This window comes from Paenibacillus sp. SAF-068, assembly GCF_051967555.1.
GTDB lineage: Bacteria > Bacillota > Bacilli > Paenibacillales > Paenibacillaceae > Paenibacillus.
In genome coordinates, this window is record NZ_JBQCJX010000002.1 from 380,547 (window position 1) to 611,232 (window position 230,686).

The following is a 230,686-nucleotide window of genomic DNA, read 5'->3' on the forward strand; positions in this document are numbered from 1 at the left end:
CACAGCAGGTACAACCGGAGTAACCGGAGCAACAGGTACAGCAGGTGTAACCGGGGTAACCGGAGCAACAGGCACAGCAGGTACAACCGGAGTAACGGGAGCGACAGGCACAGCAGGTACAACCGGAGTAACGGGAGCGACAGGCACAGCAGGTACAACCGGAGTAACGGGAGCAACGGGCACAGCGGGTACAACGGGAGTAACCGGAGCGACAGGTACAGCAGGTGTAACCGGGGCAACGGGAGCGACAGGTACAGCAGGTGTAACCGGGGTAACCGGAGCAACGGGTACGGCAGGTGTAACCGGGGTAACGGGAGCAACGGGCACAGCAGGTACAACCGGAGTAACCGGAGCAACGGGCACAGCGGGTACAACGGGAGTAACCGGAGCGACAGGCACAGCAGGTGTAACCGGGGTAACCGGAGCAACAGGTACAGCAGGTGTAACCGGGGCAACGGGAGCGACAGGTTCTGGAGCAATTATTCCTTATGCATCAGGACTTCCGGTTGCGTTGACTACGGTATTGGGTGGACTTTTGAATACTTCCAGCCTAGTTGGTTTTGGCAACAGTGCTACAGGAGTAAGTGTTACCGGAGGAATTATTGATCTCACTGGTGCTGCGGGTACCTTGCTTAACTTTGCTTTCTCAGCATCACGTTCAGGAACGATTACTTCACTGGCTGCTTATTTCAGCACGACTGCCGGACTTAGCTTGGTTGGATCTACAGTAACGATAACTGCACAATTATTCCGTTCCACTACACCTAATAACTCCTTCACAGCTGTACCGGGTGCATTGGTAACTTTGGCTCCTGCACTCACCGGAGTTTTGGCACTGGGCACAATATCCAGCGGGTTAACTACGGGACTGAGTATTCCGGTATCGGCAGGTGACCGCCTGCTGATGGTCTTCTCGGCATCCGTAACAGCCGGAATCGATGTGGCTACAACTGTGGCCGGTTATGCAAGCGGTGGGCTTACCATCACTTAATGGAGCATCAGCCTATGTAATAAGTGTACAGACAGGGACCCTTGCCATGATGGTGAGAGGTCCCTGTTTATTTGTGAGCACAATTCGTAGAGCCTTTAAAAGGCGAGGAGCCTTGAACAACCTTGAGTCTACTTCCGCGATAAACTTGATTATTCTGGACAGCAGGGAAGTTAACCCATAAGCACGCGCAAAAAAAACGAAGATCGAGGGCTTTTCTTTTCCAGTCATTTCAGCTTTGTTGCAGCTTTTCATGTTCACAGTTACTGGGGAGTGGCATTTCCACGGCAGCCATTCATCTACCTGTTAATCTCATTCGCGGATTTTGCACCTTGACTTTCAAGCCATGGAATCAGTTCAACCCATGAATGTCGTTTGGCCGTGTCCAGTGGAGTCATTCCATCCCAGGGGGCTATCCAGTTCAGTTCGGCGCCTCGGTCAAGAAGGTATTCTGCTGATTCTCTTTGACCTCCATGACAAGCACACCAAAAGGCAACGGTTACTGCATCGGGAGGAGAAGGGGAGGTGCTCGTTCCCCAAGGATAACATTCCGGGAGTTGAGTTCCTTTAAAGTGTTCTTGTATGGCGCGAATATTTCCAAGAGCGGCTGCATGCCAAAGGGCAAAGACCGCGCCACGCTCAACCAAGCGTCGGGCTGTATCCCATTGTGCGAAAGCAATAGCATCGTCCAGCGGCGTACCACCGGCGATCACCGCGCCCGGCGATTCAATGTCTGCGCCAGCATCAAGAAGGGCATCGAGCACTTGAACGTCATTGGAGCTTGCAGCCCAGTGCAAAGGTGTCTCGATATGTGGACCGACAAAAGGAGCGTTCACTTCCGCACCGAACTTGGTCAATACTCGCACAGTATCCGCTCCATGAGGGAAGTGCCCCGGCCAATCTGTCACCACGTGCAGCAGCGTTCGAGAGATACTAGAGTCTGAATCTATATTGTCAGGCTTTCTTTCCAATATTCTTATCTCTGCCAATCCCGGATTCTCTGCCAGCAGTTGCTGTAACGATAAAATATCTCCAGTGTGAATGGCTTGAATAACGCTCACGGCAAGTCTTTCATCTTCGTACATAAATTCCATGTTTAAATCTCCTTCCAGTCTTATATCCATATTCATGTGTATGGCTCTTATCACATAAGCATCTGAATTGCGCATCTGGCATGATACTTCGCGAGATTTCTAGCAAATTGCTGATCGGGGAATTGTCTATGAAGCAGTTTCAACCCTCCGGATACCAAAGATAAATGATGGCAAAATCGATAAAATGTCATCCGCGCCGGGTCGAGATCTTTATTTTTTAAATAGTGATAAAAGTCTCCAAAGCGAAACTCCAGAAAGCTATGCTCATGTTCGAGATCGAAGAATTCTGCGCCCTCAATATCAATAAGACATGGTTGCATTGCATGATCGATCCATATATGATCCGGACCCAGCTCTCCATGGATGAAACTATAGAGCTCTCTGGGTTGAATTGCGGCTTCCAATTCGTATAGTTTCTCAAGCAGCCTTTCTTCATTTTTTCTAATATCGGTAATATGCTTGGATGCATAGGATAGGGCTTTCTCTGCATCCAACCGCTTAACTTTGTAGCAAGGCTCGGCCTTTTTTCTGTTATCGTTAGCGTTTCCATAAACATTTCTTTGGATATTATGCATAGTAGAGAACATATCCCTGATCCGTTGAAACAATATATCCCGATCGTTGTGATTTTTATGCTGGAAATAGGCTTCGGCCTTCTGTCCATCCACATATTCAACAAGAGCAAAATCATAAGCGTGCCGATTCCTATCGTTATTGAGGTGATACAAGGTTGGTGTTCGAATTCCATGTTTTGCGAGAAAGCGTGTATTGAAAGAGAAAAGTTCGCTGCCATATGAACTGTGAAAAGTGGATTCATTCACGATCTCTTCCTGAAAATAGTTGCTGGAAATATCCCAAACGTACAACATACAAGTAAAACCATTCTTGAAGTCCATTTTGTAAATGACTTTTTGTGCGCCTCCATGAACTCTTGCACTCTGCGTTATGAGATAACCGGCACCAAATACATTGTACACATAATCCTGCAATTCTTCACGCGTAAGATGGTTGTTGAACATCATTGATTTATGCTCCGTTTCATCTGTATTTTGCCGGCCAGCAATATAAATATATAGAACATTTTTCCAAAAAATAGACTGTTTCTTTTCGATCTGTTAAAGTGTTGCTTAAGGTCTGTATATTCATATGTATATTAAAGCAAGGGGGCGGGTACTCACTTTAGTGAGTGATCCGGCCCCTTTTTTGCATGCAAGTTGACTCTTTATTGACATCAACTTAGACACTTCGATTTTTTTGTATTCCCTACTAATCGAAACTTAAACCTCTAAAACAGTACAATGGATGAAAAGCACTTCATTCGGAAAGGAGACATCATTCTTTGAACTATTATTTTCTGGAATCTCAATATCCACGCAGAGGGTTTATTAGTGGTGGAACGACTTTTACTCCCCAATTAGATATGAATTATGTGGCGGTAGAGAATCCTTTGCCAGAGGGGACAACCGCAGAGGTTGAGTTATTGTCTTCGGTGCGCAATCTGAATGTAGATTATTTTGAGACGATCACAGGTACAAGACATGTATCAGATCGTTTTAAAAAGCTGTTGGAGGAAACGAATACAAACGCACAGTTTATTCCGACAGCGGTATGTTACCACGACGGTCGTACGGTGGAAGAAACCTATTGGACTGTACATCACCTTAATCGTCTGGATGTTTTCGATTATGAACGTTCTGAATATGGGCGCAAGGCAGTCATTGCTGCATCTGTACAACAACCTCCACGTAAGATCGTCAAAGTTGCATCTCGGATCTGCCTTCATGATGAGCGAATTGGTGAGAATGAATTTTTTATGCTGGATTATATCAATATCTTCAAACCCATCGTTTCAAAAGATTTTTACGAAGTATGCCAAAAACATAAGTTAAATCTGAACGTGACAGAAGTCGGAAATGTAAGCATCTAGAATGCAACATGAAAATAATAAAAACTAAAGAGCCCGCGCATAACGTGGGCTCTTTGGTTTTTATTTTTCCCCGATTACGAATCAGGTTTTCCTCTAACGTATAATCCAATGGATGTAGTCTTGTATCAATTCTTTGCTTCGTGTTCGATTTATCTTATCCGGCTCCAGATACAAATTGAGCGCCATCCCATTCATAAAGGCATACAGTTTTTCCTGTTCCTTCTCTTCATCGGTAGTGCGCAAAAGACCTTCATTTTTCAAGTAAGTAATGCAGTTTCTTATTGCATTTTGCAGGTCCTCATAATTGGCATCGAACCCTTTTTGCGTTTTTCCATAGCTTACAAATGCAAACCAAACCTCCATTTCCAATAATGTCTGTTCATCAGTCGGCACTAGCTCAAGCAAGTATTCAACAATTCTATCTTGAGGCGCCAGTTCTCTTGCATTCAGATTGCTCAGCCGAGTAAGTACCTTTTCTTTAACTAACTCCATTGCAAATGCTAATAGGCTCTCTTGTTTGGAAAAATAATGTCTTAAAGCGCCTTGTGATAATCCGGCCTCCTTCGCAATTGTTCTTGACGTTGCATGATGAATACCTTTCTCACTAATGATTTTCCAAGTAGCTTCAGCGATAATATTCTTCATTTTCTCATGATCCACGATTTTTGGCATACATACAGAATACCATATTATTTAACTCAACTGAAATAAATAGACGCTCAAGCTGAAATGTGCTAGAGTTTATTTAACTCAACTGAATTAAAAAAAGAATGGGGCAAACGAGACATGCCGCTCAAAGGAGTGCAGGTAGAATGAATCAGCAATTCAAAATAATGCTTCCAGCATGGGGAAAGGCAATCGGATTATTATGCATGATCATGATATTTGCTGCTGTATTGTGGTTAGTGTGGACCGGAAACTTGAATATAAGGTACACGGCTGATCGTGAGGAAGTGATTCCAATATGGCATAGTATGTTGCCGGCATTCCTTGGCATTGTTCTAATCCGGAGGATTCCTTATAAAAGTCAATATCCCTCGTCTTTTCAACAGATGAAGAAACAGCACTTGGTCGTTCAATCGATCGTATTACTGCTGTCAGGTGTTTTATTTACGGTTTCTCTGATAACGATAGACCCGCAAGGATTACATTTCCAGCTATATTATTTGACGTTCAAGTTGACGACATTATTGTTCATCCCATTGATTTTATTACTGATTTATCGAAAAATGACTGGCGGACAGCAAGATATTATCTCTGCAAAGCCTCGCACCCACAGACACGTCATCGCACCACTAATCGTTATTGTGGTGTGGGGTTATCTAAAGTTCTATTCTCCAATTGCACAACCAGAAGCAGCAATCACTGCAACCGATACGACAGAATTACTTCTCCTGGTGTTGATTGGTTTTATGATCAATAGCCTATTGGAGGAAGTTTTTTATCGGGTATGGTTGCAGACTCGATTGGAGGCGTTGCTTGGAAGATGGCCCGCCATATTACTAGTTTCAATACTATGGTCCATCTGGCATGTCGCCATTCAAGGAAGTGGTCAGTGGGATATGGATGTGGCAACAGTGATTGCAAATCATGGGGTTACGGGTCTGTTTCTTGGTTATTTATGGGCCCGCTATCGTAAAATATGGGTGATAATCCTGATTCATGGACTCATGAATGCTTCTCCTCATTTTCTTTTGCAGATCCTGTATCATTAGAGGTAAGAACTACGATTGTTAGTGATCAGCAACACCTGAAGCCTCCTCCAGCGGAGGTTTTTGGTTTTAACGGCTTGGTCCCGCCGTATGTTGAATAATCAGTGATTCGGCGTCAATGCTGGAACATCTTTGCGGTCGATATTAAAGATGCTGCTTGGAAATTGCAAATTCGAATGTATTCCATGATATGACTCCGTCATCGTTGTTTACCTCTTCTTCATGGATCGAGGAGTACCCCTCAATAAGTTTAGCAGGTCTAAATCCAATTTTACCACGTTTAATAGATGACAAAATAAGGGCAACCACCGCATTCCCCTCATAACTGATCTAGTCGCTCCAACTTACTTCATTTTGTTTGTTCAAATCTCTAACGAATGTTCATCAAATTTAGGAAATGTATTTAAGTTTAATACGCTTTTTAAATGTTAGGTATCTTTACGTTTTTTTTATATTTTATAAGTTTATTCTTTAATGCTAGCCTTTTATGTTATGTTTTTTAACAAAAATGATATTGTTGTATATGTAATTTTATGTTAGTGTTTATTTGTGTAAGGTAATATTACATAGTAAAGAGGGGGAGCATTATGTTTATTAACCGGACGATTAGGGAATTTGGGGTTTCAGTAGGGATTATAAGTATGTTTACATTTGCTCTACCTTCAGTGGGCTTTAGTATGCCACTGCAACCAACAACCCTTGAGAGGGTTGAAGGTGATTATTATGTAACGTCTGCGGTTGAGAACATTCGCTGGGGATCACTGCCTAATCGAGACAGCTCTCCGATTCTTACTGTACCATCAGGAAGTGCTGTAACATTTGACACGGTATCGCATGAGGGACTGATGGAGGATCAAGGGAGAAATCCAGTGGAGTACTTCGGCAAATTCGGTATCTCATCCGATGGGGTGTTGAATGATGCGAAGGCAATTACAGCTTCTGGGATTAAGCATGATTTTGTAAAAGATGGACCTCATATTATCACTGGGCCAGTAGCGGTTGAGGGAGCGGAGCCGGGTGACGTTCTTAAAGTAGAAGTCCTTTCGTTGCAAACTCGAGTTCCCTATGGTGTCATTTCTAACCGCCATGGGAAAGGTGCCCTTCCTAACGAATTTCCAGAAAATAAAGGCCCACAAGAGGGAGCTAGCGCAACAAAACCGGAATTATATAATAATGTATCTATATTTACACCCATAGAAGAAATCAACGGCAACTGGTATGGGGTATTACCAACAAAAACTGGCAAAAATGTACGTTTCCCCATTAACCCGTTTCTAGGTGTTATGGGGGTTGCACCGAATACCAGTGAAGTTGTGAGTTCGATCCCACCTATTGAAACGGGAGGAAATATGGATATTAATGAGTTGGGTGTTGGTGCAACTATTTATTATCCGATCCAAGTTAAAGGGGGGCTATTCTATACTGGAGATCCACACTTTGCTCAAGGGGATGGAGAAGTGGCGTTAACTGCATTGGAAGCTTCCTTAAGGGGGACAGTTCGGTTAACGGTGTTAAAGAAAGGTGATCCATCACTCCCACATAGTGGAGATTTTACACAACCCTTTGCTGAAACGGAGGATTATTGGATTCCAATTGGCTTGGACCCTGATTTGGATGAAGCAATGAAAGAATCAGTACGAGAATCGATTCAATTCTTATCCGATAAGCTTGATATGGATAGAAGTGTAGCTTATGCGTACCTATCGGCGGCAACGGATTACGAAGTATCTCAGGTCGTGGACCGAACAAAAGGCGTTCATGGGCTCATTCGAAAGACCGATTTCCTTGAATATGTTGACGTTGCAATGAATGTAAGTGGTACGACAATCAAACCGGTTGTTCATAACGATGAGTTCTACGTACCGATTCGAACCATTTCGGAGCTATTGGGCGGCACAGTAGAATGGGATCATAAGACGCGTTCCACGCAAATCAAATTAGGCACGAAAAATATAAGTGCTCAAATTGGTTCAGATGTGTATTCAATTAGCGATAAATTGGTGTTCAATAGTAAAGTACCTAAGCTTTTAAATGGCGAGACCGTAGTTCCGGTTTCTGTTATTAATGAAATACTCGGTGCTTATGTGAACTGGACGACGATCGACAAGACGTTAACAGCAAATGTATCTTTAAGTAAAAAGCAACAATAGAATTGGTTATTCAACCGTGGTGGACGGACGTCCATCACGGTTTTTTCTGTTATCATGAATTCAAAAAAAAGCTACCCCTTGATGTCTACTTCTGTGCGCTTGTAAATACTTACAGGGTGGTGTTGTTAACTCGATGTTGACTCCGAACATAGAAAAATACATCGCCGGGGCAGATAAGCTGCCTGGCGATGTATTCAACATCGATATACTGATACGTCTTTGTCAGCTTCCGCATTACCGGTAGCCACCGGATTCTCCTCATAACTAATCCAATCGCTCCAGCTCCCGGAGTACAGCTTCACATTTGAATACTCGGCTTCTTCCAGCGAGATTGCCTGTGGAGGTGTTTTAAGTACCGTTATGGCAATGATAAACTGATAAATTACATTAATAAGTTTTATTATGCCGCAGTAATTTCATATCACAAAAGAACTAACTGGTTGTGATTGTTGTGAGAGCGATTTTTGAGGCGGAATAGTCAGGATTAATTAAGGAGAAATTAGTCTTTTTTGATGTTGAAGTAGGATAGAGGCGGGAACTAGAGATTTAATGAGTTGCACTGATGTTCCTCAGAAGTGATTAAGGTTTTTAAAAGTTTAGTATTTATACTTGGAAAGACAAAAAGAGAAATCTTTTAGTATAATGTATTTTAGATAGTGTGTAGTAAATTTTGTGAATGTGATTTGAGAATGATCCTACCTAAGTATTGAAGTGAAATGTTCAAAATCTCATCCTGAATTAAACCATATAAAGACAAATTAATTATGTGGTATATTGTTGAATAATATTAGAATAAGATAAGGATTTGATTTTATGGGGGTTAATGTGTGCATAGAGATGTTCCCGAGTTCCTATGGGGACTCATTCTTAATCAATTATGGAGACAAATATCAGAATCATATTATTGTAGATTTTGGATTTTCAAGTACATATTATAAGTTTTTGAAAAAGAGACTTCAGCTTATTAATGAGAACAATGAAAGGCTAGCACTTGCTGTCTTTACTCATATTGATTCTGATCATATCAACGGCGCAATTCCGTTTCTAAAAGAAAATGAATCATCAGCATCCCCTAAAATTATTGGAGTTGATGAGATATGGCATAATAGTCTATTAAATAGTTCCGATGATGAGTTGTTTCCTGCTGATGAGTCAGATTTAAAAGATAAGTTAAGATCTATACTTGCTCTGGGGTATCCTCAAGATGAAGAAGAGATGATTCTGTCTAAACCCATTGGTGTAGTACAAGGTTCAGCAGTTTGTGACTTGCTATTGAAAGGAGGCTATAACTGGAACAAAAGTTTTGGTAATAAAGCAGTTGTTGTTTCCAAGCATTCAAAAGATTTACCAATAGTGCAAATTGATGAGGATGTAACTATAACAATTTTAACCCCAACAACTGACAAACTTACCATGTTGAAAAAAATATGGAAATCTAAGTTATTTGAGCTAGGAATTGAAAAAAAAGGAAATAATATGATCTTTTCTGAGGCATTTGAGTATTGGATTGCGCAAAAGGCTGCCTCCGACATGGATAGCGATAGAGTAAGACCAATCAGTCAAAATGATGGCATAAAGCATTTAATTGAAAATTCTTTCATAGAAGATACTGCTATTGCTAATGGTAGTTCTATATCATTTGTATTGTCCTTCAAGGAAAAATCAATTCTATTTCTTGGAGATGCACATCCTTCTGATGTTGAACAGAGTTTGAAAAAATACTCCGAAAGTAAAAAAATATACTTTTCGGCTATTAAGGTTTCCCATCATGGAGGCAGTGGCAGTATGAGTCCTGCTTTACTTGAATTAGTGGATGCAAAGTATTATATTTTTTCAACGAATGGTTTTAAATATAATCACCCTTCTAAAGAAACTATTGCACGAATAATTGCTAGACCTATATCGAACGATGTGAGAGTCCTAGTGTTCAATTATAAGACAGACAGCTCAAAGTTTTACGAGAATATGGATTACCAAAATGAGTATAAATATGAAATTGAGTATGGAAACTCTTTAAATACTTTAATAAATATATAGAAATAGGGTGTGTAGAAATGGTAGATTTTTCACCAACTTTTATTGGACAACTTGAATGTGGTGAAAAACGAGGAACGGCGTTTATGATTTCCGATTCACTTGCCCTTACCGCATATCATACTCTTGAATATTATGATTCAGAGGAAATTAAGATCTCTTTTCCCTACAATGAGAATTTACATGTTACTGCTAAATTAATTAATAAGATAAATGATGTAGCACTTCTTTCCATTGATGGCTTATTACAAATTGAAAACTCTTTCCTATTAGCCGGTGAAAAAATTCTTCCTGATAAAGAGTGGAGTACTTTTGGTTATCCTGCGAGTCGAGAACCGACAGGTGGAAGATTTACAGGTAAAGTAACCTTAGATAATCTAGTTGGTGATAAAACATATAATATTGACTTGAATGTTAATGAAGGGAAAAATGGATTGGTTTTTGATGGGCTCTCAGGAGCTCCTTTAATAATAGATAACCATATAGTTGGCGTCATTACTGTCGAAAAAAATGGGAAAGCTTTAGGTGCAACTTCACTTAGTAGTATTAATGCTTTATTAGAATCTAATGATATTGCAGTCTCAAAGAGACTAATTCGTGACGAAGAAAAGTTTTATTTAAATGAAATGATGAGTCTTAAGAATATTAAATGTGGTGATGATGAAAATTTACCATATCAACCCACAGTTGCATTTTGGGAAAATATTGAGTCATACGGTGACGAAAGAAAGTTAAGTCGACCAAAGCTGCAAATGATTGAAGATTTGATTCAATCATTTTTTCCGCTTTCTTCGAAAACATTTCACGGAAGATTATTGTTTACTTTCGCTGAGTTCGGTAAAGGGAAATCTTCCTTTTACAAGTATGCAGCTTCCAATTTGGCTCAAAAGTATATGTACAGCGAAAGTGATTTTTTTCCTATTTATGTGAATTTGAAAAATGTCGCGGAGAAATGGGAGAGATATGCGGAGCATAAGTTTGGGTGTATAGGTGGTTATTTAGAATTTCGATATGGTATTAGTTTGAATGAGGATTACTATAAACAAAAAACTTATATTTTTCTAATTGATTCATTAGACGAATGTGGTGAAATAACAGAGGAAAATATACAAAAGGTTCTATTTTCTATTGAGAGATTAAATTTATTGAAGCCAGAAGTTTCGAATAATAATCGAATTCTTATTTCTTCAAGACCTATTTACTTAAACTGCATTAGGAAAGCATTAAAGGAAAATGCATTCATTCCTAAGGACTCTACACAAAAATTCTATTTATCTATATATGGTTTCTTACCACAGCAATTTGATATGTATTTTAGAACTTTATTTATGAGGCAAGAAAGCGAATCAATAAAAAAAAATAATAAAATGAACCAGAGATTGATTTCGCTAACTTTGTCTGGAGATAGTCCATTTCGTTTCATGGCTCAAAACTCTGGTTTAAAGCAAGATGAATTACTACGACCGATAATAACATACATGCTTTATAAATTAATTATTTCGAATGTAAGTTTTTCGTTTAACAACCGGGTGAGTATTTATTTATCATTTCTTAATCTCCTTACTAAAGAGGCAAAGTATATGGGTGACGAAGAGATCAAGGATAAATACTCCTTAGAAGAAGAGTTAAAGCACAGAAACCTACTTCATGCCTCGGCTGCATTGTGGATGTATAACCAAAGGGACAATAAACAAGGTCACCTCAAACAAATTGATTTAGTAAGAACAATCTATGGCAAAAATATTGTCAATGAAAAAGACGATGTACTTCACTATCGTTTCTTGTCGCATTCTTACTTTGGAAATAAAGAAGATACGTTCTATTTTCAACATCAATCGTTTGCAGAAATGTTACTTGCAGAGTATTACTTGAAAATATTAATAACTAATAGTTTGGTTAAAAAACCAGAAATTTCAAATGCGCGACTGAAATTAATGCTTGGATATCCCACTAATCAAACTATGGCTTTTTTTCAGGGATTACTAGAATTATTGAACTTAGCATCAAAGGATACATCTGCTGATTTGAAAATACCGAAAAAAGTGAAAAAGGCAAGAGAGATGCTATTTCCAATTATAGCGTCAATTGGTCTATATGATACGAACTCTACATTTTTTAATCACGAAATAAAAAGTTCTTGGTTGAGTAAAGCTGAAATACATTCAACCAATTATATTATACCTGAGGTTTTACTAAGCGAGTGGCCGATAAACCAACACGTATTAAAGAAGATTGTAAACTTGTGTATAGAAATACTTTCGAATGAAACTAAGTATTTGCTTACAAAAGCACGATTTGAGAGTAGTCTATTTGATAATGAGGTTCTTGTTATTGATGAGGATGGAGACTTTACTCATCATAATACAGATCGATGGATCGCACTTTTTACTTTACAGGAGATAGCGAAAAGGCCTTATGGTTTAAGATTCTCAGATAATACTATTAATACTATTGTGGAAATGATTCGCACACATCAACATATGTTTGGAGTATCCCACCCAACTTGGTCTAAAAATTTGATTTCAGGACTAAGACTAAATGAGTACTCAACACTATCAGGATTTGACTTATCAGATTCTGAATTAACATTTATTAAATGGATATATAGTAGATTAGATGGTGTAAACTTTTCAAATTCAAGAATAGTAATCTCCTCTATGTCTAGTTCGAATTTGAATGGAGCTAATTTCCAAGGGGCTGAATTAAGTTCAGTAACGTTTAGAGATGTAGAATGCATTCGGAGTAACTTCGATTCTGTTCTAATGAAGGGGAACATTTTCGCAAATTCAGAGTTATCCATGTCGAATTTTGATAATGCAACATGTAAAGAAACTGATTTTAGCGATTCTGACATTAGCGGTGCAAAATTTACTTATGCTCATCTCTATGATAATAATTTTTATAGAGCACATTTGAGAAATGCAGACCTGAGATATTCTACTTGGATTGATTGTGATCTCAATGGTGTTGATTTTCAAGATGCGAATTTATATAACATGCAAATTGATGAACATAGCTACAATCGATATCAAGAACAACTATCGTATGGAAAGCATTTTGATAAAATTAAAATATTGTTTAGCTGGGAAGTGGATGAAATTCTTGAAGAAATTTTTTATTACTAAATTCAAAGTATAGTCTTAGTTTTTAAAAAATGTAAGTTATTAATGATCGATAAAGAGTTGAATATTTTATAGTGCAAAGAATTTTCCTATAAGCCCAAACTCTTAAAAAAGTGAAATTCAACAACGTAAATTAGTAATGTGAAAAGGCCCGTGTCCTAGCGGGCCTTATTTTTTATATTGTTTTTTTATTTTGCCCCTGTCGCCACCGCATTCTCCTCATAACTGATCCAGTCGCTCCAGCTCCCGGAATACAGCTTCACATTCGAATATCCCGCTTCCTCCAGTGCAATCACGTTCGGGCAGGCCGAGACGCCAGAACCGCAGTAGACGATAATGGCATCATCTTTCCCCAGCTTCACGAAACGCTCTTCTAACACCTCAGTACCTGTCCAACGTCCATCCCAATCCAACACATCTTTCCAAAAGTAGTTCAACGCACCTGGAATATGTCCAGCCTTAGCATCAATTGGTTCTTCCAGACCCGCATAACGGCGGGCATCGCGGGAGTCGATCAACGCAGCGCTGCCAGTTACCGAGGCTTGTTGCACATCTTGCACACTTGCCAGCATGGCTGGCTGCACATTCACCTCAAAGGAAGACGGGATCTGCACGGGCACATCCTGAGTCACCGGGAATTTGGCATTTTGCCAAGCGGAGAAACCTTCGTCCATGATATACACCTGTTCATGACCGATATAGCGAAGCAACCACCACAATCGCGAGGCATTCATACCGCCTTGATCATCGTAGGCAATAATGCGTGCATTGGAGCCGATCCCAGCTTTGGATAGGCGACTTGCGAGAACAGACGGATCAGGAAGCGGGTGACGTCCTCCGTGCGCAGACACCGGAGAAGACAGGTCTTTTTCCAAATCGAGATAGACAGCCCCTGGAATATGTCCGGCTTCATAAGCTTGTCTTCCAGCCTCCGGCTGACCGAGCAAGAATCGGCAATCGGCAATGATCACATCCGGTTCATACATTCTGGCGAGCAGCCAGCGCATGGATACAATATTTTTCATCAAATTACACCGCCTTAGGAAAGTGGGAGAGTCGTTTATAACTATGCATTACGAAAAAATACGTTATACCGTGGTAGGTTCAACAGGCCCTTTGCCAGCGATCGGAGCATCAGCAGGAATGGGTTGAGGTTTGGTTTTGCCATATCGAATGAAGATCCATACCCCGAATATAATGACGACCCCGGCAGACATCTGTATAGCACTGAGCGATTCGCCGAGCAGCATCCAGGCCAGTAATGAAGAGAATACGGGTTCCCCAAGTACGCCCATGGATACCGTCGTGGCATTCATATATTGAAGCAGCCAGTTGAAGAGATAATGTCCGAAGATCGTTGGCACAATGGCGAGCAGCAGGAAGATTCCCCACTCTGACGCAGCGTAACCCCCGAATGGGTGGCCCATAATCAGATTATATACCGCCAGCGTACAAGCAGCGACAAAGAATACCCAGAAGTTATACGAAAATGCACTAAGTCCCGCTCGCAAAAATTGACCCAACAGCATGTGTACAGCGACTGCAATTGTGCCAAGTAAAGACAGGATATCCCCTTGCAGGGCAGTACCTGCCAACTGGAAATCTCCTGCGCCAATGACGATTGATCCAAGCAGGGCGATGCCCATGCCGATGATCATCATGCGGTTAATTTTGGCTTTGAACAGCCACACCGAACCTGCAAGAATCAGTATAGGCTCCAGCGCAAGAATAACGGTGGAACTGGCAACACTGGTGAGCCGAAGCGAACCCATCCAGAGCAGGAAATGAAGGGCCAACATCACACCGGATGCAAGCAACAAGCCCCACTGCCGCAAGCTCAGACGCATCATCTCGTGTCTATATTTCCAGACAAAAGGGAGCATCAGCAGGTTGGTCAGAAATAGACGGTACATGGCAATAACCGCAACATCTGCGGTAGACCAGCGTACAAAGATCGAAGAAAAAGAAATAGCGATAATGCCGACAAAGAATAACAGATAGATGGATCTGCCGGCACGGTTCAAACTTGTCATCGGTGTAGCTCCTTCTTGAAGTCTGATGGCGTAAATCACTTCATTATACAGGAGAAGGTAACCGCAGGAAAGATATATAGAACAAAGAGATAAGTAGATTGTAACCGGGCTTGTAACTATTCTGTCATTCTCCCGAATCATTTTTCTATTAATCTTCTATATAGAGACATGAAACGAGATAATATACCAATAATCGGGAAAAAATGAAAGTAAGGAAGTGGCATGACAGTGAGAGTCCAACAAGAGAGAGCGGGAGAACGTGGCAGTATTCCGCACAACACAAGCCGCAAGAAAACACATAAACGAAGAAAAATCCGGTATGGAAGGATCAGCATAGCTCTAATGCTCCTGGTGCTTTTCGTTACCGGTATAACCTATATATTCCTTGGCATGACGCATTGGATCAAAAGCGTTGTGGCACCGCCTCCGATGACTGTAATTGAACAGCCCGCCAAGCTCGGCATGATACAAGTTACTCCGGATGCGAAGGAGGAGCCGGCACGGTTCCAGGGTCAGGTTCGCAAATTGGCATACATAACGTTTGATGATGGCCCGACGGAGTACACGGAACAACTGCTGGATATTTTGAAGCAACACGAGGCGAAGGCTACCTTTTTCATGATTGGACGACAGTTGAATCAGCATCCGGATGCAGTGAAACGGCTGTTGAAGGAAGGCAGTTATCCTGGACTCCATAGCATGACGCATAACTACAAAAAGCTGTATAAGAGCGGCAGTTCTGCGAACTTTGTGAAAGAGTTCAAGAAAGAGCAGAAGATGGTACAAGATTTGATTGGTTTTACACCTCATCTGATTCGCGCACCTTATGGCAGCAGTCCGCAGATCGGTGAGACGTTCAGAGGTGACATTGCTGCGGCCGGGTTCAAAATGTGGGACTGGACGACAGATTCACTTGATTGGAATCTTCCCGGTCAGCCTGACAAGATTGTAGCCCGCGTGAGCAAAAGTGTACATCGGGATAAGGAAGTGATCCTGATGCATGAGCGGGAGCAGACGGTGCAGGCTCTGCCACGTATTCTGAAGCTGCTCGAAGATCGGGGTTACGAGTTCGAAGTATACGATCCGAATGCACACTGGGTAGCCAATTTTAGCGGAGATAGCCGCTTGTAATAGATCAACAAGATGATGCAAGAGAGGAAGGGCTTGGGTGCTAACGAGTAAAAAAGTAGCGCTCGCAGCAGTGAGTGTATTGCTAATTCTGCTGGCGAGTGGTTGTGGAGATCCGCAGGAGCCTGCGGCAAATCAGGTGAACCAATTGGTGCTCGGCGGTCAGGAGATCGATCAGAGTTTGAAGACGCTGGCCAGTCATGAGCAGGAAGATATGAAGTTATACAAGTCTATTTTAGACAAAGGCAAGAACAAAAATAGTGATCTCGAAGCACTGCTGGATCAGGCAGCAGGTCATATTCATGAGCGAAGAACGTTGCTGAAACAGGCGGAAGAGGCCATGCAACAGACCAACGAGAAGACGGTGGCCCTGCGCAGCTCCCTTAAGGAACTATCCTTTGAAAAAGAAGAAACATTGGCGCAAGCTGAGAAGGTTCTGGATCAATATGAAGCAAGGGCACGTGCATTGGGGAATTTTGTTGCCTCGTATCAGCTGAGTCTGAGTGCCGATGAGCAGTTATATGATCTGATGAGAGAAAGTGCAGAACCTAATCTGGTTAAGATCAAACGAGCCATTCGGGTACGCAATAGCGAATATGCGAAGCTTGCTGAATTCCGCAAGCAATTTAACCTCCAGACCAAAGCTTTTAACGGAGCCAATGCCAAACTGGTACAGATGGATCAGGCCGGTTAGGTAGAGACTGCATTAATCGTTCGGACATTTTGCATGATTGAGCCGCCTGTCTCCCGTGTAAGTACTAGTATACAGCCAAGCCAATGGATGAGAAGCAACATGGACAAGCATCATTGCGTATAAGCTAACGGAGGTGTTCATATGCGAAAAGGAAATACAATGAAAGTCAGTGCATCGCTCCTGGTTTTACTTATGGGATTCTCGCTTGTGGCCTGTGGGAACAGTAGTCCTGCTACACAGCCAACTGTGAATAATACGGAAGAACAATCACCAGCACCCGAGCAAAAGCCGGATGAAAGTGCTGTAATAGAAGCGGAAGGCATTCTCACCGGATGGGCTGACCCGCACACCGTCGAGATTCGTGTAAATGAAAAACCGATGTCTTTCCAGGTGGGCGAAAATCTGCAGAAGTCACTGGACGATATGGATGATGAAGATTCCGTTCGGTTCAAATATGTAGAGAGAACCATTGATGCAACAACAAAGCAGCTGGTACTTACAGAGATTGCAAAGATTGAATCGAGTGATGACAATAACGGTTCCAATACCGCCGGTACGGTAACGTCCAACCGTCCGAAGACTGCGGAGCTGGAAGTGACGGTAGAAGGCATGAGCGAGAAGCGCCCTGTGACACTGGCACAAGCGAAAGGTTATTCACTTTATGTGTTTGAACCGATGGCTTTTGACGCGGAAGACCATGAATTAACGATGAAGATTGATCCGGATTATGAGGTGGAGATTGAGAAGCTGCCTGCGGATTTTAATCTGGATATGTTGAAGATGGATGCCAAGGAAGAGTTGTCCGAGACCGGAGAAGTGAAGCAATTGACAGCTGAACAACTCAGTAACGGGCCGATGAAGGATGCAAGATTGTACATGATGTCCCAGAATGATAAGAAAACAGAGTATTTTATTGTGAAAGAACTGGACGGCAATGGTTTCGTTTTCCGTATTCATGCACCGACTGGAGAACCTTCTGAAGGTTTCCTGCCCATGGCCTATGCATCCCTTAATTCCATTATGAATGAGTAGAAAAAAATCCCTAAACAGCGTGTTTCCTTGAGAGAGGAGATACGCTGTTTTTATTGAGGGTACATGCGTTATCAAGCGTACCGTGCCTATGCACAGACAAAGAGCCGGAAGGAATGATGTCATGTCCATACATAGGTTCCTCCCGGCTTCTTCACCGTGTTTTTATTTAGTTTGTGGGATCGAACCAATAACATTAATAGGACAGACAGGCATAATCAGGTTAATATAGTTGATTCCTTGCGCCCTCTGAGTTCCTGATAGCTGGCGATTATATTCTGATGAACGGAATGTTCGTCGGGAATTCCCATATGTTCACGGATGAAGGCAGAGACGCCATCTTCGCGAATCAGGTGTTGTAGCTTCATGGCTTCCTCGTCGCGTTCGTCATCGAACAGCATTGCGGCCGCCATAGCAGAAGTTAAATGAGGAATTTCAATTCCGAATTCACTGGCCTGAATCGCTGGACGAACAAGCCGATCATGAGGCGAGAGCTTGCGAAGGGGGGAACGCCCGACCCGGGTGACCTGATCTGTCAGGTTGGGATTGGCGAAGCGCTCCAGTATGGTGTCGATATATTTGTTGTGCTTCTGTGCGTTGAATCCATGCTTGTGAATGAGCATCTTACCCGTCTCTTCCATAACATGGCGTACCTTGGCCCGAAGGGTGGAGTTGCTCATGACCTGGCGGATCGTTTTGAATCCTTCGAGATAGCCGAAGTATGCGGCGACACAGTGGCCTGTATTTACCGTAAACATTTTACGTTCAATATAAGGTTCAAGGGAATCCACATAGTGGACACCATCAATTCTCTTAAAACCATCCAGAAGTGCTGGCCGATGAACGACCCATTCATAAAAAGGTTCAACCGTGACCTGCAGCGGGTCCTTGTGGTTTTGGGCCGGAACAATCCGGTCCACAGCTGCATTGGGGAAAGAAACATAACGTTCCGCTTTATTACGGGTTAGTTCATCCAGGAATGGATAGATGCGTTTCTTCAGCCGGGTACTGCCACCTATAGCATTCTCGCAAGCGATAATATGCAGTGGCGCCTGGTTATTGTTTTTCATGCGAAGTTGAATTCCTTTGGCGATCGGCTCAGCGATATCTCCAAGTGCAGATACACCCACGGCGGTTGTGATCAGGTCGGCTGAAGCGATCTCTTCAGCAACCAGATTCTGCTCATTTACGTTGATCGCCGTCACGTTGTTGACAATCGTTGTATCCTGTTCGCTATTGGCAAGTGTAATCGGATATTCCTGTCTTTGTTGAAGCATGGAGATTTTCTTCGGGTTACGTGCGACAAAGCAGACTTCGTAGTCGGAAGCGGACAACATATGACCGATAAAACCGCGGCCTATATTGCCCGCACCAAAATGTACAGCTTTCATGTGTGAACTCCCCCTTTAAGGATTAAATCGCGAAATTCGTGCAGACCTTAGACGGTAGTGACGAGTGGCTTCGAAATCAAATCGTTAAATGCAAGGTCGGTCAAGCAAGACAGCCGTTGGTGAGGCATATCGAATTCCAGTGTTCCAGTGATGGTATTCGAGATGACTACGCAGTGCATACCAGCCGCAGCAGCTGCACGCGCGCCGTTAGGTGAATCCTCAATCGCTACGGCTTCGTCTGCAGTTACTCCAAGGGCTTCAAGCGCTTGATTGTAGAGCTCCGGGTCAGGCTTCACATTCGCAACATCATCTGCAGTACGAATGACTTCAAAATATTCTTTCAGTTTCAGTTGTTCCAAATGCTGTTCAACCCACTCCCGTTTGGAGCTGGATGCTACAGCGAGTTTCAATCCGGATTCACGTGCTTGTTCAAGATATTCCTGAATACCAGGACGCACCTTCTCTTTGTTCATCAATGCAGCGTGCTGCAACTGAACGGACTCCCTGAACGCTTCCCGATCAATTGGAAGATTCAAATCTGTAATGAGGTACTCATATGGATTAAATGTTTTCAGACTGGTACCGATGCATTGTGAATACATCTCCAGGGTTAAATCTACGCCGTGTTCCTTGTAAGCATCACGAAAAGCAATATACCATGCTGTCTCTGTATCAATAATCGTTCCGTCGAAATCAAACACCAGTGCCTTAATCATAAATTTGTTCCTCCTGTTTCAGAATTAGTTTGGGAATAAAACAAAATGAAAATTTTCTGCAAATTCATTCTCCGTATTCATTAACCTGCGGGATATTAGTTGACGCAGTAGATCGAAAATGAATATTAATTTGGGAAAAAATATGCGTTAAATGCTAATAAAACCGTAACATAGGACAAACCGAAGGGTCAAGCGCGTCATGATTATTTACATTGAAAATTTTCACATGTATGACTTGCTTTCAGAAAATGCTGAACGTTGCAAACCGTTAAGCCTTTTGCATGTAAGCGGTGTACTGAATAAACTGTTTTTACAGACCAAAAAAATAAAACTTTTTTTATGAAAATGTGATGATCTGGCCGTTCAACAGCTTTCGACACTCTTATAATAGAAGAAATGGAGCTTCATTGATTGGATTTTATTAGCTTTACGCCACATCAGGCCCTGTGGGAGAATGGAAGAAAGATCTGAAAGTATATGGATTAAGGGAGGAAGACAAACATGCTGCAAAAGGACCGTTTCAATGGCTGCTTCATCGGGCTTGCCGTGGGTGACGCGCTCGGAACTACCGTGGAATTCAGCAGTCCGGGTACATTTGAACCTGTGACGGATATGGTGGGAGGCGGCGTATTCGGGCTAGAACCAGGGCAGTGGACAGATGATACCTCCATGGCTTTATGTCTGGCAGAAAGTTTGGTACGCAAGCCTGACTTTGATCCTGCGGATCAGATGCGCAGATACACGAATTGGTACAAGGTCGGGTATATGAGCAGTACAGGTGATTGCTTCGATATCGGCGGGGCTACGCGAAGTGCCTTGGAGAGGTTTGAGATCACTGGTGAAGCCTACAGCGGATCAACTGACCCGATGACGGCGGGCAATGGCTCTATTATGAGGCTTGCGCCTATCGCGATGGCTTATGCCAATCAACCGAACGAGGCGATCCGCTATGCCGGGCTGAGCTCTCGGACAACACATGCTGCAACGGAAAGTGTGGAGGCATGTGAAGTACTGGCTGCGATAATCGTTGCTGGTCTGCGCGGAGCGGACAAAAACGTCATGCTTATGCCGGAGACCTGCCGACAGTGGAGGAAAGAGGCTTCTTTTTCACCCGCCATTGAAGAGGTTGTTAGGGGTTCCTATCAGAGCAAAGAACCGCCCGAAATTAAGGGCAGTGGATATGTGGTTCGTTCACTCGAAGCAGCATTATGGGCATTCCATAAGTCGTCAAGCTTTGAAGAAGGCGCATTGTTAGCTGTTAATCTGGGTGATGATGCGGATACTACTGGTGCGGTGTATGGGCAGATTGCAGGTGCTTATTATGGACTAAGTGGTATTCCTGCACACTGGCGGGACAAGCTGGCTATGCGTGAGACGTTCGAACAACTAACAGAAGCCTTGTGGTTGAAGGCGACAGAAAATCGTTGATTAAGAGACAGGAGAAGAGAACATCTATGAGCACGACTGGACACAAAACAGAATTAGAGGATTTGCAGTCCGGTAAACGAGGGGCATTTCCATTGTCCCTGTTATGCCTGACGATTGGAGCTTTTGCGATTGGTATGACTGAATTTATCATTATGGGCCTGCTGCCCAATGTGGCAACAGACTTGAATGTAAGCATTCCACAGGCAGGACAGCTCATTACGGGATATGCGCTTGGTGTAGCGGTAGGGGCGCCGATCTTAACCGTATTTACGCACAAGATTCCACAGAAGAAACTGTTGGTATTGCTCATGTGCATTTTCATTATCGGGAACGCATTGTCTGTCATTGCTCCGACATACGGGTTGTTAATCTCAGCACGGATATTAACGGCATTTGCCCATGGTACATTCCTCGGTGTAGGTTCAATCATGGCAACGCGGCTCGTTGCACCCGAGAGAAGGGCAGGAGCGGTATCGGTTGTTCTCGCGGGGCTAACAATTGCCAATATCATTGGCGTCCCGTTTGGTACATTTATCGGGCAGCAACTTGGATGGCGGTCATCTTTTGGGGCAATTACAATCTTGGGTATCATTTCGTTGATTGGCATCATTCGTTTTATTCCCGTTCTCCCGCAAGGCGCACCAGCGAACCTCGCACAGCAATTTCGGAATTTGGTTCGTCCCCAAGTATTATTGATTCTGCTTGTTGGCGCGATGGGCTGTGGCAGTCTGTTTGCCGTGTTCACATATATCACGCCGATGCTTGTGGACATTAGCGGTTTTGCCGAGCAAAATGTGACCTGGATTCTGGTGCTGTTCGGGTTCGGTGTTACGTTGGGCAACATGGTTGGCGGTCGTCTCGCGGATTGGAAGCTAATGCCTTCGTTGATCGTCAACTTTGGAATCCTGGCTGTCCTTCTGGCTGCACTAACGCTTACCCTGGAGAATCCATATCTTGCGGTGATCACGATATTCTTCTGGGGTGTTGCGGCCTTTGGCATTATGCCAGGATTGCAGATTCGCATCATGAATATGACCCGTGAAGCGCCGCTGCTGGCGACAACATCAAGTCACTCCGCGTTTAACCTGGGGAATGCAGGTGGTGCCTATCTGGGTGGGTATGCAATTACCCACACGGGTCTTATATCCGTACCTGTATATGCAGCAGTTATTGCCGGATTGGGCTTGCTGGGACTGCTCTACAGTCTGTTCATGGAACGTAAACATCATGGACCAGAGGTAGTCGAGGTTACAGAGGCCGTGTCGGCAAGCTGATCATGAAATGCTTTCACCTCAATTCTTCCATTGAATATGGAGAGTTGAGGTGTTTTTTTTATGTCATGATGAGATCCGGAGAGTTCGGTAATCGAAAGGTCGGTCTGGGGGTGTGCAGAAGTATAATTTTTTAACTAAAAGGTATAGTTATTTAAGTTTTTTGGTGATGTACAAGACTTGCGAGGTGATATAATGAAGAGGTAACTGGGATTGTTTGTAAATTATGGATAGTTGATGTTGGCATCTGTATTAGGAAAGGTGATGAACAGCAAGACGTATTGGAACTTGGAAAGGAGGAACTTTATTTTAAAATGTAAGGGCTTTCAATTAATGTTTGTTTGTATCTGAAAGACCTGTGATAAGTTGGTACACGGTTTAAAATCATATTCCAAAGGAGATTGATTTTGATGAAAAAACGTCTGTCCAAGATTCTGAGTCTCTCCATCACAGCAGCACTCCTTGTACCCACGATGACGTCTGCAGCCGATATGCAGGAAACGGTAGCTCCGACTCCTATTCAGGCGGTAATAGATCAGGGAGCGTCCGGGACCATGGATAACTCGGGGCAAAATGCGCTGGCTAACACTCCGGTTGTGCCTGCACCGCCGGGTTATGATGCCTATCGAAACAATATTCCGCACGGCAATACCAATCTGATCTCCTATTATTCCACAACGGTAGGCAATACACGGAAAGCGACGGTGTATACACCGCCAGGATATTCACAGAATAAAAAGTATAACGTCCTGTATCTCTTGCACGGCATCGGCGGTGATGAGCATGAGTGGGTAAACGCCATGAAACCGAAGAACATTCTGGACAACCTGTATTCGGAAGGCAAGCTGTCAGATATGATCGTTGTCATGCCGAATGGCCGCGCCATGAAGGACGACCGTCCAATTGGTGACATTTTTGCTCCGGACAAGGTGGCTGCGTTTGAACGGTTTGAGCAGGACCTGCTCAAGGACCTGATTCCTCATATCGAGGCTAATTATCCGGTGTACAAAGACCGCAATAGTCGTGCGTTGGCCGGTCTGTCGATGGGTGGTGGGCAGTCACTTAACTTCGGATTGAAAAATCTGAATACCTTCGCCTGGGTAGGGGCCTTCTCGGCTGCACCGAATACACAATCTGTATCGCAGCTGGTGTCCAACCCGGGGCAAGTGGCTAGCCAACTGAAATTGTTGTGGATCTCCTGTGGATCGAGTGATGGCCTGTTATGGGTCAGCCAGAACTTCAAAAACGGCTTGAGCAGCTTGAACATTCCGCATACCTGGTATCTGGATGTAGGTGGACACGAGCCATCTGTCTGGAACAGCGGCTTGTATCAGTTCTCTCAACGCATTTTCAAGTAATTAACCGGTATTCCTAGGGATTCTCAGATATCTGGAATTCATATTGGATGAGCTGCAACCTCAGTTCTGTTTCATACAGAGCTGGGGTTGTTTGTTTTTATGATGAATCAAGTCATCTGAATGAAGCATATGAGGTATTATTAATTTTGGAGATGGGGTTAATGAGAGTGTAAAGATTGGTTTAATTTATTATTACATACGTATAGGTATTGTGATGAAGGAGTGGGATATGATGTTTTATTACAAAGGTGCGTTCCGTGAAACGGACAATGTGATCTATTTTAAAAGTGATGTTTCATTAGTCCAGAACGATGTTGTCCTATTTGGTGAAAAGAAGTATTTTATCGAAAGTGTGGAGAAAGAATTTCTCCTGCTTCAGCGGGTGGGCTCCATCGTTTCTGTGAGTCTGTGAAATCTTCGCAAGATCATCCCCTTTTTCGAGTGTACGTGCACTTCTGGGCCTCTGCCTACATACAATAGATCGACCCTGTTCCCATAAGTGCTCAGGCCAGATCGTTGTAAAACTGCAGGAGGTGTCATCTGTGCCCGGATTATTTACCGCAATTGCTCTGTTCATTAAAGAGTTAACGTTACTCGTCTCGTATGTCAAAAATAATGCGTTCCCCCAGCCACTGGCTGAGGATGATGAAGCCAAACATTTGCGCCTTATGGCTGAAGGCAATGCTCACTCCCGCAATCTGCTCATTGAACACAATCTGCGCCTCGTCGCGCATATCGTCAAGAAGTTTGACAATACGGGTGAAGATCAGGAAGACCTGATTTCCATCGGAACCATTGGTTTGATCAAAGCGATTGAAAGTTTTCAACAAGGCAAAGGAACGAAGCTGGCCACATTTGCCGCGAGATGTATTGAAAACGAGATACTTATGCATCTCCGTTCCCTGAAGAAAACACGCAAAGACGTATCCCTGCATGACCCCATTGGTACAGATAAAGAAGGCAATGAAATTACATTGATCGATATCCTTGGCACAGAAGCTGATGATGTCGTAGATCGGGTACAGCTCAAGATTGAAAAAAGCAAAATTTATCGCAATCTAGACATCCTGGATGACCGGGAGAAGGAAGTTGTCATCGGTCGCTTTGGCTTGGAGGCAGGCGGGGAGGAACGAACTCAACGCGAAATTGCAAAGGAACTGGGTATCTCACGCTCCTATGTATCACGGATTGAGAAGCGGGCGTTAATGAAGCTGTATCATGAGTTTTATAAGCAAAAATAGTTGTTGATTAGACCTGAGGGCGCCTTTATCGGGGCCCTTTTTACTGTGAAGCTTAAAATTGGATCTAATAGTATTTATTATTTGGGTTTATAACCTAAATAAAGGAATTTATATCTACGTTAAAGAATATCTTGTACACAGACCGATTTATTATATAAGGAGTACATCATAATGAAACAGCTTTTTCAGAAGATCCCACTTTGGTTTTGGTTCATCTGGATTATAGGGATGATTATGATCGTGTTTAACTCGATTCATTCGTATTCGAGTGTTATTAACTTGCTTGCGTTATGGATGATTAATGTTGCTAATGCGATTCGAATTTGGAAAAACGAACGACCATTAGCGATTACCTCTTTAGTCGTTGCCGTTCTATGTTTGGTTTATATTTTAATATATTTTCTTAGGTATGTATGGTAAACATGTACATAATCAGAGGTCATCTTCTACAAAGGTGGCCTCTTTGCTGTGCAAAAAAATATATAAAGAGGGATATGTATTCTGGGCAGATTATTATATGATGAGTAATAATATTTTACACCGTAGAGCGCATTTGCAGAAAGAGAGTGGTGGTTGATCATGCAGCAAGAAACGTTAACAAGGGGATTAAAGAATCGACATGTGCAATTGATGGCGATCGGAGGTGCGATCGGTACAGGTCTGTTTCTCGGAGCAGGCAAAACGATACAGCTGACAGGGCCATCCATCTTGCTGGCCTACATCATTACGGGTGTAGTGCTGTTCCTGATCATGCGTGCATTGGGGGAGTTGCTGTTAAGCAACTTGCAGTATCATTCCTTTGTCGATTTTGTACGAGATTACCTGGGAAATATGGCCGCATTTATTACAGGCTGGACCTATTGGTTCTGCTGGATATCCATTGCCATGGCTGATATTACGGCCGTTGGATTATATACGCAATTTTGGTTTCCGAACGTACCGCAGTGGATGCCAGGGTTAATTGCGCTGGTTATTTTGCTAATCATGAACTTGGCGACAGTAAAGTTGTTTGGTGAGATGGAATTCTGGTTTGCCCTGATTAAAGTGGTGGCTATTCTGGCACTTATAGTGGTTGGTTTATATATGATCTTCAAAGGTTTTACAACGGATCAGGGTCCTGCGAGCTTCACCAATCTGTGGAGTCATGGGGGATGGTTCCCGAATGGACTGCATGGCTTCATCATATCGTTCCAGATGGTGGTATTCGCCTTTGTAGGCATGGAACTGGTGGGGCTCACAGCGGGGGAAACGGAGAACCCCGAGAAGGTGATTCCGAGAGCAATTAATCAGATTCCGATTCGGGTACTGCTTTTCTACGTTGGCGCATTGCTGATTATTATGAGTATCTACCCGTGGAACGCCATTGTGCCTACTGAAAGTCCGTTTGTTCAGGTATTTGCCGCTGTGGGAATTGCGGCTGCCGCAGGCATTGTTAATTTCGTGGTGCTGACTTCCGCTGCGTCGGCTTGTAACAGTGCCATTTTCAGTACAAGCCGTATGGTGTTCTCCATGGCAAAGGATCGCAACGCACCCGAGTCATTTGCAAGACTGAATAACAGGAAGGTTCCTTCCAACGCGCTGTTTTTCTCCACAATTGTTATCTTGATTGCGATTGTTTTGAACTATATCATGCCGGAGGGCGTATTTACGCTGATTACAAGTGTGTCGACGGTATGCTTCATTTTTGTCTGGGGCATCATGGTGATCTGTCATCTCCGATATCGTCGTACTCAGCCGGAACTAGCGAGTCGGAGCCGCTTCAAACTGCCATTTTATCCGTTCTCGAACTACTTGATTTTGGCTTTTCTTGCGTTTGTGCTGGTCGTATTGGCATTGGCTGAAGACACGCGAGTGGCATTATTTGTCACGCCGGTGTGGTTTATCCTGGTTGCAGGAATTTACCTCCTCAAAAAGAGAAATTTGAGCAGTAACAGACCGTAGAACTTTGTTAACAAGTAGACCCGCCCAATCAGATTGGGCGGGTCTACTTGTTTATATTCCTGCAGCCTTTTTGCTCTCACGAATGCCTGCGTAGATCGCATCACAGATATCGGTAGTATACTTTCCCGACATTCCTTCAAGTGCCGTATTGGTGAATGCGGCAACACTAAGTTCTTCTTTTGGATCAACAAACCAGGAGTGACCATAGGTTCCGCCCATCCGCCAGGTACCCGGGGATTCCGGTGTACCAGCTGTAACAGGATCTTTAAGTAGGGTAAAACCAAGGCCGAACCCTCTTCCTGGCCAATACGGCATGTCGAGTTCACCGATTTGATTCGTGGCCATCTCGGTGGCAACAGCTTCCGTAAGAATAGGCTGCCCCCCTTGCCGCAATGTCTCAAGTAAAGTGAGAAAATCTCCGGTACTCCCAACCATTCCCGCTCCGCCTGATGGATAAGCCGAAGGTTGATTTGCACGGTTGGGGGCGAGCTGGAAACCGGCAGTACCTTCAATAAAAGGGACCTGCTCTAACTCATTATGGAGAAGACGTGGTTCTTCGGAACCATTAGCATATGCAGCGGTCAGCCGATTTGAATCCACTGCCACAAAATCGGTGTCCGTCATGCGAAGTGGATGAGTAACCAGCAATTGAACAGCTTCTCTTAGTGACAATCCGGTGACCTTTTCAATAACGGCTCCCAGTACATCTGTCGCGATGGAGTATCTCCACATGTTTCCTGGCTCATATAACAGAGGAACAGAAGCAAGCCTGTGGAGATTCTCCTCCAGACTGATTCCAGATAGATCCATTCCGTCCGAGACCCCTGCACGTTCATAAGTGCCTTGGTCTTCTTGGAAGAACCGATAGGTCAACCCAGCGGTGTGCGTCATCAAGTGCTCAATGGTTATTTCAGCATCCTGACCCTGGGCAAGCTTGGGCCGGAATGCAGGTAGCCAGCGAGTCACCGGATCATGCAGATTCAGCTTTCCTTGTGAGATCAATGCCAGAGCTGCCGTTGACACAATGGGTTTGGTTACGGAAGCTAGTCGAAACAGAGCGTTCTCATCCATGGTACGCTTTTGCTCACTGTCTGCGAAACCGGCAGCTCGCTTGTATATCACTTCTCCTCTTGATGCAACTTGTACAACGGTTCCCACAATTCTATTTTCGCTTATAGCGCGGTCTATTGCCTCATCCACATAAGCATGCAATGTGGTTATGTGTTCTTTTTCCATTCTGATCTTCCTTTCCTTCGGGGATGTGATTGATTCATTATTGTGACTGTGTTTATTATATAAATGATTATTCTTGTATTACATGGATTACTATAGGTATTATAGTGAATTATCGAATATACTTAAGGTTATTCCAGCGTATATCTTATGTATTTAAAGGGGTGTATTACATGGACGAAATAGATCAGCATATTCTGTTTCATCTGGAGAATCAGGCGAGATTATCCATGACCGAGTTAGGCAAATTGGTCGGATTATCTCAACCGGCTGTGACTGAACGAGTCAAACGAATGGAAGAAAAGGGGATTATCGAGGAATATCGTACGGTGATCTCCCCATCCAAATTAGGCAAGCAGAGCACGGCATATGTTCTTTTTCGTACAAGAGATTGTTATCCCTTCCTGGATTTCTGCCGTGCATCACCTGAAGTCGTGGAATGTTACCGGATAAGCGGGGAGTATAATTATTTGCTGAAAATCCTTACAGACACGATTCAGGGACTTGAAAAATTCGAGAACAAGTGTGACCCGTACGGTACGTACATGACCTTGATTACGATGTCTTCTCCGATTGCACATAAAAATCTGGTGGAAGGGCCGAATCTCCTGGTACAGGCAGAATAAGGTTGAAGTCTACAAAACTTTAAAATGAAATGCAGAAGAGGAGTCCACATCAAGTGAACTCCTCTTTCGTTCTGCGGGTGTCTCATGCAAAATGCCTTCCTGTTATTTTACTTTGGAAATCCATATTTAGAAGTCCGCATAGTTATGAGCAATGCAGGAATGAGCAAGATAAAAAGCGACCCGGCAAGGTAATCTGCCCCAAGTACTTCAAGAAGGACGCCCCCGATAATGCCTCCTCCGCCAATGGCCAGATTCCATGCTGTAACCAGCATCGATTGGGCGACATCCGCACTTTTGCCTCCGGCTTGAGCAATGGCAGTTTGCAGCAGTGTGGCAGCCCCGCCAAACGTAAGTCCCCAGATCATAATGCCAAGGATAATTATTACAGGTTGATGAATAGCGATTCCCATCACCACAGACGTCAGGCCGAATGCTGCCAGGCTGATGATTACTAATCTCCTCAAAAACCGGTCAATGAGCATTCCGGTCAACCAAATTCCCACAATGGAAGTGACACCGAAAATGAGCAAAATCAAGTCTACTCTGTTAGCAAATACCGTCTGGGCAAGGTACGGAGAAATATAGGTGTAAAGGATATTATGGGCAAGCATCCAGGCCAAAACAACCAACAGGATGGGCCTAACGCCCGGAATTACAAATACTTTATGCAGGGGAAGACGTTCTCCGGCTGGCTCTCCTGCAAAATCCGGCATTTTCCAGAGAACCCATACGATTAAAGCTGCGGTCAAAAGCGATACAATCCCGAAGATGAGGCGCCAGCCAATATAAGAACTGAGAAAACTACCGATGGGGACACCCAGGGCTAACGCCACCGGAGTGCCGACCATAGCCACCGCCATGGCCTTGCCTTTTAACGAATCCGGGACCATCCGACGAGCATAACCTGCTGTCATTCCCCATAACACACCCGCAGAGACTCCAGCCATGAAACGAGCAGCAAGCGTCAGGATATAATCTGAGGAAATGGCGGTAACAGTGTTAAAGACAAGAAACCCGCTAATGCATGCCAGCAGCAGAGGTCTGCGTCTCCATCCACGTGTAGCCGCAGTCAAGGGAATTGCAGCAATAAGTGATCCAATGGCATAAAGAGTCACCAACTGTCCAGTGAGGGCTTCAGTGACCCCCAAGTCTTTTGCAATTTGCGGCAGTAGTCCCGCAGGCAGGCTTTCAGTGAGGATGCAAATGAATCCAGCCATGGCTAAAGCAAGTAGTCCAGCCCACGGAAGACGTTCTGAAGATATGGAAGGCAGCTCCCTTTGCTTGGGGAGGGGTGTGTGAATGGCCATGAATAAAAACCTCTTTTCTTATCGTTTAATTCTATCCAGAACTATGCATATAAGCTTATCTGAAAAAAACAAACTTTTGCATACAGAATTAAAGGTGAGAAAGAGGCATTAACATGATATTTATTTTATTTTGTAGGTTTTTCCGTTAATTCAAAAGGATGCTGTCTGTTCAACCATTCCAGAATGAGTTCGACAGATTCCATGTACCGTTGGCCTACCAGCAAACCCGTATGGGTCGTATCCCACAGTCCGGCATATGCAGCGCCCAGCTGCTTGGCAGTTAATTGGCCTCGCTGATCTTCGTCTTCGCAGGAAACAGCCTTGATTACCAAGCTGGGGCAATGGATCAGGTCGCCATTAATGGATATTCCATTGGCTCCACACAGAATTGAAAAGGTAGCAAATGCCTTCGCAGATTCCGTTTGCAGATATTTACGCTGAAAAGCAATGTCTTCTGCCGTCTCATCGATGCTTGCAAGTTCCTGCCGGGCAGGTGCAGGCATGATGATGTCCGATACGGTCGTTCGATCTGTTTCAGGATAAGGTACGGCGTCATGGACTTCCTTACTCAGACTGGCGTCGATCACAACCAGGCCTGCGAGAGTAACGGTTTGTGCAATCTTCTGACTGAGAATCCCACCCATGCTGAAGCCGATAAGAACGGGAGGTTCGTTGATCCCGGCTAACACTTCACGAATATCCTCCAAATAATCGTCAAACGTAATCTTGGTCATGTCCATGACCCGACTCTTGTAGTGGCTTCTCAGGTTCATGACATAACAGGTCCAACCGTGCTGGACAAAATGGGGGATATATTTGCTCCACATCCAGCTGCCTGTGTATGCACCGTGAAGGAACAGCAGTGGGGGCTTCTTGGTCGTTGATTCTTGGTCATGAATCGGGGATGCTTCGAAAATCTCCAAGTGCAAATCATGTTCTCCGATTTTCTTGACCTCATGTTCCGGTAATAATTGTGTGTAATCTGTCATACCTAAAACCTCCGTTACTTATATTGATTTGATATCAAACTATTTCTCCAAAAAAAATTAGAAGTTGCCATAAATTTTGATTAAAATTCGAAGCAACTCTTTTTTCTCCGCTTCCGTCACGTCCGCATAGAAGGCGTCCAGCATGCGCTGCGAGATCTCTTCAAAGACCGGCTTTAATTCTTCGCCTTTTGCAGTCAAAGCCACATGAACAACGCGTGAATCGGTTGCATCTCGCTCCTTGACGACGTATCCTGTGCGCACCAGTTTGTCCACAAGTGCAGTCACCGTGGATTTATCCTTGCCAATTTTTTTGGCGATTTCAGCCATGGTCATCCTGTGATTGGTGCACAGGGCATAGATAATATCCCCATGGGACGTGGCGAGATCCTGAATTCCCTGCTCAGCCATCTCGGCCAGGATGAAGCGGTTGACCTTTTCTTTAATTTTGGATATGAGTGAAATAGCGTCTCTTGTTTTCATATGTGTAATATAGTTTGTTGTCAAACTAATGTCAAGCTTTGATTCATGATTTATTACATGCGCAGCATAGCAAAAGAGCAGTGAGATTTTCTTCTCCTGCTCCTGTGCTACAGTGGCTACTTGATTGGATGGGCACTCATTTCCTGTCCCATTTTCTCAATACCATCCAGAATTTGATATCCATAACCCCAGAACTGGCTGAAATCTGTGACATAGATCTGTTTGTTCTTGATTGCGTTCATACTTTGCAGGGCAGGGTTGGCATACAGATTTTGAATCAGCTTGTCAATATCCGGTGAACCGGCGTAGGCAGACAAGAGCAGGTAGTCCGGGTTCGCTGTGATCAACTGTTCAACACTGACCTCACCTTGCACGCCATCAAATGTATTTTTCAGCTTCAACAGGCCAAGGGCATCAAGCTGATACGTATCGTTCTGCATGCTGCTTACCGTAATGGTGTCTTCTGTAGCAGGTACGATGTAGGCAAAAGAATGCTCAGGCTGATCGGCTACACTGGCCTTAATGGCTGCAACACGATTCTTCAGACTCTCTGTGAATGTTGCGGCATTTTCCTGAACGTCGAAGATCTTTCCAAGTTGTGCAATATCGCTATAGAGGCTGTCGAGTGTGCCTTTGTGATTCGTCGTTTGCAGGAAGGTGCGGATATTCATGTCATTCAAACTATCGACGGTACCCACACCCCAGTCTGCATCTGCGAACAGGTCACCCCGTCCGAGTACCAGATCCGGACTTGCACCTACAACCAGTTCTTTACCTACATAATCCTTGGACAATACCGGAATTGTGGCAAAATCATCAGCCACATCGGGAGTAACGGAACCGTATAGAGCAGCAACACCGACCATTTTATCGGTCAGACCCAATTTGATGAGCATCTCGGCCGCAGATTGGGTATTCGCAACCACACGTTCCGGTGCTTTATCGAATACTTGCACTTTCGGTTTCCACTCGCCGCCCTCACCCGGGATTGTGAAATTCTCAATGGTGAGCGGGTACGTCGTTTTATTTATATTCTCAGCAGGAACTAAAGTTTCTGTCGTGTTAGCTGTTGAAGTTGTTTCTTCGGCAGGGGAGGAAGTGGAAGCATTCGAACAGGCTGCAAGCAGCAGTAACAGGAGACTTAGAGCAGCGAAGCCAATGGTTCTGGATGTGAATTTCATGAAAGGATGAACCCCTTTTCTATGTGTTTTAAATTGACAAAGATAATCATTCTCAATTATAATCCGAGAAAATGCTTTGTAAATAGCCAAGATTAATTTGTTCTACATTTTACGCGAATTGATGGGGGAAGAGATGGCACAGACGGTTCAGGTTAAGACACAGCGCATGGGAAAAAGAGAGTCTCTGATTCATAGTAAATCCGGGTTTGTTTTACTTATTGCAGCTTTAATCATGATTACGATTATCTCTGTAGGGATTGCGGTTTCCATTGGACAGGTTCGTATTCCGCTGGCGGAGTCATATCGTATTCTTTTATTCAAATTAACAGGTTTTCAGTGGGGGGCAACACCCATTGAGACAGGCTCCTTTACCGATATCATCTGGCAGATTCGTTTCCCTCGTGTGCTGATGGCGATGTTTGTTGGTGCAGGCTTGGCCTTGTGCGGTGCTGTTATGCAGGCTGCTGTGCAGAATCCGCTGGCTGATCCGTACATACTGGGTATATCCTCAGGCGCTTCACTTGGAGCAACCTTTGCGATTCTCATTGGATTCGGTGCGATTGGATGGCTTGGTCAGACGGGGGTGGCTTTCTGGGCCTTCGCCGGAGCGATGGGTGCGTCCTTACTGGTCCTGACTTTGGCAGGGATTCGGGGAAAAATGACGTCGGTCAAGCTGGTTCTTGCCGGAATGGTAATTAACGCGCTATGCAGCGCTTTTTCGAACTTTATTATTTATTTTGCCAACAATGCTGAAGGCATCAAAACGGTGACATTCTGGACCATGGGCAGTCTGGCGACTTCCGGTTGGAGCAAGCTTCCACTCGTTGGGATCGTCGTACTGGTGGCGATTCTATTCTTCCTTTTACAGTCCAGAGTTCTCAATACGATGTTATTGGGGGATGAAGCAGCCGTTACACTGGGGATTAATCTGAGTGTGTACCGCAGGGTGTACATGCTGTTAACCGCTTTGGTGACAGGTGTCATGGTGGCGAGCTGTGGCATGATTGGCTTTGTGGGACTAATCATTCCGCATATTGTAAGAGGTCTGGTGGGTTCCGACCATCGTAAAGTGATGCCTGTATCCGTGCTGTTTGGAGCCATTTTCCTCATCTGGACGGACGTTATTGCACGATCCCTCATATCCAGCGTTGAGTTGCCGATCGGGATCATTACGGCCATGATTGGTGCGCCGATGTTTATGTATATGCTGGTCAAAAAAGGCTACGGTTTTGGAGGGAATTAACATGAAGCTGAACGTAGAAAATGTATCCATCTCTGTGCTGAATACGGACATCATCAAGGACATATCATTACAGGTGAATGGCAAACAGTTCGTCGGACTGATCGGGCCGAATGGTTGTGGCAAGTCAACGCTGCTCAAGAGCATCTACAAAGTGATCAAACCGCAGCAAGGCAAGGTTTTCCTGGACAATACCGATATTCTCAGATCCAGTCCCAAGGTTGTTTCCAGACATATGGGCGTTGTCGGCCAGTTTAATGAATTGAGTTTTGATTTTACGGTGCGCGAGATGGTCATGATGGGCCGTACGCCACACAAAAAACTGCTGGAGACGGATAATGAACGTGACCACGAAATTGTGGAACAGGCTCTGGAAAAAGTACATCTGACTGGACATGCAGACCGCAATTACGTGTCTCTGTCTGGTGGAGAGAAACAGCGTGTGGTACTAGCGCGTGTTCTGGCTCAGCAACCTCAATTCCTGATCCTGGACGAGCCGACGAACCATCTGGACATCAAATACCAACTGCAGATTCTAAATATTGTCCGTGGACTCGGCATTGGCATATTGGCAGCACTGCATGATCTCGAACTCGCCGCAGAATATTGCGATTATCTCTATGTGGTGAAAAAAGGTCAGATTGTGGTCCATGGCAAACCCGCTGATATCCTGACCCGTGAAATGATTGGCGAGGTGTTCGATGTAGACTGTGAAATCTATGAAAACCCTGTTACGGGTGGCTTGGGTATTGCTTATCTGAGTACACGGTGACGATTGTGGTTCAATGTTATGGGAGTTGCTGCGGGATGACGTAGATAACTCACTATGGCAAAAGTTGCAGAAGAAATAGACCGTACCCTGTTAGAGCACTGTTGTTAAGTGCTCACAGGAGCGGTCTTTTGTTTTTTATGTGCGGAAATTCTATTGAAGCTTGGGATCGACAGGCTGAGCGTGAGCGCCTTCACTGACTTCTTCAAAAATATCTGTGGCGTTATCCCTAGCCGTGGAAGACTTGCTACTGTGTTGTTGTTGTTGTTGGGTGTATTCTTCCGTTGATGAGCTACTACCGGTAATCGCATAGCTTCGCAGCATCTCTTCCAGATCTCCAATTGTCACGGGACGAGCATGCCGTTTCAGAACGTAACCAAGTTGGCCATTGGGTTCCACCGTTGCCGTCTCCAGATCGTCTACACTGGTAATTCCGTTCTGCCGCATATGCATCTCCAGCTGATCCATCGTATAACGCATTCGTTTCAGGTTCGGAATAATGACCTTTCCATCCTCTACCACAATTTTGGAACTGCCACTCATTAACCGTTCGAAAAAATTGAATTTCAACTGCAGTTGTTCCACCACCAGCAATGTCGCAATAAATACCGATGCCGATCCAATCGCTTTGCCAAGCTCATGATTCGCAATGGGTTGCACAATCGTTGTTCCGATGGAGATCATGATGACCGTTGTGGCGACACTCATCTGCGAGATTGACTTGCGCCCTGCAATTCGCAGCAGAATCATGCCGATAAGTACAAGTAAAACAGATTTCCATATCCAGTCCATACGTATATTCCTTTCTATTCCAGTATGCTCTTTGCTTCTTAGGCTGTTCTGGAGTTGGAGGAATTATGCAGTTGGCTGAATCCATAACTATCATTCATCCCATCGGATCGTATACAATAGGGTATTGATGAAGTAAACAAAGGAGCGGGTCACAGTGGCAAAACAGAAATACTATGTTGTCTGGGAAGGTAAGAAACCGGGCGTGTACGGTACATGGGCAGAATGCAAAGCGCAGACGGATCAATATACCGGAGCTAAATATAAATCGTATGAATCGAAAACGGCCGCAGAAGAAGCATATCGTGCCGGATGGAAAGGGAACTGGGGTTCAAGTGCCGGCGGAGCGTCGAAGAAGAAATCAACGGGTAGTGGAAGAAGCGCAGGCATGGAAACGTCGGAAGAAGTGGATTACGACAGTATCTCTGTTGATGTGGGTACACGCGGTAACCCTGGACCTGTAGAATACAAAGGGGTAGACACCCGCACCGGTGAGATTATTTTCTCTGTTGGACCGATCTCCAAAGGCACGAACAATCTGGGTGAATTCCTGGCCATTGTACATGCTCTTGCACATCTGAAAAAAGAAGGCAGTACCAAAACGGTGTATACCGACTCGGTCAATGCCATGAAATGGCTGAAGCAGAAAAAAGTAGCCACGACGTTACCAAGAGACAACTCCACAGAAGAGATCTGGCTGATGATTGACCGTGCGGAGCAGTGGCTACTGACGAATACGTATAGTAATAAAGTACTCAAATGGCAGACCAAACAGTGGGGCGAAATCAAGGCCGATTACGGCCGAAAATAAGTATTTCTCTTTAAGATGAGCCCTTTATTTCTGGTCTATTAGAATCGTTATTTACAATTTCCAGTTTCCGCTCTATAATCATCTGAATATGATTAGTTAAACATATGGAGGAGCCTGTCATCTGCAGGCCCTCTTTATCTTTTTGGACCTTCGATTTACAGGTCAAGTTTACGAGAATCAGTTATTTTGAGTATATATTGCAGGAGGCAGACATGAGTTCCATTTATAGAAGTGAAGAAGGCAAGAGCAGCATACTTGAAGAGTATGAGATTTATTTGAATGAGTTGGGTGAGGAGTTTACCCGGGAGTATGTAGAGACGCGTTTTGGTAAGACGCATGTTCTACTGACAGGACCTTTGGATGGCAAGCCGTTATTTATTCTCCAGGGCGGTAATTGTGTGAATCCGATGACCTTGTCATGGTTCTCTTCTTTATTTAAAGAATACCGGATTATTGCTCCTGATACGATTGGTCATCCTGGTTACAGTGAGGAAGCGAGTATCTCGACACGGTTTGATAGTTTGGCATTATGGGTGTCGGATCTGCTTGACCACTATGATATCGAGAAGAGTGCGTTTATCGGCCCATCGTTTGGAGGAGGTATCATCCTCAGATTGGCTACCTATATTCCCGAACGCATTTCATGTGCCGTATTGGTTGCTCCTGCGGGTCTCGCGGTTAATTCCAAAATCAAAACAGCTCAGGATATCACGCTGCCGCTCGTCAAGTATCGTATGACGTCTTCACCATCTTCTTTGCAAAAAATTACAGACACCATGTCGTGCAACTGCATGAAAGAAATGGATAAAAATATTATCGGCAAGCTTTTCAAATATGTCAGTATCGATCAGGATCTGCCCAAACTCACAGAGAGGGAAGAACTGAAGAATTATACATCTCCAACCTTGTTATTGGTAGGGGAGAAGGATGTGTTTTTCCCTGCGGATAAGTGTATTGAACGTGCGCAAAAGATTATTGCGAATGTGCAAGCCATCAAATATGATACCGGCCATTTTCCTTCACAGGACGTATTGGTTCAGATGAACGAGGAAATCGGGCGTTTCTTACAGAAGAATTACTAAAAAGATGATAAAGATGGACTCAGAAATGTTTTTATCCAGTTTAATTAAGTAATTCGTCCTATCTGTCGATAGAGTATATGAGCGTGATTTTCTTCAATAGAAAAATGAGAATATGAATAAGGAACAAATTATAGAAGTTTTGATATCAAAAAAATTAACTATTTCGCGTTAAGGTGTTTCAAAATGTGTCATTTGGTTTATATAGATGGTTGGCGATGAAATGCTTACTGGTTGAACCAAATGATACATTTACGCGGAAAGTCTTCCGATCGACAAGGTTGAAAAGAGGTCTGTTATGAGAAAAGACAATTGCAAAATGGCATTGCAACGCAATGTGATTATAAATGATACATATCAGGTAAGACAGGTATTAGCCAGTAGCGAGTTGGCTATTGTATATGTAGGGCGAGATCGTAACACAGGTGCCAAGGTAGCCATTAAGGAATTCTTCCCACAGAGGCTGGCTGAACGAAAGGCAGACAAACGTGGGGTGTTCTGTTCTTCGCGAGGATACGGCGGGCAATATCAGGAGTTATTGACTGCATTTCTGCTCGAAGGTGAGCTGTTATCGAAACTGGACCATCCTCATATTGTTTCGTATTTGGACCATTTTGAAGCGAATGATACAGGGTATCTGGTTATGGAATACTGTACGGGGATTACATTGACCGAATATCTGAATGAACGCAATCATGCGCTTGATGCAGCCTTCATAACGGAGACGTTGCTTCCGTTGGTGGATACGTTGGATTACATACATAAGCAAGGCATTCTTCATCGGGATGTGAAACCTTCCAACATTATGGTCATGGAGGATGGTACACCCAAACTTCTGGACTTTGGCTCAGCTACCCGTTGGCCTATGCAATCCGGAGAGAAACAGGTGATATTTACATCGGCTGGGTATTCTCCGCTGGAATTCTATTCGGAGAAATCCAGTCAGGGACCGATGTCGGACATCTATAGCCTGGCGGCTCTGCTCCATTATTGGACGTGCGGACAACCCCCTATGGACGTGAAAAAGCGATTGTTCCAGGATGAATTGCCATCTGTTCGCTCACATAATGAGTATGTGAATCCTTGGCTCGCTCGTGTTATTCATTGGGGGCTGACGGTTCGTTCCGAGAAACGCTGTGCTTCCTTGGCCTGGGTCAGAAGCTCGCTGCGAGTTCAAGCCTGGGTATGGAAAGTGCGTAAGCCAGGTACAGTGGAATGGTCTTTAGCCGAGAATGAACATACGCAGGTCTATGAAGTAGAGTCGAAAAAGCAACATGAGACGGCTTGAGTAATCACATCGATCTATAAATGGGTATGCTTAATGAGCATATTCCTACATCCAATTCAACCAAATCGACTTGTAAATGAGGAGATTTGGTTTTTTATGATGAATTTGAAAGAACACTCTACCTCCGATACAATATTCTCATAGAGTCTGAGAGAATGGATTAAATACGGTGCAGAAATGGAGAACATCAATATGACTGAATTTATTAACGCTGACGATATTAATGACGTAATTCTGGCCGCGGCAGCAAACGAGCTGGAACAGATGGTGGACAAAATGTGTGAGCTGATAGGCACACCTCTGGAACAGACGAGTGAACTGGAGCGTCAGGTAATGGCTGCTTTTGGTTTCGGTGCGGTATATGGAATCACTCATCGGGATCAGCTAGCGGAGCCACAGGCCCATGCCTTGAGCATTCGAATGCTGATCAAACCGTTTAATTACAGCGAGCAGCAGGCGGTTGATTTTGCCGATGATCTGATTCGGGTGGCTTCCGATCGTGAGGTTCATCCGGTGATGAATACCATTATCCAACGTGGTATTGATGGACACCGCCAGTTCAATCAGGAAGACGATGAAGGATTGGAACGCAATATTCAGGAGATTTTAACTGCGGTTCAATCGCAGCAATAGACGAGTTTTATTAGATGTGGGAGATGATCACAATGGACCTGATGAAATTAAGCAAGGAACTCTCATACGCTCTGCGACATGCACCATGGGAGTATGAGCTGGAGCTGGACGAAGAGGGTTGGGTGGAAATTTCACAATTGCTGGTGGCATTACATGAAAGTCCGCAGTGGAAGGAAGTCACGCAAGCCGATCTGGAGCAGATGATCCAAGCTTCGGAGAAAAAGAGACATGAAATCCGTTCTGGCCGTATCCGGGCATTGTATGGACATTCGACGCCGCATAAGATATCCAAGATAGCGGCTGAGCCACCGGAAACCCTTTACCATGGGACCCCGGCACGTGCCGTTAATTCTATTATGGAACATGGCTTACAGCCGCGGCAACGGCAATATGTACATCTGTCCGCAGACATCGATACAGCCAATCAGGTAGGACGAAGACGTGATGATCAGCCTGTCATTTTGAGAATCAATGCTGCACAAGCGTTCAGAGATGGAATCCTCTTTTATCATGGCAACGAAAATATCTGGCTGGCCGATCAACTTCCTTCACGTTATATCGAGCAATAATCACGATTTCTATCTCCAAGCCTTAGCTGTACCAAAAAAAAGGGACACATCCAACATTCGTTGGTGTGTCCCTTTCTCATATTCAAAACTTACTTGCCTACAATCGCTTTAATACCTTCGCTTAGTGGCTGAGCCGGACGGCCAAGCAATGTCTCCAGTGTATTACTTTCTACAGCCAGCGCGCCTTCACGGATGGCACTTTGCATATCAACGAGCATCGATACGACAAAGTCCGGTAGACCTGCACCTTTCATGATGTCAGCGTAAGTGGCATCGTCCACGTTCTGCACGTTGATATCCTGTCCAAGCACTTCACCAACAATGGCTGCCAGTTCTGCTTGCGTAAGCAGTTTGCCGGACAACTCATACACGGTATTCTCATGTCCTTCACCTGCAAGCACAGCTGCAGCAGCATGGGCATAGTCACTTCGGGTAGCCCAGCCGACTTGGCTGTCGTTGGTAGCATGAACCCAAGGTGCGCCTTGCGTAGCGGCTTGCACACTGCCTGCTTCATTTTCCAGGTACCAGTTGTTGCGCAAGAAGGAATACGGAATGCCGGATTCACGAATTGCTTTTTCTGTAGCGCGGTGAACTTCCGCCAGGGAAAGAGTGTTTTGGTCTGCATTCACAACGCTTGTATAAGCGATGAATCCAACGCCTGCTTTCTTGGCAGCGTCCACGGCAGTCTGATGTTGGCGAATACGCGTTTCATTGTCACCATCGGTAGAGATGAGCAACAGACGGTCTACACCGGCAAAAGCTTTCTCCAACGTCTCTGGTTGATCGAAATCACCTTGACGTACGTCAACGCCTTGAGCGCGGAGTGCTTCCGCTTTCTCCGGATTACGTACACTTACGGCCAAATCCTTGGCAGAATCGTTTTTTAACAATGCCTCTACAACCAATGAACCCAATTGACCTGTTGCGCCAGTAATCAAAATTTTCATCTTCTATTTCCTCCTAAGGTATGTGTTTTGCTTGCATATGGATGTAATCAAAAATGTTATAACAGATGTGATTACAACGAAAGGGTTAAAAAAAGCTCGCAATGAGCTTTTTTTATTCAGAGACATGAATCTGATCCATCATCTGCTGTATGGTTACACGATTCAAGCGCTGTTCCATAGCCGTCTGAGCCTCAATGAGTTCAGCACGCAAGGTGTGTTCAATCATGTTGCCGACCGGACATTTCGGATTCGGATGTTTGTGAAAGTTAAACAATTCGCCATCCTCCACCACTTCAAGCGCTCGATATACATCGAGAAGGGTAATGTCCGCCGGATCTTTCAACAAGGAAGCACCGCCCACACCGGGTCTGACGTCGATCAGACCAGCCTGTTTCAGCTTGGACATGATTCGGCGAATAATCACGGGATTGGTGTTCACACTCTGCGCGATCACATCTCCGGTGCATTCATTGGGCATAACAGCGATCAGGGACAGGGTATGAACCGCAATGGAAAAGCGACTGCTGATTTGTCTCATGGAATGATCACCACCGTTGTAACTATAATAGTTACAAACAAAACGAATGTCAACTAGATCTTTTACCCCTTCACGGCCCCTGAAGTCAGTCCACCCACAATATACTTTTGCCCAATAAGGAACACAATCAACACGGGCAGGGAAGTAAGCACAATATCGGCACTAACCAGATTCCACTGGGCACTGAATTGTCCGAAGAAGTTATACACAGCCAGCGTCATCGGCCACATCTCTACCGTGTTGAGCATATAGAGGGGAGCAGTGAATTCATTCCAGACACTCAGGAAATTCAGGACAAATACCGTCACCAGTACCGAGGTTAACAAAGGCACAATGATTTGCAGGAATAACTTAATTCCGTTACATCCGTCCATGATTGCTGCTTCATCCAGCTCCTTCGGGATGTTAGACACAAACGCATACGTAATGAACAGCGAGATCGGAATGCCCATGGCCGTGTAGAGCAGAATCATGCCGACATGTGAATTGATCATGCCCATCGACTTCATGACTTCCATCAGCGGAATGTAGTTGAGCGGCAGTGTGATACCGAGAATCAGGAAGAAGTACAGAAACTTGCTGAGCCTCGAATGGTTACGAGATAAAGTGAAGGCAGAGAAGGCCACAACAAACACCAATAGCAGAGAAGAAGCCCCGGAATGCAGCAGACTGTTGAAAAAGGAACCGCCCAAATGTCCCTGTTCATAGACAATTTTGTAATTTTCGAAGATAAACTTCTCGGGCAGCGTCAGCTTCAGCACTTTGGCCTCGGCGTCCGACTTGAATGAATTCAGTACAATGACGACAAAAGGAATCAGGACCACCAGGCTGAGCAGCCAGGCGAGTGCATTTAACCCGATCGAAGCCAATCTTTTTCTCAATCGCATGTCAGTATTCCACCTTTCGGTTCATCAAACGAATGATGAAAAAGGAGATGATCGCCATGATGACAAACAGAATGGTAGATAGCGCGCTTCCGAGTCCCCAGTAGCCTTTGGCAAAAGAGGAATAGACCGCCGTGTTAATGACATCTGTCGCGTTACCGGGGCCGCCATTGGTAAGCACGTATACGGCATCGAATACTCTCAGTCCATACGTAATATTAAGCACCGTGGCGATGGTAATCGTAGGCATCAGCATCGGAATCGTGATCCGGAACAGCTTCTGCCCGAACCCGGCGCCGTCAATGGATGCTGCCTCGTAGTAATCGCGAGGGATGGCGAGCAGTCCGGCGATGAACAGCACCATGATGTACCCCATGCCTTTCCACGTGTCCACTGCCATGATGGATGGCATGGCCCAGGTTAGGGAGCCCAGCCAGTTTTGGGCGAGAACATCCAGCCCTAATGAACGCAGGGTTACGTTAACGAACCCGTTGTTGGGGTCAAGCAGACTTTTGAACACAAGCCCAACAATCAGGAACGACAGCACCTGCGGGGAGAAAATGATCATCCGGTGCAGATTGGCGGCCTTTACACCGCTAACTAGGAGTAGAGCCAGAAATAAGCCAAGAACGGTCTTGGCGATGGATGTCACGAGGGTGAACAGGACTGTGTTTTTGATAAAAAGAAGATAAGTCGGATCACCCGCCAATATGGTACGGAAATGCTCCAGACCGATAAAGTTCTTCTCCGAACTATAACTGTTCCAGTCGGTGAAGGAATAATAGATGCCCAGGAGAGCGGGGGCAACGATGAACAGCAGGTATAATATAATCGCTCCAGATGAGAAATACCAGGGATAAATTTTGTTCGCATTCATAACCGGTAACACCTTTCCTTCCTGCTCTAATACATGAGCGGGCAAGTGCCCGCTGCATGTAAAATGGATCAGCATTTATGTTTTATCTGCTCCATGCGCTGTTACTGCCACTTCTCGTCTTTCAGCACTTTGGCTTGTTCAGCCCGGCGTTTATCAATATTTTGCAAAATCTGATCCGGTGTCATGGCTCCGGCAAACATGCCTGACAAGTCCTTGCCGATATCCATCCATTGTGGATCAATATATTTTACAGCGGCTTGCATGACTGTACCTTTTTCATGGGTTTTCTCATAATCAATGTAATCCTGTGTCAGCTTTGGTTCGATTTCCGGCCAGCAAATGGTCAGGTTACCTTCACCTTCATCGAACACACGTTGCAGATGATCATGCTCGGTGATCCAGCGGAAGAATTTCAGCACTTCTTCGGGATGTTTACTGTTTTTGTTACCGAACATCGCAGCTGATCCACCCGGATTCACGCCAATCGTCTGATTGTCACCCCACGGCATAACGAAGAATCCCATATTGTCTTTCATGTCCGGATACGCTTCGGAGACTTCCTTTTCCGTCCCAGGAACCCGCAGCAACATCGCTGCTTTCTCCTGACCAAATGCTTCAATTCCTGCTTCTACCGTATTGGACAGGAAGTCTTTCCCGAAATAGCCAAGATCCGCAAATTCCTTCAATTGTTCAATGACCGTCTTAAGCTGCGTCATATCTGCGATTTTCATCTCATTGTTGTTTAATTTCTCGTAGGTTCCCGCTGTTGTTTGCTCATAGTTGGGTCCCGTCTCGAACAAAGGCAGAACCTGATACCACCCGCTGGCAGGTGCCTGATAGAACGGAATGATATCTTTATCCTTAATTTTTTGGCTGATCGCCTTGAATTCTGCATAGGATGTAGGAGGCTCTATGCCGAGTTCTTGGAAGATGCGTTTGTTATAGTACACATACCAGATTTTCGTTGGCGCAAAAGAAACCCCGTATACCTTGTCATTGTGACTGACGGTTGGCAAAATCTCTTCGGACATCCGGCCTGTGAACTCCTCATTGGTCAGATCAATTGCATTTTCCTCCGGTCTTACGTTAGCTGGCATGCTCAGTGGGTCCACATCGACATTGAAAATGTCAGGTGCCTCGCCAGAGGCCAGCTTCACCTTGATCAGGTCACGCCACTGTGCGTCAGGTACGACCTGAAAGTCAATTTTGACACCCGTTTCCTGCTCATATTCCTTGGCCATCGTCTGCATGATGCCTGTACGCGGAATACCGGATTGGCTTGTTCCAAACGTGAGTGTCACCTTACCCGAACCTTCCGTACTTTTCCCCGAGTTGCACCCGGCAAGCAGCAGAGTGGAGAGCAGGAGCACACTTGCAAGCGAAAATAGAAATCGTTTTCTCATCATTGAACCTCCCGGAATATAAAGAAAATTGTCACTTGCCGAAACGCTTAATGTAAGCGTATTCTTATGTGGATAACTTTACTGTGAACAGCGAATACGCTCAATAGACAAAAACGTTCTGTTGGGTGGACATTTTCGAATGGTGGGGCAGATATCATCATAGGACGAGGTGTATGGGGATTGCGGTATCGATTTGGAACGCTTCAGCAAAGTCTGTTTGCCTATTACTCTGCGGTATTTATTGTCTTTTCGCTCATTGTGGCAGGAATCCTGTATGTTTTTCTTGCGAGTGACATCCGTCACCGAAGTGAAGAACAGCAGAGACAACTGGGGGTATCGATCGTCAGTAATCTGGATCAGGAAGTGGTGAAAATGAACAACTTTTCCATGAATATTGTGTACTCCAATCTGGTCAAAGAACACTTCAGTCACTATTTGACACCAGCGGAAGGCAGTGAGCAGACACTGACGAGTGATCCGACATTGTATAAGGATACAACCACACTGATTGATGTCATTCTGGCAATCATCAGCAGTTCCAATACAGCCAAGCAGGCCAATATCTATGATGTGAACGGCAAGATGCTGGGAGCAGGTGCATTCAACGGTCAACTGTCGGTAGACCTGACTCAGCGACCGTGGTACAAGGAAACCTGGGAGCGGAGTGGCTGGCGGGTGATTCAATTGTTAGAGGGGGGAGCTTTGCCCATGCCAACAGGTGAGGGGAATTCAGATCAACCCTTCATATCTCTTACCCGGGTATATAAAGATGGCAATTATGTCAGTCAGGGCGTCGTTGAGATTTTGCAGGATGCCGGAATCCTGTTTCAGCATTTGAATGATTTGCAGGCGAGTAACGAGGATCTTCGCATCTATGTGATGGATGAGCAAAATATAAGCATGTATCCACTCTCTTCGGTTGATGATGCTTCTCAAGCAGGCCACTTCAATGATGTGGACTTGATTCAAAAACTCTCATTTCCACCTGAAACGATGCAGGAGATCACCGATCCTTGGAGTCATTCCAAACAAATGATGACGTACATCACGTCACAGGAGACGGGATGGACCGTTGTTGTCATGCAGTCCAAGCAGTCCCTGTTCGCGAGTCTCAACCGGATGGCCGTGATGTTTATCAGTGCCACGTTAGCTACGTTGATGCTGATTCTGGTTCTCTCGTATCTGATCTCCAAAAGGGTCACTTTGCCGCTACATCGCTTGCAGCGCATTATCCAGAAAACGGGTGAGAATGATCTCGTATCAGGACAAGATTCGGCGCATTTGTTCAAGTTGGAGCATCCGGGTTCCATCCGGGAGATGGATGAGCTGAATCATACGTTTATCCGGTTGAATCAGCAGCTGGTGCAATCTTTTCAGGACAGACTTGCGATGAAATCGCAGGAGACCGAGGCGAGATTACTCGCGTTGCAGTCCCAGATGAACCCGCATTTTCTCTACAACAACATCACAAATATCAGCATCATGGCAGAGGAGGGCATGAATGAGCAGATTGTCGCGTTCTGCGGTCATATCGCGTCCATGCTTCGTTATATCTCCAATTCAGGCAAAAACGGGGTTCCACTGTCTCAGGAACTGGATTACTGTGAGCGATACCTGGAGTGTATGAAGATTCGGTTCGAGGATGATCTGCACTACGAGTTCCACATTCCGGAAGAGATGCAGCATATTCAGGTTCCGTTGTTGATGATACAACCACTACTCGAAAATGCCATGAAATATGGACTCGGTGATACCCCTCCATGGAAACTGAATATTACTGGAAATATGGATGCGGTAGAGCAGATCTGGCAGATCCATGTGGAAGACAACGGGCCTGGCATGGAACCCGAAGCACTTGCCAAAATCCTGCATTACATCGATCAATCACAGGAGTGGGAGCGTATGCCTGACCTCGAAATTAACGGAATGGGACTCAAGAATATATGGCTTCGATTGAAATTATGGTATGGCACGGCAGCCCACATGCAGATTACGAACAAGCCTTCCGGCGGTGTCCGGATTACCATAGGTGGTTCCATTGGAAAGGAGCATGACTGAACCGATGACAATCAAATATAGAACGATTATTGTGGAAGATGAGGCCCTAATTCGCCGGAATGTCTCCCGCAAGTTCAGAGAGCTCGGTACCCGGTTCGAGGTGATTGGTGAAGCGCGGAACGGTCAGGAAGCGTTACAGCTCATCGAACATGCCGTGCCTGATCTGGTTGTAACGGATATACAGATGCCGGTAATGAATGGACTGGAACTCGCCAAACATCTGTATTTTGCCTATCCGCACGTGAAAATTGTCATTCTAAGTGGTTATCATGAATTTGAATATGCACGGCAGGCAATCAGTTACAAGGTGGAGGATTATTTGCTCAAACCATTATCGGAAGAGCAGCTTCGCACGCTGCTGGATGCGATGGAATTGAAGCTAGGGAGCGCTGTGGATTCGCTTGCCCATGTGAGTGCCGTGCTGGATGAGCAGGTGAAGCCAGAGGATATCGCAGAAGCCGTTAAGCTGTATTTGAAGCAGAATTACATGCATGAGATTACACTCCAGGACATGGCTGGACAGATGCATTTTAGTGTGGACTATCTAGGAAAGTGTTTTAAGAAAGTAACGGGGGAGACTCCGCTGAAATATATGACAGGTCTGCGAATGAATGAAGCGAAGCGCATGCTCGTTACTCACGAGAATATGGATATCAAGACCATTGGTGGAGCGGTCGGGTATAGTGATTCCCACTATTTCAGCCGGATTTTCAAAAACAAAACAGGCATGTACCCCAGTGAGTACCGACTGCAATTGCAGGAACGAAAAAAAGCCCTGTCCATGGATGATGAGAACCATGTTGACTTGAGCTGATCACTGGGCCAGAGCTTCTTCGGTTATTTTGCGGATATCAAACGGGGAGCGAATACCTTCTTCAATCATGTCGGGGAGAATCTGTTCCAGAAAATACTGCACACAGTGGAGGTTGATATTTTTGATTTTGACCAAGGCATAACGGTACATGACGATAAATTCTTTCTCCGTATTGCCACGTTGGAGTTCGGCAAAGGCTTCATATACCTGATCCATCTTGTCTGCGACTTCGAGAATCAGTCCTTCGACCGATTGGTCTTTGCCCTCACGCAGCTGTCTGCGGAAAATAGGCTGGAATTCTTCAGGAATATTTTCATTAATAAAATGTTCAACCATGCCTTCTTCCACCTTTTGCAGCATCGATCGCAGCTCCAGTGAATAATGTTTGACTGGTGTTTTGATATCACCGATGAAGATTTCGCCATAATCATGACTGCTCGTAATCTCGTATAACTTCTTCCAATCAATGGTGACGCCATGCTGCTCCTCAATATCTGCGAGTGTTTTGGCGTACTGTACCACTTTCCAGGAATGAGCAGATACGCTGTGTTCCTCGAATTTGAATTTGCCAGGTGTACGAATGATACGTTCAAGATCATTCAGAGACCTGAAGTACGTATGAATTCCCATATAAGCGATCATCCTTTGCTTGATTGAGTATAAAGTCTGTGTATCCATCGACAATACACCAGTGATGTCAACTGTGGATTAACACGGATCGCGACCAAGGTAAAATGAGAAGACACAGGAGAAAGTACGCAGCTTATGGAGAAATCATAAAAGCCACGATGTGTGACTGATCGTGAGTTCAGCATCCATCGTGACTTTCGTGTGTAGAAGTTGGATTACCTAGCGCTACATAAGTGCAGTTGAGCCAGGAATTATGATTTTTTACGTACCGGTGAAGTATACCAGTATGCCATGCCGACAAAGAGGGCGCCGCCGATGATATTACCAAGCGTTACCGGAATCATGTTGTGGAACCAGCCTGCCAGTGTAATGGTATCCGGGTGGTTTGGCAACAGCCAGGATAGGGACAGCAAAGTCATATTGGCCACACTGTGCTCATACCCACTTGCAATAAAGGCGTAAAGACACCACCAGATGAGCGCAATTTTGGCGATATCCTCTTTTGTGCGAGCAGCCATCCAGATCGCCAAACAGACGAGCCAGTTACAGAGAATGCCGCGGAAGAATAACTCCGATACGGGAGCGGCCATCTTTTTGGCAGAAGCGACGAATAACAGATGTTCAGGCGCAGCCGTTTTGAACAGGCCGCTGCCTACAATAAGCAGACAGAGCAGGATCGCACCTAGCAAGTTGCCGATGAAGACGAGTCCCCAATTTTTCAGTGTATCTTTAACTGTGGTCCGGCCTGCAAGCGTGCTCATGGTGAAAAACATGTTGTTACCTGTGAACAGTTCTGATCCGGCAAAAATGACTAACGTGAGCGCGAGTCCGAAGGACATGCCCATCAACATGGTTTGCAGTGGTGACTGTGCCGCAAGAAGCGGGGCACCGATACTGAAGATCAGCACGATGCCAAGTCCTACATAGGCACCCGCCATTAAGGCAGCAACCATGTAGCGTGAAAGATTTGAATTCATCTGATCCCGTTTTTTAACCGCAGCTTCAATAATTCCCTCAACACTTGGTGTATACATCACGGTTTCCCCCATTATTTTGCATCAATCTTTGAATATTTCAATGGAGCTATACAGCAATCCAGACCTGGCCGTTCTCTACCTTGACTGGATACATCTGTACCTGACCATTGTCCGGTGCTTGCACAAGACCGGTCGTCAGGTCAATTTTCCAATCATACAGTGGATCGTACAGATAATGACCGGACACGATGCCTTCTGCAAGCGGCCCACCCTTGGGGTGGGGGTTGTGATTATCCGCAGCGAAGATGGTACCATCCGATGCAAGAAAGACTGCAAGCTGGTGATTCTGAATCTCAACTACTCTTCCGATTCGTGGCAGGAATTCTTCAACTCCTCCGGCAGGAAAGTAGGTGCCTGATTGTTTTGTCGTCATCTTAAACCACTCCTTTTATCTATTTAACGTTCCGCCAGTGTTGATCATGCGGGCTTGCTTATGGACGAGCCGACACTTCGATGCCGTGAAACATTTTGCTTTGGCCTTCCTCATTGCGAATCGCTTTTTGCCAAGGTTCTTCGACATGTTCAAGTGCGAATTCAATCCGCTCCATCAATGCTTTACGTTCTTCGAGATTATCGACAACAACCGAGCGAATATGCTCCAGGCCCATGCGTTCTACCCATTCGGAAGTCCGTTCCAGATAGTTACCTGTCTCGCGGTAATATTGCATGATGGCTCCGCACAGTTCGATCAGTTCTTCGTCCGTTTTCACTTTGCACAGGGAATCAGCCAGTCTTGCTTTAATACCGCCATTACCACCGATAAAGATTTCCCAGCCGCCGTCGTTACCAACGATACCGATATCTTTGGTACAGGCCTCTGCACAGTTCCGTGGACAGCCGTTTACAGCGTATTTGAACTTGGCTGGCAGATCCAGACGTTCGAATTTACGTTCAATGCGAGCACCCATTGCCATGGAATCCTGTGTACCGAACCGGCAGAACTGGGAGCCGACACATGTTTTAACCGTACGCAGCGATTTGGCGTATGCGTAACCTGATGGCATATCCAGTTCCGCCCATACTTTAGTCAGATCTTCTTTTTTGACACCAATCAAGTCGAGACGCTGACCGCCGGTAACCTTGACAGCTTTCACATCGTATTTGACCGAAACGTCAGCGATGCGTTTGAGGTCTGCTGGTGTAGTCACCCCGCCATACATCCGAGGTACAACCGTATATGTTCCATCCTTTTGAATATTCGCGTTCATGCGTTCATTAACAAAACGGGATTCTTTCTCATCTTCATGCGTGTCCGGTGCAATCATGCCAAGATAATAGTTGATTGCCGGGCGACATTTGGAACAACCCTCAGGTTGGCTCCAACCCAATACATTCATGACCTCTTTGGTCGTTTGCAGTCCTTTTTGTCGGATCTCGGCTACGATTTCATCTCGCCCCATAGAAGTACATCCGCATATTCCCTGTTTGGCTCCACTGCTGAAACCGTCTCCCAGCACATATTGCAGAATCTGTTCCACAACCGGTTTACATCCACCGCAAGAGCGGGTTGCACCGGTACAGGCTTTGATTTCATCTACAGTAGTCAGGCCCTGGTTGGTAATGACATCAACGATAGTCCCTTTAGTGACCCCGTTACATCCGCAGACGATTTCGTCTTCCGGCATCGTCTCAACAGAGGTTGTTTTCTTATGACCGCCGCAACCTGTACCCATCAGTGAACCATACAGTTCTTCAGTCATTTCGGTCTGTTGTTTAATTAATTTTTGCAATTCGGCAGAATCCGTAATGTCACCGAAGAGAACCGCGCCGACCATTTTATTATCGCGAAGCAGAATTTTTTTGTAGGTCCGTTTCCAGTCATCTTTATGTGAGATAACGGTGTGCTCCGGACTGTCAATGAATTCACCGGTTGAGAAGACATCAACACCCGAAATTTTCAATTTCGTGGATACAACAGAACCTTCATAAGGAGCCGTCTCAACACCGCAGATATGTTTGGCCAGAATCATGCCTTGCTCGAACAATGGGGCAACGAGGCCGTAACATACGCCGCGATGCTCTGTACATTCACCGACCGAATATACATTCTCAAGTGAAGTTTGCATGTAGTCATCCACAACAATACCCCGATTTACTTCCATACCGCTTTCACGGGCTACAGCAGTATTAGGTTTGATTCCTACAGCCATGACCACAAAGTCAACATTCAGAACGGAATCATCGGCAAAACGAATACCTTCAACTCGTTCTCCGCCCAGCAGTTCGGAAGTCTGTGCACCCATTTTGAAACGGATACCCTGACGCTCCAATTCTGCCTTTAACATGGCTGAAGCTTGCGGATCAAGCTGACGTTCCATCAGATCTTCCATCAGATGTACCACGGTAACTTCCATGCCAAGTTGTACCAGACCTTTGGCAGCTTCAAGACCCAGCAGTCCGCCCCCGATAACGGCCGCTCTTTTGTACTGTTTGGCAGCGTCAAGCATGACGTTACAATCGGCGATATCACGGAAACCGACTACGCCTTGCTTGTCATGTCCCGGTACCGGAAGAATGAAGGAGTTGGAGCCGGTTGCTATAATGATTTTGTCATAAGGGAAGCGAGTTCCATCCTCCGTTACAACTTCCTGCGTCTCGGCATCGATTCGTGTAACTGTTGTGCCTGTGTGCAGTGTAATACCATAATCCTGATACCAGTGGAGATCATTCAGTACGATGTCATCCAGTGTTTTGCTGCCTTCCAGTACATAGGACAACATAATGCGGTTGTAGTTAGGATAGGGCTCTGTGCCAAAAACCGTAATATCAAATCGCGAAGTTAATTTTAAAATTTGTTCAACCGTACTGATTCCTGCCATACCGTTACCAATAATAACGAGTTTCTCTTTTTTTCCGTTCATGTGTGTATGCCTCCTTGGATAGACGCTGTACATTACCTGCAATTTTAGTGGTTTATATTTGAAATTATACAAGGTGTTAACGATAATTTATGTGATTTAATTCACTAATAAAGATAGAAGAGTCATAAATTTAATAGTGTGAGCCCCATCACAGAAAATAATATTTATTTTATATAAATAAGAAATACGAACTATTGTTCTTGTTTTGGTTTCGTTGTACTATCAAAAGTGGGCTATGTATGTTCCCTATTTCTTCGAAAGGACGTTTTTGCATCATGATGGGAAGATCCCACCTTATGATCGGGACAGGCGTATCGCTATCTGTACTTCAGTTGGCTGGTATGCCGGTGACTGCACCGGCAGTTACGGTTGCCCTGATTGGTTCGTTATTGCCTGACATCGATGAGCCGAATTCGCTGCTGGTATCGAGAGCTTTGCCTAACAGTCTCATCAGGCTGTTACAGACCGTTCTTTTGCCAACAGCTGTATTTGTGTACTTTTATGTTCATGCCAAACCATGGAACCTGTTGCTCGCGATTCTCATTGCGCTTGTGTCATTCCTGCCTTCGCGTTCTCTTCGCAAAGTGTTGATGTTCGCCATTGGACTCGGCCTGGTGTTCTACGGTCACGCATTTGCCCCGTGGAATCTGATTGCAGGCAGCCTGCTTATGCTGTGTACCACGCTTACTCATAGGGGATTAACGCATACCCTATATGGAACGGCGATATGGGCTGGTTTACTCTACAGTACGACCCATCAGCAGGGACCGGAAATTTGGGTGGCGGGAGGTACGGCGTATGCCATGCACCTGTTGGCCGATTCGCTAACCAATCGGGGGATTCGTCCGTTACCACCGCTAAAGTGGCGCATACGGGTGAATCTGATGAGTACAGGAACCAAGCGTGGGGCCGTTGTGGAGAATGTCTGCATTGTGCTTACCCTTATTTTGGCCTGGATTGCATTCTCTCCGTTATTTCTGTAGACATCCCAAAACGCCAGTCCAATAGACTATGGACTGGCGTTTACAGGTATGCCAATTCAGGATTGAGAAGGCGAATCGGTAAGGCTGTCGATATCCGAAGAACCGAATACAAATAAAACAATAAGAATGACAATGATCAATAGCTCAGCGAACCCACTTCCGTCAAAGTCAGACATCACTTCAACCTCATTTCTTGGCGTTAAGAATTGATTCTCTGTTGGAAAGCCCGTATAACATCATTCAAAGTCATGTCCCCACCAATCTCATCCAGGAATTGCACCAGTTTGTCTTGATTAGACGGTGTAATATTCTGTAACGTTTTATATTGCCCGACCAGTTCAACGACCAGTGTAGCTTCTCGAAACAACGTGACCGCATCCACTCTTAACTTCCCACTTACCAGTAATGCTGCAACAATAAGTTCCAGATTTTTTCCTTTAAGGTTGCCATTGAGAAGGGTGTTTGCGGCATTTGATTTTTTGGAACCTTTATTCGATTTTCTATTCCTTCTCACTGCCATAACAGGTCCCCCGCTGCTTGGTGTTTGAATCATCTACCGTTATTGTATCTTATGTGTAATTTCCTATAATGTTCGGCCTATTAATCTATAAGAGGATATAAAAAAGAGACCCCCTGATATCGTGAGGGGGTCTCTTGTCCAATTAAAAATAATATCAATTTAATTGTTATGCATTATTAATGATGGTATTCATCGTTGTCCGATCCAGACCCTTCACAAGCTTTACAATCAGTTCTTTGGCCGCATCGTAGTCATCCGTATGAATGATGGAAGAAGAGGTGTGGATATAACGGGCACAGATCCCAATCACGGTTGAAGGTACACCGATACCACTTAAGTGAACTTGACCTGCATCAGTACCCCCTGGTGAGATGAAATACTGCATTTTGATCTGATTGGATGAAGCCGTATCTTGAACATATTCCACCATTCCGCGATGAGTGAACATACCCGGGTCAAAAATACGAAGCAATGCCCCTTCTCCGATATGTCCAAATGACTGTTTGTCACCTGTCATATCATTCGCCGCACTACAGTCAAGCGCGAAGAAGATATCCGGCTGGATCAGATTGGCTGCTGTACGTGCACCGCGAAGCCCCAGTTCTTCCTGAACTGTTGCACCAGCATAAAGTGTGTTAGGCAGTTTTTCCTTATGCAGCGCTTCAACCAGTTCAAGCGCAAGTCCTACGCCATAACGATTATCCCAAGCTTTAGCCATAATTTTCTTCGGATTGGCCATGGGTGTGAATTCACAGATCGGCACGATTTGCATGCCCGGATGAATGCCCCAGGATTCTGCTTCTGCCCGATTGTCCGCTCCAATATCGAGATACATGGTGTTCAGATCAACAGGTTTGTTCCGTTGGGACTCGTCCAGCAAGTGTGTAGGTGTAGAACCTACAACTCCGGTAATCCGACGATCCGGTGTGATAATTTCCAGTCGTTGAGAAAGTACAGCCTGACTCCACCATCCACCCAGTGGACGGAATTTGATCATACCTGTTTCGGTGATGCCCGTGGTCATGAAACCCACTTCGTCAAAGTGTCCGGCTACCATAACTTTAGGACCGGATTCCTCCCCGCGTAATACACCAAATAGACTCCCCAGGCGATCCTGGACGAACTCATCGGTATAAGCGGACAGTTGCTCTTTCATCCAGCCGCGAAGCTCACGTTCAAAACCGGATGCGGAGGGAAACTCCGTCAACGTACGAAACATTTCCATCGTTTTTTCATTCATGTGTCAACAACTCCTCTGTCGGTATGTATTTCAGGTCACAGTAGAACGGCTACCCGCCTGTTGTCCCTTAAGATGTAGTTCAAAAAGTCCACTTTTTGAATACTCACTTTAAAATGCTGAGGACTTGTTATTTAACCACTGGTCACATTACAGTATGAACCTTGCGCAAGTGATTGTCCATGTTTATGTCACGTATTTAAGGCATGTTTTGGGCCTTTGACATACGCATGTTTCGTGACTATATCCGCTGCAGCCGCAGTCCTGATGCCACTTCAATGAATATGAATATATAGAGGGGATGTCATCATTTTGTGAAGTTTTATATACTCTTTATTTCCTTGTCTTCACACAGGAAGGAGCTAAATATCAAATGAAGCCTCCAGAAGAGGGCACGGAAAAGGTACTGTTTATCGTTCTTTTTATCTTGCTCGTGATTGTTCTTCTTTATTTATAGAACGTAGCAAAATTGCTTCAGATCCGGCGTATCCCATTCCCGTTTCCGTTTCATGATCTGATTGGAAACATATGCTGTTTGTCGCCGGATACATAACCTTCCCATGATTAACAAACAATGAATATAGGATTACACACATTGGCATAGAGCCGTAGCTTTGAACCATTTTCACATAGAGGAGGTCTTGTATCTTGCCAGCTCAATCTGCATCCGGAAGCGAAAAAAAATCGTCGTCTCTGTCCATGGATGAAAAGGAGTACAAAAAAGTTGCAAAAAAACATGAGCCGCCTCGTCCAATTCTGAAAAATTGCCTCAAGGCATTTCTGGTTGGGGGCACCGTCTGTTTAATTGGACAGGCCATTCAAGAGGCTTTTATGGCCGGTTTTGACATGACATCCAAGGAGGCTTCCAGTCCTACGGTGGCGGTCATGATTCTTATATCGGTTATTCTAACCTGTCTCGGCGTTTACGATAAAATGGCTCAATGGGCAGGAGCGGGAACGGCTGTGCCGGTTACCGGATTCGCCAACTCCATGTGTTCTGCTGCATTGGAACATCGTGCGGAAGGCCTGGTGCTCGGTGTAGGGGCGAACATGTTTAAACTTGCTGGTTCCGTTATCGTGTTCGGTGTTGTGGCAGCATTTGTCGTAGGGATCGTTTACGCCTTTTTGGGATTTGGAGGTGGGCACCTATGAAGCGATTGGGTCGCCAAACGTGGCAGTTTGAGAATCGTCCGCGAATTATCGGTAAAGCAGCAGTTGTAGGACCCGATGAAGGCAAGGGCCCCTTGTCTTCAGATTTTGATTACGTCTATGACAACCTCGAGATCGGTGAGAAGACGTGGGAAAAGGGAGAACGCAAGCTGCTCGAACAGGCCTCCCAACTAGCTTTGGTTAATGCCAATATCACCAAGGAAGAACTTCACTTTTTTGTTGGTGGAGATCTGATGAACCAGATTATCAGCAGTTCCTTTTCAGCACGGAAATTGGGTGTGCCTTACTTGGGTGTCTTTGGAGCCTGTTCTACTTCCATGGAAACATTAGCGTTAGCTTCCATGATTGTTGATTCCGGAGCTGGCGATTATGTCCTTGCAGGAACGGTCAGCCACAATTGCACGGTTGAGAAACAGTTTCGTTATCCGACCGAATACGGCTCCCAGAAGCCGCCTTATGCGCAATATACCGTAACAGGTGCAGGGTGTGGCGTGGTCTCTCGTACTGGTGATGGTCCTGTAGTTACCGCAGCCACCATTGGACGAATCATGGATTTGGGTATCAAAGATCCCTTTAATATGGGTTCAGCGATGGCTCCGGCAGCAGCCGACACCATCATCTCTCATTTCCGGGATACGGGATTGGAACCAGGATATTATGATCTCATTGTAACTGGGGATCTGGCATCCGTCGGTCTGCCGATTACCAAAGAGCTTTTGCAAAAAGAAAGCATTCCGATGGAACAGACCGTTTTCAATGACTGCGGACTGATGATCTATGATCGGGAGAAACAGCCTTATGTTGTTGCCGGGGGAAGTGGGTGCGGGTGCTCTGCCACAGTAACCTATGGTCACATTTTGAATCGAATGCAGAAGGGCGATCTTAAGCGTGTACTCATTGTTGCTACCGGGGCGCTGTTGTCTCCGATTTCGTACCAGCAGGGTGAAAGTATTCCCTGTATTGCTCATGCAGTAGCCATAGAAAAGGAGGGATAAATGGAATGCAGTTCTTGTGGGCATTTATCGTTGGCGGTTTGATCTGTGTCGTAGGACAGCTTCTAATGGATGGTGTCAAACTGACACCGGCTCATACCATGAGCACATTAGTTGTGGCAGGAGCGGTTGCTGATGCACTCGGCCTGTATGATCCGTTGGTCAAGTTTGCAGGAGCGGGTGCTTCTGTACCCATCACAAGCTTCGGTAACTCTCTGGTACATGGGGCATTGACTGAACTTGAGAAAGAGGGATGGATTGGAGTTATTACCGGGATCTTTGATCTGACAGCGGCGGGAATATCATCAGCGATCATCTTTTCTTTTCTTGCGGCACTGGTAGTACGGCCAAAAGGTTAACATGATATGGAAGATTTAATTTGAAAATCGTGGATTCAGCAAAGGCTCCGGATAACATTTATCCGGGCCTTTTTTGTCGTATTCATGCGAGAACTGCGGTGAATCTGACGGGCTGGAAACAAATTGTGAGTTCCTTCGAGTGTACTCACGCCCGCGGATCATGTACAATAAAAGGAAATCTGTATGCTTTTTTAGGAGGTTAGACCACATGCCTGTGCGCAAAGAGTCGATCCAAATCATATCCGCAGTTCGTACGAATCTGGAATCCTGCATTATGGGGAAATCCTTTGAAATTCAACTTTTACTTACAGCTTTGCTTGCAGGCGGGCACGTTCTGATTGAAGACGTACCAGGAACTGGAAAAACACAGTTGATTAAGGCACTTTCGAAATCCATGCGCGGTGAATACCGACGCATTCAATGTAATCCTGATATTTTACCTAGTGATATTACGGGCGTATCTGTGTTCCATCCAAAAGATGAGCGTTTTTATTTCCGGCCAGGTCCTGTTATGACCAACATTTTGCTAGCTGATGAGATTAACCGTGCCACAACGAAAACCCAATCGGCTCTGCTCGAAGTTATGGAGGAGCGCAGCGTAACCGTTGATGGGGATACGTATGATCTGCCACATCCGTTCATGCTCTGTGCAACTCAGAATCCGATTGATTTTGAAGGTACGTATACATTGCCGGAAGCGCAGCTCGACCGGTTTATGTTGAAAATCAGTCTCGGTTATCCCGATAAGGAAATTGAGAAAATCCTGTTGAAACAGCATCAGCTGGGTCAGCCTGTAGATCGCCTTGAATCCGTGACTCATATGGACCAGATCTCGGCAATTCAGCAGGAGATTAAAGAAGTGTTTATCGGTGATCCGGTTATGGATTATTTGCTTGATGTTGTACGTCAAACCCGCTCCCACCCATCTGTACTGCTGGGTGCCAGCCCACGGGCAGCGATATCGTTCATGATGGCCGTAAAGGCCTTTGCTTTCTTGCAGGAACGTGATTATGTGCTGCCGGATGATGTGAAAACGATGGCCCCTTATGTGATCTCTCATCGTATTGTGCTTCGTCCCGAATCGAGACTGGACAGCATGAGTTCCGAGGCCGTTTTGAATGCCGTACTTCAGCAAGTACGTGTGCCCGTCTCCATGGGGCAATAGTTCATGAAGCCGCTTTTGAGAACTGTCAATAGAGGACTGCGCCACCCACGCGTATGGAGCATCGCAATGGTGTGGATGTGCTGTCTGGCTTATGTTTTGTTTCAGGGCGGGAAGACATCCCTTATGCTGCTGTCGATGGTGACCCTGCTCTGTGTGTATCTTGCCATTGCTGGATTTAGCGGAGTAAGACGTGCTCAAGGCGTGCGCAAGTTATCTTCTGGCCCGGACCACGAAGAATTGCTGCATGCGGGTGATCAGGTTCAAGTACAGCTGAGTCTGACTATTCCGGGATTCCTTCCGCTTCCCTATGTGGTTGTACGTGAAATGCTGCATCGGCATAACGGGGAATCCTGGTCGTTCAAGGAAAGCTTGATTCCCAATATGCGAGGTAATGGCGAGTTGTCTTTCCAGACACCGCCACTTGAGCGGGGAAAGTATGTTTTTTCAGAAACGGAATGTGCCAGCGAGGACATATTTGGACTGATTGAACATCGAGGGAAGTTTAAGGCCAAAGGTGAGTTTCGCGTACTGCCAAGAACGGTATTTATTCCATATTGGCAGCTCTACGACCGCAAATCACGGTTATCCGGTCCTCAGACGGCTTTAACCCGTTCACGGAGAGAGACCACTCAGATTAATGGTGTGCGTGACTACGTATACGGAGATCGACTTTCCCGCATTCACTGGAATGCAACGGCAAAGACAGGGAACTGGAAGTCCAAGGAGTTTGAACATGAGTCTGTGCCCAAAACCATTCTGGTTCTGGATGCGCTGGCATCAAGTTATGAACATGGGGATGCCTTTGAAATCGCCGTGTCCACGGCTGCCTCTTTGCTGGAGTATGGTGCCAGGGAACGAATGGGGATGGGATTGTTGACATTGTCAGACGAGACATCCTTCATGGCCCCCAGTGAAAGTCAACTGGAACGACAGAAGATGATGCATCATCTGGTCGATGTTCAATACAACGGTCAGGATACTCATCTGTTGCCTGGTGTGGAAAGAATCGCACGTCAGTTGCCTCAGGGAGCTTACTTTGTTGTGATTTCTCCCCAGAAGGATGAAAAAATATTGGAACTGTTGCGCTGGGCTGATACGCGGGGCATGACTCCATGTCATATACTGATCGATACCAGTGAATCCCGCCGGAGTGCGGAGTGGAATGCCATGTTGCGTGGAAGAGGCACAAGGTCATTCACGGTTTCTCACTTGCAGGAGCTTCCAACGGTGATGGGGGGAGGTTCTGTATGAGCACAAAAGGAATTGAAAGTGTTACAGGCAAACGATCCTGGTATCATGCAGCGTCTTTGCTCTGGATTTTCCTTATTGGAATGCAATGGATTTCATTTACGCAGGAATCGTGGTATACGGAGACGACTTCTCTGGTGTTATGGACATTAGCAGCAGTCAGTGTGCTGGAGGTCATTCTGCCATTCAAAACGATGTATCGCGCAATGATCAAGGCGGTCGTTGTAGGTTACATTTTGCATAAAACCCTGATTGATTATACAGTGTACATCCCTTATGGCTCTTTAACAGATCGAGCGGAGCAATTCATATTGCATATGACGCCGTACATCTGGTTCTCCCTGTGTGCATGGGTGATGCTTGAAGCCGCGCTTCGACTTGTGACCACAACACGTCGCATTCTTGTTTTTCTGGGTGTCAACATCATTTCGATGGGGATTCTCGATTCTTTCACCCAGATTCCACTCTGGATTGAAATCGCCTGGGTCATGTTTGCGGGGATGGGATGGCTCGTATGCCAGCATTTCCGTAATTATCAGTTACAGTATCCGCAAGGTTGGAAACGAATCATCCGTTATCCTTTTAAAGTTCTGGCCAATATTGCCATTATTTTTTCTTTGATTATTGTAGCCAGCGTCAATATGCCGGAGATTCCACCCACCTTGACGGACCCTTATACCGCTTGGCGTAACTACACCGGAACTTCCACAAGTCAGGCTGGTAACGGAAACCTTGATATTCCGGCAGCTACTGAATCGGGATACAGCAGGGAAGACAATCAGCTTGGTGGAGGATTCAACTTCGACTATACCCCTGTCATGTCTGTCACGACCAATGAACGCAGTTACTGGCGCGGTGAGACACGTGCAGAGTATACAGGCACGGGCTGGGATGACCGTGGACGGGGTGCGACAGAGAATGTTGAAGCCGGACAGCCTCTGGAGAACGATGAATCCGGAAACGTGAATACCAAGCAAGTGATCCAGAACGTAACGATGCTGAATGACAATGTCTATCCGATTCTCTTTGGTGCCTATTCGATCTCGGAAGTGAGCTCGATTAACGGGGAGGACAGAACGGAACGTATGCTGTGGAATGCCGAACAGGCTGAACTGCATGTGGTGACAGACCGTCAGCAGCCGCAGTATCCCAAGACGTACACGATCGTATCGGAAGCCCCTGTAATTGTAGAAGATGAGCTTCGTACAAAGTCTTTTGAAGATCTGTACAACAGTAATCCTGCAGATGATATGTACTTGCAGTTACCATCCCGTTTCCCTGACCGGGTCTCGAATCTGGCAGCCGAGATAACGGCATCTGCGAATACGCCGTATGAAAAAGTGGCATTACTGCAAAACTATTTACAAACTAATTTTGAATACACGAACAATCCGGATTTATCTCGAAAAGTAAGCAGTGACTTTGTGGAAGGCTTCCTGTTTGATATTATGGAAGGCTACTGTGACTACTTCTCTACTGCGCTGGTGATGATGGCGCGTTCGGAAGGCATTCCTGCTAGGTGGGTTAAAGGGTATGCGCCTGGACAACTGTCCCTGAATTCGGACATGCAGGCTCCGCGTCAACCTGGCGCGGAGATTGAGACGACCTACACCGTTACCAATGCAGATGCACATTCCTGGGCTGAGGTCTACTTCGGTGAATATGGCTGGATTCCTGTAGAAGCAACACCGGGCTTTGATATGCCGCTGCTTACGGAACAGCCTGATGTACAACCTGTAGATGAGCCTGAAGAACAGCCAGAAGAGGAGCCGGTACAAGAGGAAGAGCAGACCCCTGCACCTGAGCAGACTTCGTCTGCCATCCCGACTTTTGTCATCTGGGCTGCAGGAGCCATCATTGTATTGTGGGTAGCATACATGTTCTGGCGTAATCGTTTCTCCATGCGATTCTTCCTGCTTCGTCTGCGGACAGGTGGACCGCTCACCCCTGAACAGAAGGTAGTGGCGGAGACCGAGCGTTGGATTCATTATGTGAAACGCAAAGGATTGACCCGGAGCGGAGATGAGACACTTCGTGAATCTGTAGCTCGCTGGAGCCAGGCAAAACCTGCTGCAGAAGCTACATTGCATGAGCTTCTCACGAAGTTTGAACAGACTCGCTACAGTCCTGCGTCTGTAAAAGCCGACGACTGGAAGGCCGTATATCAGACTGCCTTGAAGCTGCGGAAGGAACTGAAAGCGGAACGGGCATAGTTGTTGCCCGTCCCGTTTTTCCTTTTTTCCTATGCCATCAGGCGCTGTATGCATTTTCAGGAAAGACGGATTTGTGATATAGTGTGTCGTATGAAACTGAGGTGACTTCTTTGTTTAAAATGTTAATGCCCAAGCTGCGTGTAGACACGGTTTTTGACATTAATTTGGAAGAGCTGTACGCTCAAGGCTACCGTGGAATTATAACTGATCTGGATAACACACTCGTTGGAGCCAAAGCCCCTGACGCTACGCCCGAACTGATTGAATGGTTTGCGCGTGTGAAAGAGGCGGGTTTCAAGCTGATGATTGTGTCCAATAACAATTTGAATCGTGTATCCCTGTTTGCGACCCCGCTGGATATCCAGTTTGTGCATAGTGCACGCAAACCATCGAATGTACCGTTTCGTAGAGCAATGAAAATGATGGAGTTATCTCCTGAAAACACGATTGTAGTAGGCGATCAGATGCTTACGGACGTCTATGGAGGGAACAGAATGGGGTTATATACCGTTCTGGTACTGCCAATCTCCATTGGGGACGAAGGCTTTATGACTCGCTTCAATCGGCGCGTGGAACGGATTGCTCTAACGAGTTTACGCAGGAAAGGCTTATGGCTTGAGGAGGAAAAGAAGAAATGACAGAAACGCATAACGGCAATCTTGCCGTAAGGTGCAGCGGATGCGGCGTGCATCTGCAAACAGAAAATTCGGAATTACCAGGGTTTATCCCCGAGAAGGCATTGGATCGTGAACCGGTTATATGCCAGCGCTGTTTCCGTATCAAAAACTACAATGAGTCATCATCCGTTACGGTGGATCAGGACGAATTCCTGGCTCTGCTTAGCAAAATCGGGGATAAGGATGCACTTGTCATCCATATCGTTGATTTGTTTGACTTTGATGGCAGTATCATCTCCGGTCTGCAACGTTTTGTAGGCAACAATCCGGTATTGCTTGCTGTGAACAAAACGGACTTGCTTCCCAAAGTAACCAACTGGAACAAGGTTCGCAACTGGGTGCAAAAGCAAGCCAAAGAACAAGGTTTGCGCACCGTGGATGTGGTCTTGTGCAGTGCGAAGCAGAATCAGGGCTTCGACCGATTGCTTGAGCTTGTGGGAACGTATCGCGAAGATCGTGACGTGTATGTGGTTGGCGGTACCAATGTAGGCAAATCCACATTGATTAACCGTCTGATCCGTGATTACAGCGATCTGGAGCAGGAACTGACTACATCCCGTTATCCTGGCACAACGCTGGATATGGTGAACATTCCGCTGGATGATGGGAAATATATTATTGATACGCCCGGAATCGTATATCCATGGCGTTTCAGCGAGATTGTTTCACGTAAGGATCTCGCCGCCATCATGCCGGAAAAGCCGCTTAAACCGGCTGTGTATCAGTTGAATTCCGGTCAGACGCTGTTCTTCGGCGGCATGGCTCGATTCGACTTTGTGGAAGGTGATCGCCAGTCGTTCACTTGTTTCATCAGCACGGCGCTTGATATTCACCGGACGAAGCTGGAGCGTGCAGATGATCTGTACCGCGATCACCTGGGAGAATTGTTATCTCCGCCAACACGTGAGAATGCAGCAGAGATGGCTGAATGGACCAGACATGAATTCCGCATCAAACGCGGCAGTCAATCGGATGTATTCATCTCCGGTTTGGGCTGGATTAAGGTCAATGGTGATATTGGAGCACTGGTTGCTGTTCATGCTCCAAAAGGCATTCGTGTACAGATCCGTCCATCGTTGATCTAATCAATTCTCAGAACCTGTACATCAGATGGATCGGAGGCGGACCTATGTCTGAGCAGAAAAAGTTCAACTCTTCACTTCCCGTGTTGCTTGGTGTCATGGGTGATCCTATTGCCCACTCCAAGTCTCCGGCAATGCACAATGCGGCTCTGCTTGCTGCAGGAGTGAATGGAATGTATATGCCACTGCATGTTCATCCGGATCAACTGGAAGCGGCAGTTCGGGGAATTGTGGCACTTGGCTATCGTGGTGTCAATGTCACCATCCCGCACAAAGAGCAGGTCATGCAGTATCTGGATGTGCTCGATGAAAGTGCTCGCCTGATTGGTGCGGTGAATACCATCGTCAATGAAGGTGGAACACTGACAGGGTACAATACGGATGGGATTGGCTATGTCCGATCCCTGAAGGAAGAGGCAGTGCCTGAGCTTGCGGGTAAACACATTGCTGTACTGGGAGCAGGTGGAGCAGCGAGAGGTGTCATATACGCACTTGCACTGGAGAAGCCTGAGCGGATCCACATTCTGAACCGGACAGCGGACAGGGCCATTGCACTTGCTTCGGATTTACGGGGCCATGGTCTGGGAGAAATCTCGGGCAGCGGCATGGAGGATGTTGCAACGGTATTGGCTACGGCGGATATCGTTATTAATACAACGTCTGCCGGAATGCATCCACATGTTGATGACGTACCGGTTGACCCTTCATTGATTCGTGAAGGAGCAGCGGTAAGTGATCTGATCTACAATCCGCTGGAGACTCGTCTGCTTCGGGAGTCACGGATGCGCGGATGTACGGTGCACGGTGGTCTGGGGATGTTTGTGTACCAGGGCGCAGTGGCCTTTGAACATTGGCTCAGCATTCCGGCTCCTGTAGAGACGATGAGACGAGCGGTTTTAAACAGTTTTGAAGTGTGAAAATATAATTGAATGGTCAGGTCCGGACAGTTTTTGTGCTGTCGATTAGGGCCTGCTCAACATAAGGAGTATGGAGTATTCATGTTAAACGGTAAACAAAAGCGCTTTTTGCGGTCACAGGCACATCACCTGACCCCTGTATTTCAGATTGGTAAAGGTGGAACGAATGAGCACCTGTTCCGTCACATCGAAGATGCGATTGAGAAGCGCGAATTGATGAAAGTGCAAGTGCTCAACAACAATGATGATGACAGAAAAGAGATGGCAGAAGAAGTTGCCCGTGAAACGGGAAGTGAGCTTGTACAACTCATCGGTAACACAATCATCCTGTACAAAGAATCGCGCGATAACAAACAAATCGAACTACCTAGATAAGGGAGCGTGACGCGGGTGAAGATCGGCATCATGGGTGGTACGTTTGATCCGATCCACATGGGACACCTCCTGGCAGCTGAAGCGGCAAGGGATTCGCATGCACTGGATGAGATCTGGTTCATGCCTTCCCATGTTCCACCTCACAAACGGGGAGCCGGAGCTTCGGGACAGCAACGTCTCGATATGACGGAAGCGGCTGTGAAGGGTGTGCAGCAATATGAGGTGCTGGGTATCGAGATGGAACTGGGCGGAGTATCTTATACAATCGATACGATGAAGGAACTGTGGCGTCGCCATCCGGAACATGAATTTTATTTCATTATTGGAGCGGACATGGTGAACTATCTTCCCAAATGGGAGCAGATTGAAGAACTTGCTGAACGTCTAACCTTTATCGGGGTTGGTCGGCCAGGCTTCCAGTTACATCTGGATGATCTTCCAGACGAGTTACAGGATCGGGTCCTGCTGGCCGAGATGCCCTTGGTGGATATTTCATCGACAGCCGTTCGCAGACGACTTGCCAAAGGACATTCGGTACGCTTCATGATTCCTGATGAGGTGCACCAATACATTGTAAGGAGCGGTTTATATGGCACTAAGCCGTGATGAACTGATTCAGGCCGTATCCGGACAAATGCCGGAAAAACGCTGGAAGCATACACTGGGCGTGATGGAATCGGCAGTGAGGTTGGCTGAAAAATACGGTGCTGACCCTGTAAAAGCGGATTTGGCCGCGATATTGCATGATGTGGCAAAATACTGGCCGGTAGCAGAGATGAAGACGGTCATCCGCGATAACGGATTAAACCAGGAACTGCTGCAGCATGACAAACAGCTCTGGCATTCGGAAGTCGGTGCTTTTGTAGCCGAGCGCGATTACGGTGTACAGGATTCCGAAATTATTCATGCCATCCGGTGGCATACTTCAGGTCGGGTAGGCATGAGCCTGCTGGACAAAGTGGTATGTCTTGCCGATTATATTGAACCGGGACGAGATTTCCCGGGAGTGGATTACATTCGCGAACAGGCTGAACACAGTCTGGAGGAAGGGTTGATTGCCGGATTCGATTCGACGATCAGCTTGCTGATCTCGCAGCGCCGTGTTATTTATCCTTTGACCGTGTTGTCACGCAATGACTTGATTACTCAACTATAGAGGTTGTTCAAAAAGTCCACTTTTGATTACGAAGGATCTTTTTGAACACACAATTACAGATTATGGAGGTTGGTTCATGACAGTATCATCGAAAGAACTTATGAATATGGCGGTTGCTGCCGCTGACGACAAAAAGGCATCCAATATTGTAGCTTTGGATCTGATTAATGTTTCCTTGGTGGCGGACTATTTTGTTATCTGTCACGGGAATTCCGATACACAGGTACAGGCCATTGCCACTGAAATTCGCAAACAGGCTCATGCAGCCGGAGCGACGATCAAAGGTATCGAAGGTATGGATTCCGCGCGTTGGGTACTGATGGACATGGGTGATGTTGTTGTTCATATCTTCCACCGCGACGAGCGGGAATACTACAACATTGAACGTCTATGGTCTGATGCCAAAGTGGTGGAAACGGTATGAGTTTGATTGCTGGAACAGTCGTCTCTTTGCCGGTGTCACGTGAAGTGTCTCCGTTTGGTTTCTTTTTGACGACAGGATCGGAAGATGTACTGCTTCACTACACCGAGTTAACTCGGGATATTAAGATTGGCGAGACGCTTGAGGTATTTGTATTCTTTGATACAGAAGATCGTCTGGCCGTAACGATGAAGAAACCTTATCTCATGCTTGGCGAAATGGCACGACTGGTTGTGGCTGATGTTCACACACGACTGGGCTGTTTCCTGGAAATGGGACTTGGACGGCAATTGCTGCTACCTATTCGTGAACTGCCTGAACTGGAAGAACTGCGTCCTCAAGTGGGGGATGAAGTCTTTGTAATTATGGAACATGACAAGCAGGGACGTCTGCGTGCCAAATTGGCGGGGGAACGTGAACTTGCGCCATTGTCTTTCCATGCGCCAACTTCATGGTTAAACGAGTGGGTTGAAGCGACGGTATACAAGCCATTGCAGATGGGTACTTTTGTACTTGTAGAGGGCGGTGTACTGGGCTTTGGCGCGATTGGCATGATTCATTCATCTGAACGTAGTCATATGCTGCGCCTTGGTGAAAAAGTGAAATGTCGGGTGACACTGGTACGTGAAGATGGACGTGTGAATCTGGCCATGACTCAACTTAAACAAGTTGGACGTAACGAAGATGCAGACAAGCTGCTCGCCTTTATGAAAGAACGTCCTATGGGCGGCATGCCTTATTCAGATGCAACTCCGCCGGATATCATCAAGCAGCGCTTTGGCATCAGTAAGTCTGCGTTCAAGCGTGCCCTGGGCAAATTGATGAAAGACGGACTGGTGGTTCAAAAGGAAAACTGGACGTATCTGTCCGAATCTGCTCCTGCAGATCAAAGTGAAAACAAATAATTCTTTTGATTGAATATTTCATAATATGAAACTCGGAGAAGGCAGGGATAGGCTGGGTAAACACCGGATGCCCCTGTCTTTACTTTTGTTAGATCAGGATTGGAAAATGAAATTGAAAGTGCGGTGCCTGACATGTCTTACCGGAAATTTGCCTATGTCTATGATGAATTAATGGAAGATATGCCTTATCCGGACTGGATAAGGTTTGCAAGAACAGCGTGGGAAAAGCATGGAATGCCCAAAAGTGTCGCTGAACTTGGCTGTGGAACGGGCTCCATTACGATCCCGCTCGTGAACTCCGGTTTCGAAGTTACAGGTATTGACCTGTCAGCAGATATGTTGTCGGTTGCACGCAGCAAGATGGAGGCAACGCCTCAGGGCCACCGATTGTATCGGGAAGGCAGCGTACGTTGGGTGCAGCAAGATATGCGTGACTGGCGAGTTCCGGAACCTGTGGATTCAGTGATATCTTTCTGTGATTGCGTGAATTATCTGCTTGAACAAGAAGATGTTGTTCGAACATTCCAGCGGACATATGAGATGTTGAAGCCGGATGGAACGTTTTTGTTTGATGTGCATCATCCCAATACCCTTATTCGTTATGATGAGGAGCAGCCTTTTGTCCTGGATGAGCGCTCTGTATCTTATATTTGGACTTGTGATCTGGACCAGGATCGTTGTGAGATTGAACATCATCTCAGTATTTTTTCGCGTGTGGAAGATGGTAGCAAGGATATATACCAGCGGTTTGAAGAAGTTCATGTCCAGCGTGCATATAATCCGGACTGGATGAAGCTGGAGTTATCCAAGGCAGGTTTTAGAGATGTGAAGGTATATGCGGATTTTGAATGGAAAGAGGCCGGAGACAGCGCACAACGCTTGTTCTACGTTGCTGTGAAATAAGAACAAATCTCGAGAACTGTCCTTATGTTTGGTACATAAGGGCAGTTTTTTGGTTTTATTCTCCATATCAAGTGAGTGACGTGTTTCCGTAATCGGGGAAAGAAATGTTAGAAGAAACTTATGAGCGTGACAAAAAGTATTGCCAGTTAAAGTAAAGGAGGCGATAATAGTCGGGTAGAAAGCGTTTTCTGAGAGATCAATAGTCGAGATGAGGTGTAGAAGTGGAAAGTACATATAAAACAAGGCTTACGTCAGAACAACTGAATGCCATAATCGAGCAGCATCTATCTGCAAGTATACAGGACTACAAGGAAATGGTGGATGGCTGGGCCAATCATGCATATCTCATTACATTGAGTGACGCACAGCGAGTGGTACTCAAAATTGCCCCTGCGGCTTCCACCAATCTGATGCGCTGCGAGCAGGATCTGATGATCGCCGAAGTTGAGGCAATGCGTCTCATCAGCAAGTTACAGGATGTCCCTGTACCCCATGTATTGGCTTATGATGACTCGTTAACCATGGCTTCAGCGCGTTATTTCATCATGGAGTACATGTCTGGAACACCCTACAATCAGATCAAGGATCAGTATTCTGCGGAAGAGCAGGAGGCCATTGAACAACAACTGGGGCGTTACAATCGTCGAATTAATGAAATCAAGGGCGAGAAGTTTGGATATTTCTCGGAGCAAAAACAGCGATATTCCACATGGAAAGAAGCATTTATGAACCTAATGGATGACGTTCTTGCCGATGGGGAAGAAGCCGGTATTACATTTTCGATGGATTACCCAGAATTGAGACGCTTGATTGAAGAAAAATCGGATGTGCTGGACGATGTAAAGGAACCTGCGCTTATCAGTTGGGATCTGTGGGATGGCAATGTTCTAGTGAACGATGGTCGTATCACAGCAATTATCGATTTTGAACGTTCACTGTGGGCAGACCCTCTGATGGAGCATTATTTCAGTCATTTTAACTATACACCAGGGTTTGTGAAAGGTTACGGGAGTTTGATTACCACCCCAAGTGAGCTAAAAAGAAGAAGTCTGTATGACTTGTACTTTGATCTGGTATTGCGTATTGAGTGCGCTTATCGCCAATATGATAATCTGGAACATGTGAATTGGACTATTCATAATCTGGAGGAGGGCATTGAGCGTTTTCGGTTATCCTGAACAGCAACCAGCGTTATGAAGGATACAAACTGTGATCTTCAAGAAGGCGATTATAACGTGTCATATTGACTTTGGCCTTGCTTTTTTATATAATGGTCCCGATATTGTATACATATTTCGATGATAAGGATCAGTAGTAATTCCTGTACATAACAGAGAGCCGGCGGTTGGTGCAAGCCGGTTGACAGTGATTTGCGAACTCGCCTTGGAGAAATGCGGTGATTACACCATTCTGGTCAACTTGCTTGTATAAAGCTTGGTTCAGGAATGGAAATCCGCATCGGTTAACCGCCGTTACAGGTCCAAAGGGAGTGGATGACGAAGCACGTTCGTCCGCTAACTAGGGTGGTACCACGGGAATTCAACCTCTCGTCCCTAGCGCTGCAAACGCTACGGGATGCTGAGGTTTTTTTGTTGCAATTAAAGCTAAAACGAACAACCAGAAGGAGGAACAATAGATGAGTGAGAATAACCAGCCGAAGCACGGCTATCAGCCACAAGTCATGGAAAAAAGTTGGCAACAATACTGGGATGCAAATAAAACGTTTAAAACGGGTGAGGATCCTGCCAAACCAAAATTTTATGCACTGGATATGTTCCCTTATCCATCCGGTTCAGGTCTGCATGTAGGTCACCCGGAAGGATATACAGCAACGGATATCGTTTCCCGTTACAAACGTATGCGTGGTTACAATGTTTTGCACCCAATGGGTTGGGACGCTTTCGGTCTGCCTGCTGAGCAGCATGCATTGGATACAGGTGAACATCCACGGCATATTACATTCCGCAATATTGACAATTTCCGTCGTCAGATCAAATCGCTCGGGTTCTCCTATGATTGGGATCGTGAGATCAGCACAACGGACCCTGAGTACTACAAATGGACACAATGGATCTTTATCCAGTTGTACAATAAGGGCCTCGCTTATGTGGATGAAGTCGCAGTGAACTGGTGCGAAGCACTTGGAACGGTACTGGCTAACGAAGAGGTTATTGATGGCAAGAGTGAACGTGGTGGGCATCCGGTTGTACGTAAACCGATGCGCCAATGGGTACTGAAAATTACCGAGTATGCAGAGCGTCTGTTGGAAGACCTGGAAGAGCTGGATTGGTCGGAAAGTATCAAGGATATGCAGCGTAACTGGATCGGTAAATCGACAGGAGCAGAAGTTGTTTTTGCCATTGAAGGTCGCGAGGAAGTTATCAAGGTGTTTACTACCCGTGCGGACACATTGTTCGGTGCAAGCTTTGCAGTACTTGCTCCGGAACATGAATTGGTAGAAGCGATTACAACGGATGACCAACGTGAAGCGATTCAGGCTTATCAGGAGCAGGCTTCTCGTAAGAGTGATCTGGAACGTACGGATTTGGCCAAAGACAAAACAGGTGTATTCACTGGCGCTTATGCAATCAATCCCGTTAATGGTGCAAAACTGCCGATCTGGATTGCTGATTACGTTCTTGCAGGTTACGGTACTGGTGCGGTTATGGCCGTTCCGGGGCATGATGCACGTGACTGGGAATTTGCGAAGCAGTTTGGTTTGGATATCATCGAGGTTATTCAAGGTGGAGACGTTACACAAGAGGCATATTCCGGTGATGGCGCGCATGTGAATTCCGATTTCTTGAACGGACTGAACAATGAAGAAGCGGTTGCCAAGATGATTGCCTGGTTGGAAGAGAACGGTAAAGGACAAGGGAAAGTAACCTACCGTCTGCGTGATTGGCTGTTCAGCCGTCAGCGCTACTGGGGTGAGCCAATTCCGATTCTGCATCTGGAAGACGGAACGATGAAGACCGTACCGGAAGATCAACTTCCACTGCTGCTTCCTGATATCGACCAGATCAAACCTTCGGGTACTGGAGAATCGCCACTGGCGAATGTTACGGAGTGGGTGAATACGGTAGATCCGGAAACGGGGATGAAGGCACGTCGTGAGACCAACACCATGCCACAATGGGCGGGTAGTTGCTGGTATTACCTGCGCTTTATCGATCCGAACAATGACAAGGAACTGATCTCGAAGGAGAAACAGCAACAATGGCTGCCGGTGGATCTGTACATTGGTGGAGCAGAGCACGCGGTGCTTCACTTGCTGTATGCTCGTTTCTGGCACAAAGTGCTGTATGATCTGGGTGTTGTGGATACCAAAGAGCCTTTCCACAAACTGGTGAACCAAGGTATGATCCTGGGTACCAACAATGAGAAAATGAGTAAATCCCGTGGTAATGTCATTAACCCGGATGAAATCGTGAATGAATTCGGTGCAGATACATTGCGTCTGTACGAGATGTTCATGGGACCATTGGAAGCAACAAAACCGTGGAATGCGAACGGGGTTGAAGGCATGTACCGCTTCCTGTCACGTGTATGGCGTCTCTTTATTAACGAAGACACAGGAGCCATCAATGACAAGATTACGGTGGACGGCGGAACGGATGAGTTCAAGCGGACTGCTCACAAAACGATCAAAAAAGTTACGGAAGATCTGGAACACCTGCGCTTCAACACATCCATTAGCCAGCTGATGATCTTCATCAACGATGCTTACAAAGCCGATACACTGCCTCGTGAAGCGATGGAGAACTTTGTACAACTGTTGTCACCACTGGCACCGCATATGGCTGAGGAACTTTGGAGTCGTCTGGGTCATGAAGGTGGAATCTCTTACGTGGCTTGGCCTGAATATGATGAGTCCATGACAGTGGATGCTGAAGTAGAAATCGTTGTTCAGGTGAACGGTAAAATCGTAACTCGTGCTACGATCGCCAAGGATCTGGATGCACAGGGCATGCAGGACTTTACGATGGAGCTGGCACCTGTTAAGCAGGCGCTGGAAGGCAAGACCATTCGCAAGGTCATTGCCGTTCCAGGCAAACTCGTTAATATTGTTGCCGGTTAATCTCACCGGCTCGGAATAGTTCATCCAGCTTTAACAAATCTTCATCATATTTGTCATGTGTCGTGTGGATCAGGCTGTCGAAAACACCGTCGAGACTCACCTTCAGTAGTGCAAGTGCCTGAGCGGTAATACCGCCAGGTACAGCGACACGAGCCTGAAGTTCTTGCGGGGTGTATCCTCCTTCGGTGAGCAGCTTGCCTGTTCCCAGGAGCATTTCGCCAGCCAGGGCGCAGGCATCTGCCCGTTTGATACCCGTCAGCTTCACTGCACTTTCGATCCATTGTTCCAAAAAGAACGATATGAATGCAGGTCCGCAGCTGGAGAAGTCGGATGTAATTCGTGTACAGGCTTCATCCACTTGGTACGGCCTGCCTATATGACTAAGCAGACCTTCCAACACAGCACGGTCTTCACTGGTCATTCGTTCGCCGTGTATACACAGGGACGCGCCGCTGCCAACCTGATGTGTGACGCTGGGAATAACCTTGGAGACTTTGCAAGGAAGTGAAGATTCCAGATGGCGCAACTGCACGGGACTGGTGATCGAGACAATTATATGATTGGGATTCACGACAGGCAGGATGTCGTCAATGACATGTTTGAATTCAAGCGGCTTCACGCACAGGAAGATGATATTACTTCGGATCACCGTTTCCCGATTGCTCTGGGATTCATGCAGACCAGGGTAACGCAGAGATAACTGCCGTACTTTGGACGGGGTTCGATTGCTGGCGGCGATCTGCCGCGGCTCGAGTGCACCCGATTGGATCAGGGCATAGATCAGCAGGCTGCCCATGCTGCCGGTTCCGATAAATCCAACCTTCATTGTTTCAGGCCTCCTTTCATGCTTTACGGTACTGGCGCAGTCCATTCCCTCTATTCTATGCGTGAGGACCTGTTTTACATGACATGAAAAATATACATCTTGTTTCATCAGGGAAGTTCAACGGTTCGGAAGCACCGCCCGTGTTCAAATGAATGATTTTGAATTCAGGGAGAGGTGTGGAAGAAATGAGATGGAACAAGGGAATGACCATTGCTGCTGCAGTGGTTGGAAGTGTACTCATATTATGGTCGGGCAAAAGTGAACAACCACCTAGTGGCTGGGAACCCTTGCAGCTCGGCACCGAGAAGCCGACGATAGAGCAGGAACTCCCTGCTGTGCAGTCGGCTGCTTCGGTTCAGGGCAATACAGGAACATCTACAGGAACGGATGCAAGTGGGATGCAGACTGGGAATGATGTAAAGGCAGATAAGTCTAAAGAGCTTGTGAGCGTTGGGGTTGAAGGTAATTCGGAAGTTCAAATCCCCAATCAGACAAACGATAATTTATCGGATACTGCTACTTCGACTGAACCGGTAATGCAAGGTGCGAATTCCAATTCTTCGGTTACCTCCGAGACGGCATTAAGCAGTAATCCATCTGTAGTTCGTGAAGAACCTGCCGACAATGGCAAGATTGATGTGAATACAGCACCTGTCTCCAAGCTTACGGAGCTTCCCGGAATCGGGGAGAAGAAAGCTCAGGCCATTGTGGACTATCGGAATGCACATGGTCCTTTTGCGAAAGTTAGTGATCTGACAAAGGTCAAGGGAATCGGCATGAAGATGCTGGAGAAGATGGCACCCTATGTGCAGATCCGGTAATATTAGAATAAAAAATGTGTTGAGCGGGAGGAAAGCAGCATGAGTACAGGAGAGGTACGCAAGGACTGGGATACGTATTTTATGGACATCGCGTATATGGTTTCCACCCGTTCCCGCTGTTCGCGTCGTCACGTCGGTGCCGTTCTTGTTCAGGGAAAAAAACTGCTGGGAACAGCCTATAATGGGGCACCCACCGGTGTTCCGGATTGTTCTGAAGCAGGCTGCATGATATCGGAGGAGTATGAGTTGGTCGTGACCGATGGGCGAGAAGAAATGGTGAAGAAGCAACGATGCATTCGCACAATCCATGCGGAGCAAAATTTGCTTTTATTCACAGATCGAATTGACCGCGAAGGCTCGTCTGTGTATGTGACCGACGAACCTTGCTGGACATGTGCCAACATGCTGGCGAATAGCGGGATTACAGAAATCGTCTTTCATCGTTCTTATCCTAAAGATACCGGCAAGGTAACGAATATGATGAATCAGAAGGGCATAACATTCCGCAGGTTGGAGAATTATCAGCCGCCGCGGGAAACGATGATGACTGTGAGCAATTAATGTGAATATGGTCGAATATGCGAGGGAGAACCTCCGGCAAGCCTGAATTGGCTTTCCGGGGGTTTTTCTGCATTCAAGAGTAACAGGAAGGAGGGAGCAAATGAAGGGCAGACCGTTGTTAAGTTTTACAATTTGCTGGTTATGCGGTAGCGGGATGGCTTGCGCGTTAACAGGCTGGACGTTAATCTGGGGGATGCTTGGGGCGCTGGCATGTCTGCCACTTCTGCTTCGTTTCATAGATGTGCGTGGATGGTCCATTTTATTGTTGCTCACCGCCTTTATTGGAGGTGCTATGCATTGGGAATGGAATGACGTACGCAATCATAGCAGACTGTCCGGGGCTAGCCATATCGCTACTAAAGAGTTAGACGGTATGGCAGCGGAGATTCAGGGTCAGCTTGTGTCAGATGTACGTATTGATGGAGATCGGGCAGACTTTAAGATACAGATGTCTTCCGTATTGCCCATATCGGCTTCGTCAGCAGATACAGATCTGGCAGCATCGTCTGCACCATCTGCATTCCGGATAGATGAACAATTGATGGTACAAGTCAGACTGTTGGAGGAGGAAGAACAACAGGTAGCAGCGGGGTGGCAGAGGGGCGATGCGATCACGCTCCATGGTTCTTTTGCTCTTCCTGGTGAAGCCAGGAACTTTGGCGGGTTTGATTATCGCAGTTATTTGCAAACCCTCCATATCCACTGGTTGTTCAAGGTGAAGGGAGCCGGCTCTGTTCTAGCTATGCCTCCGGAAAGGCTTGGACAATTCAACATACTACGGTGGACGGATTGGACAAGACATATGTTGGGTTCAGCGGTCGAGCAATTATTTCCTGAGCCTCATGCAGGATATATGAAGGGGCTAATTATCGGGATGGCTAACGATATCGATCCTGGCACCTATGGTCAGTTTTCACAACTGGGTCTAACTCATATCCTAGCAATCTCAGGAACCCATGTGGCTGTATATGTAGCTTCTCTTCTCCTTATTTTATCCTGGTTAAGGCTTACCAGAGAGACAGCACTCACGATTGTTCTGATCCTGGTGCCTGCATATGTACTATTATCCGGTGGTTCACCTTCAGTCATTCGGGCAGGCATTATGTCCATGATTGGTTTGTATATGGCGCGTCGCGGCCTCGCCAGAGACGGTCTTCAAATGATCAGTGCAGCAGCATTGCTTATGATGTGGTGGGACCCGTACTTTTTATTAAGCGTGAGCTTCCAGTTATCCTTTCTTGTGACTGCAGGTTTGATGATCTACATGCCATTGATTAACCGGCTGTTTAGCAGTTGGCCGAAATCTCTGGCTGCAACAGCATCTGTCACAGTGACCGCTCAGTTAATTTCGTTCCCAGTAACCATTCTGTATTTCAACCAGTTCTCATTGCTCTCATTTGTGGCTAACTTTCTACTGGTTTCTCTGATTAGCGCCATTGTATTACCTCTAGGGACGGTCGCGATGCTATTATCATTTATATGGGTTCCCTTAGCGAAACCTCTCGCATGGATTGCGATTCAATTGAATCAACTGACATTTGTAAGCGTGGAGTGGATGAACAGTCTGCCAGGTTTTGTGTTGATCTGGGCAACACCTTCCCTTCTGTGGATATCCGCATATTATGCCGTTTTGTATGCCTTGCTCTACCTGTTGCATCGTGGCAATGCTAAGCAGCGAGAAACAGCGTTTATTGAGGAGGATACGGCTCCTCTTGTGAGGCGACAGCCTTCTGTTGCCATGGAAAATGTGGGCATTCGCTCTTCGATGTCTGCCGTGGCACAGGATCAAGGTAAGAACGGTGTAGGTGAAAAAGAAACTTCTTTAACGACATTAGGAGCCAGTATTGCCTGGCCGGAGTATACAAGTGCATTTACCGCACGAGGTGCAGGATATTATGCACATGAACGAATGAGTAAAGCTCAGCAATGGTTGTGCGGGTTGCTCGCGCTCAGCTTTATTGCTGGATTGTGGTGGGCATACCAGACTCCGAAGCCTGCTGGAGCTGGCATCGTGCAGTTTTTGGATATTGGGCAAGGGGACAGTACATTGATTACAACCCCGGAAGGCAAACACATTTTGGTGGATGGTGGTGGAACGGTGAACTTTGGGAACACCGAACAATCATGGAAAACAAGGCGTGATCCGTATGAGGTAGGAGCCAAGGTGGTTGTTCCTCTATTGAAAAAGAGAGGCATCCATCAACTGGACGCGGTCATTGTCACACATGCCGATCAGGATCATGCCGGAGGGCTACAGGCTGTACTGGAACAGCTTCCGGTTAAACGTTTCATGTTTAATGGCACAACCAGTGGTAAGGCTAACTTTGATAAGTTACTGAGTACAGCCATGGAACGGAAAATCCCTCTTTACGCCATTCAGCAGGGAATGTCCTATATGGCTGACAAAGAGACAAGTTTACATTTTATGGCTCCAGATCTGGCACAGATGGATGTAAATGCATCAGGTAATCTGCCTGTGTCTGAACACCAGAATCATGATTCCGTTGTCTTTTTGCTGGACATGGCGGGGACTTCGATGTTGTTCACAGGGGATATGGATGCAGCAGCCGAGCAGGACCTCCTTTATATGATTCAGGATGGCTCACTAGCTGCCCGGTTTGAACAGAAAGGAGCAGATTTTGGAGTTACAGAGGGAGTTGTACAACGTGTACTTACACAACATCAGTTGCAGGTTAATTTAAATGATGTTTCAGCATCTATCTCCATTGACGTGTTAAAAGTCGCTCATCATGGTAGTAAAACGTCGTCAACTGAAGCCTGGCTCCAATACTGGAACGCCAAAACCGCCGTGATATCTGCAGGAGTTAACAATACATATGGGCATCCCAATCCAGGAGTGATGGAACGTCTGGAAGCTACCGGGTCAGAGATTTATCGAACGGATCAGATGGGGGAGATACAGATGAAAGTGAAGGATGGAAAGATCGATATCCGGTACAAGTTGGTTGGAGTTGAGTGACGTTGTATAAGACTGTATAGGTGAGCAGGTTGAAGAGCTTATAACAACGGATACGACGGCACGTAGTCTATTTATCGGTTTGAAGATAAGTGAAGATAACTCCGATTGAATACCAACTGGAAGGATAACAAGACAAGAGAACTTACAATAATGTGGATAGTTTGAGCAGAAAAAGTATTAAAGTTAAGTGTAAATATCGAGAAAATAATCCCACCAATGAAGCCTAATAGAACATATGCGGCAATAGCAACGAGCGATCTCACATACGTATTAACTCTTTTTCTGTATAAGAGCAATCCATCCACCAATATGGACAGTGGCGTAATTAAGAAGAGTAAAACAGCGAGGTTGATCAATAATCCAACTACAAATTTATACCCGAATGAATAATAGTAAGTATTCTCTATTCTTTCATGCAAAGGGACATAGTGATATATCCCCATTGCCAGTGAAATGAAAATTGCAGTGAATACAGCTGCAATTATTTTTCCGCGCGGCCTATTTATTCTATGGGTGTTTGTCATTTAAATAATGACCTCCATCTTAAACAACTATATTAACAAGAGATAGACTAAGGCAGTTACTATATTTTAACATACGATGTTGGAGGAAAATAAGTAAAATGATTTTATTCTGATCGAGATGACAAATTCCTTACTTCATTTGATTGCGAGTTACAGCACAGCATCCCAGTACAGCACAAAAAAGCCCGCTTTCCGTTACACTCCACGAAGGAGAATATCGGAAAACGGGCCATTTTTTCGAAATGGTAGATAAAAACGAACTATTCCACGCCATCCTTAAAATGTTTGTTCCAGTGCTTGTCGCCTTTGTGCAACAGATCTTCTACCGTTTTCTCAAGAGTCATCAACAGTTGTGCTCTGACATCAAGTACAGTTTCTCTATACAAGCGTTCTTCCGATCCAACGATTTTATCGCCGTATAACGCCTGTGCTGCTACGTACTTGCGATGTTCCTCGACCAGAGTATCAATGGACTCCAATGCATGTTCCACAAAGTGGGAAATGCTTTGATATTCTTTGGGCATTTGTTCTTTTAAAGCTTGAATTTTCGCTAGAGCTGGCATGCTCATCACCTCGTGTTTTATGAATGTAAATTTACAATACACTATTTTCATGAAAATTGCATTAAAAATAGCTTAAATTTGGACAAATTTCGACTTTTTTTATTTTAGGGAACCAAAAAGTGCTTCGCTATAATGTATGCCATTGCATTTGAATTGAGTCGTGTAAGTAATGGAATCCCTTTTGGATACGTTTGGTGACTCGTTATGCAATTTCTGTTATTCTAAGAGAAGATTTCAGCGGCCCTAATACATACGCCGTTATTTTGTTATGGCAAATTAAAAAAATACTTAACTTTGCAACAATTTTATTGATGATCACGTCTGTAAGGTTGCAGGGAGAGGGGGATCCTTTGTGGTAGAGCCGGAACTCATCAGAGCCGCTCAATCGGGCGATCGCGACGCTCTAATTACCCTATTGCGGGAGATTGAACAACATGTCTATCGGACCGCATATTACATTCTAAATAATGAACAGGACGCTTTGGATGCTGCTCAGGAAGCGTTGATCCGAATTTACACCAAAATCAACTCATACGAAGAAAAGGCCCAATTTAAAACATGGGTACAACGCATCGTCACGAACATCTGTATTGATAAATTCAGAAGAACCAAACCGTCCGTCTCCATTGACGAACATGACATGGTTTTTCAGGATAATCAGGATGTGGAGTACGAGGTCATGTCTACATATGTGGCCCAAGACATTCAGGATGCGATCAACAAGCTTCCCGAGCATCATCGTACCGTTATTGTTCTAAGATACTTGCAGGACTTATCCTACAATGAAATTGCGGATTGTCTCGATCTTCCGTTGAATACGGTGAAGTCTTATTTATTTAGAGCCAGACAGCAATTGCAGAATCTATTACAGGAATATCAGAAAGGTGGTGTGACAGGATGAAATGCGAAGAGGTGGTGGAATGGATGCACCGCTATCTGGATCATGATCTGGGCGAGGCCGAAACCGCGCAGATGCTACAACATGTGGCAAAGTGTCCGGAATGCGCCGAGAATTTTAGTTTACTTAGAGCTCTTTCCAGAGAATTGGAAGAATTACCGCAAGTAAGCCCAAAATTTAGTCTGGTTGATGCGATTATGCCACAGCTAGATGCCATTGACGAAGCGCGGAAGGAACAAAGTAGCACCGTACAGGAAATGAATCCTGTCCCCGCTACATTTGAGAATTTACAACGTTCAAGTGAGCGGAAAACGAAGCAAAAATGGCTTAACTCGATGGCAGGACGTATGTCCATGGGGGCAGCGGCTGCGGCAGTTGTATTGGGATTTGCCATCTGGGGATATCAGCCTGAACAGATTGAGAATGCCGATTCCATGCTGATGAGCTCTGGAGCTTCTCAAGAGAGCGGTAATGTGGATGAAAATCCACTAAGCAAGAGTATAGAAAATTATGATTCGTCAGCTTCTTCCACGCCAAGCAGCAATGATGTATTTGTGGATCAATCGAATATTTCACCAACTGAACCGGATAATCAGGGAATAGAAACAACTCCTGAAGAGAATGGTGGAGAGAAGGTGCAGGTTCCTGAGGTTCAGTCAGATCCGACTCCCCAACAACCGGCTACCGAAGCAACGCCTTCTTCGAACAAAGGAGCACAAGACAATTCGTCCAGTTCTCCTTCGACGGATAATCAGAAGAGTCAGCCTCAGAACCAAGATTCCGAGCAGAAGAATCCAGATTCAGGAAGTGTTCCTAGATCTCCTGCAGATGGGGAAGAGAATGGAGTAACTGAAACAGATAATGAAGATTCCTTCACTTCTCAGATGATTGTACCGAATGGAAATGAAGATGCTCCAGTGGAAGGCAATTCTGCTCCTGATTCCGGTGCAGGTGCAGACGCCTCTGGAGGAAACAAAGGATTTGCAGCAGGATCGGATCAGGAAATGACTACAACGGCAGCACCAAAAGAATGGAAATCACCTGACGGCTCTTACGTAGTTATGCTTCTTGGTGATCAGATCAGCATCTACTCCAAACCTGTGGGCGAACCGGATGTTCTAAATTTGGTTGAACAACGCAGTATAGAGGGGACGCTGAAGTCAGCAAGTTGGTCGAAGGATGGCACTCTATTTAATTACGAAACGGACAAGGACGGAACAACGGCGAAGAACTCGTTTAATGTACCTGCTGTTTCAGGTGGAGCTCCTGCGAAATAAATAAAAATTGGGGAGTGAGCTCCTCTGAACGAAAGAACATTTTCAGTATGACAAGCATATATTGGAACTAACAAAACGTCCTATCTCAGTTCAAACAACTGACGTCGTATGACCGCACACCGGCTTTTTCTAGAACTGCTGGTGCCTGCGTTTATATAGATGTAGGACAGGGGACCTTCATCCATAACTGGATGTAAGGTCCCTTTGTTGTCTTGTGTGTTTTCTGGTACGATAAAAGGGATAAGGGGGCACCGTGAATGGATGTGAAAAGTGCAACAAAGGCTATACGGAGTGGAGAAACGGCTCCGATCTATGTGCTGTATGGAACGGAAAAGTACCAGATACAGCAATTTACGGATATGTTAAAAGAGCAGGTTATTGAAGAAGAGCATCGTGATTTTGCGATTATTCCATATGATTTGTCTGAAACGGCTGTGGAGGTTGTTATTGAAGAAGCAGAGACCGTACCTTTTTTGGTTCCACGCAAATTGATTATTGTAAGGGACGCAAGCCTGTTCACTGCAGGTAAAGAATCCAAGATTGAACATCAGGTTGATCGTCTGCTTACATATATGGAAAATCCGGCAGATTACAGTACGATTGTTTTCCTGGCCCAAGGGGACAAGCTGGATGAGCGTAAGAAACTGGTGAAGGCTGTCAAGAAACAGGCAGTTGTTCTTGCTTTTGCTCCACTTAGTGGAGATGAACTGCTAAATTGGATTGTGAAACTGGCGAAGAAGCGGGATGTTTCCTTGGAGACGGGAGCAGCGGAAACACTGATCAGTTATGCAGGAACAGGTCTCCAGACCCTGTCTGCTGAAGTAGACAAGTTATGTTTGTTTGCAGGGAATGGGGGTACAATCCGGCGTGCTGATATCGAGTCGCTGGTTGCCCGCAGCACAGAGCAAAATGTATTTTCACTGGTGGAGGAACTTGCTAATTTACGACTGGAGAAGGCATTGGCTCTGTTCTATGAGTTGCTGAAGCAGCGGGAGGAACCGATTAAGATTGCAGCTCTAATTGCGCGGCAGTTTCGGATCATGATCCAGGTGAAGGAGTTGGGCCAACAAAGCTACTCCCAACAGCAGATTGCCAGTCAGCTTGGTCTGCATCCTTACGCGGTTAAGATCGCCGGAGAACAAGCGCGTAAATTCCAGCCGGAACGTCTGCGAATGATCCTGAGTCACCTCAGTGAACTGGATTACCAGATGAAAACAGGAGCGGTGGATAAAGTCCTTGGTCTGGAGCTTTTCTTATTGAGACTTGGTGCATGAATGAAGAACTAAATTTAATAGCTTACTAGCTTAGCGTAAATAACAAACAAAGCGACCTTTGCTCCATGATGATTAGATCATCGGAATAAAGGTCGCTTTGTCTGTGTCTTATACTTATCGAATCAGATACTAAAAAATCCTGAAAGCCTATGCTGTTCAGGATTTTTCCATTGGATCGTATAAGTAACGCTTCTTACGCTTGTGCGGAAAGAGCGTTCAGTTTTTTCGCCAAGCGAGACTTTTTGCGTGCTGCAGCATTTTTATGAACCAGACCTTTAGTTACAGCCTTGTCCAGCTTTTTGGAAGCAGCTTGAATCGCAGCTTTTGCAGTATCAACTTCGTTACTTACCAGAGCAGCATCAGCAGCTTTAACAGCTGTACGGAGTGCAGACTTCTGGGAAGCGTTGAGTGCGCGGCGCTTGTCGCTCGTTTTTACGCGTTTAACAGCGGATTTGATGTTTGGCATTACATTCACCTCCTGTAAGGCATTTGCATGAATACAAACGTTTCACAACTTAAAATATTCTATCACGCTAGCATGTAAAATGCAACAGATATTCCTACGATGTTCGACATGCTGCATAAAGTAACTCTTTTTCCCACACAATATGCTCAAATGCGGTAAGGGAGGCAGGGACAGAATGACACTGGATTTGCAAAACTATACAGTTCGTACCGATTTGGCGATCGACTCCAAGGAAATGGCGCAAGGTGGACAGAAACAGACGATTCCCGGATTAAGGGAAGATGTAGAAAAAAAAGAGGGCATTACAATTACACGTATTGATGTCCTGAATGAAGAAGCAGCCAAGGCCATTGGGCGAGTGAAAGGTCACTATGTCACATTGGAGGTGCCTTCACTGCGGAATGGTGATACAGAGTTACAGGAGCGAGTTGCCGCCGAATTCACACGTGAGATGGAAGATTTTATGGTGAAAGCCGGAATCAACAAAACCTCCAAAGTATTGATCGTTGGCCTGGGCAACTTGAATGTCACTCCTGATTCACTCGGCCCACTTGTTGTGGAAAATCTGATGGTGACCCGACAGTATTTCGAATTGGTGCCAGATCAGGTTGCACCAGGGTATCGGGAAGTCAGCGCGATCGCTCCCGGTGTGCTAGGTACAACGGGCATTGAATCCAGTGACATCGTACAAGGGATTGTAGACCGTACCAAGCCAGATGCCATTATTGCGATTGATGCACTGGCCTCACGTTCCTTGGAACGTGTAAATACAACGATTCAGGTAGCGGACATAGGTATCCACCCGGGATCCGGTATCGGGAACAAACGACGTGGCTTGACCCAAGAAATATTGGGCGTTCCCTGCATCGCCATCGGAGTACCGACTGTATGTTATGCGTCTACCATTGTGAACAATGTCATTGAGATGATGCGCTCTCACTTCCGCCAGGAAACGGATCAGACGAAACAGATCATGGGCATGCTGGACGACATCGGTGAGCAAGATCGTCTGAGCCTGGTCAAAGAGGTACTGGAGCCCCTGGGTCATGACCTCATTGTTACCCCAAAGGAAATCGATGAGTTTATTGAGGGAATTGCCAATGTTATTGCTACAGGACTTAACGCCGCACTTCATGATGCAGTGAATCCGGATAACGTAGCCGCCTATACACATTAAAACTTAAAACTGCTGAGAAGAAGGTCCGAATCTATCGGACTTTCTTTTTTTTGTTTTTGGAATCTTTCATTTTCCTGTTCTATCAAATTGGGCGGGCTCATAGAGTTGAAGTATAAGAGTTGTCCAGCAGGGAAGGAGACAGCAGAATGAACAAGATATTGGCCTGGAATATTGGAAAGTGGAAAAAAAGATGTCTGCACGTGCTGGCCATGGGCCGTACGTTGTTGTTGCTTATGATCATATCTGCCTTGTTTTTTGTTGTACTGGGCCTGGGGGGCATGGCAGAGAAACGCTTGAATAATTCCCCCGTTTCTTCCATGAAAGGATTTGCGAGCGCTGTATCAAGCCGCTTTTTCGTCGATATGCTCGGTATGGAGGTACCCCATCTCACCCAGAAGGAGCAGACCTCTGCCATATCGGGAGAGAACCTCACCTCTTTTGTTTTCCAATTACTTACGAATGTTAATCCGCAAGATCCCAAGAGCCTGATTGCAAGAGAAATGCCGGGCATGGGTTCCAACCAACCTGTACTACTCCGGCCTGGCTCTGGTAACGAAAAAGCCGAGGCTCCCGAAGATTATCAGCCCGGTCCTGGTCTTACAGATACGGCTTCTGGAGGGAAACCCGGTAGTGAGTTACATGTTCCACCAGGTCAGGACAATACGGATCCACCTGATTCGAGCGAACCTGGAGATGGAGAAGGTAAGGAAGATCCCCCAGCGAAGAATGGCGAGAAAGATAATTCAGGCTCACCCACAACAGGCAAAAAATCGATTCTTATCTATCATTCCCATCCACGGGAAGGCTACAACCCATTACTAGGTACGAAAAGTGATAATCCATCATCAGGCAAATCAACAGGCAATGTGTTTCAAGTGGGAACTTATCTCTCAGACAGTCTGGAGAAGCTCGGACTCGGCGTAGAACACGCCAAAGACGATTATCCAACCAAAGTAAAGGACTATAACTGGAACTATTCCTATAAATACTCCCGTCAAACGGTAAAAGCGGCACTCGCTCAAAATGACGATCTGACGTATCTCATCGACATTCATCGCGATTCACAGCGTCATGGCAAAACAACAACGACCATTAATGACTTGGGCTACGCCAAAGTGTATTTCATTATTGGACATGAAAACCCGAATTGGCGGCAGAATGAAGCCTTTGCAGCGAAAATTCATAAGAAATTGGAAGCCAAATATCCAGGTGTATCCCGAGGTGTCTGGGGCAAGGACGGCGGAGGGGCCAACAACGGAGAGTATAACCAGACCCTTTCACCCAACAGCATTTTGATTGAGATTGGCGGGATCGACAACACAGGAGCCGAGCTACAACGGACATCGAAGATTCTCGCTGACATGATTGCCCAAGTGTACTGGGAAGATCAGAAGGTGGACAAAGCTAGTGCGAAGACCTCTTCGCAGGGTGGATAAGACTATATATGTAAGAAGAACAAAATAGCAGAGCGTGACAGGAGGCAAAGAATATGTCCAGATTCGGTAAAAGATTGTTATCCATCGCTGTATTAATGTTGCTCGGGGTGCTGTTTGGAATGCAGCTGGCTGGCAGCAACTTTCACACGGGCACTCCAGCAGGAGGCGCGTCAACCGTTGTGACAACGGAGCCAACTTCATCGGTTACCGAATCTGTTCCAACTGCTCCTGTCCAAAAGGAAATCAAAGAACCGCCGTTCGTGCCTGTTCAGTCACCAAGCCAAGTGCTTGGGGCAGATCAGAGTAAGGCTCCGGTTGATGTGTTGGCAGACAAAACGGCTGGACTATTGCAAAATCTCTCACACAGTGGAATCAAGTGGGTGGTCTCCCTTTTTAGCGGTGTTGCTGAATAAAATACCATAAATTAAAGGTACAATAGTACCTCAGGGAGTTCATGATCACACTTTATTATCAAAGTTGAGACATCACGGGATTGATGCACTCTGCATCAACTGTTATAATGAAGTGATTGACACTAGGCTGTTTCTGGGGGTAAGGAATGACTGACATTCGGGCAAGACAACGTAAAATTCGTAACTTTTCTATTATTGCACATATAGATCACGGCAAATCAACACTTGCGGACCGGATCTTGGAGTACACAGGTGCGCTGACAACACGAGAAATGCAAGAACAAGTACTGGATCAGATGGATCTTGAGCGTGAACGTGGAATCACAATCAAACTACAGGCAGTAGCCCTGACTTACAAGGCAGATGATGGCGAAGAGTATCTATTGAATCTGATTGATACGCCTGGACACGTAGACTTTACGTATGAAGTTTCACGTAGCCTTGCAGCATGTGAAGGCGCTCTTCTTGTGGTGGATGCGGCTCAAGGAATTGAAGCCCAAACACTCGCCAACGTGTATCTGGCATTGGACAATAATCTTGAAATTTTACCGGTTATCAACAAAATTGACCTTCCGAGCGCAGACCCTGATCGGGTGAAGCAGGAAGTGGAAGATGTTATTGGTTTGGATACAAGCAACGCTGTTCTGGCTTCGGCCAAGGCAGGTATCGGAATCAAAGAAATTCTGGAGCAAGTGGTGCAGAGTGTTCCAGCACCAGACGGTGACCCGGATCAGCCGTTGAAAGCGCTGATTTTTGACTCACACTATGACCCGTACAAAGGTGTAATCGTATATGTACGTGTTGTTGATGGCAAAATCAAATCCGGTTCCAAAATCAAAATGATGGCAACGGGTAAATCCTTTGAAGTCATTGAAGTTGGAGCGTTCAAACCACGCATGACTATTGTGGACGAGCTGAATGTGGGTGATGTTGGATTTATTGTTGCGGGTATTCGGCATGTAGGCGATACACAAGTCGGGGATACGGTAACGGAGACTAAAAATCCAACACCTGAACCTTTGCCGGGTTATCGCAAAATTAATCCTATGGTATATTGCGGTCTCTATCCGATCGAAACATCGGACTATGTTGATCTGCGTGAAGCATTGGAGAAATTGCAATTGAACGACGCTTCGCTCAGTTTCGAGCCGGAAACATCCAGTGCCCTTGGTTTTGGATTCCGATGTGGATTCCTTGGACTACTTCACATGGACGTGATCCAGGAGCGGATTGAGCGTGAATTCAACATTCCGTTGATCACAACTGCACCAAGCGTAATCTACCACGTGACTCTGACCAATGGTGAAGTTATGCAAATTGACAATCCATCCAACTATCCTGAGGTAGGCCGGATTGATTATGTTGAGGAGCCATACGTGAAAGCAGCCATCATCGTACCGAATGATTATGTAGGTACCATCATGGAATTGTGTCAGAACAAGCGTGGCGAATATGTGAATATGGAATATTTGGACACAACCCGGGTTACGATTACGTATGAGATCCCGTTGTCCGAGATTGTATATGATTTCTTCGACCAGTTGAAATCAAGTACCAAAGGCTATGCATCGTTTGACTATGAGCTGTCTGGTTATCGTCAGTCCAATCTGGCGAAAATGGACATCTTGCTCAATGGCGAACAGGTCGATGCGTTGTCCTTTATCGTTCACCGTGACCGTGCGTATAACCGCGGACGCATTATCTGTGAGAAACTGCGCGAGCTGATTCCACGGCAAATGTTCGAGGTGCCAATTCAGGCATCTGTAGGTACTAAGGTTGTTGCTCGTGAAACGGTAAAAGCGATGCGTAAAAACGTACTTGCCAAGTGTTATGGTGGTGACATCTCGCGGAAACGGAAACTGCTTGAGAAGCAGAAGGAAGGTAAGAAGCGGATGAAGCAGGTTGGTAACGTTGAGGTGCCACAAGAGGCATTCATGGCGGTACTGAAAATTGATGATTAAGACGTTTGCTTGCAAACGTCACGTGAATCCTTTCGGTACATCAATAATTTGTGTATGAAAGGATAAACGATATTTTTTCTCAGGTACATCACAGAATGTGTGTATCAAAATTGAATTGTAGGACGTTTGCTTGCAAAATGGTTAACACAGAATATTAATAACTAAGCTGAAAGGGAAGCCGGATGGCTTTCCTTTTTTCAAATAGAGGGGGACTTGCCATGACATTGGCAGCACATAGCCGGAAGACAGGTGCGCCCCAAGCGGTGTATCTTCACATTCCCTTTTGCACAAATAAATGTTTTTATTGCGACTTTAACTCTTACGTTCTGAAAGATCAGCCCGTGATGCAATATCTCGAAGCGCTGGAACGAGAGATGGAACATACAGTGAAGGCAAACCCACCGGGTGAGATCAAGACCATATTTGTAGGTGGGGGTACACCAACGGCTCTGAAACCGGATGAGATGGCAGTATTTCTTCGTTCCGTGAAGACGTATTTCCCGAATTGGGCGGACGATATTGAATTTTCGATGGAGGCCAACCCGGGGACAACGGATGCGGAGAAACTCGCTGCGATGAAAGAAGGCGGCGTCAATCGTGTCAGCTTTGGCGTACAGGCGTTTCAAAATGACCTGCTCACAGGCATTGGCCGTATTCATAATACGGATGATGTATATCGGAGTCTGGAGAACGCTCGGAAAGCGGGAATCAATAACCTGTCCATTGACCTGATGTTCGGCTTGCCGAACCAGACTGTAGAGATGTTAAATGAGAGCATCGACAAAGCGCTGGAACTGGATCTGCCGCATTACTCCATCTACAGTCTGAAAGTGGAAGAGAATACCCTCTTCCATACACTGTATCAGAAGAACCAGCTACCCCTTCCTCATGAAGATGACGAGCTGGAGATGTATCTTCTATTAATGAGACGTATGAAAGAAGCAGGCTATGGACAATACGAGATCAGTAACTTTGCCAAGCCAGGCTTCGAGAGTCGTCACAATATTACGTACTGGCGTAATGAGGACTACTATGGTCTGGGTGCAGGTGCACATGGATATGTAGGCCGCGAACGGCATATGAATATTAAAGGTATAAATCCTTATGTTGAAGCTTCGCGAGCAGGACTGCCTCGTCTGGATCATTTTGAGATTGCTCGCCCGGAAGCTATGGAAGATTATCTGATGGTTGGGCTGAGAATGTTGGAGGGGGCTTCAGCCTCACGGTTTAGCGAACAATTCGGTGAGTCCATGGAAGAAGTGTTTGCGAAGCCTTTGGGCAAAATGTTGAACGCAGGATTGCTTGAGCGTACGGCAGACGGTTTCCGACTGAGCGAGCAGGGTATCCTGTTCGGAAATGACGTTTTTGCGGAGTTTATCGGGTCCATATCGCTGAATTCGTAGCTTGAAATTCTATACGCTCTGTTGTATATTTATTCATATTGATTTTACAGGGCGTGTTAATTTAACAACTACGAAGTCAGCTTTCCTCTGGAAAGCTTGGTAATAGGAGGAGAGCAGGATGTCGGTAATATGCAGAAAAGCCGTGCCGGAAGATGTTGAACCACTGTATGAAATGATTAAGGGCTATGCAGAGCGTGGGATCATGCTTCCGCGATCACGGGAAATTCTGCATCGGCAGCTGGAGCACTTTGTTGTAGCCGAAGTGGATGGTGAAGTGGTGGGTTGCGGATCGCTTTGTCGTCTGGGGAGTGATCTGGTGGAAGTCAGATCACTCGGTATCTCGGAAGGACACAAAGGGCTCGGTATTGGCTCCAAATTGCTGGACCGACTGGTAGAAGAAGCGGAGAAACAACAGATTCCCAAGGTTATGGCGTTGACATATGAAGTATCCTTCTTTCTCAAAAACGGCTTTGCTGTCGTGGAAAAAGAGATTTTTCCCGAGAAAGTATGGACCGACTGTGTTCATTGCAGCAAGCAGGATTGTTGCGATGAGATCGCTGTATTGAAAGAGCTTAACGTTTCGGCCTAACAACTGAATGGACTGCATGGATTGAGCCGAGTTAGCCTCTGCCCACATGCAGTCCTTTTTACTTTAAATGATGTACAATAAAGTTGTTAGGACTCGCCAACATTGGTCTATACTATAAATAGATGAGCCCACTCATCAATCTCACTTGACAATGTTCACGTCAGTTTGGTATTTTTGTATTACCGCTTAGCACTCATCTAACCGGAGTGCTAACGACATGGGACAGTACAGTCAGAAGGAGGGAATACTCACCATGTTAACAGAGCGTCAACGAATGATTCTGAACGCTATAGTGGATGACTATATCCGTTCAGCTGAGCCCGTAGGGTCCCGGAGCATTTCCAAAAGGGGAGATGTTGGATACAGTCCGGCGACGATCCGTAATGAAATGGCGGACCTTGAAGATATGGGTTTCCTGGAACAGCCACATACATCGGCAGGACGCATTCCTTCCCATAAAGGCTATCGATATTATGTCGATCATTTGGTTCCCTGGAATCAGGTGGAGCCTCAAGAGTTGGATGACCTGAAGTCGTTCTTCGCCGAAAAGCTGAACGTTATGGAACAAGTTATTCAGCATGCATCCAATATTTTGTCACACATGACGAATTATACTTCGATCCTGCTTGGACCTGAAGTATTCCACACGTCCCTGCGTCACTTCCAATTGCTTCCGCTGAACGAGAGTGAAGCTGTGGCAATCATCGTGACCAATACAGGTCAGGTGGAGAACAAGACGGTTCAGATTCCACCAGAAATCTCGGTAGCCGAGATGGAAAATGTGGTTCGCTTGTTAAACACCAAGCTTGTGGGCGTACCAATCTACAAATTGAAATCCCGTCTTTATACCGAACTTGGGCAAGAGATGGAGCGGCATATTACACGTTACGAGGAAGTTATGCAGGTACTGAACAGTGCCTTTGATAACGAACATGATAATCGTCTGTTCCTCAGTGGTGCCACCAATATGTTGACTCAACCGGAATTTAAAGATATTGAAAAGGTAAAAGATATTCTTGACCTGCTGGAAGAGACACCAACACTCATGAAATTGATGATGCCCGTGCCGGGTGGATCTGGTATTCAAGTGCGAATCGGCACTGAGAATGATCATGAAGCCTTTGCCAACTGCAGCCTGATTACAGCCTCCTATTCATTGGACGGTGAGGCTTTGGGTTCGATTGGTATTCTGGGACCCACGCGAATGGATTATGCACGTGTCATTCATATTCTAAATACACTATCCCGTGACTTGACGGCGATGCTGACGCATCGTTTCAAATAAGATTCGGGAATGAACCATTTCATTCGTATAAGGAGGTGAACATCTTGAAAGAGGAGCAATCATTCACAGAAGAACAAGAGGTAACAACAGCTGAGCAGGAGCCTGTTAATGAAGCAGGCGCTGCAGAAGCACAAGCTGAAGAGATCGCTGATCAGGAGCAGGATGAGCTTGCACGTCTGAAGGCAGAAGCTGAGGAGCAACAGCAGCGTTATGTCCGTGCACAGGCTGATTTTGACAACTTCCGTCGCCGTACGCAGAAGGAAAAAGAAGAATTGGCTAAATATGCTTCGATGAAGCTGGTCACCGAACTGGTACCGGTTATTGATAACTTCGAGCGCGCCATGGCTACTGTACCGGAAGGAGCAGAGGTCGAATCTTTCTCCAAGGGCATGCAAATGATTTTCCGTCAATTGGAAACGGTGATGAATAACGAAGGTCTGACAGCTATGGAATCGGTAGGACAACCGTTCAATCCTGAATTCCACCAAGCCATTATGCAAGTGGAGAGCGACGAGTACGAAGAAGGTATCGTTGTGGAGGAAGTCCAAAAAGGCTACATGCTGAAAGATAAAGTGCTTCGTCCAGCTATGGTTAAAGTCAGCTCATAATTTCCTTATAGGAAGGGACGAGTTGACTCCTTGGGTTGAACAATGTGGGCGAGGTTTAATATAAAGATTTGTACACATAGAGCACGATTAGCAACATGAACATCGAATAAGGATCAGATTGATCCATTCATTTTAAATTGTTGAGGAGGAAATTTTCGGATGAGCAAAGTAATCGGTATTGACTTAGGAACAACAAACTCATGCGTAGCAGTAATGGAAGGCGGCGAGGCTGTCGTAATTCCAAATCCGGAGGGCGCACGCACAACCCCATCCGTAGTCGGTTTCAAAAAAGATGGAGAGCGTGTTGTCGGTGAAACAGCAAAACGTCAAGCGATCACCAATCCGGATCGTACGATCATGTCGATCAAACGTCACATGGGTACTTCCCACAAAGAAACAATTGATGGCAAAGACTACTCTGCACAAGAGATCTCTGCAATCATCCTGCAAAAATTGAAATCCGATGCTGAAGCTTATCTGGGTCAAACGGTAACTCAAGCCGTTATTACTGTACCAGCTTACTTCAATGACAGTCAGCGTCAAGCGACTAAAGATGCGGGTAAAATTGCAGGTTTGGAAGTTCTGCGTATCGTCAACGAGCCTACAGCAGCAGCTTTGGCGTACGGTATGGAGAAATCCGAAGACCAAACGATTCTCGTATATGACCTGGGTGGCGGTACGTTCGACGTATCCATTCTTGAATTGGGTGACGGCTTCTTCGAAGTTAAAGCAACTAGCGGGGACAACCAACTGGGCGGCGATGACTTTGACCAAGTGATTATTGATTACCTCGTAAGTGAATTCAAAAAAGATCAAGGCATTGACTTGAGTAAAGATAAAGCAGCGGTTCAACGTTTGAAAGATGCAGCGGAAAAAGCGAAAAAAGAACTTTCCGGCGTATTGACTACAACGATCTCCTTGCCGTTCATCACGGTAGCTGATGGCGTTCCTCAGCATATGGAGTTGAACCTGAGCCGTGCGAAATTTGAAGAAATCTCTGCAGGTCTGGTTGAGCGTACGCTTGAACCAACTCGTCGTGCATTGAGCGATGCAGGTATGACGGCTAACGATATCGACAAGATCGTATTGGTTGGTGGTTCCACACGTATTCCTGCAGTACAGGAAGCGATCAAAAAACTGACTGGTAAAGAGCCTCACAAAGGCGTTAACCCGGATGAAGTTGTAGCTTTGGGCGCTGCTGTACAAGCGGGCGTACTGACAGGTGACGTGAAAGACGTTGTATTGCTTGACGTAACGCCTTTGTCCCTCGGTATCGAAACAGCGGGTGGCGTATTCACGAAAATGATCGAGCGTAACACAACGATCCCTACAAGCAAATCTCAAGTATTCTCCACGTATGCAGACAATCAACCAAGCGTTGAGATTCATGTTCTGCAAGGTGAGCGTGAGATGGCAGCGGGGAACAAATCGCTTGGACGTTTCATGTTGGGTGATATTCCACCAGCTCCACGTGGCGTTCCACAGATCGAAGTTAGCTTCGATATTGATGCCAACGGTATCGTTAACGTATCTGCAACAGATAAAGGTACGAACAAAACTCAAAAAATCACAATCACTTCTTCCAGCGGTTTGAGCGATGCAGAAGTTGAGCAAATGATGAAAGATGCTGAGTTGCATGCTGAAGAAGATAAAAAACGCAGAGAACTCGTTGAAGCGAAAAACAGTGCAGATCAATTGATCTACTCTGTTGACAAAACGATCAAAGATCTTGGCGAAAAAGCAGATGCTGGCGAAGTTGAAAAAGCGAATGCTGCCAAAGAAAAACTGCAAGGCGTTTTGGCTTCCGACAACCTGGAAGATATCAAAGCTGCTACAGAAGAACTGACAGAGATCGTTCAACAACTGTCCGTGAAACTGTATGAGCAAGCTCAGGCCCAAGAGCAAGAAGCACAAGGTGCTGAAGAGCAACAAGGTTCCGCAAAACGTGACAACGTCGTAGACGCTGATTACGAAGTTGTGGATGAAGATAAAAAACAAAACTAATTCGTAGTTCTACGCGAATTAAACATCGGTGACGTTCGAATTAGAGGGAAAGTCATAGCCGGGGCTCCCGCGCTTTGGCTTTCCTTTTGTCACGATGTGCGATATGGTGAATGATATGGGGGTGGAAGAGTGGCTGAAAAGCGTGATTATTATGAGGTGCTTGGCGTTAGTAAAACGGCTAACGACGATGAGATTAAAAAGGCTTACCGTAAGCTTGCCCGTCAGTATCACCCTGACGTAAACAAGGCTGCTGATGCGGAAGCTAAATTTAAAGAAGTTAAAGAAGCTTATGACGTAGTGAGTGACGGTCAGAAGCGTGCACAATATGACCAATATGGTCATGTCGATCCGAATCAGGGTGGATTCGGTGGTGGCGGTGATTTTGGCGGCGGTGGATTCGGCGACATCTTCGACATGTTCTTTGGCGGCGGTGGCGGTGGACGACGTGATCCAAATGCCCCGCAGCGGGGGAATGATCTGCAGTACACCATGACGATTGAGTTCAAGGAAGCCGTATTCGGTAAAGAAACCGATATTACAATTCCGCGTACTGAAGGCTGTGATACCTGTCATGGCTCAGGTGCCAAACCTGGAACGAAACCGGAAACCTGCTCGGTCTGCCAAGGTAGCGGTCAGCAGGAAGTCGTGCAAAATACACCGTTTGGTCGTATGGTTAACCGTCGTGCATGTTCGAACTGTAGCGGTTCGGGCCAAATTATCAAAGAAAAATGTACAACGTGCAGTGGCAGCGGCAAAGTCCGTAAGCAACGCAAAATTCATGTTCGCATTCCAGCGGGTGTGGATGACGGCGCACAACTGCGAATGACAGGTGAGGGCGAGGGAGGCCTGCGTGGCGGACCAGCCGGAGATCTCTATATTGTCATTCGCGTGAAATCACATGATTTCTTCGAGCGTGAAGGCGATGATATTTATTGCGAAATCCCACTTACCTTTGCTCAGGCAGCTCTGGGAGATGAAGTTGAAATCCCGACATTGACCGAGAAAGTGAAGTTGAAAGTACCAGCGGGTACACAAACGGGAACGTATTTCCGTCTCAAAGGCAAGGGTGTACCACGCCTGCGCGGTATGGGGCAAGGGGATCAGCATGTGAAAGTGGTTGTGGTTACACCGAGTAAGCTGAATGACGAGCAGAAAGATCTGCTTCGCCAAATTGCTGCGCTGGATGGAGAGCAAACACATGAGCATGAACAATCTTTCTTTGATCGAGTGAAACGTGCCTTCCGCGGCGACTGAGAATAAAATAATGCAAGACCAAGGACACCACAGCGTTTTTTTAACGCAGGGTGTCCTTTTTTTTGCATCTTTTTTTAATGCCCCAGTGGTTTTGGCAACATCCACGGATATATGCTGCGAAGACGACAGCAATTTGTGGGAGCATTTCGGTATATTCTGAGCGAACTTGCGGAAAGATAGCATGGCGAGAATGATATGCATAGCTGATATGCGAGAAATTAGGGAAGCAGGTGAAGCGAATGACCGAGAAAAATATTTTGGCATACTTTCACAGCCCGGAGCAGGCTCAAGGGGCAGCCAAAAAACTGGAGGCATTGCGAGTGGAGGACCTGTCCATTAATCGATTCAGCCGATATGCGGGTGTAGGACCAAGTGGGGCTTCCTACAAGCCGGGCGTTTCCGGCAGTTTTTCATCATGGGTGCCCGATTCGATGCAAACGAATGCCAGTGCTGGAATCATGGCTGCGGCAGACCCTTCTGCGAGCGGTATGAGTGATGGTGGGCAAGGTGGGCCCACAGGCAGGGATGTATTACTCACTGTCATCGTAGATGAATCGGTACATCACCGCGCGATGTCCATTATCGAACAAGCCGGTGGGATGATCTAGTTTCAGAAATCTATATTTAGATCAACAATGTAAGATTCAATCTAAACATTTACACGATAACGGAGAGGACAGAAAAAACCTGAAGAAGCGAAGCGTTCGCCTAAAAGCTTTCGCAAGAAAGCTACTTCGGAAGCATACGCTATCCCCGGATTTTCCCTTTGCAAGAAGGGAATAAAAAAAATCTGGGGATAACAGCGATCGGAAGGTTGTTCTGTCATCGAAGTGTCAGTGTAAATAGGATTTAGTTGAACTTATACAATTTGAAGGAGGAGCATTACAATGGCAGAACATGAACGTCCAGGCAAAATTCTAACGAAAACGGAAAAGATGAAACGTATGCAATCCGCAAAAAATGAAGACGTGGAATTCAGCGCTGAAGCTGCGGATCATGAAGATATTGAAGCATTACGTCGCAGTGAAGCGGCTGATCGACGTCAGGGACGGGAGCTTCATGACTGAAGATCGCTCAACAGTGATCCTGGAAGCTGTTTTTACAAGCTGGACTGAGGCCGAGTCTGCACGCAGAGCCCTGGAATTGTTGCACCCGAACCAATTGAGTATTGAGAGCCTTGGCAATGAAGCGTCTGCCTTGGACTCACACGATGTTACAGGCTACGATAATTCTCCTACAGCCATCGTCGGAGGATTCAGTGGCGAACTGAATGTACTTGCCCTGATCAGTGATGAAACGGAAATGCTGTCCAATGGTCAGGTGTATGATACACCCGAAGAGGTCTCGGCAAACAGGCTAAAACAAGAAATTTTGCTAACCGTGTCCGTATCCAACGATTCACTCCCGCAAGCCGCAGAGATGATCACGCAGAATGGTGGACGTTTTTGCTAAGTAAGATCTGAATTATGCAAAATGCTGAAACAAATGAACAGATATGTATGTATAGATGACAGGATATTCGAGCAGTCAGGCTGCGGATATCCTGTTTTGTTTTTCTTTTACTGGTGCGGCTTTGTACTCCGGCTCGCTTGTGTAGTACAATAGTTGGGATGTTTGAAAAATGAGGAGGAAAAACCAAGTATGTTATGGCATGAACTAACAATACATACCACAGAAGAAGCTGTGGAGATGATTTCAAATTTTTTACATGAAGCGGGTGCTGGAGGGGTTTCAATAGAAGAGTCCGGTACTTTAAATAAAAAACGGGACACGACATATGGTGAGTTATACGACGTTCCTTTGAATGATATTCCGGAAGGCTTTGCGGTCATCAAAGGGTACTTCTCCGAAGGTACGGATATGGTTGCATTACAGTCAGAAGTTAATCCGAGAATTGAGGAACTCCCCGAATTCGGAATTGATACAGGTGAAGTTCGTTATGAGACGCGTACAGTAGATGAAAATGACTGGGCAACAGCCTGGAAGCAATATTTCAAGCCGGTACGTGTATCGGAACGTCTCACGATTAAACCAACGTGGGAAGAGTATACGCCAGAAAGTCCGGATGAGAAAATTATTGAACTTGACCCAGGCATGGCCTTTGGTACAGGAACACATCCAACGACCTCCCTCTGCTTGCGCACACTGGAAACGGTTATTCAGGGCGGCGAGGAAGTTATTGACGTAGGTACAGGTTCTGGAATTTTGGCTATTGGAGCGATAAAACTTGGCGCAAAACATGTGCTGGCGCTCGATCTTGATCCGGTTGCGGTAATCAGTGCCAGGGAGAATGTGGAACTGAATGGGCTGGAGCAACAAATTACGGTTAAAGAGAGTGATCTGTTGTCCGTCCTCGGGAGTCAGGACCCTGCACTTGGTGTGCAATTACCGGTTAAGGTCGTGGTTGCGAACATTCTGGCTGAGATCATTTTGTTGTTTGTAGACGATGTGTACAATGCACTTGAGTCTGGTGGCACCTATATTGTTTCGGGCATTTGGAAGAACAAAGAGCAGGTTGTGCATGATGCATTGGTAGCCTCCGGGTTTGAAGTGAGTGCCATCCACCGCGATGAGGATTGGCTGGCGTATGTAGCCAGAAAGGGGTAACGTATGGACTTTTGGAATTCGTTCTTTCGTTATCCAATCGATCAGCTTCCGTTTTTCCTGCTGACTATCCTGATCGCATTTACGGTGCATGAATTCTCGCATGCGTATTTTGCCAACAAATTCGGTGATCCGACAGCCAAGCTATTGGGTCGGGTCACACTGAATCCGGTAGTACACTTTGACTTGTTTGGTGTGCTGTTGCTCATTATTGCCGGCTTCGGTTGGGCACGTCCGGTCCCGGTAAATCGTGCGAATTTCGACAAGCCGAGATTGATGGGCATCATTGTATCCGCAGCAGGGCCTCTGAGTAATTTGTTGCTGGCCATCATCGGTACAATCATCTATGCTTCACTGGTTGGTTCGGGGGCACTCGGCGGTATTGATAATGAACGTTTGCTGACAGCAATCACGACGTTTTTCGCTATTTTTAACTTAACCAACTTTTTCTTGTTCCTGTTTAACTTGATTCCGTTACCTCCACTGGATGGTTATCGGATTCTGGAAGATGTACTGCCACCTTCAATCAGCCGCAAGCTGCAAGGGGTGGAGCAATGGTCCGTTTTTATCTTCCTCTTGATTCTTGTTATTCCTCCGTTGCAAAATGTGACGATTCAACCTTTGTATGAGTTTGCGCAAACGATGTATGTGGATCTGGCAAAGGTAATTATTGAATTATATCGCTAAAAGCGCATCTGGTAATGGGCCGGTATACTGGTCAGAAACACGTAAAAGTTGTATGATCATCTGTGGCGACTGGATTCATGCCTAACATCAGGCGGGGTGAATTCCAGTCATAACAGGACAGAATGGGTGGATTGACTAATGCAGCGATATTTTGTATCTGCAGAACAGTTTAATGAACACGCTGTGATCATCACAGGTGATGATGCACGTCACATTGGCAAGGTCATGCGTGGTAAACCTGGAGATAAACTGATTGTCAGTGACGGAAACGCCAGAGAAGCACTCGTGGAAATTGAGACTATTGAAGTTGGCCAAGTGACAGCGAATATTGTGGAACCTCTCGAGATGGACCGTGAAGCACGGATTCGTGTAACCGTGGCACAGAGTTTGCCCAAGGGCGACAAGATGGAAACAGTCATTCAGAGATGTACGGAGATTGGGGCGGTATCATTTGTACCGTTCCTATCAGAGCGTACGATTGTGCAATATGATGCCAAGAAAGAAGGCAAACGGCTGGAGCGATGGCGGAAAATTGCCAAGGAAGCTGCCGAGCAGAGTCACCGGAATCGCATTCCATCCGTGGAGCAGCCTCTTTCCTGGAAAGGGCTGTTATCTTCTTTTGAGGGCTATAGCCTGGTATGTTATTGTTATGAAAAAGAAAACGGTAAACAGCTGAGAGATGCGCTGAAACCGTTTGTGGAGCAGCTTGCACCTGGTGCAAGTGCAGAAGTACTGATTGTTGTTGGACCGGAAGGTGGATTTTCTGAGAAGGAGACGGCAGAAGCCGATCAGGCAGGTGCTGTATCTGTTGGACTGGGCAAACGCATATTGCGTGCTGAGACAGCTGGAATGGCAGCACTAACTTGCGTGCTATATGAATCCGGAGAAATGGGAGGAATGTAATTATGCCATCCGTGGCGTTTTACACCTTAGGCTGCAAAGTTAATTTCTATGATACAGAGGCGATTTGGCAATTGTTCAAAAACGAAGGTTACGATCAAGTGGACTTTGATGAACAGACAGCGGATGTATACTTGATTAATACTTGTACAGTAACCAATACCGGCGACAAAAAGAGCCGTCAAATTATTCGTCGTGCCATTCGGCGCAACCCGGAAGCGATCGTGGCTGTTACAGGCTGCTACGCGCAAACTTCTCCGGCAGAGATTCTGGACATTCCTGGGGTGGATCTGGTTATCGGCACACAGGACCGTGACAAGATTTTGCCATATGTTAATGAAATTCAGGAGTCCCGTCAACCGGTCAACGCGGTGCGTAATATTATGAAAACCCGTGTATTTGAAGAAATGGACGTACCGGATTTTGCTGACCGTACCCGCGCATTCCTGAAGATTCAGGATGGTTGCAATAACTTCTGTACATTCTGCATTATTCCGTGGTCTCGTGGTCTCTCACGCAGCCGTGAGGCGAACAGCATTATTCAACAGGCGCATCAACTCGTACACGCCGGATACAAGGAGATTGTTCTGACTGGTATTCATACAGGCGGGTATGGTGATGATATGGAAAATTATGATCTGACCGATCTGCTGTGGGACCTGGACAAGGTAGAGGGCTTGGAGCGTATTCGAATCAGCTCGATTGAAGCCAGCCAGATTAATGACCGCATGCTCGACGTGATCCAACGTTCGGACAAACTCGTTCGTCACTTCCATATTCCCCTGCAAGCGGGGGATGATACGGTGTTGAAACGCATGCGCCGCAAATATACGACAGAAGAGTTCTACAATAAGATGCTTCGCATTCGGGAAGCAATGCCGGATGTGGCGATTACGACAGACATCATTGTGGGATTTCCGGGTGAGACCGATGAGATGTATCGTAATGGCTATGAATTGATGCAGAAGATCGGATTTTCCGAAATGCACGTATTCCCTTATTCCAAGCGTACAGGTACGCCAGCAGCGCGCATGGAAGATCAGGTCGACGAAGAGGTCAAAAATGCACGTGTGCATGAACTGATTGACTTGTCTGAGCAGATGCAGCTGGATTACGCTAAACAGTTTGTCGGCCAGGTACTGGATGTTATTCCCGAAGGTGAAGCCAAGGGCCGCGAGGGAAGCGGCAAGCTGCACGGGTATAGCGACAACTACATTCAACTGGTCTTTGATGGAACCATGGATATGGTTGGTAAAGTGTGCCGAGTCAAAGTGGTTGAAGCTGGTGTCAACGAGAGTCAGGCTACGCTGGTGCGTGTGTTGGAAGAGAATCTGAAGTCCGCCGCGATGTAATCGAGGCGTCAGAAACAAGGATTTCATTTCCTTGGGGAGCTTACCCGGGGAGATGGGGTCCTTCTTTTGCAAAAAAATAAGATTAAAGATATTGAATTCGATGGGGGAGAGCACGATGAACAAAAAAGAAATTTCAGCAGGCGGAGTTGTCTATAGAACAGGGGAAGACGGACATCTTCAAATTCAGCTTATCGTAGATCGTTATGGTAAAACAACTCTCGCCAAGGGCAAAATGGAAGATGGAGAAACAATCGAACAGACAGCACTGCGCGAGATTTTGGAAGAAACAGGTATGGTGGGCCGCATTGTAGAGCCCGTTGATATCATTGCTTATACGTACCAACATGCAGATTTTGGTCCGGTGGACAAGGAAGTTCATTATTATCTCGTTGAAGCCGAGAGTGGTGATCTGCAGCCTCAGATTGAAGAAATCAAGGGTGTGGATTGGTATGCTCCGGAAGAAGCATGGTCCAGACAGCAGCAGAGCGGATATGACAATAACGATGATATCTTGCGTGTAGCCCTGAACAAGTTAGGCATTAACGTATAACGCATTATAGTCCTGGTCCGTTAGCCGCGCGTACTGTGGGCCTGGACGGGCAGCTCATCAAGTCACGGGTGACTTCGCCGCGGGAGCGTGGACTGGTGGTTTTTTGTGCCAGATCGGCAAGTAACAGAATGGCAAAGCAAGTAGTGAACTAGTGATGTTAAAAAGAGTCTGGGCATGTGCAATCTGTGCCCCGTTGTCCGCTGACAGCCAGGCCGAAGCTGCATGCAGCTGGCCGATCAGCGGCATAAACAGCAGCGCTCCCGCAATGTTTAATACCACATGGGAGGCTGCGACAAATTTGCCTGCGGATGCTCCGCCTGCGGCAGCAATCACAGCGGTGATGCAGGTCCCCACGTTGGACCCGATCACAATGGCGATGCCAATCTCCACAGGCAATACCCCTGTGGCCGCGAGCGTAATCGCCATGCTAATGACAGCAGCGCTGCTGTGAATGAGCGCTGTCAGACAGGCACCTGCCAGGAAGCCCCACCACAAGCTGTCGGCCGAGCGGTCGAGAAACCATTGAAATACGCCCATGCTTCGCAAGGGTAAGGAAATGGATTGCATCACCTGAATGCCTGTCATGACAAGTGCAAATCCCGCAGCTGCCAGGAAGCTGTACTGAATGTTAAACAGAGTCCGGCGCGTGCGCTCAGGAGCGGCCAGATTGCGTTCACCAAGCACAACAAACATGGCCCAGCCCGTCAGCGACAGGACAAGCAACGGCAGGGAAGCACGTCCGATCTGCAGTCCCACCAGCTCCGTCGTCAGGCATGTTCCGATGTTGGTGCCGAGGATGATGCCGAGTGTGCGTCCATAGGTAATTAATCTGGCATTCGCCAGTCCAATGGTGAGTACGGTGACCGCAGTACTGCTCTGTAACAAGGCCGTTGCACCTGCACTGAAGGTCATGCCTTTCCATGGAGCAGAGGTGGCGCGATTGAGCCAACCTGCCAACATGGGCCCTGCCATGCGTTGCAAGGCCGTCTCCATCAGCTTCATGCCGCCAAAAAAGATAATAAGCCCATAGAGTAGGGGCAATATTACATCTCTAAACATAAAAACATCATTCCTTCCGTCCGGTTCCTTACCTCATCCTATGAGTAAATAGAGACAACCATGACAAGCCTAAAGGAATTCGGAGGTAGCCAGCCTCCCTCAATTCAAAATTAAGGAAATTACGTCTCAATTGCCGCACCCCAATTCGAAAGATACGGTGATTCGTGCAAACGTAGTGGAGGGGACGAAATCGAATCTGAGGAATCAAGCCGCAGTTGTATGGCGGTTATTATAGATTGTTGCTTTTGAGTAGGATAGTCCCCAAAAAAAACTCAAAATAACAGCGTCAAAGATTCGTGACCACTACATTATTCGTCCGTCGCTTGAAGTAAGAATTTAGCGCCGAAGTGCTCTTAATTGCCGCACCCCAATTCGAAAGATACGGTGATTCCTGCAAACGCAGCGAAGAAGACGAAATTGTTACCGAAGAAGCGAAGCGCTCGCCTTTATCCCCGGATTTTCCCTTTAAAAAAAGGAATCAAAAAAAATCTGGGGATAACAGTGATCAGAGGAACAATTCGTCGCCGTAGCGTCTCCTTTGCACCAAACCTATCTTTTCAACTAACTATGAAAGAAGTGGATCTACCTTGCCATCAGTTACACTCGAACGCAGTCGCAAAAAGCGGCTTGAACATGCACATCCATGGATTTTTAACAACGAAATTGCCTCGGTTGACGGAAACCCGGAGCCGGGAGATCTGGTCAATGTATTGAATCATCAAGGTCGCTATCTGGCGACAGGTTATTACAATCCCGCATCTCAGATCACGGTAAGGGTTGTAGCTTATCAACCCCTGGAGTCCGAACAGATGGATACGGCATTCTTTGCAGCGCGTTTCCGCGATTGCCTGCGTCATCGGGAGCGTTTTATCCAGAATGGAGAGGCGTATCGTCTCGTTTATGGCGAAGCTGATTTTTTGCCAGGATTAATCGTTGACCGATTCGGCAGCATCCTCGTTGTACAGTTGCTTACACTTGGCATGGATCATTGCCGTGAAGCCATCGTACAGGCACTCATTGAAGTGATGCAGCCGGAAGGCATATATGAGCGCAGTGATGTCTCGATTCGTGAGCTGGAAGGTTTGGAGCAGACCAAAGGCCCATTGTACGGAGATTGCCCGCGGCATGTCACTGTTACCGAGAATGGACTACTCATTAAAGTGGACATCGTGGAAGGACAGAAGACAGGTTACTTCTTCGACCAACGTGAGAATCGTGCAGCGATCGAACCGCTCATGAAGGGTTGGGGTTACAAGAGTGGAATCACACTTCAAATGACCGAGCAGGATGGCACAGAGCAGCTCTTGCCTGTGAATAAAAGCGGTAAGGTAGTTACATTCCCTTATTGGGATGGTGCCACCGTACTGGAGTGCTTCTCACACACGGGCAGCTTCACGCTAAATGCCTGCAAGTATGGAGCCAAGAAAGTGACTTGTCTTGATATTTCGGAGCATGCCATTGAAAGTGCACGAACGAATGTGGAACTGAACGGTTTCACCGACCGGGTCGAATTCGTAGTTGCTGATGCATTCCAGTACTTGCGTGAACAAGTGAAAGGACTGGACGAGCGTACCGCACGTGCGCGTGCTGGCGAACAAAAAGTAGATACATCCAAAGCGCTTGCAGCTGGCGGTAAAACATTTGATGTAGTGATCCTCGATCCTCCGGCGTTTGCCAAAACGAAATCAGCAGTCAAAGGTGCATGTCGTGGATATAAAGATATCAATCTGCAAGGAATGAAGCTGGTCAATGAGGGCGGATATCTGGTAACAGCCAGCTGTTCGTATCACATGCGTCCAGACCTCTTCCTGGATACGATTGCCGATGCCGCGGAAGATGCAGGCAAAGTGCTTCGTCTGATTGACTGGAAGGCAGCTGGTAAGGACCACCCGCAAATTTTGGGTGTGGATGAAGGACATTACCTGAAATTTGCTATTTTCGAAGTGCGCAGCAAAAAGAATTAGAAGAGTTTCTTTTCACATAATCTCTTGTGGGATAAAGTGAACGTTTATATGAATGATACTTTCGGTTAAAAGTCCACAGTGTGAACAGCTGCGGGCTTTTTGCCGTGTTAACGGAGAGAATCTCCGGATTTACCGGATAGTGGCAAACGTATGTTCCGAACCAAGTCAGATATGTTATACTGGGAATTAAAATCTTGTACGTGTGGTTTGGAGGATTAGACATGTCCGTTCGTTTTGTTATTGGCCGGGCAGGCAGCGGCAAAAGTTCGCTGATTACCCGGGAAATTACATCCTTGCTTCAAAAGGAGCCGCAAGGTAAACCTTTGATTTTACTTGTTCCCGAACAGAGTTCTTTTCGAACAGAGCAGGCATTGGTGTCTTCTGGAGCAATTAAAGGTACCATGCGTGCAGAAGTGCTCGGTTTTCGCCGATTAGCCTACCGTATAATGCAGGAAGCAGGCGGTTCTGCTCGTATTCCGATCGGAGCCGAAGGCAAAAAGATGTTGCTCTACAAAGTCATCCAGCGTCGTAAGGAAGAATTGAAGCTGTTTGGTGCATCCGGCAGCCAGCTGGGTTTTATAGGCGAATTAAATGACTTATATAGTGAGTTTAAACGTTATGAAGTTGATCCATCACTGCTGGAAGAAGGGCTGTCTGGAGGGTATACCTCATCCTCTTCCCCAATTCTGGAGGACAAGTTGCATGACTTGAATCTGATCTATCGTGACTATGAACAGGAACTGACCAATTTATATATTGATGATGAAGATACGTTGACCGAACTGACAGAGCGTTTGTCGGAAAGTACATTGCTGCAGGATGCTCAGATCTGGATTGATGGTTTTCAGGGATTTACGCCACAGGAGATGAGTGTGATCGGTCGCCTGATGTTGCAGTGCTCTTCCGTGACGATTGCACTGACATTGGATCGTGTATATGATCATGGTGCTCTGCCTGGAGAACTGGAACTGTTCTACCCCACGGCGAGTGCCTACGCGCGTCTGAAAGGAATGGCTGAAGAACTGGGTGTACCGAGCGATATCACCGTGTTGGATTCAGAGACTCCACCGAGATACAAGGATCGTCCGGGACTTGCTCATCTGGAGGCTGGCTTTGACCGTCGAATCCGGTGGAAAGGTGAGGGTCTGGATTCCGGAATCCGCCTGATTGCAGCGGAGAACCGTCGAGCTGAGATGGAGGGAGCACTTCGTGAGATGCGGCGCCTGGCGCAAAACGAAGGTGCGCGATATCGGGATATGGCGGTACTTGTTCGTCAGCTGGATACCTACGCGGATATAGCTGAACCGTTATTCAGGGACTATGGCGTACCTGTCTTTCTGGACCGCAGAAGAAATGAACTTCATCATCCATTATCCGAGTTTATCCGTTCCGCACTGGATATGGTTCGTCGCCACTGGCGTTACGAGGATGTATTTCGCTGTGTCAAAACGGATCTGCTGCTTCCGCGAGATGGCTCCATCACCCGTGAAGATATGGACCAGCTTGAAAATTATGTGCTGGCTTGTGGTATTCATGGATATCGCTGGACTGACGGCAAGCCGTGGAAGTATGTACCCAGCCTGTCGCTGGAAGACAACAGTCAGGATGGCCGTAGTCGAGGACGGGATCAAATGCTTTCTTTAATGGAGAGCTGCCGAACAGTCATTACAGATTCTCTGGGTGCTTTTGAGAAACGAATGAAAAAGGCAAAGACAGCCAAAGCCCAATGCGAGGCACTATACAGACTGCTGGAAGAGGCTGAGATTCCATGGAAGCTGGAACAGATGTCTGCTGAAGCTAAGACTCAAGGTGACCCAGAACGGTCGAGAGAACATCGGCAGATGTGGGGAGCTGTGCTGGATCTGTTGGATCAGATGGTCGACATGATGGGCAATGAACGCCTGGATCTCTCTCTGTTTGCCGGGATGATTGAGACCGGATTGACGGAACTGAAGCTGGGTCTGGTACCACCAGCACTTGATCAGGTTTTGGTTGGTTCCATGGACCGTACACGTCTTCAGGATATCAAATATGTATTTATCCTTGGTGCAGTTGATGGTGAATTGCCAGCTGTACCTCAGGATGATGGCGTATTAACGGAACTGGAGAGAGCGTTACTGACGGAAAGAGGTGTAGCGCTTGGACCAGGTGCAACGAGGCAAATGTTGGATGAACGTTTTCTGATCTATACGGCACTTACAGCGGCTAGCAACCAATTGTGGTTGAGTTACCCGGTTGCTGATGATGAGGGAAAAGCACTGCTTCCTTCCGAGATTGTCCGCCATGTACGGAAAATGTTTGGTCTACAAGAACAACCATTGCTTGCCCAACCACCGGTTGTGAACTCGGAAGAATCCCATTGGTCATATGTCACCCATCCGGGTCAGAGTCTGTCTGCGCTCATTGGACAATTGCGTAAATGGCGTCGCGGAGAAGACATCCCTGAAATGTGGTGGGCGGTCTACAATTGGCATGTATCTCAGGAGACAAGCAGACCTCAGCTGGAACGGTTGATGGGATCGATTTTTTATCGTAACCGGGCATTGCCACTACGAACATCCACCAGTCGCAGATTGTATGGCACAGAGGTGAGGACGAGTGTTTCGCGAATGGAGCGGTTCGTAGCTTGTCCGTTCTCCCATTTTGCTTCGCACGGGCTGCGTCTCAAAGAACGGCAATTGTACCGCCTTCAGGCTCCTGATATCGGACAACTGTTCCATGCTGCACTAAGCCAGCTGGCTATGCGTTTGCGTGAAGAAAATCGTAGTTGGGGCAGCTTGACCCCAGACCAATGCCGTAAGGAAGCCGAGCAAACTGTGGAGCAGATTGCACCACAGCTGCAAGGGGAGATCTTGCTAAGCACCAAGCGATACGGTTATATTTTCCGCAAATTGAAGGATATTGTTAGCCGGGCTTCCGTTATTCTGGGTGAACAGTCCAGACGTGGAAGTTTTGAACCGATTGGGCTGGAGCTTGATTTTGGGCCGGATAAAACACTGCCGCCTCTGCGTTTTGAACTGGAGAACGGCTGTGTGATGGAGATTGTGGGTCGGATTGACCGTGTGGATGTGGCAGAAGGAGAGAATGGTCTGCTCCTCCGTGTCATTGACTATAAATCAAGCCAGACGGACCTCAAGCTGCATGAAGTGTACTATGGTCTGTCATTGCAGATGCTCACCTATCTGGAGGTGCTGCTTAGCGCGTCCGAGGAATGGCTTGGGGAAACGGCGATGCCTGGAGGAACACTGTATTTCCATGTGCATAACCCGCTGTTGCAATCCGCAAACGGTATGACATCGGAGCAAGCCGGACAAGAACTGCTGAAACGGTTCAAAATGAAAGGTCTGCTGCTGGCGGACCGGGATGCTATCGCGCAAATGGACAATACCCTGGATAAGGGGTATTCAGCTATTATTCCGGTTGCCCTTAAAGCAGATGGCAGCTTTTATAGCAGCGCCGCTGTAGCTACGCCAGAGCAATGGGATACGCTGCTTGCTTCGGTTCGCAGTAATATCCGCGAGATTGGTACCCGGATTACAGATGGGGATGTGGCGATTGAGCCTTATCGTATTCAGCAGGAAGTGGCATGCACGTTCTGTCCATATAAGCCTGTTTGTCAGTTTGATGAGAATATAGAAGGAAATGAATATAATCTGCTTGCCAAACCGGGCAAACAGCAAATCTGGGATATGTTATCTCACACCAAAGGAGGGGAAACATCATGACGAATATGCCCAAACCGGAAGGAAGCTTCTGGAGTGACGATCAGTGGAGTGCGATCTCGGAAAGCGGAGAGGACATTCTGGTTGCGGCTGCGGCAGGATCGGGCAAAACAGCCGTATTGGTTGAACGTATTATTCGCAAGATCGCAGATCCCTCCCAAGGATTCAGTGTGGATCGTTTGCTTGTAGCTACGTTTACCAAAGCGGCTGCCGCCGAGATGAAACAACGGATTCGGGAAGCGCTGGAACGTGCGCTTGAAGAACAGCCGGGAGAAGAACATTTGCGTAAGCAACTGTCCCTGCTTGGGCGGGCATCCATTACCACATTGCATTCATTCTGTATGGAGGTCATTCGCCGGTACTACCAGCAAATTCCGTTGAACCCCGCTTTCCGTATCCTGAATGAAAATGAAGCGGAAATCATGCGGCAGGAACTGCTGGAAGAACTCTTTGAGGAAAAGTACGGCGAAGAAGATGAAGGGAGTACGTTCCGCGAATTGGTGGACTGGTTCAGTGGAGAGCGAAACGATGATGCCATGCATCGACTGGTGCAACGGTTGTATGACTTCTCCCGCAGCCATTCCTGGCCGGATCATTGGCTTTCAGAGATGGCATCTGCTTTTCAGGTGGAAAGTGTAGAGGCACTTGGACATTCAGCATGGGTTCAGAGTATTTTGCGTGATGCGGCCCTTGCTCTAAGTGGTGCAGCAGGGCTGCTCCGTCAAGGCATCCATATTTCCATGCAGCCCGAAGGACCGGCACCTTATGCAGACACGTTAAAAGAAGATCTGGTGATGGTAGAAGAGCTGTTGTCTGCGGTCCAGGTTATGCCATGGGAAAGCCTGCCTGAAGTGTTTCAGCCCGTTGCTTTCGGCAAACTGAAACCCTGCAAAAAAGATCAGACAGACCCTGCTTTACAGGATCAGGTGAAGGAACTCCGTGAGGCTGCGAAAAAGGCAGTTACCGACCTGAAAGGCTCATTGTTCGGAAGAACTGCGTTTTCTTTCTGGCAGGAGCTGGAGCAGGCGGCACCACTCATGCAGGAACTTTCGAGACTGGTAAGTACATTTGGAGAAAGATATCGGCAGGCCAAACAGGAACGTGGGCAAGTTGACTTTAGTGATCTGGAGCATTACTGTCTGCACATTTTGCGACATGAGGATTCAACGCCTGAACTGTCAATGCCTTCCGACGCGGCTATGGAGTATCGTTCGCGATTCGATGAAGTATTGCTTGATGAGTATCAGGACACCAATACGGTTCAGGAAGATATCGTGAAACTGATCTCCAGAGAAAACCCGGGGAACCGATTCATGGTAGGTGATGTCAAACAAAGTATCTACCGCTTCCGGTTGGCCGAGCCAGGTCTGTTTATGAACAAGTATCGCCAGTATGGAGCGAGCACACGTGATGATGGGTTGGTGGGAAATCGAACAGGTCAACGTATTGATCTTGCGCGGAATTTCCGCAGTCGTGCGGAAGTCGTGCATTCGGTCAATATGATATTCCGGCAACTCATGAACGAAGGTGTGGCTGAGATTGCTTATGATGAACGAGCTCAACTGGCATATGGGGCCACGTTCCCGTCAGAAACGCTTGGCAATGAGGCGTATACACCTGAACTCATGTTAATCGATCGACAGGGCAGTGGGCCTGATCTGACAGAGAGTACGGATGAGAACGGAGATGCAGCGGTCTCCGCAGAACTGGAGAGTGCCGAACTTGAGACAGCCCAGCTGGAAGCACGGGCGATCGCAAGGCGTATTCGTGAGATGGTTGGAGATACGGACAAACCAGCCCTCCATGTATACGACAAAGCCCTGCAAACGATGCGCCCGGCACGTTACGGTGACATGGTCATCTTGCTGCGTTCGACCTTGATGTGGGCTCCGCTCATGATTGAGGAATTCAGACAGCAGGGAATTCCAGCTGGAGGAGAACAGAGCAAGGGTTATTTTCAGGCTACGGAAGTGGAAATCATGATGTCTTTGCTTCAGCTTGTTGATAATCCAAGGCAAGATATTCCGCTTGCTTCCGTGCTTCGTTCCCCGATTGTCGGACTGGATGAAGAAGAACTGGCACAGATTCGGCTTGGTGACAAAAGACAGTCTTTCTACGATGCAGTTATAACGGCTGCTGGAGAATGGGGCGATTCATCCATTAATGCCGTACAACGATCCCGGCAGGAGAATCATCCTGATTCTCATATCGTCCAGTTGCAGTGGCCGGAAGCCTGGTCAGAGATGGAACAGGGACAGCGGGAGACAGCAGCTTCTGTCGAGGCAGAGATTCTTGACCATGGATATGAATTCGATGTGCATACAGATGGAATTCAAGATGCTGGTTTTACTGGATATCCAGGCGAGGCTATAGGTGTTACGGAGATTTCAGGCTCTGAGTTGCAGCAAAAGTTAATTCGCTTTTTGCGTCAATTGGAGCAGTGGAGACTTGAGGCAAGACAAGGCAGTTTAAGTGAACTGATCTGGCGTATGTATCGGGAAACCGGGTATTTGGATTGGGTTGGTGGTCTTCCCGGAGGACAGCAACGTCAAAGTAATCTTAAGGCATTGTACGATCGCGCACGACAATATGAGGAATCAACTGCAAATCGCGGCTTGTTCCGTTTCCTGACCTATGTCTCAAGATTGCGGGAAAACGGGGGAGACCTCGGGACTGTAGCAGGTAGTTCTGGTGAGCAGGACAATGCCGTACGTATCATGACGATTCACCGGAGTAAGGGTTTGGAGTTTCCGATCGTTTTTGTCGGTGGCATATCCAAGATGTTTAATCAGCAGGATCTGAACGCACCCTTCTTAATGCATAAGGAACTGGGATTTGGTCCGAGGTTTGTCGATCGTGAGAACCGGGTTGCGTATCCTACACTGGCCAATCTGGCGATTCGTCGTCGGGCGCAATTTGAACTGCTTGCTGAAGAGATGCGTGTGTTGTACGTTGCATTGACCCGTCCCAAAGAGAAAATGATTCTGCTGGGTACTGTAAAAGATGCGGCGAAAAAAGCGTTGGCGTGGTCTCAGGTCAAGGACAGCCCTGAACTGGCATTGCCAGATTATCTGCTTGCTGCGGGACGGAGTTATCTGGACTGGATTGGACCCTCCCTGATGAGACATCCAGATGCGGCTGTGCTGCGTGAACTTGCCGGAAGCAATGATTCGTTCTCAGCCTGTCTGGAAGAGGATGAATCTCGATGGGCAATTTCTATAATCTCTGCTGATCACGTTTCCCGTGAACATGTGGTGGATCTGACACTCGGAGAAGAAGACGGGATGACTTCGGTGCGGAAAGAACGTATTGCTGCACTAAAGGCGATTCAGCCTGTGAAGTTGGTTTCATCCTCAACTGTAGAAGAGCTGACGCAGCGTGCACAAGATACGGCTAATCAAAACATTCAAGCTGCAGGTGCAGATACAGTTGCTCTTCAAGAAGAAGAGACACGCCTGGTTCGCGAAGTTGATCAACGGCTTTCATGGACATATGCCTATGAAGCAGCAACTCAAGTGGCAGCCAGTACATCTGTCACGGAGTTGAAAACGTTACTTGCGATGCAGGATATCCAGTCCGTAGAGGTAATGGAGGAACTGGGAGAGCAATCCGAGACATTCTTGGATTACAACACACCAGGCATGAATTACACCAAAGATGAAGCAGGCCGTGTGGGACTTGGCTTATCCAGTGACCTGAACAAACATGAGACTGGGTCAGGATCAGATTCGAGCGGTACGGTGAATATTCCGGATACGGGATCTGCGGGTACGGCTTTCAAATTGCATCTGCGTCGCCCCAAATTTATGGGAGAGAACCAACTGACAGGAGCAGAACGGGGGAACGTGTATCATACGTTGATGCAGCATCTTCCTATAGATGGATCGGCTATTGATTCAAAGCTTATTGAGCAGACCATTCAGCGACTGGTGGAGCTCCAGATTTTGCTGTCCCATCACGCGGAGGCTATCGAACCGGAAGAGCTGGTCGGATTTTTTGATACAGAACCAGGGAAAGAACTGTTGCGTGCAGTGTGGGTGAAACGGGAGATTCCGTTTGTGTATGGTCTCCCGGCACATCAGTCCCCTGTGGAGTGGCTACATGGACAGGCAGCGAACTCAGCTGTGCAGACGATAAATGAAGATAGCCAAATACAAGCTTCAATTGAAAATGAAACCGTGCTTGTACAGGGGATTATCGATTGTCTGTATGAGGTTGAGGGCGAGCTTGTCCTGCTCGATTACAAGACAGATCGGGTGTTGGAGCATCGTGGCGGGTTGCATGAACTCACCAAAAATTATCGCTTCCAGCTGGACCTGTATGGACGGGCTATTGAAGATATATTAGGTCGGAAAGTGAACCGGAAATGGCTGTACTTTTTTGATGGTGGACATGCAGTGGAATTATAAAAAAAAATGATCGGAATCAAAATCATGAATTTCATATGGGAGAGGGGTGGAACGGACGATGCGTATTTTGCATACAGGGGATTGGCATTTGGGAAAAACGCTGGAGGGACGAAGCCGACTGCGTGAACAGGAAGATTTCGTTGATGAACTCGTCAGACTGGCGGATGAGCAGAAGGCGGATGCCATATTGATGGCTGGGGATGTGTATGATTCGGTGAATCCTCCCGCAGCGGCGGAGCAGCTTTTTTACGAAGCAGCAGCGCGTCTGACGGAGTATGGAAGGCCTCTCGTTGTCATTGCAGGCAATCATGATCAGCCAGAGCGTGTAGCTTCTGTCACTCCTCTAGTGAACAGGCAGGGTATCACACTCGTAGGTATGCCTACTTCAGAAGCAGTGACTATCCATGCCAAGCGAACCGGAGAGACTGGACAGATTGCGGCATTACCTTATCCTTCTGAAGCCAGATTGAATGAATTGCTGACAACGAATGGAGACGAAAATATACTTCGTCAGGCATACAGTCAACGGGTGGGCATGTTAATGCAGCGTCTGGCAGCTTCTTTCCGCCCGGATACCGTGAACTTGGCCATGAGCCATATCTATGTACTCGGCGGACTTGAAAGTGATTCGGAACGTCCGATTCAGATCGGTGGGGCCTACACGGTGGATCCTTCGTCTTTATCGACTGGTGCACAATACACGGCGCTTGGGCATCTTCATCGTGCACAGGCTGTCAAAGGTGACGGTGTGATTCGATATAGCGGTTCTCCTCTCGCCTACAGCTTCTCGGAAGCAGGACAGAGCAAGTCTGTCACGATGGTTGATCTGGCACCGGGCGGAGTTGCACAGGTAGAGGAAGTTTTGTTAACGTCCGGGCGGCCGCTTGTGCGTTGGAAGGCACGTGGTGGTCTGGCAGAAGTATATCGCTGGCTGGACGAGGGACGTGACCCGCAGGCCTTTATCGACATGGAAGTGTGGCTGGACGAGGCGATGTCCCTGAAGGAGATTCAGCAGCTGCGCAAATCACATGAGGGTATCATTCATATTCGACCGGTGTATCCCGAGATGGCTGCAGCAGGACTTTTGGAGCAACGATCCGAGCTGCCGGTTCACGAACTTTTCCGTAAATTCTATCAGCGTCAGACGGGTGGTGCTCAGCCGGAAGACAGCCTTGTACAGCTTTTCCTGGAACTTGTGGATGAAGACGAGCCGGGTGTGCGTGAGGAGGTTGAGGAAAGATGAAGCCAATTCTATTAAAAGTTGCCGGACTGCAAAGCTATCGCGAGATGCAGGAAATTGATTTTACCGTGCTGACGGAGACGGGGCTATTCGGTATTTTCGGTCCTACGGGCAGTGGTAAATCTTCCTTGCTTGATGCCATCACACTCGCCATGTATGGCAAAGTGGAACGTGCGGTGAACGGTACGCAGGGCATCATGAATCATGCAGAAGATTCGTTATCGGTTGCTTTTACATTCGAACTGATGTCGGCGGAAGGTACGCGAAGGTTTCGAGTTGAGCGACGTTTCAAACGAAATAATGAAGTGTCGGTAAGTAACACGATCAGCAAATTCATAGAGACGGTCCATGGCGAAGAGCAGGTACTTGCCGACAAATTGGCAGATGTGAATCGCTGCGTTGAAGATGTGATCGGTTTAAAGATGGATGATTTTACACGTGCAGTCGTGCTTCCTCAAGGGAAGTTTGCCGAGTTTTTGTCACTCAAAGGCAGTGAACGTCGCCAGATGCTGCAACGATTATTCCATTTGGAGAAGTATGGGGACCAACTGGCCATCAAATTAAGTCGGCGGGTCAAGGATAATGATATGGTTCATCAATCTCTCGCTGCGGAGCAACAGGGACTTGGCAATGCCAGCAAGGAGACGCTGGATGAAACGAAACGTCTTCTTCAAGCTGCTGTTCAGCAGTCTGAAATATCCCGCAAAGCGCTGGATGAAGCTACCAAGGAAGCCGAACAGCTTGGTAAAGTACGTGAGCTAAGTAATGAACGACAGGTCCGTATGGATGAACAGCAGAAAATGAAAGCACTGGAGCCACAGGTTGAAGCAGGCGAACAACGGCTGAAACAATCCGTTGCGGCAGATGCCATACTGCCTGCGTTGCAGACGGTTCGAGATGCTATGGCTACGCAGAAGCAGCGGCAGATTGCTGCCGAGACTGCTCATCAGCAAGCATTGGAACATGAGCGTTTGGCAGTTCAGGAAGCGGAGAAGGCTGAGACGGCGCGTAAGCAGGTGACTGAGGAAGAACCGAAACTTTTGCTGCGCCTGGAACAACTTGAACAAGCGAAAGAACTGCAACGCGAACGGGATGGGCTTCAAGCCGATTGCTCGCGCCTTGCGCAGCTTTTGGAACAGGGACAAGGTGAACAGACTGCGCTGAGTCAGCAGCTTGAGAAAGAAAAGGAGTTGCAGCAGCGCGGGCGCAAACGGCGTGAGGAACTACAGGAGAGCCTTAAGCCAAATGAGGTGAAGTCAGAGGAACGCAGGCAACTTCAGGCTGCGCTTGAGCTGAAGCATCGTGTGGATACTGCTGCGGAGCAGTTGCAGCAAAACAAAGCTGACATGCAAGCCTATAAGCAGTCGGCGGAACAGGGAGCCGACAAGCTGAAGGCGGCGGCTGAAGAAGAAAGACGCCTGAGTGATCAGCGTCAGCATCTGGTAGAACAGGCGTCAGCAGGTCTTGAGGCCTTGCTTGCCTGTGAGCAGGACATCAGCCGTGAACAGAGCCTGCTGGCCCTTGCAGAGGAACAGCTGCGTGGCACGATGCGCGAGCAGGAGCTGCACCGGCTGTCCTCCGCTTTGCGCGCCGAACTGCAAGAAGGCGAGCCATGCCCGGTGTGCGGCTCGCCGCATCACCCGCTCCCGGCTGCGCCGCCGGGAGAAGGTCCGCACGCAGGCGATGCGGACCTGGAACTGCTGCGCAGCCTGCACGCGGAGCTGCAGGAGCTGCGCTTTGGGCTGCGCCAGCAGCTGCACGAACGTCGCAGCCTGCTGACGCAGCTTGGCGCTGCGGCCGGCGATGCTCCGGCCGCAGCCGAGGCTGCGCCTGCGGCGGCGGAGCCCGAGCCCGCCGGGTCGCCCGAACACGGGCGCTCCCCGGCAGGCTGGGCATCGCGTGCCGCTGCGCTGCGCGAAGCCGCGCAGGCGCTGGCTGCCGCAGCAGCGCCGCTCCAGGCCGAAGCCGCCGCGTTGCAGCAGGCGGCTGTGGGCGCGCAGCAGCGCCGCATGGAAGCGGCAGCTGCGCAGGAGGCCGGCCGTGCCGGACTCGCCCAGGCGGAGCGCAAGCTGGCCGAGAGCGAGGCTGCAACGGTTGCCTTGCTGGGCCGCTGGGCCGCAGAACTGCCGGGCATCGCTCAGGAGGAGGCCAAGGCCCTCTATGAGGCGATGCAGGAGCGCGATGCGCGCGCCGAAGACATCAAGGAACGACTGAACAAAAGTGTGACGTTCCTTGAGGAGAAGGATCAGATCATCCAATCGCTCCAGCACAAGCTGGTGGAATTGGACAAACAGCTGATCCAGTGGCAGACGCAGTGGCAGGGCAATAGCAAACAGCTGGCCGAGAAGGAAGAACGCTTGCGCCAGTGGGTTGGGGAACAGAGGGTAGAAGACCTGATTGCTGCGGCTCAGGCTCGTCTGGATGGATTGCGAAAAGCAGCTGCAGACTCGGTACAACGCTTCAAAGAAGCGGACACGCTGAAGCAGGAGTCAGCCAAGAAAGATGTCATGGCTCAGCAGGCAGCCGCTTCGGCCGCAGAACATCTGCAACAGGCACAGGAACGGTGGAAGCAGTTGCTGGAACAATCCCCGTTCGATTCGGATGATGCCGTTGTGTCCGCGGCGATTGCTTCTCATGAAGCGGAACGACTGGCAGGGGAGATCCAGCAGCACCGTGAACGTGAGCGTGAACTGGCATCCCAATTGCGTGAACTGGAACAAAAGCTGGGTGGTGCTGTCGTATCGGAGGAACAGTGGTTAGCCTGTACCGAACGTTTGCACCAGGTCCGAAATGAGGACGAGGCTGCCCTTCGTGCCAAAGCACGTGCAGAACGTGATCTGGAGGATGTGGAGCAGCGGCATGTTCGCTGGGCCGAATTGGAGAACAAGCGAGTGGAGGTAAGCCGTCAAGGTGAACTGCTCAGCAAACTTCAATCTGCGTTCAGAGGTAATGCTTTTGTTGAGTATATTGCGGAAGAACAACTGATGCAGGTTAGTCATGCAGCATCTCAACGTCTGCGCTTCCTGACCAAACAACGGTATTCACTTGAAGTGGACTCCGGTGGTGGTTTTGTGATCTGTGATGATGCCAATGGGGGAGTCAAACGACCGGTATCGACGTTGTCCGGTGGCGAGACGTTTTTGACCTCATTGTCACTGGCTTTGGCGCTGTCGGCCCAGATTCAGCTGCGGGGTCAGTATCCGCTCCAATTCTTCTTCCTGGATGAAGGGTTCGGCACACTTGACCCGGAGCTATTGGATACCGTCATTACGTCACTGGAAAAACTGCATGATGACCGTTTGGCTGTCGGTGTAATCAGTCACGTGCCCGAATTGCGTGCACGCTTGCCGCGCAAGCTGGTGGTAATCCCGGCAGGTGAAGCTGGAAACGGCTCACGTGTGGTCTTGGAAACCTTATAGAGGGGTGCAGGTATGATCTTGCCTTGCGTAATTTCTTCTGAAAATGATGATCCGCTTAAGGGCAAGCACGGAGAAAAGGGAAACATCAATTCGATCTTCCCTACCTAATTTTGTGAAATGAGAGAATTCTGCACAGATCGAAATATCATTTTCAGCTAGAAAGACACTGATTGAAATACTTTTTTTGTTAAAATATTTCTTTTCTTGCTTTTATAACATGTCGGAGTGAGTTTCGTCACAGATACAGGTTCATCCCGCTGTTATACTACAGTTAAGCCGACAAACTTGTTTTAAGTACCCCGGCGGACATCTGACCAGGACGTTTCCTGAATAGATGTCCGCGCAGCAGACTTCCAAGGAAGCCGCTCACGGGGTGCTTCTTTTTTGTGTTTTCCCGTTGGCAGTGTCAATTCGCCCAGTTCTGAATACCATGAAAAGGTGATCAAGAGCAGAATCAGGGAGGCGTTGGCAAGTGGAAAAAGTGGAAGCGAAGAAATTATGCAAGGAACACATGCACCGTTATGTATGTGTACAGATGAAAGACGGTATGCACTACGATGGCATTATGGAAAATGTGGATGATGAAATGATCTACCTGGCTGTTCCTGTTGGACCGGAAGCCATGGTGAATCATGCAAACTGGGCTCCCAATGCAATGCCTGGAGCGAACTATCCAATAGGTCATACCCGCGGATTCTATCCGGGATACGGGTACCCTGCGCCTTATCCGTATTATGGTTATGGCCGCAGACGTTTTAACCGACTGGTGCTTCCGTTATTTGCGCTTACAGCGTTAACTCTTTTACCGTACTATTGAAATTGAAAAATAAAGGCATAAATACAGTGAGTCATTTTCATGTTCCTTATGAGAGTCTTTGAAAAAGAAAAGTACAGGATAAATATGTTTCATTCCTGGATACCACCATACAGTATGAAATAGAGCGTTCTTATCACATACGGAGTCTCAGCCTCATGTATTGTGCAGTTAATACGATACAACTGGCAACATACCGAACATCCAAGAGGCCATGCCTGTGCAGAAGCGAACTTCTGTAAGGCATGACCTTTTTTCTTGAACCTAATTCATGTGGTCAACCAACCGTTCGGAAGTATCCGCCAGCATGGGCTTCGAAATGCTCTTAATTGAATGCAGATTTCAAATCCTCAAGTAAATCCTCGACATCCTCGATTCCAACGGAGATACGAATCAAACCATCCGTGATCCCCAATTCTTGCCGCCGTTCATAAGGGATGGAAGCATGTGTCATTCGGGCAGGGACAGAAATTAAACTTTCCACCGCACCCAGGCTTTCAGCCAATGTAAAATAACGGATTTTCTTTAACACGTCATCTACTTTTTCAGCACTGCCTACATCAAAGGAAACCATACCGCCATATCCTCTTGCTTGCGTGGAAGCCAGTTTGTGCTGCGGATGGTCGGACAACCCCGGATAATAGACTTTGCTCACGGCTGGATGCTGATTCAAAAATGCCACAATCTGCTCTGTATTACGTTCCTGTGCTTCCATCCGCAATCCCAACGTTTTCAGACCGCGCATTAGCAGCCAGGAATCCATAGGTCCCAGGACTGCGCCGATTGCATTTTGGATAAAATGCAGATCCTCTCCAAGTTGCTCGCTGTTGACAACCGCAAGTCCTGCCACGACATCACTATGACCACCAATATATTTCGTTGCAGAATGCAGTACAATATCTGCTCCCAGAGCCAGCGGGGTTTGCCAATAAGGCGTGCTAAACGTGTTATCCACGATGAACAGCAATTCATGTTGTTTCGACCACTTCGCTACAGCAGCAATATCAGTGACCTTGAGTAACGGATTAGTAGGTGTTTCTACATAAACGGCCTTTGTATTGGATTGCAAGGCTTGCTCCAGTGCTTGTAGTGACGTTGTATCTACAAAGGTAGACTCGATTCCCAGACGATTCAGCACCTTGGTGAAAATGCGATAGGTCCCGCCGTATACATCATCCGTCAGAATGACATGATCTCCAGTTTTTAACAGCGACAGTACAGCGTGAATGGCAGCCATTCCCGAACTAAAAGCAAAACCTCGAATGCCATCCTCCAGCTCTTTGATGACTTCTTCCAATGCATGACGGGTCGGGTTGCCTGTACGTGAATACTCGTATCCTTTGTGTGCACCAACTGATTCTTGCTCATACGTGCTTACTTGATAGATAGGTACACTCACTGCACCAGTATGTGGATCACCAACAATTCCTGCATGAATCAGCTTTGTTTTGGGTCTCATCTCATTGTCCTCCATTATAGATATTTTGGCTTAAATACCTTTCGCTGCTATCCGGGAAAATAACGACAATATTACTTCCCGGAACTGCGTGAGCGGCTTCGTTCAATGCGGCTTGCATAGCTGCACCAGAGGAACTTCCCACCAGTAGTCCTTCCAACAGGGCCAGAGTCTTGACCCGCTCAAAGGCGTCTTCGTCTGAGATCGTATGAATGGCATCAAAATAATTCAAATCCATAAACGGAGATAACGTTTCGACGCCTATTCCTTCTGTACGATGAGGTCCCGAGGGACCTCCTGCGAGTATCGAACCTTCGGGTTCCACGATACATGTTTTGATTAACGGGTTTTGCTCCTTCAAATAGCGAGCGCCCCCCATGAAGGTTCCGCCAGAACCAGCTCCGGCGACATATACATGCACCTGTCCGTTCAGATCACGCCAAATCTCAGGGCCCAGATGTTCATAATGTGCGAGCGGGTTATCCGTATTGGAGAACTGACCCGGAATATATGAACCCGGTATTTCTCTCGCCAGCAATTCCGCCTTGCGTATGGCACCAGTAATTCCTTCAGATGTTGGGGTGTTCACGACAGTAGCTCCAAGGGCTTTCATCAATTGCTGCTTCTCAACGCTGAACTTCTGAGGTACCGTGAAAATGACATTTAGATTTAGGCCTACAGCGGCTAGTGCAAGACCAATGCCTGTATTACCGGCAGTAGCTTCAATTACAGTTCCACCTGGCTTAACATCTCCTCGTGCCAAGGCCTTCTCCAATAAAAACTTGCCGATCCGGTCTTTCACACTTCCGCCTGGATTCATGAATTCCAATTTAGCGAACAAGCGGATTCCTTCCGGTAATGGATAACGAGTTAATTCAAGCAGAGGTGTATTACCTATAAGTTCCTGTACATGTTGATAAACGTTCAAATTAACCAATCTCCTTTTTTACGTTCATTAACCATACATATTTGTTTACTTGGAAAAAGTGCGTGATAAAACCATATTTCGATAAAATGGTCAATCATACATTAGCAGCTTCCCACATTACCCAATTGAGTGCCTGGAGATTGGACGTGGGTTTTTACTTCTAGTATGATAGAAGGGAATACATACATTGGAATACAAAGGAGGGTATGAACTATGGATTGCTTATTTTGCAAAATTGTAGAGGGCGCCATTCCCTCCAATAAAGTACTGGAGAATGACCATGTTATCGTGTTTCATGACATCCAGCCCGCTGCACCGACACATGTGCTTGTCATTCCGAAGAAACATATTGCTTCCATGAATGAAGTTACTGCAGAAGATCTGCCTTTGATCGGCGAGATTCATCTGGCTGCTCAAGAAGCGGCCAAGCGTCTTGGGGTGGAGGAAACCGGATATCGTTTAATCAACAATTGTGGTAAGGATGGAGAACAAACCGTTCATCATCTGCACTATCATTTGCTTGGTGGTACCAGACTTGGCGTGTTGACTAGTCTGTCGGATTCTCACAAATAAACGAGTTAAGGGTACTACTATTGAGGATTTAGTCATATGCATTAAGTCCATGAATATGTGACCAAACGCTCATGTAAATAAGTGATCATTACATTGAGGTTGACACCTTTATTACCTTTCGCCTATAATGAAAGATGATGAACCGTGTTATTGCTCTTGGACGGTCTGGTCGGAGGGAGGGAAAACTGGTGTCTGAAACTAAAGTTCGCAAAAACGAGACTATTGATGCTGCACTTCGTCGTTTTAAACGTTCCATCGCTAAAGATGGCGTATTGGCCTGAGGTGAAGAAACGTAAGCATTATGAGAAGCCAAGCGTAAAGCGCAAGAAAAAGTCCGAGGCTGCTCGTAAGAGAAAGTTTTAGGAGGATTTTAACTACATGAATCTTAGCGAACGATTGAACGAAGATATGAAGCAAGCGATGAAGAGTAAGGACAAGTTCAGACTCTCCAACATTCGGTTGATTCGTTCGACGATCAAGAATCTTGAAATAGATTTGAAAAGAGATTTGGATGACAACGAAGTGCTTGATATTCTGAGTCGTGAAATCAAACAGCGCAAAGATGCCCTCCAAGAATTTGACAAAGCGGGCCGTGAAGACCTCGCGGCAAATGCAAAAGCGGAAATTGAAGTACTCATCCAGTACCTTCCCGCACAACTTTCCGAAGAAGAAATTAAAGTTATTGTACAGCAGACCATCCAGGAAACCGGTGCTTCTTCGAAAGCCGAGATGGGGAAAGTTATGGCTGCCCTTATGCCGAAAGTTAAAGGCAAAGCGGACGGCAAACTGGTGAATCAAGCAGTTCAACAATTTCTGCAATAAAGCAAATCAATAAACACCTTCTGACTTGTCAGAAGGTGTTTTTTCCATTTAATCAGAAGACATGCTGTCCTTGGGATAGTGGAATTTCTTTTAAATGGTTAATATATGATTATGGTTTTAATTTCTTGCAATTGATCAAGTTTTCAAATATAATTTTAAGATTTTGAAACGAAATGTTGCATTGCACGTAATAAATACCATAAGCTGGACAGTATAACATTAATGGAAAAGGGGGGACTATTGTGAAGGGAAAGCACCGGAAGAAGCTTACGGGGCCATTGATGCTCTTAATGCTGCTGACGCTGCTGCTTCCTGTCTGGATTGGATCACCGTCAGCGCATGCAGCTGAGAAGAGTGGTGCCGTATATATTATTCCGGTGGATAAACCAATCGAGCAGGGACTTGGCAAGTTCATGGAACGTGGGTTCAAGGAAGCGGAAAAGATGAACGCTGGCCTGATCGTTCTTGATATCAATACGCCGGGAGGCCGTGTGGATACTGCGGAAGCGTTGGGTACCCTGATTAAGGACAGTCCAATTGAGACTGTTGCATTTGTCCGTGGAGATGCTGCTTCAGCCGGAAGTTTTCTGGCCCTGAATGCAGATAAGATCGTAATGTCACCAGGCAGTATGATTGGTGCGGCAGCCATGGTGGACAGTACGGGTAAACATGTTGATGATCCCAAGCTTGTTGCATTCTGGAAAAGCAAAATGCAGGGAGCAGCTGAAATCAGCGGTCGTGATGGCAAGATTGCCGCTGGGATGACGGATGTTAACATCGTTGTTGAAATGCCAGAGATCAATAAAACCAAGCAAAAAGGTGAAATTATTGCTCTCTCCGCTGAGGAAGCGCTGAAAGTTGGTTATGCCGACCACATCAGCAACACGCCGGAAGAAGCGGCAGCTTGGCTTGGTTACAGCCAGGATGACGTATTTAAGGTAGAACGTACGACAGCGGAGAATATCTCATCGTTTCTGACCAATCCGGTTGTCATGACTGTACTCTTGTTCCTGGGGATTGCAGGTGTGATCATTGAATTGATAGTTCCTGGTTTTGGAGTTCCTGGTATTGTAGGTATCGTGTGTTTCGTGTTGTATTTCTCGGGTAATTACATTGCGGGATTTGCCGGAGCAGAGACATGGGTGCTATTTACCGTCGGACTCATTATGATGATTCTGGAGATGTTTATTCCGAGCTTTGGTATACTCGGGATTTTGGGATCGATTGCACTTGTAGCCGGTGTTGTAAGGGCAGCTTATGATACGAGTGATGCTTTTGTATCTCTGGGTATCGCCTTTGGTGCAGCGCTGGTGGTCATTGCAATTATCTCAATCATCTTTAAGGATCGAGGAATCTGGAATCGGTTTATACTAAGTGACAGCATGTCTGCGGATCGGGGTTATTCATCAGCTACAGAACGTAAAGAGCTGGTTGGTCTGCAGGGAATCAGTCTGACACCGCTTCGCCCTTCTGGTACAGCGATGTTTGAAGGAGAACGAATTGACGTTGTGACCGACGGAGATTTTATTCCCATCGATACACCGATTATTGTGATTAAAGCGGAAGGTACCCGGATTGTAGTTCAGCAAGCTCTGCCGGTGTAATTCGCTTTGTTGTCGAAGCGGAATAACGCTTCGGCAATGTACATAACCATTTAAGCTGAAGCTGCCAGCGAGGTGGTGCATTGTGTTTTATTTAGCAGCGCACTCATGTATGTCTTCTTTGACTGTGTTTAACAAAATTCTATTTGCAAATGGAGGAAATTAAACAATGGACACATCTACGATTACGATTTTGCTCATTGCGGTAGTAGGTATTATCGTATTGAGCGTATTCTTCAGCTTTTTCCCGGTTATGCTTTGGGTTTCGGCAATTGCATCCGGTGTACGCGTAAGTATTATTACACTGGTGGCGATGAGACTGAGACGTGTAACGCCTAGCCGGATCGTGAATCCAATGATCAAAGCAACCAAAGCCGGTCTCAAACTCTCAATGAACCAACTGGAAAGTCACTTCCTGGCTGGTGGTAACGTTGACCGCGTTGTAAACGCTCTGATTGCTGCACAACGTGCGAACATTCCACTTGAATTTGAACGTGCTGCTGCCATTGACCTGGCAGGTCGTGACGTATTACAAGCCGTACAAATGAGCGTTAACCCACGTGTTATCGAAACACCAATTGTCTCTGCGGTAGCCAAAGATGGTATTGAAGTTAAAGTTAGAGCGCGAGTTACGGTTCGTGCGAATATTGACCGTCTCGTCGGTGGTGCTGGTGAAGAGACGATCATCGCCCGTGTCGGCGAAGGTATCGTAAGTACGAACGGTTCCTCCAATTCTCACAAAGATGTTCTGGAAAATCCGGATCTCATCTCACGTACTGTATTGTCCAAAGGTCTGGATGCAGGTACTGCTTTTGAAATCCTGTCCATCGATATTGCGGACGTTGATGTAGGTAAGAACATTGGTGCCTTCTTGCAAACAGAGCAGGCAGAAGCTGACAAACGAATTGCTCAGGCAAAAGCGGAAGAGCGTCGTGCAATGGCCGTAGCGCAAGAGCAAGAGATGAAAGCACGCGTAGTGGAAATGAGAGCGCGCGTTGTTGAATCCGAATCCCAAGTACCTTTGGCAATGTCCGAAGCCCTGCGTAGTGGTAAGATCGGTGTCATGGATTACATGAACCTGAAGAATATTGAAGCAGATACTCAAATGCGTAACACATTGGGAAAACCTGGTGAAGGTTCAAATTCCAACGATCAGGGTGATTCCAAAAACGGAAGATAGGCGGTGAGTGCATATGGGCCTATTTGAATGGATTTTTAATAATCTGTACATCGTGGCCGTCATCGGTTTTGCGCTCTTCTCCTTCTTGGGAAAGGCTGCCAAATCGGCTGATCCGAACAAAAAGCGTCCTCCTAACGGGATGCCTACATTTGGAGGTAACGGCGATTCAGACCGGGATGAACGTTCAAGAGGGAACTTACCTCCGCAGCAGACGTCCGGACCTGCAGATCCCCGCTATGATGAACAGTATGACGATCGGTATGATGATGAGCAATATAAGAATCAGTACGATCAACCATATTCGGAGCCTGCTGCAACTTCTCGCCCCGCAAATGACTACAGAAGTGAGGGCACGATGAGTGCCATGGAAAATTCACTTGAAGAACAGATGAGGGGCATGGAAGAACAGCAACGTTTGATTGAAGAACGCTTGAATCGCATCTCTTCTGCGAATAGGCCAGTTGTGTCTGATTCCGGTTGGAATGATTCCGGCACAGATGAATCGGGAGCAGCATCTCCGCTTCGTCCGGCGGACGTTCGCACAGGTGTATTATGGGCAGAAGTATTGGGTTCCCCACGTTCCAAGCAACCGTTTGGTACAAGAGGGAAATTATAAACAAGTTAGGCTGTTGGACGGAATTAGAGCCGTCTCTGGTGAGCATGAAGCCGCCGGAGACGGCTTTTTCTGTGTTCAATCCTTTTTTCTCAACATTCGTCCCTAACACGCCCCGGAATTTTCATAATTTCATGAATCTGCGCATAAGTTGAACTGTAGAGGAAGGGGGAAGACCTTCGAATGACCCGGATCAGCCGCAAGCTGCGCAGATGGACCAGTGAAGTGTTGGATCTGCCGCAGGATGTGCTTTATGATATGCCACGGTTAACCCTGATCGGCAGTAAGCAATTGTATATAGAGAATCACCGCGGTGTCATCCATTTTACCCCGGATCGCATCGTGCTGGCTCTTTCCCAAGGCCAGTTAGAGATCAAAGGAACTGCCTTGGTGATACGTAACATTTTGCCGGATGAAGTAGCAGTTGAAGGAACGATTCTGGATATTCATATGAATGGAGTGGAGGGGAACGGATGAAGCAGCCCAGTCTGTATAAACTGCGGGGAGCAGTCCGAATCAGGGTCACTGGTGGGGACATTGAAACATTGATCAACACGGTTGCAGAGCAGGGACTGGAGGTGTGGAACCTGCGTGCTCACGATGGACGCGTGGCAGAGATGAACATTCTGCTGCCGCATTTTTTCAAGTTGCGTCCTGTGTTGAAACGGACAGGCTGCAGAGTGAAAGTGACCCATCGCAGCGGGTTCCCCTTTTTTGCGGCTAGACTATTGCGCAGGAAGTTCTTTCTTGGGGGGATGCTGTTTTTTGTGGCAGCTTTGTTTGTGTTGTCTTCCATGGTATGGGATGTAGAGGTCAAGGGTAACGTCACTATTCCTACGGACGAGGTGCTTGCAGCAGCGAAGAAAGAGGGGGTATATCCTTTCCAATGGGGGTTTCGCTTGCAAAGCCAAGACAAGCTCTCCAGACAGCTTGCACTCGCCCTGCCGGATGTAACCTGGATTGGCGTGAGCAAAGAGGGGACAACCATTACCATCCAGGTCGTCGAATCGGCGCAACCAAAGCGCGAACCGTTACTGAACCCCAGACATCTGATCAGCAAGTCAGATGCTGTTGTCACTCAAATCTATGCGGAGCAGGGACGCCCTGTTGTTCAGAAGGACATGCGTGTCAAAAAAGGCCAAGTATTAATCTCGGGGATTCTCGGGGATGAGGAGAACACCAAAACCATCGTTGCCAAAGGCGAGGTTCGTGGTCTGGTATGGCGTGAGTATCAGGTAGAGGTCCCGCTGGTGCAAAAACATAACACCATGACAGGTGAGAGCAAAGAACGTTTTTACATGGTACTGGGGAAATGGGCGATTCAACTGTGGGGGTACGGAAGTACACCATTCAGTTCATTTGATACGGAGAGTAATCACAGACCATTGACTTGGCGATCCTTCACGCTTCCAATGGGTTGGCTGACAGAGAAAGACCTGGAGACCCGAGAACATGAGGAACAACAGACAATAGAATGGGCCAGAACGAAAGGATTGGAAGGAGCAAGGAACGATATTATCGCCAAAAACGGCAAAGGGACGAAAATTATAAGTGAAAAAATTTTGCATGAGAAGAAAGAGAATGGTAAAGTTTATATGAAAGTCTTATTTGAAGTAGAAGAAAGCATTGCGGAGGAACTTCCGCTAGTCCATAGTCAAGGAGAATGAGGATATTTGTCAGAGCAAACACGCAGTATACAAATCTCCCTCCAGAGTGCGGGAGAGGGTCAGTCTCTATTTGGACCCCAAGATACTTTTCTTAAACTGATTGAATCCGAGATTCCCGCCCAGATTGCATCCCGTGAAGCGGAGATTGTGATTTTCGGCAATGTACAACAGGTGGAATCACTTGAACAACTATTTGATGTGTTACTGCAATTGATACGCAACGGGTACGTGTTAACCGAAAGAGATGTAAAGTATGCGATTGAACTTGCCAAGGATATGCGGGCAGACCAGCTATTGGATCTGTTCAAGGGCGAGATTACGACGACATACCGAGGTAAACCCATCCGTGTTAAAACCATTGGACAGAAGCACTATGTAACTACAATTAAAAAACGTGATATTGTATTTGGCATTGGTCCTGCCGGTACGGGTAAAACCTACCTTGCTGTCGTACTGGCTGTTGCCGCAATTAAAGAAGGCAGCGTCAAACGCATTGTACTCACAAGGCCTGCTGTTGAAGCAGGAGAGAGTCTTGGCTTTTTGCCAGGTGATCTTCAGGAAAAGGTAGACCCGTATCTGAGACCGCTGTACGATGCCCTGTATGACGTTATGGGACAAGAACAGACCGCAAAGGCACTGGAGCGTGGGTTAATCGAGATTGCACCACTCGCTTACATGCGGGGGCGTACCTTGGATGACTCGTTCATCATTCTTGATGAAGCACAGAACACAACGCCTGAACAGATGAAGATGTTTCTGACCCGTCTTGGTTTTGGCTCCAAAATGGTCATCACCGGAGACGTGACACAGATTGATTTACCGCGTGGCAAGAAATCCGGGCTTGTGGAAGCGAATACGATCTTGAACGAAGTTGATGAGATTGGATTTGTGCATTTTGCCGAGCAAGATGTTGTGCGGCATTCCCTCGTCCAGAAAATTATCGTGGCTTACAACCACGCCGCAGAAAATCAAGCATAGAAAGGGATTGTCTAAAGTGACCTCGAAGGAACCGTCAAAAGGCAAATCTTTTCAGAATAAGGCTACAGGATGGAAGTATAGCGTGTGGGCACGCTATCTTCTGTTTTTGTTTCTGGTGATTCTTTTCTTCGTGAGTCTCGCCTCCAAGCTGCTCCCTGAGCGGTATGATATTCAGGAAGGTACACGAAGTGAAGTGGACATTGCTGCGCCCATGCAGATTCCGAATAACAAGGCCACACTCAAAGCACAGGAAGAAGCTGCTGAACGGGTACAGCCGATATTTCAGATTATCCAGTTGCGAAACGAAAATCTGATGACGACCCTGCTTGATCGCGTAGATCGATTAAATCAGGATGATCAGATTTCAAGTCAGGATAAGATTGATATATATCGGGATGAAATTCCGCAGCGCCAGAAGGACTTTGTGACCAACTATATCAATAATAATCGGAAAGCTGGTACATACTCCGAGACTCTGTTGGAAGAGATCAGAAACGTGGTACAGGAGCAAAGCTACCGTATTCCCGAAGAAACCTACATCAAAATTTCACGTCTCACATCGGATGATATCCAGGAGATGAAACCAGTTGCAAGGGATATTGTTGCCCGGTTAATGACAGATCAGATCAGTGATGCAACTACTGCCCGTGCCAAAGTAGCCGAGATGGTGAGTGTAAGCTCTCTTAGTAAGCGTACGCAACGTGAGGTCGTGCAAGAGCTTGCTCGTCTCGTGGTGACCGCTAACCGCTTCTACGATGAAGAGGGAACCAAGGAAGCGAAAGTGCAGGCGCGTGAGAACACGCAAACCGTTTTTATCAAGCAAGGAGACACATTAGTTGCCAAAGGTGAGATGATCACCCCGGAGATGTATACTTTGCTGGATGAGAATGATTTGCTGAAAAATGAAGTGAACTACTGGCCACAGCTTGGTCTTCTTATGTTTTCCTGTCTGTTGTCAGCAGCAATTCTGATGTATATTCAGCAATGCAGCGGAACGCATTTCAAATATAATAATGCGCAGCTGTTGATGCTTGTTCTCATTTTTATTATTACGATTGTTGTTATGCATGTGACGGCGATTATTCAAACCAATGAGAGGTCGTATGTAGGCTTCCTTGCACCTGTTGCGGTAGGGGCGATGTTAATTGCGCTGTTGCTGGATACGTCGCTTGCCTTTGTATGTTCGATATTGATCGGCATATTGTCCAGTATCATTTTGAACACGCATCAGGGTCAACTTTTTGACTTCGAACTAGGGTTCTTTGGTGTGGTAGTTTCGTTTGTTGCCATCTTTGCAACTCACCGGGCTAGCCAGCGATCAACGATCCTGAAAGGGGCCATTATGGTCTGCATGTTCGGTTCAATAGCCGTCTTCACCCTGGCTTTGATTGACTCGGGAGATTGGAACCGAACCACGACACTGTATGGCGTTGGGTTTGCATTTGCGGGTGGCGTATTAACTGCCATACTGGTCATTGGGCTGATGCCATTTTTCGAAACTTCATTTGGCATTTTGTCAGCGCTCAAACTGGTGGAACTGTCTAATCCGAACCATCCGCTTCTACGCAAGTTGCTTACGGAGACACCGGGTACTTATCATCACAGTGTGATGGTAGGGAATCTGTCCGAAGCTGCAGCAGAAGCCATTGGAGCTAACGGATTGCTCTGCCGAGTGGGTTCGTATTATCATGATATTGGCAAGACGAAGCGGCCCATTTATTTTATTGAGAATCAGAACAATATGGAGAATCCACATGATTCAATTGATCCGAAACTGAGCAAATCCATTATCGTTGCCCATGCGCGTGATGGAGTTGAAATGCAGAAGGATTATAAGCTGCCCAGACCTATTCGGGATATTGCGGAACAACATCATGGTACAACATTTCTCCACTTTTTCTATCACAAAGCTTTACGCCAGGCGGAAGAAGCAGGAGTTGAACCTGATTTCACGGAAGAGGATTTCCGTTACCCTGGGCCGAAGGCTCAGTCCAAGGAATCGGCTATTGTTGGTATTGCCGATAGTGTAGAGGCTGCTGTGAGATCTTTGCGCAAACCGACCGTGGAGCAAGTGGAGTCCATGATTGAGAAGATTATTAAAGGACGATTGGACGATCATCAATTCAATGATTGTGACCTTACGATGCGTGAACTGGATATCGTCGCAAGAACATTGAAGGAAACGGTGATGGGTATCTTCCACTCCAGGATCGAATATCCGGAGGAGATTAAGAAACCCAAGCCGACTTCGCCCGAAGCGGGCTAATTCAATAATAGTTCGTGTTCAAAAAGGTCGGTTTTCAGTACCGAGAAGATGGGATGAAGCTAGAAATGGAGTAGCGGAGCGTAGGGAAAAATACGTGAGCAACGGACATTTCGGCTGAATGCCATATTCGATGCGAAGGATGCCCTTAGGCATCCTTCGTAATCAAAAGCGGGCTTTCGAACAACCTCTAATATGAGCAGACAGGAGTTATGAAAGAATGAGTCTTAATCTGGCATGGAATAATGAACAACAGGATAAAGAAATTACAGAACCAATGATTGCAATGTTGGAACAGCTGCTGAATCTCGCAGGAGAAGCAGAAGGTGTTGCAGACGGGGAGGTGGCTCTGACTTTTGTGAACGATGAGCAGATTCATGAGTTGAACCGTGATTATCGCGGTATTGACCGTCCCACAGATGTATTGTCTTTTGCGATGAACGAAACGGTGGATGAAGAACTCGATATTATCTATGAGCTGGACGAAGATGAAGAAATGGAAGAAATGCCGGATGTTCTTGGAGACATCATCATTTCCGTTCCACGGACCATTCTGCAAAGTGAAGAGTATGGACACTCCTTTGAACGTGAACTTGGTTTTCTGTTTGTCCACGGTTTCTTGCACCTGCTCGGATACGACCATCAGGACGAAGCAAGTGAGGCTGAAATGATGGGCAAACAAGAAGCGGTATTGGCCCAGGCCGGGTTGACACGATAATGAAAAGACGCTCCTGGGGTCTGGTATTCCGCAATGCTGCGGAAGGAATCGCATATGGGTTGCGGACTCAGCGTAATGTGAGAGTTCACACGGGAGTGGCTATCTTGATGTGTGTAGCCGGCTTTTTTTTCAGAATCACAAGAACGGATTGGATGTTTGTGCTGACTGCTGTCTTTTTGGTTCTGGTGACTGAATTGATGAATACGGCTGTAGAGGCAGCAGTTGATTTGGCACATCCTCATATCCATCCGCTGGCAAAAGCGGCGAAGGATACCGCGGCCGGGGCAGTTTTGCTGGCTGCGGTATTCGCCGTCATCATCGGTTGTATCGTGTTCATTAAGCCGGTGATGAGCTGGCTGGGTTTGTACTGATGTTGTTTTAACTTTGTTTCAATTTTTGATTTTAATACTACACACTAATATAAAGTTGGATCTTTTTTAAGTTGAACTTTTGATTTACACGATAACGTACAGGCCAGAAATAACTTGTAGAAGCACAGCGTTCGCCTTTATCCCCGGATTTTAACTTTGTAAAAGTAAATCAAAAAAATCTGGGGATAACAGCGATCGAAAGTTATTCTGGACGCGGAGTGGTCAGTGTAAATGATCTTTAGTTGAACTTAACTTATAGAGCGCAGCTTTATATCCACCCTAAGGGAGAGAATAATAATGGATAATGGTTTGCTAATGCAGGAGGCAATTAAGGCACGTACGAAGGCATATACGCCTTACTCCCATTTTGGTGTGGGTGCAGCTTTGCTTGACAGCGAAGGGCATGTGCATCATGGTTGTAATATTGAGAATGCTGCGTATACCCCAGGTAACTGTGCTGAGCGTACAGCGATGTTCAGTGCCATTGCAGGTGGGCAGAAGCCTCGCAGCTTCAAAGCGATTGCCATTGTGGGAGACACCGATGGTCCGATTGCCCCATGTGGTGTATGTCGCCAGGTCATGTACGAGCTGTGTGAACCCGATATGAAAGTCATCTTGGGGAACATGAAGGGTGATCTGCAAGAGACCACCGTTGCCGAACTGTTACCTTGGGCTTTTGGGCCTTCTGATCTGAATTCTGCCAAAAAATAAACCAATATTCCAGGCCTAGGCGCCTGAGGAGGAACATATGAAAAAACAAGCATTTAAATCCGGTTTTGTAGCTATTATTGGACGTCCGAACGTAGGTAAATCCACACTGATGAATCAGGTGATCGGACAGAAAATTGCAATCATGTCGGACAAGCCGCAAACGACTCGTAATAAAATTCATGGTGTGTATACATCCGAACATCAGCAGATCGTTTTTCTGGACACACCGGGGATTCACAAACGTCAATCCAAACTGGGCGATTACATGAACCAGACTGCTCTGAACACGCTCGGAGAAGTGGAAGCAGCACTATTCCTGATTGACGCTTCGGAAGGTATGGGTGGCGGTGACCGTTATATTGCGGAACAGTTGAAAAATATCCGTACACCTGTCATTCTTGTCATGAATAAAATTGACAAAATTGAGCCTGAAGCGTTGCTGCCTCTTATTGAGGAGTACCGCAAGTTACATGATTTCGCTGAAATCGTGCCTGTTTCTGCCATGCTCGGAAGTAATGTAAGCACCTTATTGGAACAGCTCGGCAAGTATTTGCCGGAAGGTCCACAGTACTATCCCGATGACCAGGTTACAGACCATCCGGAACAGTTTGTATGTGCAGAGTTGATCCGTGAGAAAATTTTGCAAATGACTCGTGAAGAAGTGCCACACTCCATTGCTGTAACGATTGAGGATATGAAAGTACAAGATAACGGTGTCGTATATATTTCAGCCGTCATTTTTGTGGAACGGGATTCGCAAAAAGGGATCATCATTGGGAAGCAGGGTGCCCTCTTGAAAGAAGTGGGTAAACGAGCCAGACATGACATTCAAAATCTGCTGGGTTCCAAAATTTTCATGGATTTGTGGGTTAAAGTGAAGAAAGACTGGAGAAATCAGGATCGAGTTCTGCGTGACCTTGGCTTTGGCCGCGAATAATCGCCCGAATGTGTATCCAGTAATTGCAACACATAGTTTACCTTGCAAGACTCCATCCTATCAGGTAGATGCAGACGTCATTTCCGAAGAGAGGATGAAATTCCGATGCGAGATTTTTCGTGGAAGGTTTTTGCGATGACGGGGGATGTAGAGTCCTACTTGTTATATACCGAGGCTTGTAACTCGTTGGGACAGGAGTCGGATCATGCAAGGGAAGTGATTGAAGATGAAGAAGCCGAAGGATAATTGGCTGATTCGGGAATGGTTAGGTGACGAGGCATGCTATATAGGGTGGAAGGGATTGTCATCCGCAGCATGGACTACGGCGAAGGGAACAAAATTATTACGCTTTGCACCGAAAGCGGCGGGAAAGTAGGGGTACTCGTCCGCGGTGCCAAAAAGCCCAAGAGCCGACATGCTGCACTGGTGCAGCCGTTTACGTATGGTCAATATGTATATTTTCGCAATACAGGTCTAGGCACACTGAACGCTGGAGAAATTGTTGAATCCTATCATGAGCTGCGTGAAGACCTGATTAAGGCATCTTATGCCTCTTATGCGTGTGAACTATTGGATCGCGTGCTTCAGGATGAAGAGACAGGTACATTTTGGTTCAAGCAATTAAAGGCGTGTTTGCAGGCGTTGAAGGAAGAGAAAGACCCGGTTGTTATTACAAGTCTGTACGAAATGAAAATATTACAGGCAGCCGGATATGGTCCACAGTTGGACGAGTGCATCTCCTGCAATCAGGAGCGGCCAGATGAGCAGTTGTTTGTAAGTCCCCGACTTGGCGGCGTTTTGTGTCGTGCATGCAAACATTTCGATCCTCCAGCGATGTCCGTAAGTCCAAAGGCTCTGAAATTGTTGCGTGTGTTCGCGCAGTTGGATCTGCAACGCTTGGGAAATATATCAGTGAGTGAGTCTACCCGTGATGAGATCAAAAAGCTGATGCGTGCTTTTATGGATCATCAACTTGGTCTGAATCTTAAATCCCGTTCTTTCCTCGATCAGATGGAGAAGTACGGGATTTGAGGCGTTTACGTAAATGTGAAACTATATCTTGACTTCATACTAGATTTTATATATTATGAAATATAATTTCTCTTTATGAGACATGCATTGAACGAGAAAGTAAAAGACTGGATTTATTGCATTGGTGAGACAAGTGTTGTATAACAACTTGTGAATCATGAATGAGCGAGCCGGGGATGGTGGAAGCCTGGTTGAATCGGTCTTTGAAACGGCACTCGGGAGCATGAATGGACACGGAAAAGTGGGCTGGAACGACAGGATCATTCTGTTGATCCAAGCCAAGTAGGGTGGAACCGCGGGAATAGCTCTCGTCCCTACGTCTGTACAACAGGCGTAGGACGGGGGCTATTTATTGTTGTCTGCACCGTTCTAAGCTTGCTATCAAACCATCGAAAAGGAGCATGATTATGAATTTTCAGCAGATGATTCTAACGCTGCAACAATTCTGGGCCGAGCATAACTGTATTATTGTCCAGCCATATGATACGGAAAAAGGGGCAGGTACGATGAACCCGATGACCTTTTTGCGTTCGCTTGGACCCGAACCTTGGAAAGTGGCCTATGTGGAGCCTTCCCGTCGTCCTTCGGACGGACGTTATGGTGAGAACCCTAACCGGCTTTACCAGCATCATCAGTTCCAGGTAATCATCAAGCCTTCACCGGACAATATTCAGGAAATTTACCTGGAAAGTCTGAAGCGTCTGGGCATTGATCCGCTCAAACATGATATTCGGTTTGTTGAAGATAACTGGGAGAATCCTTCCCTAGGTTGTGCAGGTCTCGGTTGGGAAGTATGGTTGGACGGAATGGAAATTACGCAATTCACGTATTTCCAACAGGTTGGTGGAATCGAGACGAATCCGGTAGCTGTTGAAATCACGTATGGTATGGAGCGTTTGGCTTCTTACATTCAGGATAAAGAAAATGTGTTTGATTTGGAGTGGGTGGAAGGTATCACTTATGGTGATGTATTCCGTCAGCCAGAATTCGAACACTCTAAATATACGTTTGAAGTATCTGATGTCAAAATGCTATTTACACTTTTCAACATGCATGAAGAAGAAGCAAACAAGGCCATGGCGCAGCATCTGGTATTCCCGGCATATGACTATGTGCTGAAATGTTCCCACACATTCAACCTGTTGGATGCACGTGGAGCCATCAGTGTAACGGAACGTACGGGTTACATCACACGTGTCCGTAATCTGGCTCGCCAAGTCGCTGCAACATATATGGAAGAGCGCGAGAAGCTGGGCTTCCCGCTGATCAAGAAAGGGGGAGCCGAGCATGTCTAAGGATCTGTTGTTTGAAATCGGACTGGAAGAAGTCCCTGCACGTTTCATGCGCGCAGCGATCGCACAGCTGCAAGAGCGTGTCGTGAAATGGCTTGACGCATCCCGCATTGCCTATGGTGAAGTTAATGCGTACGCCACACCGCGCCGACTGGCTGTTTTGATCCAGAACGTGGCTGAAAAGCAGGAAGATATAGAGGAAGAAGTGAAAGGTCCTTCACGCAAAATTGCCTTGGACGAGAGTGGAAATTGGAGCAAAGCTGCACTCGGATTCGCCCGCAGTCAAGGTGTTGAGCCGGACCAGTTCACGTTCAAGGAACTGAACGGTGTCGAATATGTCTATGCAATGAAGTCCAGCAAAGGTGTGGAAACGGCTTCTGTGATTGGCGAAGGATTGCTTTCTGTATTACATGCCATGACGTTCCCGAAATTCATGCGTTGGGCTTCCTATGATTTCAAATTTGTTCGTCCAATTCGCTGGATTGTGGCTATGCTCGGCAGTGATGTCATTGATCTGGAAGTGACAGGTGTCAAGGCGGGTAATGTAACTCGTGGACATCGTTTCCTCGGTAAGGAAGCTGTGATTTCCACTCCGTCTTCATATGTGGAAGTGCTGCGTTCAGAACATGTCATTGCAGATATCCAGGAACGTGAACAGATGATTGTATCCCAGATTGAGGCACTGGCTGCTGAGAAAAAGTGGGATATTGCGATTAAGGAAGACTTGCTGGAGGAAGTCCTGTTCCTGGTGGAAACACCTACTGTTTTGTTCGGGACATTCGACTCTTCATTCTTGAATATTCCACAAGAAGTACTGATTACTTCCATGCGTGAGCATCAGCGTTATTTCCCTGTACTGGACAACGAAGGACAATTGTTGCCATTCTTCGTGACGGTACGCAACGGTGGAAGTGACTCACTGGATGTGATTGCAAAAGGTAATGAAAAAGTATTGCGTGCACGTCTGTCTGATGCCAAGTTCTTCTATGAGGAAGACCAGAAGCTTCAGATTAAGGATGCATTGTCGAAGCTGGAAAGTATCGTCTTCCAGGAAGAGCTGGGAACGGTTGGCGATAAAGTGCGCCGTATTCGCAAGATTGCCGATGGAATTGCTGCCAAACTGCAAGTATCCGGTGATGTTGCCGAATCCGTTAGCCGTTCAGCAGATATCTGCAAATTCGATCTGGTGACACTGATGGTTGGTGAATTCCCGGAACTGCAAGGTGTGATGGGTGAGGATTACGCTCGTAAATCCGGTGAAAAAGAAGAGGTGGCCAAAGCGGTATTTGAACACTATCAGCCACGTTTCGCTGGAGATCAATCCCCTGCCTCTCTTGTTGGTGCCATTGTGAGTGCTGCGGACAAAATGGATACAATCGTGGGTTGTTTCTCAATTAACATCATTCCAACAGGTTCTCAGGATCCGTACGCGCTGCGTCGTCAGGCTGCAGGTATTGTACAGATTTTGCTGGATCACAAGCTTCCGCTGACATTGTCAGACGTGTTCGGAGTAGCACTTCAAGTGCATGCCCAGATGAACCTGTTGAAACGTGCAGACGAAGAGGTTCGTAAAGATCTGCAAGACTTCTTTGGTCTTCGAGTGAAAAAATTGTTGTCCGAAACAGTTCGCTACGATGTAGTGGATGCGGTCATTTCTTCCGGATTCGATGATATCAGCGCTGTGGTTCCAAAAGGTGAAGCGCTGATGGCGGCTGTTCTGACAGGAGACGAATTCAAAACAACGGTTGAATCATTCAACCGTGTAGGAAATTTGGCTGCCAAAGCATCCAATGCTTCTGTACATCCAGAACTGTTCACAGAAGATGGAGAGCGTCAGCTACACGAGGCATGGAGCAGAACAAATGCAGAGTACCGTCAGGCGTTGACTCAGCACGATGCTGCTGAAGCGCTGGCTATTGCATCTGCTTGGAAAGATGGAATTACCTCATTCTTCGATTCGGTCATGGTTATGGCTGAAGATGAGGCTGTCCGTGCCAATCGACTTGCCTTGCTTGCGGCTATTGATCGTGACTTGAAAGGATTTGCTGATTTTTCCAAGTTGGTTTGGTAATTGGGCATATTTCATGAGTCCTTTTCCACAGACTTGGAGCAAAGCTAAAATTCAGTATTAAAGAAGGATATATGAGGGTATAAATATACGGAACGGGTTGTGAGATGTATTTTTGACAACCGCTCCGTATTTTAGCCTTTGATTTCCCTTGTTGTGGCAGAAGGATTTTGCCTGGCCGGGGTCGTATATTACAATATGCAGCTATTTTATGAAACCGGGTGGTCTGGGTTTGAGTGAATTGAATGTACGTCATATTGTTGTGGATGGTGATGCTTGCCCGGTGAAAACCGAGATCGCGCAAACCGCTCGCCTTTTCAACATCCCTGTACTGTTAGTCTCTTCATTTGATCATTTGCTTCAAGGTGGAGAAGGGGTGCGTACCGTGCAAGTGGATCGCAGTGATCAGAGTGCAGATCTCTATATTGCTAATCATATTAAGCCATATGATGTGGTTATCACTCAGGACTATGGACTTGCGGCACTTGCGCTCGGCAAACGTTGTTATGTTTTATCCTTTCGTGGTCGTGAGTTTAACGACCGTGACATTGATTTCATGTTGGATTCTCGTCATACTGCGGCCAAAGCACGAAAAAGAGGCCACTACGGGAAGGGTCCAAAGCCTTTCACAGAGCAGGATCGAGAAATTTTTCAACATAAACTGACAAAACTTTTAAAAGATTTGCAGGAGAATGTGTAAGTTTATCGAATTATATTTACGTGTTGAAGAGATGAAGGTGGCCAGAGATGAGTACCGGACAAGGCGGTATACCCGAAAGTATTATTGAATCGGTGTTACAGCAGAATGATATTGTCGATACGGTGAGCCGATTTGTGCATCTGACCAAGCAGGGGAAGTATATGAAAGGCCTCTGTCCTTTTCATTCCGAGAAGACGCCTTCGTTCACCGTTACACCTGAGAAACAAATTTTCTACTGCTACGGTTGCGGCACGGGCGGAAATGCCATCAAATTCAGGATGGAAATCGAAGGGTTATCCTTTCCCGAGGCTGTCAAAACGATGGCGGAAGAAAGTCACATCTCTATGGGGGACTGGCAAGGGCGTGAATCTGCTCATGTGAATCCGGAGACCGAACGTCTGTTGGAGGCTTATGAGCTTACCGCTAAGCTGTATCATTTTTTGTTGAAAAATACAGAGCACGGCAAGTCAGCCATGGAGTATTTACGCTCCAGAGGTTTTGGCGACAAGTTGATCGACCAGTTCCAGATTGGGTTCGCTCCAAATCGTTGGGATACACTGGTACAATTTCTTGAAAAACGTAACTATCCGCTCGAAGAGATGGAAAAGGGTGGACTTCTGTCACCGCGAAATGAAGGTCAGGGATATGTGGACCGATTCCGAGACCGGATTATGTTCCCGATTAATGGCAGGAGCGGTAAACCAATTGCATTTGCAGGTCGCATATTGGGAGATGGGCAACCGAAGTATCTAAATTCACCGGAAACCCGGTTATTTAACAAAAGCCGTGTTCTCTATAATCTGCATCAGGCCAAAAATGCAATTCGCAAACAAAGACAAGCCATTTTGTTCGAGGGATATGGTGATGTCATCTCCGCATGGGATCAGGACATCCAGAATGGTGTAGCGGCAATGGGTACTGCGCTAACCGAGAATCAGGCACTGATGCTCAAAGGGATGTGTGACGAAGTCATCATATGTTATGACGGAGACAAAGCAGGACAGGCTGCTGCACTCAAAAACTTCCCCATTCTTGAGGAAGCCGGATTGCAGGTCAAAGTGGCTCTCATTCCCGAGGGACTTGACCCGGATGATTTTATCCGGAAGCACGGTGGTGAACGGTTCCGAAACCAGATTGTGGACGGTGCCGTGACAACTACAAAATTTAAACTTATAAACTTAAAAAAAAGCCATATACTGCTAGAGGGTGGCGGACAAATCGCCTATTCGAAAGAAGCAGTAAAACTGATTGCCCCTTTACCTTCTCCAACAGAAAGGGAAGTGTATCTTCGTGAGCTGGCTGCAGAAGTGGACGTATCGTTCGAAACATTGAAGCAGGAGTGTAATGAAGAACGGGAGGCGATGAAAAATAACCTCCAGTTTGGGGATAATAACCCGAAAAGGTGGAATAATGGTAGGCAACAAAATAGGCAGGTGCCTACACCGAATCTGTTGCCAGCTTACCACGCTGCTGAACGCAAACTGATTGCCTGGATGTTGCAGGATGATGAGGCTGCCCAGTACGTGAACGAGCATCTTGGTGAAGCTTTTAACTTGGATGATCATGCAGCTATTGCTGCTTATCTATATGCCTACTATGCGCAAGGCAAACCGTCGGATACAAGTCGCTTTATGTCTTCACTGCATGACGATCGCTTGGAAAAAACGGTCAGTTCAATCTCGATGATGGATGGTCCAGGTGAATGGAGTATTCAAATGCTCGATGATTGCATCAGGGAAGTGCTGAAGTATCCACGCAAGAAAGAGTACGATTTGAAAAAAGAAGAAATGATTGCTGCAGAGCGGGCAGGCGATTCTGTACGCGCGGCACAGATTGCAATTGAAATGATTGCCCTAGAGAGACAGTGAACGTCTGATTATTAGATGTTTCTAGGGAGGAGGGAGTCGAGTTATGGCGAATGATCAGCATACTGAACTAGAAACAGAATTGACACTGGATCAGGTTAAAGATCAATTGATTGAATCAGGTAAGAAAAGAGCTTCGTTAAATTACAAGGAAATCATAGAGAAACTCTCTCCTTTTGAGCAGGATGCAGAGCAAATGGATGAGTTCTATGAGCAACTGAGTGATCTGGGTATCGATGTAGTGAATGAGAATGATGAAGAGGTTACACTGCGTCCTAGTGAAGATTCCGAGAACAACACGAGAGAGGGAGAGGACGAATTCCACTTTGATGATGATCTGAGCTTACCGCCAGGTATCAAAATCAATGACCCTGTCCGTATGTATCTCAAGGAAATTGGTCGTGTGCCCTTGTTGTCGGCAGATGATGAAGTACAACTGGCCAAACGGATTGAGAACGGGGATGAAGAAGCCAAGCGTCGTCTGGCTGAAGCGAACCTACGTCTCGTAGTCAGTATCGCCAAGCGTTACGTTGGACGTGGCATGTTGTTCCTTGATTTGATTCAGGAAGGTAATATGGGTCTGATCAAAGCGGTTGAGAAGTTTGACCACAAAAAAGGATACAAGTTCAGTACGTATGCTACATGGTGGATTCGCCAGGCGATCACTCGTGCTATTGCTGACCAGGCGCGTACCATTCGTATTCCTGTACACATGGTAGAGACGATTAATAAGCTGATCCGGGTATCCCGTCAGCTGTTGCAGGAACTTGGACGTGAACCAACACCAGAAGAAATTGCTGCTGAGATGGATCTGAGTGTGGAAAAAGTTCGTGAAATTACGAAGATTGCACAGGAACCAGTTTCTCTGGAAACACCAATCGGTGAGGAAGATGATTCCCATCTGGGTGACTTCATTGAGGATCAGGAAGCACTTGCTCCGGCAGATGCTGCTGCGTATGAGTTGTTGAAAGAACAACTCGAAGATGTACTGGATACACTGACTGAGCGTGAAGAGAATGTTCTTCGTCTGCGTTTTGGTCTGGACGATGGACGGACGAGAACGCTGGAGGAAGTGGGCAAGGTATTTGGTGTTACGCGTGAGCGTATTCGTCAGATTGAAGCGAAAGCTCTTCGTAAATTGCGCCACCCGAGTCGTAGTAAACGACTCAAAGATTTCCTCGAATAGTTGAACTATGGGAGACTTTCCGCAAGACGCTTTAGCGGCGGCGGGGTCTCCTTTATTTTTAATTTGAACGTCTTGATTTCTTGGTTTTGGAAATTCATCCTTGAAATGTTTGATTGGATTTTATTTTATCGCTTTTCCTTGTTCAATGCAAATCAATAAATTAAATGAATGGTGTAGGTGCTTCATGAAACTTTCGAATCGATTACAGCGAATACATGATCAAATTCCCGATGGCAGCCGCATGGCTGATATCGGTTCAGACCACGCGCTGCTGCCCGTAGCCGCAATCCGCAGTGGGAAAGCCGCGAAAGCAATAGCCGGGGAAGTTAATCCTGGGCCTTATGATGCTGCATGCAAACAAGTCAGTGATGCTGGCCTGAAAGAAAAAATAACGGTACGCCGTGGAGACGGATTGGATGTGATCTCTGCGGGAGAAGTGGATGTCATTACCATTGCAGGTATGGGTGGTGCTCTGATTGCTTCTATTTTGGATCGAGGCATATCCAAACTGGAAGGCGTCCAGTTGCTTATTTTGCAACCGAATGTGGGAGAGGATATCCTCAGACGCTGGTTGCTGGAGCATCACTGGGTGGTTGTAGCAGAACAGTTGCTCGAAGAAGATGGCAAGATCTATGAGATTATCACGGCGATGCCACAATCCATAAGCCCGATTGCAAATGTTGAGGTGTATCGTGCACGTCCGCTTCAAGGCGGAGCTGAATTGACGGAGGATTTGTTACTGCGCATGGGACCTTATTTGGTAGATCGTCCAACAGATGTGTTTTTTGCAAAATGGGAAAGCGAGATCATTAAACTGCAAGGGGTTGTAAACTCCATCTCCAAATCCGATCAGGATTCTTCCCGGGACAAGGCGGTTGAGGTAGAGCGTCTTATCGCAAACTTGAAGGAGGTTTTGGCATGTTTGCCAAAGGTCAAACTGTAATTCAACTGATGGAGCAGCTTGCTCCGAAACATTTGGCTGTACCGGATGACCGAATTGGTCTACAGCTCGGAAGTTTGCAAAAAGAAATCAGTCACGTGTTAGTTGCATTGGATGTGACGGACGAAGTGGTGGACGAAGCGATTCGCATCGGGGCCAACCTGATTATTGCTCATCACGCCATCATTTTCCGCCCGGTTAAGTCACTGAATACAGATACCCCTATGGGTAAATTGTATGAAAAGCTGATTAAGCATGATATTGCCGTCTATATCAGTCATACAAACTTGGACGTGGCCGAGGGTGGTATGAATGACTGGATGGCTGAGGCACTCGGTATCGAGAGCAAAGAATCGCTGGAAGATGTACACACAGATCATCTGTACAAGCTGGCTGTATTTGTGCCTCGTACCCATCATGAACAGGTCCTTCAGGCCATACTGGAAGCCGGAGCCGGGAGTATCGGTCAGTACAACAAGTGCAGCTTCAACACGGAAGGTACAGGAACGTTTGTACCTGGTGAAGGGACTGAGCCGTACATCGGTACCCAAGGGCAGATGGAACGTGTGGAAGAAATGCGGATTGAGACCATCGTACCCCAGAGTCTCAGAAGTAAGGTCGTTCAGGCGATGCTTAAGGCTCATCCGTATGAGGAAGTGGCTTATGATCTCTATGCAATGGATCTAAAGGGCCGTACGCTCGGTCTGGGACGCCTGGGACCTCTTAGGGAGCCTAAGACATTAGGCGAACTGGTGGAGGTCGTGAAGACCCAATTCAAGGTGTCTCATGTGCGTGTTGTCGGGGATCTGAACAAGCAGATCAAAAAAGCAGCGGTGCTTGGCGGCTCTGGCAGCCGTTACGCGCTCACTGCCCGTTTCAAAGGTGCGGATGTTATTGTGACCGGAGATATTGATTATCACACGGCTCATGATGCGTTAATGGCAGGAATGTGTATTATTGATCCGGGACATAATTCCGAGAAGATTATGAAACCGAAAACGGCCGATTGGCTTCGATCCCGTCTGGAAGAGAAACGATATGATACGCAAGTTACAGCTTCGGAGGTCAATACAGAGGTATTCCAGTTTATCTAAAAAGACAGTGGATGGGTGATTCCCAGTAATATTAAGCTTGTCTGGGAACTCAAATGCCTGTATACTATGTAATGTTGTTCGGAAAGCTTGACAGACAATCGCTGGTGGCCTTTGTTGCCACGAGAGGAAAGTCCGGGCTCCACAGGGCAGGATGCTGGATAACGTCCAGTCAGCGCGAGTTGAAGGATAGTGCCACAGAAATGGACCGCCGATGGCCGGATTTTCCGGCACAGGCAAGGATGGAACCGAGGTGTAAGAGACCCCGAGGAACGCTGGTGACTTCGTTCCTGGTAAACCCCATCTGGAGCAAGACCTAATGGGACACAGTCGCCTCTTCGGAGGAGGCAGCCTTAGCCCGAGGTGTGTCTAGGTTGGTCGCTTGAGCTGTACAGCAATGTATGGCCTAGATAGATGATTGTCGCTTCTGGTGGGAGGGTAGTTCCCGTATGAACCACGAAGAGCACAGAACCCGGCTTACGGTAAGCTTTCCTAACTGCAACAACAGTATTACAGTGTAGTCCACCTATCAGTCGAGGACAATCCGTGTCATTCACCGATGGCCTGACTGATCAGAAGGACCCATGCATATCCGAAAAAACATAAATCCTGTTGATACAGGTTCTATACTATAAAAAAGGCGGCAGTCCCGAGATATCGGGCCTGCCGCCTTTTGTGTTTCCCATATCAAGTTTGGACGTGCCTGGAGTTTTCAGACACGCCCTAGTCAATCTCATACGTTAAAATATCGCGCAACGTTTATGACAGTTCATTACAGTGTTACAACACTGTCGGATGTTAACGAAGCATGCCAGCGTTGGATGGCGCGATCCATTCGTTCCACGGCTTCAGGAAGAAGCTCAGGGTCCGTATGAGTAAAGTTGATTCGCATGCGGTTCAATTCCGGTGTACCTGCATAGAAGGAATCCCCCGGAACAATGCACACTTTCTCCTGGATACCATAAGTGAACAGATTGCTTGCCAGCATGCCTTCAGGCAGTTGCAACCACAAGAACATGCCACCTTGGGGTGAATTCCATGAGATGCCTTCCCATGACTTGGCTGCCATGAGCGTGGTCAGAGTTTTCATCCGTTGTTCGTAATCCTCTGAAATATGGCGGATATGCGCATCCAGATCGAAGGATTCAAGCAGTGCATGAAGCGCTCTTTGGTCGATGCTGCTGGAATGCAAGTCGGCACCTTGTTTGGCTCGGGCTGCCATTTTGACAATATCGGGAGCAGCCAGTATCCAACCCGTACGAAGACCGGGTGCTACCGTTTTGGAGAATGTACTGGTGTAGATAACATTGGAAGGGCCGTCATAGGAAACAGCATCCAGTTCTGCAAGAGCAGGGACATCCAATTGCTCCGGGTTGAACCGGATTTCACCATAGGGGTCATCTTCTAAAATGAGTACACCGTACTTACGGCAAAGATCCACAGCCTGCTGTCTTCTTTCTCGGGACCATACTTTTCCCGTAGGATTGGAGAATGTTGGGTTAATATAGACAAGTTTTGGACGATGCAACTGGAGCTGTTCCTCCAGTGATTCAGGCAACATACCGTGATCATCACAGGCTACGCCGTGAGATTCAGCCTGATAGGAATGAATGACTTGCAGAGCAGCAAGGTAGGTTGGTGACTCAACCAATACGCGGTCACCGGGGTTGAGAAGGATGCGGCAAACCAAGTCAATGGATTGCTGTGAACCCGTGGTGAGAAGCATGTGATCGGGTGAAGTGGGAATGCCCTTGGATTCAAGACGTTCGGCAATTTTGGCGCGAAGAGGACGGTAACCCTCAGTCTCCGCATATTGAAGAGCGGCTGCTCCGCTCATAAATACTTTTTCATACGCAACGCGGATGGCTTCCAGCGGGAATGAAGTCTGGGCTGGTAATCCACCGGCTAGCGAGATCATACCAGGTGCCTGAGCGGCCTGGAGCATGTCGCGAACGACAGAGGACGGGGTGTTTTGTGCCATTTTGGACCAAGGGATACTCATGTTATTCTCATCTCCTGTTATTCACTGTTATACTGTTATTATAAACTATAATAGACGGACTGCACTATAACAGTAAAATGGAGATCATAACAGTTGGGGGGAGCAACCATGCATATTGAATTAAAGCGGGGAAGCAGTACCAAATTGTACGTGCAGATTGCATTAACGATCGCCGATCGGATCAGATCAGGACTGATTGAACCCGGAACCCGACTTCCTTCTGTACGTAAAATGACCGTGGATTTGGGGGTCAGCCTGGTTACTGTATCCAAAGCGTATGCTGAACTTGAAGCGATTCAATTGATCACCTGCTCTCAGGGTAAAGGTTGTTATGTAAGAGGTACATTGAACGTTGATCCGATGGAGGATGCGGACCGAGCAAAGCGAAACCATGCCAACAGTGAATCCAGTACGTCATGGAACTGGCAGATGGCACTCGTGGATTATTTACCGCGTGCGCAGCTCTGGAGACATTTCGATACGTCACCCCAAGTGCGATATGAACTTCATATGTCAGCGATTCAGCCTGAACTGTTGCCCACGCGCGAGATTATCGACAGTGCCTACAGGCTTTCCTCTGATCATGCAGAACGTATGGCGGCGTATGGATCTTTTCAGGGAGATCGGGAGCTAAGACAGATCTTCGCCAAACATTTTGCCGAGCGTGGACTACGGGTGGCACCTGAAGGCCTGCTAATTACAAGTGGTGCTCAGCAGGGAATTGATCTTGTGGCACGGACTTTTGTTGGACCTGGGGATGTTGTATACATGGAGGCACCAAGCTATACCGGAGCCATTGATGTATTTACGAGTAGAGGCGCGAAGATCATTACAGTCCCAATGGATGATGAAGGCATGCGTATCGATCTGTTGACCCGGTTATGTGATACCTATCCTCCTAAGCTGATCTATACAATTCCGACTTATCACAATCCAACAGGTATCACCATGAGTGCAAGAAGGCGAGCACAGCTTTTAAATCTTGCGCAAAGTTACCACTGCCTCATTTTAGAGGATGATCCATTTGCAGATCTTTATTTTCGGGACCCTCCGCCGGCTTCCATTAAATCGATGGATGCGACAGGTCATGTCGTATATATCAAAAGCTTCAGCAAGGTGCTCTCTCCCGGTTGCCGTATAGCCTGCGCCATCGCAGACGGAAGTGTATTGACCCGGCTTGTGGCTGCGAAATCTACAGCAGATTTGGGCAGTCCGCTGCTTACACAAAAGGCGTTGCAATCTTTTATTCAGAATCAGTACGGTGCCTATGTATCCCGATTGAGGGATGAATTGTATACTCGTTTGTGCGCTGCATCTGAAGTGCTGGAAGAGCATGCGATTACGGGGATGCACTGGAGTTTGCCGGAGGGAGGACTCAATCTGTGGCTCCAACTCCCGAATAACTTGGATATGCGTGAGTTGCATCATCAGTCACTTGCTGCCGGGGTCTCTTTCCTTCCGGGTTCCGCCTGTTATGTAGGGGAGATGGATACACCGAGTCTGCGTATCTGCTTCACTGTAACGAGCGTTGAGCTATTGTGTGAAGGCCTCCGTGTACTGTGTCGAGTCATTGACAGAGTTACACCTGAGCAGGGTGGGACAGTGGCGGACAGGCTACCGCTCATATAATTTTTCGGAGTATGGACATACATCCAATCCACTTTCGACCTGCTGCAATAGGTTATAGTATCACCAGAAAGGGAGTTGGTTTTGAAATGAACCATTACTGTCCACCGCTTTGCCCGATTGTCTGTGACCCGATCCAGGTTGTTGAAGATTACTACATCCCACAGATCGTACCTGTTATCCACCCGATTGAAGTGATCAAAAAACATCACTGTGTTCCGATTCACCACCACATGTACCCTGTAGTTGTCAAAGAAGAGGACCCTTGCTATGTTTCCAGTCACAATCCAAAGAAAAAATCCGTGAAAAAATCAAGTAAAGCCCGCACATCTTCTCGCAAGCGCTAATCGCAGCGGGTGCCCCGGGGAAATTGGATATAAACCAAAGAGCAGCGTACGCCCCGGGGCGCAGCTGCTTTTGTATTTTTACGGAGTAGATTCAATACGGATTACGGGGTATACTTTTTCATCGTATTATCCATTTGTTGTCTGACATGTTGCGGCCAGAACTGCAAAGGAGCGCTGTTGCCTGATGCGGCTTGCAGTGCCTTATAGACATCGATTTGTCCATAGCCGAAATACTTATCGTGACCCGGATCACCGAGGTCAATAACACTTTGGCGCATCAAATCCATCACTTCCGTGTTGGTCAAATCCGGGTTTAACGAACGAATCAAACCTGCAAGTGCGGCTACATGGGGGCTAGCCATGGACGTTCCGGACAAGGCCGCATACTGATTGTTTGGATAGGTACTGGCGATACTGGACCCCGGGGCCATCACATCCACATAATCCCCGTAGTTGGAATAGGAAGCCTTGCTCATATCCGGGTCCGTAGCAGATACGGCAAATACTTCCGGATAAGCAGCAGGGTATCCTGGACGCTCTGTATTATCGTTTCCCGTGGCTGCAATCAGGACGATATCCCGGTCAAAAGCATATTTAATGGCATCATGAAGAAATTGCGCATCAGCATAATTGCCCAGACTCATGTTGATCACTTTGGCTCCATGATCGGCTGCCCAGATGATGCCTTCGGCAACGGCATACGTGGTACCCGAACCTGAGTTGTCGAGTACTTTAACCGGTAGTACCTTGTTATACCAGCTCATGCCTGCAACACCCTCATTATTGTTGACAATGGCGCCGATAATGCCAGCGACGTGTGTACCATGTCCCACATCATCCATCGGTTGGCTACCCGGTTCGACCACATTATAACCCTCAAGCAGCTTGCCTTTCAGGTCAGGATGGTTCATATCAACCCCGGTATCAACTACTGCAACGATGACGTCTTTGTTACCCTTGGTAATATTCCAACCTCTATTTGTCTCAATCGCAGGCAGGTTCCACTGATAATCGGAGAACAAGATGTCATTGGGTATCGTTACATCGGTTTGTTCAGTTACGGTATCATTGGTTAAATACATGTAATGGGGTTCCATATAAAGTGGATTCCATTTGCTTTCAAAATAGCTATGCAATTGCTTGTAACTCATGTGTTCTGACCGAAAAACATACGTGTATCCCAGCTTGCGCGCGGATTGAGCTCTCAGATCAGATTTAATGATACGCATGTCACGTTCACCGGGATCCTGACGAAAACGGATGACGATTTCATTTTCGTAAAAATGACTGGCATTGGCATTATCATGACCGGTTTTCACTGTAATTTCGTTAAGCGTATCCGGATGAACCGATTCAATTTTGAATTTACCTTCTCGCGGATAAGGAATCATGCGAAGATTTTTGCGTTGATGTTGTTCAACAGCATTTAATACGTTCTGGCTGAATAAGGAAATTACAGCTCTTTTGCCATCCTTGGAGGGTTGCCCCATCACAAAATACTTTTCTTTTCCCAAAGGGAAAGAAGAGGATTCGAAACTTTGACGTTTGTTTATCGCTTTTTTGGCAAGGTTCAGCGCATGTTGAAGCTTCTGTTGTTCCAACTTGCTTCCTTGTGTGGAAGCTTTATCAAACGGCTTGTTGAAGGAGCCATTGATATTCATGAGATGAATGGATCTGATATGTTCATGTGAACGTTGGAGATCATTCACATATCGACTTATCTGCGCTGCATTCATTGTGGCGGTTTTCTCCAACATGATACTGAGATGTTGTTTGGCGTCCATGCGGGTTAAGAGATCTGTTGCTTTGACATCCTGTACTTTCAGACGGTGCTTACTTGTATGCTCTTCATGAGCAGAGTCGGACAGCGCACTTGGTTTAGGTTCTTGACGATTGGATGTTGGAAGCAAAAGCGTCAGGGCGAGCGCTCCTGCACCGGCTGCAAGGGCCCAGTTAACCCATTTCGGTCTGGACATGATGGTTGGAACCTCCTTCATTCATTTTAAACAATCATTAACAGTGCTTCATCGATGTCACTGGTTATATCTATCGTTAGAAAAAGCGGAACGTTTTATGCAAGCGAGCTCGAGTCTGACTGCGTATAAGAGGCATGTTTAATGGCGGAAACGGAAAGCATGATTAAGGGATACCGCTCGTCATCTTTTTATGGTAGGATTATAGCTGAGAATTCAAAGGTCAGGGGAAAACCACCGTTGGCCGACCTATATGTAAGGACTTATTTAAGGGGGAGCTACCTTTATGTCAGCAGCCAATGTACAGAAAACATGTGAGTCAACTAGGGAAAAGTTAAAACCGGCTATCGATCGGATTGAAAAATTTTTGAATGAGAATGCTTTGCCTGAACTGGATCAGAATCAGACCGAAGAATCAACTGCCTTCTACAAAGGATTTCTTTCAGATCTCCGTCATTTGCTCGTTTTTTCTGAAGTTTCTTACGAAAAACTTGGCGTTGTGCTGCGTCGTGCCAACTTTGATGTCGATTTTGCCGAAAAGGCTCTTTATAATACGTATCACCAATGCGTAAACAGCTTTTTCTATCCCAAAAATGAATGTTATTCCGAAGACGGAAGATATGCTTACACAGGACAAGATGCCATTCGTTTTCGTGACAAGCCAATTCGTGCAGTACGGGATGTCATTCTTGAGGTTTCCAAAACGTACGAAGAATTGCGCGATGATCTGGCATTTTATGAAAGTGACTACCTGACTCAGCGCCGTATGCAAAATCAACGGAATCACGCTTAATTCATGTTTAAACCTTAATACGAAATGGAACGAAACCGCCCTTGTGGCGGTTTTTTTGTGTTTTGGTGAGAATCAGACGTGATGAGATCATGTCATCATCTGGCATTTTAGCGGAGAATATCGGATTTGTGGCGGGGAGAGAATAGTAGTCGAGGTGATAAAAAAATGAGCCAAGACAAACCAATTGTCAAATGCAGCGTCTCCAACTGCAATTACTGGGGAGAAAACAACTTCTGCCAAGCTGATGCCATCATGATTGACATTGACCAACATGCCACCCGTCGTCTGCATGAGGAATTTGCCGGTGAGACATTTGACTCGGACCACCATGATCATGCACGTACATCCTCTGCAACATGCTGTCACACGTTCAAACCCAAGTGAGCAGTCATCCCTATTCATAATGGAGGTGCTTCCAAATGAAAAATGACGATAATAACATTCATTTTAAGGATCGCCCTGAAACCAAGGGTGAAAGTGAAAAACAGCGTATGCGTGTCGATTATCCAAGAAAAGTACATCGGGAAGAGTACGGGGCAGAGGTCGCTCCTCCGACTGTTGTCAGAGCTGAAAGGACTGAACGTTCAGAACCTGTAGCTGAGAAGCATGAGGCAGACCGTGTCATGGAGTCGACAGGCAAAGTCGCAGGTTATATGGGTCTTGCCTTTGGCATTGCGTCCTTGTTCATGTGGTCAATCGTACTTGGACCAGCGGCAGCTGTTCTGGGTTACTATGCTTATGTTAATGGTCGGAAGACAGCGGGAGCCTGGTCCATTGGACTGGGTATTGTAGCCACGCTGAGTTATTTTTTCATGATTCCATTTGCGCGTTAAGTGTTGAATATTTAACTCCAAACCTTCTGTTTTCACCCATGGTGGTGACTCACAGAAGGTTTTTTTCGTATATGCGCAGGTTAAATGATCAGATTCATCTATTTTTTTGAAAACAATGGAACCTTGCTGTAAAACGATGTAGAATAAGGTCATAATACGCTTATCATACGGGAGTGGGTTAACTCATGCAGATTGATCCAAGTGGATCGCGGCAGTTATTGGAACTGCAATTATCCAATGTGAATAACCAAACCATTGGATCACAACCAGATGCTGGTTCAACAGTGGACTTTGCAAATGTGATGGACGGGCTGTTAGGCACAGGTACCAATTCGACGAGCAATACGGATTCCACCGCCACAGTCTCCAAAAGATCCAGTGATGGTTTGTTGTGGTTACAACTTGGAAGTACGTACAACCCGGATATAAAAACTGCAGGATCGTCCTCTGTCTCTAATAATATCGTGGAGTCTTTGTTATCTGTATCCAATACAGGAATTGTGGATTCCGGGGCATCTGTACCTACCGATTATGAATCTTTGATTGCGGAGGCAAGTGCCAAATATGGTGTTCCTGAATCATTGATCAAGGCCGTCATTGACACAGAGTCGAATTTTAATCCAAATGTCGTGTCCTCCGCAGGTGCCAAGGGGCTTATGCAATTAATGGATGGAACGGCTGCGGGGCTGGGTGTGAGTAATTCATTTGATCCTGCCCAGAACATTGATGCGGGCACTAAATATCTTTCTCTTCAGCTCCAGCGTTTCGGTGGAGAAGTGAACATGGCGCTTGCTGCATATAATGCAGGACCGGGTCGTGTTTCACGTCTGGGCGTGTCGAGTGATAGTGAACTGATGAGTGTACTTAACCGTCTGCCTTCAGAAACACAGAATTATATCTCCAAAGTGGAGAAGGCACGGTCGAAATATGTGATCTAAACTCACAGAATACACTTGCGATAACACAGATAGGCAGGATGAGATCCAATGTGGGAGCAGCAGCGCTTGAAACGCTTGTTCCCGGTTGGTCTTTTTGTGTTGTATGGGTATCATGTTACAATGCTCACTGTAAGATCATGAACGAAGAGATAAGGGAGGTCTAACCTCATTTGAAATATTTTGATTATGCTGCAACTACGCCTCCCCATCCGGATGTAATTCGTACGATGGCCGAAATTATGGAGTCACAATTCGGTAATCCATCCTCTATTCATGGATATGGAGAGCGTGCTCATCAATTGTTGCGTCGTGCACGATCTGGCTGTGCTGCGGCAATAGGTGTTAAGCCTGAGGAGATTGTATTTACTTCTGGAGCGACCGAGAGCAATAATTTTGCGATTAAAGGTGCGGCATTACGTTATGCGTCACGAGGCAAACATATCATCACAACGGCTACCGAGCATGCCTCGGTGTATGAAAGTGTCATGCAATTGCAGCAGTGGGGATGGGATGTGACGCTAATTCCTGTCAATCCCGCGGGTGTGGTGAATGCTCAGCAGGTTGCAGATGCGATCAGACCGGATACGGTGCTTGTGAGTCTGATGCATGTAAACAATGAAACAGGGGCGATTCATCCAATTGCGGAGATTGGCAAACAGCTGAAAAAGAAAGCACCGCGAGTGCTCTTCCATGTGGATGGTGTTCAGGGTTTTGGGAAAATGGAGGTTGCACCTGTCGATTGGGGTGCAGATCTGTACAGTTTGTCAGCCCACAAGATCCGTGGACCAAAGGGAGCAGGTCTCTTGTATGTGCGAAGTGGAGTGGAACTTACGCCATTAATATCAGGCGGATCACAGGAGCATGGCCTAAGAGCAGGCACGGAGAACGTGGCCTTGTTGGTAGGCATGGCCAAAGCCATGCGGATGGCAGCAGAAGGCCAGGCTGATTTTGCCCGGCGAACCCAGGTACTCCGCGATCGATTGATGGAAACGATACGTGATATTCCTGAATTTGAATTGAACAGTCGCACCGAGGGTGCACCTCATATTGTACACTTCTCCTATCCCGGGATGAAGGCAGAAGTGGCGCTGCACACCTTGGAGCAACTTGGCGTAACCATATCCACCCAATCGGCCTGTTCTTCGCGTTCGGCTGAACCGAGTCGGGCTCTTCTTGCGATGGGCAGAGATGCAGCTTGTGCTGGTGGCGGATTGCGTATTAGTCTTGGAGATGAACATACAGAAGAAGATGTAGCCTTGCTTGAACAGGCTTTACATCAGATGGTGGCGCAGTTGCGCCCCCTCGAAAGGCGGATGTGAATGGATATGAAATATGATATGCTGCTTCTCCGTTTCGGAGAGTTTATGTTGAAAGGGAAAAATCGTGCACGATTCGAAAAGACGATCATCACACAGGTGAAAGCTCTGCTTAAACCTTATCCGGGAGCGAGCCTTCGGAAAGAATATGGCCGTGTCTATGTAGATCTTGGCGGTGAATCACATATTGAACTGATTAAGGTACTAAAGCGTGTATTTGGCGTGATGTCGATTAGTCCGGTTAAAGTCACCCCATCCGAACTTGATGAGATTGTGAAAACGGCAGTTGCATTTATGGATGAAAGGGAAGACGAATTCAAGGAAGGTACTACATTCAAGGTAAATGTAAGGCGGGTATGGAAGGAGTTCCCCAACTCTTCACATGAAATGAACCATCTGGTTGGTTCCCCGATTCTTCGGAAGTTCCAGCAATTGAGTGTTGATGTTCGCGAGCCTGATATTGAGCTCCGAGTGGAAATTCGGGATCAGGGCACGTATATTTTCAATGAAACCATTCCTGCAGTAGGCGGGTTTCCGCTGGGGACGAATGGAAAAGCGATGGTACTGCTATCAGGTGGAATAGACAGCCCGGTGGCAGCCTGGTCTTCCATGCGCCGTGGACTTGAAGTGGAATGTGTACATTTTTATAGTTACCCCTTCACAAGCCAGCGTGCCAAGGAGAAAGTCATAGATCTGGCGCGTGCCCTTGCGGATCATGCAGGAACAATCAAGCTGCATCTGGTTCCATTTACGGAGATCCAAACGGCATTTACCCAACTGGGTCAGGACAATCTGATTATTACTCTGATGAGACGTTCGATGTTGCGAATTGCTTCCAAACTTGCTGAGCGTGAGCGCGCACTAGCACTGATCACCGGAGATAGCCTGGGACAAGTAGCGAGCCAGACGCTTCCAAGTATGAATGTCATTGGTCGTGCGACAGATCTTCCGCTGCTGCGACCACTGGTTATGATGGATAAACAGGAAATCATTACGCTGTCCAAACAGATCGGAACGTATGATATCTCCATTTTGCCCTATGAGGATTGCTGTACTCTCTTTGTGCCAAAGTCACCTTCAACCAATCCCAATCTTCGAATTGTGGATAAAATTGAATCAACAATGAGCCATCTGCCAGAATGGGTGGATCAAGCGGTGGAACGAACCGAAACAATCACTCTGCACGCCGGTGAAACTTCTGTGGTAACGAATCAGACAGGCGATAATGGCATGAAGGATGACTGGTTCTAAACTCAATAAAATTAGCATGGCTGACATAATAAGGGCTATGTTAACTGCAAAAAAAGGACTGTCCGATGAGATATCGTTCAGTCCTTTGCTGTATTCAAAAAAGGTTTGGATGAATTTAGCTTAAGAATAGGAGCGCTGTTGTTCCCCGCCAGATCCTTTGCGGCTGGAACTGCTGGAGCGTTTGCGATAACCTGCAAAGACTACGCCAGCGATAACCACAACGATGAAGAGAATGCGCAATGCCGGATGTTCGGTAAAGTAAGGCAATAGTCGCTGCTCCTCCGTAATCATATTGGAAGCCGTGTATCCCAGAACGATGGCTCCAACATAAATGATCCAGGGAAAGTGATTAATCAGCTTGATGAACAGGGTGCTGCCCCAGACAATAATAGGTACACTGATCAGGAGTCCGAGGATGACAAGCACGAGATGCTGCTGCGCAGCTCCGGCAACTGCAATCACGTTATCGAGTCCCATGGCTGCATCCGCGATTACGATTGTACGTACAGCGGTCCATAAGGAAGTCCCCGCCTGGACATCATTGTGTTCGTCTCCCTGATCCGCCAATAATTTATAGGCAATCCAGATCAGCAGGATGCCTCCCACAAGCAAGAGCCAAGGCACTTTAAGCAACCATAAAACAACAACTGTTGCCAAAATTCGAATCAGCAGTGCGCCGCCCGTGCCGTACAGGATCGCCTTTTTCTGCACGGAAGGATGCAAATTTCGAGCTGCGAGGCCAATGACGATGGCATTATCTCCAGCCAGAATGAGATCAATAAAGACAACGTTCAGCAAAGCCAGCCAGAATGCGGGGCTAAATAGCTCCATGTGATATGTCACTCCTTATATACGGTTCAATCATTAAGAATAGCATGGACAACTCTGACATACAAGTTAATGTGGGGGGATGAGGACATGGATACACTCTGGCTGTTGACTGAGATTTTAATGATCAATCTGGTATTGAGTGGAGATAATGCGGTTGTTATTGCGCTTGCGAGCAAAGATCTACCACCAATACAACGGAAAAAGGCGGTATGGTGGGGAGCTTTTGGTGCGGTGCTGCTGCGCTGTGTATTAACCTTCGTCGCGGTATTATTGCTGGGGATTCCCTTTATCCAAGCGGCAGGTGGGCTTTTGCTACTCTGGATTGCCGTGAAGTTGCTGCTTCAAAATGATGATGAATTACATATTCGAGAAGCTTCTACGACGTGGAAAGCCATTCAAACCATTCTGATTGCCGATTTTGTAATGAGCCTGGATAATGTTTTGGCCATAGCGGCTTTGGCAGATGGAGATTTGGCTTTGATTGTCATCGGAATTGCAATCAGTATTCCTATTGTCGTATGGGGGAGCGGTTTAATTGTTGGTTTGCTCAAGCGATTTCCGATTCTCGTATTCGCCGGATCAGGCATTCTGGCTTTCACAGCGGGTGAGATGGTGATGAAAGATCCCAAGTTGGGAGAATGGCTTGGAGGTATGGCATCAGAGGTGCATACGCTGCTACCCATAGCGATGGCTTGTCTCGTGGTTGCAGTTGGAGGAGCACACAAATTTGTGCGGAAGAACGCATAGTTTAACAATGGATAAAAGCATGATATATGACCGTCTGAACCACGTGGTTTAGGCGGTTTTGTGTTGAGAAATTGCTCTTGTCATGACAACTCCCATTGGGCTAGTCATCAGTTGCACAATTTAGGGTAATACAGGTAAAGGGCACATGCAAAGTGCGACATAAAGTATAGTTTTTTGCCGAAACTTCGGATACACTAGAAACAGGATTCCAGGTTTGAAAACGAACAGTCGATCTGGAATATGCGTTTATCAGGAAGTAAAGTACATAGCCATGGTATAAGAGGTGATTGCAGATGAGGATGAGAAATGAAAAAGCGATTGGACTATTCATTGTAGTTGCAGGAATTATCATTCTGCTTGGCAAGTTTGGTGTGTTTGGCTTCATCGGTCGTAATTTCTGGCCTTTGCTGATCCTGTTACCAGGTATCGCCCTTCATGCGTTATATTATGCTCGTATTTCACCAGCGTGGTCGCTTGTTCCTGCCGGCGTACTAACAGTGTATGGTGTTTTATTCAGTATAACGAATACATGGGGCGCTGGACTTATGAGCAGGTTGTGGCCAGCATTCTTGCTCGGGATTGCCATAGGGCTACTCGAATATGGAATGGCTGAACGGCGAAGACCGGAATATGTATTACCTGTAGCTTTGATCCTTGGTGCGGTGTCCATCATATTATTCGGATTTACCTTGCTGCAAACGGGAATAATCTATGTACTTGCTGTCCTTTTAATCCTGGGCGGAGTCTGGTTATTGCTGGGACGAGGACGTCAAGGGAGAGGCTGGTAACATTCCCAGTGGTCTTTTCGTGCGAAATATCTTGATTTTTACCTATAATAAACTATAATATAAGGGATATAGACATGCGTCGGGATATCACCGACGCTTATTTTGTGAGTAACCTGCGAAATTGCGGGAAGTTTAGTAGATAAGAATTGAAATTGGAAAGGATATGGATACAAACCATGCATTCAAGAGAACACATTCGCAATATTGCGATTATTGCCCACGTCGACCACGGGAAAACTACGCTCGTCGACAAGTTGCTCCAGCAATCCGGTACTTTCCGTGATCACGAAACGGTACAGGAGCGCGCAATGGACTCCAACGATTTGGAGCGTGAACGCGGTATTACGATTTTGGCCAAAAACACGGCTATAACTTATAAAGATTACCTGATCAACATCGTGGATACACCAGGACACGCCGATTTCGGTGGCGAAGTGGAACGTATCATGAAAATGGTTGACGGCGTATTGCTCGTTGTTGATGCTTATGAGGGCTGTATGCCCCAAACGAAGTTTGTACTTCGTAAAGCACTGGAGCACAACCTGACACCTATCGTTGTTGTAAACAAAATTGACCGTCCAGCGGCTCGTCCGGCTGAGGTAATTGATGAAGTATTGGACCTGTTCATTGAACTGGGTGCCAACGATCAACAACTTGAATTCCCTGTTGTATATGCTTCCGCATTGAACGGAACATCCAGCATGGAAAGTGATCCTGCTAAACAGGATGACAACATGATGGCGATCTACAATACCATCGTTAGTCACATCCCACACCCTACCGAAAATGTTGAAGAACCACTTCAATTCCTCGTTACTTTGATGGACTACAATGAATACCTTGGTCGTATTGCCATTGGTCGTGTTAACCGCGGTGTGATCCGTCAAGGACAATCGGTAACGGTTATTATGCGTGATGGTAAGAGCAAAACTGCACGTATTGAGAAACTGTTCGGTTTCCAAGGTCTCAAACGTATTGAGACGGAAGAAGCAGGAGCAGGTGACATCGTTGCCATTGCAGGGATCAAGGACATCAATATTGGTGAAACCATTGCCGACCCTAACAATCCAGAAGCACTTCCAGTTTTGAAAATCGATGAGCCTACCCTGCAAATGACGTTCCTCGTGAACAACAGTCCATTCGCAGGTCGTGAAGGTAAATGGGTAACTTCCCGTAAACTTCGTGAGCGTTTGTTAAAAGAATTGGAAACAGACGTTTCCCTTCGTGTTGACGAAACGGAAAGCCCGGATGCATTTGTCGTTTCCGGACGCGGTGAGCTTCACTTGGGTATCCTGATTGAGAACATGCGTCGTGAAGGATATGAGCTTCAAGTATCAAAACCAGAAGTTATCGTTAAAGAAGTTGACGGTAAGAAAATGGAACCTCTTGAGCGCTTGTTGATTGATATCCCTGAAGAAAGCATGGGTTCCGTAATGGAGAGCCTGGGCGCGCGTAAAGCAGAGATGGTTAACATGGTCAACACAGGTAGTGGTCAAGTTCGTCTGGAGTTCCTGATTCCAGCACGTGGTTTGATCGGATATAGCACAAACTTCCTGACATTGACTCGTGGTTACGGAGTTATGAACCATGCATTTGACAGCTACGCTCCAGTAGTATCCGGTCAAGTGGGTGGACGTCACCAAGGTGTGCTGATCTCAACTGAAACAGGTACATCTACGTTCTACGGAATGATGGGTGTTGAGGATCGCGGTACGCTCTTCTTGGAGCCGGGAACTGAAATCTACGAAGGTATGATCGTTGGTGAGCATACACGTGACAATGATATCGTTGTTAACATCTGCAAAGAAAAACAACTGACTAACGTTCGTTCTTCTGGTAAAGATGATACAGTTAAAATTAAAACTCCAATTATCTTCTCTTTGGAACAGGCGCTTGAGTATCTGAATGAAGATGAATATTGTGAGATTACACCAAAATCTATTCGTCTTCGTAAGAAGATCTTGAATAAATCCGAGCGTGAACGTGCGGAGAAACAACGCAAAATGGCTTCCAAAGCCTAATAACAACAAAATAATTTATATAAGTTAGCATTTGATGAAACACACATGCCCATCGACGTTGATTACAACCCACTAAAGTAGTGGAGGATACGGAATCGATTCTGTAGGAGCGAAGCGTTCGCCTTTATCCCCGGATTTTACCATTGAAAAATGGATCAAAAAAATCTGGGGATAACAGCGACCAAAAGAACGATCCGAATCCGAAACGGTCACATAGAGAGCTTTGTAATTAATGTTGTTGGTGGTGCTCCATCAACCAGTTAACTTATATCCTAGCATGAACACGAAAGGAGCTGGCTGTGCATGCAAGCATGGTTCGCATCGCACCCGATCGTAGCCTACATCGTCATCTTTGTATTGATTACTTACGTATATAACAAGGTGTTTCGGGTACGTCAGAAATTGCCACTTGGTAAGGAAATCGTTCTCTATATATTGATGGCGATGGGCACATTCATGCTTCTTATTTTTCAGATCGACAAGCTTCCCATCATTCAATGTTTGTTGGTCGCGGTTGGTTTGATGTTGTTAGTAAGAGTGCGTTATTTCATTGAAGGTCGTCAAAAGAAAAAAGCGGAAGCTGCCGCTCGAAATTCATAAATCCTGTCTTGTACAGACCATCCGTTTTCCTTAGGGAAAGCGGTTGTCTTTTATTTAGACAAAAACAGATGTGATAAAGGTGTTGAAGATATGAACTCAAATTCGAACGGACTGCCTCCACGGAGACAGGCACCAACGCAATCCGGTGCTTCTGGATCGAAGAATGGCAAGGGCAAGCAACCTAAGAAGAAAAAGAGAATGAATGCTTTTGGCAGAATCTTTTTAAGTCTATTGGTTATTGCCATTCTGGTAGGCGGTGGATATGCGTACTGGGTATACAATCAAGTCGTGGATACAGGCATCGATAAACCGGTACCTCCCGGGATGTCAGCCACAACCAAACCGATCACGATGCTATTATTAGGCACAGATAACCGTCCTGAAACTGGCACATATCTCTCAGATGTCGTTATGGTAGCTTCATTGAATCCGGAGACCAAGACAGCAACCATTGTCTCTTTGCCTCGAGACACCCGTATACAATTGGATGGGTACAAATCCAACAAGCTGAATTCCTATTATCCAAGGTTCAAAGCACAGGAAAAAACCACTGGCAAAAATGCAGAGGATCAGATGAAGGAAATGATGGGCAAGTATTTGGATGTAGATATTAATTATACAACCGTACTGAATTTCCAGGCTTTCCGTGATGCTGTTAATGCCGTGGGTGGCGTGGATGTGACTGTGGATAAAAATATGTGTTACAGAGATACAGCCGATGGCACAGATATCAATCTGGTCGCAGGCGCGCAACATCTCGATGGTAAAGCGGCACTGGATTTTGTTCGTTACCGCAAATCCAATTGTAATCCGAAGACTGCTGAATCCAATGACTTTGACCGTAACAAACGTCAAAACCAAGTGCTGAACTCCATGCTGGATCAGATGAAATCTCTTGGTGGCATTACGAAGATTAGCAAAGTGATTGGTGCAGTTGACAAGAATATGACGACAGATGTGGAATCGGAACAAATGAAAAACTTTATCTCGACGTATTGGAACATTTCCACCTCGGATGTGCATTATACTCCGGTTACCGGAGAGTGGAGAAGTCCCTATGTGTATATCAATGAGACAGAACTCGCCAATGCGAAACAGGCTTTACAAGATACACTTTCAGGTAAAGTAACCCCTTCATCTTCAGGTGAATAACCTTCATTCTTTTGGGATTGGAAGCACGTTAATGGGTATGCTATAATAACATAAACCAAGGATAAGAATTGCATAAAGAAGGTTAGGGGGCTGATTGAATGTCCGAAGCCGTCACACAATTAACTGAATCTCTTTTACAGCAATTCAAGAACGAGACCTTTGTGCTTCTGAGCACAGTGGATGTAGAATCCGGAGGTCCGACTTCAACAGCCATCTCCTGGATTTATGCGGAGAATGCTTCTACTTTTCGTGTAGCGATTGATCATCGTTCACGTTTAGTGAATAACATGATAACTAATCCGCTCATTACGGTTACAGTCTTTGGAGAAGAGACGGTATACGCAGTGAACGGCCGTGCTGCGGTACGACAAGATCCGTTGCAGGATGTTCCATTTAATATGTGCTGTTTCGACATTACAATTGAAGCGGTGAGGAATGCTCTGTTTTACGGCGCTCAATTGTCCTCTGTGCCTCAATATGTCAAAATATATGATCAGCGTGCTGCTGAGAAATTAGATGAGCAGGTATTTGCTGCCATGAAAAAAGCCTAGTGAGAGATCACTGGGCTTTTTGTTGTCTTTTGTCGGAGGAATGGAGCTGTTGCATTTGTTGTTGTTGATTCACGTGTTCATCCGGATTTTGACGGACTTTAACGTCTTTCGGAAGTTGTGGGATAATTCGTCCCACCATGTCAGCGAGTTCTGAAGCAAAACCGGATATGGGGTGCCCTTGACGGATATGTTCACCGATCTCTTTGATTCGTTCAGTGACATCGGCATCAGCAGTAACAATGGAATCCACACCTTCAGGGTCTTTACGAAGCGCTTCGGCAACCGAGTACTTGATGGTACCTACCCGAGCGCGTTCCAGTTCACCGTCAACATCAATACCAACGACGGCTGTATTGCCGAGAATAACGCAGTTTGCGTCTTTAACACCTTCCACTTGCTTGGCAAGAGCTTTAAGGTGATTGATTCGTTTTTCATTTGGCATCCGGCCACTCTTTGCATCATCCGCAATGTTGGTATCATGGACTTCACCTGTATCCTCATTGAGACGGTCCAATCGTGAAGGATTCATCCGATCTTCCTGTGCATTGAGCATGTGAGATCCTTTCCTTTGATCTTGCTGAGTTGTCACATTTCCTCCGTAACTTCTTGGATGTGACGTATGTGGCTCCTGTGAAGCGCTGCGTGAGGAAGTGTTGCAACCTGTAAGTATAAAGATCAGAAGCAGCGTGCAAACCCATATTTTCATAAATGTTCATCCTTTCTTGGAGTTTTTCAGAATGGTTGACAATTATTTTGCCCTAGTCGAATACATTTATGTATGGGATCATGATTGTCCATGCCGCTGCTGAAAGATCACACTATCCATGCCTTTAACGACGCCGCTTTGGAGGGGATTGAATGAAAAAGATTTTTGTATTGGATACCAACGTGCTTCTGCATGACCCCAATGCCATATTTGCCTTTGAGGAACATGAGGTAATCATTCCCGCGGTTGTATTGGAGGAGATCGACTCCAAAAAAAGAAATGCCGATGAAATTGGGCGTAATGCCCGTAATGTATCGAGACTGTTGGATGGATTACGTGAGCTGGGTCACCTGCACAGTGGGGTACCTTTGGCTAACGGAGGTAATCTGAAGGTAGAGCTGAATCATCGGAGTTTCGTTAAAGTTCAGGAAATGTTTGGTGAAGTGTCCAACGATAATCGCATTTTGGCTGTCGCACTGAATTATCAGATCGAGGAAAATGAAAAGGAAATCATCGAACGTCAGGTCGTGCTTGTCAGTAAAGATGTACTTGTGCGTATCAAAGCGGATGTACTTGGTCTGTTCACACAGGATTACTTATCAGATCGGACGGCAGGACTCAGCGAGTTATATCCAGGTTATACGGCCCTTAAAGTTCATCCGTCTGTGATTGATGAGTTTTACACATATCGTTTTTTACCAATCAAACCTTTACAATTGTCTTATTCGTTGTATCCAAATGAATTCGTCATTCTCAAGGATGAGATGGGAACCAATAAATCGGCTTTGCTCAAAGTGAATACAGAGGGAACAAAGCTGGAGCCACTTTTCCTGAGTAACGACAATGTCTGGGGCATTAGCGCACGTAATGCACAACAACGCATGGCGCTGGAACTGCTCTTGAATGACGACATCCCGCTGGTTACGATCACCGGTAAAGCGGGAACAGGGAAAACTTTGCTGGCGCTTGCAGCAGGTCTGCTTAAGGTAGAAGATGATCATAAATACAAAAAACTGTTGATCGCTCGTCCTGTCGTTCCGATGGGCAAAGATATCGGGTACTTGCCTGGTGAGAAAGAAGAAAAACTTCGTCCATGGATGCAGCCGATCTATGATAATCTGGAGTTTTTATTTGACACCAAAAAAGCTGGAGATATTGATAAAATTCTAATGGGGCTTGGCAGTATTCAGGTGGAGGCCTTAACGTATATTCGGGGAAGATCGATACCGGGACAGTTTATCATTATTGATGAAGCTCAGAATCTGTCCCGCCATGAAGTGAAGACAATTGTATCCAGGGTCGGTGAGGGCAGTAAGATTATTTTGATGGGAGACCCTGAACAGATCGACCATCCGTATCTTGATTCCGCCAGTAACGGTCTGACATATATTGTGGAACGGTTTAAGCAAGAGGGAATCAGTGGACACATCATGCTCGAAAAAGGAGAGCGGTCCAAGCTGGCACAGCTTGCAGCTGATTTGCTGTAAAATTTAGGGGATTTATTTCCCGGAAAATGTTGTTATTGAAGCCGGCTCTTGGAGCCGGTTTTTTTGCTGAAAAAATAAGAAAGCGTTATTGCACAGAACTCGATATGCTCGTATTATGCAAAAATCCAAAAAAGTGTTTTTCGGCAGGGTAGGACAAGAGCACTACTTATTTGTTACAATAATTGTTGCAGGAAAAAACTAGGTGAACAGGAGGGGAGTTAATGAAGCGTAGACATCAGGTTGTTTTGTTCGCGGTATTGCTGCTTTCGTTAACGATCTTGTCACCGAGTTTTGACTTTAGAGGTTCGCATCTGGATCAGGAACAAGACCAGGAGAAGGATACCTTTCCGGGTTCTTCGTCCCGTAATGAAGATGCTCAAGCTCCGCTGGAGATTGTGGTTGCCATGGCCGATGAAGAGTTTCAAGCCTTTGAAAAGATAGCAAGAGAAGTTGCTGCTTCCCAGTTGGTAGAAATTGATCTTCGCAATGAGAAACCGGATATATATAAGCGTGTTTTGGATCTTGAATTTTCACTGGGAGAGAACGGAGATGTTGTTCTGCTTGATAGTGAGGAAGTGCAATATTATGCCCAAAAAGGGTACCTGTATCCGTTAAACGGAACAACATTATCGAAGTCGCTTGGAGATACGGTAGTTGAGTTAAGGGGAATGACAGAGTGGAATGGTTATCAATGGGGAATGCCCTTTGATTTTGATCCGTACATCCTGGCTGCAGAATCTTTATTTCTGAAGAGATCAGGGATGGAGTCGTTACCTCATAATAAAGATCAGTGGGCCAAACTTACTCAACAAGCGATTGCGGAAGGGACCCCTTTAATTACGATGAACATCAATGATATGAAAGGGACGAATGCGTGGCTGAATCATTTGGAACCGAGGATGGCACCAGATCAGGTTAGTCAAACGCAAATAGATTCGCAAACGGGAGATCTCCAGCAGGGGATTCAGTTAATGAATCAGATCCAACCTCATATTATGGCTCAGTCTACCAATCCGATGCTCTCAACAACTGCTGACGAGAATATTACACCGATGGTTGTATCATTGTTATCTCAATTTTTAAGTGAAGATCAAGCGAGTGCAGTTAATAAAGATTCTTTGGAACGGATTTCTTTTGATACCTTGGAGACTGTAAACTCTAGAAGCCTTGTCATTACTGCAGGTTCGGTTGAGGCAGAGGAGGCCAGCAGATGGATCGAAGGAATGACGTCTGCTACGACGCAGTTAAAGTGGTACCAGCAGGTTAACCATTTACCTGCAAAGCAACAGGAACTGGACTTGGAGTCTGAGAAGCTCGCTGGACGTTATGATATGACAAAGAGACATTCCTGGTTCTCAACACCCCAAGATGCCTCCGCTGCAGCGACCGAAAGTCATGTTTTAACAACTCGTTTTCATAAAAAAGTACAACAATTCTTAAAGGGAGAAATTACAGCAAATCAATACGTAAACAGTATTAGAACAACCTCTTTAAAATGATATAGCTAGTTTTACTTCCAGTATGCCTTCACTTGTTGAAACATCCGTTGCTTTGACAAAAGACAGGATTTTCTGTGGATAGAATCCAAGGTCGAATTCTCTTTCCAGCATTCGACGAGTGGTGTCGGGTAATTCGAGCTGGTTGAATACAAGTTTGTCCACATGAAAACGAATGGAGTTTTGAGGTTCGTTTTCTACCGTATAATGTCCTTCGATGCTTAATTGCAACTGATCCCGCTGACCGGATGCTATGATCTTATCCTTATTAAACTGAAAGGCAAAGTCTTCGAAGATGGAATTTTGGGAACGTAGGAATGTATTTAGCTCATCCTGCCCAATTCGAATCGTATACTTTGTTCCGGTTGTGGATATGCCTCCGTTCTGTTTTTGAATAAAATCAGGCAGGTTCTGCATGGCAGAGGCCAATGCTTTGAAATATCGTTTTACCTCATAGATGCCGATATTCTCCCAATAAAGGGTCAGTTCATCCATCAGTTTCTGAATCGCTGCCGCATCTCCGCTGGTGGCTATTTGGGCATCCACTTCTTTTTGCAAGGCGACTACACGTTCCCGCTGGTTTTGAAGGTTAGTCTTCATTTCGGTTAATTCTGCTGTAGTCTGACGAATCTGAGTGGACGTCTGTTGCAGGTTGTGATAACGATCCTGATACTTGTCCAGCACAGCCTGATCCCGGCCGATAATAATCTGATAATAATCATACAATACGAACAGATCTTTAAATGACCTGGCTCCCAGGACCGTCATGAGAAGACTGTCACGTTCCCCTGTATAGTAGGACCTCACTACAGCTCCGGCCCGATCTTGCTGAATATGTATCTGCTCTTCCTGTTCCTGAAGCTGAACGGATAATGTCTCGTTTTGTTGAGCCAATTGCTTCTGCCTTTCGGTGATGCGTTCGATCTCATGGTCGATTTCGACGATGGATAGACTTTTTTGCAATATCTCACGTGTATCCTCAGATGATGGCTCTGCGTAGGTGTAGGTTGAGGGTAGTTGTAGGAATACGATGATGCATAATATAAATGCGGCAATGCCGTTATGACGTCCCACCGATCATTCTCCTTTCCACTTCTTCAATGACAATAGTACAGGCTTGTTGTCTTCCAGACAATATATGAAACAAATACGTGAATTATCCTTAGTGGTTACATAACACAATGAACATTCATTTAATCTGAACACAACAAAAAAGCAACCCGACAGATATCGGATCACTTTCGTGCTGCAGGTGGATTAGAGCGGCAAACCCATTTCGAATACGGTCCAGTAGCTGAACCCCGTGAATGTTACGATCATATAACCCCAGAAGAGCAATATGTACGTTCGCTCGGTAAATTTCAAGTATCCCAAAATGACAAAAAACGCAGTCTGCAGGAAAAAAAGCAAAGCCATTTCGACCAGATCTCCCGCAAAAGCCATCAGGCCAATTGCAAGCGTGAAGAACCCGAGTACCCGAAACATGCGTGCCACGGTAAATCCTCCTCTCCTAAGTGCGATCATAGATTGTCTACACAACATTATACCGGGAAAGGAAAAACGTGTAAACAAATTTGGATATGAAAGCGAATTCTTTTTTTCTGCCAACAGCAAGTATAGAGGGATATCTTTTACATATGTCACGTATGAGCAAGCCTTAATATGGAAATACATTTTAGTATGAAATCAATTCTATGAACTCTATGAGAGGCATAAGAATGAATGAAGCAGCTTTTATACCTAATTCACATACCGGATTTTCGGTAATGCGGACGGTTATTTTAGGATGTTGTTAGGAGGGTATTATAGCATGACTGCAGTCAGACAGGATGCTTGGAGTACAGAGGACGATTTGATATTGGCTGAGGTTACTTTACGTCATATTCGTGAAGGAAGTACACAATTGGCCGCTTTTGAAGAGGTGGGCGAAAAGATAGGCAGAACATCTGCCGCATGCGGTTTTCGCTGGAACAGTTGTGTACGCAAAAAGTATGAATCTGCCATCAGTAACGCCAAGGCACAACGACAGAAACGAAGTTATCTCAGGAAGCAGCCAGCTATGCTCGGACCACAGGTTGCAGCGTTGTCTACACTGGACACTGAAGAACAACTTTACAAATCAGATGGAATTTCAGACGATTCATTATCGATGGATGCAGTAATCCGCTTCCTGCGTCAATGGAAGGGAACAGTTCAGGAGAGTAATCGTCAACTCAAGATGCTGGAGAAGGAACTTCGGGAGAAAGAAGATGAATTGCTTGAACTCCGCCTTGAGAATGACCGTCTTTCCAAGGAAGTGAACGAAGTACAAACGGATTATCGTGTGGTGAATGACGACTACAAAGCTCTGATTCAGATTATGGATCGGGCTCGCAGACTCGCATTTTTGTCCGAAGAAGAAGAAGAGCTCAAGACACGTTTCAAGATGGATGCCAACGGGAATCTGGAACGAATTGAATAGCAAATTCAGACGTCTGATTTGTGAGAGTCAGGTATGAACCCGCCACACCTCCGTTACACAACGGCAGGTATGACGGGTTTTTAGTTTGGTGTGTTTGTTCTATTATAGAGAAGAGAAGAGCAATTACAGAAGCGGATAGGAGTGCAGCATATGATCATTGACATCGTAGGAGCGGGAGCACTGGGTCTTTTGTATGGCGGGAAGCTGCTGATGGCAGGTAATCAGGTCAGATTTTGGACCAGAACAACAGCTCAGGCAGACCTTCTTGCCCAAGAGGGTGTAACCATTGTGGAACGAGATGGGGAGATGCATATTCTACCGGATCAAATACAGGCGAAACCAATAAGTGAGTTCGCCGACACATGGAAGAACACACCGGGAGAATGGGTACTGCTCATGGTTAAGCAGACAGGGATTGATGATTTCATTCGTGCAATTAGTCCATTACAAGATCACATGTTGAATATTGCTTGTTTTCAAAATGGGATGGGTCATATGGAAAAACTCCAAACAGCGTTGCCAAAGTCGCTTCTGTGTAGTGCAATTACAACAGAAGGTGCGAAGCGTGAACAGGGCAGGGTGACGCGTGCAGGTGCAGGTGAAACCAGGCTGGGAAGATACAACATACATATTGTGGATTCTACCTTTATAGAGGAGAAGGGGACATCTACTCTGGCGGGATCATTGGAGCAGGCAGGATTTGACTGTACAGTGTCGAATGAAATCGATAAGCTGATATACAGGAAACTGTTGATTAATGCAGTCATTAACCCGCTTACAGCACTATGGCGAATTCCTAATGGAGAATTGCTCATCACGGAAGAACGCAAGAGGCTGATGCGCCAGTTATATGATGAAGTCTGGTTAGTCTACTCTGAGCGTGGAATATGTTTGGATCTGGATATGTGGGATCAACTGGTATCGGTTTGCCGCTCTACTGCCACGAACACTTCCTCCATGCTTGCAGATGTTCTCGCTGGACGTGGGACAGAAGTTGGATCAATTAACGGTCACATCGTAAGAATGGCACGGGAGTTGGGCCTTGCTGCACCCACACATGAAATACTGATTCAATTGATTGAAGGAATGCAACCGGAAGGAGTGAATTAATGGGACTTTTTATCGTGTTGAGCATATTACCCTTTTTTCCGTTCTTTCTTGTCTATTGGGGCATGTATGTATGGAAAAAAGACAAACGCAACGCCATGCGGATGGCAATGGATGTAACGACCTTTTTTCTTATTTTTTCAGTATCGGCGTTATTCAACTTAACATTTGATTCGAATTTTGGTTTTTATCTGACCTTATTACTCATACTACTAGCACTTGGATTCATCGGAGGAGCGCAAAATCGACTAAAGGGGAAGGTCGATGGGGGTAGAATGTTCCGGGCCGTTTGGCGCATGGCTTTTGTAATTATGAGTTTCGGGTATATTTTGTTTACTTTATTTGGATTATTTAGATACTTCATGAAACAGATGTGAGGTTACATAACGCAAAAGAGGCAAAAAATGTGTCGATTTTGTCGAAAACTGAAAAAAACATTACTTTCTGAAAAAGTAATGTAGATTTTTTTGACCGGTGGTTGTATAATCTATAAACATATAAACCATATCAATTTAGGGGGAACGTGTTAGATGAAAAGGAAAAGTCTATTAGTCCTTTTGACGCTGATTTTGGCGTTCGGTACCGTACTTGCAGCGTGCGGATCGAAAAACGAAGGCACAGGTAACACCGATACTGGTTCTGCAAGCGAAGGAAATGGTCTTGCTAAAGATCAAATCCTGAAAATCAACCTGTCAGCTGAACCTCCTACGCTGGACCCGGCTCAAGCAAAAGACAGCCAAACCAACACAGTTCTGAAATTCTTGTACGAAGGTCTTGTACGCATCGATGCTGATGGTAAAGAACAAGCAGGCGTAGCTAAAGACTGGACAATCTCCGAAGATGGTTTGAAATATGTTTTCAACCTGAACCCGGAAGCTAAATGGAGCAACGGTGATGCAATCACTGCCGAAGACTTTGTTCGTTCTTGGGAACGTGCTTTGAAACCGGAAACAGCTTCTCCATATGCTTACCAATTGTACTACATCAAAGGCGCTGAAGGTTACAACCTTAGCAAAGATGAAACATACAAAGGTACTAAAGTCACAGATTTTTCACAAGTAGGCGTTAAAGCTACTGATGAGCACACATTGGAAGTAACGTTGGAAAACCCAACACCTTACTTCTTGGGTCTGACAGCATTCTACACGTACTACCCAGTACATGCATCTGCTGACACAAATGACAAATTCTTCACAGACTACAAAAACATGATCGTTAACGGACCATTTGTAATGGATCAATATTCTAAAGGTCAAAAAATTGTTGTGAAGAAAAACGATGGTTACCATGCAGCTGCCGATATTAAATTGGCTCAAATCGATATGTCTCTGACAAACAGCAGTGCTTCCGAACTGCAAGCTTACAAATCAGGACAATTGGACTACACTGGTGCACCTAACGGTGAAATTCCATCCGACCAAATTCCTTCTGTAAAAGCGGAATTGCCGGACGAGTTCAAAGCTACTGGTATTGCAAGTACGTACTACTATCAGTTCAACGTAAACGAAGCACCATTTAACAACGTTAAAATCCGTAAAGCATTTGCAATGGCAATTCAACGTCAGCTGATTGTTGACAAAGTTACACAAGGTGGACAAATTCCAGCATTCGGTTTTGTACCTCCAGGTATCCGTGGTGAAAACGGCGAATTCCGTGATGAGCACAAAGACGATTACTTCACAGAAAATGTGGAAGAAGCTAAAGCATTGCTTGCTGAAGGTATGAAAGAAGAAGGTTACACAACATTGCCAGCTGTTACATTGATTTACAACACTAGTGATGGTCACGCAAAAATCGCTTTGGCGGTTGCTGACATGTGGAAACAAAATCTTGGTGTTGATGTGAAAACAGAAAACCAAGAGTGGGGCGTATTCCTTGAGAACCGTCAAAACCAAAACTTCCAAGTAGCTCGTGCAGGTTGGTCTGCTGACTACAACGATCCATACAACTTCTTGGAAATGTGGACTACTGGAAACACAAACAATGATTCCAAATTCAGCAACGAACAGTATGACAAAGATGTTAAAGACACTGTGAAATCTGCTGATCCAGCTGCACGTATGGCTGCATTTGCTGACGCTGAGAAAATCCTGATTCAAGATGAAATGGGCGTTATGCCAATCTATTACTACACTAACGTATCTTTGACCAAGCCTTACCTGAAAGGCGTACAACTTGATTTCAGTGGAGCTATTGACTTCACGCGTGCATATCTGGAAGAGAAATAAGTTGTTCTGAAGTCTAATATGATTACTTCGGGATATATATGTGGAATTCCATATATATCCCGATTTTTTTGTATGTGCACCGATTTTCCTTATAATTCTTGAAATTTCCGATAAATGGATTGGACTTTATTTCTGTCTAATTCTACAATCGATTTGTATACAAAATATTGTTTGTGGAGGTGTGCAAGGGTTGGTTAAGTATGTGTTGAAAAAACTATTATTTATGCTGCTATCGCTTTTCATACTCGCATCTGCAACCTTCTTCCTGATGAAGGCTATTCCGGGTGACCCTTTTACATCCGAGAAAAAAGTGTCGCCTGAAATTCGGGTCTTGCTGGAACAGAAGTATGGATTGGACAAACCGATGTATGAACAATACCTGAAGTATATGGGTGGAATCCTTAAGGGAGATTTCGGCGTCTCAATGAAATATCTCAATCGAGATGTAGCCGGAATGATCGGCGAAACATTCACCGCTTCGCTGAAGCTTGGAGTGTTTGCAATTGTTATCTCTATTATCGTGGGTGTTCTGCTGGGCCTTATTGCTGCAGTTTACCATCGTAAACTCATTGATGATATCACGATGATCCTGGCTGTCATAGGGATAGCTGTTCCGAGCTTCTTGCTTGCCTCACTATTGCAGTATCTCTTTGCTACTAAGTTAGGCTGGTTTAACGTTATGGGCTTTGATGGTCCATTGGATTATGTTCTTCCGGTTGCAGCGCTATCTGCATCTCCGATTGCTTTTATCGCTCGTTTGACGCGTTCGAGCATGCTTGAAGTCTTACATGCAGATTATATCAAAACAGCTAAAGCCAAAGGTCTGAAATGGCCTGCAATTATGTTTAAACATGTTGTAAGAAACGGTATTCTACCAGTAGTAACTTATGTTGGTCCAATGACAGCGAATATCATCACAGGTTCCGTTGTAATTGAACAGATCTTTAACATCGGGGGAATTGGTAAAGTATTCGTAGAGAGTATCACAAACCGTGATTACACTATGATCATGGGGATTACGATTTTCTATGGTATCCTCCTGATGTTGGCTCGTTTCTTTACGGATATCGCTTACGTGCTGATTGATCCTAGAATTAAGCTGGAAAGCCGGAAGGGGGCATAACGTTGTCTGGCACGAATAATAAAAAGAATGAAACGGCGAACACGAACCTGACTAGTCAGGCAGCGGTTAAACCGCAAGAAAGTGTATCCCTTTTTAAAGATGCCATGTACAGACTTGCAACCAATAAGGCTGCTATGATAAGTCTGGGTGTGTTGGTTCTTGTCGTGATTTTCTCTTTGATTGGTCCAACTTCTTTGTTTACAAGTTATAATTATTATTCCAATGATTTGTTGAATGCCAATGCAGCGCCGAGTGCGGAGCACTGGTTTGGTACGGACGAGCTTGGTCGTGACGTGTGGGTAAGAACTTGGGTAGGAGCACGTGTATCCCTTACTGTAGGTTTGGCTGCAGCCTTGATTGACCTTGTTATCGGGGTTATTTATGGAGCGATCATGGGTTTCTATGGTGGACGTGTAGATGGAATTATGAACAAGTTCTCCGAAATCCTTTACTCCTTGCCGTACATGCTTGTTGTAATTTTGTTGCTGGTTGTACTGGAACCAAGTCTGACAACGATTATCATTGCCCTCACCATCACAGGCTGGATCAGCATGTCATGGATTGTGCGTGGTGAAATTATGCAGCTCAAAAACAGAGACTTTATTCTTGCTGCAAGGTCCATGGGAGCAAGCACAGGGCGTCAATTGTTCCGTCATTTGTTGCCCAATGCAATAGGACCGATTCTTGTAACATTGACGTTGTCCATTCCAAATGCAATCTTTGCTGAAGCGTTCCTGAGCTTCCTTGGATTGGGTGTATCAGCACCAAGATCTTCACTTGGTTCTATGATCAATGATGCACTTACAGGCTGGACGCTATTCCCGTGGCGGATGTGGTTCCCAGCAGGTCTGATGGTTCTTACAATGCTTGCATTTAACTTGCTCGGAGACGGTCTGCGTGACGCACTCGATCCGAAATTACGTAAATAGAAACAGGAGGTGGGATTATGGAGCCGATTTTAACAGTCAAAGACCTGAGTGTGTCGTTCTCAACACGTTCTGGTGAATTTGATGCCGTTAAACATGTGAGTTTTGAACTTGGCAAAGGAGAGACGCTGGGGATCGTAGGTGAATCGGGTAGTGGTAAGAGTGTTACCGCCCAAACCATCATGAAATTGATTCCCTCCCCGCCTTCGAAGGTCAAAAGCGGAGAAATTACTTTTCACGGGCAAGACCTGCTGAATAAGACAGACAAACAAATGGAAGCGATTCGTGGTAAAGATATCGGTATGATCTTCCAAGATCCAATGACTTCATTGAATCCTACCATTAAAATTGGTAAACAAATTACTGAAGTATTGCGCAAGCATCAGAACATGTCCAAACAAGCGGCGAATAAAGCGGCTTTGGAGATGCTGGAACTTGTAGGTATTAAAAATGCGGCTATTCGCATGAATCATTATCCTCACCAATTCTCTGGTGGTATGCGTCAGCGTGCCATGATTGCGATCGCGCTTGCATGTCGTCCATCCCTTCTGATTGCGGATGAGCCGACAACTGCACTTGACGTTACAATCCAGGCTCAAATTCTGGATGTAATGAAAGACATGCAGCAAAAGCTTGGAACATCGATCATGCTGATTACGCATGACCTTGGTGTCGTAGCAGGTATGTGTGACCGTGTTGTTGTTATGAAAGAAGGCGAAGTTGTTGAAACAGGAACAACTGCTGAAATCTTTAGTAATCCTCAACATCCATACACCATTAAATTGTTGAATGCTTTGCCTCGTCTGGACGAGCCCAAAAAGGAAAAACCAGCTCCAGCTGGTATTATCAAAGGCAGCAACAAGCCTCTGGTACAAGTGAAAAACTTGAAACAGTACTTTAATTTGGGTAAAGGTAACATTCTCAAAGCGGTCAATGACGTTAGCTTTGATATCTTTGAAGGTGAAACGCTTGGCGTTGTAGGCGAGTCCGGCTGTGGTAAATCCACAACAGGTCGTACCATTCTGCGTCTTTATGAGCCAACTGGCGGAAATGTTAACTTTAACGGAACAGATATCTATAAGTTGTCTCCGCGTAAAATGAAAGAAATGCGTAAAGATATGCAAATGATCTTCCAAGATCCATATGCATCGCTTAACCCACGTTTCAACGTAATGGATATCATCGGGGAATCCCTGGATATTCACGGTTTGGCTTCCAGCTCCAAAGAGCGCAAGAGACGAGTGGAAGAGTTGCTTGATCTCGTAGGCTTGAATCCGAGTCATGCACTTCGTTATCCACATGAATTCTCCGGTGGTCAAAGACAACGGATCGGGATTGCACGTGCACTTGCTGTAGACCCTAAATTCATCATCTGTGATGAGCCATTGTCTGCACTGGATGTATCCATTCAGGCGCAGGTCGTTAAATTGCTGGAAGAACTTCAGCAACGTCTCGGCTTGACATACCTCTTTATTGCGCATGACTTGTCGATGGTTAAACATATCAGTGACCGTGTCGCTGTAATGTACATGGGTAAAGTGGTTGAGCTCGCAGAAAGTGAAGAACTGTATGCGAACCCTATCCATCCTTATACCAAAACATTGCTTTCAGCGATCCCTGTACCTGATCCGGAAGTCGAAGCGAACAAGCGTCGCATTTTGCTTCCGGAAGAGCATATGAACCCGATTCAGAATGGATCTGGTGGGCCTGCAAATGACCCGTACAACTTGGAAAATGCTCAATTGATTGAGGTTTCCAAAGGTCACTGGGTTGCAGAACCTTACGTATAATAGGAATATTAAAGCGATATGCTATTATTGATGTATTAAGTGCCGCCGACTCGTTCGGCGGTTTTTTTCGTATTTTAATCACTTTCTTTTGACGAAGCGGCCTTGAATTCGGTACAATCAAGAAAGGCTCTTTGAAGCAGAATAGGAGGCAGACCTCATGAACGGTATTACCGAGGCACTCCGCAGCGGATCAAGACTTGCAGAAGATTATATCTGTTCAAGAGATGCTGCGCGTGGCCTTTACGAGTATGACATTCGCTGGGAATCAGGACTTCAGGCGCGTGCCGAGTGGCTGGACCAATCGGAAAACACACGCATTGATCGTCGTGATCTGGCAGAGTATTTACGTATATATAATAAACGGGTGAACGACCATGGAGAGGTTCATGCGTCCATCACACGCCTTGCAGAACAAGATGCACTTGTGGTTACAGGAGGACAGCAGAGCGGTCTGCTCACCGGACCACTGTTCGTCATATACAAAGCGGCCAGTGTAGTGGCAGCTGCGCGTGAAGCGGAGAAAAGACTTCAGCGACCGGTAGTTCCCGTGTTTTGGATCGCCGGCGAAGACCATGACTGGGATGAGGTTAACCATACGTATCTGCCTGATCATCAGGGAGACATGAAGAAGGTCAAGTTACAGGGACGCTTCGCAGGAAGGGATTCTGTGAGCAATGTTCATGTGGATACGGAGCAGTGGATGAATGTACTCGAACAGGTGGAACATCTGTTACCTGATACGATACATAAACCAGAATTGATGAAATGCATCACAGAAATTCATCAATCCAGTTCGAATCTGAGTGATGCATTTGCCCGTATGGTATCTGCCTTGTTTGCCAGCAGTGGACTTGTTCTAATGGATGCATCAGATCCAGCATTACGCAGGTTGGAACAGCCCGTTTTTGAACGGTTGATCCGTAGTAATGAAATGTTGCGTAACGCTTATTTGCAAGGATCTTCGTTGGTACAACAAGCTGGTTATGATATGCCTGCCGAAGTGGCGGAGGATGGAGCCAATCTGTTCTATATCCATGCAGGCGCGCGGTTATTGTTAACGCTGAAGGATGGCTTGTATACCGACCGTAAAGGTCTGGTTTCTTTCACAGAGGAACGTCTGCTCCAGGAGCTGGTTGAACATCCGGAGCGCTTCAGTAACAACGTATTGACCCGGCCATTGATGCAGGATTCCGTGTTGCCTGTAGCCGCTGTTATTTTGGGGCAAGGTGAAATTGCATATTGGGGTTTGACTCGGGAAGCATTCCGTCAGTTCGGCCTGCAAATGCCTATTTTGTTGCCGCGGTTGTCCTTCACCATTATGGAAGATATTCATCACAAACATATGAAACAATATGGACTTTCTTTTCAGGATGTTCAATATCATATGGAAGATAAGAAGGAACAGTGGCTCGCACAACAGGAGACGTTCCAGGTGGATGAACAGTTTGACAGGGTTCAGGAAGCGTTTCTTGCTCTGTATGGACCATTGTTGGATGAGATCACGGAGATTCATCCGGGGCTGGAACGAATTGGCGATACCAATTTGAGTAAAATCAACGAGCAAATGAATTATCTGAAACAGCATACTCGTAAAGCCATCGAAGATAAACATAATGTGAGTCTAAGGCACTGGAACGGCATTCAGAACTCCTTATTTCCAACGGGCAAACCACAGGAACGAGTACATAATGCACTCTTTTACCTGAATCGTTATGGCACCGAGTGGATCGATGAACTGATTAAGGCCTCAAGCGAATTCCTTGGAGAACACAAGGTTATTGCACTATAGAGCCCTTTATAATAGAAGAAACACATAAATGAGGAGGATATGGGATGACTACACCTGCATTGCAAAACAGCATTGTTAAAGATATGGGGCTCGCTTCAGAGGGCCATCTGAAAATCGATTGGGTAGAAGCGCACATGCCGGTATTAAACCGTATTCGTCGCCAGTTCGAACAGGATCTGCCTTTCAAAGGTCTGAAGGTTGCCATTTGCCTTCATCTGGAGGCGAAAACAGCTTACTTGGCAAAAGTGATCCAAGCAGGTGGGGCGGAAGTGACGATTACACACAGCAACCCATTGTCTACGCAAGATGATGTATGCGCAGCATTAGTGGAAGACGGTGTTACCGTGTATGCGAAGTACAATCCGGAACCTGCGGAGTTCAAATCACTGCAACTGCGTGCGCTTGAGGTGAAACCTGATCTTATTATTGACGATGGTGGAGACTTTGCTACCATTATTGCATCGGAGCGCCCTGACCTCGCGGCAACAATTCGCGGCGGAGCAGAAGAAACGACAACCGGTATCATTCGTTTGAAAGCATTGGCGAAAGAAGGCCAATTGAAGTTTCCAATGGTTGCGGTTAATGACGCATACTGCAAGTATCTGTTTGACAATCGCTACGGTACGGGACAATCTGCATTCGACGGGATCATTCGTACAACCAACCTGGTTGTCGCTGGTAAAAACGTAGTAGTAGCAGGTTATGGCTGGTGTGGTAAAGGTGTAGCGATGCGTGCCAAAGGTCTTGGAGCGAACGTGATCGTAACCGAGATCGATCCAATCAAAGCGGTAGAGGCACACATGGACGGGTTCCGGGTCATGACGATGGTGGAAGCCGCCAAATTGGGTGATTTCTTTATCGCTGTTACAGGCAATAAGGATGTTATCACAGGTGAGCATTACGATGTGATGAAGGACGGAGCAATCCTGAGTAATGCAGGTCACTTTGATGTTGAAGTGAATAAACCTGAACTGGCTAAACGTTCGGAATCAATTCGCACAGTTCGCCGTAACATTGAGGAGTATCGTTTCAGAGACGGTCGTAAAATGTACCTTCTTGCAGAAGGCCGTCTTGTAAACCTGGGTGCAGCAGATGGTCACCCTGCCGAAATCATGGATACGACGTTTGCTCTCCAGGCGCTTGGTCTCCGCTATGTGAGCGAGAACTATGCTGAGCTAGGTAAAAACGTTGTTAATGTACCTTATGATATTGACCAGCAGGTTGCCAGCTATAAACTTGAAAGCCTGAATATTGGTATTGACTCTTTGTCGGCTGAGCAAGAAAAATACCTCGATAGCTGGAAATTTTAAGTTCTATCCAATAATTACAAGCTGATGAAATGATTCAAAGGGTATAGAATGGTTTATTGATGATATGGCTCATGTGCGGGTAGACATACAATTGCCCGCTTTACGGGGAACGTCTTTGATCCTGAGTGACAGGATCAAAGACGTTTTTTTATGCTGAAAAATTAAAAAATCAAGTATTGCAAGAAGGGTTTTGATTTTTTTGTGCGAATCTATTATGCTTAGGTGGTGGAAAGTGGGGCAAAGTGGGAGAAACGGGTGAGGAGTGAGTGGGCCAATGTTTATGGGGGAGTTCCAACATAGCATTGATGATAAGGGTCGGGTTATCATTCCGGCCAAATTCCGCGAATCTCTGGGACCGTCTTTCGTTGTCACACGGGGTTTGGACCAGTGTCTTTTCGTGTACCCCATGGAGGAGTGGGGGGTCATGGAACAGAAGCTCAAAGCACTGCCATTGATGAAATCTGATGCACGAGCGTTTACCCGGTTTTTTTTCTCGGGTGCAACCGAATGTGAACTGGACAAACAGGGCAGGGTAAATCTGCCGGGCAATTTAAGAGAGTATGCCAAACTGGACAAGGATTGTGTTGTCCTTGGCGTGTCGAACCGGGTGGAGATTTGGAGCAAAGGCATATGGGAGAGTTATTTCAATCAATCCGAAGAAGCATTCAACGACATTGCCGAAAAGCTGGTCGATTTTAATTTTGATTTATAAAGTCAGGAGGGGTGCAGGTTGTTTCACCACATAACCGTACTCAAAGAAGAGGCAACAGAGGGATTGAACATCAAGCAGGACGGTATATACGTGGACTGCACTTTAGGCGGTGGCGGACACAGCTCCGTGATTGCGTCCAAGCTCGGTCCAGGGGGACGTCTGATTGCACTTGATCAGGATGATTGGGCTTTGGATAATGCTCGCGAGAAGCTCGCTGCCTATGGAGAACGTGTAACATTGGTGAAAACCAATTTTCGAGATCTGGAACAGGTACTCAAGGATCTGGATGTACCAATGAAGGATAATGTACCACAGGTCGATGGTATTTTGTATGACTTGGGTGTGTCATCTCCGCAATTTGATGAAGGAGAACGTGGTTTCAGCTACAATCACGATGCTCCGCTCGATATGCGCATGGACCAGGATGCTATGCTGACGGCCAAAGAGATTGTGAATGAGTGGCCAGAAGAAGAGATTGCTCGAATTTTGTATCGCTATGGTGAAGAGAAGTTTTCGAGAAGGATTGCCCGTGTTATCGTCGAAAAACGAGCGCAGTCCACCATTGAGACGACAGGTGAACTGGTGGAACTGATCAAGGAAGGCATTCCGGCGGCAGCTCGCCGTACGGGTGGACATCCTGCCAAACGCAGCTTCCAGGCATTACGCATTGCTGTTAACGATGAGTTGGGTGCGTTTGAAGAAGGCTTGCATCAGGCTGTTCGTTGTCTGGCACCAGGAGGACGTGTATCTGTTATTACCTTCCACTCCCTAGAGGACCGGATATGTAAACAGATTTTCAGCAGTTATCTGGAAAAATGTACATGTCCACCTGATTTTCCGTTGTGTGTATGCGGCGGTAAGGGCACCCTGCGTCTAGTTAACAGAAAGCCGCTGATTCCAACGGAAACGGAATTGGCTGAAAATTCACGTGCTCGTTCAGCCAAGCTGCGCGTAGCCGAGAAATTGTAGATCAAGAGTGGAGGAGAGAATCGGAGTATGGCATATACACGTGGTAATCTCGCTGTAAAAGAAAAAGCGTCCCAGGAACGTGTGACCCAGCAACGATACAAAGAAACCACCAAAGTGGTGACCCGTCGTACGGGTCTTCCGGCACGCGAGAAGATTTTGTATCTGATTACCCTGGTTACAGTGATCCTTGTTGGAGGAGCCTTGATGTCTCGTTATGCTCATATCTATGATCTGAACAAGCAGGCACAGACCACTATTTCGGATATCAAGGGGTATGAGAAGACGATTGCAGACCTTCAGGTGGAAAAAGAAACATTGAACAATCAGGTCATTGAAAATGCCAAACAACTTGGTTACGTTGAGGCTTCCGGCAAGGATGTCATTTTTGTACCTCGCTCAACAAGTACGAAATCTACAGGTACTGAATCGTCCTCGAATACAGCAAGCAGTAAGTAAAGAGGTGTTCCGATGATAAAAAGAATAAAGATGCGCACGTTGCTTATAGGGGGATGTATTACCCTCTTTTTTCTTGTACTCGTAACCCGAATCTTCTTCATTCAAGTTGTGAATGGCGGTGTATGGCAGGAACGGGCGGCCGGTTTGGTAGAGCGGGAGCAGACGATTAAGGCTGCACGAGGAACGATTACGGACCGCAATGGTAACGTTCTGGCTACTGATGCTCCAGCGTATACGGTTTCCGTTAATCCTCTATTGATCAATGAACTTGGGATTCAGGATGTAGTCACGGAGAAGCTCTCCGCCCTTCTCGGGAAAAATGAGAGTGAGATGCGTGCACTGGTCACAGCCAAAAATGCAAAGGGCAAGTTTTTTCAGCAGCGTGAAGTACGCAGTGAAGGATATAAAATAAGTCCTGAGCTTGCGGAAAAAGTCAACGAACTGCGTGAGGAACTACAAGATGAATACAAGGCTCGTAATGCCATTGTCATGGCTCAAGAGTCGAAGCGTTTTTATCCCGAAGAAACACTCGCTTCTCACCTCTTGGGATATATGAGCCGTGATGGGAAAGCTGTCAATGGACTTGAAGTCTCATATGATGAAGCGCTGACTGGTACAGATGGATACTTGAATTATCAGAAGGATGCCAAAGGCATTAAACTTCCGGATTCACAGGATAACTATCTGCCGCCTCAGAACGGGAAAAACCTTACACTGACCATCGATGATACGATCCAATTTTACATCGAGGATGCAATGAAGGAAGCCGTCGCCAAGTATAACCCGCTGAGTATGACAGTTATTGCTGCAGATCCGAATACGATGGAGATTCTAGGGATGGCGAACTGGCCAACCTTTAACCCTAATACGTATGGAAGTACACCTGATCAAAAGAATTTTATCAATCATGCTACGCAATCCATCTATGAGCCAGGTAGTACATTCAAAATCGTTACGCTAGCAGGGGCTGTCGAAGAAAAACTCTTTGATCCCAATGCAAGTTTTGAATCCAAACGCATGTATATCGGTGGTTTCCCGATTAGTGATAATGGTCATGCCTATGGTTGGATCTCTTATCTCGAAGGGGTCAAACGGTCAAGTAACATTGCTTTTGTTAACTTGGGTTACAACATGCTTGGTGGTGAACGTCTGCGTCATTACATAGACGAATTCGGTTTTGGTAAAAAAACGGGTATTGATCTGCCGAATGAGGCAGCGTCACCGATCAAACCACTGGTTTACAAATCCGAGATTGCTACCGCAGCCTATGGGCACGGTCTTGTACAGGTAACGCCAATTCAACAAGTCGCAGCAATCTCCGCAATTGCCAATGGAGGCAAATTGCTGGAGCCGCATCTGGTGAAGGAGATTAAGAACCCGAATGATGGGACAACGGAAGTGATCAAACCCAAAGTTGTTCGTCAGGTGATTTCCAAGGAATCTTCCAAACTCGTGAGCGGTTATCTGGAACAAGTGGTTGCAGATCAAACGATTGGTACTGGTCGTAACGCCTATATTGAAGGGTACCGCGTAGCTGGTAAGACGGGTACGGCAAGAAAGGTCGTTAACGGAGAATATAGCAAATCAAAAGACGTTGTATCGTTTATTGGATTCGCACCGGTCAATAATCCGAAGATTGCTATACTTGTTGTCATTGACCAACCGGATGGAACCAACATCGGGGGAGGAACCGCGGCTGCCCCGGTATTCAAAAAGATTGTCAGCCAAACTCTTCAATACATGGGAGTACCCAAAGATACAGCCAAAACTTCGGACAAAAAGTCAAAAGAAGTCTCTGTGGTGCAAGCCAAGGCGCCCGACCTGAGTGGCAAGACAGCCAAGCAGGCGAGAAGCCAGCTTCTAAGCGCAGGTATTGCTTATGTGACTCTTGGCCAAGGTGATAATGTAATTCGGCAGTATCCGGTTGCCGGCGCTTCTATGAATCCAGGCCAACGAATCTATCTGCTAACGGAAGAAAGCAGCAAGATGAAGATTCCCGATCTGACAGGTGAATCTCTCCGTGATGCCCTTGAAGTGCTTTCTCTTATGAAAGTGGGGGTTACGGTCAAGGGTGAGGGCTATGTCGTGAAGCAAACCGAGCAGGTCGCAGGTGAGCAGAGAACCGTTCAGTTGAACTTGCAGACTGCCAAAGCTGCAGTGACAGGTATAGCCGATGAGGCTCCAATCTCTTCTGATCCATCGTCAGAAGCGGAAGGGAAAGAACAAGAAACTTCGGACGGCGAAGGTAAAACCGACGGAACAGACGTAACAGATAACAACAAGGCTCCTGCCAATGAATCCGAAACCTCTGACGATCCAGCAACAAATGGGGCTTCGCTACCATAGGGAGCTCTGACAGCTTGTTCTAACCCCCGGTTGTCCTGAATATTCATGAATGGAACGAGATCATGATTTTGGGACGAGTGGGGGGATCTTTTCGTGAAGGGATCAAGCGTAAATCTGCGGCGCAGGTTGTTATGGAGTTTAGTGATTTTAGTATTGTTATTTTCGGCCTTGGTGATCAGGCTTGCTTATGTACAGCTCGGGAAAGGCCCTGAATTGTCAGCAAAAGCAGAAGAGTCCTGGCGGCGTAATATCCCGTATTCAGCCAAGCGAGGGGAGATCCTGGATCGAAATGGAACCTCTCTGGCCTATAATGTCACTACACCGACCATTATGGCCATTCCGGCTCAGGTCAAAGAAGCTGAAACGACGGCTAAAGCACTGGCCCCATTGCTTGGGATGACGGAAGAAAAAGTGCTGGCAACCATCAAGAAACGAGAACTGATTGTACGACTACAACCCGGCGGCCGCAAAATTACGATGGAGAAAGCTCAGCGCATCCGTGATTTGAAGCTTCCGGGTATCGTTGTTGCTGAGGACAATAAACGTTTTTATCCTTATGATGATTTGGCTGCCCATATTCTTGGTTTTACAGGCATTGATAATCAGGGTTTAACGGGTGTCGAGAAGAAATATGATGATAAGCTGAATGGTCTGAATGGCAGTGTGTCCTACTTGTCCGATGCGGCCGGAAGGCTCATGCCGGGCTCATCCGAGAAGTATGTGGAACCGAAGGACGGCCTTAACCTCAAGCTGACCATTGATAAATCCATTCAGTCCATCATGGAGAGAGAACTGGATCAGGCCATGGTGAAGTTTCAGGCGAATTCGGCATTGGCCATAGCGATGAATCCCAAAACGGGTGAAATTTTGGGGATGTCCAGCAGGCCGGGGTATGAACCTGCCGATTATCAGCAATATCCTGCGGAGATCTATAATCGCAATTTGCCGATCTGGATGACCTACGAGCCGGGCTCCACATTTAAGATCATTACTTTGGCAGCCGCGCTTGAAGAGAAAAAAGTCAATCTGCAACAGGATCAATTTTTTGATCCCGGATATGTTGAGGTGGGTGGAGCCCGTTTGCGGTGCTGGAAAAAGGGCGGCCACGGAAGTCAGACCTTCTTGCAAGTTGTGGAGAACTCATGTAACCCAGGGTTCGTAGCGCTGGGGCAGAGGCTGGGGAAAGAATCACTCTTCTCCTATATTAAAGACTTTGGCTTCGGCACCAAAACGGGAATTGACCTCAGCGGAGAAGCCAGTGGGATTCTGTTCAAACTGTCCAGAGTGGGTCCGGTTGAACTTGCAACGACGGCTTTTGGCCAAGGTGTATCGGTAACGCCCATTCAGCAAGTAGCAGCTGTGTCAGCGGCCATCAATGGGGGTAAACTTTACAAGCCATATGTTACGAAAGCGTGGGTCCATCCGGTCACGGGAGAAGTCATGGAAGAAGCCAAGCCGGAGCTCGTGCGTCAGGTGATCTCGGAGAATACATCCAAGCAAGTACGGGAAGCACTTGAGAGTGTTGTCGCAAAAGGTACCGGGCGTCCGGCATTCATTGATGGATACCGGGTTGGCGGCAAAACAGGTACAGCCCAGAAGGTGATTAACGGACGTTATTCCTCGACCGAGCATATCGTATCCTTTATCGGATTTGCACCGGCAGATGACCCTCAGATTGTGGTCTATACGGCAGTTGATAACCCCAAAGGAATTCAGTTCGGAGGTGTGGTTGCCGCCCCGATTGTGCAGAACATCCTTGAAGATGCATTGCATTATATGAATGTCCCTGTTCGGAAGGACCAGGTCGCCAAAGAATACAAGTACGGTGAAACCAAAATCGTGACTGTTCCAGACCTGACAGGAGCTACGGTCGAAGATCTGTACGAAGACTTGAACATGAATTTCATGCTGGCAAAGTCCGGCAGTGGTAAATACGTAATCAATCAGGCACCCAAGCCTGGGGCAAGGGTAGATCAGGGATCAACCATCCGCATTTATATGGGGAATGTACTGAACGATGCACATGATCACACGAAGGATGAATAACTGAGCGCTGAAGCCGTTTCGACTTCAACCGCAACAAAGTTCATCCAAGTGCGTTTCATTATTTGGTTGTATTGACGATATTAATAAATACAGACATATGCTTAAACAGAAGTATAATTGGAAAAGTGAGGTTATTCATGTGCTTTTAAAACAATTTGCATCGATGCTGACCACTGCCCGCCTCGTGGGCGAATCAAATACAGAATGCCAAAACCTTCAGACAGATTCCCGGCAGGTAAAACCGGGTGATCTGTTTATCTGTCTTCCGGGACATACGGTGGATGGTCATGATTATGCAGAAAAAGCTATAAATGCAGGTGCAGTCGCATTGGTAGTTGAACGCCAGCTGGATCTGCCTGTACCCCAATTGCTGGTGAAGGATAGTCGCTTTGCGATGGCTGTTCTGGCCGATTTCTTTTTTGACTCGCCAAGCCAGAAAATGAAAATGATTGGTGTAACGGGAACCAACGGAAAAACGACAACCACCTATCTGATTGAAAAAATCATGAGCGATTATGGACGCAAGACGGGATTAATCGGTACCATTCAAATGAGATATGATGGTCGCACCTACCCGATGTCAGGAACAACCCCAGAGGCGCTTGATCTGCAGCGTAGTCTGCATGATATGGTTCAGAAGGGTACGGACTGCTGTGTTATGGAAGTTTCTTCTCACGCATTGGAACAAGGACGAGTGAAGGGGACCAACTTCCGTACTGCGGTATTCACGAACTTGACGCAGGATCATCTGGACTACCATCATTCCATGGAGGAATACCGTGGTGCCAAAGGATTGTTCTTTGCACGGTTGGGTAACAGCTATCCGGAAGATGCTTCACAGCGTAAATTCGCAGTTATCAATGCAGATGATCCGGCTGCGGCTTATTTCATCTCTGTGACTGCGGCTGAAGTGATTACATATGGCATGGGTGAAGAGGCGGATGTACGCGCATCCCAAATCTCAATCACTTCTCAGGGAACATCTTTCCACGTGGATACATTTGCAGGCAGCACGGATATTCGCTTGCGCATGGTAGGCAAATTCAATGTATACAATGCAATGGCAGCAATCTCTGCAGCGCTGGTGGAAGGTATACCGCTGGAAGAGATCAAGCGCAGTCTGGAGACGGTACCGGGCGTGGATGGACGTGTTGAAGGCGTGGACGAGGGACAGCCATTTGCTGTTATTGTCGATTATGCCCATACACCCGATGGACTGGAGAATGTGTTGCGGACGGTGAAGGAATTTGCCGAAGGACGTGTAATCTGCGTGTTTGGCTGTGGTGGAGACAGGGACCGTACCAAACGTCCTCTCATGGGGAAAATTGCTGCGAAGTATAGTGATTTTGTACTGGTTACTTCCGATAATCCTCGGACAGAAGATCCGGATCTGATACTCAAAGACATTGAACAAGGCCTGATTGAAGAATCTGTTCCTGCTGAACGTTATACGATGATTGTGGACCGGCGCCAGGCGATTCATGAAGCTATTGAAATGGCAAGCTCCGCCGATGTAGTATTGATTGCGGGCAAGGGTCACGAGACCTATCAGATTATCGGCACAACCAAAACCGATTTTGATGACCGAATCATAGCCAAAGAAGCGATAAGGGGCAAATCCAATTGATAAAAAGAACATTGGCACAATTGGCCGAGATGTGTGGAGGAACATTAAGTGACGCTGCTGCTCATGGCCATGTAATGGTTGAAGGGGTGTTTACCGATTCGCGTAAACCCCTGGAAGGCAGTTTGTTTATCCCTCTAGTGGGTGAAAGGTTTGACGGACACGAGTTTGTGCAAGCGTGTCTAGAGAAGGGTGCTGCGGGGGCGATCTGGCAAAAGGATCATGGTATTCCGCCACAGGGAGCTGTCATTGTGGTTGATGACACACTTGTCGCACTGCAAGCACTCGCATCTGCTTATCTAGCGGAGAATAAAGCGGCAGTAGTCGGCATTACAGGCAGCAACGGCAAGACAACCACGAAGGACATCGTGGATGCCATTCTCTCGACTACGTTCAAAGTGCATAAAACGCAAGGCAACTTCAATAATCACATTGGTTTGCCACTGACTGTATTAAGTATGGACCCGGATACAGAGATTATCATCTTGGAGATGGGTATGAGTGGTCGCGGGGAAATTCACGATCTGTCGGTTATTGCTCAGCCTGATGTAGCAGTCATTACCAATATTGGTGAATCGCATCTGCTTCAACTGGGTTCAAGACTGGAGATTGCCAGAGCGAAAGTCGAGATTGCCGCGGGATTGAAGCCTGGCGGATTACTGATCTATAACGGAGACGAGCCTTTAATTGCACAAGTCCTTGAAGAGCCCGCAACAAAACAACCCGATGGATTGCAGCGGTTTACTTTTGGTCTGCAAACCGATAATGATGACTACCCTACCGGACTTATGAATGCACAGAACGGAGTAGTTTTCACAACCAAACAATCTGGAGAACATGCATTTACGCTACCTCTGCTGGGAACGCATAATGTCGTTAACTGTCTGGCTGCTTTGGCTGTAGCTCGTCACTTCAATGTGACGACGGAGCAGACTTCCGCGGGATTGTCCCGCTTGAAACTGACTGGCATGCGTATTGAGGTTACCCAAGGGGTTAGTGGTCTAACCCTGCTGAATGACGCATACAATGCAAGTCCAACCTCCATGAAGGCGGCCATTGATGTACTGGAAGGTCTGAAAGGATATCGCATGAAGGTTGCTGTGCTAGGTGATATGCTTGAGCTCGGTCCTCAGGAGCAGGATCTGCACTACGGAATCGGAGCGTATATTACCTCTGCCAAAATGGACATGGTGCTCGTATACGGCCCGCTATCAGCGCATATTGCTGAAGGAGCAAGAAAGCATATGCCGGCAGAGGCTGTGCATGCTTTTATAGACAAAGAAGAAATGACCCGTTATCTACTGGAGAAACTACATCCCAGAGACGTTGTCTTGTTCAAAGCCTCAAGGGGCATGAAGCTGGAGGACGTGGTCGAAGCACTACAAATAGCACCATTACAGAATCGAGTAGACTAGAGGGGTGAACCCATGGATTTTCAGGTATTACTGTTAACAATCGGCGTTTCATTTATTCTGGCGGTGATTGCCGCACCGCTCCTGATTCCGCTGTTACGTCGAATGAAATTCGGACAGCAGGTTAGGGAAGATGGGCCTCAGAGCCATTTGAAAAAAAGCGGAACACCGACAATGGGTGGAGTCGTCATTTTAGTTGCGTTCACATTGGCCTTTTTGAAATTTTCGGCTGTCAAGAATACAGACTTTTATGTCTTGCTCGTGGCTACGCTGGGATTCGGGCTGATTGGCTTCCTGGATGATTACATCAAAATTGTGTTCAAACGTTCACTGGGACTGACGGCCAGACAAAAAATGCTGGGCCAATTGTTCTTCAGTGCAGTGATGTGTTTCCTGCTGATTCAGAACGGACACAGCACAGCCATCTCTATTCCGGGTACGTCAGTCTCCTTCGACTGGACCGGATGGTTCTACTATCCGTTTGTTGTATTCATGATGCTCGCCATTACTAATGCGGTTAACTTTACCGATGGTCTGGATGGGTTGTTGTCAGGGGTAAGTGCGATTGCCTTTGGGGCGTTTGCCATTGTGGCGATGCAAGCCACGTCGATGCCTGCGGCAGTATGTGCAGCAGCGATGATTGGAGCCGTGCTCGGTTTTCTGGTATACAATGCACATCCAGCCAAAGTGTTTATGGGAGACACAGGTTCTCTGGGGATTGGCGGTGCGATTGGTGCGGTAGCGATTGTAACCAAAACGGAGCTTCTGTTTGTCATCATTGGCGGTATTTTTGTCATCGAGATCCTGTCTGTTATTATTCAAGTGGTATCATTTAAGACTCGTGGCAAGCGTGTGTTCAAAATGAGCCCCATTCACCATCACTTTGAATTGAGCGGTTGGTCAGAATGGCGGGTTGTTATTACCTTTTGGGCGGTAGGTGCCATTTTGGCCGCTCTTGGACTTTATCTCAACAAGGGGTTGTAGATCATGAACCATCCAGAATCGTATCGCGGACAACAAGTCGTTGTGCTCGGGTTGGCCAAAAGCGGCGTACAGGTCGCCAAAGTGCTGGATCGCGCCGGAGCGAAGGTTACAGTTAATGATAAAAAAGAGAGAGATCAATGTCCCGAAGCTTCCGAATTGGAGGCTTTGGGAATTTCTGTTGTATGCGGAGGACATCCGGATGATCTGATTCACAGTGATGTGAAGCTGGTCGTCAAAAACCCGGGTATCCCATATCATGCGGCTCCTGTGCAGCAAGCTTTGGCATTGGGCATCGAAGTGGTGACAGAGGTAGAGGTTGCTTATCATCTATGTGCTGCACCCATGATCGGCATTACAGGCTCCAACGGCAAAACAACAACGACCACTTGGGTGGGCAATATGTTGGAACATGCCGGACTTAAGCCGATTGTTGCGGGTAATATTGGAACACCTCTCAGTGAAGCTGCAGAACAGGCTTCTCCAGAAAACTGGATGGTCGTCGAACTCAGCAGTTTCCAGCTCAAAGGAACGGTTGAGTTCCGTCCACGTATTGCGTGCTTGCTTAACGTAACCGAGACACATCTGGACTATCACGGTGGAATGGAAGACTATGTAGCCTCCAAAGCCAAGCTCTTCGCCAATCAGCAACCGGATGATGTAGCCATCCTGAATTGGGATGATGCGGTATGTCGCGAACTGGTTCCTTATATTAAAGGCAGATTGCTACCGTTCTCAATGACTGAGAAATTGGATACAGGTGTATATGCAGATCCTCCTTATGTGGATGGAGAAGAGGATGATGTGAAGCGTCAGATGATCTACGCGGATGAAAACGGAGATCACCACATCGTTATCGATATTGAGAACATTGGCATCGCCGGACGATTCAATGTGGAAAATGCAATGGCTGCTGTTGCAATTGCTGTAGCTGCAGGAGCTGACCCTGCGGTGCTGGCTGCTCCACTTGCAGATTTCAAGGCGGTTGAACACCGACTTGAATACGTTCTGGACCATAATGGCTCTGCTTACTACAACAACTCCAAAGCGACCAATTCAAAGGCTACGGTCATGGCTTTGAACTCGTTCAAGGAGCCAGTCGTGTTAATTGCTGGAGGGTTGGATCGCGGGTCAGACATGATGGAGTTGTTACCCTTGTTCCAGGAACGGGTAAAAGCTGTCGTTGCGCTTGGAGAAACACGGATGAAACTTGCCAAAGTCGCGGAACTTGCCGGATTAAAGCAAATTAAGGTCGTCGATAATGAGGAGGACGCTGCCCGAACGTTAACCGTTGCTGTGCAGGAAGCATCGAAGCTTGCCAGTGCTGGTGATGTCGTTTTGTTATCCCCGGCATGTGCAAGTTGGGACATGTTTGCTTCCTATGAAGAGCGGGGACGCATTTTTAAAGAGGCGGCGCATAACTTGTAAGTAGGGGGGTGGAAAAGCCCCTACTTCCATGCAAGGGGTGGCCTCCTGATGAAACAGACGCGACCGGCACCAGATATTTGGTTGCTGATTAGTATTTTGGCATTGCTTGCCATCGGCATCGTAATGGTATATAGTGCGGGCTCGGTGCTTGCCTTTCATGACTATGGCGATTCATTTTATTTTGTAAAAAGACAGGCTCTGTTTGCGGTGCTTGGGCTTGTGGCCATGTTCGTCACCGCTAACGTAGACTACCGGGTGTGGAGGAAATATGCCAAGCCTATATTGATTGCCTGTTTTATTATGCTCATTGCGGTGCTCATTCCTGGCATCGGTGTGGTTCGCGGTGGTGCACGAAGTTGGCTGGGCATTGGTTCGTTCGGTATTCAGCCCTCAGAATTCATGAAGCTTGGCATGATTCTGTTTCTCGCTCACTGGCTGAGCAAGGAACCGGGAAAAATCAAAACTTTTACAACGGGGCTTATGCCACCGCTGGGATTGATCGGTTTGGCCTTTGGTATTATTATGCTGCAACCTGATTTGGGGACAGGCACCGTAATGATGGGTGCATCGATGCTTATTATTTTCACAGCCGGAGCGCGAATGAAACATCTGAGTTTGCTTGCTCTTGGCGGTGTAGCGGGGTTTGCAGCTTTGATTGCTGCAGCTCCTTATCGGCTGCAGCGTATCACAGCGTTTTTGGACCCGTGGTCCGACCCGCTGGGTGCCGGATATCAGATCATTCAATCGTTATACGCCATTGGTCCTGGTGGACTGGCGGGATTGGGATTGGGGATGAGCCGGCAGAAGTACAGTTATGTTCCTGAACCGCAAACGGACTTTATTTTTAGTATTTTGGCTGAAGAACTCGGCTTTATAGGTGGAATGATTGTATTATTGTTATTTCTGGTGCTGGTGTGGAGAGGAATGCGTGTAGCCATGACCGTTCCGGATGCCTTCGGCAGTCTGCTTGGTGTTGGTATTGTTGGTATGGTCGCCGTACAAGTCATTATTAACATTGGAGTTGTCATTGGCATGATGCCTGTTACGGGCATTACATTGCCTCTGATCAGCTACGGTGGATCATCATTAACCCTCATGCTCACAGCACTGGGCATTTTAGTAAACTTATCCCGTTATGCGAGGTGACTATGCGATGCGAGTCGTTCTAAGCGGTGGCGGTACGGGTGGACATATCTATCCGGCCGTTGCCATAGCAAGACAATGTGAGGCGGAGAACTCCGACTCGACATTTCTATACATTGGAGGAACCAGAGGGCTGGAAAGCAAGCTGGTTCCCCAGGAAAATATCCCTTTTAAATCCATTGATATTACCGGGTTTCGGCGTAAATTGTCCATCGACAACCTGAAAACGGTCATGCGTTTCATTCAAGGAGTACGCAAGTCCAAAAAAATGCTGAAGGAATTCAAACCGGATGTTGTGATTGGTACCGGTGGATATGTGTGTGGACCTGTGGTATATGCAGCAACAAAACTGGGTATTCCGAGTATAATTCATGAACAGAACGCCATTCCCGGTCTGACCAACAAATTTTTGATGCGGTATGTGGACACGGTTGCCGTTAGCTTTGAAGGTTCTGAAAAATCGTTTTCCGGCGCAAAAAAGGTGATATACACCGGTAATCCAAGGGCGACTACGGTAGCCCAGGCTAGCCGTGATCGTGGTTTTGCCACGTTAGGTGTACCCATGAACAGCCGTGTTGTTCTTGTGGTTGGTGGCAGTCGCGGGGCAAAAGCAATAAATCAGGCTATGGTGGACATGGCTCCAATGCTGGAACAACTGGACGATGTACATGTGGTTTACGTGACAGGGGATACCTATTTTGATGAAACGCGTGAAGCCATCCGCAGCTCATTGGGTACGATGCCAAACCACCTGCATGTCCTGCCTTACGTTCATAATATGCCTGAGGTACTGGCCTGCACTTCCCTGATCGTAAACCGCGCAGGTGCATCATTCCTTGCAGAGATTACATCACTGGGTATTCCTTCGATCCTGATTCCGTCACCTAACGTGACTAACAATCATCAGGAAGCCAATGCACGTACACTTGAAGGTGGAGGCGCATCACTCACGATGCTGGAGAAGGATCTTACAGGCAAACTCCTGTATGAAGCCATCGCCAAGATTATGAATGATGAATTGGGACGTAAACGAATGGCTGAAGCCTCCCGGAAACTGGGGAAACCCGATGCAGCTGAAGTGCTTGTTCAAGAAATTCAGCGTCTTGCTGCACGCCGATAACGTGCGTTTGTGGGCGATTGTCACACACAAGACGGGGCTGACATAAGATACCGTATAAATCGTGACCATCGTTCCATGGCGCCCAGAGCACGGACTGTAGGAACAGAACATACCGTGCTCATCGGTTTTGAAGCAGAGGAGGAAGCAAACATGCACCAGTGGATATCGTTACTATCCCAGAATAATGTTGGCAGAGTTCTTGAAAACGAATCGCTAGCCAAATACACCACATGGAAGATCGGCGGTCCTGCGGATGCACTGGTCATTCCCGAGAATAAAGAGCAGATGATGAATCTCGTTCAATTGCTTCACAAGGTTGAGATTCCGTGGATGCAACTTGGACGGGGCTCAAACATGCTGGTGTCAGACAAAGGAATACGTGGTGTTGTGGTGAAACCAGGCGATGGCTTTGATTATGCCGAATTTCACGAAGGTGGTGTAACCGCCGGAGCAGCGCATTCTTTTGTTAAACTCAGTGTGGTTGCTGCCAAAAAGGAATGGACCGGTCTGGAATTCGGCAGCGGAATCCCCGGCACTGTCGGTGGAGCCGTATACATGAATGCAGGTGCTCATGGATCGGATGTGTCACGGATATTCAAATTCGCTGAGATTGTACTGGAGACAGGGGAATTGGTACGTTACAGCAAGGAGGACATGGATTTTGCCTACCGCCACTCTGTTCTGCATGATCGGAGAGGCATCGTGCTGGAAGCTACTTTTGAACTCCAGCATGGAGAACGCAAAGTCATTTCGGAAACCATGGCGGCTTACAAAGATCGCCGGCGTCGCACACAGCCACTGCAGATGGCATGTGCAGGAAGTGTATTCCGAAATCCACCGGGTGATCATGCAGCTCGTCTGATTGAAGCAGCAGGGCTAAAAGGGATGACTCAGGGAGGCGCACAGGTATCCACCATGCATGCCAATTTCATTGTCAATACAGGCCAAGCAACAGCAGAGGACGTTATCACCCTAATGCAGCATATTCAGAGCACTATATCATCTCAGTACGGTATTAACCTGGTACCGGAAGTCTTCGTAGTGGGTGAGCGGTAAACCCCGGAGGTGATACATTGGACAAATTGGTGATTGAAGGCGGGAAACCCCTCTCAGGATCCATACGCATCCATGGAGCAAAAAATGCCGCTTTACCGATCATGGCCGCAAGTTTGTTGGCAGATGGAGAAGTTACCCTGCATAACGTTCCACACTTGCTGGACATTGAAGTGATGCTGTATATCCTGGAACGGCTTGGATGCACGTGTCGGCATGAACAGGGAACAGTGACGATTAATACCTCGTCTATCCGGTCATATGATGTGCCAGAAGATCTAATGAAGCAGATGCGCTCTTCCATTTTTTTAATGGGACCATTGCTGGCTAAGTTTGGGCAAGTGTCAGTGTATCAGCCAGGAGGCTGTGCCATTGGAGAACGCAAAATTGATCTTCACCTCCGGGGCCTGGAAGCGCTCGGAGCTTTGATTGAAGAGCAGGACCAACAGATTATCTGTCATGGACGCAATCTCGTGGGTACAGATATTCTTTTGGATTTCCCGAGTGTGGGGGCGACCGAGAATATCATGATGGCAGCCGTTCTGGCTAAAGGGACAACAACCATCTGCAACGCGGCAAGAGAACCTGAGATACAGGACCTGCAACACTTTCTGAATGCCATGGGTGCAAGTATTATTGGCGCAGGAACGGATACGATTACGATCAATGGCGTAGAGAAACTGGAGCCTTGTTCCTATGAGATTATTCCGGATCGAATCGTTGCCGGAACCGTGATGATTGCAGCAGCAGCAACACGAGGCAATGTTACGCTTACACACTGCAATCCTTCTCATCTTACTTCACTTATACATGTATTGAAGCGCACTGGTGTTCAAATCACAGTCTGCAATGATATAATGACGGTGAGCTGTATGAGCCGTCCCAAATCAGTAGACCGTATTGTGACTTCTCCGTATCCTTCGTTTCCGACAGATTTGCAATCGCAAATCATGGTGCTGCTCAGTTTGGCAGACGGGTTCAGTGTGATGAAGGAAACGGTATTCGAGGGCAGGTTCAAACATGTGGATGAATTGAATGTGATGGGGGCTGATATTTCAGTCGATCTGAACGCAGCATTTATCCGTGGTGTTCCCCGTCTGTACGGGGCTACAGTAGAAGCAACCGATCTTCGTGCAGGTGCAGCTCTGGTCATTGCTGGTCTGGCTGCTCAAGGCAAAACGGTTGTGGAGCAAGTGCATCATATTGACAGGGGCTACGATCAGATCGAGAAGTTATTTCAGAGTCTTGGAGCATCGGTTGAGCGACAGTCGCCCGTTTCAAAACAGTTGGATTTTGCCAATTAACGTCCTTGGAGTCCCCTTCTTGAAGGGAGGGGACCTGAGGCTTTGTGGAGCGCTATTATGCCTAAAAGTCAAATTCCGGTTCTGAAGAAGAATCGGCCAAAAGGAAACACAAGCCGCAAAATTGTAATTATTCTCTTATTACTATTTATTGTATTGCTCGCTGTATTATTCTTTCGTTCTTCCATGAGTCGAATTTCGGCAATTGAAATTACGGGTAATGTATATACAGCGACTTCAGAACTGCTGGAGAAAAGCGGTCTGAGAGAAGGCGATCAATTTTTTGGGACAAGTACTGCCGAGGTTATTGAGCGTCTCAAGGCAATCAAGGCGATTTCCACGGTTACCGTGGATAAACAATTTCCGGGTATTATTCATATCAAGGTTCAGGAATATGCCACGGTTGCGTATGAGCTTGGTTCTGACGGTACCCTAAAAGCGATATTGGCCAGTGGGACAAGCTTGACGGTTCCGGCAACAATTGGTGTTGCTGTGGAAAAGCCCATATTGACTCAATGGAAGGCTGATGACCCACTCAAAGCCAAACTGAGCCAGACACTGGCTAAAATTCCGAATGAATTGACGACGGATATTTCGGAAATTATTCCGAATCCAACGCCTTCATTTCCGGATCAGATTCGGATGTATACCAAATCACAGTTCGAAGTGATTACAACCGTCTCTCTTTTATCGGATAAAGTGGAATATCTGAATCAGGTGATTGAGACCGAACGGCCTGGGAAAATCACCATGCTTGAGGCAGATACCTATGTTCCTTTCATCCCGGATGACCCGGAAGATGAAGCCGAGCCGGGAGCAAGCCCCTGACCTTTGCCATGATGAGGCTGGACTGAATATGAAAGCCTAGGCGGGTCGGGGTTTGGCCCCGTCATAGCAATGAAACTTGTTCTTTCTGAGAAGAAGAAAAAATGATACACTTGAACTTATGGCACATGAGTTGCCTCCTTCTTTTTTCTTCAAGGTTTTATGTCTCGCAACCAGATTTTGACACCCAAAAACATTGTAGAAAAAAGAGGGAAAGCCTGAAGTGTGTTGAATATGTTTTAAGAGTGTTTAAATTCGAACGTATTTTACTATTGGAGTCAGGAGGTGCCACAGACTTGAGCAACAATGACATCATTGTTAGTTTGGACATCGGTACATCCAAAATTCGCGCTATTATTGGGGAAATGAATAATGGAACCTTTAATATTATAGGAGTTGGATCTGCCGACTCGGAGGGAATTCGCAAAGGTGTAATCGTAGATATCGATCAGACGGTGCAGTCGATTCGCAATGCAGTGGATCATGCAGAACGTATGGTAGGTATTCAAATATCCGAAGTGTATGTTGGAATCTCGGGAAATCATATCGGACTGATGAGCAGTCACGGCGTCGTGGCTGTGTCTAACGAGGATCGTGAAATCGGAGAAGAAGACATGGAACGGGTGTTGAAAGCAGCCGAAGTTATTGCGGTTCCGCCGGAACGGGAAATTATTGATGTTGTCGCCAAGCAATATGTTGTAGATGGCTTGGAGGGCATTCAGGACCCCCGTGGTATGATTGGTGTTCGCCTTGAAGTGGAGGCGACCATCATTACGGGTGCAAAAACTGCAATACATAATCTTTTGCGCTGCGTGGAAAAAGCGGGTCTGAAAGTGAGCGATCTGGTTCTCATGTCGCTTGGAGCGGGTCAACTGGCTTTGTCCAAAGATGAAAAAACGATGGGTTCAGTGCTTGTTGATATTGGAGCAGGTGCAACAACCATCGCCATTTTTGAAGAAGACAGTCTTGTTGCAACATCAACATTGCCAATTGGCGGGGAATTCGTCACGAATGATATCGCCTATGGCTTACGTACGTTAACGGATCAGGCGGAGAAAGTGAAACTGAAATATGGCTGTGCCTGGTTGGATGATGCTGCTGCAGATGTGATGTTCAAGGTAACACGGATCGGCAGCAATGTAGACAAGGAGTTCTCTCAAGAGGATCTGGCAGCTATTATTGAACCAAGGGTTCAGGAAATATTCCAGATGATATCTCAAGAAGTGAAGCGTCTTGGTTACAATGATCTTCCTGGAGGTTATATACTAACGGGAGGTACGGTATCAATGCCGGGTGTCCTGCAGGTCGCTCAGCATGAACTTGCTGCTTCGGTACGAGTTGCGGTGCCGGATTATATCGGCGTGCGTGATCCTGGTTTCACGAGTGGAGTCGGCATTTTGCACAGTGTAATCCGCAGTTTGCGTATTCGTCCCTCAGTTAACAGCGGTGGTGGAAACAACAATAATAACAACAAAAAACCGACCAACCGTCCGAAGCCGAATGCGGCTCAGGAATCGGAGCAAAAACCAGGTCTGTTTGAACGGCTGAAAAATATGTTCAGCGAATTTATATAACAGGTTGAATCCATTTCATACAATCCTTGAAGCCGTTTGAATGCGCTGGTAAACTAACATAAACGCTTTCGTTCGTCGATATATGAAATTGATTCGGTTCAATACCAATTGGACGGGCCATCCATGCACAATGAGGGGGAGATGGAATAATATGTTGGAATTTGATTTCGAGATGGAGAGCTTTGCTCAAATAAAAGTCATTGGTGTGGGCGGCGGTGGAAGCAACGCTGTTAATCGAATGATTGAAAATGGAGTGCAAGGTGTAGAATTCATTACCGCGAATACGGATGCGCAGGCATTGCACTTGGCGAAATCCGAACATAAATTGCAGATTGGCGATAAGTTGACAAGAGGTCTTGGTGCTGGTGCCAACCCAGAAGTGGGTAAGAAAGCCGCCGAAGAATCTCGTGATCTGATGATGAACACCTTGAAGGGTGCCGACATGGTTTTTGTAACTGCCGGAATGGGCGGGGGTACAGGAACAGGGGCAGCTCCCGTTATTGCTGAGATCGCCAAAGAATGTGGTGCTCTTACAGTAGGGGTAGTGACCCGACCGTTCACGTTTGAAGGACCGAAACGTTCCAGGCATGCCGTACAGGGCATTGAAGCGCTCAAGGAAAAAGTAGATACATTGATTGTGATTCCAAACGATCGTTTGCTTGAAATTGTTGACAAAAAAACACCGATGCTTGAAGCGTTCCGTCAAGTAGATAACGTTCTCCGTCAAGCCGTTCAAGGTATTTCTGACCTGATTGCTGTTCCAGGTCTCATTAACCTTGACTTCGCCGACGTCAAAACGATTATGACAGAACGTGGATCTGCCCTGATGGGAATCGGTGAAGCAACTGGCGAAACTCGTGCCGCTGAAGCTGCACGCAAGGCTATCATGAGCCCATTGCTCGAAACTTCGATTGAAGGTGCACGCGGTGTAATCATGAACATTACGGGCGGAACCAATCTGTCCCTGTATGAAGTCAATGAAGCGGCAGAGATTGTCACTGCGGCTTCAGATCCGGAAGTGAATATGATCTTTGGTGCGATTATTGACGAAAACCTGAAAGAGGAGATCAAAGTTACGGTGATTGCAACGGGATTTGAAGACAAGCCAGCATCGCCGCCTTCTGGTCAAAAACCAACGCCAGCAACGGAGACAACGGATACGCGTTCGCCGAACCTGCGTCCGTTTGGAAATCAGCCGAGCAATGATCAGCTGGACATTCCGACATTTTTACGCAATCGTTCACGCAATAATAACAACGATTAATACTCATATTGATTCAATGGAAACCCGGTACTCCTTATGGAGTGACCGGGTTTTTTCTGTTTTTTTAAATATCATAACATACAGTAATGAACAAATTCTGAACAACGAGCCTACGCTATTCCGACAAAAAAAGTTGGAACCACACCCCCATGATTAGACAGACTTTGAACAGAGGGCTCCGTATACTTGTGAATATGCTCAAGAATATCGGAATACCGGTATACCGTTAATTCGATATGTTGCGCGCAGGCAGGTGAAGAGTTTGGTTGTGTATGTGGATCTAATTTTTTTGACAAACCTGTGTATTGACGGTGCACTTATTGGACTAACCGCCTGGATGCGCAAAACAAAGCTGGTTTGGTGGAGATGGTTGCTATCAGCTATTGTGGGTGCATTATACGTGGTCATGATGTTTGTACCGGAGTTTGATTTTATGTTTACCTTTTTGATCAAGTTCGGTTTCTCGCTGGTCATGCTTATGATTGCTTTTGGTTTTAAAGGCCTGCAGGCTTTTGCGAGGACGCTCGGCACCTTCTATGTGATTAATTTTGTCGCTGCCGGAGGTATTCTGGGTGTGCATTACATGCTTCAGAGCTCCGGTGAGTTGTTTAACGGCATTTGGTTCACGGCTTCTGGCGGGATGTCATTTGATCTGAAGATTGCCTTCTGGTTCACGTTTATCGTATTTTTTGGTGTCCTGTTTTTATTCAAAGCTGTGCAGAGCTCAAAACGGAAAACGGATCGCATGACGACTTATTTGGGTAAAGTTGAGGTCTGCATCGATGAGGTAGTCATTTCTTGTACAGGCCTTCTGGATACGGGCAATCAACTTACAGATCCCTTATCGCGCATGCCGGTCATGGTGATGGAGGCTTCGTTATGGCAAGACATGTTACCTGCTTCATGGAAGGGTAGACTCAAGGACGAGGCGCCGGACAACCTTATTCTGGAGCTTGATCAGGAAAGCTTTCAGTGGCAGGATCGACTGCGGCTGGTGCCTTATCGGGGCATTAACAAAGGGACTGCGTTTATGCTGGCAATGAAGCCGGACCGGGTGAAGGTCACGATGGAGGAAACATGTTATGAGACGACAAGGGTACTCATTGGGCTGGATGGAGGTGTGTTGTCGTCGGATGGGAAATACCAGGCCGTGATTCATCCTGAACTTGTGCAAGACGCTGCTTCTGCGCAGTCTACGGCTCTCTCTGCGGGAGCAACAGAAAAGCCGCTGAATGTGGTATAGGAGGAACGTACATGCTTGTGAAATGGAAACTGGTGGCGCAGCTGCAATATTACCGTCTGTTATTTTTGTTGGGACTCAAAAGTGAAGAAATCTATTACATTGGGGGCAGTGAGGCACTTCCGCCGCCTTTGACAAGGGAAGAAGAAGAGTTTTTACTGCAAAAATTATCTTCGGGAGACTCGGCCATTCGTGCGATGCTTATTGAGCGCAATCTGCGTCTTGTGGTGTACATTGCACGAAAATTTGAGAACACAGGCATCAATATCGAGGATTTGGTCTCCATCGGAGCGATCGGGCTGATTAAGGCAGTTAATACATTCGACCCGGAAAAGAAAATCAAACTGGCCACCTATGCATCACGTTGTATCGAAAATGAAATTTTGATGTACCTGAGACGCAATAGTAAGATCCGAACGGAAGTTTCTTTTGATGAACCGTTGAACATTGATTGGGATGGGAATGAACTATTATTATCGGACGTATTGGGTACAGAAAACGATACAATCTATCGGAATATTGAAGAGCAGGTAGACCGAAAACTTTTGCACAAGGCATTGGAAAAATTAACGGAGCGCGAGCGAATGATTATGGAGCTTCGTTTTGGCTTGACGGATGGGGAAGAAAAGACACAAAAAGATGTAGCGGATCTACTTGGAATCTCCCAATCCTACATCTCTCGTCTCGAAAAAAGAATCATTAAAAGACTTCGCAAGGAGTTTAATAAAATGGTCTGAAATACATGATTACTCAGAATGGGTATTACTGGCAAGGATGCCAAGTGCGAATAAAAAAGCCTGCCCCGGAGATAATGTACATTAATGTTTCTCCTTGGGAGGTAAATCACGATGACCCGAAACAAAGTCGAGATTTGTGGCGTGGACACCGCAAAATTGCCTGTCCTCACCAACACTGAAATGCGGGAATTGTTTCATTCCCTTCAGCAACACCATGATCGCTCAGCAAGAGAGAAATTAGTGAATGGCAACCTGCGTCTGGTACTCAGTGTCATTCAGCGTTTTAACAATCGGGGGGAGTTTGTCGATGATCTGTTCCAGGTTGGTTGCATCGGCCTGATGAAAGCCATTGATAATTTTGATTTATCCCAGAATGTCAAATTTTCAACCTACGCGGTGCCGATGATTATCGGTGAAATCCGTCGATACCTGCGTGATAATAACCCGATTCGGGTATCTCGCTCCTTGAGGGATATTGCTTACAAAGCGCTTCAGGTCCGTGACAGCCTGACGAATAAAAATTCCCGGGAACCGACGATATTCGAAATTGCGGAAGTACTGAATGTGCCGAAGGAAGATGTTGTTTTTGCATTGGACGCTATTCAGGACCCGGTCTCGCTCTTTGAACCGATTTATCATGATGGTGGAGATCCGATCTATGTTATGGATCAGATCAGTGATGACAGGAACAAGGATGTATCATGGATCGAAGAGATTGCGCTCCGTGAAGCGATGCATCGTCTTGGTCAGCGAGAGAAAATGATTCTGTCGATGCGGTTTTTCGAAGGGAAAACCCAGATGGAAGTGGCTGATGAAATTGGTATTTCCCAGGCTCAGGTATCACGTCTGGAGAAATCGGCGATACAGCAGATGCAAAAACATGTAAAGTCGTAATTCGAAGCAGGGACAGGAGGACGATCAATCGGGGCATTGTATACCGTTGATCGTCTTTTTGTGTATGGCGGTTTACAGATTCGATGAAAAACAGGACATTTTTCGCCCCCGTAACATATATTGTATAGAAGCGTGGGAACCGGCATAAGAGGAATAACAGGGGGCGGGAATGAATGAAGGTGAATACGAGCGAAGTTGCGGGACGTGGGATGAAAATTTCGGACTTTCAGACTAAGGATGTCATTAATATCACGGATGGTAAGCGTCTGGGGCAGATCAGCGACTTGGAGCTTGATCTGAAACAGGGCCGGATTGAAGCGATTGTTGTGCCAGGGTACAGTCGTTTTATGGGCCTCTTTGGAGGGGGGACGGATCTGGTCATTCCATGGAGGAATATTGTGAAGATTGGTTCAGATGTCATACTGGTGAAGATGGATGAAGTGAAAGAAAACACGTATGACGAGCGTGATCGGGAAGCACGTCTGTATGATGAACAGCAGCATAACCGTACAGAACGTGTGGAGCGCATTGATCGTTCGGAGCGTAATCAGCGTCGAACGATATAAAGGAGACAGAATGTGGCTCATTTGGTACACTGGAAGTGGTGAGGTGAGATAATGGAACCCTTTGTATTGGATAAGGAATTACTTGAACGGACAAAGAACCCAAATTCAGATTTTGGTCCTGATCCGTTATTATTATATGTCAGGCCCTGGACACAGCAATTTGAACAGTTGTCAGCCGGGTTTACGACGAGGCATGGTGGAGTCGGGAAAGTTCCCTATGCCACGCTCAATTGTGCCTATCATGTGGGAGATGATCCTGAAGTTGTGCTTAACAATCGCAGGCTTGTGACCGAGAAAATTGGCTTTGCAGCGGAAGCCTGGACCTGTGGAGAGCAGGTGCACGGCAAACATGTAGCTGTAATTACCGCCGAAGATCGGAGCAAAGGATTACTTAATCGTCAGTCGGCGTTGCAGGATACGGATGGATTGGTAACGAATGTGCCGGGAGTGCTGTTGACTTCTTTCTATGCAGACTGTGTCCCGCTGTATTTCTATGACCCTGTGCAACAGGCGGTTGGTCTTGCTCATGCTGGTTGGAAAGGTACAGTCGCGGGTATCGCTGTATCCATGGTGGAGACGATGGAACGGGAGTACGGCAGCCGCAGGCAGGACATTCGAGCTGCAATTGGTCCGTCAATTGGGGATTGCTGTTATGAAGTGGATGAGGCGGTCATGCAGCATGTACGGGTTTGGTTTGACGATTCCCCGGGTAATGATGAATACAAGAATTCTGCTTCTAAACAAGCATATCGATCCGTGAATAACGGTAAAACGATGTTAAACTTGAAAGAATGTAATCGACACATTATGATGAAAGCAGGAATATTGCCGGATCATATCGAATGTACAACATGGTGTACAAGTTGTCATCCTGAACTATTTTTCTCCTATCGGAAGGAAAATGGCGTTACAGGTCGGATGGCGAGCTGGATTGGGCTGGAAGAGAGGTGACCCTCTGTGTCATTGGAGGAGCGTATACAACAGGTAAATCAGAAGATTGAGGATGCATGTCGGCGAAGTAACCGTCATCGTGATGATGTGAATGTGATTGCGGTCACGAAATATGTCTCACTTGAAACAACGGGAGCCGTGCTGAATCATGGTCTTGAGCATATTGGAGAAAATCGGTGGCAGGATGCACAGGCCAAATGGGAAGCTTTTGGTCAACAGGGTACCTGGCATTTTATTGGTCATTTGCAGACGAACAAGGTGAAAGACGTGATCGGCAAGTTTCGTTACATACATTCACTGGATCGTTTGTCATTGGCGAAGGAGTTGGATAAGAAAGCAGCTTCACTTGGCATTCAAGTGGAAACGTTTTTGCAGGTGAATATTTCGGGTGAAGAGAGCAAGTATGGCTTACAGCCTGAACAGGCAAGTTCTTTTTTGCGTGATATTCGTTCGTTCAACAATCTCAAGGTCGTTGGCTTAATGACCATGGCACCTCATGAGGATGATCCCGAGCTGACGCGTCCCGTATTTCGCGGATTGCGTGAGCTGAGAGATCAATTGAATGGACAAGCCCTTACAGCAGAACCGTTAACGGAGCTGTCGATGGGGATGTCCAATGATTTTGAAGTCGCCATTGAAGAAGGGGCAACCTGGGTACGGCTGGGATCGATTCTCGTAGGAAAAGAGGAGGGTTCACGATGGGCGTAATGAATAAATTTATGAATTTCCTCGGACTTCAGGAAGAGGAAGAGATTGTGGAACGTGAGCGGATGGCTGCGCAGGAGGAAAATGAAACTGAACAGCAGGAAGCTGAAACCTCAAGTCTCGATAAACGTAGAAACCAAAGGGGGAATAATGTGGTGAGCATTCATTCCCAGAAAAATGTTAAAGTTGTCCTGTATGAACCACGTTCTTATGACGAGGCTCAGGAAATTGCCGACCATCTGCGTTCGCATCGTACCGTTGTAGTGAACTTGCAACGAATTCGCCAGGATCAAGCGCTGCGCGTTATTGATTTTTTGAGTGGCACAGTATATGCATTGGGTGGCGGTATTTCCAAAATCGGCGGAAACATTTTTCTCTGCACGCCAGATACAGTTGAAATTCAGGGATCAATTACGGAAATACTGGCTGACAGCGAGCAAGATTATAACAGAATGAGGTGAGCCACTTTTGTATCAGATTGAAAGCGTGTTGTACACGTTATACCAGATTTACTTCTACATGGTCATTGTCTACATATTGATGTCTTGGCTTCCCAATGCCCGAGAAAGTTTCATTGGTGAATGGCTAGGTAAGTTCGTGGAGCCATATCTAAGACCATTCCGTCGATTTATCCCACCTTTGTTCGGTGTGCTGGATATTTCCCCGATTGTGGCGCTGATCGTTCTGCAACTCGCGCTTAATGGACTGATCTCCATACTTCGGTATTTTGTATATTAGAGGTTGTTCAAAAAGTCCGCTTTTGATAACGAAGGATGCCAAGTGGCATCGTCAGCATCCCATCTTCTCGGTACTGAAAACCGATCTTTTTGAACACGGACTATTAGGGTAGGGTGACATAAATGAGTGGTGAAATTTACGAGCATTTCAGCCATGATGAGCGAGATTTTGTAGATAAGGCATCGGACTGGGTTGAGCGTGCAGGCAAGTATCATGACATGAAGCTAACTGACTTTCTTGACCCAAGACAGGTCTTTATTTTACAAACGCTCGCCAATCGGCGTAATGACGTTCAGATACGCCTGGACGGTGGTTACGAGGCTGCTGAGCGCAAGCGTGCGCTGGTTGCACCTGATTATATGTATCTGGATGATGAGGATATGGGAATGCAGGTGCTCAGTATCACGTCTGATGATCAGAGAATTTCGGAGCTGGAGCATGGGGACTACATGGGTTCCCTGCTCGGGCTTGGGATGAAACGTGGAAAGATCGGGGATATCCAAGTGCTGGAGGACGGTTGCCATACTGTGGTGGCGGCGGAAACCGGCGCTTTTTTATCGCTTCAACTGAATCAGGTGCATCGGTTACATGTGTTCACGGAGTTACTTCCTTTGGATCAGATGCGATGGTCAGAGAACAAACTGGAGACGATGGATATTACGGTTGCTTCGCTTCGTTTGGATGGAATCTGTGCAGATGTATATCGGCTTAGTCGCAGTAAAGTGCTGGTGCCGATCAAAGCTGGGCGCTGCCGTGTGAACTGGAAGGTTGAGGGAGATCCCTCCAAGTCGCTAAAATCAGGTGATGTTGTATCCATTCAGGGATTTGGCCGTTTCAAGGTTCTTGAACAGGATGGAATGACCAAAAAAGGGCGCTGCCGAGTGAAAATCGGGAAATTTGCCTGAGTCAGTTGCAGGAAAATCCGCTTTCTTGTCGAAATGTTTATCATAAAGGTGTAGAAAATACGCGGTGTATCCGATATACATTAAGTCAAAGCTTTATGCTGCAAACCTTCTCTGGATGGGAAGGAAATTTTACAGGAGGTGGACAGCATGCCATTAACGCCGCTGGACATACACAACAAGGAATTTTCCCGACGTTTGCGCGGGTATGACGAGGATGAAGTCAATGAATTCCTGGATCAAGTCATCAAAGATTACGAAGGCGTCATTCGCGAGAACAAAGAGCTGAGCAATCAGTTGCTGTCCGTTCAGGAAAAGCTGGATCATTTTGCTACGATTGAAGAAACGCTCAGCAAAACGATCATCATTGCGCAGGAAGCTGCTGATGATGTGAAGAATAATGCGAAGAAAGAAGCGCAGTTGATCGTGAAGGAAGCAGAGAAAAATGCAGACCGGATCGTGAACGAATCGTTGGGCAAATCACGTAAGATTGCTTTGGAAGTGGAAGAATTGAAAAAGCAGGCATCCATCTATCGTGCTCGTTTCCGCACGCTTGTTGAAGCACAGCTTGAACTGTTGACTCAGGATGGTTGGGAAGTGCTGGAGAGCCGGGAGCAGGAAGTGCGTGACCGTGAGCGGGAGATGAAAGAAATTTATTAATCTTTCGCCTGGTTGACTTTTGTCTGCAAAGAGGCTATAACTATATTCATAATGAATAGTGATTCCATGACGGGTTCAGTACGTTATGATCTCATCCCTCAGAGAGTTGGTGGTTGGTGCAAACCAATGGATGAGTTATAGCCGAATATCTCCCCGGAGAAGTGACGCTGAAGCGGTGATTGTGATTGCCGTGTGTAAGCCGAACCGTAAGCCGTACGTTATAACGGCACCCTGCGGTAGTTTAGCGGGGCATAAGCGCTGTTGATGACAGAGCATACCCAGCTTGCCTGGATGTGGTTTGTGATGAACAGAATTAGGGTGGTAACGCGAGTACAGTCTCGTCCCTTTCCAGGGATGGGGCTTTTTTTGTTTTCAAAAAAAGGGCAAACGCCCATGAGGCCCGAAGGGACCTCAGGGAGAGAGTCGCCCGCCGGGAGAGCGAAGCACCCGGCAGCACCCGCCTCGCGGTAAGGCCATGCGGCGTTCACGCAGGGAACGGTCGCAAATTGGCCGCCACCACGCACATAACCCTCCGCCCAGAAGCGGCGCAACTGTTCCCCCCAACGACAACCCATCCCGGGTGTCCAGAGGGCGGAGCGCCTATGGGGTCCCCCTTGGCAAGGGGGATTTAGGGGGATTGAAACGCTTTTTGTGGACGGTCCACAATTTAACACAGTTGAAAGGAAGAGGATCATCATGCAACGAGTTGACGTCAAAGAGAAAGCACGCGCCAGAGAATTACGTGTGTTGGATAAATGGAAAACGGAGAATACATTCAAAAGATCCATCGAAAATCGGGAGGGCAAGCCAAACTTTGTGTTTTATGAAGGGCCACCAACTGCGAACGGCAAACCGCATATCGGTCACGTACTGGGGCGTGTAATCAAGGATTTCGTTGGACGGTATAACACAATGAAGGGTTACCGTGTGGTTCGTAAAGCAGGTTGGGATACACATGGTCTGCCTGTAGAACTGGGTGTACAGAAGAAGCTGGGCATCTCCCACAAGTGGGAAATCGAAGATTACGGCGTGGAGAAATTCATTAACGAATGTAAAGCAAGTGTATTCGAGTACGAGCAACAATGGCGTGACCTGACGGAAGGCATCGGATATTGGACGGATATGGATAACCCGTACATCACTCTTGATAACAACTACATCGAGAGTGTATGGAACATTCTGGCGACCATTCATGAGAAAGGCTTGTTGTATCGGGGGCATCGTGTGAGTCCGTATTGTCCATCTTGCCAGACAACACTCAGTTCCCATGAGGTTGCACAAGGGTACAAAGACGTCAAAGACCTGAGCGCTACAGCGAAATTCAAGCTGAATGACAGCGGAGAATTCGTACTTGCCTGGACAACGACGCCTTGGACGCTGCCTTCACACGTTGCACTTGCCGTGAATCCGGATATGGACTACTCCCGTGTTCGTCAAGGCGATGAAGTGTACATCATGGCAACGAATCTGGTAGAGAAAGTGATGAAAGATACCAAGGGTGAGTATGAGATCATCGGTGCACTGAAAGGTGCCGATTTGGTTGGCAAAACGTATGGTCCTCCGTTCAACTACGTACAGGCTGAGAAAGCCAATATCATACTGGGCGCAGGCTTTGTAACGGATGCAAGTGGTACGGGTATCGTACACATGGCTCCTGCTCACGGTGAGGATGACTACCGTGTATGCCGTGAGAATGGGATCAGCTTTGTGAACATGGTGGATCTGGAAGGTAAATTTGTTGCTGAGGTTACTGACTTTGCAGGACGTTTCGTGAAGGATTGTGATATTGATATCGTGCGATATCTGTCCGAAAATGGACGTTTGTTCAGCAAAGAAAAATATGAGCACAGTTACCCATTCTGCTGGCGTTGTGATACACCGCTTCTGTACTATGCAATGGACAGTTGGTTTATCCAGACGACAGCCATCAAGGACCAATTGATTGCCAACAATAGTGAAGTGGATTGGTACCCGGGTCATGTTCGTGAAGGTCGTTTCGGGAAATTCCTTGAGGATCTGGTGGATTGGAACATCAGCCGTGACCGTTACTGGGGAACTCCGCTGAACATCTGGGTGTGCGAAGAGACTGGCGAACAATTTGCTCCACATAGCATTGCAGAATTGCGTGCCCGTGCGGTAGGTGATGTGCCTGAGAATCTTGAATTGCATAAACCGTATGTGGATGACGTTAAAGTCATGAGCTCCTGTGGCAAATATGAAATGAAACGTACACCGGAAGTGATCGATGTCTGGTTCGACAGCGGCTCCATGCCGTTTGCCCAGCAGCACTATCCATTTGAAAATAAAGAAGTCTTCGAACAGCAGTATCCTGCTGATATGATCTGTGAGGGAATTGACCAGACACGTGGCTGGTTCTACAGCTTGCTGGCGGTTTCCACCCTTTTGACAGGCAAAGCGCCTTACAAAGCGGTTATGGCTACAGGACACGTTCTTGATGAGAACGGACAGAAGATGTCCAAATCCAAAGGTAACGTGATCGATCCTTGGGAAGTGATTGAAGAATACGGTACAGATGCATTCCGCTGGGCTTTGTTGTCTGACAGTGCACCTTGGAACAGCAAACGTTTCTCCAAAGGTATCGTAGGCGAAGCCAAATCCAAAATGGTTGATACGCTGGTTAACACCCATGCATTCCTGACGCTTTATGCTACCATTGATGGATTTGATCCACAGGAGCACCCGTTCCAACTGTCCGCACACAAGCTGGATCGCTGGATTCTGTCGAGACTGAACAGCCTGATCCTGGTTGTAGAAAAAGCGTTGCTGGTTAACGACTATCTGAACTCTTCCAAAGCGATTGAAGCATTTGTTGATGAGTTGAGTAACTGGTATATCCGTCGTTCCCGTGACCGTTTCTGGGGAAGTGGCCTGACAGACGATAAACTGGACGCTTACCGTACATTGACTGAAGTACTGGTGACTACTGCGAAGTTGGTTGCTCCGTTCACACCGATGCTGGCAGAAGACATCTATCTGAACCTTGCAACAGGTGAGAGTGTGCACATGGAAGACTATCCGGTAGCTAATGAAGCGCTAATTGATGCAGGACTGGAACAGGATATGGAGACGGCTCGCCGCGTGGTTGAACTTGCCCGTAACGTTCGTAACGAAACAGGCATCAAGACACGTCAGCCGCTGTCCGAATTGATCGTTTCCCTGGATAAAGGCTTTGACCTGGCAAGTTATGAAGAGATCATCAAGGAAGAGATCAATGTAAAAGGAATTCGTACGGAGCATAATGATGCGGAATTCGTTGACTTTACATTGAAGCTGAACCTGAAAGTTGCAGGTAAGAAATACGGTAAAAACGTAGGATTCTTGCAAAACTTCTTCAAGGGAATGTCGGCCGATGAGACGCGCAAAGTCGTTTCGGAGGGTGTGCTGAACATCGTTTCACCGGAAGGCGAAGAGCTGCAAGTGACGAGCGAAGAATTATTGGTTGATAAACAGGCCAAATCAGGTTTTGCTTCAGCATCAGGTTACGGTCTGACGGTTGCACTCAATACCGAAATCACCCCAGCATTGGAACAGGAAGGCTGGGTCCGTGAAGTGGTTCGTGCTGTGCAGGATACCCGGAAACGACTGGACTTGCCGATTGAGAAAAGAGTACGTTTGACGCTGGATGTGGATGCATCCCTTCAGGAAGCTATTCAGGCGTTTGATGATGTATTGCGTGAAAATGTTCTCGTAACCGAAGTGACATTTGGCTCGAATGAGTCCATGGAACGTGTTGAAGCCGGAGGCAAATCGATCGGTATTTACATCGAAGCGTAATTCGGAGCATCACCCATTCAACAGGGATAGAATATAGAGAATAAACCAACGGGCCGCAGATAAAGGGACATATTCCCTGTATCTGGGCTCGTTTGTTTTTTAGGCAAAAAGGCAATGATTCTATAGTGCAGCCAATCTATATTGATCAAAGGAACTGACCAAAACATGAGCGAACATGACAAGAAAACCGCATCCACTTCACAACAATCAAAATCAGATAATCTAAATTCCCATGACAAAATTGAAGAGCTGCATACCCTGACGAACCGTCTGGCGAATGAACTGGAACGTTCAAGAATAGCGCAATACACAGAATTGCTGAACAGGCCATGGAAATTGATCGGACTTAACTTAATGTCAGGAGCCGCAAGAGGTGTGGGGATTGCGATTGGATTTACCTTTTTTGCAGCAACGATCATCTATGTTTTGCAGCTCCTTGGGGCGCTCAATCTTCCCATTGTTGGAGATTACATCGCTGATATTGTGCGCATTGTCCAGCGTCAGCTGGATATGAACACCTACTAAGCGATTAAAGGTGAAAGATATCAAAGTGCATTTAGTACATGTCATCCGTCTCCATATCCGGTTCTAACAGACCCTCGCCCTCACGGTTCTCCAGATACTGGCGATATTGCCGATTACGCACGATGGAGACGTCATGACCATAGATGTCCGTTGCAACAAAGCTTTCGTACGCTTCAACGCAACCTTCCACTTCATCGGTGGCTTCAATAGCCATAACATCATAGCTGTCGATATCTCGTCCCTCAGCCATGGCTGGTGAGTTCGATGTGCCCCAGCTTTCAACAATCTGCCAGGTGTCTTCACCATCGAAGCCATTTTGATCATCACGCTCATCCAGACTGGTTCGGCCGAATGCCGGTGCAAGAAATTCTTCTTCTATAGGGCGGTTTTCGGAGACAACGGTTTCCGGTTGATGTTTTTTGCAGTATTTCGTGTAGGGAACAGCTTCCATGCGTTCATAAGGGATGGGCTGCTGGCAGACTGCACATGTCCCATAATGTCCTTCTTCGATGGAGTGCAGTGCAGAATCGATTCGCTCCAATTGGAATTCATCATGTTCCAGCAGTGAAATATCTTTCTCGCGTTCATACACTTCCGTGGCTATGTCGCCAGGGTGATTATCAATTGGTGATAATTCACCTGTCTGGAGTTTAAGGGAGTCACCGAGACCATAATGCTCGTTTTCCGACAGTCTATGTTCAATATCACGCTTATCGGACATCAGTTGGGAACGTAAAAATTGCAGTTGTTTGGTAGTATAATGTGACATAATTTTCCCCTTTCTGCTTCATGCTGGAATCCGGATTTTGACTCTATTGTAGGATGTGCCATTAAGGGCAAGATTACAGAAGGGAAATGTTATCGTTTTTGCCATAAGCATTGGGATGTAGCGCGTCGTGGACGATTTCCAAACAGCTGTGCTACAATAAACAAGTCTGGCGTAAGCCTGGTATCGTTTGGAAAAGACAAGAACGGAGTGACAAACAAACGTGGTGTATTATATCCTCGCTTTTATCGTATTTTTATTGGATCAGGGAACCAAGTATCTGATTGCAACCCGGATGGAACTCAGAGAAGAAATTCCGGTTATCGGCAATTTCTTTGTTATCACATCACATCGTAACTCAGGAGCAGCTTTTGGCATTCTGCAAGACCAGCGTTGGTTCTTTATCGTGGTTACGTTGATTGTGGTCGTTGCCTTGATATGGTATTTGCAAAAAGTAAAAGATACCCCGCACAAATTGCTGCCTGTGGCGCTAAGTTTGGTGCTTGGTGGAGCAATTGGCAACTTCCTTGACCGGGCATTGACCGGAGAAGTTGTAGATTTTGTACAACTTAATTTTGGAAGTTATACGTTTCCCATTTTTAACATTGCCGATTCGGCAATCTGTATCGGTGTAGCGTTGATCATTGTGGAGACGTTGCTGGAAGGACGGCGCGAAAAAGCAGCCGCGAAGATTGAAGGGAATGAACATCATGAGTAATCCGAATAAGGAACAGATTAACGACGAAGAACTAATGAATGGCAATGAACGAATGGAATGGACTGTTGCCGCTGAACATAAAAAAGAACGAATTGACAAATATATTACAGAAGCCGTGGATAACGTATCTCGCTCCCAAGTTCAATTATGGATCGGAGACGGAATGGTTACGGTAAATGGTGCAGTAGTCAAAGCCAATGCGAAGTTATCCGAAGGGGATCTGGTCGAGTTACAGATTCCAGAACCAACTTCTGTGGAGATCGTTGCAGAAGATATCCCACTGGAAGTGGTGTATGAAGACAGCGACCTGATCGTGATTAACAAACAGCGTGGTCTTGTGGTGCATCCAGCACCTGGACATACGTCGGGTACCCTTGTTAATGCACTTATGTATCATTGCAAAGACCTATCGGGTATTAATGGCGAGTTGCGACCTGGTATTGTACATCGTATCGATAAGGATACATCCGGCCTGATCATGGCCGCCAAGAACGATCGCGCTCACGCATCACTGGCTGCTCAGTTGAAGGACCATACGGTGAACAGACGGTATATTGCTCTTGTTCATGGTCATCTTAACCATGATCAAGGGACCATTGATGCACCAATTGGACGAGATACCAATGACCGCAAAATGTATACAGTCACGGAACGTAACAGTAAACATGCCGTTACACATTTTACCGTTACTGAGCGGATTAATGATTACACCTTGCTGGAATTGAAACTGGAAACAGGACGTACTCACCAGATTCGGGTTCACATGAAATTTATTGGGCACCCGCTTGTGGGTGATCCAACTTATGGAAGGAACAAAGGCATCAAAATGCAAGGACAGGCTCTTCATGCTGCCATTCTTGGATTTGTGCATCCATCAACGGGAGAATACCTTGAATTTTCAGCTCCGCTTCCTCAGGATATGGAAGACGTTCTTGCCTCGCTGCGCAGTCGTTAATCGTTCCAAGAAAGTACAAATGTTCGGATACTTTGTCCATGGCTTTGATCACGCAAATGCTTCATATTAAAGTGTAGAAATTTGCGTCACAATGAGGAGATGAACAACGTTATGAGTATCGATAAATACCAAGAAACTTATATTCAGACTAATTTTGCCGACCGTATCGGTGGCTCCAACTATGGTAAAGACACGAACATTTATAAATTCGAGAAAATCAAACGTGCCAAAGCTTCGGCCAAAAAAGATTTTCCCGATGTGGAACTGATTGACCTCGGTGTAGGTGAACCGGATGAAATGGCTGATGCAGGCATTGTAGCTGCACTTGCAGAGGAAGCTTCCAGACCTGAGAACCGTGGTTATGCCGACAATGGTATCCCTGAATTCAAAGCTGCTGCTGCTTCCTACCTGAAAAACGTATTTAACGTAGAAGGTATCGATGCAGATACTGAAATTGTGCACTCCATTGGTTCCAAACCGGCTTTGGCAATGATGCCTTCTTGCTTCATCAATCCGGGTGATGTGACGATCATGACCGTTCCGGGTTACCCGGTTATGGGTACACATACGAAGTATCTGGGTGGAGAAGTGTTCAACATTCAATTGACGAAAGAGAACAACTTCCTGCCTGATCTGACGGCTATTCCGGAAGACATCGCAAAACGTGCGAAATTGCTCTATCTGAACTACCCGAACAACCCAACAGGCGCAAGCGCGACGGTGGAGTTCTTCACTGAAGTCGTGGAGTGGGCTAAGAAATATAATGTTGTTGTTGTACATGATGCTCCATATGCAGCATTGACGTATGATGGCAAAAAACCGTTCAGCTTCCTGTCGGTACCTGGAGCGAAGGATGTCGGCGTAGAGCTGCACTCTCTGTCCAAGTCCTACAACATGACGGGTTGGAGAATCGGATTCGTAGCAGGTAACCCGCTTGTAGTCAAAGCATTCAGTGACGTGAAGGACAACAATGACTCCGGTCAGTTCATCGCGATTCAAAAGGCTGCTGCTTACGGATTGAATCACCCTGAAATTACGGAGAAAATTGCAGAGAAATATTCCCGTCGTCACGATATGCTCGTTGCTGCATTGAACGAACTGGGCTTCCAGGCTGAAAAACCTAAAGGTTCATTCTTCCTCTATGTTGAAGCACCAAAAGGTGTGGTTGGCGGACGTCGCTTCGAATCCGGCGAAGATTTCTCCCAATTCCTGATCCGTGAGAAATTGATCTCATCCGTACCTTGGGATGATGCAGGTAACTTTGTTCGTTTCTCCGTAACCTTTGAAGCGAAGGGTGAAGAGGAAGAGAAACGCGTTATTGCTGAGATCAAACGTCGTCTGAGCGACGTACAATTCGAATTTTAATTTATCGTATCCTGCAGATTAAACATAAAAAAAGAGACCGGTAACGGTCTCTTTTTTTATGTTTATATTAGATTTTTTTGATTTACTCCCTTTACAAAATTATACAAGCAACATATGATTAGATCTTTACGTTATTTGTTATATACAGAAGTTGTTTTTGAAGGGAGTTATTACAATTGTTATCATCACGAACGAGTACGGTGTCCTCACCGGCTACTGGGACAGGCAGTACAGTATCAGGATTATTCAGATTGTTAAGACCCAAACAGTGGACTAAAAATCTGCTGTTATTTGCTGCGTTGCTTTTCTCTTTTGAGGAAATTCGGACTGAAACCATTCTTGCGACTTTGCTTGGTTTTATTCTGTTTAGCCTCGTTGCAGGCTGCGTTTATATTTTAAATGACTTTGTAGACCGGGACAGGGATCGACAGCATCCGGTGAAAAAGTATCGTCCCATGGCTTCTGGGCAGGTGAATCCGACGCATGCTTTGTTGTTTGGCATTATTCTGTTAATGCTTTCCTTAGGAACGGCATTCATGATGAATCCTCTATTTGGGGTATTATGTATCGTCTATTTCCTGTTGAATGTATCATATTCATTTGTGCTGAAACATCTCGTTATCCTGGATATGATGACCATTGCAGCCGGCTTTGTACTTCGTGCCATTGCAGGTGGTGTGCTGATCCATGTACCATTCACACCATGGTTTTTGATCTGCACCATGCTGTTGTCGTTGTTCTTGGCTATTGGCAAACGCAGAAATGAACTTACGTTGCTTGAGGGGAATACGGGATCACACCGTAAGGTGTTGGATAACTACTCCATTACGTTGCTGGATCAATTCAATACGATTGTGACGACAGCTACGATTATCAGTTATTCCCTGTTCACATTCACTTCAGATCGGACGATTCACCTGATGTGGACCATTCCACTGGTTATCTACGGCATGTTCCGTTATCTGTATCTGATCCATATGAAGAACCAGGGAGGCTCGCCCGATCGTGTTCTGTTTGAGGACAAGCCCATATTAATTACGGTAATTTTGTATGTCATAAGTGTTGTTACCATTTTTACTATCTTTGAATAAAGGCTGAGGGGGATCAGGGTGAAAAGCAAGAAAGTCGCAATTTTTGATATTGATAAAACGATTATACGCAGTGATTCCATGTTTCAATTTGTGCACTACGGTGTTCGCCGTTACCCGTGGCAGGTATGGAGACTACCTGTCATTGCATTACATACTGTTTTATTCAAAGCAGGCTTGATGACTGTTGAACAAGTCAAACGATCCTATTTTCATGCAATTGAGCGTATGTCTGAAAAAGATCTCGAACATTTCTTTGATACCCGATTGCGTACGTCCATTTTTGCCGAGGCCAGTGTAGAGATGCAGCATCGCAAAGAAGCAGGATATCATGTCTTGCTGGTAACTGCATCCCCGCATGCCTATATGAAATACTTTAAAAACTTTCCCTGGGTGGATCATGTCATTGGAACTGAACTGGTCCGTCATGCGAATGGTTACACATGCAGGATTGATGGCAGCAATTGCAAAGGGGAAGAGAAGGTACGCCGAATTCAGGCTTATCTGAGGGAGAAGGATATGGTCATTGACTATGACCAGTCATGTTCCTACTCGGACTCCTTATCCGACCTTCCGGTCATGCAGCTTGTGAGTCAACGATACTTTATTAACAAGCGTGTTCCGGATATGGAGGCATTAACGTGGGGGAAATAACATCGCGTCATGCTGGTAAATGGTTGATGCTCGTTTCCGCTTTTCTGACAGCCACGGGACAATTGTTCTGGAAATGGGGACTAACCGAGTGGGTCTACCTGGGTGTTGGTTTTCTGTGTTATGGACTTGGAGCCATTTTGATGATTAAAGCTTTTGCTCTGGAAAAACTCTCGGTTGCTTACCCTCTGATGTGTGCCAGCTACGTATTCGCCTTAATCTATGGATTTTTTTTGCTTGGGGAAGAAATTACGGTGCAAAAGCTGGCAGCAGTTGTGTTGCTTGGAATCGGGGTGACATTAACCAGTGTTGATCGATAACTGGATGGTTGCTGTTTTAATTGTCATGACGTTGTGTGGTGCACTTGGCGGGGCCGGACTGAAAGCTTATGCATCTAGTCGCAAGCGTCTGCATGTTCTCATGGGACTTGGATTCTACGGAACGGGTGCGTTACTGAATATTATATTGTTGAAATTTCTTCCATTAACCATAGTACTGCCCGCGAACGCACTAACGTATGTCTGGACCCAGGTCATTGCGATGCTGGTATTTAAAGAGAATGTGGGCCCTTTACGCTGGATTGGTGTGGCATGTATCATGGGTGGCCTTTGTTTGTTGGTGTTTTAGTTTGAACTATCCATTATTCACACGAGCACTACGATGACAGAATAACCTTCCAATCGCTCAAATTATGATGTTTTTTATAAAATTTATTGGATGTGAATGAAAGCATGAAATTTTTGGACTACTTATTTTATAATCGAAGAGCTAACTGGACAGCCTTTTATTTGTTTGCGGGATTTGCTCTATTCTATGGTTTAATGAACGGCTCGTACGTTCTGTACATTGAAAATAATGCAGAAATGCTCGGGAAGTATAGCCCATTTAATACGACGCTGTTTCCACTCAACTTATTCAACTTTGATCCTTCAATGTATTATGGGGATAACAGTTCTTCCGTTATCCATCCGCTGATTTCCTTTCTCGCAGTCGCTCTTGCGGCTGTAGCGAAGCTGCTGGGAGGTAACTGGTTCTTTCTGGTCCTGCAATCGCTGGTGAATGCGGCTTCGGTGGTGCTGGCGTATCTGTTCCTGAGTCAAAAAGAAGATAAACCGACCATCGTATCTTTGCTGTTCGCCTTACTGTTTGGTTTCAGTTCCTACCTGATGTATACCGCGTTAATCCCGGATTCGTATCCTTATGTACAGTTCGTTATTCTATTCTCCGTGGTTTACATGCAGTATACTCGTGAGCGTCAGGACGTACGATATATACCCAATGCATTGCTTGCGTCGATTAACTTTGGACTAACCTCGACCAATATCGTACCGTTTGCTGGTGCCACTTTCTTCAATATGCATGCATGGCGTAATAAGGCCAACTTGAAAAAATACATCGGCATTATGGCATTAGCGGTTCTGATTATTATCGTATTAACAGGCATTCAATATGTAGCCTTTGGAGGTCGCAGCTGGGTAAGTAACTGGTTACTGGGCATTCAAAATGGTGGGACTAGCTATGCAACACCATTCCAGTTCGCTGTTCACTGGAAAGCATTGAACATGTTAACCATTAATCCCATGCTAACACCGAAGATGCATTTACTGGACCCGGGCATGGCAGCCTTTGTTACGGATCTATCCCGTTCCAATCCAATCGTTGTGCAGATTACAGGTATCTTTATTTTACTATTGGCACTTATGGGCATCATTAGAGGCATTCGTGAACGTGAAGTATGGACCCTTGTGCCATATATTTTATTTGCCTTTTTGCTTCATGTAGTCGTGGGCTTCGGTCTGGCTGTATTTCAATATGATATGTACCTGTATGCGGGACACTATCTGTTTGCGTTCTTCCTGTTGGGTGGAGGCTTCGTCATCAGCCTTCGTCCGGGATTGGGCAAAAAAGCGATTATAGGTTTAATCATGTTATGTGTTATCGTTACGGCAAGTAACAACATCTATCGCCATTTAGAAACATTAACAACAATTAAGCAATCCTATGATCAATTGGAACAGGAGCGCTCAGTGAAATAATCATTTAATCAAATGTATCTATTCATATAAGGAAATAAGAAAAGGCCATTGGATGGAAAGTCCAACGGCCTTTTTTTATTTATTGTCGAGTAAACAAGTTAAGCAATAATTTTGGTCTTCTTGGCATTCTCTGCTGAACGTTTGGTGAGATTGCTGAGTGGACGTTTCAAAGCAAGAGCAACAATGAGACTGAGCGCGATGAACATACACAACCACAGAATATCCTTGATGGCAGTAGACCATAATATGCCGCCGACCGACTCACGCAGCAGACTGATCGCATACGTGAAGGGCATGAACGGATTTAATGCCTGGAAAAAGGGAGATGTCATGCTGATTGGGAAAGTTCCACCGGAGCTGGAGAACTGGAATACCATGAAGATGATGGCGATCCCTTTTCCGATATTTCCAAAAACGGAAAGCAGTGTGTACGTGATGGTCACAAATACGGCACTCACCAGCATGGCAAACAGAACAAACCACAGTTTATCTGCGACATAGGTGCCCAGAATTAAAATATCTCCCAAGGTGACGCATATCGCCTGAAGTAAGCCGATGGTCAGAAAAGTAGCGAGACGTCCAAGATATAATTCATATCCCCGGAACTTGCCCTCTGGATTCTCAGCTTCGGCCCGAAGCAGAGAAATCAACAGGGTTGAGCCGACCCACAAGGACAGTACGCCATAAAATGGTGACATGGCCGATCCATAGTTCGGAATCGGGTAAAGCTGTTGTTCCTTGATGTGCACTGGACTTGCAAGGAAAGCACTCTCTTCTTCGATATCGCCGCGCAAAAGTTTGGCAAGCTCGGCAAACTGGTTATTACCTTCAACTTCCCTAAGTTTGTCGGCAGCCTTGCTGATGGCACTTTCCAATGCTGGCAGATCATCACGTACCAGCATGGCAACACGGTGTACTCCTTTTTCGACCTCAGGTAGCTGGTTCTGAACAAACTCGGATGCTTTGCCTATCTGCTTCTCGGCATTCGGCAGATCATGACGAACAAAATCAGCCGCTTCGTTCAGTTTGGTTCCCAGTTTAGGCAGATCGGTCCGAATTAAGGAAGAGACAGTGTTCAATGCCTGGATAAAACCTTCACTTTTGTTCGCAAGTGTCTCTGATATCTCATGGATCTTGGATTGTATTTGAGGCAGTTCGCTCTGGATTTTGGTCAACTCTGTCTGCCCAAACGTAATGCCTTCTTTGGCAGATGCAAGAATGTCTGCAATATCCGGAATTCGATCTCTTGCTCCCTGCAGAGCACTTGCTGAAGTGGAGAGGATGGATCTAAGCTTATCCGCTCCAGCCGATAGAGCCGGCGATATGTCGCTCTCATAAGTGTTCAAGAGATTGCCAATGCCGCTGCTCATGTCTTTAGAGAGGGAATTTAACTGAGCGATGACGTCTGCGGGCAGCGTTGTATTGCGACGAATAGCATCACTCATGATGCCAGCGAGCCGGATTTGCAACTGCAGTTTATCTGAAACAGAGTTCAAATGCTGAATTTGTTCGGCAAGTGGATGGCTTGGAAGCAAGTTGTCTATTTTGCCCAGTAGGTTTGCCATACTGTCGACAAGTTTTACCGCAATCCCCAAACGTGCAACAATCCGGTCCAGATCTTCTGCTGTTGGCAGCTGATTAAGATCCGAATTTTGCAATTGTGCAAATATGTCTCCAGCAGCGTTGGTAATCTGCTGCACCAGCAGCAGATTTTGGCGGATCGTTGGGCCAATAGCCTGAAACGCTTCTTCACTTGAATCTACAAATTGATTCAAGCCTTCGGCCAGCTCAATTCCACTGCCAGCGATTTGGGATACCTTGTCGAGATCTTGTTCTGCGGCCGTTACGATAGACAGAGCTTTATTGGTTTTATCCAGAGCTGTTTGGATGACACCTGATACCTGACCAAAGTTTTCATCCACTTCTCGAATACGTTCTACCGCTTTTTGTATATCCGGTATCCGACCTTGAATAGCCAGCACTTCGGAAGCCGCATCATTAATTTGTGGCCAATACTCCTGCACCTTGAGCACATACTGTGCTGCCTGATTGATTTCGGGTAGCTTTTTTTCAATTTCGACGATCTTTTGAGCATCTTTTACAATCTCAGGCATGGCCTTTTCCACTTCCAGGACCTTTTGACCCGCAGCCTGTATGGCCGGAAGATTTTTCTCCAGTGTGAAAATCCCATTCTCCATCTTGCGCAAAGTTGGAAGCTGCGCGTTAATTTCAACCCCGGCTTCCTTCAACTTGGTTAGAACGGCCTCACTAACGGCTTCAGTGAAATTTTCATTGATTTGTGTTGTAATCGCAGATACACCGGAGCCTGTGATTTTAGGAGCAATGGCATTCACCTTCTCATTAACGGTATAGATGACCTCTGGGCGCTCCAGCTTTCCGTCAACGATACCTGTAATTTTGGATGAAAAGTCTCCGGGAATGAGCAGGCTTGCATAATAATCTCCTGTTTGTACACCCCGACTGGCTTCGCTCCGATTCACAAAAGTCCAGCCAAGCTTTTCATTGTGCTTGAGGCTGGAGACCAATTCGTCTCCGATATTGACATGGGTACCTGCAACAGTTGAACCCTTATCCTCGGTTGTCACTGCAATTTTGATCCCTTGGGTGTTACTGTACGGGTCCCATACGGACTTCACGTTGACCCAGTCATACACCCCGGGCAGTAAAATAATGGCTACAATTAGAAATATACCTGTAGGAACCTTCAGAATATGCAACCAGTCTGTTTTGTAAACGTGCCAAATGTGACGCATGACTTCCTCCTAATGTACATGAATGTAGATCGTGTCTTGTTTCTGTGTCGCATAGTTGTGAATCTTATGTATATCGGCATTATTGCAGCATCTATGAATGGGTTCATGTTTATAAACTGTACCCATTTCAATGGGTACTAATTCAGAGCCTTCATCTATAGAAGGATAAAACTCACCGTTTGTTCTAAAAGGGAGTGTTTTGTCTCTACTTCAGCATAGGCAGAGGTTTATTTTGGTTATATCAGATTTCTCATTTTTCTATGGATAAATATGCAGAAATGTTGTATAATTATGAATAACCAATGAGATGTATTGTGCATGGATGTTTTTCAGCCTAACTGCTGATTCTAAGAAGAACGAAGCAGAGGGTTTCCACCTGCGATGGTGAGGTGTTGACAGGGGGTTGTCTTTCTGTCATAATTCATGAAGACAAACGGACATATTGATTATAGAACCCTGTGAGGTCCTGCAATATGAACGACATGAATAGCACCTTTAAATCAGTCCCGTGAGACTGGCAAGGTAACGTGAACGATACATCGTTTTTTTTGCTGCGGCAAATGAAGCGATGTATCCCCGAGAGTAAACTTTCTTCAGAGCGGTCTGAAGTTCGGAGACTCCTTGCCAATAAACACGGCAAGGAGTCTTTTTTGTTCTCCTCGTCACGGGGCCATGATCTGAAGGGAAATCCTGAGGAGGCTGAACGCATGAGCACAGAGACACATGTCATTATGGATGAGACGGCGATCCGCCGCGCATTAACACGGATTGCCCATGAGATATTGGAGAAAAACAAAGGAATTGACGATTGTGTACTGGTCGGTATCCGTACACGCGGGGTTTACCTCGCAGAACGGATTGCCGCGAAGATTGAAGAAATCGAAGGCGCTAAAGTCCCCTGGGGAGAACTGGATGTGACTCCTTACCGCGATGATCGCTTGGACGAAAATAAAGCGAATCGCAAGGAAATGTTGATTATGACACCTGAATCACTTTCGATCCACAATAAAAAAGTGATTTTGTTCGATGATGTGCTCTATACCGGACGGACGATTCGCGCAGCGATGGATGCTCTGATGGACTGTGGAAGACCACAGAACATTCAGTTGGCTGTACTCGCAGACCGCGGACACCGGGAACTTCCAATTCGACCTGATTTTATCGGCAAAAATGTGCCGACTTCCAAATCTGAGGAGATTGAAGTTGCACTCATGGAAACGGATGGACAGGACGAAGTCAAAATCACTCAGAACCGGGGGGAGCAAGCATGATGATTACACAGACAGCATTGAGAGACCGAAGCTTGCTTGGACTGAAGGAACTTAGTCGAGGAGAAATCGAGTCAATTCTGAACAGAGCGGCTCACTGGGAAGCTCAGAAAGAGAAACTGGTTCCTGTACTGGAATCACGCTTCGTTGCGAACATGTTCTTCGAGAACAGCACACGTACGCGTTTCTCCTTCGAGATGGCAGAGAAACGCCTGGGCGCACAAGTACTGAACTTTACGGCAGCCGCATCCAGTGTGGAAAAGGGAGAATCCATCTACGATACGGTACGAACACTTGAGTCGATGGGAATTGATGCATGCGTGATCCGGTTGAAACCGGCAGGCGTTTTGCAACAACTGGCTCAGAAAGTGAACGTCCCGCTCGTAAACGCCGGAGACGGCAACAATGAGCATCCCACACAGGCGCTGCTGGACCTCTACACAATGCGGAAAGCATTCGGCGAACTGAAAAGCTTGCGTGTTTCCATCATTGGCGACATCCTGCATAGCCGTGTGGCACGCTCCAACCTGTGGGCACTGCAAAAGTTTGGTGCCGATGTACGTTTCTGTGCTCCGCAAACGATGCAGGCGCCGGAACTTGCGGAGCATGCTCCTTATGTAGGTCTTGAAGAAGCGTTGGATGCAGATGTAGTCATGATGCTCCGTGTTCAACTGGAACGTCATCAACATGGATTAATTACTTCAGCTGAGGATTATCGCGAACACTACGGATTGACGGAAGAACGGGCGTCACGCCTAAAACCAAGCACGATTATCATGCACCCTGCTCCAGTAAACCGCAATGTCGAGGTAGATGACGCGGTTGTGGAGAGTGAAGCATCTCGGATCTTCCCGCAGATGGCAAACGGCGTTCCTATCCGCATGGCGGTTATGGAACGAGCGATGAAATTGTAACAGGGTCTGGCTGTGGGTCATAGGCTGACGGGACGGCAGTTCTTATAGAGCAATAAGAGAGTACACGATATAGAAAATCATCCGGCTTGCTGGATAAGCCGGACAGAACCGAAGCGGAGGGCAATTATGTTACAGATTATAAAGAATGCGAACATCTTGAACCAACAAGGGGAACTTGAACGGAAAACCATCATTATAGATGAAGGTAAAATTAAAAAAATCGCTGGTCTGGAAGACCAAGCCTTATTGGACGCCGAGAAGTCGGCACATCGTGTGACGGACGCTTCGGGCAAACTGGTCATTCCAGGATTGATCGATATGCACGTGCATCTGCGTGAACCTGGATTCGAACACAAAGAGACGATCGAGACAGGTGCTCGTTCAGCAGCACAAGGTGGATTTACCACGATTGCTTGCATGCCGAACACAAGACCGGTAACAGACACAGCGGAAGTTGTAAAACTGGTATTGGATAAAGCCAAAGAAGCTGATCTGGTTAAAGTGTTGCCTTACGCAGCCATTACGAAAAACGAACTGGGTCGTGAACTCACCGATTTTGCCGCATTAAAAGAAGCAGGCGCTATTGGATTCACGGATGACGGAGTAGGCGTACAAAACGCTCAGATGATGAAGGATGCCATGAGCCTCGCAGCAAGCATGGATATGCCAGTGATCGCTCACTGTGAAGATGATTCACTGGTTGTCGGTGGATATGTGACGGAAGGTGAGTTTTCGAAGCGCCACGGCATCAAAGGCATTCCAAATGAATCCGAGGCCATCCACGTAGGTCGTGATATCCTGCTTGCAGAAGCAACCGGAGTGCATTACCACGTCTGCCATGTAAGTACAGAGCAATCGGTTCGCCTGATTCGTCTGGCGAAGTCCATCGGAATCAAAGTAACTGCTGAGGTATGTCCGCACCATCTGGTGTTGTCGGATGAAGATATTCCGGGCATGGATGCCAACTGGAAAATGAACCCGCCGCTGCGTTCACCACGCGATGTGCAGGCATGCATTGAAGGTTTGCTGGACGGCACGCTGGACATGATTGTAACCGATCACGCTCCTCACAGTGAAGAAGAGAAAGCTAAGGGCATGGAGCTGGCACCTTTCGGAATCGTTGGATTCGAAACAGCCTTCCCGCTGCTGTACACGAAGTTTGTGGAAACAGGACTGTGGAGCCTGGACTTCCTGGTGAAACGCATGACTGCTGATCCGGCACGGGTATTCCGACTGGATACTGGCAAACTGGAAGAAGGAGCACCAGCAGATATCACGATGATTGACCTGAACGAGGAAAAAGCGGTCGATCCTGCAACATTTGCAACCAAAGGAAGAAACACACCATTCACAGGCTGGAAGCTGAAAGGTTGGGCCGTACAAACCTGGGTGGATGGCAAAAGCGTGTGGAGTAACACGGTACAACAGTAAAACGGTAACTCAACAAATTAATAAATCAGTAACTCTTAATCTGTAACTTTTACACCAGTAACATCTTTTCAACTAACTAGAGGCAAATCATGCCGAGAGTCTAACATACGAAACAAAACACAGTTGAATAATGCTTTTGAACATGGACACCAACGTAACTGCGTAGAGGGCAGAAAGAACCCGAAGAAGCAAAGCGTTCGCCTTTATCACCGGATTACTCCATTTGAAGAATGGGATCAAAGTAATCCGGGGATAACAGCGATCAAAGGGTTTTCTGCCCCCGGAGCCGCACCACACGTAACGCCCATGTTCAACTCAAAGTATTCAACGTTGATAAACACAGAGGAGTGAAATGGGATGCAGGCACAGGCAAGATTATTGTTGGAAGACGGCACACTGTTCACCGGGAAAGCATTCGGTGCTGAAGGTGAAACGACAGGCGAGGTCGTTTTTAATACGGGAATTACAGGCTATCAAGAAGTGCTTTCGGATCCTTCTTATTGCGGTCAAATCGTGACCATGACGTATCCGCTGATCGGAAACTACGGCATTACGCGTGATGACTTCGAGTCGATTCGTCCATACGTGCACGGTTTCGTAGTGCGTCGTCATGAGCCAACGCCAAGCAACTGGCGTGCGGAATATAGCGTGGACAATCTGCTTAAGGAATACGGTATCGTAGGCATCAGCGAAATTGATACACGCATGTTGACTCGTCGGATTCGTCACCACGGCACCATGAAGGGAATTCTCACAACAGGATCGAAGCCTGTGGAAGAACTGCTGGAGATGATGGGAGACACCACCATCGCCGAGCTGCGTAACCAGGTGCCAATGACTTCTACAGAGCATGTCTACAACAGCCCGGGAACGGCTGAGCGTATCGTGCTCGTGGATTATGGTGCCAAAACAGGAATCTTGCGCGAACTCAGCAAACGTAACTGTGACGTTGTCATTGTTCCGCACGATGTAACAGCAGACGAGATTCGTCGTCTGAACCCGGACGGCATTCAACTGTCCAACGGCCCTGGGGACCCGAAAGACGTACCTCACGCAGTTAAAATGATCAGTGAACTGCTTGGCGAATACCCGATCTTCGGCATCTGCCTGGGTCACCAATTGTTCGCACTTGCAGCAGGAGCAGATACCGAAAAACTCAAGTTTGGACATCGCGGAGGAAACCACCCGGTCAAAGAACTGGAGAGCGGACGTTGCTTCATCACATCCCAGAACCATGGATTTACCGTAAACGAAGAGTCTGTGAAGAGCACGGATCTGGAAGTGACACATATCAACAACAACGATAAGACCATTGAAGGTCTGAAACATAAATCATTCCCGGCATTCTCGGTTCAATACCACCCTGAAGCAGCCCCGGGTCCTTACGACAACAGCTATCTGTTTGACCGCTTCATCGAGATGATTCGCGAGCACAAAATCACTAACCCGCAAAAGCCGCGTCAAGCCGTATTGGCAGCCGCAGTGAAAGGAGCACAATAACATGCCGATTAACAAAGATCTCAAAAAAATCCTGGTGATTGGTTCCGGTCCAATCGTCATCGGTCAAGCGGCCGAGTTCGACTATGCCGGTACACAAGCTTGCCAGGCTCTGAAAGAAGAAGGCGTGGAAGTTGTACTTATCAACAGCAACCCGGCGACCATTATGACGGATACCAATATGGCTGACAAAGTCTACATTGAGCCAATCACACTGGATTTTGTAACCCAAATCATTCGTCAGGAGCGTCCTGACGGCTTGTTGCCAACACTGGGTGGTCAGACAGGTCTGAACATGGCTGTGGAACTGGCACGTGCAGGTGTGTTGGAACGTGAAAATGTGAAATTGCTCGGAACACAGCTGACATCCATCGAGAAAGCGGAAGATCGTGATCTGTTCCGTGACCTGATGCGTGAACTGGAACAGCCTGTACCTGAAAGTGTGATCGTAACGACACTTGAAGAATCACTTGAATTTGCAGCTGAGATTGGTTATCCAATCATCGTGCGTCCAGCTTATACGCTGGGCGGAACAGGCGGCGGAATCTGTGCGAACGAAGAAGAGCTACGCGAAACTGTGGCAGCGGGAATTCGTTACAGCCCGATTGGGCAATGTCTGGTCGAGAAGAGCATTGCGGGCATGAAAGAAGTCGAGTATGAGGTTATGCGGGACAAAAACGATAACTGTATCGTTGTCTGCAACATGGAAAACTTTGATCCGGTAGGTGTTCATACAGGCGACAGTATCGTCGTAGCGCCAAGCCAAACCCTGTCGGACCGTGAATATCAAATGCTGCGTTCAGCTTCCCTGAAAATCATCCGTGCCCTGAACATCGAGGGTGGATGTAACGTACAGTTTGCACTGGACCCACACAGCTTCCAATACTATGTTATCGAAGTAAATCCACGGGTAAGTCGTTCATCGGCTCTGGCTTCCAAAGCAACGGGTTATCCGATTGCAAAAATGGCTGCCAAAATCGCCATGGGTTACACGTTGGATGAAATCGTGAACCCGGTAACAGGCCAAACTTATGCTTGCTTCGAGCCTACACTGGATTATATCGTGAGCAAAATTCCTCGCTGGCCGTTCGACAAGTTCATCTCGGCGAACCGTAAACTGGGAACTCAGATGAAAGCAACAGGCGAAGTGATGGCCATTGGTCGGACATTCGAAGAGTCGATCCACAAAGCCGTGCGTTCCCTGGAAATTGGCGTACATCGCCTTTACCTGAAGGATGCCGAAACGCTGGACGAAGCTACGCTGAACGAGCGTCTGATCAAAGCAGATGATGAGCGTATCTTCCTGATTGCCGAAGCTTTCAGAAGAGGATATACGCTGCAACAACTGCAAGACCTGACCAAAATCGATTGGTGGTTCCTGGACAAAATCGAAGGTCTGATCGCATTCGAAGATCGCATTCGCGAAGAATCCGAATTGTCTTCCGACATTCTGTATCAAGCGAAACGCCTTGGATTCACGGACCGTGCCATTGCCGAACTGCGTGCGCAAGGTCAACCTGGAGGCACATTAACAACAGAAGCGGAAGTTAGAGCTCGTCGGGAAGCAGAAAACCTGCGCCCAGTGTACAAAATGGTAGATACATGTGCAGCTGAGTTCGAAGCAACAACGCCATATTACTACTCAACTTACGAAACAGAGAATGAGGTTATCCCTTCTGACAAGAAAAAAGTTGTGGTATTGGGTTCAGGCCCGATCCGGATCGGTCAAGGGATCGAGTTCGACTACTCAACGGTACACGCAGTATGGGCGTTGCAAAAAGCAGGTTATGAAGCAGTTATTATCAATAATAACCCGGAGACCGTGTCTACGGACTTTAATACATCGGATCGCCTGTACTTTGAACCGCTCTTCTTCGAAGATGTCATGAACGTGATTGAACAGGAGAAGCCCGTAGGCGTTATCGTACAGTTCGGTGGTCAAACGGCCATCAACCTGGCAGCACCACTGCGTAATGCCGGTGTAACGATTCTCGGAACGGACCTGGAGAGCATTGATGAGGCGGAGGACCGCAAGAAGTTCGAGCATCTGCTCTCCCGTCTGGAGATTGCACAGCCGAAAGGTAAAACAGTCATTTCCGTTGATGATGCGGTAGAAACCGCTCAAAGTCTGGGCTACCCGGTACTGGTTCGTCCTTCCTATGTACTCGGCGGTCGTGCGATGGAGATTGTATACTCCGATGCAGAATTGCTGACATACATGGAACAGGCGGTTAAGATCAATCCGGAGCATCCGGTTCTGATCGACCGCTACATGATGGGTAAAGAAGTTGAGGTTGACGCCATCTGTGATGGTGAAACGGTATTGATTCCAGGGATCATGGAACATATCGAGCGTGCAGGGGTTCACTCCGGTGACTCCATTGCGGTATATCCTCCTCAACATCTGTCCCAGGATATGAAAGACAAAATTGTAGAGATTACAATCAAAATTGCGAAAGAACTGAAAACAGTAGGTTTGGTCAACATTCAGTTTGTTATCCATGATGGCCAAGTGTACATTATCGAGGTGAACCCGCGTTCATCCCGTACCGTACCATTCCTGAGTAAAGTAACCAACATTCCAATGGCGAACCTGGCAACACAAGCCATTCTGGGTGTGAAACTGAAAGATCTTGGTTATGTTGACGGTCTGTGGCCTGAGTCAGACCATGTCTCTGTCAAAGTTCCGGTCTTTTCCTTCGCGAAGCTGCGTCGTGTTGAACCAACCCTTGGACCTGAGATGAAATCCACAGGTGAGGTTATGGGTCGTGACCCGAATTATGCTAAAGCATTGTTCAAAGGTCTGATCGGCGCTGGAATGAAAATTCCGGCAACCGGAGCGATTGTTGTGACTGTAGCAGACAAAGACAAAGACGAAGCTGTACCATTGCTCGAAGGTTTCTACAGACTCGGTTACAAAATCATGGCTACTGGCGGAACAGCAGCTGCGCTTGAAGCAGCAAACATTCCGGTAACGACTGTGAACAAATTAAGCGAAGGTTCGCCGAACATTCTGGATATGATCCGCAGCGGCGAAGCGAACTTTGTCTTCAACACACTCACCAAAGGCAAAACACCGCAGCGTGACGGATTCCGTATCCGTCGTGAAGCGGTAGAGAACGGCATTGTATGTATGACTTCACTGGATACGATTCGTGCGCTGCTGATCATGCTGCAAACGATCAACTTCTCTTCGGAAGCAATGCCTGTCTTTGTAAAATAAATATTCACTGATGAAGGACATCAGTCAGCCTGCGGGCTGGCGGGATGTCCTTTATATCGGGCAAAAACGGAAAAAATGAGCAAGTGGAGGGGAGCGCTGGTAATGAATCACGCGAATTTCAATGAAATGGCTGGCCGTCTGATGGTGGCACTGGATTACCCTGGAGCGGAAGAAGCGAAAGCATTGGTACAAGCTCTCGAAGGCATTCCCTGTTATCTGAAGGTGGGCATGCAGCTGTTCTACGCAGCAGGACCGGACTTTATTCGGGAGTTGAAATCCAAAGGCTACTCCGTTTTTCTGGATGTGAAAATGCATGACATTCCCAACACCGTTCGTGGCGGTGCAGAAAGTATCACACGTCTGGGCGTAGACATGTTCAATGTACATGCAGCGGGTGGAACCCTCATGATGCGCGCTGCACGTGAAGGGGCTGAGGCAGCGATCGCTGCCGATCCTTCCTTAAGCAAGCCCGAGATCATTGCAGTGACCCAACTGACCAGTACAAGCCTGGAAACGATGAATACCGAGATCGGCATTCCAGGGAGTGTGGAAGCCGCTGTGGTTCGTTATGCAGGACTGGCCCAAGAGGCCGGACTGGATGGGGTTGTTGCTTCTCCGCTGGAGGTGCCCGCCATTCGGGCAGCGTGCGGCAGTGCTTTTCACACGGTTACGCCGGGAATTCGTCCAGCGGGTAGTGGCCTGGGAGATCAGACACGCGTATTGACGCCGGGTGAAGCCGTCGCCAGAGGAAGCCATTATATTGTTGTAGGCAGACCGATTACTGGTGCTCCCAATCCGCGTGAAGCGGCAGAAACCATTTTGAAGGAGATGTTGAACGTATGATCGAACTGAATGAGATTCCGAATCATATTGCTTCCCAACTGTTGAAAATTAAAGCCGTGGCGTTGCGTCCGCAGCAGCCATTTACCTGGACATCCGGCATCAAATCACCAATATACTGCGATAACCGCTTAACGATGTCCTATCCCGAGATTCGTAACGATATTGCTGAAGCCTTCGCAACGATTATTCGTAACCAATACCCGGATGCAGAAGTTATCGCTGGTACGGCAACCGCAGGTATCCCGCATGCTGCCTGGGTGGCTCAGAAGCTGAATCTGCCGATGGCCTACATTCGTGATAAAGCGAAAGGACATGGTAAGGAGAACCTGATTGAAGGCCTGATTACTGAGGGTCAGAAAGTGGTTGTCATTGAAGATCTGATCTCCACAGGTGGAAGCTCGATCAAAGCAGCAGAAGCTGTACGCGTAGCAGGTGCAACACCGCTCGCCGTACTTGCCATCTTCAGCTATCAGCTGGATAAAGGGGTTAAAGCATTCGAAGAAGCTGGAATTCCGCTTCAGACACTGTCCAATTACACGGCTCTGATGGATGTGGCTTTGGCTCAGGGAACGATTCAGGAGAGTGACTTTGAGTTGCTTAAATCCTGGCGTGAAGATCCTTCTTCATTTGGAAAATAATATCATTGGTACCTCAGAATAAGGATCAGGAATGAACGGTATCAAAATTGTAATGATTGCCGTCATGGCGGCAAAACCATCGAATAAGCAAGAGGCATCCCATACATTGGGGTGCTTTTTTCGTTTGTTCATCAAAATATTAACTTTTTCACGCTACCGTTGTAAAAAGCTTGTAACTTTTAGTTGTGATCGGTCGTTTATAATTCAGTGTAGGTTGGAACAGATTTCTAATTTTAGTTTATTTGAAGAAGTGAACGGGATATGAAGAAAGGATGAGCGTGATTGCTGGCATGAAGAATTTATTTCTCAGAAAAAGATCTGCCAAGAGCCAGTCAGGCGATGAATATCAACAGGAGGAAGCGCAGCTGGAGGCATCGACGGTTTCGGGAGAACATACATACAACAATGAACACGATCATCCGTCGAGTGAACCTCTGGTACCTGAAAGTGAAATCGTTTCAGATGAAGTGGCTGCAGCTGCTACCGTTGATGAACCCCAGAAGAAGATCAAACCGAAGAAGGACATATTGCCCCCATATGATGGACCTGTACTGGAGGTACGTAACGTGCATCGCAGTTTCCAGACAGGCAGTCGTATCATCCATGTGCTTAAAGGCATTGATATGGAAGTGAATCCGCAACAACTGGTCATGCTGAAGGGGCGATCGGGCTCAGGCAAAACAACACTGCTGAATATGCTGGGTGGACTGGACCAGCCTTCTAGTGGAGATATTCTGTTCTCCGGCCAGCCTCTTCAGGATTGGGGAGACCGGCGGCGGACCGCTTTGCGGCGCAAAGAGATCGGTTTTATTTTTCAGGCATATGCACTCATGCCCTTATTGTCTGCGTGGGAGAATGTAGAATTGTCGCTGCGAATGGCGGATGTTCCTCGAGCGGAATGGAAAGACAGGGTTGGTCACTGTCTGGACCTGGTTGGACTATCCAAACGGGTGAAGCACCGACCTTTCGAGATGTCCGGGGGAGAGCAACAGCGGGTAGCAATAGCGAAGGCTATTGCACATAGACCCCGATTGTTGCTTGCGGATGAGCCTACAGCGGAACTGGATTCCAAGATGGGCGCTCAGGTCATGGCTGTATTCCGCAATATTATTGAAGTAGAACAAGTAACGATATGTATGACTACACACGATCCTACAATTTTGGAGGTTGCGGACCATGTTTATGAAATGGCGGACGGCAGATTTATCAAGTAAAGGGGCCGCTCCGAAGAGGGGGAAACGCGCAGCAATTATTGTACTTGGTGCGATAATGGTTGCAACGATGTCCGGCTGCTCATTGCTGCCGTCAGAAACTGAGGAAGAAGTGCTTCCACCAATTACGCCGCCAACGATCTCCAAGAAACCGGAATATGAAGTCCGGACAGAAACGTTGGAGAAAAGAGTAAGTGGCAGTGGCAAGATGATGAGTCAGCGGGAAGAGAAGGTGTACTTTACGCTCGATGGCATGCATGTCAAGGAGTTAAATGTTAAACCAGGGGATAAAGTGAAAAAGGGTCAACTTCTTGCCGTGCTGGATGTAGAGAGTGTGGAGAAGGAAATTCGTGGCAAAAAACTGGCTATTCGCAAGTCCGAAGTTCAGATGAAGGAAACACTCCGCAAGAAGG

General features: G+C 46.6%; 203 protein-coding genes, 1 other RNA gene, 1 pseudogene and 2 other annotated features (1 of these 207 running past the window's edge). Of the genes and pseudogenes, 167 read left to right on the top strand and 38 right to left on the bottom strand.

The features are described from left to right. On the top strand, positions 1 to 991 hold a 991-nt coding region (locus ACTHPG_RS15655), incomplete at its 5' end, for an exosporium glycoprotein BclB-related protein (protein WP_440390512.1). A gap of 296 nt (positions 992 to 1,287) precedes the next feature. On the opposite strand, the gene ACTHPG_RS15660 is transcribed toward ACTHPG_RS15655, so the two are convergent. Continuing rightward, entirely contained in the window at positions 1,288 to 2,118 is an 831-nt protein-coding gene (locus ACTHPG_RS15660; RefSeq protein ID WP_440390513.1) for an ankyrin repeat domain-containing protein, read from the bottom strand. 14 nt (positions 2,119 to 2,132) lie between these two features. After that, positions 2,133 to 3,059 carry a phosphotransferase gene (locus ACTHPG_RS15665; RefSeq protein ID WP_440390514.1) on the bottom strand — a complete coding sequence of 309 codons (927 nt, stop codon included), beginning with the start codon at positions 3,057 to 3,059 and terminating at the stop codon, positions 2,133 to 2,135. A gap of 362 nt (positions 3,060 to 3,421) precedes the next feature. On the opposite strand from ACTHPG_RS15665, the gene ACTHPG_RS15670 reads away from it, so the two are divergent. Continuing rightward, positions 3,422 to 4,009 (top strand): imm11 family protein, encoded by a 588-nt coding sequence (locus ACTHPG_RS15670; protein WP_440390515.1) that lies wholly within the window; start codon positions 3,422 to 3,424, stop codon positions 4,007 to 4,009. Between the two features lie 93 nt (positions 4,010 to 4,102). On the opposite strand, the gene ACTHPG_RS15675 is transcribed toward ACTHPG_RS15670, so the two are convergent. Next, positions 4,103 to 4,681: a TetR/AcrR family transcriptional regulator gene (locus tag ACTHPG_RS15675; RefSeq protein ID WP_440390516.1), complete on the bottom strand. Its 579-nt coding sequence runs from the start codon at positions 4,679 to 4,681 to the stop codon at positions 4,103 to 4,105. 140 nt (positions 4,682 to 4,821) lie between these two features. Between ACTHPG_RS15675 and ACTHPG_RS15680 the strand changes: the two genes are divergently transcribed. From ACTHPG_RS15680 to ACTHPG_RS15695, 4 genes are all read left to right on the top strand, one after another. Then, positions 4,822 to 5,724 (top strand): lysostaphin resistance A-like protein, encoded by a 903-nt coding sequence (locus ACTHPG_RS15680; RefSeq protein WP_440390517.1) that lies wholly within the window; start codon positions 4,822 to 4,824, stop codon positions 5,722 to 5,724. 584 nt (positions 5,725 to 6,308) lie between these two features. Further along, positions 6,309 to 7,871: an acetamidase/formamidase family protein gene (locus ACTHPG_RS15685; protein WP_440390518.1), complete on the top strand. Its 1,563-nt coding sequence runs from the start codon at positions 6,309 to 6,311 to the stop codon at positions 7,869 to 7,871. A gap of 813 nt (positions 7,872 to 8,684) precedes the next feature. Beyond that, a complete protein-coding gene (locus ACTHPG_RS15690; protein ID WP_440390519.1) occupies positions 8,685 to 9,908 on the top strand; it encodes an MBL fold metallo-hydrolase in 1,224 nt (407 codons plus the stop codon). Between the two features lie 17 nt (positions 9,909 to 9,925). Next, complete coding sequence (locus ACTHPG_RS15695; RefSeq protein WP_440390520.1) at positions 9,926 to 13,030, top strand: pentapeptide repeat-containing protein; 3,105 nt, start codon at positions 9,926 to 9,928, stop codon at positions 13,028 to 13,030. Positions 13,031 to 13,215: 185 nt separating this feature from the next. Here ACTHPG_RS15695 and ACTHPG_RS15700 read toward each other — a convergent pair whose 3' ends face one another. Continuing rightward, on the bottom strand, positions 13,216 to 14,052 hold the full coding sequence (locus tag ACTHPG_RS15700) for a sulfurtransferase (protein WP_440390521.1): 837 nt from the start codon (positions 14,050 to 14,052) through the stop codon (positions 13,216 to 13,218). A gap of 63 nt (positions 14,053 to 14,115) precedes the next feature. After that, positions 14,116 to 15,060, bottom strand: coding sequence for a DMT family transporter (locus ACTHPG_RS15705; protein ID WP_440390522.1), 945 nt, complete (start codon positions 15,058 to 15,060; stop codon positions 14,116 to 14,118). Between the two features lie 222 nt (positions 15,061 to 15,282). Between ACTHPG_RS15705 and ACTHPG_RS15710 the strand changes: the two genes are divergently transcribed. From ACTHPG_RS15710 to ACTHPG_RS15720, 3 genes are all read left to right on the top strand, one after another. Then, positions 15,283 to 16,191 carry a polysaccharide deacetylase family protein gene (locus ACTHPG_RS15710; RefSeq protein ID WP_440390523.1) on the top strand — a complete coding sequence of 303 codons (909 nt, stop codon included), beginning with the start codon at positions 15,283 to 15,285 and terminating at the stop codon, positions 16,189 to 16,191. Between the two features lie 37 nt (positions 16,192 to 16,228). Then, positions 16,229 to 16,882: a YkyA family protein gene (locus tag ACTHPG_RS15715; RefSeq protein WP_440390524.1), complete on the top strand. Its 654-nt coding sequence runs from the start codon at positions 16,229 to 16,231 to the stop codon at positions 16,880 to 16,882. A 141-nt stretch (positions 16,883 to 17,023) separates the two neighbouring features. Further along, positions 17,024 to 17,914 (top strand): hypothetical protein, encoded by an 891-nt coding sequence (locus ACTHPG_RS15720; RefSeq protein WP_440390525.1) that lies wholly within the window; start codon positions 17,024 to 17,026, stop codon positions 17,912 to 17,914. Positions 17,915 to 18,129: 215 nt separating this feature from the next. Here the strand turns inward: ACTHPG_RS15720 and ACTHPG_RS15725 are convergent, their stop codons facing one another. Beyond that, entirely contained in the window at positions 18,130 to 19,302 is a 1,173-nt protein-coding gene (locus ACTHPG_RS15725; protein WP_440390526.1) for a mannitol-1-phosphate 5-dehydrogenase, read from the bottom strand. A gap of 47 nt (positions 19,303 to 19,349) precedes the next feature. Continuing rightward, positions 19,350 to 20,018: an HAD family hydrolase gene (locus ACTHPG_RS15730; RefSeq protein ID WP_440390527.1), complete on the bottom strand. Its 669-nt coding sequence runs from the start codon at positions 20,016 to 20,018 to the stop codon at positions 19,350 to 19,352. 501 nt (positions 20,019 to 20,519) lie between these two features. On the opposite strand from ACTHPG_RS15730, the gene ACTHPG_RS15735 reads away from it, so the two are divergent. The 6 genes from ACTHPG_RS15735 to ACTHPG_RS15760 all read left to right on the top strand — a co-directional run bounded on the left by ACTHPG_RS15735 (position 20,520) and on the right by ACTHPG_RS15760 (position 27,257). Further along, a complete protein-coding gene (locus tag ACTHPG_RS15735; RefSeq protein WP_440390528.1) occupies positions 20,520 to 21,446 on the top strand; it encodes an ADP-ribosylglycohydrolase family protein in 927 nt (308 codons plus the stop codon). Between the two features lie 26 nt (positions 21,447 to 21,472). Beyond that, positions 21,473 to 22,720: an MFS transporter gene (locus ACTHPG_RS15740; RefSeq protein ID WP_440390529.1), complete on the top strand. Its 1,248-nt coding sequence runs from the start codon at positions 21,473 to 21,475 to the stop codon at positions 22,718 to 22,720. Between the two features lie 407 nt (positions 22,721 to 23,127). Continuing rightward, complete coding sequence (locus ACTHPG_RS15745; RefSeq protein WP_440390530.1) at positions 23,128 to 24,075, top strand: alpha/beta hydrolase; 948 nt, start codon at positions 23,128 to 23,130, stop codon at positions 24,073 to 24,075. 229 nt (positions 24,076 to 24,304) lie between these two features. Beyond that, on the top strand, positions 24,305 to 24,487 hold the full coding sequence (locus ACTHPG_RS15750; protein WP_440390531.1) for a hypothetical protein: 183 nt from the start codon (positions 24,305 to 24,307) through the stop codon (positions 24,485 to 24,487). Positions 24,488 to 24,617: 130 nt separating this feature from the next. Further along, positions 24,618 to 25,316 carry an RNA polymerase sporulation sigma factor SigK gene (sigK, locus tag ACTHPG_RS15755; protein WP_090915017.1) on the top strand — a complete coding sequence of 233 codons (699 nt, stop codon included), beginning with the start codon at positions 24,618 to 24,620 and terminating at the stop codon, positions 25,314 to 25,316. A 579-nt stretch (positions 25,317 to 25,895) separates the two neighbouring features. Then, positions 25,896 to 27,257: an amino acid permease gene (locus tag ACTHPG_RS15760; protein WP_440390532.1), complete on the top strand. Its 1,362-nt coding sequence runs from the start codon at positions 25,896 to 25,898 to the stop codon at positions 27,255 to 27,257. 51 nt (positions 27,258 to 27,308) lie between these two features. On the opposite strand, the gene ACTHPG_RS15765 is transcribed toward ACTHPG_RS15760, so the two are convergent. Then, positions 27,309 to 28,493 (bottom strand): serine hydrolase domain-containing protein, encoded by a 1,185-nt coding sequence (locus tag ACTHPG_RS15765; RefSeq protein WP_440390533.1) that lies wholly within the window; start codon positions 28,491 to 28,493, stop codon positions 27,309 to 27,311. Between the two features lie 170 nt (positions 28,494 to 28,663). Between ACTHPG_RS15765 and ACTHPG_RS15770 the strand changes: the two genes are divergently transcribed. Further along, positions 28,664 to 29,116: an Lrp/AsnC family transcriptional regulator gene (locus ACTHPG_RS15770; protein WP_440390534.1), complete on the top strand. Its 453-nt coding sequence runs from the start codon at positions 28,664 to 28,666 to the stop codon at positions 29,114 to 29,116. A 107-nt stretch (positions 29,117 to 29,223) separates the two neighbouring features. Here ACTHPG_RS15770 and ACTHPG_RS15775 read toward each other — a convergent pair whose 3' ends face one another. The 4 genes from ACTHPG_RS15775 to ACTHPG_RS15790 all read right to left on the bottom strand — a co-directional run bounded on the left by ACTHPG_RS15775 (position 29,224) and on the right by ACTHPG_RS15790 (position 33,073). Next, positions 29,224 to 30,423 (bottom strand): MFS transporter, encoded by a 1,200-nt coding sequence (locus ACTHPG_RS15775; protein ID WP_440390535.1) that lies wholly within the window; start codon positions 30,421 to 30,423, stop codon positions 29,224 to 29,226. 125 nt (positions 30,424 to 30,548) lie between these two features. After that, complete coding sequence (locus ACTHPG_RS15780) at positions 30,549 to 31,412, bottom strand: alpha/beta fold hydrolase (protein ID WP_440390536.1); 864 nt, start codon at positions 31,410 to 31,412, stop codon at positions 30,549 to 30,551. A 57-nt stretch (positions 31,413 to 31,469) separates the two neighbouring features. Next, positions 31,470 to 31,916, bottom strand: coding sequence for a MarR family winged helix-turn-helix transcriptional regulator (locus ACTHPG_RS15785; protein WP_440390537.1), 447 nt, complete (start codon positions 31,914 to 31,916; stop codon positions 31,470 to 31,472). A gap of 92 nt (positions 31,917 to 32,008) precedes the next feature. Beyond that, positions 32,009 to 33,073: an ABC transporter substrate-binding protein gene (locus ACTHPG_RS15790; protein ID WP_440390538.1), complete on the bottom strand. Its 1,065-nt coding sequence runs from the start codon at positions 33,071 to 33,073 to the stop codon at positions 32,009 to 32,011. Between the two features lie 166 nt (positions 33,074 to 33,239). Here ACTHPG_RS15790 and ACTHPG_RS15795 point away from each other — a divergent pair, with 166 nt between their 5' ends. Both ACTHPG_RS15795 and ACTHPG_RS15800 read left to right on the top strand, forming a co-directional pair. Next, positions 33,240 to 34,316 (top strand): FecCD family ABC transporter permease, encoded by a 1,077-nt coding sequence (locus ACTHPG_RS15795; RefSeq protein ID WP_440390822.1) that lies wholly within the window; start codon positions 33,240 to 33,242, stop codon positions 34,314 to 34,316. A gap of 1 nt (position 34,317) precedes the next feature. Next, the gene (locus ACTHPG_RS15800; protein WP_440390539.1) at positions 34,318 to 35,085 is read left to right on the top strand and encodes an ABC transporter ATP-binding protein; all 768 of its coding nucleotides are present in this window, start codon (positions 34,318 to 34,320) and stop codon (positions 35,083 to 35,085) included. 150 nt (positions 35,086 to 35,235) lie between these two features. On the opposite strand, the gene ACTHPG_RS15805 is transcribed toward ACTHPG_RS15800, so the two are convergent. After that, positions 35,236 to 35,874, bottom strand: coding sequence for a DUF421 domain-containing protein (locus ACTHPG_RS15805; protein ID WP_440390540.1), 639 nt, complete (start codon positions 35,872 to 35,874; stop codon positions 35,236 to 35,238). A gap of 154 nt (positions 35,875 to 36,028) precedes the next feature. Between ACTHPG_RS15805 and rnhA the strand changes: the two genes are divergently transcribed. The 5 genes from rnhA to ACTHPG_RS15830 all read left to right on the top strand — a co-directional run bounded on the left by rnhA (position 36,029) and on the right by ACTHPG_RS15830 (position 40,251). Further along, positions 36,029 to 36,682 (top strand): ribonuclease H, encoded by a 654-nt coding sequence (gene rnhA, locus ACTHPG_RS15810; protein WP_440390541.1) that lies wholly within the window; start codon positions 36,029 to 36,031, stop codon positions 36,680 to 36,682. 212 nt (positions 36,683 to 36,894) lie between these two features. After that, on the top strand, positions 36,895 to 37,764 hold the full coding sequence (locus tag ACTHPG_RS15815) for an alpha/beta fold hydrolase (protein WP_440390542.1): 870 nt from the start codon (positions 36,895 to 36,897) through the stop codon (positions 37,762 to 37,764). A gap of 295 nt (positions 37,765 to 38,059) precedes the next feature. Beyond that, positions 38,060 to 39,049 carry a serine/threonine protein kinase gene (locus ACTHPG_RS15820; RefSeq protein WP_440390543.1) on the top strand — a complete coding sequence of 330 codons (990 nt, stop codon included), beginning with the start codon at positions 38,060 to 38,062 and terminating at the stop codon, positions 39,047 to 39,049. A gap of 192 nt (positions 39,050 to 39,241) precedes the next feature. Continuing rightward, positions 39,242 to 39,682 (top strand): Imm48 family immunity protein, encoded by a 441-nt coding sequence (imm48, locus tag ACTHPG_RS15825; RefSeq protein ID WP_440390544.1) that lies wholly within the window; start codon positions 39,242 to 39,244, stop codon positions 39,680 to 39,682. Between the two features lie 32 nt (positions 39,683 to 39,714). Next, positions 39,715 to 40,251, top strand: a complete 537-nt coding sequence (locus tag ACTHPG_RS15830) for an RNA 2'-phosphotransferase (protein WP_440390545.1) — start codon at positions 39,715 to 39,717, stop codon at positions 40,249 to 40,251. Positions 40,252 to 40,340: 89 nt separating this feature from the next. On the opposite strand, the gene ACTHPG_RS15835 is transcribed toward ACTHPG_RS15830, so the two are convergent. The 5 genes from ACTHPG_RS15835 to ACTHPG_RS15855 all read right to left on the bottom strand — a co-directional run bounded on the left by ACTHPG_RS15835 (position 40,341) and on the right by ACTHPG_RS15855 (position 44,900). After that, positions 40,341 to 41,198: an SDR family oxidoreductase gene (locus ACTHPG_RS15835; protein WP_440390546.1), complete on the bottom strand. Its 858-nt coding sequence runs from the start codon at positions 41,196 to 41,198 to the stop codon at positions 40,341 to 40,343. 112 nt (positions 41,199 to 41,310) lie between these two features. After that, positions 41,311 to 41,736, bottom strand: coding sequence for an Rrf2 family transcriptional regulator (locus ACTHPG_RS15840; protein ID WP_036668516.1), 426 nt, complete (start codon positions 41,734 to 41,736; stop codon positions 41,311 to 41,313). A gap of 62 nt (positions 41,737 to 41,798) precedes the next feature. Next, positions 41,799 to 42,623: a carbohydrate ABC transporter permease gene (locus tag ACTHPG_RS15845; RefSeq protein ID WP_440390547.1), complete on the bottom strand. Its 825-nt coding sequence runs from the start codon at positions 42,621 to 42,623 to the stop codon at positions 41,799 to 41,801. A gap of 1 nt (position 42,624) precedes the next feature. Then, complete coding sequence (locus ACTHPG_RS15850) at positions 42,625 to 43,497, bottom strand: carbohydrate ABC transporter permease (RefSeq protein WP_440390548.1); 873 nt, start codon at positions 43,495 to 43,497, stop codon at positions 42,625 to 42,627. 101 nt (positions 43,498 to 43,598) lie between these two features. Further along, a complete protein-coding gene (locus tag ACTHPG_RS15855) occupies positions 43,599 to 44,900 on the bottom strand; it encodes an ABC transporter substrate-binding protein (protein WP_440390549.1) in 1,302 nt (433 codons plus the stop codon). Between the two features lie 180 nt (positions 44,901 to 45,080). On the opposite strand from ACTHPG_RS15855, the gene ACTHPG_RS15860 reads away from it, so the two are divergent. Continuing rightward, entirely contained in the window at positions 45,081 to 46,958 is a 1,878-nt protein-coding gene (locus ACTHPG_RS15860; RefSeq protein ID WP_440390550.1) for a cache domain-containing sensor histidine kinase, read from the top strand. Between the two features lie 4 nt (positions 46,959 to 46,962). After that, a complete protein-coding gene (locus ACTHPG_RS15865; RefSeq protein WP_440390551.1) occupies positions 46,963 to 47,772 on the top strand; it encodes a response regulator transcription factor in 810 nt (269 codons plus the stop codon). On the opposite strand, the gene ACTHPG_RS15870 is transcribed toward ACTHPG_RS15865, so the two are convergent. The 4 genes from ACTHPG_RS15870 to nirB all read right to left on the bottom strand — a co-directional run bounded on the left by ACTHPG_RS15870 (position 47,773) and on the right by nirB (position 52,300). Next, positions 47,773 to 48,402, bottom strand: coding sequence for a YfbR-like 5'-deoxynucleotidase (locus ACTHPG_RS15870; protein ID WP_047843818.1), 630 nt, complete (start codon positions 48,400 to 48,402; stop codon positions 47,773 to 47,775). 251 nt (positions 48,403 to 48,653) lie between these two features. Then, positions 48,654 to 49,436 carry a formate/nitrite transporter family protein gene (locus tag ACTHPG_RS15875; RefSeq protein WP_440390552.1) on the bottom strand — a complete coding sequence of 261 codons (783 nt, stop codon included), beginning with the start codon at positions 49,434 to 49,436 and terminating at the stop codon, positions 48,654 to 48,656. Between the two features lie 49 nt (positions 49,437 to 49,485). Then, entirely contained in the window at positions 49,486 to 49,812 is a 327-nt protein-coding gene (gene nirD, locus ACTHPG_RS15880) for a nitrite reductase small subunit NirD (protein WP_440390553.1), read from the bottom strand. Positions 49,813 to 49,870: 58 nt separating this feature from the next. Beyond that, a complete protein-coding gene (nirB, locus tag ACTHPG_RS15885; RefSeq protein WP_440390554.1) occupies positions 49,871 to 52,300 on the bottom strand; it encodes a nitrite reductase large subunit NirB in 2,430 nt (809 codons plus the stop codon). Between the two features lie 275 nt (positions 52,301 to 52,575). Here nirB and ACTHPG_RS15890 point away from each other — a divergent pair, with 275 nt between their 5' ends. Next, a complete protein-coding gene (locus ACTHPG_RS15890) occupies positions 52,576 to 53,283 on the top strand; it encodes a metal-dependent hydrolase (protein ID WP_440390555.1) in 708 nt (235 codons plus the stop codon). A gap of 199 nt (positions 53,284 to 53,482) precedes the next feature. Here the strand turns inward: ACTHPG_RS15890 and ACTHPG_RS15895 are convergent, their stop codons facing one another. Together ACTHPG_RS15895 and ACTHPG_RS15900 are read right to left on the bottom strand one after the other, a co-directional pair. Next, positions 53,483 to 53,803 (bottom strand): hypothetical protein, encoded by a 321-nt coding sequence (locus ACTHPG_RS15895; RefSeq protein WP_440390556.1) that lies wholly within the window; start codon positions 53,801 to 53,803, stop codon positions 53,483 to 53,485. A gap of 166 nt (positions 53,804 to 53,969) precedes the next feature. Next, entirely contained in the window at positions 53,970 to 55,043 is a 1,074-nt protein-coding gene (locus tag ACTHPG_RS15900; RefSeq protein ID WP_440390557.1) for a M42 family metallopeptidase, read from the bottom strand. A gap of 645 nt (positions 55,044 to 55,688) precedes the next feature. On the opposite strand from ACTHPG_RS15900, the gene spoVAC reads away from it, so the two are divergent. From spoVAC to leuS, 17 genes are all read left to right on the top strand, one after another. Next, positions 55,689 to 56,192 (top strand): stage V sporulation protein AC, encoded by a 504-nt coding sequence (gene spoVAC, locus ACTHPG_RS15905; protein ID WP_036615164.1) that lies wholly within the window; start codon positions 55,689 to 55,691, stop codon positions 56,190 to 56,192. Beyond that, on the top strand, positions 56,189 to 57,205 hold the full coding sequence (gene spoVAD / locus ACTHPG_RS15910) for a stage V sporulation protein AD (protein ID WP_440390558.1): 1,017 nt from the start codon (positions 56,189 to 56,191) through the stop codon (positions 57,203 to 57,205). The genes spoVAC and spoVAD overlap by 4 nt, the downstream gene beginning before the upstream one ends. Positions 57,206 to 57,210: 5 nt before the next feature. Beyond that, entirely contained in the window at positions 57,211 to 57,561 is a 351-nt protein-coding gene (gene spoVAE, locus ACTHPG_RS15915; protein ID WP_091028336.1) for a stage V sporulation protein AE, read from the top strand. A 208-nt stretch (positions 57,562 to 57,769) separates the two neighbouring features. Beyond that, positions 57,770 to 58,726, top strand: a complete 957-nt coding sequence (locus ACTHPG_RS15920; RefSeq protein ID WP_440390559.1) for an AAA family ATPase — start codon at positions 57,770 to 57,772, stop codon at positions 58,724 to 58,726. A gap of 3 nt (positions 58,727 to 58,729) precedes the next feature. Further along, entirely contained in the window at positions 58,730 to 59,977 is a 1,248-nt protein-coding gene (locus tag ACTHPG_RS15925) for a DUF58 domain-containing protein (RefSeq protein ID WP_440390560.1), read from the top strand. Further along, the gene (locus ACTHPG_RS15930) at positions 59,974 to 62,187 is read left to right on the top strand and encodes a DUF4129 domain-containing transglutaminase family protein (RefSeq protein ID WP_440390561.1); all 2,214 of its coding nucleotides are present in this window, start codon (positions 59,974 to 59,976) and stop codon (positions 62,185 to 62,187) included. The genes ACTHPG_RS15925 and ACTHPG_RS15930 overlap by 4 nt, the downstream gene beginning before the upstream one ends. A 110-nt stretch (positions 62,188 to 62,297) precedes the next feature. After that, complete coding sequence (locus tag ACTHPG_RS15935) at positions 62,298 to 62,825, top strand: YqeG family HAD IIIA-type phosphatase (protein WP_036615148.1); 528 nt, start codon at positions 62,298 to 62,300, stop codon at positions 62,823 to 62,825. Next, on the top strand, positions 62,822 to 63,949 hold the full coding sequence (yqeH, locus tag ACTHPG_RS15940; RefSeq protein WP_440390562.1) for a ribosome biogenesis GTPase YqeH: 1,128 nt from the start codon (positions 62,822 to 62,824) through the stop codon (positions 63,947 to 63,949). The genes ACTHPG_RS15935 and yqeH overlap by 4 nt, the downstream gene beginning before the upstream one ends. 44 nt (positions 63,950 to 63,993) lie before the next feature. After that, entirely contained in the window at positions 63,994 to 64,863 is an 870-nt protein-coding gene (gene aroE / locus ACTHPG_RS15945; protein WP_440390563.1) for a shikimate dehydrogenase, read from the top strand. Between the two features lie 81 nt (positions 64,864 to 64,944). After that, entirely contained in the window at positions 64,945 to 65,238 is a 294-nt protein-coding gene (gene yhbY / locus ACTHPG_RS15950) for a ribosome assembly RNA-binding protein YhbY (protein WP_278298836.1), read from the top strand. 15 nt (positions 65,239 to 65,253) lie between these two features. Further along, positions 65,254 to 65,844 carry a nicotinate-nucleotide adenylyltransferase gene (locus ACTHPG_RS15955; RefSeq protein WP_074095918.1) on the top strand — a complete coding sequence of 197 codons (591 nt, stop codon included), beginning with the start codon at positions 65,254 to 65,256 and terminating at the stop codon, positions 65,842 to 65,844. Continuing rightward, positions 65,828 to 66,394, top strand: a complete 567-nt coding sequence (gene yqeK, locus ACTHPG_RS15960; RefSeq protein ID WP_440390564.1) for a bis(5'-nucleosyl)-tetraphosphatase (symmetrical) YqeK — start codon at positions 65,828 to 65,830, stop codon at positions 66,392 to 66,394. Before ACTHPG_RS15955 ends, yqeK begins: the two co-directional genes overlap by 17 nt. Positions 66,395 to 66,470: 76 nt before the next feature. Continuing rightward, positions 66,471 to 66,818, top strand: coding sequence for a ribosome silencing factor (gene rsfS, locus ACTHPG_RS15965; protein ID WP_036615136.1), 348 nt, complete (start codon positions 66,471 to 66,473; stop codon positions 66,816 to 66,818). Continuing rightward, the gene (locus tag ACTHPG_RS15970) at positions 66,815 to 67,720 is read left to right on the top strand and encodes a CvfB family protein (protein WP_440390565.1); all 906 of its coding nucleotides are present in this window, start codon (positions 66,815 to 66,817) and stop codon (positions 67,718 to 67,720) included. The genes rsfS and ACTHPG_RS15970 overlap by 4 nt, the downstream gene beginning before the upstream one ends. A 132-nt stretch (positions 67,721 to 67,852) precedes the next feature. Next, complete coding sequence (locus ACTHPG_RS15975) at positions 67,853 to 68,623, top strand: class I SAM-dependent DNA methyltransferase (RefSeq protein ID WP_440390566.1); 771 nt, start codon at positions 67,853 to 67,855, stop codon at positions 68,621 to 68,623. A 221-nt stretch (positions 68,624 to 68,844) separates the two neighbouring features. Beyond that, the gene (locus ACTHPG_RS15980; protein ID WP_440390567.1) at positions 68,845 to 69,801 is read left to right on the top strand and encodes a phosphotransferase family protein; all 957 of its coding nucleotides are present in this window, start codon (positions 68,845 to 68,847) and stop codon (positions 69,799 to 69,801) included. Positions 69,802 to 69,912: 111 nt separating this feature from the next. Next, positions 69,913 to 70,181 (top strand) — a binding site (T-box leader). A 78-nt stretch (positions 70,182 to 70,259) separates the two neighbouring features. Next, complete coding sequence (gene leuS / locus ACTHPG_RS15985; protein WP_440390568.1) at positions 70,260 to 72,704, top strand: leucine--tRNA ligase; 2,445 nt, start codon at positions 70,260 to 70,262, stop codon at positions 72,702 to 72,704. Here the strand turns inward: leuS and comER are convergent. Beyond that, complete coding sequence (gene comER, locus ACTHPG_RS15990; RefSeq protein WP_440390569.1) at positions 72,685 to 73,530, bottom strand: late competence protein ComER; 846 nt, start codon at positions 73,528 to 73,530, stop codon at positions 72,685 to 72,687. The two genes, leuS and comER, sit on opposite strands and share 20 nt — an antisense overlap. 185 nt (positions 73,531 to 73,715) lie before the next feature. Here comER and ACTHPG_RS15995 point away from each other — a divergent pair, with 185 nt between their 5' ends. The 3 genes from ACTHPG_RS15995 to ACTHPG_RS16005 all read left to right on the top strand — a co-directional run bounded on the left by ACTHPG_RS15995 (position 73,716) and on the right by ACTHPG_RS16005 (position 77,892). Continuing rightward, positions 73,716 to 74,351, top strand: a complete 636-nt coding sequence (locus tag ACTHPG_RS15995) for a ComEA family DNA-binding protein (protein WP_440390570.1) — start codon at positions 73,716 to 73,718, stop codon at positions 74,349 to 74,351. Positions 74,352 to 74,390: 39 nt separating this feature from the next. Further along, positions 74,391 to 74,912: a deoxycytidylate deaminase gene (locus tag ACTHPG_RS16000; protein ID WP_440390571.1), complete on the top strand. Its 522-nt coding sequence runs from the start codon at positions 74,391 to 74,393 to the stop codon at positions 74,910 to 74,912. Positions 74,913 to 75,012: 100 nt separating this feature from the next. After that, the gene (locus ACTHPG_RS16005) at positions 75,013 to 77,892 is read left to right on the top strand and encodes a ComEC/Rec2 family competence protein (protein ID WP_440390572.1); all 2,880 of its coding nucleotides are present in this window, start codon (positions 75,013 to 75,015) and stop codon (positions 77,890 to 77,892) included. Positions 77,893 to 78,676: 784 nt separating this feature from the next. Here ACTHPG_RS16005 and ACTHPG_RS16010 read toward each other — a convergent pair. Beyond that, positions 78,677 to 78,979, bottom strand: coding sequence for a hypothetical protein (locus ACTHPG_RS16010; protein WP_062835531.1), 303 nt, complete (start codon positions 78,977 to 78,979; stop codon positions 78,677 to 78,679). A gap of 352 nt (positions 78,980 to 79,331) precedes the next feature. Between ACTHPG_RS16010 and ACTHPG_RS16015 the strand changes: the two genes are divergently transcribed. The 3 genes from ACTHPG_RS16015 to holA all read left to right on the top strand — a co-directional run bounded on the left by ACTHPG_RS16015 (position 79,332) and on the right by holA (position 82,428). Further along, positions 79,332 to 79,880, top strand: a complete 549-nt coding sequence (locus ACTHPG_RS16015; protein ID WP_017687205.1) for an RNA polymerase sigma factor — start codon at positions 79,332 to 79,334, stop codon at positions 79,878 to 79,880. Beyond that, a complete protein-coding gene (locus ACTHPG_RS16020; protein ID WP_440390573.1) occupies positions 79,877 to 81,154 on the top strand; it encodes a zf-HC2 domain-containing protein in 1,278 nt (425 codons plus the stop codon). Before ACTHPG_RS16015 ends, ACTHPG_RS16020 begins: the two co-directional genes overlap by 4 nt. A 257-nt stretch (positions 81,155 to 81,411) precedes the next feature. Then, a complete protein-coding gene (gene holA, locus ACTHPG_RS16025) occupies positions 81,412 to 82,428 on the top strand; it encodes a DNA polymerase III subunit delta (protein ID WP_440390574.1) in 1,017 nt (338 codons plus the stop codon). Between the two features lie 193 nt (positions 82,429 to 82,621). Here holA and rpsT read toward each other — a convergent pair whose 3' ends face one another. Continuing rightward, positions 82,622 to 82,894, bottom strand: coding sequence for a 30S ribosomal protein S20 (gene rpsT, locus ACTHPG_RS16030; protein WP_024628504.1), 273 nt, complete (start codon positions 82,892 to 82,894; stop codon positions 82,622 to 82,624). Positions 82,895 to 83,069: 175 nt separating this feature from the next. On the opposite strand from rpsT, the gene gpr reads away from it, so the two are divergent. From gpr to ACTHPG_RS16120, 18 genes are all read left to right on the top strand, one after another. Then, a complete protein-coding gene (gene gpr / locus ACTHPG_RS16035; protein WP_440390575.1) occupies positions 83,070 to 84,071 on the top strand; it encodes a GPR endopeptidase in 1,002 nt (333 codons plus the stop codon). Positions 84,072 to 84,217: 146 nt separating this feature from the next. Further along, on the top strand, positions 84,218 to 85,507 hold the full coding sequence (locus ACTHPG_RS16040; protein ID WP_440390576.1) for a stage II sporulation protein P: 1,290 nt from the start codon (positions 84,218 to 84,220) through the stop codon (positions 85,505 to 85,507). A 53-nt stretch (positions 85,508 to 85,560) separates the two neighbouring features. Then, a complete protein-coding gene (locus ACTHPG_RS16045; RefSeq protein WP_440390577.1) occupies positions 85,561 to 85,920 on the top strand; it encodes a hypothetical protein in 360 nt (119 codons plus the stop codon). A gap of 146 nt (positions 85,921 to 86,066) precedes the next feature. Beyond that, positions 86,067 to 87,881: a translation elongation factor 4 gene (gene lepA / locus ACTHPG_RS16050; RefSeq protein ID WP_440390578.1), complete on the top strand. Its 1,815-nt coding sequence runs from the start codon at positions 86,067 to 86,069 to the stop codon at positions 87,879 to 87,881. A 218-nt stretch (positions 87,882 to 88,099) separates the two neighbouring features. Then, positions 88,100 to 89,284 (top strand): radical SAM family heme chaperone HemW, encoded by a 1,185-nt coding sequence (gene hemW / locus ACTHPG_RS16055; protein WP_440390579.1) that lies wholly within the window; start codon positions 88,100 to 88,102, stop codon positions 89,282 to 89,284. 118 nt (positions 89,285 to 89,402) lie between these two features. After that, positions 89,403 to 89,873, top strand: a complete 471-nt coding sequence (locus tag ACTHPG_RS16060) for an N-acetyltransferase (protein WP_440390580.1) — start codon at positions 89,403 to 89,405, stop codon at positions 89,871 to 89,873. 253 nt (positions 89,874 to 90,126) lie between these two features. Then, positions 90,127 to 91,158, top strand: a complete 1,032-nt coding sequence (gene hrcA / locus ACTHPG_RS16065) for a heat-inducible transcriptional repressor HrcA (RefSeq protein WP_036615092.1) — start codon at positions 90,127 to 90,129, stop codon at positions 91,156 to 91,158. A gap of 41 nt (positions 91,159 to 91,199) precedes the next feature. After that, positions 91,200 to 91,766: a nucleotide exchange factor GrpE gene (gene grpE, locus ACTHPG_RS16070; protein WP_440390823.1), complete on the top strand. Its 567-nt coding sequence runs from the start codon at positions 91,200 to 91,202 to the stop codon at positions 91,764 to 91,766. A 159-nt stretch (positions 91,767 to 91,925) separates the two neighbouring features. Continuing rightward, positions 91,926 to 93,770 (top strand): molecular chaperone DnaK, encoded by a 1,845-nt coding sequence (gene dnaK / locus ACTHPG_RS16075; protein ID WP_440390581.1) that lies wholly within the window; start codon positions 91,926 to 91,928, stop codon positions 93,768 to 93,770. Between the two features lie 129 nt (positions 93,771 to 93,899). Continuing rightward, positions 93,900 to 95,024 (top strand): molecular chaperone DnaJ, encoded by a 1,125-nt coding sequence (dnaJ, locus tag ACTHPG_RS16080; RefSeq protein ID WP_062835521.1) that lies wholly within the window; start codon positions 93,900 to 93,902, stop codon positions 95,022 to 95,024. 239 nt (positions 95,025 to 95,263) lie between these two features. Beyond that, positions 95,264 to 95,632: a hypothetical protein gene (locus ACTHPG_RS16085; RefSeq protein ID WP_017687219.1), complete on the top strand. Its 369-nt coding sequence runs from the start codon at positions 95,264 to 95,266 to the stop codon at positions 95,630 to 95,632. Between the two features lie 279 nt (positions 95,633 to 95,911). Next, the gene (locus ACTHPG_RS16090; protein ID WP_017687220.1) at positions 95,912 to 96,091 is read left to right on the top strand and encodes a YfhD family protein; all 180 of its coding nucleotides are present in this window, start codon (positions 95,912 to 95,914) and stop codon (positions 96,089 to 96,091) included. Further along, positions 96,084 to 96,476 carry a hypothetical protein gene (locus ACTHPG_RS16095; RefSeq protein WP_440390582.1) on the top strand — a complete coding sequence of 131 codons (393 nt, stop codon included), beginning with the start codon at positions 96,084 to 96,086 and terminating at the stop codon, positions 96,474 to 96,476. The genes ACTHPG_RS16090 and ACTHPG_RS16095 overlap by 8 nt, the downstream gene beginning before the upstream one ends. A 189-nt stretch (positions 96,477 to 96,665) precedes the next feature. Continuing rightward, positions 96,666 to 97,631 (top strand): 50S ribosomal protein L11 methyltransferase, encoded by a 966-nt coding sequence (gene prmA, locus ACTHPG_RS16100; protein WP_339306687.1) that lies wholly within the window; start codon positions 96,666 to 96,668, stop codon positions 97,629 to 97,631. A 3-nt stretch (positions 97,632 to 97,634) separates the two neighbouring features. Next, entirely contained in the window at positions 97,635 to 98,315 is a 681-nt protein-coding gene (locus tag ACTHPG_RS16105) for a site-2 protease family protein (protein ID WP_440390583.1), read from the top strand. A gap of 138 nt (positions 98,316 to 98,453) precedes the next feature. Beyond that, positions 98,454 to 99,218 (top strand): RsmE family RNA methyltransferase, encoded by a 765-nt coding sequence (locus tag ACTHPG_RS16110; protein WP_440390584.1) that lies wholly within the window; start codon positions 98,454 to 98,456, stop codon positions 99,216 to 99,218. 2 nt (positions 99,219 to 99,220) lie between these two features. Next, the gene (gene mtaB, locus ACTHPG_RS16115; RefSeq protein WP_440390585.1) at positions 99,221 to 100,567 is read left to right on the top strand and encodes a tRNA (N(6)-L-threonylcarbamoyladenosine(37)-C(2))-methylthiotransferase MtaB; all 1,347 of its coding nucleotides are present in this window, start codon (positions 99,221 to 99,223) and stop codon (positions 100,565 to 100,567) included. Between the two features lie 115 nt (positions 100,568 to 100,682). After that, complete coding sequence (locus ACTHPG_RS16120) at positions 100,683 to 101,117, top strand: NUDIX hydrolase (protein ID WP_278298864.1); 435 nt, start codon at positions 100,683 to 100,685, stop codon at positions 101,115 to 101,117. 57 nt (positions 101,118 to 101,174) lie between these two features. Here the strand turns inward: ACTHPG_RS16120 and ACTHPG_RS16125 are convergent, their stop codons facing one another. Continuing rightward, positions 101,175 to 102,176: a Na/Pi cotransporter family protein gene (locus tag ACTHPG_RS16125; RefSeq protein WP_440390586.1), complete on the bottom strand. Its 1,002-nt coding sequence runs from the start codon at positions 102,174 to 102,176 to the stop codon at positions 101,175 to 101,177. A gap of 587 nt (positions 102,177 to 102,763) precedes the next feature. Here ACTHPG_RS16125 and ACTHPG_RS16130 point away from each other — a divergent pair. The 6 genes from ACTHPG_RS16130 to ACTHPG_RS16155 all read left to right on the top strand — a co-directional run bounded on the left by ACTHPG_RS16130 (position 102,764) and on the right by ACTHPG_RS16155 (position 117,747). Further along, positions 102,764 to 104,140: a class I SAM-dependent rRNA methyltransferase gene (locus ACTHPG_RS16130; protein WP_440390587.1), complete on the top strand. Its 1,377-nt coding sequence runs from the start codon at positions 102,764 to 102,766 to the stop codon at positions 104,138 to 104,140. A gap of 221 nt (positions 104,141 to 104,361) precedes the next feature. Further along, entirely contained in the window at positions 104,362 to 107,865 is a 3,504-nt protein-coding gene (gene addB / locus ACTHPG_RS16135) for a helicase-exonuclease AddAB subunit AddB (protein WP_440390588.1), read from the top strand. Continuing rightward, the gene (gene addA / locus ACTHPG_RS16140; RefSeq protein WP_440390589.1) at positions 107,862 to 112,271 is read left to right on the top strand and encodes a helicase-exonuclease AddAB subunit AddA; all 4,410 of its coding nucleotides are present in this window, start codon (positions 107,862 to 107,864) and stop codon (positions 112,269 to 112,271) included. Before addB ends, addA begins: the two co-directional genes overlap by 4 nt. Before the next feature lie 58 nt (positions 112,272 to 112,329). After that, positions 112,330 to 113,514, top strand: coding sequence for an exonuclease SbcCD subunit D (locus ACTHPG_RS16145; protein WP_440390590.1), 1,185 nt, complete (start codon positions 112,330 to 112,332; stop codon positions 113,512 to 113,514). Continuing rightward, on the top strand, positions 113,511 to 116,930 hold the full coding sequence (locus ACTHPG_RS16150; RefSeq protein WP_440390591.1) for an SbcC/MukB-like Walker B domain-containing protein: 3,420 nt from the start codon (positions 113,511 to 113,513) through the stop codon (positions 116,928 to 116,930). Before ACTHPG_RS16145 ends, ACTHPG_RS16150 begins: the two co-directional genes overlap by 4 nt. 511 nt (positions 116,931 to 117,441) lie before the next feature. Further along, positions 117,442 to 117,747, top strand: a complete 306-nt coding sequence (locus tag ACTHPG_RS16155) for a hypothetical protein (RefSeq protein ID WP_440390824.1) — start codon at positions 117,442 to 117,444, stop codon at positions 117,745 to 117,747. 322 nt (positions 117,748 to 118,069) lie between these two features. Here the strand turns inward: ACTHPG_RS16155 and ACTHPG_RS16160 are convergent, their stop codons facing one another. Beyond that, positions 118,070 to 119,203: a bifunctional cystathionine gamma-lyase/homocysteine desulfhydrase gene (locus ACTHPG_RS16160; protein WP_440390592.1), complete on the bottom strand. Its 1,134-nt coding sequence runs from the start codon at positions 119,201 to 119,203 to the stop codon at positions 118,070 to 118,072. 1 nt (position 119,204) lies between these two features. Next, positions 119,205 to 120,128, bottom strand: coding sequence for a PLP-dependent cysteine synthase family protein (locus tag ACTHPG_RS16165; RefSeq protein ID WP_440390593.1), 924 nt, complete (start codon positions 120,126 to 120,128; stop codon positions 119,205 to 119,207). A gap of 213 nt (positions 120,129 to 120,341) precedes the next feature. Here ACTHPG_RS16165 and ACTHPG_RS16170 point away from each other — a divergent pair, with 213 nt between their 5' ends. The 24 genes and pseudogenes from ACTHPG_RS16170 to rnpB all read left to right on the top strand — a co-directional run bounded on the left by ACTHPG_RS16170 (position 120,342) and on the right by rnpB (position 143,231). Beyond that, positions 120,342 to 120,701, top strand: coding sequence for a histidine triad nucleotide-binding protein (locus tag ACTHPG_RS16170; RefSeq protein WP_440390594.1), 360 nt, complete (start codon positions 120,342 to 120,344; stop codon positions 120,699 to 120,701). A gap of 188 nt (positions 120,702 to 120,889) precedes the next feature. Then, positions 120,890 to 121,064, top strand: a pseudogene (rpsU, locus tag ACTHPG_RS16175) (30S ribosomal protein S21). Positions 121,065 to 121,079: 15 nt separating this feature from the next. Further along, positions 121,080 to 121,523: a GatB/YqeY domain-containing protein gene (locus tag ACTHPG_RS16180; RefSeq protein ID WP_062835503.1), complete on the top strand. Its 444-nt coding sequence runs from the start codon at positions 121,080 to 121,082 to the stop codon at positions 121,521 to 121,523. 281 nt (positions 121,524 to 121,804) lie between these two features. Beyond that, a complete protein-coding gene (locus tag ACTHPG_RS16185) occupies positions 121,805 to 123,127 on the top strand; it encodes an NfeD family protein (RefSeq protein ID WP_440390825.1) in 1,323 nt (440 codons plus the stop codon). Positions 123,128 to 123,293: 166 nt separating this feature from the next. Next, on the top strand, positions 123,294 to 124,304 hold the full coding sequence (gene floA, locus ACTHPG_RS16190) for a flotillin-like protein FloA (protein WP_440390595.1): 1,011 nt from the start codon (positions 123,294 to 123,296) through the stop codon (positions 124,302 to 124,304). A gap of 13 nt (positions 124,305 to 124,317) precedes the next feature. Then, complete coding sequence (locus tag ACTHPG_RS16195) at positions 124,318 to 124,920, top strand: hypothetical protein (protein WP_440390596.1); 603 nt, start codon at positions 124,318 to 124,320, stop codon at positions 124,918 to 124,920. Positions 124,921 to 125,100: 180 nt separating this feature from the next. Continuing rightward, positions 125,101 to 125,394 carry a sporulation protein YqfC gene (gene yqfC, locus ACTHPG_RS16200; protein ID WP_017687241.1) on the top strand — a complete coding sequence of 98 codons (294 nt, stop codon included), beginning with the start codon at positions 125,101 to 125,103 and terminating at the stop codon, positions 125,392 to 125,394. After that, positions 125,391 to 126,584 (top strand): sporulation protein YqfD, encoded by a 1,194-nt coding sequence (yqfD, locus tag ACTHPG_RS16205; RefSeq protein WP_440390597.1) that lies wholly within the window; start codon positions 125,391 to 125,393, stop codon positions 126,582 to 126,584. The genes yqfC and yqfD overlap by 4 nt, the downstream gene beginning before the upstream one ends. A 6-nt stretch (positions 126,585 to 126,590) precedes the next feature. Then, positions 126,591 to 127,562 (top strand): PhoH family protein, encoded by a 972-nt coding sequence (locus tag ACTHPG_RS16210; RefSeq protein ID WP_440390598.1) that lies wholly within the window; start codon positions 126,591 to 126,593, stop codon positions 127,560 to 127,562. Between the two features lie 16 nt (positions 127,563 to 127,578). Then, on the top strand, positions 127,579 to 129,828 hold the full coding sequence (locus tag ACTHPG_RS16215) for an HD family phosphohydrolase (RefSeq protein WP_440390599.1): 2,250 nt from the start codon (positions 127,579 to 127,581) through the stop codon (positions 129,826 to 129,828). Between the two features lie 217 nt (positions 129,829 to 130,045). Further along, positions 130,046 to 130,543: an rRNA maturation RNase YbeY gene (gene ybeY, locus ACTHPG_RS16220; RefSeq protein WP_036674804.1), complete on the top strand. Its 498-nt coding sequence runs from the start codon at positions 130,046 to 130,048 to the stop codon at positions 130,541 to 130,543. Further along, positions 130,543 to 130,914 (top strand): diacylglycerol kinase family protein, encoded by a 372-nt coding sequence (locus tag ACTHPG_RS16225; protein WP_440390600.1) that lies wholly within the window; start codon positions 130,543 to 130,545, stop codon positions 130,912 to 130,914. The genes ybeY and ACTHPG_RS16225 overlap by 1 nt, the downstream gene beginning before the upstream one ends. Before the next feature lie 297 nt (positions 130,915 to 131,211). Further along, positions 131,212 to 131,625: a cytidine deaminase gene (locus ACTHPG_RS16230; RefSeq protein ID WP_076211616.1), complete on the top strand. Its 414-nt coding sequence runs from the start codon at positions 131,212 to 131,214 to the stop codon at positions 131,623 to 131,625. Positions 131,626 to 131,662: 37 nt separating this feature from the next. Beyond that, positions 131,663 to 132,562: a GTPase Era gene (gene era / locus ACTHPG_RS16235; protein ID WP_145151051.1), complete on the top strand. Its 900-nt coding sequence runs from the start codon at positions 131,663 to 131,665 to the stop codon at positions 132,560 to 132,562. Between the two features lie 105 nt (positions 132,563 to 132,667). Then, on the top strand, positions 132,668 to 132,808 hold the full coding sequence (locus tag ACTHPG_RS16240) for a YqzL family protein (RefSeq protein WP_091013993.1): 141 nt from the start codon (positions 132,668 to 132,670) through the stop codon (positions 132,806 to 132,808). Between the two features lie 33 nt (positions 132,809 to 132,841). Continuing rightward, a complete protein-coding gene (recO, locus tag ACTHPG_RS16245) occupies positions 132,842 to 133,594 on the top strand; it encodes a DNA repair protein RecO (RefSeq protein ID WP_440390601.1) in 753 nt (250 codons plus the stop codon). Positions 133,595 to 134,001: 407 nt separating this feature from the next. After that, positions 134,002 to 134,889, top strand: coding sequence for a glycine--tRNA ligase subunit alpha (gene glyQ / locus ACTHPG_RS16250; RefSeq protein ID WP_017687252.1), 888 nt, complete (start codon positions 134,002 to 134,004; stop codon positions 134,887 to 134,889). Further along, on the top strand, positions 134,882 to 136,957 hold the full coding sequence (gene glyS / locus ACTHPG_RS16255) for a glycine--tRNA ligase subunit beta (protein WP_440390602.1): 2,076 nt from the start codon (positions 134,882 to 134,884) through the stop codon (positions 136,955 to 136,957). Before glyQ ends, glyS begins: the two co-directional genes overlap by 8 nt. Positions 136,958 to 137,165: 208 nt before the next feature. Continuing rightward, positions 137,166 to 137,654, top strand: coding sequence for a YaiI/YqxD family protein (locus ACTHPG_RS16260; protein WP_339306713.1), 489 nt, complete (start codon positions 137,166 to 137,168; stop codon positions 137,652 to 137,654). 47 nt (positions 137,655 to 137,701) lie between these two features. After that, complete coding sequence (dnaG, locus tag ACTHPG_RS16265; protein ID WP_421885703.1) at positions 137,702 to 139,522, top strand: DNA primase; 1,821 nt, start codon at positions 137,702 to 137,704, stop codon at positions 139,520 to 139,522. Between the two features lie 43 nt (positions 139,523 to 139,565). Further along, a complete protein-coding gene (rpoD, locus tag ACTHPG_RS16270; RefSeq protein WP_062835490.1) occupies positions 139,566 to 140,705 on the top strand; it encodes an RNA polymerase sigma factor RpoD in 1,140 nt (379 codons plus the stop codon). 184 nt (positions 140,706 to 140,889) lie between these two features. Then, positions 140,890 to 141,648: a tRNA (adenine(22)-N(1))-methyltransferase gene (locus tag ACTHPG_RS16275; protein WP_440390603.1), complete on the top strand. Its 759-nt coding sequence runs from the start codon at positions 140,890 to 140,892 to the stop codon at positions 141,646 to 141,648. Then, positions 141,624 to 142,739 carry a Nif3-like dinuclear metal center hexameric protein gene (locus ACTHPG_RS16280; protein ID WP_440390604.1) on the top strand — a complete coding sequence of 372 codons (1,116 nt, stop codon included), beginning with the start codon at positions 141,624 to 141,626 and terminating at the stop codon, positions 142,737 to 142,739. Before ACTHPG_RS16275 ends, ACTHPG_RS16280 begins: the two co-directional genes overlap by 25 nt. Positions 142,740 to 142,821: 82 nt before the next feature. Beyond that, an RNA gene (gene rnpB / locus ACTHPG_RS16285) (RNase P RNA component class A) lies at positions 142,822 to 143,231 on the top strand. A 277-nt stretch (positions 143,232 to 143,508) separates the two neighbouring features. On the opposite strand, the gene ACTHPG_RS16290 is transcribed toward rnpB, so the two are convergent. Continuing rightward, positions 143,509 to 144,738 carry a PLP-dependent aminotransferase family protein gene (locus ACTHPG_RS16290; protein WP_440390605.1) on the bottom strand — a complete coding sequence of 410 codons (1,230 nt, stop codon included), beginning with the start codon at positions 144,736 to 144,738 and terminating at the stop codon, positions 143,509 to 143,511. 108 nt (positions 144,739 to 144,846) lie between these two features. Here ACTHPG_RS16290 and pdxR point away from each other — a divergent pair, with 108 nt between their 5' ends. Together pdxR and ACTHPG_RS16300 are read left to right on the top strand one after the other, a co-directional pair. Further along, on the top strand, positions 144,847 to 146,367 hold the full coding sequence (pdxR, locus tag ACTHPG_RS16295) for a MocR-like pyridoxine biosynthesis transcription factor PdxR (RefSeq protein ID WP_440390606.1): 1,521 nt from the start codon (positions 144,847 to 144,849) through the stop codon (positions 146,365 to 146,367). 86 nt (positions 146,368 to 146,453) lie between these two features. Further along, positions 146,454 to 146,711: a hypothetical protein gene (locus ACTHPG_RS16300; RefSeq protein WP_076211601.1), complete on the top strand. Its 258-nt coding sequence runs from the start codon at positions 146,454 to 146,456 to the stop codon at positions 146,709 to 146,711. A 101-nt stretch (positions 146,712 to 146,812) separates the two neighbouring features. Here the strand turns inward: ACTHPG_RS16300 and ACTHPG_RS16305 are convergent, their stop codons facing one another. Next, entirely contained in the window at positions 146,813 to 148,687 is a 1,875-nt protein-coding gene (locus ACTHPG_RS16305; protein WP_440390607.1) for a S8 family peptidase, read from the bottom strand. 283 nt (positions 148,688 to 148,970) lie between these two features. Here ACTHPG_RS16305 and ACTHPG_RS16310 point away from each other — a divergent pair, with 283 nt between their 5' ends. The 6 genes from ACTHPG_RS16310 to thiI all read left to right on the top strand — a co-directional run bounded on the left by ACTHPG_RS16310 (position 148,971) and on the right by thiI (position 153,815). After that, the gene (locus ACTHPG_RS16310) at positions 148,971 to 149,477 is read left to right on the top strand and encodes a YpuI family protein (RefSeq protein WP_421885723.1); all 507 of its coding nucleotides are present in this window, start codon (positions 148,971 to 148,973) and stop codon (positions 149,475 to 149,477) included. 165 nt (positions 149,478 to 149,642) lie between these two features. Continuing rightward, the gene (locus tag ACTHPG_RS16315; protein WP_440390608.1) at positions 149,643 to 149,861 is read left to right on the top strand and encodes a DUF1540 domain-containing protein; all 219 of its coding nucleotides are present in this window, start codon (positions 149,643 to 149,645) and stop codon (positions 149,859 to 149,861) included. Positions 149,862 to 149,896: 35 nt separating this feature from the next. Further along, entirely contained in the window at positions 149,897 to 150,310 is a 414-nt protein-coding gene (locus ACTHPG_RS16320; protein ID WP_440390609.1) for a hypothetical protein, read from the top strand. Between the two features lie 185 nt (positions 150,311 to 150,495). Further along, on the top strand, positions 150,496 to 151,248 hold the full coding sequence (locus ACTHPG_RS16325; RefSeq protein WP_440390610.1) for a lytic transglycosylase domain-containing protein: 753 nt from the start codon (positions 150,496 to 150,498) through the stop codon (positions 151,246 to 151,248). Positions 151,249 to 151,418: 170 nt separating this feature from the next. Then, positions 151,419 to 152,567, top strand: coding sequence for a cysteine desulfurase family protein (locus ACTHPG_RS16330; protein WP_440390611.1), 1,149 nt, complete (start codon positions 151,419 to 151,421; stop codon positions 152,565 to 152,567). 6 nt (positions 152,568 to 152,573) lie between these two features. Then, positions 152,574 to 153,815: a tRNA uracil 4-sulfurtransferase ThiI gene (thiI, locus tag ACTHPG_RS16335; RefSeq protein ID WP_440390826.1), complete on the top strand. Its 1,242-nt coding sequence runs from the start codon at positions 152,574 to 152,576 to the stop codon at positions 153,813 to 153,815. Between the two features lie 120 nt (positions 153,816 to 153,935). On the opposite strand, the gene ACTHPG_RS16340 is transcribed toward thiI, so the two are convergent. Further along, the gene (locus ACTHPG_RS16340; protein ID WP_440390612.1) at positions 153,936 to 154,646 is read right to left on the bottom strand and encodes a TerC family protein; all 711 of its coding nucleotides are present in this window, start codon (positions 154,644 to 154,646) and stop codon (positions 153,936 to 153,938) included. Between the two features lie 87 nt (positions 154,647 to 154,733). Here ACTHPG_RS16340 and ACTHPG_RS16345 point away from each other — a divergent pair, with 87 nt between their 5' ends. From ACTHPG_RS16345 to ACTHPG_RS16370, 6 genes are all read left to right on the top strand, one after another. Continuing rightward, positions 154,734 to 155,393: a TerC family protein gene (locus ACTHPG_RS16345; protein ID WP_440390613.1), complete on the top strand. Its 660-nt coding sequence runs from the start codon at positions 154,734 to 154,736 to the stop codon at positions 155,391 to 155,393. A gap of 293 nt (positions 155,394 to 155,686) precedes the next feature. After that, positions 155,687 to 156,181 (top strand): hypothetical protein, encoded by a 495-nt coding sequence (locus ACTHPG_RS16350; RefSeq protein ID WP_440390614.1) that lies wholly within the window; start codon positions 155,687 to 155,689, stop codon positions 156,179 to 156,181. A gap of 176 nt (positions 156,182 to 156,357) precedes the next feature. Continuing rightward, a complete protein-coding gene (gene typA / locus ACTHPG_RS16355; RefSeq protein ID WP_440390615.1) occupies positions 156,358 to 158,202 on the top strand; it encodes a translational GTPase TypA in 1,845 nt (614 codons plus the stop codon). Positions 158,203 to 158,505: 303 nt separating this feature from the next. Further along, a complete protein-coding gene (locus tag ACTHPG_RS16360) occupies positions 158,506 to 158,802 on the top strand; it encodes a YlaH-like family protein (RefSeq protein ID WP_036614990.1) in 297 nt (98 codons plus the stop codon). A gap of 90 nt (positions 158,803 to 158,892) precedes the next feature. Then, on the top strand, positions 158,893 to 159,954 hold the full coding sequence (locus ACTHPG_RS16365; protein ID WP_440390616.1) for an LCP family protein: 1,062 nt from the start codon (positions 158,893 to 158,895) through the stop codon (positions 159,952 to 159,954). A gap of 98 nt (positions 159,955 to 160,052) precedes the next feature. Beyond that, positions 160,053 to 160,505: a pyridoxamine 5'-phosphate oxidase family protein gene (locus ACTHPG_RS16370; RefSeq protein ID WP_289389880.1), complete on the top strand. Its 453-nt coding sequence runs from the start codon at positions 160,053 to 160,055 to the stop codon at positions 160,503 to 160,505. Between the two features lie 7 nt (positions 160,506 to 160,512). On the opposite strand, the gene ACTHPG_RS16375 is transcribed toward ACTHPG_RS16370, so the two are convergent. Further along, the gene (locus tag ACTHPG_RS16375; RefSeq protein ID WP_440390617.1) at positions 160,513 to 161,211 is read right to left on the bottom strand and encodes a YhcN/YlaJ family sporulation lipoprotein; all 699 of its coding nucleotides are present in this window, start codon (positions 161,209 to 161,211) and stop codon (positions 160,513 to 160,515) included. A 152-nt stretch (positions 161,212 to 161,363) separates the two neighbouring features. Between ACTHPG_RS16375 and ACTHPG_RS16380 the strand changes: the two genes are divergently transcribed. Beyond that, the gene (locus tag ACTHPG_RS16380; protein WP_440390618.1) at positions 161,364 to 162,698 is read left to right on the top strand and encodes a PhoH family protein; all 1,335 of its coding nucleotides are present in this window, start codon (positions 161,364 to 161,366) and stop codon (positions 162,696 to 162,698) included. A gap of 221 nt (positions 162,699 to 162,919) precedes the next feature. Continuing rightward, positions 162,920 to 164,197, top strand: a complete 1,278-nt coding sequence (locus ACTHPG_RS16385) for a hypothetical protein (RefSeq protein ID WP_440390619.1) — start codon at positions 162,920 to 162,922, stop codon at positions 164,195 to 164,197. Here the strand turns inward: ACTHPG_RS16385 and ACTHPG_RS16390 are convergent. Both ACTHPG_RS16390 and ACTHPG_RS16395 read right to left on the bottom strand, forming a co-directional pair. Then, positions 164,189 to 165,268, bottom strand: a complete 1,080-nt coding sequence (locus ACTHPG_RS16390; protein ID WP_440390620.1) for a hypothetical protein — start codon at positions 165,266 to 165,268, stop codon at positions 164,189 to 164,191. The genes ACTHPG_RS16385 and ACTHPG_RS16390 overlap by 9 nt on opposite strands. Positions 165,269 to 165,451: 183 nt before the next feature. Beyond that, positions 165,452 to 165,688 (bottom strand): DUF2626 domain-containing protein, encoded by a 237-nt coding sequence (locus ACTHPG_RS16395; RefSeq protein ID WP_017687281.1) that lies wholly within the window; start codon positions 165,686 to 165,688, stop codon positions 165,452 to 165,454. Positions 165,689 to 166,004: 316 nt separating this feature from the next. Between ACTHPG_RS16395 and ACTHPG_RS16400 the strand changes: the two genes are divergently transcribed. The 37 genes from ACTHPG_RS16400 (at position 166,005) to ACTHPG_RS16580 (ending at position 208,895) form a co-directional block, all read left to right on the top strand. Then, positions 166,005 to 166,655, top strand: coding sequence for an RsfA family transcriptional regulator (locus tag ACTHPG_RS16400; RefSeq protein WP_440390621.1), 651 nt, complete (start codon positions 166,005 to 166,007; stop codon positions 166,653 to 166,655). Between the two features lie 150 nt (positions 166,656 to 166,805). After that, positions 166,806 to 167,765, top strand: a complete 960-nt coding sequence (locus tag ACTHPG_RS16405; protein ID WP_440390622.1) for a ketopantoate reductase family protein — start codon at positions 166,806 to 166,808, stop codon at positions 167,763 to 167,765. Continuing rightward, complete coding sequence (locus tag ACTHPG_RS16410; protein ID WP_440390623.1) at positions 167,765 to 168,139, top strand: DUF3397 domain-containing protein; 375 nt, start codon at positions 167,765 to 167,767, stop codon at positions 168,137 to 168,139. The genes ACTHPG_RS16405 and ACTHPG_RS16410 overlap by 1 nt, the downstream gene beginning before the upstream one ends. A gap of 153 nt (positions 168,140 to 168,292) precedes the next feature. Beyond that, entirely contained in the window at positions 168,293 to 169,990 is a 1,698-nt protein-coding gene (locus ACTHPG_RS16415) for a peptide ABC transporter substrate-binding protein (protein WP_440390624.1), read from the top strand. A gap of 190 nt (positions 169,991 to 170,180) precedes the next feature. Then, positions 170,181 to 171,113 (top strand): ABC transporter permease, encoded by a 933-nt coding sequence (locus ACTHPG_RS16420; RefSeq protein WP_076211567.1) that lies wholly within the window; start codon positions 170,181 to 170,183, stop codon positions 171,111 to 171,113. 47 nt (positions 171,114 to 171,160) lie between these two features. Beyond that, a complete protein-coding gene (locus ACTHPG_RS16425) occupies positions 171,161 to 172,042 on the top strand; it encodes an ABC transporter permease (RefSeq protein ID WP_371129057.1) in 882 nt (293 codons plus the stop codon). 17 nt (positions 172,043 to 172,059) lie between these two features. After that, on the top strand, positions 172,060 to 173,829 hold the full coding sequence (locus ACTHPG_RS16430; protein ID WP_440390625.1) for an ABC transporter ATP-binding protein: 1,770 nt from the start codon (positions 172,060 to 172,062) through the stop codon (positions 173,827 to 173,829). A gap of 157 nt (positions 173,830 to 173,986) precedes the next feature. Beyond that, positions 173,987 to 175,618 (top strand): bacillithiol biosynthesis cysteine-adding enzyme BshC, encoded by a 1,632-nt coding sequence (gene bshC, locus ACTHPG_RS16435; protein WP_440390626.1) that lies wholly within the window; start codon positions 173,987 to 173,989, stop codon positions 175,616 to 175,618. A gap of 44 nt (positions 175,619 to 175,662) precedes the next feature. Beyond that, the gene (locus tag ACTHPG_RS16440; RefSeq protein ID WP_440390627.1) at positions 175,663 to 176,928 is read left to right on the top strand and encodes an adenosylhomocysteinase; all 1,266 of its coding nucleotides are present in this window, start codon (positions 175,663 to 175,665) and stop codon (positions 176,926 to 176,928) included. A 274-nt stretch (positions 176,929 to 177,202) separates the two neighbouring features. Continuing rightward, entirely contained in the window at positions 177,203 to 177,640 is a 438-nt protein-coding gene (mraZ, locus tag ACTHPG_RS16445) for a division/cell wall cluster transcriptional repressor MraZ (RefSeq protein ID WP_017687291.1), read from the top strand. 18 nt (positions 177,641 to 177,658) lie between these two features. Continuing rightward, positions 177,659 to 178,609, top strand: coding sequence for a 16S rRNA (cytosine(1402)-N(4))-methyltransferase RsmH (gene rsmH / locus ACTHPG_RS16450; RefSeq protein WP_440390628.1), 951 nt, complete (start codon positions 177,659 to 177,661; stop codon positions 178,607 to 178,609). 27 nt (positions 178,610 to 178,636) lie between these two features. Next, the gene (locus ACTHPG_RS16455; protein WP_440390629.1) at positions 178,637 to 179,065 is read left to right on the top strand and encodes a hypothetical protein; all 429 of its coding nucleotides are present in this window, start codon (positions 178,637 to 178,639) and stop codon (positions 179,063 to 179,065) included. Between the two features lie 12 nt (positions 179,066 to 179,077). Continuing rightward, complete coding sequence (locus ACTHPG_RS16460) at positions 179,078 to 181,411, top strand: penicillin-binding transpeptidase domain-containing protein (RefSeq protein ID WP_440390630.1); 2,334 nt, start codon at positions 179,078 to 179,080, stop codon at positions 181,409 to 181,411. A 93-nt stretch (positions 181,412 to 181,504) separates the two neighbouring features. Further along, positions 181,505 to 183,457: a stage V sporulation protein D gene (locus tag ACTHPG_RS16465; RefSeq protein ID WP_421885788.1), complete on the top strand. Its 1,953-nt coding sequence runs from the start codon at positions 181,505 to 181,507 to the stop codon at positions 183,455 to 183,457. A gap of 139 nt (positions 183,458 to 183,596) precedes the next feature. Beyond that, on the top strand, positions 183,597 to 185,084 hold the full coding sequence (locus tag ACTHPG_RS16470; RefSeq protein ID WP_440390631.1) for a UDP-N-acetylmuramoyl-L-alanyl-D-glutamate--2,6-diaminopimelate ligase: 1,488 nt from the start codon (positions 183,597 to 183,599) through the stop codon (positions 185,082 to 185,084). Further along, complete coding sequence (locus tag ACTHPG_RS16475) at positions 185,084 to 186,496, top strand: UDP-N-acetylmuramoyl-tripeptide--D-alanyl-D-alanine ligase (RefSeq protein ID WP_440390827.1); 1,413 nt, start codon at positions 185,084 to 185,086, stop codon at positions 186,494 to 186,496. Before ACTHPG_RS16470 ends, ACTHPG_RS16475 begins: the two co-directional genes overlap by 1 nt. 12 nt (positions 186,497 to 186,508) lie before the next feature. After that, a complete protein-coding gene (gene mraY / locus ACTHPG_RS16480; protein WP_278298911.1) occupies positions 186,509 to 187,477 on the top strand; it encodes a phospho-N-acetylmuramoyl-pentapeptide-transferase in 969 nt (322 codons plus the stop codon). Between the two features lie 3 nt (positions 187,478 to 187,480). Further along, on the top strand, positions 187,481 to 188,902 hold the full coding sequence (gene murD, locus ACTHPG_RS16485) for a UDP-N-acetylmuramoyl-L-alanine--D-glutamate ligase (RefSeq protein WP_440390632.1): 1,422 nt from the start codon (positions 187,481 to 187,483) through the stop codon (positions 188,900 to 188,902). Between the two features lie 48 nt (positions 188,903 to 188,950). Then, positions 188,951 to 190,048 carry a stage V sporulation protein E gene (gene spoVE, locus ACTHPG_RS16490; RefSeq protein ID WP_440390633.1) on the top strand — a complete coding sequence of 366 codons (1,098 nt, stop codon included), beginning with the start codon at positions 188,951 to 188,953 and terminating at the stop codon, positions 190,046 to 190,048. A 7-nt stretch (positions 190,049 to 190,055) separates the two neighbouring features. Next, on the top strand, positions 190,056 to 191,165 hold the full coding sequence (murG, locus tag ACTHPG_RS16495; protein WP_440390634.1) for an undecaprenyldiphospho-muramoylpentapeptide beta-N-acetylglucosaminyltransferase: 1,110 nt from the start codon (positions 190,056 to 190,058) through the stop codon (positions 191,163 to 191,165). A 150-nt stretch (positions 191,166 to 191,315) separates the two neighbouring features. Beyond that, a complete protein-coding gene (murB, locus tag ACTHPG_RS16500) occupies positions 191,316 to 192,221 on the top strand; it encodes a UDP-N-acetylmuramate dehydrogenase (protein ID WP_440390635.1) in 906 nt (301 codons plus the stop codon). Between the two features lie 17 nt (positions 192,222 to 192,238). After that, positions 192,239 to 193,522 carry a UDP-N-acetylglucosamine 1-carboxyvinyltransferase gene (gene murA / locus ACTHPG_RS16505; protein WP_440390636.1) on the top strand — a complete coding sequence of 428 codons (1,284 nt, stop codon included), beginning with the start codon at positions 192,239 to 192,241 and terminating at the stop codon, positions 193,520 to 193,522. 57 nt (positions 193,523 to 193,579) lie between these two features. Beyond that, positions 193,580 to 194,347, top strand: coding sequence for a cell division protein FtsQ/DivIB (locus ACTHPG_RS16510; protein ID WP_440390637.1), 768 nt, complete (start codon positions 193,580 to 193,582; stop codon positions 194,345 to 194,347). A gap of 293 nt (positions 194,348 to 194,640) precedes the next feature. Further along, positions 194,641 to 195,918, top strand: coding sequence for a cell division protein FtsA (gene ftsA, locus ACTHPG_RS16515; RefSeq protein ID WP_192268941.1), 1,278 nt, complete (start codon positions 194,641 to 194,643; stop codon positions 195,916 to 195,918). Positions 195,919 to 196,069: 151 nt separating this feature from the next. Then, the gene (gene ftsZ, locus ACTHPG_RS16520) at positions 196,070 to 197,182 is read left to right on the top strand and encodes a cell division protein FtsZ (protein ID WP_192268939.1); all 1,113 of its coding nucleotides are present in this window, start codon (positions 196,070 to 196,072) and stop codon (positions 197,180 to 197,182) included. A 262-nt stretch (positions 197,183 to 197,444) separates the two neighbouring features. Next, a complete protein-coding gene (gene spoIIGA, locus ACTHPG_RS16525) occupies positions 197,445 to 198,425 on the top strand; it encodes a sigma-E processing peptidase SpoIIGA (RefSeq protein ID WP_440390638.1) in 981 nt (326 codons plus the stop codon). Positions 198,426 to 198,436: 11 nt separating this feature from the next. Further along, positions 198,437 to 199,159: an RNA polymerase sporulation sigma factor SigE gene (sigE, locus tag ACTHPG_RS16530; protein WP_017687308.1), complete on the top strand. Its 723-nt coding sequence runs from the start codon at positions 198,437 to 198,439 to the stop codon at positions 199,157 to 199,159. A 111-nt stretch (positions 199,160 to 199,270) separates the two neighbouring features. Then, complete coding sequence (gene sigG, locus ACTHPG_RS16535) at positions 199,271 to 200,053, top strand: RNA polymerase sporulation sigma factor SigG (RefSeq protein ID WP_017687309.1); 783 nt, start codon at positions 199,271 to 199,273, stop codon at positions 200,051 to 200,053. A 173-nt stretch (positions 200,054 to 200,226) separates the two neighbouring features. After that, positions 200,227 to 200,619: a YlmC/YmxH family sporulation protein gene (locus ACTHPG_RS16540; RefSeq protein ID WP_440390639.1), complete on the top strand. Its 393-nt coding sequence runs from the start codon at positions 200,227 to 200,229 to the stop codon at positions 200,617 to 200,619. 51 nt (positions 200,620 to 200,670) lie between these two features. Further along, the gene (pgeF, locus tag ACTHPG_RS16545) at positions 200,671 to 201,570 is read left to right on the top strand and encodes a peptidoglycan editing factor PgeF (RefSeq protein ID WP_440390640.1); all 900 of its coding nucleotides are present in this window, start codon (positions 200,671 to 200,673) and stop codon (positions 201,568 to 201,570) included. A 6-nt stretch (positions 201,571 to 201,576) separates the two neighbouring features. Continuing rightward, on the top strand, positions 201,577 to 202,278 hold the full coding sequence (locus ACTHPG_RS16550; RefSeq protein WP_440390641.1) for a YggS family pyridoxal phosphate-dependent enzyme: 702 nt from the start codon (positions 201,577 to 201,579) through the stop codon (positions 202,276 to 202,278). After that, a complete protein-coding gene (locus ACTHPG_RS16555) occupies positions 202,269 to 202,736 on the top strand; it encodes a cell division protein SepF (protein ID WP_440390642.1) in 468 nt (155 codons plus the stop codon). The genes ACTHPG_RS16550 and ACTHPG_RS16555 overlap by 10 nt, the downstream gene beginning before the upstream one ends. A 7-nt stretch (positions 202,737 to 202,743) precedes the next feature. After that, positions 202,744 to 203,013: a YggT family protein gene (locus ACTHPG_RS16560; RefSeq protein ID WP_301290087.1), complete on the top strand. Its 270-nt coding sequence runs from the start codon at positions 202,744 to 202,746 to the stop codon at positions 203,011 to 203,013. Positions 203,014 to 203,135: 122 nt separating this feature from the next. After that, a complete protein-coding gene (locus ACTHPG_RS16565; protein ID WP_440390643.1) occupies positions 203,136 to 203,918 on the top strand; it encodes an RNA-binding protein in 783 nt (260 codons plus the stop codon). A 147-nt stretch (positions 203,919 to 204,065) separates the two neighbouring features. Next, positions 204,066 to 204,575 (top strand): DivIVA domain-containing protein, encoded by a 510-nt coding sequence (locus ACTHPG_RS16570; protein ID WP_062835445.1) that lies wholly within the window; start codon positions 204,066 to 204,068, stop codon positions 204,573 to 204,575. Positions 204,576 to 204,632: 57 nt separating this feature from the next. After that, positions 204,633 to 204,924, top strand: a binding site (T-box leader). Between the two features lie 347 nt (positions 204,925 to 205,271). Continuing rightward, positions 205,272 to 208,370 carry an isoleucine--tRNA ligase gene (gene ileS / locus ACTHPG_RS16575; protein ID WP_440390644.1) on the top strand — a complete coding sequence of 1,033 codons (3,099 nt, stop codon included), beginning with the start codon at positions 205,272 to 205,274 and terminating at the stop codon, positions 208,368 to 208,370. 165 nt (positions 208,371 to 208,535) lie between these two features. Beyond that, on the top strand, positions 208,536 to 208,895 hold the full coding sequence (locus tag ACTHPG_RS16580; protein ID WP_440390645.1) for a DUF5665 domain-containing protein: 360 nt from the start codon (positions 208,536 to 208,538) through the stop codon (positions 208,893 to 208,895). A 31-nt stretch (positions 208,896 to 208,926) separates the two neighbouring features. Here the strand turns inward: ACTHPG_RS16580 and ACTHPG_RS16585 are convergent, their stop codons facing one another. Beyond that, the gene (locus ACTHPG_RS16585) at positions 208,927 to 209,664 is read right to left on the bottom strand and encodes a TraR/DksA C4-type zinc finger protein (protein ID WP_440390646.1); all 738 of its coding nucleotides are present in this window, start codon (positions 209,662 to 209,664) and stop codon (positions 208,927 to 208,929) included. A 220-nt stretch (positions 209,665 to 209,884) separates the two neighbouring features. Between ACTHPG_RS16585 and lspA the strand changes: the two genes are divergently transcribed. The 8 genes from lspA to ACTHPG_RS16625 all read left to right on the top strand — a co-directional run bounded on the left by lspA (position 209,885) and on the right by ACTHPG_RS16625 (position 216,474). Next, a complete protein-coding gene (gene lspA / locus ACTHPG_RS16590; RefSeq protein ID WP_091028497.1) occupies positions 209,885 to 210,379 on the top strand; it encodes a signal peptidase II in 495 nt (164 codons plus the stop codon). Beyond that, positions 210,372 to 211,334 (top strand): RluA family pseudouridine synthase, encoded by a 963-nt coding sequence (locus ACTHPG_RS16595; protein WP_440390647.1) that lies wholly within the window; start codon positions 210,372 to 210,374, stop codon positions 211,332 to 211,334. Before lspA ends, ACTHPG_RS16595 begins: the two co-directional genes overlap by 8 nt. A 111-nt stretch (positions 211,335 to 211,445) precedes the next feature. Further along, a complete protein-coding gene (locus ACTHPG_RS16600; RefSeq protein WP_036674844.1) occupies positions 211,446 to 212,699 on the top strand; it encodes an LL-diaminopimelate aminotransferase in 1,254 nt (417 codons plus the stop codon). 200 nt (positions 212,700 to 212,899) lie between these two features. Further along, entirely contained in the window at positions 212,900 to 213,790 is an 891-nt protein-coding gene (locus ACTHPG_RS16605) for a decaprenyl-phosphate phosphoribosyltransferase (protein WP_440390828.1), read from the top strand. An 18-nt stretch (positions 213,791 to 213,808) separates the two neighbouring features. Then, complete coding sequence (locus ACTHPG_RS16610) at positions 213,809 to 214,441, top strand: HAD-IB family hydrolase (RefSeq protein WP_440390648.1); 633 nt, start codon at positions 213,809 to 213,811, stop codon at positions 214,439 to 214,441. Between the two features lie 26 nt (positions 214,442 to 214,467). Continuing rightward, positions 214,468 to 214,758, top strand: a complete 291-nt coding sequence (locus tag ACTHPG_RS16615; protein ID WP_440390829.1) for an EamA family transporter — start codon at positions 214,468 to 214,470, stop codon at positions 214,756 to 214,758. After that, positions 214,745 to 215,065 (top strand): EamA family transporter, encoded by a 321-nt coding sequence (locus tag ACTHPG_RS16620; RefSeq protein ID WP_440390649.1) that lies wholly within the window; start codon positions 214,745 to 214,747, stop codon positions 215,063 to 215,065. Before ACTHPG_RS16615 ends, ACTHPG_RS16620 begins: the two co-directional genes overlap by 14 nt. Before the next feature lie 104 nt (positions 215,066 to 215,169). Beyond that, positions 215,170 to 216,474, top strand: a complete 1,305-nt coding sequence (locus tag ACTHPG_RS16625; RefSeq protein WP_440390650.1) for a DUF6080 domain-containing protein — start codon at positions 215,170 to 215,172, stop codon at positions 216,472 to 216,474. Between the two features lie 98 nt (positions 216,475 to 216,572). Here ACTHPG_RS16625 and ACTHPG_RS16630 read toward each other — a convergent pair whose 3' ends face one another. After that, positions 216,573 to 219,248 (bottom strand): YhgE/Pip family protein, encoded by a 2,676-nt coding sequence (locus ACTHPG_RS16630; RefSeq protein ID WP_440390651.1) that lies wholly within the window; start codon positions 219,246 to 219,248, stop codon positions 216,573 to 216,575. A 707-nt stretch (positions 219,249 to 219,955) separates the two neighbouring features. Between ACTHPG_RS16630 and pyrR the strand changes: the two genes are divergently transcribed. The 9 genes from pyrR to ACTHPG_RS16675 all read left to right on the top strand — a co-directional run. Then, entirely contained in the window at positions 219,956 to 220,519 is a 564-nt protein-coding gene (gene pyrR, locus ACTHPG_RS16635) for a bifunctional pyr operon transcriptional regulator/uracil phosphoribosyltransferase PyrR (protein ID WP_017687330.1), read from the top strand. After that, the gene (locus ACTHPG_RS16640; protein ID WP_440390830.1) at positions 220,519 to 221,430 is read left to right on the top strand and encodes an aspartate carbamoyltransferase catalytic subunit; all 912 of its coding nucleotides are present in this window, start codon (positions 220,519 to 220,521) and stop codon (positions 221,428 to 221,430) included. Before pyrR ends, ACTHPG_RS16640 begins: the two co-directional genes overlap by 1 nt. Positions 221,431 to 221,556: 126 nt before the next feature. Then, positions 221,557 to 222,861, top strand: coding sequence for a dihydroorotase (locus tag ACTHPG_RS16645; protein ID WP_440390652.1), 1,305 nt, complete (start codon positions 221,557 to 221,559; stop codon positions 222,859 to 222,861). A 357-nt stretch (positions 222,862 to 223,218) separates the two neighbouring features. Further along, positions 223,219 to 224,361 (top strand): glutamine-hydrolyzing carbamoyl-phosphate synthase small subunit, encoded by a 1,143-nt coding sequence (carA, locus tag ACTHPG_RS16650; protein WP_440390653.1) that lies wholly within the window; start codon positions 223,219 to 223,221, stop codon positions 224,359 to 224,361. 1 nt (position 224,362) lies between these two features. Further along, the gene (gene carB / locus ACTHPG_RS16655) at positions 224,363 to 227,581 is read left to right on the top strand and encodes a carbamoyl-phosphate synthase large subunit (RefSeq protein WP_440390654.1); all 3,219 of its coding nucleotides are present in this window, start codon (positions 224,363 to 224,365) and stop codon (positions 227,579 to 227,581) included. Positions 227,582 to 227,683: 102 nt separating this feature from the next. Beyond that, entirely contained in the window at positions 227,684 to 228,424 is a 741-nt protein-coding gene (pyrF, locus tag ACTHPG_RS16660; RefSeq protein ID WP_440390655.1) for an orotidine-5'-phosphate decarboxylase, read from the top strand. Next, positions 228,421 to 229,062, top strand: a complete 642-nt coding sequence (pyrE, locus tag ACTHPG_RS16665) for an orotate phosphoribosyltransferase (RefSeq protein ID WP_278298935.1) — start codon at positions 228,421 to 228,423, stop codon at positions 229,060 to 229,062. Before pyrF ends, pyrE begins: the two co-directional genes overlap by 4 nt. 272 nt (positions 229,063 to 229,334) lie before the next feature. After that, positions 229,335 to 230,276 carry an ABC transporter ATP-binding protein gene (locus ACTHPG_RS16670; RefSeq protein ID WP_440390656.1) on the top strand — a complete coding sequence of 314 codons (942 nt, stop codon included), beginning with the start codon at positions 229,335 to 229,337 and terminating at the stop codon, positions 230,274 to 230,276. Further along, on the top strand, positions 230,239 to 230,686 hold the beginning of the coding sequence (locus tag ACTHPG_RS16675; RefSeq protein WP_440390657.1) for an efflux RND transporter periplasmic adaptor subunit. 662 nt of this gene lie beyond the right edge of the window; the window shows 448 of its 1,110 coding nt (coding positions 1-448); the start codon lies at positions 230,239 to 230,241; its stop codon lies off the right edge, out of view. Before ACTHPG_RS16670 ends, ACTHPG_RS16675 begins: the two co-directional genes overlap by 38 nt.

What these genes read in the sequence shown, in the direction of transcription:
- ACTHPG_RS15660 (WP_440390513.1), bottom strand. Translation starts at nt 2,118, where the DNA reads ATGAATATGGATATAAGACTGGAAGGAGATTTAAACATGGAATTTATG.
- ACTHPG_RS15675 (WP_440390516.1), bottom strand. Translation starts at nt 4,681, where the DNA reads ATGCCAAAAATCGTGGATCATGAGAAAATGAAGAATATTATCGCTGAA.
- ACTHPG_RS15680 (WP_440390517.1), top strand. Translation starts at nt 4,822, where the DNA reads ATGAATCAGCAATTCAAAATAATGCTTCCAGCATGGGGAAAGGCAATC.
- ACTHPG_RS15685 (WP_440390518.1), top strand. Translation starts at nt 6,309, where the DNA reads ATGTTTATTAACCGGACGATTAGGGAATTTGGGGTTTCAGTAGGGATT.
- ACTHPG_RS15690 (WP_440390519.1), top strand. Translation starts at nt 8,685, where the DNA reads ATGGGGGTTAATGTGTGCATAGAGATGTTCCCGAGTTCCTATGGGGAC.
- ACTHPG_RS15695 (WP_440390520.1), top strand. Translation starts at nt 9,926, where the DNA reads ATGGTAGATTTTTCACCAACTTTTATTGGACAACTTGAATGTGGTGAA.
- ACTHPG_RS15700 (WP_440390521.1), bottom strand. Translation starts at nt 14,052, where the DNA reads ATGAAAAATATTGTATCCATGCGCTGGCTGCTCGCCAGAATGTATGAA.
- ACTHPG_RS15705 (WP_440390522.1), bottom strand. Translation starts at nt 15,060, where the DNA reads ATGACAAGTTTGAACCGTGCCGGCAGATCCATCTATCTGTTATTCTTT.
- ACTHPG_RS15710 (WP_440390523.1), top strand. Translation starts at nt 15,283, where the DNA reads ATGACAGTGAGAGTCCAACAAGAGAGAGCGGGAGAACGTGGCAGTATT.
- ACTHPG_RS15720 (WP_440390525.1), top strand. Translation starts at nt 17,024, where the DNA reads ATGCGAAAAGGAAATACAATGAAAGTCAGTGCATCGCTCCTGGTTTTA.
- ACTHPG_RS15725 (WP_440390526.1), bottom strand. Translation starts at nt 19,302, where the DNA reads ATGAAAGCTGTACATTTTGGTGCGGGCAATATAGGCCGCGGTTTTATC.
- ACTHPG_RS15730 (WP_440390527.1), bottom strand. Translation starts at nt 20,018, where the DNA reads ATGATTAAGGCACTGGTGTTTGATTTCGACGGAACGATTATTGATACA.
- ACTHPG_RS15735 (WP_440390528.1), top strand. Translation starts at nt 20,520, where the DNA reads ATGCTGCAAAAGGACCGTTTCAATGGCTGCTTCATCGGGCTTGCCGTG.
- ACTHPG_RS15740 (WP_440390529.1), top strand. Translation starts at nt 21,473, where the DNA reads ATGAGCACGACTGGACACAAAACAGAATTAGAGGATTTGCAGTCCGGT.
- ACTHPG_RS15745 (WP_440390530.1), top strand. Translation starts at nt 23,128, where the DNA reads ATGAAAAAACGTCTGTCCAAGATTCTGAGTCTCTCCATCACAGCAGCA.
- ACTHPG_RS15750 (WP_440390531.1), top strand. Translation starts at nt 24,305, where the DNA reads ATGATGTTTTATTACAAAGGTGCGTTCCGTGAAACGGACAATGTGATC.
- ACTHPG_RS15760 (WP_440390532.1), top strand. Translation starts at nt 25,896, where the DNA reads ATGCAGCAAGAAACGTTAACAAGGGGATTAAAGAATCGACATGTGCAA.
- ACTHPG_RS15765 (WP_440390533.1), bottom strand. Translation starts at nt 28,493, where the DNA reads ATGGAAAAAGAACACATAACCACATTGCATGCTTATGTGGATGAGGCA.
- ACTHPG_RS15770 (WP_440390534.1), top strand. Translation starts at nt 28,664, where the DNA reads ATGGACGAAATAGATCAGCATATTCTGTTTCATCTGGAGAATCAGGCG.
- ACTHPG_RS15775 (WP_440390535.1), bottom strand. Translation starts at nt 30,423, where the DNA reads ATGGCCATTCACACACCCCTCCCCAAGCAAAGGGAGCTGCCTTCCATA.
- ACTHPG_RS15780 (WP_440390536.1), bottom strand. Translation starts at nt 31,412, where the DNA reads ATGACAGATTACACACAATTATTACCGGAACATGAGGTCAAGAAAATC.
- ACTHPG_RS15790 (WP_440390538.1), bottom strand. Translation starts at nt 33,073, where the DNA reads ATGAAATTCACATCCAGAACCATTGGCTTCGCTGCTCTAAGTCTCCTG.
- ACTHPG_RS15795 (WP_440390822.1), top strand. Translation starts at nt 33,240, where the DNA reads ATGGGAAAAAGAGAGTCTCTGATTCATAGTAAATCCGGGTTTGTTTTA.
- ACTHPG_RS15800 (WP_440390539.1), top strand. Translation starts at nt 34,318, where the DNA reads ATGAAGCTGAACGTAGAAAATGTATCCATCTCTGTGCTGAATACGGAC.
- ACTHPG_RS15805 (WP_440390540.1), bottom strand. Translation starts at nt 35,874, where the DNA reads ATGGACTGGATATGGAAATCTGTTTTACTTGTACTTATCGGCATGATT.
- ACTHPG_RS15815 (WP_440390542.1), top strand. Translation starts at nt 36,895, where the DNA reads ATGAGTTCCATTTATAGAAGTGAAGAAGGCAAGAGCAGCATACTTGAA.
- ACTHPG_RS15820 (WP_440390543.1), top strand. Translation starts at nt 38,060, where the DNA reads ATGAGAAAAGACAATTGCAAAATGGCATTGCAACGCAATGTGATTATA.
- imm48 (WP_440390544.1), top strand. Translation starts at nt 39,242, where the DNA reads ATGACTGAATTTATTAACGCTGACGATATTAATGACGTAATTCTGGCC.
- ACTHPG_RS15830 (WP_440390545.1), top strand. Translation starts at nt 39,715, where the DNA reads ATGGACCTGATGAAATTAAGCAAGGAACTCTCATACGCTCTGCGACAT.
- ACTHPG_RS15835 (WP_440390546.1), bottom strand. Translation starts at nt 41,198, where the DNA reads ATGAAAATTTTGATTACTGGCGCAACAGGTCAATTGGGTTCATTGGTT.
- ACTHPG_RS15840 (WP_036668516.1), bottom strand. Translation starts at nt 41,736, where the DNA reads ATGAGACAAATCAGCAGTCGCTTTTCCATTGCGGTTCATACCCTGTCC.
- ACTHPG_RS15845 (WP_440390547.1), bottom strand. Translation starts at nt 42,623, where the DNA reads ATGCGATTGAGAAAAAGATTGGCTTCGATCGGGTTAAATGCACTCGCC.
- ACTHPG_RS15850 (WP_440390548.1), bottom strand. Translation starts at nt 43,497, where the DNA reads ATGAATGCGAACAAAATTTATCCCTGGTATTTCTCATCTGGAGCGATT.
- ACTHPG_RS15855 (WP_440390549.1), bottom strand. Translation starts at nt 44,900, where the DNA reads ATGAGAAAACGATTTCTATTTTCGCTTGCAAGTGTGCTCCTGCTCTCC.
- ACTHPG_RS15865 (WP_440390551.1), top strand. Translation starts at nt 46,963, where the DNA reads ATGACAATCAAATATAGAACGATTATTGTGGAAGATGAGGCCCTAATT.
- ACTHPG_RS15870 (WP_047843818.1), bottom strand. Translation starts at nt 48,402, where the DNA reads ATGGGAATTCATACGTACTTCAGGTCTCTGAATGATCTTGAACGTATC.
- ACTHPG_RS15875 (WP_440390552.1), bottom strand. Translation starts at nt 49,436, where the DNA reads ATGTATACACCAAGTGTTGAGGGAATTATTGAAGCTGCGGTTAAAAAA.
- nirD (WP_440390553.1), bottom strand. Translation starts at nt 49,812, where the DNA reads ATGACGACAAAACAATCAGGCACCTACTTTCCTGCCGGAGGAGTTGAA.
- nirB (WP_440390554.1), bottom strand. Translation starts at nt 52,300, where the DNA reads ATGAACGGAAAAAAAGAGAAACTCGTTATTATTGGTAACGGTATGGCA.
- ACTHPG_RS15890 (WP_440390555.1), top strand. Translation starts at nt 52,576, where the DNA reads ATGATGGGAAGATCCCACCTTATGATCGGGACAGGCGTATCGCTATCT.
- ACTHPG_RS15895 (WP_440390556.1), bottom strand. Translation starts at nt 53,803, where the DNA reads ATGGCAGTGAGAAGGAATAGAAAATCGAATAAAGGTTCCAAAAAATCA.
- ACTHPG_RS15900 (WP_440390557.1), bottom strand. Translation starts at nt 55,043, where the DNA reads ATGAATGAAAAAACGATGGAAATGTTTCGTACGTTGACGGAGTTTCCC.
- spoVAD (WP_440390558.1), top strand. Translation starts at nt 56,189, where the DNA reads ATGAAGCGATTGGGTCGCCAAACGTGGCAGTTTGAGAATCGTCCGCGA.
- spoVAE (WP_091028336.1), top strand. Translation starts at nt 57,211, where the DNA reads ATGCAGTTCTTGTGGGCATTTATCGTTGGCGGTTTGATCTGTGTCGTA.
- ACTHPG_RS15920 (WP_440390559.1), top strand. Translation starts at nt 57,770, where the DNA reads ATGCCTGTGCGCAAAGAGTCGATCCAAATCATATCCGCAGTTCGTACG.
- ACTHPG_RS15925 (WP_440390560.1), top strand. Translation starts at nt 58,730, where the DNA reads ATGAAGCCGCTTTTGAGAACTGTCAATAGAGGACTGCGCCACCCACGC.
- ACTHPG_RS15930 (WP_440390561.1), top strand. Translation starts at nt 59,974, where the DNA reads ATGAGCACAAAAGGAATTGAAAGTGTTACAGGCAAACGATCCTGGTAT.
- yqeH (WP_440390562.1), top strand. Translation starts at nt 62,822, where the DNA reads ATGACAGAAACGCATAACGGCAATCTTGCCGTAAGGTGCAGCGGATGC.
- aroE (WP_440390563.1), top strand. Translation starts at nt 63,994, where the DNA reads ATGTCTGAGCAGAAAAAGTTCAACTCTTCACTTCCCGTGTTGCTTGGT.
- yhbY (WP_278298836.1), top strand. Translation starts at nt 64,945, where the DNA reads ATGTTAAACGGTAAACAAAAGCGCTTTTTGCGGTCACAGGCACATCAC.
- yqeK (WP_440390564.1), top strand. Translation starts at nt 65,828, where the DNA reads ATGGCACTAAGCCGTGATGAACTGATTCAGGCCGTATCCGGACAAATG.
- rsfS (WP_036615136.1), top strand. Translation starts at nt 66,471, where the DNA reads ATGACAGTATCATCGAAAGAACTTATGAATATGGCGGTTGCTGCCGCT.
- ACTHPG_RS15970 (WP_440390565.1), top strand. Translation starts at nt 66,815, where the DNA reads ATGAGTTTGATTGCTGGAACAGTCGTCTCTTTGCCGGTGTCACGTGAA.
- ACTHPG_RS15975 (WP_440390566.1), top strand. Translation starts at nt 67,853, where the DNA reads ATGTCTTACCGGAAATTTGCCTATGTCTATGATGAATTAATGGAAGAT.
- leuS (WP_440390568.1), top strand. Translation starts at nt 70,260, where the DNA reads ATGAGTGAGAATAACCAGCCGAAGCACGGCTATCAGCCACAAGTCATG.
- comER (WP_440390569.1), bottom strand. Translation starts at nt 73,530, where the DNA reads ATGAAGGTTGGATTTATCGGAACCGGCAGCATGGGCAGCCTGCTGATC.
- ACTHPG_RS15995 (WP_440390570.1), top strand. Translation starts at nt 73,716, where the DNA reads ATGAGATGGAACAAGGGAATGACCATTGCTGCTGCAGTGGTTGGAAGT.
- ACTHPG_RS16000 (WP_440390571.1), top strand. Translation starts at nt 74,391, where the DNA reads ATGAGTACAGGAGAGGTACGCAAGGACTGGGATACGTATTTTATGGAC.
- ACTHPG_RS16005 (WP_440390572.1), top strand. Translation starts at nt 75,013, where the DNA reads ATGAAGGGCAGACCGTTGTTAAGTTTTACAATTTGCTGGTTATGCGGT.
- ACTHPG_RS16010 (WP_062835531.1), bottom strand. Translation starts at nt 78,979, where the DNA reads ATGCCAGCTCTAGCGAAAATTCAAGCTTTAAAAGAACAAATGCCCAAA.
- ACTHPG_RS16020 (WP_440390573.1), top strand. Translation starts at nt 79,877, where the DNA reads ATGAAATGCGAAGAGGTGGTGGAATGGATGCACCGCTATCTGGATCAT.
- holA (WP_440390574.1), top strand. Translation starts at nt 81,412, where the DNA reads ATGGATGTGAAAAGTGCAACAAAGGCTATACGGAGTGGAGAAACGGCT.
- rpsT (WP_024628504.1), bottom strand. Translation starts at nt 82,894, where the DNA reads ATGCCAAACATCAAATCCGCTGTTAAACGCGTAAAAACGAGCGACAAG.
- gpr (WP_440390575.1), top strand. Translation starts at nt 83,070, where the DNA reads ATGACACTGGATTTGCAAAACTATACAGTTCGTACCGATTTGGCGATC.
- ACTHPG_RS16040 (WP_440390576.1), top strand. Translation starts at nt 84,218, where the DNA reads ATGAACAAGATATTGGCCTGGAATATTGGAAAGTGGAAAAAAAGATGT.
- ACTHPG_RS16045 (WP_440390577.1), top strand. Translation starts at nt 85,561, where the DNA reads ATGTCCAGATTCGGTAAAAGATTGTTATCCATCGCTGTATTAATGTTG.
- lepA (WP_440390578.1), top strand. Translation starts at nt 86,067, where the DNA reads ATGACTGACATTCGGGCAAGACAACGTAAAATTCGTAACTTTTCTATT.
- hemW (WP_440390579.1), top strand. Translation starts at nt 88,100, where the DNA reads ATGACATTGGCAGCACATAGCCGGAAGACAGGTGCGCCCCAAGCGGTG.
- ACTHPG_RS16060 (WP_440390580.1), top strand. Translation starts at nt 89,403, where the DNA reads ATGTCGGTAATATGCAGAAAAGCCGTGCCGGAAGATGTTGAACCACTG.
- hrcA (WP_036615092.1), top strand. Translation starts at nt 90,127, where the DNA reads ATGTTAACAGAGCGTCAACGAATGATTCTGAACGCTATAGTGGATGAC.
- dnaK (WP_440390581.1), top strand. Translation starts at nt 91,926, where the DNA reads ATGAGCAAAGTAATCGGTATTGACTTAGGAACAACAAACTCATGCGTA.
- ACTHPG_RS16085 (WP_017687219.1), top strand. Translation starts at nt 95,264, where the DNA reads ATGACCGAGAAAAATATTTTGGCATACTTTCACAGCCCGGAGCAGGCT.
- ACTHPG_RS16090 (WP_017687220.1), top strand. Translation starts at nt 95,912, where the DNA reads ATGGCAGAACATGAACGTCCAGGCAAAATTCTAACGAAAACGGAAAAG.
- ACTHPG_RS16095 (WP_440390582.1), top strand. Translation starts at nt 96,084, where the DNA reads ATGACTGAAGATCGCTCAACAGTGATCCTGGAAGCTGTTTTTACAAGC.
- prmA (WP_339306687.1), top strand. Translation starts at nt 96,666, where the DNA reads ATGTTATGGCATGAACTAACAATACATACCACAGAAGAAGCTGTGGAG.
- ACTHPG_RS16105 (WP_440390583.1), top strand. Translation starts at nt 97,635, where the DNA reads ATGGACTTTTGGAATTCGTTCTTTCGTTATCCAATCGATCAGCTTCCG.
- ACTHPG_RS16110 (WP_440390584.1), top strand. Translation starts at nt 98,454, where the DNA reads ATGCAGCGATATTTTGTATCTGCAGAACAGTTTAATGAACACGCTGTG.
- mtaB (WP_440390585.1), top strand. Translation starts at nt 99,221, where the DNA reads ATGCCATCCGTGGCGTTTTACACCTTAGGCTGCAAAGTTAATTTCTAT.
- ACTHPG_RS16120 (WP_278298864.1), top strand. Translation starts at nt 100,683, where the DNA reads ATGAACAAAAAAGAAATTTCAGCAGGCGGAGTTGTCTATAGAACAGGG.
- ACTHPG_RS16125 (WP_440390586.1), bottom strand. Translation starts at nt 102,176, where the DNA reads ATGTTTAGAGATGTAATATTGCCCCTACTCTATGGGCTTATTATCTTT.
- addB (WP_440390588.1), top strand. Translation starts at nt 104,362, where the DNA reads ATGTCCGTTCGTTTTGTTATTGGCCGGGCAGGCAGCGGCAAAAGTTCG.
- addA (WP_440390589.1), top strand. Translation starts at nt 107,862, where the DNA reads ATGACGAATATGCCCAAACCGGAAGGAAGCTTCTGGAGTGACGATCAG.
- ACTHPG_RS16145 (WP_440390590.1), top strand. Translation starts at nt 112,330, where the DNA reads ATGCGTATTTTGCATACAGGGGATTGGCATTTGGGAAAAACGCTGGAG.
- ACTHPG_RS16150 (WP_440390591.1), top strand. Translation starts at nt 113,511, where the DNA reads ATGAAGCCAATTCTATTAAAAGTTGCCGGACTGCAAAGCTATCGCGAG.
- ACTHPG_RS16155 (WP_440390824.1), top strand. Translation starts at nt 117,442, where the DNA reads ATGCACCGTTATGTATGTGTACAGATGAAAGACGGTATGCACTACGAT.
- ACTHPG_RS16160 (WP_440390592.1), bottom strand. Translation starts at nt 119,203, where the DNA reads ATGAGACCCAAAACAAAGCTGATTCATGCAGGAATTGTTGGTGATCCA.
- ACTHPG_RS16170 (WP_440390594.1), top strand. Translation starts at nt 120,342, where the DNA reads ATGGATTGCTTATTTTGCAAAATTGTAGAGGGCGCCATTCCCTCCAAT.
- ACTHPG_RS16180 (WP_062835503.1), top strand. Translation starts at nt 121,080, where the DNA reads ATGAATCTTAGCGAACGATTGAACGAAGATATGAAGCAAGCGATGAAG.
- ACTHPG_RS16185 (WP_440390825.1), top strand. Translation starts at nt 121,805, where the DNA reads ATGCTCTTAATGCTGCTGACGCTGCTGCTTCCTGTCTGGATTGGATCA.
- floA (WP_440390595.1), top strand. Translation starts at nt 123,294, where the DNA reads ATGGACACATCTACGATTACGATTTTGCTCATTGCGGTAGTAGGTATT.
- ACTHPG_RS16195 (WP_440390596.1), top strand. Translation starts at nt 124,318, where the DNA reads ATGGGCCTATTTGAATGGATTTTTAATAATCTGTACATCGTGGCCGTC.
- yqfC (WP_017687241.1), top strand. Translation starts at nt 125,101, where the DNA reads ATGACCCGGATCAGCCGCAAGCTGCGCAGATGGACCAGTGAAGTGTTG.
- yqfD (WP_440390597.1), top strand. Translation starts at nt 125,391, where the DNA reads ATGAAGCAGCCCAGTCTGTATAAACTGCGGGGAGCAGTCCGAATCAGG.
- ybeY (WP_036674804.1), top strand. Translation starts at nt 130,046, where the DNA reads ATGAGTCTTAATCTGGCATGGAATAATGAACAACAGGATAAAGAAATT.
- ACTHPG_RS16225 (WP_440390600.1), top strand. Translation starts at nt 130,543, where the DNA reads ATGAAAAGACGCTCCTGGGGTCTGGTATTCCGCAATGCTGCGGAAGGA.
- ACTHPG_RS16230 (WP_076211616.1), top strand. Translation starts at nt 131,212, where the DNA reads ATGGATAATGGTTTGCTAATGCAGGAGGCAATTAAGGCACGTACGAAG.
- era (WP_145151051.1), top strand. Translation starts at nt 131,663, where the DNA reads ATGAAAAAACAAGCATTTAAATCCGGTTTTGTAGCTATTATTGGACGT.
- ACTHPG_RS16240 (WP_091013993.1), top strand. Translation starts at nt 132,668, where the DNA reads ATGCGAGATTTTTCGTGGAAGGTTTTTGCGATGACGGGGGATGTAGAG.
- recO (WP_440390601.1), top strand. Translation starts at nt 132,842, where the DNA reads ATGCTATATAGGGTGGAAGGGATTGTCATCCGCAGCATGGACTACGGC.
- glyQ (WP_017687252.1), top strand. Translation starts at nt 134,002, where the DNA reads ATGAATTTTCAGCAGATGATTCTAACGCTGCAACAATTCTGGGCCGAG.
- glyS (WP_440390602.1), top strand. Translation starts at nt 134,882, where the DNA reads ATGTCTAAGGATCTGTTGTTTGAAATCGGACTGGAAGAAGTCCCTGCA.
- ACTHPG_RS16260 (WP_339306713.1), top strand. Translation starts at nt 137,166, where the DNA reads ATGAAACCGGGTGGTCTGGGTTTGAGTGAATTGAATGTACGTCATATT.
- dnaG (WP_421885703.1), top strand. Translation starts at nt 137,702, where the DNA reads ATGAGTACCGGACAAGGCGGTATACCCGAAAGTATTATTGAATCGGTG.
- rpoD (WP_062835490.1), top strand. Translation starts at nt 139,566, where the DNA reads ATGGCGAATGATCAGCATACTGAACTAGAAACAGAATTGACACTGGAT.
- ACTHPG_RS16275 (WP_440390603.1), top strand. Translation starts at nt 140,890, where the DNA reads ATGAAACTTTCGAATCGATTACAGCGAATACATGATCAAATTCCCGAT.
- ACTHPG_RS16280 (WP_440390604.1), top strand. Translation starts at nt 141,624, where the DNA reads ATGTTTGCCAAAGGTCAAACTGTAATTCAACTGATGGAGCAGCTTGCT.
- ACTHPG_RS16290 (WP_440390605.1), bottom strand. Translation starts at nt 144,738, where the DNA reads ATGAGTATCCCTTGGTCCAAAATGGCACAAAACACCCCGTCCTCTGTC.
- pdxR (WP_440390606.1), top strand. Translation starts at nt 144,847, where the DNA reads ATGCATATTGAATTAAAGCGGGGAAGCAGTACCAAATTGTACGTGCAG.
- ACTHPG_RS16300 (WP_076211601.1), top strand. Translation starts at nt 146,454, where the DNA reads ATGAACCATTACTGTCCACCGCTTTGCCCGATTGTCTGTGACCCGATC.
- ACTHPG_RS16305 (WP_440390607.1), bottom strand. Translation starts at nt 148,687, where the DNA reads ATGTCCAGACCGAAATGGGTTAACTGGGCCCTTGCAGCCGGTGCAGGA.
- ACTHPG_RS16310 (WP_421885723.1), top strand. Translation starts at nt 148,971, where the DNA reads ATGTCAGCAGCCAATGTACAGAAAACATGTGAGTCAACTAGGGAAAAG.
- ACTHPG_RS16315 (WP_440390608.1), top strand. Translation starts at nt 149,643, where the DNA reads ATGAGCCAAGACAAACCAATTGTCAAATGCAGCGTCTCCAACTGCAAT.
- ACTHPG_RS16320 (WP_440390609.1), top strand. Translation starts at nt 149,897, where the DNA reads ATGAAAAATGACGATAATAACATTCATTTTAAGGATCGCCCTGAAACC.
- ACTHPG_RS16325 (WP_440390610.1), top strand. Translation starts at nt 150,496, where the DNA reads ATGCAGATTGATCCAAGTGGATCGCGGCAGTTATTGGAACTGCAATTA.
- thiI (WP_440390826.1), top strand. Translation starts at nt 152,574, where the DNA reads ATGAAATATGATATGCTGCTTCTCCGTTTCGGAGAGTTTATGTTGAAA.
- ACTHPG_RS16340 (WP_440390612.1), bottom strand. Translation starts at nt 154,646, where the DNA reads ATGGAGCTATTTAGCCCCGCATTCTGGCTGGCTTTGCTGAACGTTGTC.
- ACTHPG_RS16345 (WP_440390613.1), top strand. Translation starts at nt 154,734, where the DNA reads ATGGATACACTCTGGCTGTTGACTGAGATTTTAATGATCAATCTGGTA.
- ACTHPG_RS16350 (WP_440390614.1), top strand. Translation starts at nt 155,687, where the DNA reads ATGAGGATGAGAAATGAAAAAGCGATTGGACTATTCATTGTAGTTGCA.
- typA (WP_440390615.1), top strand. Translation starts at nt 156,358, where the DNA reads ATGCATTCAAGAGAACACATTCGCAATATTGCGATTATTGCCCACGTC.
- ACTHPG_RS16360 (WP_036614990.1), top strand. Translation starts at nt 158,506, where the DNA reads ATGCAAGCATGGTTCGCATCGCACCCGATCGTAGCCTACATCGTCATC.
- ACTHPG_RS16365 (WP_440390616.1), top strand. Translation starts at nt 158,893, where the DNA reads ATGAACTCAAATTCGAACGGACTGCCTCCACGGAGACAGGCACCAACG.
- ACTHPG_RS16370 (WP_289389880.1), top strand. Translation starts at nt 160,053, where the DNA reads ATGTCCGAAGCCGTCACACAATTAACTGAATCTCTTTTACAGCAATTC.
- ACTHPG_RS16375 (WP_440390617.1), bottom strand. Translation starts at nt 161,211, where the DNA reads ATGAAAATATGGGTTTGCACGCTGCTTCTGATCTTTATACTTACAGGT.
- ACTHPG_RS16380 (WP_440390618.1), top strand. Translation starts at nt 161,364, where the DNA reads ATGAAAAAGATTTTTGTATTGGATACCAACGTGCTTCTGCATGACCCC.
- ACTHPG_RS16385 (WP_440390619.1), top strand. Translation starts at nt 162,920, where the DNA reads ATGAAGCGTAGACATCAGGTTGTTTTGTTCGCGGTATTGCTGCTTTCG.
- ACTHPG_RS16400 (WP_440390621.1), top strand. Translation starts at nt 166,005, where the DNA reads ATGACTGCAGTCAGACAGGATGCTTGGAGTACAGAGGACGATTTGATA.
- ACTHPG_RS16405 (WP_440390622.1), top strand. Translation starts at nt 166,806, where the DNA reads ATGATCATTGACATCGTAGGAGCGGGAGCACTGGGTCTTTTGTATGGC.
- ACTHPG_RS16410 (WP_440390623.1), top strand. Translation starts at nt 167,765, where the DNA reads ATGGGACTTTTTATCGTGTTGAGCATATTACCCTTTTTTCCGTTCTTT.
- ACTHPG_RS16415 (WP_440390624.1), top strand. Translation starts at nt 168,293, where the DNA reads ATGAAAAGGAAAAGTCTATTAGTCCTTTTGACGCTGATTTTGGCGTTC.
- ACTHPG_RS16430 (WP_440390625.1), top strand. Translation starts at nt 172,060, where the DNA reads ATGGAGCCGATTTTAACAGTCAAAGACCTGAGTGTGTCGTTCTCAACA.
- bshC (WP_440390626.1), top strand. Translation starts at nt 173,987, where the DNA reads ATGAACGGTATTACCGAGGCACTCCGCAGCGGATCAAGACTTGCAGAA.
- ACTHPG_RS16440 (WP_440390627.1), top strand. Translation starts at nt 175,663, where the DNA reads ATGACTACACCTGCATTGCAAAACAGCATTGTTAAAGATATGGGGCTC.
- mraZ (WP_017687291.1), top strand. Translation starts at nt 177,203, where the DNA reads ATGTTTATGGGGGAGTTCCAACATAGCATTGATGATAAGGGTCGGGTT.
- ACTHPG_RS16455 (WP_440390629.1), top strand. Translation starts at nt 178,637, where the DNA reads ATGGCATATACACGTGGTAATCTCGCTGTAAAAGAAAAAGCGTCCCAG.
- ACTHPG_RS16460 (WP_440390630.1), top strand. Translation starts at nt 179,078, where the DNA reads ATGATAAAAAGAATAAAGATGCGCACGTTGCTTATAGGGGGATGTATT.
- mraY (WP_278298911.1), top strand. Translation starts at nt 186,509, where the DNA reads ATGGATTTTCAGGTATTACTGTTAACAATCGGCGTTTCATTTATTCTG.
- murD (WP_440390632.1), top strand. Translation starts at nt 187,481, where the DNA reads ATGAACCATCCAGAATCGTATCGCGGACAACAAGTCGTTGTGCTCGGG.
- spoVE (WP_440390633.1), top strand. Translation starts at nt 188,951, where the DNA reads ATGAAACAGACGCGACCGGCACCAGATATTTGGTTGCTGATTAGTATT.
- murG (WP_440390634.1), top strand. Translation starts at nt 190,056, where the DNA reads ATGCGAGTCGTTCTAAGCGGTGGCGGTACGGGTGGACATATCTATCCG.
- murB (WP_440390635.1), top strand. Translation starts at nt 191,316, where the DNA reads ATGCACCAGTGGATATCGTTACTATCCCAGAATAATGTTGGCAGAGTT.
- ACTHPG_RS16510 (WP_440390637.1), top strand. Translation starts at nt 193,580, where the DNA reads ATGCCTAAAAGTCAAATTCCGGTTCTGAAGAAGAATCGGCCAAAAGGA.
- ftsZ (WP_192268939.1), top strand. Translation starts at nt 196,070, where the DNA reads ATGTTGGAATTTGATTTCGAGATGGAGAGCTTTGCTCAAATAAAAGTC.
- sigE (WP_017687308.1), top strand. Translation starts at nt 198,437, where the DNA reads ATGCTTGTGAAATGGAAACTGGTGGCGCAGCTGCAATATTACCGTCTG.
- sigG (WP_017687309.1), top strand. Translation starts at nt 199,271, where the DNA reads ATGACCCGAAACAAAGTCGAGATTTGTGGCGTGGACACCGCAAAATTG.
- ACTHPG_RS16540 (WP_440390639.1), top strand. Translation starts at nt 200,227, where the DNA reads ATGAAGGTGAATACGAGCGAAGTTGCGGGACGTGGGATGAAAATTTCG.
- pgeF (WP_440390640.1), top strand. Translation starts at nt 200,671, where the DNA reads ATGGAACCCTTTGTATTGGATAAGGAATTACTTGAACGGACAAAGAAC.
- ACTHPG_RS16555 (WP_440390642.1), top strand. Translation starts at nt 202,269, where the DNA reads ATGGGCGTAATGAATAAATTTATGAATTTCCTCGGACTTCAGGAAGAG.
- ACTHPG_RS16565 (WP_440390643.1), top strand. Translation starts at nt 203,136, where the DNA reads ATGAGTGGTGAAATTTACGAGCATTTCAGCCATGATGAGCGAGATTTT.
- ACTHPG_RS16570 (WP_062835445.1), top strand. Translation starts at nt 204,066, where the DNA reads ATGCCATTAACGCCGCTGGACATACACAACAAGGAATTTTCCCGACGT.
- ileS (WP_440390644.1), top strand. Translation starts at nt 205,272, where the DNA reads ATGCAACGAGTTGACGTCAAAGAGAAAGCACGCGCCAGAGAATTACGT.
- ACTHPG_RS16580 (WP_440390645.1), top strand. Translation starts at nt 208,536, where the DNA reads ATGAGCGAACATGACAAGAAAACCGCATCCACTTCACAACAATCAAAA.
- ACTHPG_RS16585 (WP_440390646.1), bottom strand. Translation starts at nt 209,664, where the DNA reads ATGTCACATTATACTACCAAACAACTGCAATTTTTACGTTCCCAACTG.
- ACTHPG_RS16595 (WP_440390647.1), top strand. Translation starts at nt 210,372, where the DNA reads ATGAGTAATCCGAATAAGGAACAGATTAACGACGAAGAACTAATGAAT.
- ACTHPG_RS16600 (WP_036674844.1), top strand. Translation starts at nt 211,446, where the DNA reads ATGAGTATCGATAAATACCAAGAAACTTATATTCAGACTAATTTTGCC.
- ACTHPG_RS16615 (WP_440390829.1), top strand. Translation starts at nt 214,468, where the DNA reads ATGCTCGTTTCCGCTTTTCTGACAGCCACGGGACAATTGTTCTGGAAA.
- ACTHPG_RS16625 (WP_440390650.1), top strand. Translation starts at nt 215,170, where the DNA reads ATGAAATTTTTGGACTACTTATTTTATAATCGAAGAGCTAACTGGACA.
- ACTHPG_RS16630 (WP_440390651.1), bottom strand. Translation starts at nt 219,248, where the DNA reads ATGCGTCACATTTGGCACGTTTACAAAACAGACTGGTTGCATATTCTG.
- pyrR (WP_017687330.1), top strand. Translation starts at nt 219,956, where the DNA reads ATGAGCACAGAGACACATGTCATTATGGATGAGACGGCGATCCGCCGC.
- ACTHPG_RS16640 (WP_440390830.1), top strand. Translation starts at nt 220,519, where the DNA reads ATGATTACACAGACAGCATTGAGAGACCGAAGCTTGCTTGGACTGAAG.
- ACTHPG_RS16645 (WP_440390652.1), top strand. Translation starts at nt 221,557, where the DNA reads ATGTTACAGATTATAAAGAATGCGAACATCTTGAACCAACAAGGGGAA.
- carA (WP_440390653.1), top strand. Translation starts at nt 223,219, where the DNA reads ATGCAGGCACAGGCAAGATTATTGTTGGAAGACGGCACACTGTTCACC.
- carB (WP_440390654.1), top strand. Translation starts at nt 224,363, where the DNA reads ATGCCGATTAACAAAGATCTCAAAAAAATCCTGGTGATTGGTTCCGGT.
- pyrF (WP_440390655.1), top strand. Translation starts at nt 227,684, where the DNA reads ATGAATCACGCGAATTTCAATGAAATGGCTGGCCGTCTGATGGTGGCA.
- pyrE (WP_278298935.1), top strand. Translation starts at nt 228,421, where the DNA reads ATGATCGAACTGAATGAGATTCCGAATCATATTGCTTCCCAACTGTTG.
- ACTHPG_RS16670 (WP_440390656.1), top strand. Translation starts at nt 229,335, where the DNA reads ATGAGCGTGATTGCTGGCATGAAGAATTTATTTCTCAGAAAAAGATCT.